Source organism: Nocardia nepalensis, assembly GCF_048910785.1.
Taxonomy (GTDB): domain Bacteria; phylum Actinomycetota; class Actinomycetes; order Mycobacteriales; family Mycobacteriaceae; genus Nocardia; species Nocardia nepalensis.
In genome coordinates, this window is sequence record NZ_JBKBET010000037.1 from 402,661 (window position 1) to 632,831 (window position 230,171).

Below are 230,171 nucleotides of genomic sequence, written 5' to 3' on the forward strand. Positions count from 1 at the left end.
GCGGCGCGCAGAGCGGGGGCAGTGCCTACCGTGGTACCCAACGTCAGGTAGACCAGCGGTCGCTTCCGCTCGGCCAGGACGATCTCCGGCAGCTCGCCGGATTCGCAGAATGCCACCGGGCGCAGCAGCGACCGCTCCGGACGAGCCAAGAACGACGTCTCCTGCAGCGAAGTGGGATAGATGTCCAGGTATCGGTCGCCCAGGAGGTAGCACCCGTCGGGCAGCTCCACACCGATCTCGGCCGCGACGGAGCGAATGAGCTCCACGCCTCGCTGCCGCCACCACTTTGCCGCGAGTGTCCACGGGAGCACGGGATCGGCTGCGATCCGAGACACGCGGTCCGCGAGACGGTCGTTTCCACGCCGGAAGGACTCGTCGTCGGTGTCTCCCGCGTCAACCGCCTCCGCTTGGGCGTTGGAGTGGCATACGGCGGGAATGTCCAGGAGGTGTGCCGAAAGCCCGGCTCCCGGGTTGAGCATTTCGTACACCACCAGGTCGGGCTGCTCGGCCCGCAGCACGGGCAGCAGGTCGGCAGCAAGCCTGCGGGGTAGTACCTCGTTGAATGCCCGGGCTGCGGGCTCGAGCCGATCCTGCCGTGGCGGTTCTCCGGCCTTCCCGTCCGTCTCCGCGAAAACAATGCCGAAGGCCTCGTGGATCGGCATTCCGACCGGAACAGTACGGAATCCAAGCCCTTGTAACAACGGGTGGAATGCCTCGCCGGTGGCATAAATAACGTCATGGCCGACCTCCCGGGCCGCGAGGGCCAGCGGCAGCAACGGGTGGATGTGACCATAGCCGGGGAGGCTGGAGAAGACGATCTTCATGGCGTCAAGCCCGGCGGACCTCGATGGGCAACTGGTTGACGCCGATCATCGCCCAGGGATTACGCAGGTTGACCGGCACGTCGTCACGCACCCGGATATCGCTGTACCGCTCCATCAGAACCTGCATCGCGATCCGCACCTCGAGCCGCGCCAGCGGCGCACCCAAGCAGAAATGGATACCTTTGCCGAACGTCAGGTGGGGATTGGACTCCCGGTGGATATCGAACCGATCCGGGTCGGTGAAGATACGCTCATCGCGGTTCGCGGTGGTCAGCCACACCAGCACGAACGAACCGGCCGGAATCTCCTGCCCGCCGATCACGGTATCCTTCAGCACCTGCCGCCCCAGACGCGGGAACGGTGGGCGGAAACGCATCGACTCCTCGACCGCGGCCGGAATCAATGCCGGATTGGCCCGCAATTGCGCCCACGCCTCGGGGTTCTCGTGCAGTGCGAGGACCGTATTGCCCAGGGTGGAGGTCGCGGTGACGTGCCCGGCAAGCAGCAGCAGGCCGAGGAAGCCGACGGTCTCCTCGTCATCCAGCCGCACACCGTCATCCTCGACCGCCAGCAGCTTGCTGGTCAGGTCGTCACCCGGGTTCTTGCGACGGTCACGGACGAATTCCAGCAGGTGCGTGTTCAACTCGCGCAGCAGCGGCGCGACATTGTCGACCGCGCTCTTCCCCAGGGAATCCAGCGATTCCTCCGGATCGACATTGTGCACCTCGAAGAAGGTGTCGGACAGCCGCCGGACGAACGCGCGATCGGTGACCGGGATGCCCAGCATCTCGGCGATGACGATGAACGGCAACGGATAACCCAGCTGCTCGATCAGATCCCACTGGTTGCCGCCGGCGTCCGCATCGTCGAGCAACTGCACGGTCACCTCGGTGATCCGCGCCTCCAGGTCGGCGATCATCTTCGGGGTGAACGCCCGGCTGACCAGACCGCGCAGCCGCTTGTGCACCGGATCGTCCGCCCGGACGAAGTTGCCCTTCTTGAACAGGTCGAAGTCTTCCTGCTTGGGGGCCAGCGGGGCGACGTCGGAGGAGAAGGTCACCGGATCGGTCAGCACCTGCAAGGTGTCGTCATAACCGAGCACGTGCCACGCCGTGATCTTTTCGTCGAAATGCACGGCTCCGCGCTCACGTAGCCCATCCATATAAGCCAGAAAATTGGACAGTGTCCGCTCGGACTGTTTCACGCTCATAAAAGCTCAATCCCTTGTTCCGCCAGATTCCGCGATATCCCTGAGCCACGGTAGGTCCGGTCCGAACCACCCGGACATCCTTCACATTGCTAGTTGTCACCGCCCCGGGATGAAAGCGGTTATCGCGCTGTCAGATTGAGGGATAGTGGCGCCGCCGCCGAACCTCGTACCGTGAGGCCGAATCGACGAGAAGGAGCCAGGTAGAAATGAGTCCGCGACCTCGGCCGGCCTTTCCGGATTGGCCACAATTCGATGACACCGAACGCCGAGCTCTCGATCGTGCGTTGACCCAGGGCCAGTGGTGGCGCATGGGCGGCAGCGAGGTGGACAGCTTCGAGCGGGAATTCGCCGAATACCACGGTGCCGGCCACGCGCTCGCTGTCACCAACGGCACGCACGCGTTGGAACTGGCCCTGCAGTCGATGGGAGTGGGACCGGACACCGAGGTGATCGTGCCGGCATTCACCTTCATCTCCTCGTCCCAGGCCGCTCAGCGGATCGGGGCCGTCGCCGTACCTGTGGACGTCGATCCGGACACCTACAACATCGACGTGTCCGCCGCCGCTGCCGCGATCACGCCGCGTACCCGGGTGATCATGCCGGTGCACATGGCGGGTCTCATGGCCGACATCGACGCCCTGGACAAGCTTGCCGCCGACGCCGGTGTCCGGATTCTGCAGGACGCGGCCCACGCGCACGGCGCCCAGTGGCAGGGCAAGCGTGTGGGCGAGCTGGACTCGATCGCGGCGTTCAGCTTTCAAAACGGCAAGCTGATGACCGCGGGCGAGGGCGGCGCCGTGCTGTTCCCGGACACCGACGACTACGAGAAGGCATTTCTGCACCACTCCTGTGGCCGGCCACGCACCGACCGTGGCTATCACCACCAGGTGGCGGGCACCAACATGCGGATGAACGAGTTCTCGGCCGCCGTCCTGCGCGCGCAGCTGGGTCGCCTCGACCGCCAGATCGAGCTGCGGGAGCAGCGGTGGCCGTTCCTATCGGCGCTGCTCAGCGAGATCCCCGGCGTCCGGCCGCAGGCCGGCGATGCGCGAGCCGACCGGAATCCGCATTACATGGCGATGTTCCGACTTCCGGGCTGGTCGGAGGAGCGGCGAAACCTGCTGGTCGACCGCCTGGTCGAGGCCGGGATCCCCGCCTTCGCGGGCTTCCGCGCCGTCTACCGCACAGCGGCGTTCTGGGAGACCGGCGCACCCGAGGAGTCCGTCGACGCGATCGCCGAGCGATGCCCAAATGCCGACGCGATCAGCCAGGACTGCGTCTGGCTGCACCACCGCGTCCTGCTCGCGTCGGAGCAGGCTCTCACCGACACCGCCGCCATCGTGGCCGACACGGTGGCCGCCGGATGAGGATCCGCACCGTTCTGGTCCCCACCGCGACGACTCGAGGGCGAGCGTACCGATGCGCAGTGTAGTGATATTCGATCTCGACGGCGTCCTGGTGGACAGTCACGAGGTGATGGGCCTGGCATTCGCCGCGGCATATGCGGAAGTGGTCGGTGCCGGACCGGCGCCGTTCGCCGAATACCAGCGTTACCAGGGCCTGTATTTTCCGGAGATCATGCGACGGATGCGTCTGCCGCTGGAGATGGAGGAACCGTTCGTCCGGGAGAGTTACCGGCTCGCGGACCAGGTGCCCGTGGTGGACGGGGTGGCCGACCTGCTCGCAACGCTCCGGACGCGCGGGTTTCGGCTCGCGGTCGCCACGGGGAAGGCGGGGCCGCGGGCTCGCGCCCTTTTGTCCACCCTCGACTTGATCCAATACTTCGACCATGTGGTCGGCTCGGACGAGGTCGTCAACGCCAAACCCGCCCCGGACATTGTGTTGCGTGCGCTCAGCCTGCTCGACGCGACACCGGAGGAGGCCGTCATGGTCGGGGATGCCCCGGCCGACATCCGTAGCGCCCGAGGTGCCGGGGTGACCGCCGTGGCGGCGACCTGGGCGACCGTGGACGAAGACGATCTGATGTCGGCCGGCCCGGATCTGGTCATTCACTCCCCCGATGAGCTTCTGCCGGTGTGCCCACCGGTATCGGTTCCGCATCGGCAGTAACGGGTCGAACGGCGAGCCGGAACCTGGCTCGGCGCGGAATCGGACCTGGGATGCGTTGGGGCTCTTCATGGTTGATGGGTGGTCGGTGTTCTGATCTTGGGGTGTTGAACGTCCTGTTCCCGCACCTCGACGGACTAGTGGTCGGTTCGGTTCGTGCTGTCGGTTCCACGGTGCGCATCAAGGCCGCCACCGGTGACAAAGCTGATCTGCCCCATCGTTCGGGTTCCAGTCGTGGTGGCTGACTGACAGCGTGTTTCTGCAATCTGCATCGAGGACCAGCAACTCTCCATCATCGCGTCGTCCGGGCCGTCACCGACGGTCCCGAAGGCGGCAGCGGCCCATTCCCGCGTTCATTCCCAAACCCTTCGACGGGGTCGGCGCTCAGAGAGACAGACTGTCCTCAGCTTCAACCGGTCGGCTGCGGCCGACCGGCGGCGATGTCCTTCCACACCGCAGGGATTGAGCGCCGCCGCGGGTCACCGTGTTCTCCTCGTCGCCCGCAGATCTGACGAACAAGGCTGTAAGCGGCCCCGCACGCGACGCCGCGACCAGCCTGCTACCGAGTAGCCCGTCCGCACCGATCACTGCGGTCGACGTCGCCGCCGCCTCCGCCAGCGATCCCGTTCCGATCGACCGGCCACGATCGCACAGGAGGCGGCGGCCCCGGCGAGGGGCACGACCGCAGGCCACGGCATGGCTCGCCCATTTCCCACCTAGTTCAGGGCATCCTGGCCTGCTGTCTCGAGCCGCTCCATGAGATATCGGGCCAGCGCCACCGGGGTCGGGTTGTTGAACACCGCGGCCGGGGTGAGCGCGGTGCCGGTGTGACTGCTCAGCCGCCGGGTCAGGTCGAGGGCCATCAGGGAGTCCAGACCGACCTCGAAGAAGCCGCGTTCCGGCTCGACCGGTTCGTCGAGACCGAGTACCCGAACCAGCTGCGCCTGCACGAGGTCCAGGATCGTCTGCTCCCGTTCGGCGCCGACCTGTGTGCTCAGCAGCTCGGCCCACCGGCTGGCCGGCTCCGCGTCGACCGGCGCTCGGTATGCGGAACGCCGCCTCGGGCGCACCAGACCGCGCAGCAACGAAGAAACCGGCCGACCGGGCTCGGGTGCCGCCCATCGCTCGGGCCTGCCGGGCATCGGGAACTGTTCGCCGGTCTCGATCGCCGAGGTCAGAGCCCCGTCCTCGCCGGGGGCCAGCATCGGTACGCGGGCACCGCAGCTCGTGGCGACAGCCCGCGCCAGCCCGTCGGCCGCGCCCGTGGCCACCTGGTCGGCCGGACCGATCAGTTCGGCCGCCGTAGTGATCACGGCGAACAGGGCGAGGTCGTGATCCGAGGTGAGCTCGGCCAGGTGCCGCAGCGACTCGCTCCGGGCTCCGAGGACCATCTCCAGTCGCTCCGAATCCAGCTCCGCGAGCGGCGTGCGGTCGGCCATCCCGGCGGCGTGCACCACCCCGGTCAGCGGGTGCTCCGCCGGGATCCCGGACATCAGGCGGCGCATCGCGTCCCGATCGGTCACATCGCAGGCCACGACGGTCGCGGACGCGCCGAACGTGGCCAGCTCGGCGACCAGGTCCGCCGCCCCGGGGTGGGCCGGACCGCGCCGGCCCGCCAGGACCAGATGACGCACGCCGTGGTCGGCGACCAGATGCCGGGCCACGCGGGATCCGGCCCGGCCGGTGCCGCCCACGATCAGGACCGTGCCGGCCGGATCGAGCGGCCGGACAGCCGGTCCGGCTTCGGCGACGGCCACCAATCGCGGGATGTGGACACGTCCGGCCCGCACCGCCGCCTGCGCTGCGCCGACGGCCAGCACCGGGCCCAGACCGACGTCCGGATCCGCATCCGGATCGACATCCACGAGAACGAACCGATCGGGGTACTCGGCCTGGACGGCGGCGATCATGCCTCGCACGGCCGCAGCGGCCGGATCGAGCATCGCGGCGGGTTCGACCGGGACCGCGTTCCGGGTCCGGACCACCAGCCGGTGGCCTGCCAGCTCGGGCTCATCCAGCCACGCCTGCGCGATGGCGAGCGCTCGTCGGCACGCCGCGACGGGCTGCTCGCCGAGCGGCACGTCGAGGACCGCGACGGCGTCGGCCATGGCGGACGGATCACCGCTGAGTTCGAGAACCTCGTCGTCGCTGTTCACTGGAAGGGTTCGCGGCGGGGCGGCGGCGGTCTCCCGGTCGAGTTCTTCCCACGCGATCCGCAGTGCACCGCCGGGCCCGCTGGGCCGGGACTCGCGCGTCGGCCGTACCGCGATCCGACCGGCGGCCAATACCATCTGGCCGGTCTCGTCGGCCGCGGTCAGCGCGACACCGTTCTCGGCCGGGCGCAGCCGGACCCGCAACAACGCGGCGCCGGTGGCGTACAACTCGACATCGCGCCACAGGGTCGCACTCCCCGGCGCGGGGTCTCCGTCCAACGCACGGCTCGCGGCGTCCAGGAGCAGGGGGTGGATACCGAAGGCAGCGGCGTCCTCGCGGAGTTCGTCGGGCAGGACCAACTCCAGGAAGGTTTCCTCGCCCCGCCGCCAGACGCCACGGACGTCCGCTCGCGGGTCGGCCGGTGTCACCGGGTCGGCGTCGGCCGGAGGCCAGACCGTAAGACCGGACTCCGTGGCTGCGGTGCCGGCGGGGCTCGAGACGAGCAGGCCCGTCGCATTCAGCTTCCAGACCGATCGGTCGCCACTTGCCGAGGTCGGCGCGGACCGCACGGTCACCGATCGCCGACCGGAAAGGTCGGCCCCACCGACGCAGACCTGCACCGCCAGCGACGCTCCTCGGTCCAGCCACGCGGGCTCGATCAGGTCGAGCTCCGCCAGCGTGCCGCAATTCAGCTCGTCGCCGGCCCGGATAGCCAGCTCGACCCAGACGGAGGCGGGTACCTCGACCGTGCCCGCCCCCGTCGCATGGGCGAGCCACGGCTGTTGGTGCGGGGACAACCGCCCGACGGCGAGCACGCCATCGGAATCCGGCAGGCCCACCACCATGGTCAGCAGCGGGTGCACCGATTCCTCCGCTGCCGCAACGGCTCCCGAGCCGCCACGCAGCCAGTAGCGGCGATGCTCGAACGGATGGGTGGGCAGGTCGCGACACAGCTCACGCCATGCCGACCCGTCCCCCGGGACGGCCGCCGACCAGTCGACCGGCAACCCGATCGCGAACGCCTCGGCCATCGCGGTGAGCACCTGGCGTACACCACCCCGGTCACGCCGCAGCGTGCCGATCACCCCGACCGGCCGACCGGTGTCGGCGACGATGTCAAGGATCGATGGCACCAGCCCCGGATGCGGGGACACCTCGACGACGGCCCGCATATCGGTGGTCACCGCGCGGACGGCCGATTCCAGCTCGACCGGTCGGCGCAGGTTCCGGAACCAGTAGCCCGCGTCGAGAACCTCGTCCGGGCCGATCCACCGGCTCTCGACCGTGGAGTAGAACCGGCACGAACCGACGAGCCCGCGCGGCCGGTGCTCGCCGACCCCGTCGAGCTGGGCCAGCATCGGGCGTTCCAACTCGTCCACCAGGAAGGAATGGGACGCATAGTCCGCCCGCAGCCTGCGGAACCAGATCTCCTGCTCGGCGGCGAAGGCCGCGAGTTGCTCGATGGCGGCAACCTCACCGGAGATGCCGACCATCGCGGGTCCGTTGACCGCGGCCAGCTCGAGCCGGCCCACGTACGCGGTCAGCAACTCCTCGGCCCGCGCGCGGCTGACGCCCAGTACCAGCATTCCGCCGGTGGGAGGCAGTGCCGCGGCCAGCCGGGAGCGCACCACGCAGATCCGCAGCGCGTCGTCCAGCGAGAGGAGGCCGGCCAGGTACGCCGCAGCGAGCTCTCCCTGTGACGACCCGATCACCACCTCGGGCGAAACCCCGGCCCGTGCCCATAGCTGCGCCAGCCCGGTCATCATCACGAAAGCGGCGGGCTGGACCACATCGGTCCGGGAGAGGTCGTTGTCACCGCCGAGCGCTTCTTCCAGCGTCCAGTCACAGTCGTACTCATCGAGCAGCTTCTGGCAGCGGCGTACCCACTCCCGGAACTCTGCCGAGTCGGCCATCAGTTCACGGCCCATGCCGACCCAGCCACCGCCCTGGCCGGGGAAGACGAACACCGCGCCGGTGCCGGGCCCGGACCGACCGCTGACCACGTCCGGGTCGGCCTCGTCGGCGGCGAGGCTGCGGAGCCGCCCGGCCAGTTCGACGTGGTCTGCCGCCAGCACGGTGGCGCGCGCTCGGTGCTTCGTCCGGCCGAACGCGAGCGCGGCGGCCAGCCGGGGCAGCGAAGGCTGCCGGCTCTCGACGGCGTCCGCCAGCTGGGTAGCGACCACAGCGAGACGGCCTGCGTCGCCCGCCGACACGACGAACGGAAGCAGGCCTCCCGCGCCGGACTCGGTCGGTTCGGTCGTGGTGACCGGCGTATGCCGAGGCGGCTCCTCGAGGATGAGGTGTGCGTTGGTTCCGCTTGCTCCGAAAGCGGACACCGCGGCGCGGCGCGGCCGGTCCGGGCGCGTCAGCCATGGCCTGGCCTCGGTCAACAGCCGGATGGTGTCAGCGGACCAGTCGACCTCGGGGGTCGACGCGTCCGCGTGCAAGGTTGCCGGCAGCATCTGGTGCCGCAGCGCCAGCACCATCTTGATCACGCCCGTCACACCTGCCGCCGCCTGAGTGTGGCCGATGTTGCTCTTCACCGACCCCAGCCACAGCGGCTCCTCCGTCTCGCGCCGGCCGTAGGTCGCCTGGAGTGCCTGCACCTCGATCGGGTCGCCCAGCCGCGTGCCGGTACCGTGCGCCTCGACGACGTCCACCTCGGACGGCGTGAGCCCGGCAACGGCGAGGGCCCGCCGGATGACCCGCTGCTGCGCGAGCCCGTTCGGAGCGGTCAGGCCGTTCGAGGCGCCGTCCTGGTTGACCGCCGAGCCCCGGATCACGGCGCCCACCGTGCTGCCCTGGGCCTCGGCGTCCGGCAGTCGCTGCAGCAGCACCACACCGACCCCCTCCGACCAGCTGGTCCCATCCGCGGACGCGGCGAAGGCCTTGCACCGGCCGTCGACCGCCAGCCCGCCAGCCTTGGCGAACTCGACGTACGCATTGGGCGTCGCCATGACCGTCACGCCGCCGACCACGGCGAGCGAGCACTCACCGTTGCGCAGGGCCTGCATAGCCAGATGCATCGTGACCAGGGACGAGGAGCACGCGGTGTCGACCGATATCGCCGGCCCCGTGAAGCCGTATACGTAGGACACGCGGCCGGACGCCACCGAGAGCGCACCGCCGGTGACCCGGAGGCCGTCGGTTTCCGGGTCACCGCCCTGCATCCCGTAGCCCTCGCCCATCACGCCGATGAAGACGCCGACATCGGAACCCCGATACGCGGCCGGGTCGAGCCCGGCGTCCTCGAAGGCCTCCCACACGACCTCGAGCAACAGCCGCTGCTGCGGGTCCATGGCCGTCGCCTCGCGCGGGGAGATGCCGAAGAATCCGGCGTCGAACTCGGCCACGTCGGTCAGAAAGCCGCCCGCCTCCACCGGGATGGTGGACAGATCCCAGCCGCGGTCGGTCGGCACCGCCGACCGACCCTCGCCGCGCGCGGCAAGGAGGTCCCAGAACCCGTTCGGGCCGCGAACACCGCCCGGCAGTCGGCAGCCGAGCCCGACCACCGCGATCGGATCGGACGAGCTCGCCGCCACGACGGTCTCGACCTGCGCCGCCGCGTCCCGGCCGGTGAGCCGCTCCCGGAGGAATCGGGCCAGCTCCACCGGTGTCGGATAGTCGAAGACCAGCGTCGCGGGCATGGCGAACCCGGCCGCGGCACTGAACCGGTTACGCAGCTCGACCGCGCCCAGTGAGTCCATACCGGCGGCCTGGAGCGGGGCGTCGGGCGCGATGTCCTCGGCCGAGGGGTACCCCAATACCAGCGCCGCCGCGGCCCGGACCAGGGACAGCAGGGTGCGCTCCTGCTCCGCCACCGACCGGCCCGCCAGCGAGCCCGCCAGGTCACCGGCGGGTGCCGTCGGGTCGGCCCGCCGGCGCACGCGCACCAGCTCTCGCAGCATTGGCTGGACCGGTCCGCCATTGGCGGCGTCGGCCCGCGCGGCGGCGAGGTCGAGCTTGATCGGCACGAGGTGGGCCGCACCGCTGTCCACGGCCGCATCGAAGAGCGCGAGCCCTTCCTCGGGGCGCAGCGGCGACACACCGGAGCGGCGCATCCGGGCCCGGTCCGCGTCACCGAGATGGAGGGTGATGCCGCCGTCCTGAGCCCACAGGCCCCAGGCCAGCGACACGCCGTGCCGCCCGTGCGCGCGCCGGATGGCCATCAGGCCGTCCAGATAGGCGTTGGCGGCGGCGTAGTTGGCCTGCCCGGCCGAGCCGAGCAGCCCGGCGGCGGAGGAGAACGTGACGAACGCGGCGAGGTCGTGGTCGCGGGTCAGCTCCTCGAGGTGACGGGCGGCGGCCGCCTTCGGGCCGAACACGGCGCCGAGCCGATCCGGAGTCATCTCGGCGAGCAGCCCATCGTCCAGCACGCCCGCGGTGTGCACGACCGCGGTGAGCGGGTGCTCCGGCGGGATCGCGGCGAGCAATGCCGCCACCGCGTCCCGGTCCGCGACGTCACAGCTGATCACGGATGTCTCGGCACCCTGTTCGGACAGCTCGGCCACCAGCGCCTCGGCGCCGTCGGCCGCGACTCCCCGTCGGCTGACCAGAAGCAGCCGCCGAACGGCTCGGGTCCGCACCAGGTGCCGCGCGACGAGCGCGCCGAGCGACCCGGTACCACCAGTGATCAGCACCGTCCCGTCCGGGTTCCACGAGGTGGGCTCCGCATCCAAGGCCCCGGCCGCCGCGAGGCGGGGGACCCGGAAACCGTCGGTCCGGGCCGCGAGCTGTGGCTCGTCGAGGGCCAGCGCGGTACCGAGGACCGGTCCGGCGTCGAGGCCCGGCTCCACGTCGAGCAGCAGTACACCGGGCATCTCGGCCTGGGCCGCACGGACCAGGCCCCACACTGCGGCGCCGGTCGCGTCGGTGAGGCCGCCGGTCCCGCCGTCGACGCCACCCTGGGTCCGCATGACGAGCCGGGTGTCCGCAGGGGCATGGCGCTGCCACGCCTGGAGCAGGGCGAGAACGTCGGCGAGGATGACCTCGGCGGGCGGGCCCATCGGTACGTCGTACACGACGACCGACGGTCGGCCGGGTGCGGCGGCGAGCGCGGCCACAGCCTCAGCGCTGTCGATACCGACGGTCTCCGGATGGCCGGGTGGAACGGCCCGGGTGGCCACGGAGTGCCACATCACCCGGTACATGGCATCCGCCATGGGGCGGGCGCCCACGTCTTCGGGGCGGACCGGCATCGAGCCGACCGACCGAACGGACAGCACCGACCGACCGGTCTCATCGGTGGCTTCGAGACTCCAGCGATCGTTGTCCAGTCGGGCGAGGCGAGCCCGCAGTCGGCGCGTCCCGGTGGCGTGCAGCACCACCGACTCCCATCGCGTCGCGAGCGAACCGGGGTCGATCACCACCCCGGTCACCGCATCGAGCAGGGCCGGGTCGAGGCCGAACGCCTCGGACGCTTCTTCATCCGCGAGCGCGACCTCCACGAAGGTGTCCTCGCCCCGACGCCACAGTCCGACAAGCTCCGAGCGTCCGGCGTCCTCCGGGTCGGTCGCGACCGGTTCGGCGCCGGACGGCGGCCACGTCTGCACCGGCTCGGCGTCGATGACGGCGCCGGCTTCGAGGGTGCCGCCGGCATGCCGGACCCAAGTTCCCTCGCTGTCCAGCGCGCCGTAGACGGTGAACGGGCGACTGCCGCCGGCATCGGCTCCGACCACGATCTCCAGCCGCACGGTCGTCGCCGGAGGGATCACGAGCGGCACCTCCACCGCCAGGTTTCCCAGTACGCCGCAGCCGAGCTCGTCACCCACCCGCACGGCGAGGTCGACGAGCGCGGCGGCGGGCAGGATCGCCACGTCGTGCAGCCGGTACCCGGCGAGCCAGGGATGGGTCGTGAGCGCCAGCCGGGCCGTGCCGATCAGGCCACCGGTGTCCGGGACGGGCACGATCGCCGACAACAGCGGATGCTCGACCTCGACCTGTCCCAGATCGGCCGCGTTCACCGCGCCGGGCGCCGAGGTCAGCCAGTAGTGCCGACGGTCGAACGCGTACGTCGGCACCGCCACGGCAGGGGCGTCCGCGGGGACGAGCTGATGCCAGTCCATCGGCACTCCCCGCACGAACAGCGCGGCCAGCGCACCGATCATGGTCTCCGACTCGGCCTGTCCGTCCCGCAGCGCGGGCACGCACACCGGTTCGTACCCGGACCGCGCCGCCGTCTCCAGGACCGGCGCGGACAGCCCGGCACCCGGCCCGAGCTCGACGAACAGCCGCCCACCCCGGTCCAGCGCGGCGCGGACGCCGTCGGCGAAGCGCACCGTGCGCCGGACATGGTCGACCCAGTAGCCGGGGTCCGTCAGGTCGGCTCCGTCGTGGGCGACCACCGGAATCCGGGCAGGATGCCAGACCACGTCCGCGATCGCGGATCGCAACTCGGCGAGCATCGGCTCCATCCGCGCCGAGTGGAACGCGTGCGACACCGACAGCCGGTGCACCTTACGGCCCTGTTCCCGCAGCGTCCGCATGGCGGCCTCCACCGCGTCCTCGTCACCGGACAGCACGACCGACGCCGGGTCGTTCACTGCGGCGAGACAGACACCCCCGCCCAGGAGCGGCCGGACCTCCTGCTCCGTCGCAGCCACCGCGGCCATCGCTCCACCCGCGGGCAGCGCCTGCATGAGGCGGCCGCGGGCGGCCACCACGGTCGCCGCGGCGTCGAGCGACAGCATGCCCGCGACGTGCGCCGCGGTGATCTCACCCACCGAATGCCCGAGCAGGAGAGCGGGTCGTACGCCCCAGGACTGGACGAGCCGGAACAGCGCGGTTTCCACCGCGAACAGCGCTACCTGCGTGTAGACGGTCTGGTTCAACGCGGCCGCCTCCGGACTACCCGGCTGCGCGAAGACCACGTCCCGGACGGGCCAGTGCACGGCACCGGCCAGCCGCTCGTCCAGCCTCGCGCACACCTCGTCGAACGCGGCGGCGTAGACCGGGAACCGGTCGTAGAGGGCGCGGCCCATTCCCGGCCGCTGCGCTCCCTGGCCCGGGAACACGAACACCACCGACGCCGCGGCACCGGCGGAGACGGCGCCCAGTGCGGTGCCCGGGCCGACCTCGCCCGCGGCGACCGTGTCCAGTCCGGCGAGCAGAGCGTCCCGGTCGCCCGCGGCGACAACCGCCCGGTGCGGGAGCAGCGCACGGTTGACGACGAGCGACCGGGCCGCACCCGGTAGCGGTAAGCCCTGCACCACGGCGGTGCGCAGCCGTCCCACCTGCCCGGCGAGTGCCGTCCCGCTCTGCGCGGACAGGACGAACGGCAGCACGACCGGCGCGACGTCCCCGCCCCCCTCCGGCGCGTCCGACTCGGGGATCTGTTCCAGGATCAGGTGGGCATTGGTGCCGCTGATACCGAACGACGAGATTCCGGCGCGCCGCACCCGGTCGACGTCGGGCCAGTCCCGGGCCTCGGTCAGCAACCGCACGGCGCCCTCGGACCAGTCGACATGGGGGGTGGGCTCGTCGACGAACAGCGTGGGCGGCAACTGCCCGTGCCGGATCGACTCCACCATCTTGATCACCGCCGCGACACCGGCCGCCGCCTGGGTGTGGCCGAGGTTGGACTTCACCGTGCCGAGCCACAGCGGTCGCTCGGCCGGACGGCCCTGGCCGTAGGTCGCGATAATGGCCTGCGCCTCGCTCGGATCACCGAGCGTGGTGCCGGTGCCGTGCGCCTCCACCGCGTCGACCTCGTCCGGGCCGATGCCGGACGCGGCGAGAGCGGCCCGGATGACCCGCTGCTGGGCCAGGCTGTTCGGGGCGGTGAGGCCGTTGGACGCGCCATCCTGGTTGATCGCGGAACCGCGGACGACGGCCAGCGGACGATGTCCCTTGCGCCGTGCGGTGGACAGCCGTTCCAGTACGACCACGCCGACACCCTCGGACAGCACGGTGCCGTCGGCCGCCGCGGCGAACGCCTTGACCCGGCCGTCCGCGGCCAGGCCCCGGGCCCGCGAGAACCCGGTCAGGCCGACCGGGGACCCCATGACGGCGACGCCACCGGCGAGCGCCATCTCGCATTCGTCCTGGCGTAGTGCTTGGGCCGCCAGGTGGATCGCCACCAGGGAGGACGAGCACGCCGTGTCGACCGTCATCGCCGGGCCCTCGAGACCGAACACGTACGCCACCCGGCCGGAGGCGACGCTGCCCGCCGTCGCCGTGGTGGTGAAGCCCTCGAACTCCGCCGGTACCCGCGTCAGGTCGCCGAGGTAGTCGTGGATGGACATACCGGTGTAGACGCCGACGGACTCGCCGCGCAGCGACGAGGGATCGACGCCCGCCGTCTCCAGGGCCTCCCATGTGGTTTCCAGCAGCAACCGTTGCTGAGGGTCCATGGCGGTCGCCTCACGCGGCGAGATGCCGAACAGCGCCGCGTCGAAGTAGCCCGCATCGTGCAGGAAGCCGCCCTGCCGGGTGTAGGTGGTACCGGCCTGATCCGGGTCGGTACCGAGGAGGCGGTCCACCTCCCAGCCGCGGTCGACCGGCAGCGGGGACATACCGTCGCGGCCTTCGGCCACAAGGTCCCAGAGCTCGGCCGCAGAGGTGACACCGCCGGGCAGGCGGCACGCCATGCCGACGATCACGATGGGATCGTCGGTGGTCGCCGGCGATCGCTCGGGGATCCGGGGCGCGGGCGCGACACCGTTGTCAGCCGACCCGCGCACCTTCTCGAGCAGATGGTGGGCCAGCTGCCGGGGAGTCGGGTAGTCGAAGATCAGCGTGGCCGGAAGCTTGACCGCGGCCGCCGCGGTCAGCCGGTTGCGCAGCTCGACCGCGGTCAGCGAGTCGAACCCGATCTCGCCGAAGCGGGTGTCATCGGCGGAGGGGTCGGCATCGGCGATGCCGAGCACGGTCGCGAGCTCGGTGCGCACCAGAGCGAGGAGCAGTTCGGTCTGCTCCTCGTCTGTCAGCCCGGCCAGCCGACGGCCCAGCGCGCTCCCGGGCTGGTCGGCGCCGGTCCGCGCCGTCCGCCGTGGCGGCCGCACCAGCGACCGGAACAGTGCCGGGACGGTGCCGTCGGCGCCCGCCTCGTCCCGGACCGCGCCGAGGTCGAGTCCGATCGGCACCAGCAACGGGGCGCCGGAGCGGATGCCCGCGTCGAAGCAGGCCAGCGCGTCCGTGGTCGGCATCGGTCGTACACCGCCCCGGCTCATCCGGGTTCGGTCGACCTCGGCGAGCCGACCGGTCATGCCGGTCGCCGGGCTCCAGAGCCCCCATGCCAGCGCCACCGCCGGCTGACCAGCCGCGGCGCGCGCGGCCACAACCGCTTCGGCGTACGCGTTCGCGGCCGCGTAGTTGCCCTGCCCGGCCGAGCCGAAGACGCTGGCGGCCGAAGAGAACACGGCGAAGACCTCGGGCGGGTCGTCGCGGGTCAGTTCATCCAGCGTCCGCAAGGCCGCTGCCTTCGGTGCGAACACCCGAGCCATGCGGTGCGGGTCGAGCCCGGTGATGACGACGTCGTCCAGCACTCCGGCCGCGTGGATGACGCCGGTCAGCCGATGCTCGGCCGGGACGGCGGCGAGCAGGGCGGCGAGCGCGTCCCGATCGGTCACGTCGCATGCGGCCACCTCGACCGACGCGCCGAGGGCGCCCAGTTCAGCTACCAGTTCGGCCATCCCGTCGGCCGCCGCGCCGCGCCGGCCCGCCAGGACCAGACGCCGTATGCCGTGCTCGGCCACCAGGTGCCGGGCCAGCAGTGCGCCGAGCACGCCGGTCCCGCCGGTGATCAGTACGGTGCCGCCGTCGGCGAACCCGGCCGCCTCCCCGGTGAGGACGGCTCGGCGCAGCCGCGGGGCCAGCACGGCGTCCTCGCGCACCGCGACCTGCGCTTCGCCGGCGGCGAGACCCGCAGCGATCGACGCCGCGCGGTCTGCGCCCGGCTCCATGTCGACCAGGAGGATCCGGCCCGGGTGCTCGGCCTGCGCAGACCGCACCAGCCCCCAGACCGCGGCACCCGCCGGATCCACGACCGGACCCGACGCCGCAACCGCACCGCTGGTCAGCACCACCAGTGGCATCGAGGCGAGCTCCGGCTCGTCCAGCCATGCCTGCACCACCTCGAGCACCCGGCCCAGCAGTGGCAGCGGCTCGGTCTCCGCGTCAGCGACCGGTCGGGCGTCCAGGAAGGCGACGTCCGGGCGGGGATCCCCGAGCTCATCGTCCAGCGCCAGCCGCACCACATCGCCCGAGTTCTCGACGACGACCTGGTGCCCCGACGCCGTAGCCGACGGCGGCAGGGGCAGCGGCGTCCAGTCGACCTGCCAGAGCGAGTCCGGCGTCCGGCCGCCCGTCTGCCCGGCGGTGTCCGCGATCGGGAGCGACACCAGTGATTCCATGGACAGCACCGGCGCACCGGTCCCATCCGCGGCGTCGAAGGACAACGCGTCCGGTCCGCACGGCGCGACCCGGACTCGCAACGCGACGGCACCGCCGGCGTGCAGCCGGACGCCGTTCCAGGCGAACGGCAGCACGTTGCTGTCGTCCGCGCGGCGGTGGAAGGCGTTCGCGTGCAGGGCGGCGTCGAAGAGCGCCGGATGAATGCCGAACCGGTCCACATCGTCCCGGTGGTCGGGGGGCAGCGCCGCCTCGGCGAAAATCTCCGCACCGCGCCGCCACACGGCGGTCAGCCCGGCGAAGGCCGACCCGTACTGGTATCCGCGGTCGGCAAGGCGGTCGTAGAAGTCGTCGACCGGTTCCGCAACGGCACCTGGGGGCGGCCAGTGACCGAAGTCGAAGCCGCCGCCCGACGTCCGGTCGTAGTCGTCGGACAGCAGGCCGACGGCATGCCGGGTCCACTCGCCGACGGTGTGCGAGCTGTGCACCTCCACCGCCCGGCGGCCGGCGGCGTCCGGCGCGCCGACGGCGACCTGCAAGCTGACGGCCGCGTCCGCCTCGAGCACCAGCGGCGCCTCGATCACCAGCTCGTCGAGCACGCCGTAGCCGAGCTCGTCGCCGACCTGGATCGCCAGGTCGACGTAGGCGGTGCCGGGCACCAGGACGTTGTCCTGGATGCGGTGGCCGGCCAGCCACGGGTGGGTGGCCAGGGACAAGCGGGAGGTGCAGACCACGCCGTTGGTCTGCGGAAGTTCCACCACCGCGCCGAGCAGCGGGTGAGCGCTGGTCGCCTGACCGAGCGACTCGGCGCCCGCGGCGGCGTTCGGCATGGTGATCCAGTACCGCTGGTGGTCGAACGGGTAGGTCGGTAGCTCGACCCGGGCCGCTCCGGCGCCCTCGGGCAGCAGGGCCGGCCATGTCACCGGCACGCCACGGACGAAGAGCTCGGCGGCCGAGGTGATCAGCCGGGCCGGGCCGTCCTCGTCCCGCCGGATCGACCCGACCGCGAGCACGTCCGCATCCAGCTCCGCCGCGATCTCGGTGATCGCCGGGAGCAGAACCGGATGGGCGCCGAGCTCGATGAAGACTCGATGGTCCTGGGCGATCAGCTCGCGGACGGCAGGCTCGAACAGAACCGATTGACGCAGGTTGCGATACCAGTAGTCGGCGTCGAACGCCTCGTCGTCGCGCCAACCGGGCTCGACCGTCGAGTAGAACGGGATGCGCGGCGCCGCGGACGTGACCGCGGCAAGATCGGCCAGCAGGGCGGACCGCACACTCTCCACATAGTGGCTGTGGGAGGCGTAGTCGACCGGTATCCGGCGGAACCGGGTGTCGCCGTCCGCGAGCTGCGCGGCAAGTTCGTCCAGCGCGGTGCCCTCTCCGGCGACCACCACGGACGAGGGTCCGTTGAGCGCCGCCACCTGCAGACGTTCCCCCCACGGCTCGATCAGGGCGCGCGCCGCGTCGTCGGCCAGCCCGATCGACGCCATCCCGCCTCCGGCCGGCAGCAGCTCGGCGATCACCTGGCTGCGCAATGCCACCACCCGGGCGGCATCGGCGAGGGTGAGTGCGCCCGAGACACAGGCGGCCGCGATCTCACCCTGCGAATGGCCGACGACCGCGTCCGGGACCACGCCGAGCGATTCCCAGACCGCCGCCATGGCGACCATTACCGCGAAGCACGCAGGCTGCACGACGTCGACGCGTTCGAGGCCCTCGGGGTCCTCACCGCGCAGGACGTCCACCAGCGACCAGTCGACCCACTGCTCGAGCGCCTTCTGGCACTCGGCTATCCGGGCGGCGAAGACCGGCGAGGTGTCCAGGAGCTGACGGCCCATGCCGATCCACTGGGTGCCCTGGCCGGGGAAGACGAAGACGATCTTGCCGGGCCCACTCGTGCCGATCGACCCGGCGATCACCCCGGCCCCGGTCCGGCCCTGGGCCACCAAGGTGAGACCCGCGCGCAGCTCCTCCCGGGTCTGCGCGACCACCACCGCCCGACGGCTCTGCACGGCGCGTTCGGTCGCCAGCGCATGGGCCAGGTCGCCGAGCGCGATGCTCTCGTCCACGGTGTCGTCGAGACGCCGGCCGAGGTTCGCCAGGGCGGTCGCGGTCTTGGCGGTGACGACGAACGGAAGCGCCCCGCCGTGAACGGCCTGCTCGCCCGGCTCGGGGGCAGCCGGAGCCTCCTCCAGGATCATGTGGACGTTGGTTCCACTGGCGCCGAACGCGGAGATGCCGGAGCGGGCCGGACGCCCGGTGTCGGGCCACGCACGGCCCTCGGTCAGCAGTTCGACGGTGCCCGGCGACCAGTCGACCTGCGGGGTCGGCGCGTCGACGTGCAGTGTGGCCGGCAGGTACCGGTTGCGCAGCGACAGCACGGTCTTGATCACCGCCGCGACGCCCGAGGCGCCCTGCGTGTGGCCGAGAACCGACTTGACCGAGCCCAGCTGCAGGGGCCGCTCGGGGTCGCGGCCCCGGCCGTAGGTGGCCAATAGCGCCTGCGCCTCGATCGGGTCGCCGAGCGTGGTGCCCGTTCCGTGTGCCTCGACGGCGTCGACCTCGTCCGCGGACAGCCCGGCGGCGTCCAGCGCGGCGCGGATGACCCGCTGCTGCGCGGGCCCGTTGGGGGCGGTGAGGCCGTTCGATGCACCGTCCTGGTTGACCGCCGAGCCTCGGATCACGGCAAGTACCGGGTGTCCGTTCCGCTGGGCGTCGGAGAGCCGCTCGAGCAGCACCACACCGACGCCCTCGGCCCAGCTGCTGCCGTCCGCCGCGGCGGCGAAGGACTTGCACCGGCCGTCGCGCGCGAGTCCACGCTGCCGGGCGAACCCGACGAAGCCGCCCGGCGTCGCCATCACGGTCGATCCGCCGGCGAGCGCCATCGTGCACTCCCCGCGGCGCAGCGCCTGACTCGCCAGGTGAATCGCGACCAGCGACGAGGAGCACATCGTGTCGACCGTGACCGCCGCCCCCTCGAGCCCGAGGCAGTACGCCACCCGGCCCGACGCGATGCCACCGGCGCTGCCCAGCGCACGCTCGAGACTAAGGAAATCCTCCGCACCCGCGACGTCGGGCGCGTAGTCCTGATGCACGATTCCGGCGTAGACGCTGGTGGTGGTGCCGCGGAGGCTGTCCGGGTTGATTCCCGCGCGTTCGATCGTCTCCCAGCAGACCTCGAGCAGCTGCCGCTGCTGCGGATCCATCGCCATAGCCTCTTGCGGCGAGATCCCGAAGAACCGGGCGTCGAACTCGGCGGCGTCGTGCAGGAACGCGCCCTGTTCGACGTAGGTCGTACCAGGCGTGTCCGGGTCCGGGTCGAACAGATTGGCCAGATCCCAGCCCCGGTCGCTGGGGAACGGGGTGTAGACGTCGACGCCTTCGGACACCACCCGCCAGAAGTCCTCCGGCCCGGCGATGCCCCCTGCGAAGCGGCACCCCATCGAGACCACCGCGATCGGCTCCGAGGCCGCGGCGAGCAACTGGCTGTTCCGAAGCTTCAGTCGCGTCGTTTCCTTGACCGACTCGCGCAATGCCCGGACGAGGTCGTGATCTGAGGTACTCACGCCGGTCAACGCTAAGGGCGCGACATGGTGGTCGGGATCCCTCAGCCTGACGGACGATGCCGTCCCAGCTGGTCGCGCAGGCCCTCCAGCAGCGCGGCCAGCGCGCCCGCGGCAGCGGTGCCGTAGACGTGGTAGTCCGGCCGGACCAGAACCGACGCCGCGCTCCGGTCCCGCAGGTAGTCCAGATACCTGCCGTCGGCCTGTTCGTCGGGTCCGAGGTGGGCGACGGTGCCACCGAGCCCGGACAGCACGGCGCGCTGGCTGTCGCCGACAGCGTCCGGCTGCTCTGTGGTGATCAGCAAGAAGCCCGCCGCGATCAGGTCGTCGAACCGGCCGCCGGGGATCACGTCACCACCGCCGGGCCGGAGCAGTCCGGCGGCCAACGGTGTCGCCTCGGGCGGTGACGTCCGGCGGCCACCGCCATTGGCCAGGATCGCCGCGTCGCGGTCGGCCGCGGCGGCCGGGTCGGTTACGCAGATGACCCGGCCGAGCTTGACCGAGGCCAGGACGGCCGCCTTGGTGTGGCCGCGCCGCTCGAGCGTGTACGTGTCGAGCAGCCGCTCGTCGGCCCGACCGCCCAGCACCAGGTCCAGCTTCCACGCCAGATTGCTGACGTCGCGGATGCCCGAGCACATGCCCTGACCGGCGAACGGTGGCATCAGATGAGCTGCGTCGCCCGCGAGGAAAATCCGGCCCTGCCGCCACTGCTGGGCCCACCGGGCATGAGATCGGTAGACCCCGCTCCTGAGCAGCTTCGCCGTCTGTGGCGTGACGCCGTGCGGCGCCAGCAGCCGCCACGCCGTCTCGACGTTGTCCAGCTCGGCGCCGGACTCCTCCGGCAGGCACATGAACTCCCAGCGCCGCCGGTCGCGCCCGCTGCCAACCAGTGTCGTGGGCCGGGCCGGGTCGCACAGCTGCAGATTTGTCGGTACGAATTCGCGGGGTTCGTGCAGTTCGACGTCGCATAGCAGCCACTCGAAGGAGAACTTCAGGTCGGTCATCGGCACGGCGGTCAGTTCGCGGACGATGCTGTTGGCCCCGTCGCAGCCGACCAGCCAGTCGGCCTGGAAGGTGTGGGCGGTGCCGGTCTCATCCTCGGCGATCGCGGTCACGCCGTCGTCGGTCTGGCGAACGTCGACGACAGACAGGCCACGCCGGACATCGACCCCGGGTTCGGCCACCAGCGCGGTGCCGAGCAGCTGCTCCAACGCCGGCTGGTGCATCGTGTTGGCGTCCGGCCACCCGTACCGGCCGACCTCACTGAACCTGATGTTCAGCAGGACCTGCTGGTCCGCCCCGCGCCACTGGTAGCCGGTCGCGGGTACCGATATCTCGGACAGCCCGGCGCCGACACCCGCTGCCGCCAGCAGCCGGGCGGTCTCCCCGTCGAAGCTGGTGGCCCGCGGCAGCCCGAAGACCTCGCGATGTCGCTCGAGTACGGTCACCCGGCGTCCTCGGCGGGCCAGCAAGCTCGCGAGCACGGCACCGCTCGGACCGCAGCCGACCACCAGGACGTCGGCCGGTGAGGACGGGGTAGCCATGTCACGCCTTTCTGCTGAACCCTGTTGCGACTGCGCGACCATACGCAGTCGACGTGGCGCGCTACCATCGCTCGCCCTGACAGTGCCGACGGCTGACCAGCGGCCCTGCGGTGGCAATCACTGTCAATGCGGGGGATCCGCGGCGGCCGACACCGCACTTAGCGTTGCTCCGCACACCTTTACGACGGGCTGGTCTGCCCTGGTGCCCGGCCGCGCGGTCGATCCGCCGGTCGCGATCGTCGAGCTGCATCGGAGATCAACATTGCGGAGGAACGACCACTACGTCCGCCGGATTCTCGGTCGGCTCGACGCCGATCCTGACGCCATCCCGGTAATACTCGGGGACGAGCCATTCTCGGCCGAGCGTGTCGCCCGGGCGATCCGCACGACAGCCGCGTGGATGCGCTCGGCCGGAGTCGGCCCTGGTACCTCGGTCGCCGTGCTGACCAGCCCGAACACACCGTCCACACTGATCTACCGGTACGGGGCGAATCTCGTCGGCGCGACGGCGGTTCACATTCGGGGGATCAACGCCGCGGATCCGCACGACGAGATGGGCCCGCACATCCAGACCGAGATCCTCGCCGATCTCCGGCCGGCGGTGCTCGCGGTGGACCAGGACAACCTCGAACGGGCACGCGGCCTGCGTGCCGCGGCCGGATCGGAATTCACCATCAGTGCCCCCGGTCCGTCCGGGCCCGGCGTGCTGGATATGACCCGGTCCCCGGCCGCGGAGTTCGACGACTCGACGGCCGAGCCGCCGCAGATCGCCGCGGTGACATTCACCAGCGGCTCGTCGGGCCGACCGAAGGGCATCAGCTGGCCCTTCGCCGTGAAGAACGGCATGGCTGCGGCCATGGCCGACGCCGAGCCGGCCGTGTGCCTGATCACGGGATCCCTCGCCCACTCCAGCGGCTTCTCCGCCGATGACGTGATCATCGCCGGGGGCAGCGTCGTACTGCACAACGGGTTCGATGCCGAGGCCGTGCTCCGGGCCGTCGAACGACACCGCGTCACCCGGCTCGTCCTCGCGTCTCCGCAGGTGTATGCCCTCACCGACCATCCCGCATACGACGACTACGACCTCACCAGCCTGCGCGAGGTGTACTACACCGGGAGTCCGGCCGCGCCGGAGCGACTGGCCGGCGCCGCCAAATCCCTCGGCCCGGTGCTGTTCCAGGTCTACGGCACGAGCGAAACCGGCATGATCAGCATGCTCACCCCGCAGGACCACCTGGACCCCGACCTGCGCCGCACCGTGGGCCGGCCCCCGGCGAACGTGCGGATCACCATCCGCGATCCGCACGATCATGACCGGGTCCTGCCGCCTGGCGTCCCCGGCGAGATCTGCTCTTCCGGTAGCTGGGCAATGAGCCACTACTGGAACGACCCGGACCTGACCGCTCGGACCATCCGCGACGGATGGGTGCACACCGGCGACATCGGACGACTCGATGAGTCGGGATACCTGACCCTCGACGGCCGCCTGGATGGCGTGCTGAAGGGCCACGGCGTCCGGATCTACCCGGAGGCGGTGGAGCGCGTGCTCCTCGAGCACGCGGACGTGGCCCAAGCGGCGGTGTTCGGGATCGAAGACGACGACCACCTGGCGCTGGTCCACGCGGTGGTGACGCCGGCTTCCGGCGGTACGCCACGACCGGCCGACCTGCGGACGTACGTGGCGGACGCACTCGGCGACAGCCACGCCCCGGTGGAGATCGAAGTCAGATCCGGGCTGCCCCTGCTGGGATCGGCCAAGCCGGATCGGAACCTGCTGCGGAAGCAGGCGCTGGGCGCGCGGTTCTGGCGCTCGTCGCTGGACGGAGTCACCGGGACTTCCCTGCTCCGGGATCTGCTCACGCCTCCGGCCGAGGGCTCGGCCGACGCCTCGATCCGCGAGCGCCGGATCGACGCGGTCACGGCCGGGTGCACCCCGCAGGAGCCCGCCGCGGAGAGCACGCTGCGCGCGGTATGGGCGACGCTGCTCCATCTGCTGGGGGCCGGGTCACCGGTCGTCTTCGGAAACCGGGACGCCGGTGCGGACCCCGGCCTGCGGCCACTCCTGGTGACCGTCGCGCCCGGGGACTCGCTCAGCGTTGTCGCGGACCGGACCGGGCACGCCGCAGCCGCGTCGGCCGAACATGCCTCGCTGGGACCGCAGGGGCGAGCGATGCTCGACTCCGCCGCCGATACCCTGTTCGACACCGCGGTCAGCTTCACCCGCCGCGGGAAGGCGCTGCCCGATCTCGCCCGGCCACTCGCCGCCGAACTCAGGGTGGGCCGTGACGAGGGCGAACTCGTTCTGACCCTGGTCACCGACCCGCGGCGCGTCGGCCCCGACGCCGCGCAACGCCTCCTCGACCTGGTCGTGCTCCTGCTCCGGACGTTTCACGGGGCACCCGGCCAACTGCTCGCGCGCCTGGACCTTCTCGACGTGAACACCCGCCACCGGCTGCTGCGGGAGTGGAATACGGCCCGGGAAGCACAGCACGCCGTGACTCTGGGCCGACTGTGGCAACGTGCCGTGGACGAGCACGCCGAGCGGCCGGCTGTGGAAGAGGCCGACGTCACGACGTCCTATGCCGAACTCGATCGCCGGGCCGAGCGCCTCGCGGCGGCGCTCGCCGCGGTGGGTGCGGCACCGGGGCGGATGGTGGCGCTCGCGCTGCCCCGTTCTCTGGATCTGATCACCGCGGTCCTCGCGACCGTCCGGACCGGTGCGGCATTCGTACCCGTCGACCCGGGATACCCACGGGATCGGATCGCGGCGATGCTGGAGGACTGCGACCCGTTGGCGGTCTGCACGACGGCGTCGGCCGACCTCCCGTTGACTCGTCCCTGGCCGCGCATCCACGTGGACGACCAGGAGCCCGGCGGTCCGGCGGACGGGTTTCCCCTGGTCGCGCCGCAACTGGCCGATCCGGCGTATGTCATCTACACCTCCGGCACCACCGGCCGGCCGAAGGGCGTCGTGGTCACCCATGCCGGGCTGGCGAACCTGGCCGCGGCCAAGCGCGAGGGCCTGGCACTGGACAGCAACGCCCGGTTGCTGCAGTTCGCCTCGCCGAGCTTCGACGCGTTCGTCGCCGAGTTGATGGGCGCGTTCACCTCGGGAGCGACGGTGGTCGTGCCGCCGCCGGGCCCGCTCGCCGGAGAAGTGCTGGCGGCGGTTCTGGTCCAACACCGGATCACTCATGCCATCCTCCCGCCGGTGGCGCTGTCCAGCATGGATCCCGCAGCTGTGCCCGGGCTCCGCGGCCTGATCAGCGCGGGTGAGGAATGTCCGGCCGAACTGGCCGCGCGGTGGTCGAATGGCCGCCGGATGGTCAACGCCTACGGCCCCACCGAGGTCACCGTCTGCGCCACCCAGAGCGGACCGCTCACCGACAGTGGCCGGCCCCCGATCGGACGGCCCGTCGCCGGTGCCCGCGTCTACGTGCTCGGTCCCGGTCTGCGGCCGGTGCCACCCGGATTCCGGGGGGAGCTCTACGTCGCGGGCCCCGGTGTCACCCGGGGTTACCTCAACCGGCCCGCATTGACGGCCGAACGCTTCGTGGCGGACCCGTTCGGCCCGCCCGGCAGCCGGATGTATCGCACCGGCGACATCGCCTCCTGGCGCAACGACGGTGACTTGGACTTCCACGGCCGGGCCGACGATCAGCTCAAACTGCGGGGATTCCGGATCGAGCCGCGCGAGGTGGCGGCGGTGCTGGAGGAACTGCCCGCGGTCACCCGAGCAGTCGTCGGCGTACGCGAGGACGGCGACGGCCGCGCCCGGCTGGTCGCCTGGGTCGTGACCGCCGACGGGTCGGCGCCCACCCGCGAGCAGTTCCGCGATCACGCCGCACACCGGCTGCCGCAGCACATGGTGCCGACCGAGTACGTAGTCGTCGAGGCCCTTCCCGTGACACCGAACGGCAAGCTCGACCTGGCCGCACTGCCCGCGTTCGCCGAGCCGGAGAGCCCCCCGCCCGCGACGGCGCAGCTGGCTCCGCGGACCCCCGCAGAACGCGCGCTGACCGCTATCTTCGAGGAGCTGCTGGACGCCACCGACGTCGGCGTCGACAGCAACTTCTTCGCGCTCGGTGGTGACAGCATGCTGGCCATCACGCTGATTCGGCGCGCTCGCGAAGCGGGTCTGGCCCTCTCCCCCAAAGACATCCTGGCAAACCCCACGATCGGCGCACTCGCTGCGGTGTCGACATCGCTGTCGTCCCCACCTGCCCAGACTCCTCACCTGGAAGGCCACCGATGACCCGACCAGTAGTCAGCCCCGAGCTCCTCGACTCGCTCGACCTCGCCGACCCCGTGCTGCACGCCGAGAACGAACTCTGCGAGGTCTGGCGCCGGCTCCGCGAGGACCGGCCCCACTACTGGCACCCACCGAAGGGGGACCGCCCCGGCTTCTGGGTCTTCACCCGCCACTCCGACGCGATGACGGTCTACCGCGACAAGGCACACTTCACCACCGAGGGCGGCAACGCGCTGGCGACCCTGCTCACCGGTGGTGACTCCGCATCCGGCTCGATGCTCGCGGTAACCGACGGCGACAAGCACACCCAGCTGCGCAACGTGTTGAACGCGGCGTTCTCCCCCGGTCGGCTCAAGAACATCCGAGAGGCGATCCGGCGCACGATCGACGACCTGATCAGGGCCGCGATCGAGAAGGGCGACCAGTGCGATTTCGTCCGCGACGTCTCCGCGAGCATCCCGCTGGGTGCCATCTGCGGTCTGATGGACGTGCCCGAGGCGGACCGCCGCTATCTGCTCGGGCTCACCTCACACGCCTGGAGCTCCGACTACGCGGACGCCCCGCCTCAGGAGAGTTGGCAGGCCAAGAGCGAGATCCTGCTCTACTTCGCCGACCTGGCGGAGACCCGGCGCGGTAGTGATTCCGACGATGTGGTCAGCCTGCTGGCCAACTGTCACCTCGGCGGTCAGCCGTTGAGCGAGGCCGACCTGATGTCCAACTGCTACGGGCTGATGATCGGCGGGGACGAGACCGGACGTCATGCCATCTCCGGCGGTCTGCAGGCGCTGATCGAGTCGCCGGACCAGTGGCGCGCCCTCAAAGAGGGCACCGTCGGCGTCGACACCGCCGCCAACGAGGTGTTGCGCTGGACTGTTCCTTCGTTGCACGGCGGGCGCCTGGCGTCCGGTGACACCATGGTCAACGGGCAGCCCGTCAAGAAGGGCGACATCGTCAGCGTCTGGATCTCTTCGGCCAACCGGGATCCCGAGATCTTCGCCGATCCGGACCGCTTCCTGCTCCATCGCACGCCGAACAAACACCTGACCTTCGCGTTCGGCTCGCACATCTGCCTGGGACACACCCTGGCACGCATCGAGGTGGAGGAAGTGCTCGACGCGCTGCGCACGCTCGTATCGGCCGCGGAGCAGACCGGGCCGGAGAAGTGGATCTACTCCAGCATCCTGCACGGCATGAGCTCCCTGCCGGTGGTGCTGACACCGGAGCCGGCGTGAACCGCGTCGCCATCGTCACCGGATCGGGCCGGGGTATCGGTGCTGCCGTGGCTGGTCGGCTGATCGAGGATGGCATCGATATCGCCGTCCTCGACATCGATCCGGTAGCCGCGGCGAATACCGCCGCCGGCTTGGAGCGGGCGGGCGGCCACGCCACGGCCATCGCGGTCGACGTCAGCGACACCGACTCGGTCCGCGCGGCGGTCGACCAAGTCGTCGACCGCCTCGGTGCGCCCGGCATCCTGGTCAACAACGCCGGCATCACCCGGGACAACCTGCTCTTCTATCTCTCGCCGACCGACTGGGACCTGGTCATCAACGTGAACCTGCGCGGCACATTCCTGATGACGAGCGCGGTTGCCGAGCACATGGCCAAGCTCGGCTGGGGCCGGGTGGTGAACTTGTCGAGCATTGCGGCGGTCGGCAACGTCGGCCAGGTCAACTATTCGGCGGCGAAGGCCGGAATCGAGGGCCTGACCAAGACGCTGGCCCTGGAACTCGGTCCGCTGAACGTCACGGTCAACGCCGTGGCGCCCGGCTACGTGGTCACCGAGATGACCGCGGCATTGGCGGCACAAACCGGCCGCACGGCCGAGGAACACCAGGCACAGGCCGCGGCGACGATTCCGCTGCGCCGAGTCGGTCAACCGAAGGACATCGCCGACACAGTGGCCTTCCTGGCGAGCGACCAGGCGTCGTTCGTATCCGGCCAGATCATCCATGTCGCCGGTGGGCCGGTCTGCTGACCCGGCGCTGTCGCCGCCCGCATCTTGCGCGGGGAGTGTCGGAGCCCCGATTTCAGCTCGGAGCGAGCAGCCGAGCCAATGCGACAGCGCCGTGCAGTGTCGACAGCCCGCCGAACCGGGATTCTCGAATTGATGGGGTACTCGGCACACCAGGGCGGGCCAGTGTGCGCACATGCGCGTCGATCCTGGCGACGAAGTGCGGCAACCCGGCCGCGAAGCCACCCCCGACGACGACCACATCCGGGTGCAGCAGCTCGTTCACCCCGGTGATCGCCACCGCGAGCCGGTGGCACGTCAGATCCACCGACTGCACAGCCCATTGCTCCTCGCCGATGACGCCGGAACGCAACTCCGCGAACGTCACCGGCGCGCCGCGTAGCCGACCGGCACGCTCGAGGGTGGCTGGTCCACTCGCGGTGGCCTGCAGGCAACCCCGTCTACCGCATCGGCAGCCGGGACCGTCCGCGTCGGTTATCAGATGGCCGATCTCGAACGACCCGGTGTCCGCTATCCCGGCGCTTACCCCACCGATGACCATTCCCCCGCCTACACCGGTGCCGACCCCGATGTAGAAGAGACGATCGCTACCGCCTGCCTCGGCTTCGGCCAGCGCTGCCAGGTCTGCGTCATCGGCGAACCGGATCGGGACACCGCCGAACAGCTCCCGGAATACGCGGTGGATATCCAGGCCAACCCACTCGGGGCGGTTCGGCCAGGCCGAAACCACACCGTTCGAGTCGAGGGTGGCCGGCAATCCCACACCCACCGAGTCGAACCCGGTCGAAAGCTGCCCGCGCAGCAGACCTACTTCCCTCGATAGTTGCGCGAGATCGGCCTCGACCCCGCGCGCGGCCCAGTGAAACACCCGGTCCTGTACCACGCCGCCGTCGGTTTGGGCTCGCAGAGCTGTCTTTGTGCCGCCTACGTCGATTCCAAGCCAGGTGCGCCCCCGACTCAGCGTGCGAACCGGATCCGGGGTCACTTCGCGACGCCCGGCGACAAGGTCATCATCCGACCTCCTCCATCGCAGCCGCGGCGGTCAGTGCGGTGGGCTCGCCCGCAGCCGCGTAGATTGCCTCGATCGTGCCGACGATCCGGCGTGCTCCCCTGATCGCCGTTCCGAGCGCGAGGGGGTCGGTGAGCCGGTCCCGAATCTCATCGAGCAGGCGGTCGTATTCGGTGCCGGGTAGCTCCCTCGGCACCGCGATCTCCCGGATGCGCCGGTCGGAAACGAGGGTGATGCCAGGGCGCTGCTCGCGATTCGGGCTGAATCCGAATGTGCAGCGCAGTGTCGCCGTTCCAGCACTGCCGGTGACCCGGATCGACGTCGAGTCGTGAGTAACCGCGGCCGAAGCCCAGCTGGCGGCCAGTCCGACCCCGATTCCGCTATCGGTCACCATGAATGCGCGAACGGTGTCTTCGACGTCGGCGACCATGCCTATCGACTCCGGGTCCGCACGCCACGTCGTGCTCTTGGACGGCGTGTTCACATGGTCGTAGGACGTCATGGCCGTGACTTGACGGAAGGTCGCCGGACCGGTGATGTCCTCGAGGACATCGAGCAGGTGCCAGCCCAAGTCGACCAGCACTCCGCCACCGGACAGCTCCCGATTGGTGAACCATCCACCGGCCCCCGGAATCCCATTTGCGCGCATCCAACTCAGGTCGACAGTGCGCAGCTCGCCGAGCTGTGGCAGCAGGGCCCGAAGCTCGGCGATATCAGCGCGGTGGCGAGCGGCGCTTCCGGCCAGCAACGGTGCGCCGCCACAGCGTTCGGCCGCCGCCAGTGCGTCCGCCTCCGCGGTGGACACGCACACCGGCTTCTCGATGAACGTCGCGATGCCGCGCTCCAGCAGTGTGCGGCCAACCGGCGCGTGCAGGTAGTTCGGTAGCGCGACAATCGCCAAATCGGCAAGGTCGGGGTCGAACTCTTCGAGGCTCAGCGTGGCAGGTCGGCCGGTCGCCACGGTGAAGCGGGCTCGACGATCAGGGTCTGGATCGACCGCTGCCACTACCTCGTAGTCCGAGGCGGCCTGTAGGCGTGGTAACCAGATGTGCTGACTGGACCAGCCGAAGCCGATCAAAGCCGTGCGTATGGTCATGCCGCGGCCTCGCGCTCGGTGTCGTCGAACTGTGGCCAATTCGGGTACACCGGGGTGAATCGGGAACTCATCGCGAATTTCTCCTCTGCCTGGTGACCGAGGTTAAGAATGTCGTTCGGTGCGGCACATCCCTCGATCTGACAGATCAGTCCGCGCAAAGCTCGAATCGCCACGAGTTGGGCCCTGCGAAGACCACCTTGTCCTGTCCGGCCGCCCGGGAATCCCTGTGTCGCTGGTCGTTTCGGCCATCAACCAGCCGCCCCATTTCCTCGGTTTCCGCACTCTCGCCGCAGCACTGACCTGCCACAAAGAGCTCGCGAAATCGACCACGTGAGACACAGTCTCAGCACCGGTCGGACCTTCGTCCCCGGCGTAGGCGATCTACGCGGGCAGCGCTGGACCTCCAAGTGGCCACCGCAGCTCGATGTTTCGAAGGTATTCGGGCCGGTCTCCCGAACTGCCGTCGAAAGCCTGATCGACTCGCACGCACACGCCACCCAATTGCCGCTTCCCGGCAGGAGAAGGCCGAGACACATTGGTGCGCAGCGGCTTTACCGACAGCATGGCCGATGTAAATTGCGATGAGGTCCCAACCAAAGCGCCCGCGATCGTGGCGCAGCCCACTCGCGTCGTATCAACGGAACGCGAATCCGGAATCTGGCACACACTCCGCGACTCCACAGGACCCCTCACCCACTCAACAGGACCCCCCTTCTCCACCACATCACCTTCCGCACAGTTGGTCGGCCGATCACGTGGAACTGGTGGCGGCATCGGCCAAGAGAGTCCCGCCGTCAGTTCCACGTGATCACTTGTCCAGTAGCGCATCTCGGGCGGACCACAGCGGCCGACGATCACGGAATGTGTGATCGACACAATCGGGATGCGGACGGGCACTTGACGATTCATCATCTCGCGGGCGCTCTGATGGCGGGCCGCTGGCGCCCCTTTTCCGCATCCGAACGGGCCTCTGACCGACAGCGCGGCCGAGGCTGGGCCTGCGGTCCGCATCGCGGCCAGGACCGTGGCGGCGCCGACGCCTCGTCCGGGCGCGCGCAGGTGTCGAACCGGGTGGGGTACACAGCCGCTATCAGCCACGAAACAGCAGTGACAAACCACGCAATTTATCTACGATTCAGCGGGTGCCGACACGAAATCAGCCCCCGACCGTCAGAGCGTTTCCGCTGGTCAGAGGCTGTTTCCCGCTCCCCCATCTGGACTCGAACCAGAAACCTGCCGACTAGCAGAACGTGGGGCTATCACAGACAGCGATGGACAACTAGAGAAGTGTCAAAGTTGTTGCCCCTCAACACTAATCAGCCGCGACCGACCATCTGGAACAACTCGGGGCGACTGCATGCAACCAGGACGACCGGCCACATAGTGGAGACTTCCTGGCGACTAGTTCGATCCTCTCAAGAACCCGCCCGCGCACCGCCAGATGGCCAGCGACTGACTGCGCGCGACACGCCGAGCTGCGTAGACGCCCCTTGACAGTCGCCGTAACGATAGATTCCACAACCAGGGTCCGTATAGGAATCCAGTTCGCAGGTCGGAAGCATCATGTATCGGCCAACAAAGTTAAAAACGACCGGTCTGAATCTGCTTGCGATCGAGCAACCTGCGATTTCAGCTACTTGAGCGACCGGTTGAAGGTTACCGTTGCAGTGATGAAGAAGAGGGGACAGCTCCCCTGGTGGGAGCTGGAATATGCTGAGCCACAACTGTTTTCAGCGGGCACATGCGTTACACATTGCGGCAAGGAACCAGATAGGTTCCCAAATCATCCTCGATGGTATCGACCCGGCGAATATGCGATATCGGTAGTAGAAGGAAAGCTAGATGTTGCAAAAGCGGTGTACGCAGCTTTTGGACGTTCGTACATTCCGGGCGACATAGTGCGATATTTCAACGTTGGCGTACTACGGGACAATGAATACTGGGTTTACAGCCAGCCGACAGATAGGAATCCCATCCATGGGAGGATCTCGGCACCGGTCAACGGAACGAGTGTCAAAGAACATAAAGCCTGGTGGGATAGGTCAGAGCGTGTCACACTCGAAGCATTGGTAGCAGGTCCGGAGGTTGAGCATGTTCCGCTTTAGGCGTCGTGCCCCCTTTGCTTGGACGAAGGAGCTCCAGCTCAAGGAGCTTCAACAGCCGACTAAGGTTGTGCCCCTGAACGGTCTATCTAGCATGGCCAAGCTACGGTCTGGCGCCCTGTTGAACTGGGTGTTTGACGAGCCAGACTACGACACGACGTATCACTTGTTCGTGTATCTGACGGATGCCGAGTCCCAGAAAGTCTACGACGCTCCTGTGGACGCGGGGATGCTTGAGCCCGTTCGGGGGAAGCTGACGAACCGTGGCGGGATCCTAGCTGTGATCAGCGACGCAGACGTCGCCACGCGGCGCTACGAGATACCGGAGCGTGGGCTTGAGCCTGAGTTCATTGCGGATCTGTTGATTGCAGCAAAAACCTTGCCCGAGTACGTCGAGGCGGTCACTGCTGGAGCAAGAGCTGAGTTGGACCGGATCCAGCTTCGGCAGGCCGAGTACCAGCTAGGAAGAGACCAGGCGGCGCATAAGATTTCGCAGTATGCCACCCAGGTGTCTCGGCTTAGGGCGTCAGTGGAGCGCGTGGATAACAACCGCGACGACGTTGCCGTCTCAAGCGCATTGCGGCAAATTTTCGCTTAGTAGAGCCATAGCAGGTTCTGGTCAGGCCGAGTCCCTGACCTGCGGCTAAGCGTGGCCCGATGTCGTGTAGCTACGTGTCCGGAACCTACGTCCCTCCCTGCTTCCTCATACTTGCGCCCCTCAGCGGAACTCGGCCGTGTCAAGGGCGCTCTTTCCCTTGACTCGGCCGAGTGGAGCGAGACAATCGGCGTATGAGGTGGCTGGGAACTGCCGCGTGATCCACTTCCGGTCCGTAGGTCGTCGATACCGCCGAATCGCTCGATACTCACAGGAAATGACTTGGCCTGAACAGGTCATTGCACCAGACTTCATCTGTGGCAGATCAGTTGCTTCCCGACGACCTTTTCGCGGCGATCGGTCGCGTAGCCGCTGCCAGTGCAAGGTTGGAAGAGGCGATACGTGATATCGCCATTGATCACGCCGACACCGGACTCGGCCACGGATCCGTAATTTTTGAGGGCCAGTCGATGGACTGGCTTATTTCTAACGGGGTCGCTGTCATTGACTCGGAGCTGAGTGTGCCGAGCCTGGTGGAGCGCGAGCCCGAAACGTACTCAGCCCTACTGGAACTGCGAGAGCTGACCAAGAGTGCCTCGGCGCTCAAGAACGACCGCAATATCGTCGTGCATGGCGTGTGGCGTGCGAAATGTTGGCTCGCGGACTACGACGAAGCGGACTTCGAGGATGGGGGACTCCCGAGATGCACGCCGAGGTCGTCCCGCTCTAGACGTAACGACGAACCACTCTTCCATGTGAACCGCAGCCGCTACCGGCAGGTCTTCGGTCAGGAGCAGGCGTGGACGGTGTCGGATGTCTTGGCAGTGGCGTCGACCACCAACAGTTACATCGAACGGCTTGTCGGGGCACAGCGAGCCTATAAAGCTGCCTTCGCATCCGATTTTGAACGTCGGCGAGGGTGACCACAGCCGGTTGACCGGGCAGAGAGCCCGCGCGGTTTCGTGTCCAGCTGCTCTCTGTAGGTCGGGTACGGCTAACGTCGTGCCCAGCACGGTCCGGTGATCGAGAAAGCGGTCAGGGTCGAACGGTCTGCGTTCTGCCACGTTGCCAAAGTGGATGCCGTTACAGGCAAACAGGACCGATGCCTTTGGATGGCGCAGTGCGGTGCCGACGCGCCGACGCGCCGTGCGACCGCCGTTCAGGGAGCGCGCTGCGTGTCGTAGCGCGGCGGTGGCGCTCTGCGCCGCCGCAGGCGCTCTTGAATCTATATAGCCAAATTCGGCAACAACTTGTGATCGCGGTGTGCGACCGGGAAGACGTGCGGAGTTCGGACGGAGAGAACACAAAGGAACGGCTGAGGTCTCTAGCCCCCATGAATGGGACAGGCGGAGACCTCAGCCGTTCCTGTGCTGGCGGTTGCTATTGGTCGTCGGTGGAGTCGAGCACCCAAGCGCGGTATCCAGGGTGCACGTCGACCACTGGGACGGCGATTACTTGAGGCGTGTCGTATGGATGCTGTTGGTTCGCTCTCTCAATGATCTTGGGTACGAGAGACTTCCGCGTGTGAAGGACTACGAGCGCTTCGGCGTCATCGGAGATGTCTCCTTGCCACCGATAGATCGAGCGAATAGCAGGGATGACGTTGCCGCAGGCGGCAAGCCGGTCGCTGACAAGCTCGCGAGTGAACGACGCAAGCCAGTCGGCACTTTCGGCAGAAATTGTCACGTCAACTAATTCGTCCACGGGATGCTCCGTTTGTCTCGATGAGTTGTTCGACTATGCGCTTAACGCTGTCGACATCGCGGGCCATTGCTCCCCAACCGGTAATCACTTCGCCGTCGTAGCTCATGCCGACCCATCGGCCGTAAGCGCTCTGACCGTGCTGGTGCAGGTGGAAGTAAATCGAGCCTTTCGACCGCACCGCCCCATCGGTTGCTCGGTACCAGCCAATGAGAGCTTCGTTGTCCCATATGCGGACTTCTCCACGCCACGCATACGTGCCGCCTTCGAGGCTGACGTTCACTGCGCGGCTTGCGTCCAGGTGGATCTGGTCGGCTTGCTGATTCGCGAACATGCTGTGCACGTCGACGCGGGGGACGCCATCCTTTGATGTCTCCCACGCCGCCCACCATTCGCCGCTGAGGTTCAGCCCGGTCGGTATTTCGCCAGCTAGCTCAGCGAGGGAGATGCCGAGGGCCTTCGCAAGTCGGACGGCCACGGAGAACGCGGGTTCTTGCTCTCCGGCTTCGTAGCGAACGACTTGACGAAGGTTCACGCCGATCGTCTCGGCGATCTGAGATTGCGTGAGCCCCAACTGATTTCGACGTGTCCGGATCACCTCCGACATAGCCATCTTCGTCGTCATGGATTCCTTTGCCTCGAACTCTTGCGGGATGTGACGTTCTAGTCCTATAGTACGACTAGACGAATTAGTCGTATCAAGAGACGGCAGTCCTTCCAAACGACGTATGAGTCTCATCTATTCCCACATCGAGACAGGGAGTTCAACCAATGGCTGTGAAGAAGTTTCAGCGGTTCCCGATCCCGCACGACATCGGATTCGAGGCGGGGGCGGCGATCATCAACGTGCCTGAGCCGGTGATGAAGTTCAACGAGCGCAAGCGGGCCTATACCAACGAGCAGGAGCGCGACGAGGAGACCGGTCTTCTGAAGTGGAAGGCCAAGATCATTGACTTCTCGGCGGATGTCCGGGGCTCGGACATGGGCATTGACCTGATCTTCTTGTCGGCGGTGCAGCCGATTCCGACGGGTCCGGAGCTCCGTCCGGGTATGCGTGAGGTGGTCTTCGAGAACCTGATGGTTCAGCCGCGGGCGACCAAGGCGGGTGACTTCGCCAAGCTGATCTACTCGTACTTCGCGACGGGCATCGTGGGCGATAACTCGGGTGCCAAGCAGCCTGCGAACAATGTCGGCGCTGCACGTCCGCGTGACGAGAAGGCTGCGTGATCGTCATGTCGTACATGAGCGTTGTGACCAGTCGATACGACAGCGTCGAACTTGAGTACAAGTCTGCCCGGCCAGGTGAGTACGGGCCTCTGCCTCCGGTGGTGTACCTGAATCTCCGGGACGGCGGGGGCAACGCCTACGTGGCTTTGACCATTGAGGATGCTCGCGCGGTCGCGGAGGCTTTGCCGCAGATCATCATGCTGCACGATGCCGCTGAGCGTCTGGCTGCTGAGAAGGCGGTGGCGTGATGGTCGATCGCGAACTCAACCGGTTGGTATCCGAAGCTCTGACGCAGATGCTCGATCGTGCGGACCGCTACGGTGTGGGCCGGTATGCCTCGATGACGGTGTTCGAGCCGTCGGAGCTGTCGGCAATCGGCTGGCCGTCGAGTACCAGGCAGGCGGATGCGTGATGTCCACGCACAAGGGGATGTTGGCAGCGCGGGTGTTCGCGGTCCTGGTGATCGTGGGCGTCGGCGCTGCCGCGTTCCGCCTCTCGTTCACCACCCTGCGGGATCTGGCGAAGCTGGCGCATATTCCGGCGTCGGATGCGTGGTTGTTCCCGCTGATCATCGACGGCACGATCGTGCAGGCAACGGCTGGTGCGTTGGTGTTGGCGAAGTCACCGGAACGCAAGTTCTTCACCAGGGTTCTGGCGGTGGGTGCGCTGGTGTCGGTGGCGGGCAACAGCATTCACGCTGTCGCTGGTGGTAATCCGCTTCCGGGCTGGTTGTGCGCGGTGGTGGCGGCTATCGCCCCGATTTCGCTGCTGGTCGATACGCACGGTTTGGCGGTGTTGTTCCGTGCCGCACAACGAAACGTGGCCTCCGCGGTTGCTCCTGAACCGGTGATCGAGGAGTCATCGGAGCCGGTGTATGAGGCGGAGGCCGTGGAACCGGTGGCCGAACCGGCAGTACCTGTGGCACCCGTCCGGGAAGCGCTGCCGGTGCGTCCGGCATCTCGCAGTCGTGCGTCGTGGCCGTTGCAAACCGAAATGCTGCCGCTGGAAGGGTTGCCCGCCTGATACGGCGGAGTCTCCAAAGGCTTTGTGGTTCAACCTATTTAACTCATTTTGATGTGCCCAATTAGGAGGGGCAATGTCTGTCTTGATCAGTCTGGAGGATCGCCGGATTTCGGCGGAAGTCCTCACCGAACGCGCGAGCCAGGATGCGCGCTGGGGTGAACAGAATCATCCCGATGGCACGGGTCCGGTGTGGGCGCGTGACGAGTTCGGTGGTTTGGGAGGCAAACTCACTGCCACCGAGTACGCCGATTTGATGCGCTGGCATTGCGCGACGGCTGCTGCCGCGGGTCGGCTCACCTTCCGCCACATCCTGATGGAAGAGATCGCCGAAGCGTTCGCCGAAGCTGATCCGATCGCGTTGCGGATGGAGCTGATCCAGGTCGCCGCGGTCGCTCAAGCCTGGGTCGCCAAGCTCGACCGCGAACTGCGGACAGGGGTTGCGTGATGGTCGAGAACCTGTTTATCCGGCCGATGCTCGCGGGAGTGCTCGTCGTCGCAACGCTGGTCGTCTTGCCTCTCGCGCTGCTGCTGACCGTGGGTCGTGAACCGGCCGCGTCGATTCCGTCGCCTGCTCCGCGTCCTGATGGATGTGTGATGTTCTGCGACACAACACCTTTCGTTGGGGGTGAACGGTGATGTCGATTGCGCCGATTCTGTTGTCGACCGGTTTCACGATGAGTGTGACCGCGGCGATTGTGCGTTCGTGTGTGACGGTGCGCCGACCGGCTGAGTTGACGCACGAGCAGATTGTGGCTTCGGCTCCTGCGGAGTTGCGGCCCGCGGTGTTCGTGCTGGCTGATCCGATGCAAACCTGCCGGATGTTGGAGGCGCTGGGTCTGGGTTCGGTGGACAAGGGGTTTCCGCCGTTGGAGGGCTACGACTACGCACCGCATGGCCTGGATGCCGATTTCCTGCTGCTGGCTGGTCAGTCCCGTAAGGACTGGGCCAACGATCAGATCTTGGATGCGTTCGCTCATGTTCTCGGTGTGCCGAAGGTGACGGCGTTGTCGCCTGCTCCGGGTTGGATTCGCTTGCAGCTGCGAGTGTTTGACACTCTCGCGGCACCGACAGCGTTGTCGGGGGTTCACAACGGCGTGGACCTGCAAGCGGTCCCGGTCGGGATCACTGAAGACGGCGATATCGGCACCCTGCCGATCCTGGGCACCCACGGCCTGTGTGCGGGGGCTACCGGCTCCGGTAAGGGCAGCGTCGCCTACTCGATCCTCGCCGGTGTCGCGCCTGCCATCCGTGACGGCCTGGTGGATGTCTGGTGCATCGACCCCAAGGGCGGTGTCGAGTTCGGTCCCGCGGCCGACATGTTCGTCCGCTTCGCCTACGAATCGGCTGAGCAAATCCTTGCCTTGCTTACCGAAGCGGTCGGCGTGATGCGGAACCGGCAAGCCAACCTGCACGCCGCTGGCCTGCGCAAGCACATCCCGACCAAGGACGAACCACTCATCTTGATCCTGCTCGATGAGGCGGCGGCACTGTCGGCCTACACCGACCGGGAAACCCGGACCAAGTTCGAAGAACTGCTCGGCCTGCTCCTCACTCAGGCTCGCGCGACTGCGATGAGTGTGTGGGCGTTCGTGCAGGACCCGTCCAAGGAGAACATGCCGCAACGGCAACTGTTCCCGATCCGGATCGCCTTGCGTCTGGATGAACCGAATCAGGTCGGCATGGTGTTCGGCTCCGGCGCCCGTGACCGCGGTGCCCGTGCCGATGAGATCTCCGATGCCACACCAGGTGTCGGCTACATCGAGCAAGACGGCTCGACCGCGCTGACTCGTATCCGCTTCTACTGGGTCTCCGACGACAACATCTCCGAACTTGTACGCCAGTACGCTCCGCATCACGAATTCGAGGCTCCGGCACCGGATTACAGCGATTTCGATCCTGATGACCTCGGCGACGAGGATGACGGAATGGCGGGGGTGGCGGCATGAAGTGCGGGTTCGTCAGCGAGGTGCACGTGGTCATCTACTGCGATGTCTGCGGAGACATCTACTCCGACAACGACAGTCAGGCCGCGTGTTTCGACTCCGTGCACCAAGCGGTGAACCACCTCAACGCGCGTTCCGCGGGCGTCGGCTGGCTCTACGACGGCGACAAGGTCATCTGCGACGGCTGCCGTGTCGCTGCCCGCTGCGAGGCCAACGGCCACACCTTCCCCGACTCCTGGCAGACCGTGACACGGCTGCTGGGCATACCTACTCGTTCCCGCACCTGCGAAGTGTGCGGTGTCCCTGAAATCGAGGATCTGCCGTGAAGAAACATATCGACCGCGACCGGGACGAGCTCGACGCCGTTGTGCATGTCCGCTCCGCGCGTCGCTGCCATCTGGAGCGCTCCGGCCTGGATTCGATCGGCATCGCGGTGCGCCTGCTCGCTGAAACCGGTGACCTTCCCGGCTGGGATGACGCACTCGACATCGACGACGACTCCGATTGGGAGTGGGCGGCATGAGCGGGTACTGGAAGCCAACCCGCGATATCGACTTCTACCGCGTCGGTGTCGTGGTCGATGAGGGACGTATCCGGGAACGCTGCGAGGTATTCGCTCAATTCAGCGACGACACCACATACGACGGCGAAGTACAGCTGACCTTCCATCGCGAAGCGGGCTTCAAAGCCGTCGCGCACCTGGTCATGACCGTCGATGACGCTCTCGCTGTTCTCGCTGTCCTGCACGGCGCGATCGGGGAGGCGCTCACGGTCAAAGGTGAACAGCTGCAACCCATCTCGGCTATCAAGGTCGTCACCTCCGGCGGTGATCGCAATGGTTGACCGGTCGAAAAGAACAGTCCCGCAAGTCAATCCGATCGTGGCTGCCGCTGCGGCCAGCATCCGCGGTAAGCGCTCCAAAACCGATCTACACGCGCCGTGCCGCGGCCAACTGAGTTTGTTCGACCTGCAAGGAGATGACCATGACCACAGCGACCGGTAAGCGCAACGACCGTGACCTGTCTGACCTGATCGGGCTGGCGATCCTGAATACCGTGTGGTGGCTGTTCATCGCTGCCGGTGTCGGCCTGTGGTGGGCGGTGTTGTTCCCGATGATCTCGATCCCGCTCGCGGTCGCGGTGGCTGTTGGGGTGTTGGTGGGTTGGCCGGTGGGTGTCGTGGTGGTCGGGGTGTCCGCCGCGGGGATCATGCTGTGGCGGCGTAGTCGTCCGGAGATGTTCGAGCGGTGGGTAACTCGACGTGCACGCACCCGGTTCCTGGCCTGGTTCCGCTACCGGCGTCGCTGGGTTCGGCTGACGAAAGCCTGCCATCTCGACATCACTCGCGAGGACTGGACACTCGTACCGCGGCTGATATCCGTCGAGATCGGCGACACGGTGGACCGGTTGCGAGTGCGGATGCTGGAAGGCCACTGCCCCGCCGACTTCGAAAACCGTGCCATTCATCTGGCGCACGCTTTCGGAGCTCTGGAATGCCGTGTCTCGATCGTCGGTCCTGCTCTGGTGGAACTGGTGTTCCGGCGCGCCGATTCGCTCGCCGAAACCATCGCGTTGCCTGGTCGGGACGCCGGATGGGGCAAGGGGGTGGCGGCATGAGGTTTTTCCTGGGAACCCATCACCCGGTCTGGCTCAAGCGCACCGACAAGGACCTGTTCGTCAGTGACCGTCAACTGCGTGATCGCCGCAGCTTCCCGCGGGCGTTGGGGGAGTGGGCGTTGGACTCTGGTGGTTTCACCGAGCTTCAGAAGTTCGGCGGCTGGGTCACTACCACTCCTGCGGAGTATGTCGCTCGTGCCCGCCGCTACAGCGAGGAGATCGGCGGCCTGGTGTGGATCGCCCCGCAGGACTACATGTGCGAGCCGTTCATCATCCACGGTGGCCAGGTCGGTGAGGTGAAATTCGCCGGTACCGGGCTGTCGAAACGCGAACACCTGCATCGAACCGTCGGCAACCTGCTCGATCTGCGGTCGCTGGCACCGGAGGCCGCCGCATGACCGAAACACAACCCGATTCCGGAGCTCCGAAGCGCGAAACTGCTGCCGATCGACGGGCCATGCCGAACCTGGTCGATATCGCCGAAGCGGCTGCGGAGAAGTGGGGTGTGTGCAAACGGCCGATCCCGATGCGCGCGTTCAACCCCGATACCGGTGAGTCGAAATACATTGCCGCAGCCTGCAAATCAACCCGAGAATCGGACTGCCCTTCCTGTGCGGCGAAGGCTCGCGCGCTGCGGTTCACTCAATGCCAGGAAGGCTGGCACATGGAAGACGAACCGGTCAACGACCGCAAGCCCCCGACCGAACACCAGCAAGCCGTGCTGACCGCTCGCGCCGATTTCCTTGCCAAATACAAGACGGCCCGCGAAGCCGATGACGAGGACGCCGCGCTGGGCTTCCGCAACGTCATCGCTGACCTGGACCGAGAACTACGCGAGTCGGGCCTACAGGGCAGGATTCCCGGTATCGACGCCACGGCGAAACCTCGCCGGTCTCGTTCGACCAAGCGGCGCCAGGACATGCCCAACCTGCCACGCAAGAAGATCGACAAGGCCACGATCGGTCGGCAGTTCGCTGGTAAACATCGCCCCTCGACGTTCGAGACACTCACACTGCCCTCCTACGGTCGCTGCCACCGTGACGGCGCGGTGAACCGCAAAGGCGAGGTCTGCGGAGACGGCTCCCCGATCAATCCCGACACCTATGACTATCGGCGTGCGGCACGCGATGCGATGTTCTTCCCGATGTTGTGGGATCGCCAGGTCCAGAACTGGCGGCGCTCGGCGGGCCGTGATGTGCAGTACTTCGCGACCGTGGAACCTCAGCGCCGCGGAGCTCCGCACATCCATATCGCCGCGCGTGGCACCGATCCGCACGCGCTGTTGAATCAGATCGTTGCCGCGACCTACCACCAGGTGTGGTGGCCACACTTCGACCACGAGGTCTACACCGACGACCGGATGCCGGTCTGGGATTACCCGGCCGGCCGTTTCGTGGATCCGGACCAGGTCGACCCGGAGACCGGGAAACCGGTGCCGCTGCCTACCTTCGACGAAGCATTGGCCCACATGCAGGAAATGGACGACCAGCAACCTGCGCACGTCATCCGCTGGGGCGTCCAAACCGACACCAAGAACATCGGCGACGACGACGGCACCAGCCTCGATGCCGACGGGGACCATGGCCCGGTACGTCCCGGCAAAGCCAAGGGTGTCATCGCCGGTCAGGATGCCCGGAAGCTGATCGGCTACCTGACCAAATACCTCACCAAATCCATCGCTGAGGTTCTCGACGCTCCGAACGAACGCACCCGTCGCCACTACGAACGCCTGCACCACGAGCTGCAGCGCACCCCGTGCTCACCCACGTGTGCGGTGTGGCTGCGCTACGGCATCGCCCCGAAAAATGCGAATGCGAAAACTCAGCCGGGTCGCTGCAAGGGCAAAGCCCACCGCCGAGACACCCTCGGCCTACGCGGTCGGCGGGTTCTGGTGTCACGCCGATGGAGCAACAAGACCCTGCCCGACCACAAAGCCGATCGCATCGAATTCGTTCGGCAAGTCCTCGCCGCGGTCGGCATCGCCAAGGCCGAACAAGCCAACAAATGGGTGGTGCGCCTGACCGAACCGAGTGATCCCGACGTTCCTTCCCGTGAACAGATGATCATGTCCTCCATCGCGCAACGCACGGTCAGGCAGAACGAATACCGCGAAGCAATGGGCCTGATAACGGACCCACCAGGGACGCAAGAACTTTCGGCAATTCAGGAAGCGGCATAGGAACGGGGTGGCGGAGATGAGAGTTCGAGCGGAGTTCGTGAGTCATCACCAGCGGTGGGCGACTACCGAAGAGGCGGCCGAGATTGTGCGTTGCCATCCGGAGGTTCTTCGTCGGTGGAATCGTGAAGGTTCTGCGCCTTTTGCGTTGCCTAAGCCGAAACGTCGTGGGCGTCAGTTCATTTGGGATGTTCAGGCGTTGAACGAGGCTATGGAGTCGATTCCGGCTGACGGTGAGTGCGAGTAGGCGTCATGGCGAGAACGGGGCGGCCTCCTCGTGAACTGGGTGTGCCGGGCGTGGTGAGGTTGACCGAGTTACGCCCCGGGCACTGGGAAGCTGATACGTGGGTTCGTGATCGTAGCGGGCGCCGTCGGCGGGTGAATCGTGTGTCTCCGGACCGTTTCGACAGTCGAGGGCGACGCGTACCCGACAAGGATGGAAGTCGTGCGGAGGCGGCGGTTCGTGCTGCCGCATCGGCTCTTGCGCCCGATAAGGGCAGTGGTGAGATATCCGCTCGCACGACGGTAGCGGAGCTGTGGACGGCGTACAGGGCCTACCTTGTGAAGAAGGGTCGTGCCGAGAACACCTTCCGCCTGTATGACCGGTGGGCGGCCATGCTGGTTACTGAGTATGGGTTTCGCCGTATCGGGCCGGAGGAGTTCACGACGGGTACCGCTGAGTCGTTCCTGGAATGGGTGGCGGCGAACCATGGCCGCGGTTCGATGTTGAATGCTCGGTCGATGCTGTCGGGGATGTTCCGCTTCGCTGTGCGTCGCGGTCCGTTGAGCGTGAACCCGGTGCGGGAAGCCGAGATTCCGGTGAACGTGCAGGCGAAGGGGCGTACGGGTGGCGCCGCGTATATCGAGGTCGAGGACCTGTGCTTCATCCTGGCGTCGGTCTACTGGTCCACGGTTCCATGCCCGCGGAAGCTGACGAAGGCTGAGCAGAAGCGCGGAATCCGTTCCTACACACCGCCGACCGTGGCGGAATACTGCGACGGCGCTGATCTAGCGGACCTGATTGCGATCATGGGCGCGGTCGGTCAGCGACCAAGTCAGGTCCTGGGCTTTGCGTGGCCGTTCTACGACCGCAAGCGGCGCACCATTCAGACGGTCGGCAAGGTGATCCGGGTTCCCGGCAAGGGGTTGGTGCGGGTGGTCAAGGACAACGACCCGAAGAATCCGCAAGGCACGATCGCGCTTCCGGAGTTCGCTGTCGAGATACTCGATCGGCGCTGGGAACAAATGCAGCTGCGCAAGGGCGAGAATCCACCGCCGGACGACTACGACGTGGATTTGATCTTTCCGTCGTTCGAATGGACGTTGCGCGATCCGGTGAATGTCAGTCATCAATGGCAACGGGTTCGTGAGGCGCTGGGGCTTCCCTACGATGTCAGCCCCTACGCGTTCCGGAAACTAGTTGCCGTTCTCCTCGACGATGAAGGGCTTTCCGCCAGGGTGACCGCTGATGTGCTGCAGCACGCTGATCCGGCAATGACTCAGCGCAAATACATGGCGCGCGGGCGAGTGCACCACAGTGCCGCGGCGGTCATCCATAATGCGGTGATGAGCGGCCTGGGTCACAGTGAGCAAGATCAGGATGGGGACGGACCGGCTCCGACTTTTGGGAGACTTTCTGGCGAGTTTCCGGGCCTAGATACGACTACGGCCTCTAACCGTCCGCGTTGATGCGCTGGTCAGAGGCCGTGTTCGGCTCCCCCATCTGGACTCGAACCAGAAACCTGCCGATTAACAGTCGGCTGCTCTGCCAATTGAGCTATAGGGGACTATCCTTTGGCTCGTCCGTACTGGGCGGGCCGAGGTGAAACTTTAGCGTATCGGCGCTCGCCTTCCCAAATCGCGTCTCTACCTGGAGACATGCGGGGGGTTCGGCGTGTCTGGGGGTGGCACGCTGTGGGGTGGATCCGAATCGACAGGCGTAGCGGGCGTCGGGCAGGATGGTAGCCGCGCGCACAGGCACTTTGGGAGGAGCTCTTCGGATGCTGCGGTTGATCATCGGCATTGCGGCCGGCTACGTGCTCGGCACGAAGGCCGGGCGGGTTCGCTATGAACAGATCAGTGCGGCGACCCGTGCTGTGACCGAGAGTCCGGTGACGCGCAAGCTGGTGCTCGTGGGCAGGCAGAAGCTGTCGGACAAGCTCAGCACGCAGGCGAAGCTGGAGCCGATGGAGCCGCTGGACGAGCGCACCACCCTGCTGGTTCCGCAGGATCAACTGCGTCGCTGAGCCCGAACGGGAACGCGAAGGGCCCTGGGCTACTCAGCCTGCGGCGAAGTCGTCGTGATTGCCCATGGCCTGGGTGAGCAGGCTCTTGCGGTACTGCTCCAGGGCCACGAGGTCGCCGAACAGGGCCATGTAGGCATCGGGTTGTTCGGTTGACGACACGCGCTGCAGCTTCGATTTCAGTTCGGCGATCTGGCGGCCGACCCAGGCTTCCTGGACGCGCGCCAGGACGCCGGTGACGAAGCGGGGGATGTCGTTGGCGGACTTCACCGGCATTTGCTCGCCGCAGAGTTCGGAGACCAGGGCCCGCATGGTCAGGTCGTCGGTGCCGTCGGAGACGGCGTTGACCCACTCCGCGCCGCTGAGCCCGGATGTGGTGCCGCCCGCTTCGGCGATCAATGCGCGCACGGCCGCGTACGCCGGATGGGTGAAGGCCTCGGTTTCGATCGAGTCGAAGACCGCACCGGCCATCGCCGGATACTGCAGTGCCGCGCCGAGCGCCTGACGTTGCGGCAGCAGCGCGGGGTCGTTCGGGTTGGGACGGGCGGCGGGATGTTCGACAACCGCACTGGGCTGCGGCGCGCTCACCCGGGCGCCCGAGCCGTTCCCGCGCCCACCGTTGCGGTTGCGTTTGGCTTCCTCACCGACGCGGCGCACCACGGTCTGGATGTCGTCCCAGCCGACCCATCCGGCCAGTTTCGTCGCGTACGCCTTGCGCAGTGCGTTGTCCTTGATCTGGGCGACCACCGGCACGGCGCGACGCAGCGCCTCCACCTGTCCCTCGGCGGTGTCCAGGTTGTGGTCGGCGAGCAGGCCGCGAATCACGAACTCGTACAACGGGGTTCGCCGGGCCACCAGATCGCGCACCGCGCCGTCGCCGGAGTGCTGGCGCAGTTCGCACGGGTCCTGACCGTCGGGGGCGATGGCGATATAGGTCTGCCCGGCCAGTTTCTGGTCGCCGGCAAAGGCTTTCAGCGCCGCCGCCTGTCCGGCCGCGTCACCGTCGAAGGTGTAGATGATTTCGCCGCGCCAGAAGTTGTCGTCCATGAGCAGACGGCGCAGCAGGGCGAGATGTTCGTCACCGAAGGCGGTACCGCAGGAGGCGACGGCGGTCTTCACCCCGGCCAGGTGCATGGCCATCACGTCGGTGTAGCCCTCGACGACCACTGCCTGGTGGCCCTTGGCGATCTCGCGCTTGGCGTGGTCCAGGCCGAAGAGCACCTGAGACTTCTTGTACAGCAAGGTTTCCGGCGTATTGATGTACTTGCCGGGCATGGTGTCGTCGTCGAAGAGTTTGCGCGCGCCGAAGCCGATGACGTCGCCGCCGAGATTGCGGATCGGCCACAGCAGCCGCCGGTGGAACCGGTCGATCGGGCCGCGCTGGCCCTGCCGCGACAGTCCGGCCGCCTCCAACTCCTTGAAGTCGAAACCCTTGCGCAGCAGATGTTTGGTGAGCGCGTCCCAGCCCGCGGGAGCGTAGCCGCAGCCGAATTGCTGGGCGGCATTGCCGTCGAAGTTGCGGTCGGTCAGATATTTGCGCGCCACCTCGGCCTCGGGCTCGCGCAGTTTGGCCATGTAGAACTCGTGCGCGGCGGCGTTGGCGGCGACCAGCCTGGCCCGGGTGCCCCGGTCGCGCTGCACCGAGGTGCCGCCGCCCTCGTAGTTGATCTGGTAGCCGATGCGATCGGCCAGCTGTTCGACCGCCTCGACGAAGCCGACGTGTTCGACCTTCTGCAGGAATGCGAAGACGTCGCCGCCCTCACCGCAGCCGAAGCAGTGATACAGACCGTGGTTGGGCCGAACGTGGAACGACGGTGACTTCTCGTCGTGGAACGGGCACAGGCCCCTCATGGAGTCCGCGCCCGCCCGCTTGAGCGCGACGTACTCCCCCACCACATCCTCGATCCGGACGCGTTCGCGTATTGCCGCGATATCGCGATCAGGGAGTCGTCCGGCCACGGCGGTCAGTCTAGGCCAGTCCGGCCCCGACACGCCCAGCGGCTGGTCACGCGTCTAGCCATCGGAACTATTCGGCCAGCGACCTCGATACGCGTTCGAGCCGACTCTCGGTATACGACGCGATTTGGTCGACGATTACGCGCACCCGGGCGGTGTCGTCGGCGGCGGCGTGCCACCACGGCAGCAGTAGCGGATCCAAGCCGTGCGGGGCCGTCGCCAGCAGCCGGTTCGCGACCATCAGGATCCGCTCGCGCTGCACTGCTTGGCGCTGTTTGTGATCGAGATCCGACATGACATAGCGCAGCGCGACGGTCTTGAGCATCGCCACCTCGGCGGCGACGATCGGCGGAATCTCGAGGTCCGCGGCATACCGGGACAACGCATGTCGCCCGGCGACCTCCCGGGTGGCGGTGATCGCGGCGGTGGCGAAGCGGCCGACCAGTTCACTGGTCAGGCGCTTCAAGGCCACCGAACTGGCGACAGTTCCGTCGTATGATGCCGCCGCGGCCACCACGGGCAGCTCGGAGAGCCGCTGTGCGGCACCGACCAACGCATCCACCGACAGCGTCGGGTGCTGACCGTGTCCCAGCTCGGCCAGCGCCACCTGTTCCGAAGCATCGGCGAGGGCCCGCAATTCGATGCGCCCCGCGATGACGCCGTCCTCCACATCGTGCACCGAGTACGCGACATCGTCGGACCAGTCCATGATCTGACATTCGAGGCTCTTGCGGCGGTCCGGCGCATCCTTGCGCACCCATTCCAGCCGGTCCAGATCGATATCGTAGGCACCGAACTTGGTGCCCGAACCTGTTCTGCCCCAAGGGTATTTGATGGCGGCGTCGAGCGCGGCCCGGGTGAGATTCAGTCCTGCGCTGGTACCGTCCGCGTCGAGTACCTTCGGTTCCAGCCGGGTGAGGATGCGCAAGTTCTGCGCGTTGCCCTCGAAGCCGCCGTAGGCGTCGGCGAACATATCGAGGGCCGTCTCACCATTGTGGCCGTAGGGCGGATGGCCGATGTCGTGGGCCAATCCGGCCAGGTCGACCAGGTCCGGATCACAGCCGAGACCGTCGGCGATACTGCGCCCGATCTGCGCCACTTCGATCGAATGGGTAAGGCGGGTGCGTGGGGTGTCACCGTCACGCGGCCCCATGACCTGGGTTTTATCGGCGAGTCTGCGCAGAGCCGCGGAGTGCAGCACGCGGGCGCGGTCGCGGGCGAATTCGGTGCGGTGGCCGGTTTCGAATTCACTGCGCGGCGGGCCGAGCCCGGCGGTCTTGGCGCCCTCGACCACCATTCGCTCGCGGTCGTGCTCGGTGTAGCGATGCTTCATCGAATCTCACTGCCCCGCTGAGTACTTGAAGTCCGAAGAGAAGTGCGTGAGTTGATACCAGAGCAAAGCGCCGGTCTCCCTCGCGATTCCGTGCGCCTGCGACTCCCTGGTGTAGACGGCGGGGCCGGTGCGAGTCGGTGCGGTCCAGGCCTCCAGCCCGGCGTCACGGGCCATGGTTCTGGTGCGCAGCGAATGCCACGGATCGCTGACCAGCACCGCCGACGACAGGTCCCGGGCGCTCATCGCGGCGGCGACGGCCTCGATACTGCGCAGTGTGTCCGAACCGGTTTCGACCGCGAGGATCCGGTCGCCGGGTATCCCCCGCTCCTGCAGATAGTTCTTGCCGGAGGCGGCCTCGGTGTACAGATCGCCTTCCTGCTTGCCGCCGACGGTGATCACCCTGGGTGCGACGCCGGCCTTGAAGAGTTTGTAGGCCTGGTCGAGTCGCGCCTCGAACACCGTCGACGGTGTGCCGGAGTATTGCGCGGCACCGAGTACCACGATCGCATCGGCCTTGCTGTAGTCGTCGATTCGCGCCACCTGCCACACCCGGAATGCGGTGCCGCCGACCAAGACCGCACCCATCAAGATCGCGCCGATGACCAGCCGTCGAGCCCAGCGCAGCCCTGCGCCTCCGGCGCCGCGTGCCGCGCCGGATCCGGGAGCCGTTGCCAGGGAGGCCGAATTCACCTCACCAAGTTTGCCAGGTCACCGGCGACAAGTACGTCACCGGCGCGTACCGACTGCTCATACTTACCATTTGGTAAGTACCAGACCTATAAGTGAGTACTTGTTCATAGTGCAGCGCGTATCCAGAATCAATTCCGGCGCTGGATCCTTCGGCACATTGAGGAGTGGACACATGACAACATCGGTGACGGTGCTCGGACTCGGCGCGATGGGACGGGCGCTGGCAGCGGCCTTCGTGCGCGCCGGACACCCGACCACGGTCTGGAATCGCAGCACCGGCCGGGACGCGGAACTCATTGCGGCAGGGGCGAAGTCGGCGCGGACCAGCACCGAAGCGGCGACCGCGAGCGATCTCGTGGTGGTGTGCCTGTTAGACCTTCGATCCGTGCGCGCGGTGCTGGACCCGGTCGCCGATGTTCTGGTCGGCCGCGCGCTGGTGAATCTGACCAGCACCGAACCGCGCGGCTCGCGCGAACTGGCCGAATGGGCCGCGAGCCACGGCATTGATTTCCTCGACGGCGGCATCATGGCCGTCCCCCCGATGATCGGGCAGCCCGGCTCGTCCGTGCTCTACAGCGGCTCCCGAGCGGTCTTCGACGAGCACCGCGCCACCCTCGAATTGCTCGGCAGCGCCGAGTATTTCGGCGCGGACGCGGGGCAGGCAGCACTGGTCGACTTCGCCCTGCTCGCCGGGATGTACACCATGTTCGCGGGCTTCTACCACGGCGCCGCGATGGTCCGCACGATCGGCATGTCGGCCGAGGACTTCGGACAACGCGCATCGGGCTGGATCGCCGCGATGACCGGATCACTTCCGAGGGCCGGAGCCACCATCGACTCCGGCGACTACTCGAAACCGTTCCAGCCCTTGGATTTCACCAAGGCCGCCGTGGACGCCATCGTGTCGGCCAGCCGCGACGCGGGCGTCGACCTCGACATCATCGGCGTGATCAGGAATCTCGTCGATCGCCAGGTCGCCGACGGCCATGGCGCGGAAAGCACTGAGCGGATGTTCGAAAGCCTCAACCCGCGGGCCGCGTAAGACCGTTGGCTACCAGCCGCGTTCGCGCCACTCGCCGAGGTGCGGGCGTTCGGCGCCGAGCGTGGTGTCGTCACCGTGGCCTGGATAGACGACGGCGTCGTCGGGATAGCGGTCGAAGATCTTCGTCGTGACGTCGGTGTAGAGCGAGGTGAAATCCTCCGGGTTGGTGGTGCGGCCGACGCCGCCGGGGAAGAGGGAGTCGCCGGTGAACAGGTGCACGCCGGGGCCGTCGACGAGGGCGAGGGCGACCGAGCCGGGAGTGTGTCCGCGTAGGTGGACGACCTCGAAGGCCAGGTCGCCGATCTCGATCAGGTCGCCGTCGGCGAGTAACCGGTCGGGGCGCACCGGGAGCGGTTCGGCATCGAGGGTATGCGCGGCGGTTGGTGCGCCGGTGGCCGCGGCGACCTTTTCCAGGGCCCACCAGTGGTCCCGATGCTGGTGGGTGGTGACGACCAGGGCGACGCGGTCGGGCGTTTCCTGGTTGATGAGTTCGATGATGCGGTCGGATTCGTTGGCGGCGTCGATGAGCAGTGCGGCGCCGGTGGCGGTGCACTGCACTAGATAGCAGTTGTTGTCCATTCCGCCGACGGACATTTTGATGATGCGGGCACCGGGGACGTCCCGCTGTTGCGGATTCGCTCCAGGGGACACGTGACCGGTGTACGGCAGGTCGATCGTGATCACGAATCGATGCTAACCGTGCCTGGAGAATCGGCTCGGCTCATTCGAGGCGGCGGCGCGGTCAGACCTCGATCGTGACCGTGTGGAAGCCGGTTGGGCCGGAGGGGAAGGGCGCGCGCGGCGTGCCGTCTTGGATCTCGCCGGAGCGGCTGATGGCGCGGGCCTGCACGGTGTGTTCGCCGGAGGGCAGCTCGATCGTGGTCCGCCAGCGACGCCAGGCGGCCGGGGCGATTTCGGTGCCGAGATCGACCGGGCGCCAATCGCCTTCGTCGATACGGAGCTCCACCGCGTCGACGCCGTGCGGTGGAGCCCAGGCGACGCCGGCGATGCTGGTGGTGCCCGCCGCGGCGCGTCCGGGGGCGGTCACGTCGATGCGGGCTTGCGGGGTCACCCACATCGGTTCGGGCGTCCAGCCGCGCTTCCACCAGTAGTCGACGTGGCTGTCGTCGGTGAGTTCCAGTTCGGCGAGCCATTTCGCGCCGGTGTACTGACCGTAGAGGCCGGGCACGAAGACGCGGGCGGGGAAACCGTGCTCCGGACTGAGCGGTTCGCCGTTCACGCCGATCACCACATATCCGGGCCATGCGCCGGACCGCAGCGGTTCGACCGGCAGCGAGATGGTGTAGCCGTCGACGGCCCTGGTCACCAGCCGGGTCGCCCCGGTTTCGGGGATCGCGTGGGCCAGCACCTTGGCCAGCGGAACCCCGTACCAGCGACCGTTACCCGCGCGACGCTCGCCGGGACGGTTGTGCACGCACACCATGACCGCGTCGAATTCCACTGCGTCCGCGGCCAATTCGGCCAGGGACAGGCGCAGCGGATGCGCGACCTTACCGGTGACCGACAGTCGCCAGCGGGTCGGATCGATGCGCGGCGGACTCAGATTGACGTCGGCTACGTAGAAACTCCGGTTCCCGGTGATCAGCGATGACAGTCCGGGCTCATCCTCCAACCCGTCCTGCGGCACCATCGAGATCCCGCCCATCGGGCCGACCCGATGGATCGCCTCGTCCTGCCTGCGGTCGTAATCGCGATTCAGCGCCCGCGCCGCCGCCAGCAGTCCGGCACCGACGCCCGCCCACACCAGCGCGCCGAACAGCCCGCGCGGCCGCCTGCGCAGCCCGATGCCGAGCACACCCGCGGCGACGGTCGCACCCGCGACCGTGGCGGGAGATCGGGTCGGTCGACGCAAACCCAGCCCGGCCGCGGCGGCACCGAAGGCGGCGACGGCGGGCGTACGCGCCCGATCGGACAGCGTCCCGAGCCCGACGGTCGCGGCGACCGCACCCGCTCCGACGCCGAGGCGCGTCACGATCTTGTCGTGCTTGCCGGACAGGGCCACGGTCGTCTCGACCACCGGCACCGGCGCGGTATCGGTCAGGACCCGGCCGATGGCGTCGATCAGCGAATCGCCGCGGGTGGCCGCGATCAGTTCGCCGACGCCCATTGCCCCGACACCGATCGCGGCGGCTCCGAGCCCACGCCCCCGGTCTGCGTTACTCCGCACCGTCCGAACACCCGCTTTCGTCGATCATCAGCCGTACCAGCATTCTCCACGAACCTACCGGCCGAGCAGCCACTTTCCCATGCGCACGCGGCGTCACTCCTGCAGCGCCTCGGTGAAGCGGGTCAACAGCTTCCGCAACTGCTCGCGCTCCTTCGCGGTGAACGCATCCGCCACTCGCTGCTCGATCGCGGCGGCCTTGGCGTCGGCCTTGGCGAAGGCTCTGCGGCCCGCCGGTGTCAGCCTGGTCTCCAGGACGCCGCGGTGCCAGGGATGCGGTGTTCGTTCCACCAGCCCGCGCTCCTGCAGATTCTTGAGCACGACCGTCATCGCTTGCGGCGTAACCAGACACGCCCGCGCGAGTGCGGCCGCGGAAATGCCCGGATTGTCCGATAATGCGTAGAGTGCGGCGTACTGCGGCACCGTAAGCGGTTTGACCGCCTCATGTTTGACGGCCATCAGCTCCTGCTCGGCGCGCTTGACATCCAGACCGAGCCGCTCGTGCGCGGGCATTCCCATGAGTGTCAATGATAGAACAGCCATCAAAGCTTTGATAATATTCAATATATGGACCATCCCGTGATACCCGAGAGCCATGCCGATCTACTATCGCGGCCGCTGTTCGCCCACCTCGCCACGCTCAACCCCGACGGCACCCCGCAGGTGACTCCGGTGTGGCAGGTCTGGGACGGCGGGCGGCTGCGCTTCACCACCACGATCGATCGGCGTAAGGCCGTGAATACCAAGCAGAATCCCGATGTCGCGGTGAGCATCAACGATCCGGACAAGCCCTACCGCTACCTCGAGGTCCGCGGTGTCATCGAGGCCATCGAGCCCGATCCGAACGGCGAATTCTTCGATGTGCTCGCCCGCCGCTACGACCTGCCCTACGAGCGCCCCGTCGCCGACCATCCGCGCCGTGTCGTGATGGTCATGCGGCCGACGCACGCCACCTTCCAGTAGCGCCGCGAAAGCCGTTGCGCCCTCAGGAGTTGACGGCCTCCTCCGCGAGGGCGGTCAACTCGTCGCGCACCACGGTCACCAACCGGTCGATATCGCCGCCGCCGAGTACGCCGACGGTGAGTCGGCCTTCGAAGGTGTAGACGAGGAAGGTCACCGCCGCCGAGGCACCCGCGGACGGGCGTGGATGCGCCGAGACATAGACGATCTCGTAATCGGTCAGCGCGATATTCGCCGGGACCCGGAAGACGGGCACGGCGCCGGTATTCGTGACCGCGATGTGCCCGGCCAGGGAATGGATCCTGGTCGGGCCGAAGTAGTTCGGGAAGTGCAGGACCGACTGCTGGACAATGCCCTCGGCGAGGTCGTGGCGCAGTCGGTACGAAATGCGCTGGGCCAGTTCGAGGATGTCCGCGGACATGTCGACCTCGGCGGCGAAGGAGGCCAGGCCCGCCATATTGGTGCCCTCGGCGCGCGGGACCGGCGGCTGCAGGCGGGTGCGCAGGTCGACCGGATACAGGCAGCCGAGCGGCACCGGATCGCCGGTGGCCCCGGCCTTTTCCGAGGCGAAGGCACGCAGCAGGGCGGCGGTGATCAGTCCGTTGACGGTCACACCCGGATCGCGCCCGAGACCGATGATGCGGTCGGTCGCCGCCTCGTCCAAGATGATGCGGCGCGGCCGGACCAGCGATGGCGGCGCGGGGATCGCGGGCGCGGGTGGCACAACGGTGGCTGCCAACGGCCGGGTCACATCCTCGAATCCGGAGACCGAACCGCGGGTGATTCCGCGCGCCGCCACATGCCACTCCAGTGACTGCGGGTAGTCGTGCGGCACAACGGTTGTCGTGCCGGATTCGACGTAATCGGTGTAGTAGTCCCATAGTCGGGACAGCAACTCGACGCAGTGGCCGGCGTCGGCAATGCTGTGGTGGGCGAACAGTGTGACACGTGACCGGCCGCGCTCGGAGCGCACAACGTCCAGGTAGGCGAGCTGTTCGGCCGGATCGATCGATTCCGGAATCCGGAGGACATCGGGATCGCCCAGACTCGCAGTCATGCCGACAACCGGCTTTTCGCCCCGCCGCAGCAGATAGCCGCGGCCCGTGCCGTCCTCTCCGATCCGGCAGGTCACCACCGGATAGGCGCGCTGCAGCGCGGTGAAGGCGGCCCCCAACGCCGTCGTATCGAGCTCGCCGACGACCGTGACGGACCGTCCCGTGTAGGTCCCCGCGCGCACGAAACGTTGTTCCGAGGCACCCAACACCCGCACCAAAACCTCCTCATCCCACGACACATCGCACAGCGTGCGGTAACAACAGACCGGGGCGCAAACCCGATGCCACTCCGACTGAGAGAGACTGCCCACATGAGTCCCGCGGCACACATCAGTCTTACGACACATCTGGAGGAGCTGGGCCTTCCACTGGTGGAGAGCCAGCTCGCGCACCCGACTGTGACGGGGATCGCCAACGGCGAGCTGCCGGAGCCGGTCTTTCGATCCTGGCTCGAACAGGACTATCTGTTCCTGCTGGACTACGTCCGTGTATTCGCCCGGCTGGCCTGGCAGGCGCCCGCGGCCCACCTCGGCGATCTGGTGGACCTCGCGCACGCCACCTACCACGAGGAGCTGTCGCTGCACCGCTCGCTGGCCGCCGAATTCGGCGCGGACCTCGACGGCGCGACGAAGGGGTCGCCGTGCGCCGCGTACACCGCGTTCCTGCTGGAGTCGGCCGCGTGCTACGCCGACGGACTGGCCGCGCTGTACCCGTGCATGTGGGGGTACTCGACGCTCGGCGCCATGCTCGCCGAGAATCCGCCGTCGGACCCCCGGTACCGGCGCTGGGTCGACACCTACGCCGACCCGGGATTCGCCGCGCTGACCCGTCGCTGCGGGCAGATGCTCGACGAGGCCGGAGGTGATCCGGCGCGTGCGGAACAGCTCTTCCTCCAGGGCATGCGTCACGAATACGACTTCTGGGACGTACCGCTCTGACGTCAGGGGTGCAGCACGATCTTGCCCCGGGTGTGGCGCTGCTCCAGCTCGCGATAGGCCTCCTGGACCTTGTCGAGCGGGTAGACGGCGGCAATGGGCACCTCGACCGTGCCCGCGGCGGCCAGCTCGGCGAGTTCGGCGAGCACATCGATGGTGCCCGCGGCGGCGTTGCCCTCGGTCTTCACCCCGTATTTCTCGGCCGCCTCCCAGTTGATGATGGTGTCGATGCGCTCGACCGGCACGCCGAGTTCGACGGCGAGCTCGACATATTCGGCTCCGAAGGTGTCGATGAACGCGTCGACGCCATCGGGGGCGGCCGCGCGGATCCGGTCGATCAGGCCCGCGCCGTAGGCGACGGGTATCACCCCGACCTTGCGCAACCAGTCGTGGTTGGCCTCGCTCGCGATGCCGAGAACCGTTGCGCCCCTGGCCCGCAGGAGCTGCACGGTGATCGAGCCGACACCGCCCGCGGCGCCCGAGACCGCGACCGTATCGCCCTGTCCCGCGTTCACCGCCCGCACTGCGGCGAAAGCCGTTGTGCCAGCGACATAGAGCGATCCGGCGACATTCCAATCCAGACCCGCTGGCTTGGCTGTCACCTGTTCGGCCGGCACCACCACATGGGTGGCGTGGCTGGCCCGCTCGTCGGTGAAGCCGAGCACCTCGTCGCCGATCCCGAGCCCGCCGACGCCGGACCCGATATCGACGATGCGACCGGCGAAATCGGTGCCCTCTCCCGACGGGAATGTCGCGGGCCAGCGCTCGTGCAGCGCGCCCGAACGGATATACCCCTCCCCCGGATTGATCCCCGCGGCGACGACCTCGACGACGACCCGTCCCGGCCCAGCCGTCGGCGTCGGCGTCTCGACCACCTTCAGTTCCTCGATTCCGCCGTAACGATCGAATTTCACCGCACGTGCCATGTTCGACTCCCGCCTACTCGGTGACATCCAGCAACTCCGACCGTCAACGGAGTAACCCGGCGAGAAATTTCCATGCCGTCCGCGACCGATGACGTGGGCGGGCAGAGGCACGTCACCGAGACTGCGCACCACGATCGCCACGACTGGTCAGCACCAGGACTTCTGCACCGCGGCAGCGCACCACGATCGCCACGACTGGTCAGCACCAGGACTTCTGCACCGCGGCAGCGCAATTCGACCGCCATCGCATGGACGATCGAACGACGAATCGCAATGGCCCGCGATCCATGGGGTCACTGACCTGCGAAAACGCCCGGCCGCAGTGCGACCGGGCGTCGATCGTCAGCTACTCAGGCGCCGATGAGATGTTGCGCCAGGTAGCCCTGCACCTTGTCCAGCGCGATCCGCTCCTGCGCCATGGAATCGCGCTCACGGACGGTGACCGCCTGGTCCTCGAGGGTGTCGAAGTCGACGGTGATGCAGAACGGCGTGCCGATCTCGTCCTGGCGCCGGTAGCGGCGGCCGATCGCGCCCGCATCGTCGAATTCGACATTCCAGTTCTTACGCAGCTGTGCGGCAAGATCTTTCGCCTTCGGCGTCAGATCCGCGTTGCGCGACAACGGCAGCACGGCCGCCTTCACCGGCGCGAGCCTGCGGTCCAGGCGCAGGCTGATCCGTTCCTCCATCACACCCTTGGCATTGGGGGCCTGGTCGACGGTGTACGCGTCGACCAGGAACGCCATCAGCGAGCGGGTCAGGCCGGCCGCGGGTTCGATGACATAGGGGGTGTAGCGCTCGTTGGTGGTCTGGTCGAAGTAGCTCAGATCGTTGCCGGAGTGCTCCGAATGCGTCTTCAGGTCGAAGTCGGTGCGGTTGGCGATGCCCTCCAGCTCACCCCACTCGTTGCCCTGGAAGCCGAAGCGGTACTCGATATCGGTGGTGCCCGCCGAGTAGTGCGACAGCTTGTCCTTCGGGTGCTCGAACAGCCGCAGGTTCTCCGGATCGATGCCCAAGTCGGTGTACCAGGACAGCCGCGTATCGATCCAGTACTTGTACCACTCCGCGTCCTCGCCCGGCTTGACGAAGTACTCCATCTCCATCTGCTCGAACTCGCGGGTGCGGAAGATGAAGTTGCCCGGGGTGATCTCGTTGCGGAAGCTCTTGCCGATCTGCGCGATGCCGAACGGCGGCTTCTTGCGCGCGGTGGTCATCACATTGGCGAAGTTGACGAAGATGCCCTGCGCGGTCTCCGGGCGCAGGTAGTGCAGACCCTCTTCGGATTCGACCGGGCCGAGGTGGGTCTTGAGCATCATGTTGAAGTCGCGCGGCTCGGTCCAGCGGCCGACGGTGCCGCAGTCGGGGCACACCACCAGCTCCATCGAGACGGAGTCCGGGTCGTCGATCTTGTGCTTGAGCGCGTAGGCCTCCTGCAGGTGGTCCTGCCGGTGCCGGTGGTGACAGTTCAGGCATTCGACCAGCGGATCGTTGAATACGCCGACGTGGCCCGAGGCGACCCACACCTGACGCGGCAGGATCACCGAGGAGTCAAGGCCGACGACATCTTCGCGGCTGGTGACCATCGCACGCCACCACTGCTTCTTGATGTTCTCCTTGAGCTCGACACCCAGCGGACCGTAGTCCCACGCCGATTTGGTACCTCCGTAGATCTCACCACACGGGTACACCAGACCCCGGCGCTTGGCGAGGTTGGCAACGGTGTCCACCTTCGACTTGGGTGCCACTCGAGAATTCTCCATCCACTACGAATCGGATTTGTTTTCGATGCAAACATATGTTTGCACTGCAGACTAAGGACTCCAGCCTATCGGCACGGGCCAATCGGTTTTGCACCGCACACGCCTAGTGGTCGGCGTGCTCGTTTGACATGCGCAACTGTGCATATCAAAATGGGATCGCTTTCCAATAAGGAGTTGGTTCGATGACCGCCGAGACCGCCACCGCCCATCCGCACAACCCGTACCGGTCCCCCGCACCAGCGCCGGTGCCCTCGCGGACCGTCCTGGAGGACGCGGGCGAGCTGCTGCGCGCTCTCGCCGCCCCGGTGCGTATCGCCATTGTGCTGCAGCTGCGGGAATCGCCGCGCTGCGTGCACGAGTTGGTCGACGTTCTCGGCGTCACCCAACCGCTGGTCAGCCAGCATCTGCGCATTCTGAAGTCCGCGGGCGTGGTGCACGGAGAACGTTCCGGCCGCGAGGTGCTGTACGAACTCGTCGACGACCACTTGGCGCATATCGTCGTCGACGCCGTCGCACATGCCGAGGAAGGATGAACGTGCCAGATAAGACGGTCTTGCCGGATAAGCCGGTCGGCATCCGCAGTACCCGCCAGCGCAGCGCCATCGCCGCGCTGCTCGGTGATATCGAGGAATTCCGCTCCGCGCAGGAGTTGCACGATGAGTTGCGTCGCCGCGGTGAGGGCATCGGATTGACCACGGTCTACCGCACCCTGCAGTCGCTGGCCGATGCCGGGCTCGTCGACGTGCTGCGCACCGACACCGGCGAGTCGGTCTATCGGCAGTGCTCCACCGGGCACCACCACCACCTGGTGTGCCGACACTGCGGCCGCACCGTGGAGGTCGAGGGGCCGACGGTGGAGGCCTGGGCCGAATCCATTGCCGGCGAACACGGATTCACCGAGGTCAGCCACACCATGGAGATCTTCGGCACCTGCTGCGAATGCGCGAAAGCGGGCAGCTCCAAGATGTGATCGCGATCACATAGTTAACAAGGCGGCCGCCGAGGAAGATTTCACTGCGAATCAGGTAGCGTCCGGGCGTTCCGGGCGTCGCGCACTGAGATGGCAAATCTTCTGGGAGGCAGCGTGCGATCTTCGGTTTCTCCGTCGGGTAAACGACGGTATCTCACCACAATTGGGGCGGCCGTACTCATCGGCAGTTCCGCCGTGCTCATGACGGCGTGCAACGACAAAGACACCAAAGCTGGCCCCACGACAGCGGTTTCGGCACAGAGCACTATCGGCCAAGGACTGCCGGGCGCGAAGAACGGTCAATCGACCGTCCGAACCGTCGGCAAGACCGGCTGGTACGAGGGCTTCGATATCACGGTGGACAAGGCGACCGTGGTGCCCGACGAATTCGGCGGAGCCAAGGTGCTGATCGACATCACCTACAAGAACACCACCCTCGATAACAAGGCGATCGGCATCAACACCTACCTGCAGGTCGACAAGGAGGTCGACGGCGGAGCGAGCTTCGACTCCCCGACCGTGCCCGGAAAGGGTTCGGCCACAGGCAAAGTCACCACTTCGGTCAAGACACTGCACGATGTCGAGCACCTGCTGGACACGATTACCGTGATCTACGGGCAGGCCTCGGATAATCAGACCAAGATTCCGCTGAAGGCCTCGGCTCAGGTCGAGGGCGTCGCGCCGAAGACATTGAGTGTCACCGGCAAACTGGTGCAGGATCAGACGACGATCGAAATCACCGGCGGCACACTGGCACCGAGTTATACCAAGAACGAGCGCGACAAAATGGATCTCTCGTTGCGCATCAAGATCATCGGCGGGCCCGGGATCTCCGCGGGCGGACTGAACGTCTTCTACGACTACTTCACCGTGAAAACCCCCGGCGGCCAAACCATTCCCGCCGATGTTCGCGGCCCGATCAACGAGTTGCTGAATGCGAACGAAACCATCGACAACGCCAAGAATTACGTCGTCTTCGTGATTCCGTCCCCGGCCACCGGCACGTATGTGGTGAGCTACGACGCGAACAAGGGTGCGGGCACCGCCCCGAACTTCTCCTTCACCATCTCCTGACACACCTTGCGGTCCGACACATGATGCAGGCCACCACTGCCGAGCAGTGGTGGCCTGCAGTCGATTTCGAAAGCCGTGCGGGATCAGGCGGCGACGGGGTCGCCGGAGCGGACCGGAGTGGGCCCCGCGGCTGGACGGCGTCCGCGGAGTGCGCCTACGGCCAGGAGTGCGAGGGCGGCGAGAGCCCAGACGATCAGGACCACAAGGGGTTTGGTGGCGGCGGCGCCGTCGAAGAAGGCGACCGAGCGCAGCAGCGAGGCGGCGGCGCCGGGAGGCAGCAGCTGACCGATGGTGCCCCACGGCCGCGGCAGCAGTTCCGGGGCCGAGGTCGCGGCCGAGAACGGGTTGCCGACCAGGAGCATGGTCAGTGCAGCGATGCCGATGCCCGCACGGCCGATCGCGGCGGACAGGCCGACGACCGCGCCGGAGACCGCGAAGGACACCAGACCGGCGACCGCGGCCAGAGTCAGGTAGGGACCGGGCACCAGCGACATCCAGATCTGGATGATCACCATGCTCAGCAGCCCGCCCGCGATACCGAAGGTGACCAGGCCGATCGCCTTACCCCCGACCGCCGGAATCAACAGGCTGAGTACGACTCCCGCGGCGATACCGGACATGACCAGCGGCAGCACCATCGCACCGAAGGCGGTGCCGCGCGGATCGTCGGGATCGGCGGCGACCACATCCTCGACCGGCGCCGCCGGGATGCCGGACAACCGCTGTGCGATCGCGGTGAGTTGTTGTGCCACAACCGGACTCGCACCGGAGGCGACCAGTACGCGCGGGGCGCCGCCGCCGGTGATGATGGCGCCGTAGACATCCCGGTTCTCGATCGCGGCGCGAGCCGCCGCTTCGTCGGCCGGGTTGGTGATATCGAAGCCGTCGGGATCGAACTGGGCCAGTTTGTCTGCGACCATCGCGGCCTGCGGGCCGCTGACGGCAATGGGCAGATCGCGCGGCGCGATACGTGCCGCGGGCCAGGCGAAGGCGATCAGCATCAATGCCTGGAGCAGGGCAGCGCCGACGCCGACGGCGAGTGCCCGCTGGGTGGTATTCATGACGTTTCTCCCGAAAATCGAATGATCGTTCTCTTTCGATGTGGATACCGTCGCACGGTCCACGCGGCTTGTCAAGAACGAGCATTCGTTTTACGTTGGATCCATGCCCAGAGTCAGTGAAGAACACCTGGAACGTCGCAGGCAGCAGATCCTCGACGCCGCGCAGCTCTGCTTCGCCCGCAAGGGTTTCTACGAGACCTCGATGCAGGACATCTTCACCGAATCGGGACTATCGGCGGGGGCGGTCTATCGGTACTTCAAGGGCAAGAACGACATCATCGCCGCTCTGGCGACCGATACCACGGTCGAGCTGCGCGCCACCCTGACCAGGGCGATCCGGTCCGATCCGCTGCCGACCCCGGCCCAGGTCGTCCGAGCGGTCGCCGAGCACGTAGTCGAACGGAGCGGTCCGGACGGAAATGTCCGGCTCGCGCCACAGGCATGGGCGCTGGCGCTGGTGGATACCGAGGCGGCCGAATACGTCAAGGCCGCCGTGGTCGCGATGCGCGACCGGTGGACCGAGTACACCGAGCGCATGGTGCAGGCCGGCTGGCTACCGCCCGATACCGATATCCACGCCGTCGCGACCGCGATCGTCGGCGTGGTACCGGGATTCATCTTGCAACACTTGATCATCGGCGACACCGATCCGGAAACCCTGGCTCACGGTGTCGCGATCCTGCTGCCCTACGGCCACCCCGCCCCCCAACCGGCCGCCTGACAACGCCAGCTCGCCGAGCGTAGTCATATGGCGGTTGGATGCAGCGTGCGCGACCACCATTCGACTACGTTCGACGGAACTCGTGCGGCGGTCAGAGCCAGCCGAGGCGTTCGGCGGCGCGGACGGCCTCGGCGCGGGTGCTGGTTCCGGTTTTGCCGATGGCCGACGAAAGGTGGTTGCGGACCGTGCCTTCCGACAGGTGCAGCTGTTTGGCGATCGCGCCCGCGGTCGCACCGTCGGCCGCGGCGGCGAGGACCTCGCGTTCGCGGGCGGTCAGCGGCGAGGTGCCGACGGTCAGTGTCTCGGTGGCCAGCGCCGGATCCACCACACGCAAGCCCAGGTGAACCCGGCGCACCGCATCCGCCAGTTCGCGGGCCGGGGTGTCCTTGACGACGAATCCGCTTGCGCCCGCGTCGATTGCGCGCCGCAGATAGCCGGGGCGGCCGAAGGTCGTGACCATCAGGATGCGCAGGCCCGGATGGGCGGCATGCAGTTGCGCCGCGACCGCGATGCCGTCCAGGCCCGGCATTTCCACATCCAGCAGCACCACATCGGGTGCCGTGCGCGCCACCGCGTCGAGGACTTCGTCACCGCGGCCGACCTCGGCGACCACCTCGAGATCGGTTTCGAGGCCGAGTAGAGCGGCGAGCGCGCCGCGGACGAGGGCTTGGTCGTCGGCTAGTAAGAGGCGGATCATGCGCTATGGCCCTTCGACGACTGGTCTGAGCACGCACTGTCGGCCGAATCGTGGCAGAAGTCGCCACGTATGCGCGAAAAGTGCACGTTCAGCCCCATTTCCGGATCACTCGCGCACCGTGGCACGCACACGAACTCCACCTCCTTCAGGCGATGACAGCGTCAATGTTCCCCCGGCCGCGCGCACTCGTTCGCGCAGGCCGGACAGTCCGGACCCGGATTCGACGGTCCCGAGCCCACGACCGTCGTCGACCACCTCGATACTCGTATCGGTCACGGTGACCGTGCAACGCCGGGCGGCGCTGTGCCGGATCACATTCGTCACGGCCTCGCGCAGCACCCAACCGAACAGTTCACTGTCGCGGACATCGGGCAGTCGCGCGGCATCGGGCAGCGCCGCATCGATATCGGCGGCCGCCAATGCCGTTCGCGCATTGGCCAATTCACCGCGCAGCGATACCTCGCGCAGGCCGCCGACGGTGTCGCGCACCCCGGCCAATGCCTCCCGCGCCAACCGCTCGACATCGGCCATCTCGGCCTTCGCCCGCGTCAGATCCACATCGATGAGGCGTTGTGCGAGTTCGGTTTTCACCGTTATCACGGTCAGCGAATGGCCGAGGATGTCATGCACGTCGCGCGCGACGCGGTTGCGTTCCTCGACGATCGCGATCTCTGCCTGCTGCCGCCGGGTGAGCTCGGCCAACCGCTCGCCGCGCAACCCCAACTGCCTGGCCACCCAGATCACGACGGGCACGAAGGATACGTAGAACGGCACGCCGGACAGGCTCGGCCGCACCACCGGCACGAGCAGCATCGCTAGCATCACCGTGAACACCACATATGCGGATTCACGCGAGGGCATGTGGAAAACGGCGATCACGCCGACAAAGATCAAGGTCGGCAGGGCAACCGGGCCGAGCAGCGCGATCAGCGCCGCCGTACATGCCGTCATGGCCGCGAGCACCGGCCACAATCGCCGGTCGAGCGGACGTTCCACCAACGGGTCGGTGCGACTCGGCCGACGGAAGGCGATGAAGGATCCGATGATCAACAGCGCATAGCCGAGCAGTGCCGCCGTCGCCAGGCTCGCCGTCGGCTGGTCCCCATTCACCCAACGCCGGATAACCGGTCCGACCATGAACGACAGCCACGCCACCGACATGAGCCCGCCGAACCACCCGCGCCGCTTCCCGTCCGCCGTGACTCCCCCGTCCTGAACCACCCGATCCAGCAGATCGGACGCCGCCCCACCCCGCAGCGCATCGAGCGCCGACTTCACACCCATCGCCGCCCCACCCCCGCGCATCCGAAACCCCGGCCCCGCGCACAGTGGCTGATCACGAGCACCGACGCTACCGAACCACCCCTGCCCGCTGTCGCCGATCCGCCCCGCGGCGAGCCGCCCGCCATGACGGGCGGGCGGCCGGTGATGCTGGCGCCGGGTGGGTCAGCGGGCGGTGTCACGGCGGAACAGGATGGCGGCGCCGCCGGTGAAGACCGTGGCCCAGGCGATGACGTTCAGGATTGCCAGGGCGATGGAGGCGGTGCTGGTGTCGCCGAAGGGCATGCGGGCCAAGGTGGCGACGCCATTGGTGGGGAAGAACTTGGAGACCGTCTCGAACCACCCGTGCAGGGGCATGAACAGGCCGCCCGCGAAGGACAGGGCCGCGAGGGCGGGGCCGATCAGCTGCATGACGTTCTCCGAGGGCAGCAGGTAGCCGACGAACAGGCCGAAGGCGGCGAAGACCAGGGAGCAGATCCAGGCGAGCAGGAAGCAGCTCACCCAGGCGCTGGCCGTCAGGTGGGCGCCGAAGATCCCGCCGATGACGAAGACCGCCGTGACCGAGACCAGGCCGAGCACCATGGCGACGGCGACCTTGGTGGCGATATAGGCGACCGGACGCAGTGGGGTGAGTCGCAATTGGCGGCTCCAGCCCTGCGCGCGTTCGATCGCGACCATGGCGCCGCCGCTGGTGGTCGCCAGCATCGCGCCGTATACCGCCATCGACACCATGACGTAGCCGGTGACATTGCCCGAGCCGAAAGACTGTGTCTTGTAATCGGATTGCAGTCCGAAGATGACGAAGAACAGCGGCGGCATGATCAGCGTGAAGGTCATGGTGCGCCGGTTGCGCAACATGCGGCGCAGTTCCAGGCGCAGGAACCCGAGGCCGAAGCCGCCGAGCGGCACGCGCGTCGAAACCGATTGTGAGGCAAGGGTTGTCATATCAGTTGTCTCCCGTGGTGAGCGCCAGGAACGCGGATTCGAGGTTGTGCGAGGTGATTTCGATATCGACCGCAGTTGTCTCGGTGAGCAGATAGCGGGCGGTGGCGTCGGAGTCCTTGGCGTGCAGGATGATTCGGTCGCCACGCACCTCGACATCGTCGACGCCGGGGATCGACAGCAGCCGGGCCGGATCGGCGCCGGGCAAGGTGGCACTGACCGCGCGGCCCGCGGCCAGATTCTTGATCTCGGCGGCGCTGCCGTCGGCGACCACCCGGCCCGCTCGCACCAGCACGATCCGGTCGGCGTAGGCGTCGGCCTCGTCGAGGTAGTGGGTGGCGAACAGTACGGTCCGGCCGCGGTCGGAGTCCTCGCGTATGGCATTCCAGAACTCACGGCGGCCTTCGACGTCCATGCCTGTCGTCGGCTCGTCGAGGACGATGAGATCCGGGTTCGGCAGCAGTGCCAGTGCGAATCGCAGGCGCTGCCGCTGCCCGCCCGAGCATTTGCCGACCAGGCGGCCGCCGATATCGCCGATACCGGCGCGGTCGAGTACCTCGGCGACCGAGCGCGGCTGCGCGTGCAGCGTGGCCACCAGTTGCACGGTCTCGGCGACGGTGAGATCGGGCAGTAGCCCGCCCGACTGCATGACCGCCGAAATGCGGCCCACCGCAAGCGCTTGCGCCGGTGTGCCACCGAAGACGTGCACGCTGCCGGAATCCGGTGCCGCCAGACCGAGCAGCATATCGATGGTGGTGGTCTTCCCCGCGCCATTGGGGCCGAGGAAGGCGACGATCTCGCCCGGCGCGACCACCAGGTCGAGTCCGTCGACGGCGCGCACCTCGCCGCCGCCCGGGAGCGGGAAGCTCTTGTGCAGGTCGCGCAGTTCGATCGCGGACGATGCCCAGTGCCTGCCCGAGCCCCCCGCCGCGGCGAAGATTGCCGTGGATGTCAGTGCCGATGTCATGACTCAACGGTCACGCAATCGGCGGCCCGGCACCTCGCACGAGTGTCACGAACCTGCCATGACATCTGTCATGACGTCGCTCAGGGCAGCAGGCCCTGCCTGGCCTTACCCGCGCCGGAGAGCACGAGCAGCAACATGGTGGCCAGCGCCTGATCGTCCAGACCGGCGGCCGGGAAGGTGTAGCGCAACATGACATCGGCCTGGTTGCCGCGGGTGATCAGCGTGATCGAACCGAATTGAATCGCGCTGTTGCGCTCGGCGACTCGCTTGTGCAACTGCGGCTTGAGCGGGCGGTCCCAGGCCAGCACGCAGGTCAGCGTCAGCACGTCCAGGCCCGGCGCCAACGTCACCGCGCGCAGTGAGCACAGCGCGCCCTCGTATTCGAAACCGATCGAACCCTCCGAGTCGACACGCACATCGACGTCGTAAAGCGAGAGGCAGGCGCCAGCCCGAGCCTGTAGCTCTTGTTCGGGGGTCACTGCTGCGTCCATGTCGGTGCCGCCGTTCATCGGGTGCCGCCGTTCACTTGGTCCCCCCGAAGCGACGGTCACGCGAAGCGTACTGGAGGCAGGCCTCCCACAAGTTGCGCCTGTCGAAATCGGGAAACAGCGTGTCCTGGTAGACGTATTCGGCGTAGGCGGACTGCCAGATGAGGAAGTTCGAACTGCGGAATTCGCCGGAGGGGCGCAGGAACAAATCGACGTCCGGCATATCCGGCTCGTCGAGGTATCTGGCGACCGTCGCCTCGGTCACCTTCTCCGGATCGATCTCGCCCGCCGCCACCCGGCGCGCGATTTCCCTTGCGGCATCGGCGATTTCGGCGCGACCGCCGTAGTTGACGCACATGGTGAGGGTCATCACCGTGTTGTCCTTGGTCAGCTCCTGCGCGGTCTCCAGTTCGTTGATCACGCTGCGCCACAGGCGCGGTCGGCGACCCGCCCAGCGCACCCGCACCCCCATCTCGTGCATCTCGTCGCGGCGGCGGCGGATGACGTCGCGGTTGAACCCCATGAGGAAGCGCACCTCCTCCGGGCTGCGCCGCCAGTTCTCGGTGGAGAAGGCATAGGCCGAGAGCCACTTCACACCGATCTCGATACAGCCCTCGACGGTGTCCATCAACACCGCCTCGCCGCGCTCGTGCCCGGCAGTGCGCGGCAGCCCGCGCTCCTGCGCCCACCGGCCATTGCCGTCCATCACCAGCGCCACGTGTTTGGGCACCAACTCCGGCGGCAGTTCCGGCGGCGTGGCCCCCGATGGGTGCGGCGACGGCGGACGGACGGTGCGTTCGGCGCCCGACCTGGTCGACCTGGTCGGCGCGGCAGAGTCTCGACGGAGGATCACGGCAACTATCCTGCCTGATGGTTGTGGAGAGATTGTGCGGACGTACCCGTCAGCCCGCTTGTCCGGCGGTCGCGGATTCCCGCACGGCGGTTCCGGATGATCGCTCGATCAGCGGCAGGGTTCGCAGCTGGCGTTCCAAATGCCACTGTAGATGGGCGGCGACCAGGCCGCTCGCCTGTCTGCGGATCTGGTCGGGGACCTGTTCGACGTAGTCCCACTCGCCTTTCAAAAGGGCGATCAGCAGGTCGAGGACGCCAGGAGCCGGGGTGGCGGAACCGGGCGGGCGGCAGTGCACGCAGACCGCGCCACCGGCGGCGACGTGGAACGCACGGTGCGGACCGGGTGTCGCGCAGCGCGCGCATTCGTCCAGTGCGGGGGCCCAGCCCGCAAAACCCATGGCGCGCAACAGATATGCGTCGAGAATCAACTCGTGCGGCCGCTGTTTGGCGGCAATCGCCCGCAGCGCGCTCGCGGTCAGCGCATGCAGCTTCGGTGCGGGTGCGCGCTCCTCACCGGCCAGCCGCTCCGCGGTCTCCAGCACCGCACAGGCCGTGGTGTAGCGCCCGTAGTCGTCGACGATGTCGGCGGCGAACGCCTCCATGGTGTGCACCTGGGTGACCGTGTCGAGATTGCGCCCCGGATGCAGCTGCACGTCCACATACGCGAACGGCTCCAACCGCGCCCCGAACCGCGACTTGGTCCGCCGCACCCCCTTGGCCACCGCCCGCACCAATCCGTGCTGCCGAGTCAGCAACGTGACAATGCGATCCGCCTCGCCCAGCTTGTGCTGGCGAACCACCACCGCCTCATCCCTGTACAACCGCACACCGTCATCCTCCCACGAATGGACGACGCCCACCTTCAGGCAAGGCCGAGCAGGGTTGACTCGCGAGGTGTAGCGCATCCCGCCCAGCATACGTAACATGTAACGCATGGCAGCAAAGGATCGCGTGCAAGCTCACCGTGACCGGATGCGAGAGCAGGGGCTGCGGCCAATACAAATTTGGGTGCCCGACACCCGCAGCCCGCAGTTCCTGGCCGAAGCACACCGGCAATCCGTGCTGCTCGCTGACAACCCGTATGAGGGCGAGGACCAGGCATTCGTGGACGCCATCAGCTACCCACTGGATGACGAGTGAAACGAGGCGAGCTCTGGACCATCGCCACCGGCAGCGGCTACACAGGTAAACCCCGACCAGTGATCATCGTCCAAAGCGACGCGTTCGACAGCACCGAATCGGTGACGGTTTGCCCAATCACCTCCAACGATGTTGACGCACCGCTGGCGCGTGTAATGATCGAACCGGCCGAAGACAATGGCTTACGCCAGCCCAGCTATGTGATGGTCGATAAGGTCACGACCGCGCCGCGCGAAAAGCTGGGTCAACGAATCGGGCAGGCATCGAAACAAGACATGTTGCGCATTGACCGATACCTTGTCGTCTTCCTCGGCATCGCAGACTGAGCCACCCGCGATGGACTGCACGGCTACCATCGCGGGATGCGCAGAATGCGGCTCGGCTCAATGGTATTGGCTGTGGTGGGCGCGGTTGGGGTAGCGGCCTGCGCGGATACGAAACCAAGTTCGCCCAAGGCCGACGAGACGGCGTTCGTCTCGGTGACGGAGATCGATCCAACCATCGTTGTCGATGCGCGGTATTTCGGTGAGCACAACTTCATCGGCACGCGGATCAATGGGTATGAGGCGCCGAAGTGTTTGTTGACAAAGGAGGCGGCTGCGGCGCTTGCGGAAGTGCAGCGGGAGTTGCGGCCGATGGGGCTCGGGCTGAAGACCTACGACTGCTATCGGCCGCAGCGCGCGGTGGACCAATTCGTCAGTTGGGCAAAGGATCTCGGCGATACCAAGATGCGGGGGGAGTTCTACCCGACGGTGGAGAAGGCGAATCTGTTCCGGGACGGGTATATCGCGGAGAAGTCCGGGCATAGTCGGGGCAGCACCTTGGATCTCACGATCGTCGCGCTACCGGCACCGGATCAGGAGCAGTATCGCGACGGTGATCCGCTGCGCGCCTGCACACTGCCCGCCGACCAGCGATTCCGGGACAACAGCCTCGACTTCGGCACCGGCTACGACTGTTTCGATCCCCTCGCGCACACGGCCAACCTCGCACCGAGCGGTACCCAGCGCGCCCTCCGCGAGCTACTGACGAACCTCATGGACGAGCACGGCTTCAAAAACCTCGCCGAGGAATGGTGGCACTTCACCCTCGAGAACGAGCCGTTCCCCAGCACGTACTTCGACTTCGCCATCCACTGATACCCGGCGCATAACTAGTGGTCTCCTCGCACAAGTCGCAACCTATGCGAGGAGACCACTAGCTATGCGACACCTCGCAACCGCACGCGTCAGGCGCGGAGGATGCCGCCGATGAGCAGCATCAGGGACTGTTGGGCCTGGGTACGGGCCGTGTCCTTGTCGGTGGCGTGGGCGACGATCAGGCCGGCCTCGGTGACCGCGCTGAAGATCAGCTGGGCCAGGACCGGAATCGGCGCGTCGGCGATCAGACCCGCATCGCGGGCCCGTTCCAGTTCGGCGATCACCAATCCCAGCCCATGGCGCGCCTCGAACTCGCGAAAGGCCTGCCAGCCGAGCACGGCGGGACCGTCGTACAGGGTGATTCGAATCATCTCGGGGCGCTGACAGATTTCCAGGAAGACACCGAGGCCGATGGCCATCGAGGAAAGAATGTCATCGGGATTCACCGCGCCGATGGCGTTTTCGATTTCCGTGGTGCTCTCGATCTCGATTTGTTCGAGCACCGCGAGAAAAAGCCCCCGCTTATCGCCGTAGTGGTGGTGCAGCGCGCCGCGGGTGACCCCCGCCTCGGTGACGAGTTCCTCGGCCGAGGTCGCCGCGAATCCGCGCTCGGCGAACAGTCGGCGACCTGCCTGCTCGAGCGCGGCCCGGGTGGCGCGGGAGCGATCCTCCTGACTACGGCGTTGCATGCAGCCGAGTGAACTCCAGGATCGTTTCGGAGAGCAACTCGGGCTGGTCCTCGGGGAGGAAGGTGTAGGAGTCGTCGATGAATTTCAGGGTGGCGTCCGGCAACTCGGCGGCCAGGCGCTCGGCGAATTTCACCGGGAAGAGCTTGTCCTCGCGAGCCCAGGCGATCAGCACCGGAACCCGCACCGAGGGAAATCGGGTGGCGGCGTCGAGCGTGTAGCGACGGTGCACGGTCTTCAGGAACCGGCGCAGATCCTTGCGGATGGCCGCCGAATTCCGGCTCGGCAGCAGGTAGGAGTCGGCGATCTCCGGCGGGACCGGGCGCTTTGCCACCCAGCCGAAGGCGATCGGCAGCCGGTGCAGCGCGCGGATGCGCATCAGTTCGGTCAGCGGCCGTAGCGAGCCGGGAAGCCGCGCCAACACGGGCAGCGCCGCGAAGGCGGGCGGGAAGAACGCCTCGTAGGCGTCGCACGAGGTCAGCACGACGCGGCCGATCCGCTCGGGTCGACGGGTCAGCAACACCTGGGTGATCGCGCCGCCGGTGTCATTGGCGACCACGGTGACGTCGGTGAGGTCCAGTCGCTCCAGGAAGTCGGCGATCAGGTCGGCGACCCCGGTAGGCGTGAGATCCGCTGCGGGGACCGGGATTTCGTGTGAGCCGAGCGGCAAGTCCGGACTGAGACAGCGATAGCCCGCCGCCGCGATGGTGGGGACGAGCTTGCGCCAGAGGTCGGAATTGACGAGCAGGCCGTGGACGAAGACGACGGGCGCGCCCTCTCCCGTGTCGTGATACCGAATCCGGCCGCCGGGCAGATCCACCTCGTGGGCGCGGCCGAGTGACGTACTGATTCCCATGGTTCCTCCATGTGTTCGCAGTGCGCATCCACTGTTACATACATACCGTATGTATGTCTATAGTCCGGCCTCCTACCTGGGGTGGAGATTTACGAGCCGATGTGGACGGTTGACCAACTCCGCGCTACCGTGCAACGAACGAACGAAGGAGACGGAGCTCACATGACGGTGTCCGACCCCGCCCTACCCCCGGCCGCGACCGCCGAACTCGGACTCGCCGACTTCGCGGCGGCACTCGCGCAGGGCACGATCAGCTCCGTGGCAGCGGTCGACGCCGCGCTCGATCGGATCGAGGCCAGCCAGCCCACCCTGAACGCCTTCCGCATCCTCCGGCGCACCGAAGCGCTCGCCGAGGCGGCCGCGGCCGATGCGCGCTTGGCCGCGGGCGAACGACTCCCGCTGCTCGGCGTGCCGATCGCGATCAAGGACGACACCGATATCGCCGGTGCGCCAACGGCATTCGGCTGCGGCGGCGACCTGCCACCGAAAACCGAAGACGCCGAAGCGGTTCGGCGGCTGCGTGCGGCCGGTGCGGTGATCGTCGGCAAGACGAATACGTGTGAACTCGGTCAGCTGCCGTTCACCAGCGGTCCGGCATTCGGGCACACCCGCAATCCTTGGGGCGCGACCTATACCCCGGGCGGTTCGTCCGGCGGTTCCGCAGCCGCCGTCGCGGCCGGATTGGTGCCCGCCGCACTGGGTTCCGATGGCGCGGGTTCGGTACGCATTCCGACCGCTTGGACCAACCTCGTCGGCATCAAACCGCAGCGCGGCCGCATCTCGACCTGGCCGGAGGCCGAGGCCTTCCAGGGGCTCACCGTGAACGGACCGCTGGCGCGCACCGTCGCCGATGCCGCACTGCTGCTGGATGCCGCCGCCGGACCCCATCCCGGCGATTTGCACACCCCCGAACCGCTCACCGTGTCCGATGCCGTCGGCCGTGATCCGGGGCGACTGCGCATCGCACTGTCACTGCGAATTCCGTTCACCGCCACCAAGACCGCGCTGCATCCGGAGGTCGAAGTCGCGGTCCAGCACATCGCCGCGACGCTGCGTCGCCTCGGACATTCGGTGACCGTCGCGGATCTGCACTACGGCATCATGATCGGCGCATCCTTCCTGCCGCGCTCGATGGCGGGCATCCGGGCCGCGTACGACAAAATGCCCGGCGCGCAAGTGGATCCGCGCACCACGGCCAACGTCTGGTTCGGCCGTGCGCTCAGCGGACCGGCACTGTTCGCGGCACGCCAGGCGGAACCGTTGCTGCACAAGCGAATCGGCGGCTTCTTCCGCGACTACGATCTGGTGCTCGCCCCGACCACCGCGACTCCCCCGCCGCGCGCCGAGCAGATCGATGGCATCGGCGTCAACGCCACCAACGACCTCATCACCGCCGCCTGTCCCTACACCTGGCCTTGGAATGTGCTGGGCTGGCCCGCCGTCAATGTTCCCGCGGGCTTCACCGACGCGGGCCTGCCGGTCGGCGCACAACTCATGGGCACCGCGAATACCGAACCGCTACTGGTTTCCGTTGCCGCACAACTGGAATCGGAACTCCGCTGGGATCGGCACCGCCCCGAACCCTGGTGGTGAGTTCAGCGCTCGGGCGGGGTCCAGACCTCGGTATCACTCTTGGTGCCTACCGGGCACCCGTCCGGACCGCGGCCCTTGACGATGCCCTGCGGATACATCAGCAAGCACTGCTGCGGCTGATCGGACCGACCGAGGCCGGTGGCGACGAGGATGCCGATTGTGGAGTCATCGGCCACTCGACCTCGGGAGAAGTACAGCGTCCCGGTGACTCCGAGGTAGTCGGTGCCGCGTAGTTGCAGTGCGATGGCGGCACGATTGACCTCGCGCGGGCGCTCCGGCCGGGCGCGATTGACCCGAACCGCCTGCAGGATCACACCGGCGACATCGTAGGCCAGCCCGGTGCGGTCGCCGGGCCAGGACGGGTGGTAAGACGCCAGGTCCGGATAGGCGGCGAGATCGGCTATGAGCCTGGACAATTCACCACACAGCTCCTGGAAGTCGAGGCTGGGTGCCTCGACGCCGATCACACCGTTGCCGCGCACGCACTCCGTGCCGCCCAGAATGACGGGCACCCCCTTGGCGACGTAGCGCACGGTCAGGCTCGCCGGTAGCGCCGCCATCGCCTTGGGGTCGGCGATCAGGCGGGTCACCGTGTCGGCGCCCAGGATCGCGGGTGGTTCCGTGGCCAGGCAACCCCGGGTGACGGCATTGCCGAAGGTCGCGAAGTCGTCGTTGCGCCCGGCGAAGAACAGCAGCGTGTGGCGATCGAAACCCGGTGTCTCACACGGCGCAGGAAAGCCGTACAGCTCCTGCTGCACGTCCCAGCTGCGGCTGTCGTGTGGCACCCCGCGTCGGTCGAGTTCGGCGTTCAGGTCGGCCACCAAGGTGTTGACGTAGACGTCGTCGGTGACCTTTGGGTAATACACCAGCACACGGTCGTAGCGTCGTTGTCCGGTTTCCGGTGGGCCGCCCGGATAATGCGCTCCCTCAACATAATCCGCGATCAATCTGGCCTGGACCCGGTTGCTCGGCACGGATTGGAAGAACATCGGCGATGCGGCCTCCAGCCCGTCGGCCGATAGCGTCGTCGCGACGACCGGCACCCCGAGATCGCCCAATTTGCCGATCGCCCGTGCCGTCTCCGCGGTGCTGCGGTCCATTCCGACCACACCGAGCACCCCGGGGTCCTTGCGCAGCATATCGGCCAGCAGATTATCGACCACCCACGAGGCCTGGCGCATATTCGACCCGCCGTTGGCGACGATGATGCGCAGCAGCGGCTCCGATTCGTCGGGTGCGCCGATGGCACGCCGCTGCCGCACGGCCAACCCGGCGAGCTCCTGCACCTGTGCATGCGGATACCGAACATTGCTGTCGGAGTAGCTGATTCCGGCGAAATAGACGAGCGAGATCAGCGGCCGTCGCGGATTGTCGCGGTGGATATCGGAGGCGATCTTGTTCTGCCGAAAGACTTCCCGCTGCATCGCCGACAGTTCCCGGTCGTCGGCGAAGACCTGCCGGTCGTTATCGCTGTAACCGACGCATTCCCCGCCGTGTTCGGCCACCGCGATGCCGGAGGTCCACGGCCAGTGTGAGCAGGGGGCGCCGCGCAGCGCCGGGACATACACCAGCGCCGTCGCCGCCAATGCCGCAACCGGGACCAGCACGCAGATCGTGACAAACCATTTGCGGGCGGCCAACGGCGGTACGGGCGGCACGGCCAGATGCGTGCGGTTCGGGTCGCCGATGCGGCCTTCCGCCGGGTCCGGCAGCGCCAGCGGCAGGTACCAGGCATCCGCCAGCCGATTGGTACGGCTGTTGTCGATATCGCGCAGCCACTGCTGCAGCGGATCCGGCTCCTGCCCGGAAGCCGGTCTGTCGACCAGGCTTTCGAGATTGTCGAGGCTGTGCAGATCGCCGATGGTGGCGAGTTCGTGCACGCGCTGCGCGGGTTCCAGATCGCGCGGGTCGTAGTCGAGGGCGGCGACTACCACCAGCGGATCGAAGGTCCCGGTCTCATTGCGGATGTCGTTGATCCGGCGCAGCAGCTCGGCGCCAGCGCTGCCCACCGCGACGGTATCGAGCAGCGCCACTGGATAGGCGGTCCGACGCCAGCTCGACGGCCGCCAGATCCGTTGTCTGTAAGCGTCGCGCAGATCTTCCAGGAATGCGTGCACCAATAGCTTGGCGACCTGGTCCTCGTTCTCGTCATTGCGCAGCGAGGCGGTCAACCGCGTCGCGAATCCGAGGAAACTGTCCGATAGTTCGGGCGCCATGTATCGCTGGTGCATGAACCAGCGGGTCTCCTTCGACAACCCGGGAACCCGGCCGCTGACCCACATCCACAGCCGCAGCACCGGCCAGAGCGCCAGCACCGCGAAGACCACCCTGGTGATCCAATCCCCGACCTCACCGCCCATCGAATCGGAGTCGCGCGAACCGAGCCGCAATAGCTTTGGCAGCCGAGCCCGCAGCTCCACCGCGGCTTCGGTCTCGTCACTGGTGACCCGCTGTCTGGTCAGCCAGTCCGCGGTCCGATAGCGCGGGAACGCGATCGGGCCCATAGCGGTGTTCTCGGTCGAGAACCCCTTGACCAACTGCTGCAGAATCGGCATGCAATGCGCATCCACCTCCTGCCCGGTCGCATTCGGGTCGGGGGTAATGGCATCGGGTGGCAGATTATGCAATTCGACGCGAGCACGCGGCACCGCGCGACGTCCCCCGGACTCACCCAGCCAGCGGTAGATCTCCATCAGCAGATCGCCATTGGCCGCCGGGCCCACCAGAGAAATCAGTGGCCGCGGCAACTTCCGGCGCCCGCGCAACAGCGTACGCAGCACCCGAGGCCGCTCCTGTGGCACATACAGCGTCCGAAGCAACTCCAGGAGCTTGCCGATATCGTTCGAACCCGGCATCGCAGCGACCTCCCCCGTGGATGAGTAGTTAGACGGTACAAGACCTTCCGACGCTAGACCGGGGCGTTTCGCCACCAGCGGTCGAGCAGATCTCGGCGCACTCATGCCACAGCGGATTCGAATCCCCCGTTTCGGGGGTTCAGGCGTCAGAAACCGAGCTTGCCCAACTGCTTCGGGTCGCGCTGCCAATCCTTGGCGACCTTGACGTGCAGGTGCAGGTAGATCCGGACGCCGAGGATGTGCTCGATCTGTTTGCGGGCGTTGGTGCCGACCTCCTTGAGCCGGGCGCCGCCCTTGCCGATGATGATGGCCTTCTGCGACGGGCGTTCGACGTAGAGCAGGGCATGCACGTCGAGCAGGTCCTCGTTCTCTTCGCGCGGCAGCACCTCTTCGATGACCACCGCGAGCGAGTGCGGGAGCTCGTCGCGGACACCCTCTAGGGCGGCCTCGCGGATGAGCTCGGCCATGAGGGTTTCCTCGGGCTCGTCGGTGAGCTCGCCGTCGGGGTAGAAGGCCGGGCCCTCGGGCATTTTCGAGGCGATGACGTCGACGAGGACCTCGACCTGTTCACCCTTGACGGCGGAGATCGGCACCACATCGTGGTCCGGACCGAGCAGCTGCGATAGGGCCATCAACTGTTCGGCGACCTGGTCGCGACTCACCTTGTCGATCTTGGTGACCACGCCGAGCAGGGTGGTCTTCGGCGCCATCTGCTTGATCTGCTGCAGGATCCACTTATCGCCGGGACCGATCTTCTCGTCGGCCGGGATACACAGGGCTATCACGTCGACTTCGGAATAGGTATCGCGGACGAGGTCGTTCAGGCGCTGGCCGAGCAGGGTGCGCGGGCGATGCAGGCCTGGGGTGTCGACCAGGATGAGCTGGGCGTGGTCGCGGTGCACGATGCCGCGGATGGTGTGCCGGGTGGTCTGCGGGCGCGAGGAGGTGATCGCGATCTTCTGGCCGACCAGCGCATTGGTCAGCGTCGACTTGCCGGTATTCGGGCGGCCGACGAAACAGACGAAGCCGGATCGGAATTCGGTGGTCTGCTCAGCCACCCTGCACCTCCGCGCCCGCGGCATCGTCGACGATCTCGAAGACCGCACCCGAGCGATCGGTGAAGATGATGCGCGCCTCGGCCGCGACCTCGCGAACCGCGAAGACCCCCGCATCCGACAACCTGCCCCCGACGACCACGGCCGCCTCGAATCCCTCTGCGCCACTGGAGATCGCGGCAGCGACGGCGGCCTGCAGCGCGGTCAGCCGCAGCGACGGCAGGGAGACCTCACCGGCCGAGTAAGTGCGGCCGTCGGTGTCACGGATGGCCGCGCCCGAGCCGCCACCGGTGCGGCCGAGCGCGCCCTTGGCCAGCACGAGGAGCTTGTTGTCCTCTGCGTCCAAATCAGTCATCGTCAACTCCGTCCTGATCACGATCGGCCGGGATATCCCGCTCCGATCCGTTACTTTTGCGCCTGCCGTTGGATTTCTCGGCACGCGATTTCTCCGTCGCCTTGCGCACGACAATGGTGTGCACCCGCACCCGCCCGCGCGCGTCCGCGCCGCCTTCACCACGCAGCACCAGGCCGTGCGCAACGGCTTTGGAGCCCGGCAGCGGCACCCGGCCCAGTGCGTGTGCGAGTAGGCCGCCGACGGTATCGACGTCCTCCTCCTCGATCTCCAGCCCGTACAGCTCGGCCAGATCGTCGACCGACAGCCGCGCCGATACCCGGTAGCGGCCCTCGCCGAGATCCTCGATGGGCGGGGTCTCGTCGGTATCGTATTCGTCGGCGATCTCACCGACGATCTCCTCGAGCACATCCTCGATCGTCACCAGCCCGGCGATGCCGCCGTATTCGTCGACCAGCAGCGCCATATGGTTTCGCCTGCGCTGCATTTCGTCGAGCAGACTGTCCAGCGGTTTGGAGTCGGGCATGAACACGGCCGGGCGCATGACATCGCGCACGAGCACCTTGCGACTCTTATCCGCATACGGCACAAGGTCTTTCAGATACACCACGCCGAGAATATCGTCGACGTTCTCGCCGATCACCGGAATGCGGGAGTGGCCACTGCGCACCGCGAGCGAGGTCGCCTGTGCCGCAGTCTTATCCGCTTCGATCCAGACCATCTCGGTGCGCGGCACCATCACCGCGCGGGCTGTGGTGTCGCCGAGTTCGAAGACCGACTGGATCATCCGGCGTTCGTCATCGGCCACCACGCCGCGTTCGCTGGCCATCTCGAACACTTCGCGCAACTCGATCTCGGATGCGAAGGGGCCGTTGCGAAATCCCTTACCCGGGGTGATCGCATTACCGATGAGGATCAGCAGCCTGCTGACCGGACCGAGGACCGTGCCGATGAACTGCAGCGGCAGCGCCGCGGCCAAGGCGATGGAGTAGGCGTGCTGACGACCGAGCGTGCGCGGGCCGACCCCGATCACCACATAATCCACCAGCACCATGACGGCGGCGGTGAACAGCAGCGCCCAATTCTCGTTCCATATCGGGATCAGCGCCGCCGCCAACAACACCGTCGCACTGATTTCGCACAGAATACGAAGCAGCACAAGAAGATTCACATACCGCGGCCGATCGGCCACGATCCTGGTCAGCCGTACCGCACCCGGCCGCTCCGCCCGGACCATATCGTCCAGGCGCGCCGGTGAGATGGTGTTCAGCGCCGCATCGACACCGGCGAACACCCCGCCGACCGGGACGAGCAGGATCGCCAGCAGGATGAGAGTCAGCGAATTCACGCGGGGCCCAGCGCCTCACCAGGTGTCGTGAAACCCGCCTTCCCCAGCAGCCTGGCGTCGCGTTCGGCCAATTCGGCACGCAACTGCGCCTCGCGCAGGCTCTGGTACCACTCCTCGAGCAGTCGCGCCTGCAGCGCGAACATCTCCTTCTCCTCCTCCGGCTCGGCGTGGTCGTAGCCGAGGAGGTGCAGCACGCCGTGCACGGTGAGCAGTGCGAGTTCGTGATCGAGCGAATGCCCGGCCTTGCGAGCCTGGCCCGCGGCGAATTCGGGGCACAGCACGATATCGCCGAGCATGGACGGGCCCGGTTCGGCGCTGTCGGGGCGACCGCCGGGCTCCAGCTCGTCCATCGGGAACGACATCACATCGGTCGGGCCGGGTAGGTCCATCCAGCGCATGTGCAGATCGGCCATGGTGTCGAGATCGACGAGCACCATCGACAGCTCGGCCGCGGGGTGCACGTCCATCCGGCCGATGACGAATCGCGCGACACTGACCAGGTCTTCTTCGGGTACGTCGATACCCGATTCGTTGGCGATCTCGATGCTCACCTGAACAGGGTATTCGGTCCGCCCGCACCCGCACCGCCCGGCTCTCGGCACGGCGGGTGCGCACACCTGGGTGGCTAGCGCCGATCTCCCCGGCTCGCGGCGCGGCGCTGGGCGCGGTTGCCCGGATAGTGCGGTCCGACCTGGGTAACCCGTTCGGCCTCGGCCCGTTCGTAGGCGTCGACAATATCGGAGACCAACCGGTGCCGAACCACATCGCTGCTGGTGAGCTGGGCGAAATGGATGTCCTCGATGCCGGTCAGGATCTCGCTGGCGGCGCGCAGACCCGAGCGCGCGCCATTGGGCAGGTCGACCTGGGTGACGTCACCGGTCACCACGATCTTCGAACCGAAGCCCAGGCGGGTGAGGAACATCTTCATCTGCTCGGCGGTGGTGTTCTGCGCCTCGTCGAGAATGATGAACGAATCGTTCAGCGTCCGACCGCGCATATACGCCAGCGGCGCGACCTCGATGACACCGGCCGCCATCAGCTTCGGAATGGCCTCCGGATCCATCATGTCGTGCAGCGCGTCGTAGAGCGGGCGCAGGTACGGGTCGATCTTCTCGTTGAGCGTGCCAGGCAGGAAGCCGAGCCGCTCGCCCGCCTCGACCGCGGGACGGGTGAGGATGATCCGGTTGACCTGCTTGGTCTGCAGCGCCTGCACGGCCTTGGCCATCGCCAGATACGTCTTGCCGGTACCCGCGGGGCCGATGCCGAACACAATGGTGTTGGCGTCGATCGCGTCGACGTAGCGCTTCTGGTTGAGCGTCTTGGGCCGGATGGTCCGGCCGCGCCGGGACAGGATGTCCAGGCTGAGCACCTCGGCCGGGGATTCCGAGGAACCCTCGGTGAGCATCGATACGGTGTGGCGCACCGCCTCCGGCGTCACCACTCGATTGCGACCGGTGAGCGCGACGAGCTGTTCGATCACCCGCTCGGCGAGGGCGACATCGGCCGCCTTACCGGTGAGGGTGACGGAATTGCCGCGGACGTGGATATCCGCATCCAGCAGCTGCTCGAGTTCACGCAGGTTCTGGTCGGCCGATCCGAGGAACGGGAACACGGATTCGGGAGCGAGTTCGATACTGGAACGCACGGTGCGCGCTGCGGGGCCCGAACCGTTGTCTGCGGCACCACGGGGGCTGGTAGCCGACGGGGTCGGCGGGGTGGATGAGCTTATGCCTGCCGTTGGTGTAGTCGGGTCGCCGATCTCGCCTTGTGTTCTCAAAAGTGGCTATAGCCTGCTTCCGGTCTCGAATTGCTACGTCGTTGATGAAAGTTTAACGCGCCCCACTGACAAGACGCAGTGAATAAATGGCTACCTGGCCGGTCAGCGGTGTCCCGCTCATCGCTGCCCGTAGCGACTGCTTGCGGGTCGCTCGAAACGACCAGTCATCTGGATTCCCCCGCGCCGTCGTGCCCAATCCTCGGTGAAGTCACGAAATCGACGCACCGCGTCCGATGGCGGGGCGGTCGCCGACCAGATCAGCCCGACATCACGCGACGCTCCCGCATCCGCGAGCGGGACGGTCACCAGGCCCGATAGCGAATCCGCGGCCGGAACCGGATCCTGCAGCGGCAGTACGGCGACACCGAGTCCGGCCGCCACCAGACCCGCGACGGTGACCAGATCGCTGGACTCGAAGGCGATGCGGGGGCGGATATTCGCGGCCGCGCAGAGTTCCTCGAAGATGCGGCGCATACCGAATCCCGAATGCATGACGATGAATTCCGCGTCGCCGAGATCGGCGAGACGGATCTGTCGGCGCGCGGCGAGCCGATGTTCGGCGGGCACGGCCAGCACCAGCGGCTGATCCAGCAGTTTGCGCCAGCCGAGTCCGGCGGCCGATGGGCGCGGCGACACGATCGCCGAATCCGCTGTGCCATCGAGGATCTGACCGACTACCGCGTCGAACGCGCCCTGCCAGAGCGTGAACGAGATGCCGGCCGAACCACGCCGGAAACCGCCGATCAGCTGCGGGATCAGCCAGCTGCCGAAGGAGTGCAGAAAGGACAGGCGGACAACGCCTTTCGCGGGATCGATGCGATCAGCGACGGCTTGGGCGGCGGCATCGAGTTCGGATTGGGCGCGGCGGGCGTGCTCGTAGTAGATGCGACCGAAGTCGTTGAGTGCGATGCGCTTTCCGTGCCGGTCGAAGAGTTCGACACCGAGGCGGCGCTCGAGGCGGGCCAGCATCCGCGAGAGGGTCGGCTGGGCGATGTGCAGCCGGTCGGCAGCAGCGCCGACGCGTTCCAGTTCGGCGAGTGTCGTGAACCACAGCAGGTCCTCACCCAACATGCGTGGGCCTTTCCTTATGCATCTGACGCATCAACTATCAGATTACTATTCATTTCCTTTTCTAGGGTTGACTGCCGATCCTGGACGGAGGAGGTGCCATGACCAGCACGGATACCCGCTCCAGGAACACAACGCACGAACGTCGGATTACCACGGCGCTATTCGCCGCGGGGCTGACCACCTTCGCGTCGATGTACAGCGCGCAGGCGTTGCTGCCCAGTCTGTCGGCGGCCTTCGGCGTCGCCCCGGCGCAGGCCGCGCTGGCGGTGTCACTGACGACCGGATTTCTGGCGTTGGCGATCATCCCGGTGAGCGCGCTGTCCTCGCGGATCGGGCGGACCAGGACGATGACGGGATCCGCGGTGATCTCGGCCGCGATCGGTCTGCTGCTGCCGCTGAGTCCGTCACTGGAGCTGCTGCTGGCGGGGCGGGCGCTGCAGGGTGTGGCGCTCGCCGGCGTGCCCGCCGTTGCGATGGCGTATCTGGCCGAAGAGATCGGCGGCGATGGGTTGGGTACCGCGATGGGCGTTTACGTCGCGGGCACCTCGATCGGCGGGTTGGCGGGACGGTTGATTCCGGCCTACGCACTGGACCTGACGTCGTGGCGCTGGGCCCAGGCGGCGATCGCGGTCGCGGCGGCCGGTTGCACCGCCTGGTTCGTACGCGGGTTGCCACCGTCGCGTGGATTCCTCGCTCGACCCGCCGGAATGCGCACCGCGCTCGGCGATCTCGGCACACCGCTGCGGCACCCAGGGCTGCTGGCCCTGTTCGGACTGGCTTTCGTGCTGATGGGCGGTTTCGTATCGATCTACAACTTCCTCGGCTACCGGCTGATCCGGCGGCCCTTCGAATTGCCTGCTGCCGTGGCGGGTTCGGTGTTCCTGCTGTATCTGGCGGGCACGCTCGCCTCGGCCGCCGCCGGGCATTGGGCCGATCGCATCGGCAAGCACCGAGTGCTCGCGGCTTCCGTCGCACTGATGGGCGTCGGTGTCCTGGTCACCATCCCGGACCAGTTGATCGCGGTCATCCTCGGGATAACACTGTGCACCGCAGGGTTTTTCGGTGCTCACGCGGTTGCGAGCACCTGGGTCGGCGCGATGGCTACCGGAAACCGCGGCGCCGCGTCATCGTTGTACCTGTTCGCCTACTACCTCGGTAGCGCCATCATCGGCAGCGGCGCCGGCATCGCATATGCCAAGGGCGGATGGATCGGCCTTGCGGCCTGCGTCGGGGCGCTAGTGGCGCTGGCCGCAGTTCTGGTGTGGTACTTGACGATTCACGCTCACCGCGGGTACGAGACCCGCGCCACCTCCGAAGTATGCGCCGCGCCCACGGCCTGATACCCGGCGGTGGCTGCCATGTCGGCGCTCATGACGGCGAATCTCAGGCCGACACGATCTCGGTGCCGCCGCTGAGGGCGAATGGCTGCATGTGCGCGGCCCGAGTGACGTCGCCAGCAATCGGAAAGCAATGTCACCAGATAGCGGCACATGGATAAATCCCAGGCGTTGGATCACATGCAGCGAATATCGAGGGTCGCCACATGTTAACTAGAACGGAAGTCTGGTCGATCTACTACAGTGACCGATATCAGATTCTCTTTCTTCGGGGGTTTCACATGCTGATTTGGGGCTGGCAGAAGCGTCTCCACACGCTCGCCATGATCACCTTGGTTTGCGGCAACTGCGGCAATCCCGCCGCCCACGCACTGCGCAAACTCGTCACCAAGTTCACGCTCTTCTTCATCCCGCTCTTCCCGCTCAGCACCAAGCACTCCCTGGAATGCACCTGGTGCGGCGCATCGTCACCGCTCGCAGCGAACCAGGTCCCGGACCTCCTCGCCCGCGCCAACGCCGACAGCGCGGGTCCCGCCCAGTACCAGCAGCCTGCCCCCGGTGTCCCCAATGCGCAGCCCGCCCTCGGTGCACCCAACGCGCAACCGACTCCTGGGGCACCCAACTGGCCCCAGCAGACCACCCCAGGCGCACCCAATGCGGGCTGGCCTCAGCAGGCTGCCCCCGGTGCGCCCAACACCAGCTGGCAACAGCCCGCTCCGGGCGCGCCCAACACCAACTGGCAACAGCCCACTCCCGGTGCGCCCAACACCAACTGGCAACAGCCCGCCCCCGGTGCGCCCAACACCAACTGGCAACAGCCCGCCCCCGGCGGACAGCAGCCCGCCCCCGGCGGACCCAACGCCTCCTGGCAGCAGCAGCCTGACCCCGGCGCGCCGAACGCGCCCTGGCAGCGCTGACCCGCGCGACGGTCGGCCGACAACGACCGACCGCAGCCGACTGGCACCGGCAGCAGCCCATCCTCAGCGCACACAACACCAACCAACAGGGGCATTGGGGGCAGGGACAGCCTGCCCCTGGCACGGGCCGACCGGAGCTACGGTCGGCCCACAACGACCGACCGCAGCCGACTGACACCGGCAGCACGACCGACCGCAGCCGACTGGCACCAGCAGCAGCCCGCCCTTGGCGCACACACACCAACCAACAGGGGCGTTGGGGACTCAGCCTGCCCCTGGCGCGGGCTGACCGAAGCTACGGTCGGCCGACAACGACCAACCGTAGCCGACTGACACCGGCAGCAGCCCGCCCTCGGCGCCCCCAACGCCAACCGACCGGGGCTTTGGGTGCGCAGCCTGCCCCTGGCGCGCCAACACCCCTGGCAGCGCCCGAACGGCATACGGCCGCAATGGGATGACGGCCCGCACCGGCCGCGACCGGCTCAGCCCCTGCGTCGCCCGTCCGGCATCGGCTGGGCGATGATCGCGGCTCCCATCCAGCGTCGTAGATATCGACGCAGCTCATCGTCGCTCCGTGGCGGATTGCCCGGAGAAACGAAGAACGACTGCATCGTTCGCAGGATGTATTCGACGAGTTCGTACAGCGACGTGTCGTCGTACCCGTACTGCTCCCAGTCGACGTCGAAGCGTTTGATCATCGTCATTCCGAAGGTCTGCGCCTCTTCGGAGGTAAGGCTTTCGGGGTGCACATTCGAATATGTGCTCGAGAGCAGAATGCCCAGGTGGGGCGTCCGGCGCACCTCGGCCAGCGTGTAGACCACACCCTCGGTCATGGCTTCGACAGGATCCTCGATACCGCTGACCTGCTGTGTCAGCCGATCCAGAAAACCGTCGACCGATGCGATCGCCGCGGCCTGCATCAGCGCGTCCGCACTGGGGAAGTACCGATACACCGTCTGACGGATGACACCCAGCGACTCCGCAACGTCGGCGATGCTGATCTCCGACCCCGTTCGCCCGATCAGCTCGACCGCGGCGGCGACTATTCGACGGGACGCTTCTTCATCGCTGTTCGGGGGACTCCCACCCCATCCGCGCCTTCCTGCCACTGCTCGCTTCCTTGGCTCGAACCATGTCCGTCGCGTGCGAAACCGACTGCGGGGCAACCCCGCCGACCGTCCGGATCAGGGGCTCGACGCTACCACAGGGCCACCGTTGTCCCAGCTCGAGCAAGCGGGGCCGATTCTGATCATACACTTCGACCGATCTGTGTATGATCAGCCGCATCGAGGCTCGGCGCGTCCGAACAAGCCCCCTTCCGAAACACGAGGTGCAGCCAAGTGACCGATCTACAGGTCCGAAAGATGCGATTCGCATTCGCGGACTACGACGTACCGTTCCTGTGGAACGAACAGAATCCGGCCTTCTCGTCCATGGCCAACGCGGTGTCCTTGCTGGCAATCGGCTTCGAGAAGATGATCGTCAATATGATTCGCGAGGCCATGCCGCGGATAACCGATCCCGCGGTCGCGGAAGAGGCGGACGCGTTCGTTCGCCAAGAGGGACAGCACTCGACCGCCCACCGCCAGCACGCCAATGCTCTGATCAGGCGATACCCCGGGCTCCAGGAAACCCTCAACGAAGTAATCGCGGAATTCGACCGCCTCACCGTGCATACCTCCCTGGAATATCGGCTCGCCTACACCGCCGACTTGGAGGCCACCTTCACCCCGGTGTTCAAACTGATGCTCGACAACGATTCGACCCTGTTCCGGCCGGGAGACGACCGCGTCGCATCGCTGTTCATCTGGCACTTCGTCGAGGAAGTCGAACATCGCAGTTCCGCGCTGATCATCTTCGATTCCATTGTCGGCAGCGACACCTACCGCATGCGCATGGCCCCGTCGATCTTCCGGCACGTCATGAAGGTCATCAGGATCGCCTGCGCAGGATTCAATAAGCATGTGCCGCTGGAGGATCGGCGCATCGATGCACTGGCGATGTTCGCGACGCACCGGGGTAAGCAGAAGCTGCGGAAATTGTTGCGGCTGCCCGTCGAGGACAACGGCCCGATGTCGCGCGCGTTCGACGATCTACGACTCGGTGCACAACTGATCGCGCTGGTCGGCATCGTCCGCAGTCAATTGCCCAAGCACAACCCGGATCACGAGAAACTGCCCGCACTCGCCGATGTGTGGTTCGAGCGCTATAACGCCGGTTACGACGTATCGCACTGGTACACCGCCGATACCGTCGCAGCGCAGGGGGACTGATGGCCGATCATTGCGCACCCACCTTCGACCAACTCGCCGAAGCGCTCGGCTTCTCCTGTGCGGAGGCCGGTGGACTCGTCGAGGTGCGAAACCCTTTCGCATTGGAGAACTGGACGCTGCCGGTGCTGGAGTTCACCATCGTCCTCGGCGCGGTGCTCGCGCTGGTCTACGCGATTGTGCGATTGCGTCGTCACGGCGATCCCACCAACCTCGTGGTCTGGTTCGGCGCGACCGCTTACCTGTTCATTATCGAACCGCCGCTGTACTTTCCCGCGGCCTTCGGCATCGACGCACACGTCGACACGATGTTCGCGCACAACGTCTTCACCGTGGATTTCCTATGGGGCCGACTCCCCCTCTATATCGTCGCGATCTACCCACTGATGGCCACACTGGCCTTCGAAATCGTCCGAATGCTCGGAGTCTTCCGGCGGTACGGCGTGCTCGTCGGCGCAGTCTGCGTGGGGTTCGTCCACCACGGCTTCTATGAGATCTTCGACCATCTCGGACCGCAGCGGCGCTGGTGGGAGTGGTCGATCGAAAACCCGCTCAATCAACCGATGTTCGATTCGGTGCCACTCCCGAGCGTGGTGGTATTCGCCGCGCTGTGGCCGATGTCGCTGGCGTTCTTCGTCCAGTTGTTCGTCGGTCGCCACGTCGACCAGGGGCGCACCTTCTCCGGAGCGCAATTGGTATGGCGCACTGTCGTAATCGGCGTACTCGGGTCTTTGGGCACAGCCGTATTGCCCATCCCGGCAACGCTGTTCGGTGTCGGAAATACCCCGTTGCGCGGATTCCTCTATGCGGCCGAATTAGTCATCGTCACCATCGTCGCGATCCCGATCCTCACCCGCCAGTGGCTAGACCATTCGGACACTCCGCGCTACACGAACGGCTTCGTGCGGATTTACAGCGTCGTGTATTTGGGCGTGATGGCGTTGCTCTGGGTGACCGCGCTGCCCGATTACTTCGCCGCCGTCGACGGTTCGACGAGCAATGGCGACCCCATCGGCAATCTCTGGTACACACTGGCGTGCTTCGCGGTCGCAATACTCTGCGTGGTCGCCATCTTCACGGTGCGAACTCGCGACTCACTGCCAGCGGGGGGTCAGCGCGCCCAAGGCGCCGAGAGCCACGGCGGCGGCAGTGGAGGTGCGCAAGACGGTGGGGCCGAGCAGGGTTACGTCGGCGCCCGCGGCAGCGAAGGCGGTGAGTTCGGAATCGTCTAGACCGCCTTCTGGGCCGACGATCAACATGATCTCGGTCGCCTTGTCGAAGGGGAGTTCGACGAAGCGGGCGGTACCGGATTCGTGCAGGGCCACCACGATTCCGCCCGCGGCGATGATGCCGGGAATTCGATCGAGTAGATCGCGGGTGCGGTGCAGGTCTGCGACCTCGGGGATATAGGCGCGGCGGGATTGGCGGGCGGCCGAGCGGGCGGCGGCGCGCCATTTCTCGACGGCCTTGTGCGCCTTGCCTTCCCAGTTCGAGACGCAGCGGTGCGCCTGCCACGGAATGACTGCGTCCGCGCCCGCTTCGGTCATCAGCTCGACCGCGAGCTCGGAGCGGTCGGATTTCGGCAGCGCCTGGACGACCGTCACGCTCGGGGTCGCAGGTGTGGCGAGCGCCCGGTTCAGGACCTTCAGCTCCAGACGATCCTTCTGTGCCGCAACGACTTCCGATTCGGCTAGCAAGCCGTTCCCATCGGACAACGTGATCGCCTCGCCGACCCGGGTGCGGCGCACCGTCGCGGCGTGCCGCCCTTCCGGGCCGTCGAGGATCGCGATGGCACCCGGCTCCGGAATATCGGAGAGGTAGAAGACCGTGGCGGCCAACGGCTATCGCCCGCTGAACGACGCCCGCAGCCGGGCGAACAGGCCGCTGTTGTGCTCGGACTGTGCCGACATCACCTCGGCGCGCTCGACAGCGCGCAGACCCTTGTACTTGCGCAGCAGGTCGGTCGCCTTGGCGTCGAGTTTGGTCGGCACCACGATGTCCAGATGCGCGAGCAGGTCACCGCGCGCACCGGAACGCAGGCGCGGCATGCCGTGGCCGCGCAGCACCGAGATCTCGCCCGGCTGGGTGCCCGGCGGGATGGTCAGCTCGGTCGGGCCGTCCAGGATGGTGTCGATGACGACGGTGGTGCCGAGTGCGGCATCGACCATCGGCACCCGAATGGTGCAGTGCAGGTCATCGCCGTCACGTATGAAGACATCGTGCGGCTGCTCGACGATCTCCACGTACAGATCGCCCGCATGGCCGCCGCCGGGACCGACCTCACCCTGCGCGGCCAGCCGCACCCGCATGCCATTGGCGACACCGGCCGGAATCGGCGCGGCGATCTCGCGACGCGCCCGCACCCGGCCGTCGCCACCGCACTTGTGACACGGATCGGGGATGGTCTCGCCCGCGCCGCGACAGGTCGGACACGGACGCGAGGTCAGCACCTGACCGAGGAACGAACGCTGCACCGACTGGACCTCACCGACGCCGCCACAGGTCTCGCAACGCACCGGCTTGGACTTGCCGTTGGTGCCAGCGCCGTGGCAGATATCGCAGAGGATGGCGGTGTCGACGGTCAGATGTTTGGTGACACCCACCGCGCACTCGGCCAGGCTGAGCCGGGTCCGCAGCAGCGAATCCGCGCCGGGCTGCACCCGGCCACGCGGCTTGCGCGTCCCGCTGGAACCGCTCATGCCGCCGAAGAATGCCTCGAAGACATCGCCGAGCCCGCCGAATCCGGCGCCCGAGAAGCCCGCGCCGCCGCCACCGGACTCCAGCGGGTCGCCGCCCATATCGACGACGCGCCGCTTCTCCGGGTCCGACAGCACCTCGTAGGCGGTCGACACTTCCTTGAACTTGGCCTGCGCCGCCTCGTCGGGGTTGACGTCGGGGTGGAGTTCCCGCGCCAGCTTGCGGTAGGCGCGCTTGATCTCCTGGTCGGTCGCGTTCTTCGCGACGCCGAGCAGTCCGTAGTAGTCCCGTGCCACTTGAGTCTCTAGTCCTTGGTTTGCAACAGCATTAGTCGGATGCACTCAACTTTATCCGCCGAAGGATCGAGGGTAACAGCGACGTCGGCTGATCGTTTCGAGCGACCTGCAAGCAATCGCTACGGGCCCGTTTCGAGCGACCTGCAAGCAATCGCTACGGGCCCGTGTCGAGCGACCCGCAAGCAATCGCGACGGCCGGACGCCGCCCCTCATCGCTCCGCGAGCACCTCACCGATATAACGGGCAACGGCCGCAACCGATGCGATGGTCCCCGGGTAGTCCATGCGAGTCGGGCCGAGCACACCCATGCCACCGAGTACCGCACCCGCGGCACCGTAGCCGGTCGACACTACCGAGGTCCCGCGCATCTGCTCGACCTGGGTTTCTTCGCCGATGCGCACTGTGACGGTACCCGGATGCTGTGCCGCCGCGAGCAACTTCAGCACGATCACCTGCTCTTCCAGCGCCTCGAGCACATCGCGCAGCGAACCGGGGAAGACGAAATCGGCGGCATTGCGGGTCAGGTTGGCGGTGCCGCCGAGGACCAGCCGCTCTTCCGGATGCTCGACCAGGGTCTCGACGAGCACGGTGGACACGCGCACCAGCACGTCCTTGAGTCGCACCGGCGCCCGCTCGGGCAGTTCGGCGACCGCCGACGAGGCGTCGGACAGGCGCTTGCCGTCCATGGCGCCGCCGAGCATGCCGCGCAGCGCGGCGAGGTCCTGGTCATCGATGAGCGCACCGAGTTCCACGAGACGCTGGTCGACGCGGCCGGTATCGGTGATCACCACCAGCAGCAGCCGCGCCGGATTCAGCGCGACCACCTCGATGTGGCGGACCGTGGAGGCCGAGACCGTCGGATACTGGACAACGGCGACCTGGCGTGTGAGCTGGGCCAGCAGGCGGACGCCGCGGCGCAGCACATCGTCGAGATCGACGCCGGACTCCAGGAATTCCATGATCGCCCTGCGCTCGGCGGGCGAGAGCGGCTTCACCTCCGAGATGCGGTCGACGAACTGCCGGTAGCCCTTATCGGTGGGAATGCGGCCGGAACTGGTGTGCGGCTGGGTGATATAACCCTCGGCCTCCAACACCGCCATATCGTTGCGGACCGTCGCGCTGGACACCCCGAGGTTGTGCCGCTCCACCAGCGTCTTCGACCCGATCGGTTCCTTGGTCGCGACATAGTCCGCGACGATCGCGCGCAGGACCTCGAAGCGCCGCTCCTCGGTGCTCGACATGGTCCCCACCTCCTGGCTCGTCCTCGGGCATGTCTGTTTATCCAGTCTAATTGCCTATCCGACAATTGCCCGTTCGCACACCTGCGCAACCGTCCAGCACGGGTGATCCAGGTCCTGTCCGCTACTCCGGTCCGCGTCGCGAACTGCGCAGTGCCAGTTCGAAAACCTGCCGCAGTGCGCCGAGACCGGTTGCCGGATCGACCGATTCGTCGAGCCGGTGCATCACATTGACGCCGATGCCACTGCCGAACAGCGCATCCGCGAGGGTCGCCGAGTCCGGCATATCCGGTGCGTCGGCGGTGATCTGGCCCACCGCGTCCACCCAGAATTGCCTGCTGTTCTCGTAGCCCGCTATGTAGGCGTCACGGATCGGCCCCGGAGCCAGCATCACCTCGGGCAGCACCGTGGCGAAGGTCCGCCCGCAGGGTCCGTTCACCACCGACAGATGCGCGTCGATCAGCACGGCGAGACTGAGGTTCCCGGCCTCGGCGATCCGCTTGCGGTACTCCTCGACCGCGGTCGCGAAGGCGTGCTTGATCACCTCGACGATCAACCCGTCCTTGGATCCGAAATGCCAGGCGATAGAACCGCGGCTGATACCGGCCCGCTCGGCCACCGCCTGGACCGAGGTCCCTCGCGGCCCGACCTCGGCCACCAACTCCATTGCCGCTTCGAGCAAGCGACGACGGCTCTCTGCTGAGGACTCCTCGCGACGACCGGCCATGCCGCGAATTCTCTCATGACGAAAATCCTATGCCGATCATCCTTGCCTATGCTGAGCGTCCAATCATATGATGCAAGTCCAATAACTCATCGGAGAGTGATATGCGCCTCATCACCTTTGCCACCGACCGCCAGCGCGTCGGAGCCCTGCTCGACGACGACAAAACCGTCCTCGACCTGGCCCTGGCCGCACCCGATCGACCCGAATACGCCTCGATGCTCGCCCTGATCGAGTCCGGTCCCGACGGCCTGGACCGGACACGCGAACTCGCGGCCACCCGACCGCCCGGCGCGCTGCTGGATGCGGCCGACGTCCGGTGGTGCGCGCCGTTGCCGCGGCCACCCCGGGTGCGCGACTGCGGCCTGTTCACCGAGCACCTCGCCGCCGCGCTGCGCGAAATGGCGCGACGCCAGGCCGCCGCGGCCGAGGATCCCGCGACTGCCTTCGAGCAGTTGATGGCGAGCGGCCGGTTCACGCTGCATCCGCTGTTCGCCGAGCAGGTGCTCTACTACACCGTCGATCCGCTCACCATCTCCGGCCCCGGCGACACCATCGCCCCGCCCGAGGGCGCCGCGGAATTGGACTACGAGCTGGAGATCGCCGCCGTGGTCGGCCGCAGCGGGCGCGATGTGCCGCGCGAAGATGCCGCCGACTATGTCTTCGGGTACACGATCTTCAACGATTGGAGCGCTCGCGATCTGCAGTTGAAGCTCATGCAGACCGGCATCGGCGCGGGTGCCGCCAAGGACTTTTCGACCACGCTCGGTCCTTGTCTGGTGACCGCGGACGAAATTCCGGATCCGTACGCGCTGACCATGCGTGCCCGGGTGAACGGCGCGGAGTTGTCGTTGGGCAGCACGGCGACGATGACCCATACCTTCGCCGACGCGATCGCCCAATTCAGCCGCGTCGGAGGGGTTTTCGCGGGTGAGGTCATCGCGTCCGGCACCGTCGCATCGGGAACCGGCTTCGATGTGGGACGGCATCTGTCCGCGGGCGATGTGGTGGAGCTGGAGATCGAGGGCATCGGGACACTGCGCAATCAGGTGGTGCTGTGAACGGCGTGCGGATCGCGGGCGTGGCGCGGACCGCGTACGGCCGGTTCCCGGAGCGTGGCTTCGCTGAACTGGCCAGGACCGTGCTCGCCGACTGTGTACGCGACGCGGGTGCCGATCATGGCGATATCGGTGCGGTGTTCTTCGCGAACGCCGGTCAGGGCGCGGTGGAGGGTCAGCACACGATCCGTGGGCAGGTCGCGTTGCGTGGGACCGAGGTCATGGGCGTTCCGATGGTGAATGTCGAAAATGCCTGTGCCAGTGGAGCTACCGCGTTTCACCTGGCGGCGCAGGCGATCGCCTCCGGACAGGTCGAAGTGGCGTTGGCGATCGGTGTGGAGCGGTTGTCGGCGGCCGATCGGGAGACCGCGGGGAAGCTGTTCGACGGCGGTATCGATGTCGCTCATCGTGATCAGGATCTGGCGCGACTCGGGGTCGGGCCGGGCGAAGGCACCGTGTTCATGAGCATTTATGCCGCACTTGCCGATCGCTATGGGCTCGACCAAAAACGGCTTGCCGCAGTGACTTCCAAAAATCGCGGGCACGCTGCCTTGAATCCGCTCGCCACTTATCGCACACCGCTGACGGTCGCCGAGGTTCGCGCCGCGAGGGTGATCGCTGCTCCGCTGACGAAGCCGATGTGCGCGCCCATCGGGGATGGTGCGGCGGCAGTTCTGTTGTGTGGTGGTCGATCTCGGCTCGCCGATGGCCGAGCGGTGCGGGTTCGTGCCAGTGCGCTGGCCTCGGCGACGGATTCCGACGGTGATCACATCAGCCGTCGCGTGGCCCGAATTGCCTACGCGCAGGCGGGGATCGGCCCCGAGGACGTCTCGGTCGCCGAGGTGCACGACGCTACGGCCGTCGGTGAGATCTTGCAGACGGAGTTCCTCGGCTTGGCCGATGCCGACGCGGCGGCCCGCGGTGACACCGCGCTCGGCGGGCGTCTGCCTGTGAATACGTCAGGCGGCCTGGAGTGCAACGGGCATCCGATCGGTGCCACCGGACTCGGCCAGTTGTATGAGCTGGTCACCCAATTGCGCGGTGCGGCAGGGCCGCGCCAGGTCGAGGGCGCGCGAATCGGTCTGGCCGAGAACGGCGGCGGCTTTCTCGGGGTCGAGGAGGCCGCGGCGGCGATCACCATCCTGGAGGCGCCGTGAATATAGCTGTCGTCCTGCATCAGTCGGCCAGGCACGATCCCGACGCGCCAGCGGTTTGTCACGGCGATGAGGTGGTCTACACCTTTGCCGAGCTGGCCGATGCCGCGTATCTGATCGGCCGGCGATTCATCGAGGTGCTCGGCATGCGGCCCGGCGAGCGAATCGCATTGGCGATGACGAACTCTCCGCAATATCTCGCGGTGCTGTTCGGTGCGTGGTGGGCCGGGCTGGTGGTGGTGCCGATGAACGCCCGGCTGCATCCGCGCGAATTCGAGGAGCTCATCGCGGACAGCGGCGCGAAATACTGTGTCACGAGCGAAGATATCGAGTCGCCGCAGACCGTGCCCGTGCTCGGCGTTGCCGAACTCACCGCATCCGGTGCGGCAGGTGCGCGATCGGCACCCGCCAGCGTACGGCCCGAGGATCCGGCGTGGCTGTTCTATACGAGCGGTACGACCGGAAAATCCAAGGGTGCCACGCTGACACACCGCAACCTGGTCACGGCAGTGCTGAGCACCCTCGCCGATATCGGTGACGCGGCGTCGGCTTCGCTGCTGCATCTCACGCCGCTATCGCATGCGGGTGGGCTTTTCGCGCTGGCATTTGTTGCCCGTGGCCGTGCGAATCTGTTGCCGCGCAATGGATCCGTCGATGTCGTGACCTTGACCGAATCGCTCACCGCATTCGGGCCGGTGTCTTTCTTCGCGGTACCCACCATCCTGCGGCGACTTCTGGAACCGCGGCTGCTGCCGGACGAATTGATCCCGCGGGTTCGGCGCATCTTCTATGGCGGTGCGCCGACCTATGTCGACGACCTGCGCAAGGTGGTCGCGCGGTTCGGGCCCGAACGGTTGTGGCAGGCCTTCGGCCAAGGCGAATCGCCGTGCACCATCACCCATCTCACGCCCCAGGAGCATGTCGATCTACCGACCGACGGCCGCCTGATGAACGTCGGCCGGGCCCGGACCGGTGTCGAGGTCGCGATCATGGATGCCGCGGGTGCGCCGCTGGCGGCCGATGCCGTCGGTGAGGTCGTGGTGCGCGGTGACACCGTGATGTCCGGCTACTGGAACAACCCGGAAGCCACCGCTGCCACATTGCGCGACGGCTGGCTGCACACCGGGGACGTCGGCCGGATGGACATTCTCGGCCGCCTCACCCTGGTCGACCGCGCCAAGGACGTCATCATTTCCGGCGGTTCGAATATCTATCCGCGCGAGGTGGAAGAGGTTCTGCTCACCCACCCCGCGGTCGCCGAAACCGCCGTCGTCGGTCGCGCCGACGCCGAATGGGGTGAGCTCCCGGTCGCCTTCGTGGTCACGGCCCCGGACACGACCGTGACCGCCATCGAACTCGACGCACTCTGCCTGGACCGGCTGGCCCGCTACAAACGCCCACGCGACTACCTCTTCGTCGCCGAACTCCCCAAGAACGGTTACGGCAAAGTCCGCAAAACCGAACTGAGAGAACATATCTCCACAAAGAAAGGTCCGCAATGACGCGCCTGATCGATCTCACTTACCCCATCGACCCTGCCTTCCGCGATACCGTGCCGGTACCCGAAATGGCCTCGATCGTCGGCCCCACCGTGCAGTGGCTCACGCACAAGGACACCGGCCGAGCGATGATGCTCGAACTCTTCGGCTGCACCCCGGATGATCTCCCGGACCAGGAGGGCATGGCCGGCGAAGTGCTCAACGACTTCGGCACCCACTGCGGCACCCACGTCGACGCACCGTGGCATTCCGGCAGCGTCAGCGAGGACCGACCCGCCCGAACCATCAGCGATATCGAACTCTGCGAACTCTTCGTCCCCGGCATGGTTCTCGATGTCCGCGAATGGGCCCGCCCCGGCGAAGCCATCCCCGTGGACGCACTGAAATCCGCCCTCGCCGCCACCGGCCGCGAAATCCAGCCGGGCGACGCAGTATTGATCCGCACCGGCCAGGAGCGCTACCCCATCTCCGACCCGGCCTACTTCAACTACCCCGGAATGTCCGGCGCCGGAACAAGATTCCTCGCCGACCAGGGCGCGAAAATCCTCGGCACCGACGCCCTCGGCTGGGACCGCCCGATCCCCGTCATGGTCCGGGCCTTCCAAGAATCCGGCGACCCCCGCGAAATCTGGGACGGCCACTACGCCATCCGAGACAAGGAAGCCTTCATAGTCCAACAACTGGACAACCTCGCCGCCCTCCCGCTGACCGGCTTCACAGTCGGCTTCTTCCCGATCAAACTGATCGGCACCAGCGCAGCACCGGCCCGAGTAGTCGCCTTCCTCGACTGACACCCGCCGTCGCCGAATCGGACGCGTAGCCTCTCGCGGATACCACACCCGCACAGCGCGTCCGATATCGACGAGCGCGATTCCGATTGTCCTGGCGATGGGGCTGATACTCGCGCGCATTTGTCAGGGCGTGCGGGGGAGGCGACGGCGACCGGTGGTGAGTTCGGTGGCCAAATCCTCATAGGCGACGGCCAATTCGGCCAGGCGCTCCCAGCACGGTCAATTCGCGAGCCGCGCGCAACAACGGATAGTCGGTAGCGTAACCCCGACATGCTTGCAGCAGTTGCAGTCTCGTCGGCAGTGAATCGCTCATCGTGGCACCCCGCGAGTGGCGGCGCGCGGCCCATGGTGGACGCTGCGGATCCGAAGCGATGGCTGAAGACGATCGATCACCGACCGGCCGCGGACTCCACTACGGCCGCTACCGCGGCGGGTTGGGAGACCAGGGAGGCGTGGGAGGCGGCGATTTCGGATGTGGTCGCGCCCATGCGATTTGCCATGAAGCGTTGGGAGGCAGGGGGAATCACGTGGTCGTCGGCCGAGACGAGGTACCGGCTCGGGATGGAGGACCATGCAGGTGGGCCGGAGGGTTCGAGGTTTGCGGAGACGGCTAGGGAGCGTTGGTGGGCGATCATGTCGGCAGCGACGTCGGGGCCCACGTCTTGGGCGAAGACGGCGTTGAAGCGGTCGGGTGCCACGTAGCTGTCGAGATTCCTGCCCGCCACGCCGTTCGCATCGTCTACGAGTCGGAACTGCAGTGCCGGAGGCAGCAGTTGGGTGCCGGGGAAGCGGATCGGGTCGATTTCGAGCAGCGCGAATTCACCCTGCACCGGGGCGAAGGCGGCAATGTAGACCAGCGCTTGGACTTTCGGGTCGTGCACGTTGCTGATGACGAAGCCGCCGTATGAATGACCAACCAGGACAACGGGTCCCGAGATGGTGTCCAGCGTCCGCTGTACGGCTGCGGCGTCGTTGGCGGGGCCGCGCAGCGGGTTGTCCGGTGTCACCACCTGATAGCCGCGGTCACGCAATACCGCGGCGACGCCGTTCCAGCTCGTGGTGTCGGCGAAGGCGCCGTGCACCAGCACGATCGTCGGCAGGGATGCGGCGGTCGCAGGTGTGGCCGCTAGGACGGGCGTGATAGCGAGAATGAGCGCCGCGATTCCGGCGCGGAGGCTACGAGTGATGTTCATCAGAGTCCTGTCTGTCGTCAGTCCTTGATGCTGTCAGCTGTAGATGCTGTCACTCTTTGCGAAGAGCCAACAGGTAAGTCCTGAAAGATCGCACGAAATCACCGCACAATCCGCGCTCGATAAGGCTGCGGAGGACCGTTCGGCAGACGACTTCACGCCCACTGCCGAATCGGCGCGATCTGATCGTCACAGTGCGCGACCTGTATCGGCACCGCGATGCCATCTTCGTCCAAGTCGGATCGGGATCGACGGTCACCGCCGACATCCGGAAGTCACGCCTTGGGAAGGTGCCAAGGGCTTCGACGCGCACGATCCAGGTCCGGTAAGGGCCTGCTCATAGTCGCGGCACGGACCTTCACAGGCAGCCCCACCGGGCTCGCACCAGCGTTCAACCGCACTGATCGCCCGCCGCCGGAGTTCGGGAGCCGTTGAACGTCGCCCGTTACCCAGCGAGCGGCGGCCATCGCGGACGCCGGCCCGCAGCTACACCTCGGACCGGCTTTTCGCCATCTTCCCCGCCAACGCATCGAGGCCGAGCATGGCGAGTAGCGATTCGCAGTCGGCTGCGTTCTCCGCGTGACTCGCGACCGTCCGGGCAGCTATCGCGCTCTGTCGCGCATTTTCGGCCTTCTCCGCGGCCCGCGCCTCGGCGAACTCGCTCTGTTCAGGAATAAGGGTGATGTGTCGTGCCGGTGGCATAGGACTCCTTGGGTTGGTCCGCAGCCTACGCGTCTTTACCGATCCGTGATAGTGCAACGGCCAGCATCCGATCAACCAGGTCGTGAAGTGTGGATATGTCACAATGCGACGCCGTTGGGCGAACCACGTCGGGATCTTGAAGCCATCCCCAGCCAACCGGCCGTACAGCTGGGCGATCACGGCCCGGTCGCCCACCGATGGGGCAGGCGATCTCAGCCGGGTAGGCGATCAACGCACCGCTCAGGCCGAAGATACCGGCAGAAGCGGTCAGGCGAGGAGATCTCGGACGACGCCGTCGGCGAGCAGGCGGCCGCGGTCGGTGAGGATCAGGTGGTCGCCCGAGCGAATTGCCAGGCTGTCGGCGATGATTCGGTCGGCGGCGGCGAGTTCGGTTGGAGCCAGTTCGTTCAGGGGTAAGCCGGTGCGCAGGCGGACGGTGAGCATGACGCGTTCGGTGTGCTGTTCGTCGGGGGTGAGCGTTTCCCAGCCGGCCGCGGGGAGTCCGCCGCGCGCGACCGTATCGGCATAGCGCGCAGGGTGTTTGACGTTCCACCAGCGGACGCCACCGACGTGACTGTGCGCGCCCGGGCCCGCACCGAGCCAGTCGCCGCCGTCCCAGTAGCCGAGGTTGTGCCGGCAGCGGGCGGAATCGCTTGCGGCCCAATTGGATACCTCGTACCAGGTGAGGCCCGCCGCGTTCAGCCGGGAGTCGATGCGCTCATAACGGGCGGCGAGCACGTCGTCATCGGGGGCGGGCAGTTCGCCGCGGCGGACGCGGCGGGCCAGGGCGGTGCCGTCCTCGACGATGAGCGAGTACGCCGAGACATGGTCGACGCCCGCGCTCAGCACCGCGTCCAGGCTCGCGTCGAGATCGCTATCGCGCTCCCCCGGGGTGCCGTAGATCAGGTCCAGGTTCACGTGTTCGAATCCGGCGGCGCGAGCCTCCGTGGCCGCGGCGACGGCTCGACCCGGCGTGTGGGTGCGATCCAGCACTTTCAGCACGTGCTGGGCGGCGGACTGCATGCCCAGCGACACCCGGGTGAATCCGGCCGTGCGGATCCGTTCGAAGAACTCCGGCGAGGTCGACTCCGGATTGGATTCGGTGGTCACCTCGGCATCGTCGGCGAGGGTGAAATTCGCGCGCACCGAGTTCAGCACGGCGCCCAAGCCGTCACCGCCGAGCAGCGACGGTGTGCCGCCGCCGACAAAGATCGTCGCCACCTCGGGCGTCGCCGTCGGTAGCGCCGCGAACCGCTCGGCGGCCGTCGCCAATTCACCGCGCAACGCGTCGAGCCACGATTGCGGTGATGCCGACGTGCCCAGTTCCCCGGCGGTGTAGGTATTGAAGTCGCAATACCCGCAGCGTGTCGCACAGAACGGCACGTGGATATAGATCCCGAACGGCCCGCCCCCGAAGTCACGTAGCACGAGGGCGGAGCTCTCGGCTTCGATCGGGGCGGCGGAACTCACCCCTCTAGTGTGACCGTCGCCGTCGCACGCCCCACCACCAGGCACCCGCCGCGGCGCTCACACCGCCGGCAATGCGATATCCGCACCCGTATTTCAGTCGGCGACCACGGTGTTCTGGTTGGCGGTCAGCAGCCAGCGCCCGCCCTCCTTCGACATGACGTACATGGGCGACCCCTGCCCGGACAACTGCCCGTCACCGTCGAAATACCGCTGGACCACCTTCACGGCGGCGACATCCGGTCGGATGAACAGCACGTGTTCGACCTCGTAGGTCGCGGTGCCATTGCGCATCGCACCCGGCAGCACCTGAGCGGTGAACTCTGCGATGGCCGCGCGGCCGAACAGGCGCTTACCGCCGCCGGTCGTCCAGATGGCGTCTTCGCGGAAGAGGCCGACGAATTCGTCGACGAGTTCGTTCTGCTGGGTGTGCTGGACGGTGGCGACGACCTCGCGGATCGCGTCGAGGTCGGCCTTCGTGGTGGTACTCATGGCACCGAGCATGCAACCTCGAGGTAGCTCGAGGTCAACGCGCCGTGAGTCGGGTCACTCGAGATGATCATGACGAATCATGCGACGCATTCAGCCCGCTAACTATGACCACCGTCACAATCCGGCCCCAAGGTCCAGGGAATTTCCCTCGATTTCGCGGGAAATATGGCCACGCGGTCGGAACGGCCACCCTGACGTGGCACAATAGGCCCATGCGCGGATCTGGAGTACGACTTGTGGCACGTCGCCACGTCGACTTCAAGCGCGTCTGCAGCGCCTGCTGTCTGCCCGGATCTCTCCGGTAGCTCAGCGGCGCGCATTCCCGGGTCCCCCCGGTGATCTCCCGATTTCGATGGACATCGGCCGCTGACACCGCAGGCGTGAGTTCAGCCCCTCACGCCTTCAGCACAGATGTACCACCCACCCAGCAGGAGCGACCCCATGACGTCGAGCACCGACGCCGGTCCCACGGATCAGCCCGGTTCCGGGCCGCACGCGCGCCCGCAGCGCCCGGCCTCCGAGCGACGGGTCCGCCCGGACCGTCCCCGCGCCGAGACGCCAACCGGCCCGCGTGCCCGCACCGGCAAGCCGGTGCGCCGCAAGGCCGAGGGCCAGTGGGCGCTCGGCTACCGCGAGCCGCTGAACCCGAACGAGCAGTCCAAGAAGGACGACAACCCGCTCAATGTCCGGGCCCGGATCGAGAACATCTATTCCAAACAGGGCTTCGACAGCATCGACAAGGGCGATCTGCGCGGTCGGTTCCGCTGGTGGGGTCTCTACACCCAGCGCGAACAGGGCTACGACGGCACCTGGACCGGCGATGAGAACATCGACATTCTCGAGGCCAAGTACTTCATGATGCGCATCCGCTGCGATGCGGGCGCGCTGAATGTCGCGCAGCTGAAGACCCTCGGCCAGATCTCCACCGAGTTCGCCCGCGACACCGCCGATCTCTCGGACCGCGAGAACGTCCAGTACCACTGGATCGAAGTGGAGAACGTCCCCGAGATCTGGAAGCGGATCGAAGGCGTCGGGCTCAAGACCACCGAGGCGTGCGGCGACTGCCCGCGCGTGGTGCTCGGTTCGCCGCTGGCCGGTGAATCGCTGAACGAGATCATCGACCCGACGCCCGCGATCGACGAGATCGTGCGCCGCTACATCGGCAAGAAGGAATACTCCAACCTGCCGCGCAAGTTCAAGACCGCGATCTCGGGCCAGCAGGATGTGGTGCACGAGATCAACGACGTCGCGTTCGTCGGGGTGAATCATCCCGAGCACGGCCCCGGTCTGGATCTGTGGGTCGGCGGCGGTCTGTCGACGAATCCGATGCTGGCCCAGCGCGTGGGCGTGTGGGTGCCGCTGGACGAGGTCCCCGATGTGTGGGAAGCCGTGGTCTCGGTGTTCCGCGATTACGGCTACCGCCGCCTGCGCACCAAGGCCCGGCTGAAGTTCCTGATCAAGGACTGGGGCATCGAGAAGTTCCGTCAGGTGCTCGAGGACGAGTACCTGAAGCGCAAGCTGATCGACGGTCCCGCGCCGGAGCAGCCGAAGAAGCCGATCGATCACGTCGGCGTGCAGAAGCTGCGCAACGGGCTCAATGCGGTCGGCTTCTCCCCCATCGCGGGCCGGGTGTCGGGCACCGTCCTGACCAAGGTCGCCGAGGCGGCGGAGAAGTACGGCTCGGACCGGATCCGGTTCACCCCGTACCAGAAGCTGATCATTCTCGACATCGCCGACGATAAGGTCGACGCGCTGATCGACGAGCTGGAACCCCTTGGCCTGCAGGCACGTCCGTCGCTGTGGCGGCGGAACCTGATGGCCTGCTCCGGCATCGAGTTCTGCAAGCTCTCCTTCGCCGAGACCCGCAAGCGGTCCCAGGCGCTGGTGCCGGAGCTGGAGGAGCGGCTCGCGGATCTCAATGCGCAGCTGGATGTTCCGGTGACCATCAATATCAATGGCTGCCCGAACTCCTGCGCGCGTTCGCAGATCGCCGATATCGGCTTCAAGGGTCAGCTGGTCGACGACGGCTCCGGGAATCATGTCGAGGGTTTCCAGGTTCACCTCGGTGGCAGCCTCGGCTTCGACAGCGCCTTCGGTCGCAAACTGCGCCAGCACAAGGTGACCAGCGACGAACTCGGTGACTACATCGAGCGGGTGGTGCGCAACTTCATCAAGCACCGCGAGGACGGCGAACGGTTCGCCCAGTGGGCCGTTCGCGCCGACGAGGCCGACCTCAGGTGAACGGGAGACCAAGCGTGACAACAGATCAAGTAACGGCGGACCTGCCCGCGAAGCTGTCCGAAGACGAGTTGCGGGCGATCGCCGAAAAAGGCGCGGCCGAACTCGGGCCGGACGCTTCGGCGCTGGAGCTGCTGCAATGGACCGAGGACAACTTCGGCACCGGCTACATCGTCGCCTCCAACATGCAGGACGGCGTGCTGGTTCACCTTGCGGCGCAAGTGCATTCGGGTGTGGATGTGCTGTTCCTCGACACCGGGTACCACTTCGCCGAGACCATCGGCACCCGGGACGCGGTGGAGGCCGTATACGGGGTGAACGTGATCAATGTGCGGCCGGAAAACACTGTGGCCGAACAGGATCAGTTGCTCGGCAAGGATTTGTTCGCGCGTGATGCCGGTGAATGCTGCCGGTTGCGCAAGGTTGTCCCGCTGAAGCGCTCGCTCGGCGGTTACAACGCCTGGGTCACCGGCATCCGCCGCGTGGAGGCCCCGACCCGGGCCAACGCCCCGCTCATCTCGTTCGACGAGGCGTTCGGACTGGTGAAGATCAACCCGATCGCCGCCTGGTCCGACGACGAGATGCAGGCCTACATCGAACAGCACGGCATCCTCGTCAATCCCCTGGTGGAGGAGGGATATCCGTCCATCGGCTGCGCTCCGTGCACCCGGAAGCCGGAGCCGGGATCCGATCCGCGAAGCGGCCGCTGGGCTGGCCTCGCCAAGACCGAATGCGGGTTACACCAGTCATGACCGAAACCATCAGCACACGTTCACTGGGCATCACCGATTTCGACACCCTCGCGGCGCTCGAATCGGAGTCGATCCACATTTTCCGTGAGGTGGCAGGCGAATTCGAGCGGCCGGTGATCCTGTTCTCCGGCGGTAAGGATTCCACGGTGCTGCTGCACCTGGCGCTCAAGGCCTTCTGGCCCGCGCCGCTGCCCTTCGCGCTGCTGCACGTCGACACCGGGCACAACCTGCCCGAGGTACTGGAGTTCCGCGACAAGGTGGTCGAAAAGTACGGCCTGCGACTGCATGTCGCGAAGGTCGAAGACTACCTGGCCGACGGTCGCCTGACCGAGCGCCCGGACGGTATCCGCAATCCGCTGCAGACCATGCCGCTGCTGGATGCCATCGCCGAGCACCGCTTCGACGCGGTCTTCGGCGGCGGCCGCCGCGACGAGGAGCGCTCGCGCGCCAAGGAGCGCATCTTCTCGCTGCGCAACGCCTTCGGGCAGTGGGATCCGAAGCGGCAGCGGCCCGAACTGTGGAATCTGTACAACGGCAAGCACGCACCCGGCGAGCATGTCCGGGTATTCCCGCTGAGCAACTGGACCGAGCTCGATATCTGGCGCTACATCGCCCGTGAGGATGTCGATCTGGCGAGCATCTACTACTCGCACGAGCGTCCGGTTTACCAGCGCGACGGCATGTGGATGACGCCCGGTGTGTGGGGCGGCCCGCGCGAGGGTGAGGTGCTCGAGACCCGCTCGGTGCGCTACCGCACCGTGGGCGACGGCTCCTCCACCGGCGCAATTCTTTCCGACGCGGCCGATAACGAGGCGATCCTCGCCGAGGTGGCCGCGTCCCGTTTGACCGAACGCGGTGCGACCCGCGGTGACGACCGAGTGTCCGAGGCCGCGATGGAAGACCGCAAACGAGAGGGTTATTTCTGACATGTCCGACCTATTGAGGCTGGCCACCGCCGGTTCTGTCGACGACGGTAAGTCCACCCTGGTCGGACGGCTGCTCTACGACACGAAATCCGTACTGGCCGACCAGATCGACGCCGTCACCCGGGCGTCGGTGGACAAGGGCCTTGCCACACCGGATCTTTCGCTGCTCGTGGACGGGCTGCGCGCGGAACGCGAACAGGGCATCACCATCGATGTCGCCTACCGCTACTTCGCAACGCCCAAGCGGTCTTTCGTGCTCGCGGACACCCCCGGGCACGTGCAGTACACCCGCAATACCGTCTCCGGCGCGTCCACGGCGCAGCTGGTGATCCTGCTCGTCGACGCGCGCAAGGGTGTCATCGAGCAGACCCGTCGACATGCCGCGGTGCTGGCGCTGCTCGGCGTGCCGAAACTGGTGCTCGCGGTCAACAAGATCGACCTGGTGGATGATCCGGCGACCGTGTTCGCGCAGATCTCGGCCGAATTCAACAGGCTCACCAGCACTCTCGGCTGGTCGAGCGAGGACGTGCTGGAGATTCCGGTCTCCGCGCTGCACGGTGACAACATCGCGTCGCGTTCGGAGAACACCCCGTACTACAACGGGCCGTCGCTGATCGAGCATCTCGAATCGGTGCCGGTCGACGCCGACAGCTCGGGCGCGCACGCCCTGGGGCTGCGCTTCCCGGTGCAGTACGTGATCCGGCCGCGCACCGCCGAATACCCGGACTACCGCGGCTACGCGGGCCAGATCGCGGCGGGCTCGGTTTCGCCCGGCGACGAAATCGTGGTGCTGCCCTCGGGAATTCGCTCCACCGTCGAGCGGGTCGATACGCCGGACGGTGAACTCGCCGTCGCGCAGGTCGGCCGCAGCGTGACGCTGATCCTGGCCGACGATGTCGACATCTCGCGCGGCGACATCATCGCCTCGCCCGCCGACGCCCCGGAGCCGATCGACTCGTTCGACGCGACCGTCTGCTGGCTGGGCGATAAGCCGCTGCGCCCCGGCGCGCGACTGCTGCTCAAGCACGGAACGCGCAGCACGCAGGCGATCGTCGGCGCGATCGTCGAGCGGTTCGACGAGCAGAATCTGACCGCGGCGCCGAACCCGGAGTCGTTGGAGCTCAACGACATCGGCCGGATCTCGGTGCGGGTCGCCGAACCCATCGCGGCCGACGACTACCGCGTCAACCGGCACACCGGCAGCTTCCTGCTCATCGATCCGGCCGGTGGCAATACGCTGGCCGCGGGTCTGGTCGGCGACGTGCTGACCGCGGTCGAGGTCGGAGCCTGAGGTGAATTCGCCCGGCAGCGGCGCTGTCTCGGCCGTGGGGCTGCCGGGCGGTAGATCCATGTGGGCGCAGCTCGAACTGCTGACGACCCCGGTCGACCACCGGCCCGCGTTGATCGCGGTCGCGCACGGTAGTCGTGATCCGCGCTCGGCGGCGACCATGTCGGCGGTCGTCGCCGATATCGCCGCCGCCCGACCGGATCTCGACGTCCGGCTCGCATTTCTCGATCTGAGCGCGCCGTCGGTCGATCAGGTCGTGGATGCCGTTGCGGCGCAAGGACATACGCATGCGGTAGTGGCACCACTGCTGCTGGGCAACGCCTTCCACGCGCGAGTGGATCTGCCCGGGCTGCTCGCGGCGGCTCGCGTTCGTCATCCGCGGCTGCAGCTCACCCAAGCCGACGTCCTCGGGCCCGACGCGCGGCTGATCGCGGCCCTGCGTGACCGGGTGCTCGCGGTCGATGGCATGGATCGCAACGTCGGCGTCGCTGTCGCGGCGGTGGGTTCGTCCTCGGCGGCCGCCAATGCCCGCACCGCGACCGTTGCGCGGCAGCTCACCGCGATCACCGGCTGGCGCACCGAGATCTGCTTCGCCACCACCGACCCCTCTCTCGCCCAGGCAGTTTCGCGATTGCACGCCAGGGGCGCCGAGCGCGTGCTGGTGGCGCCATGGTTCCTCGCACCCGGCCTGCTCACCGATCGCCTCGAAGCCGCAGCGCCCGATCTGACCCACGCGCAGGTCATCGGCCCGCACCCAACCCTAGCCAACATCATCTGGAACCACTACGACACCGCCCTCACCGCCGTCCTACCCCTATCGGCCTGACCTCAGTTGGACGTGTGATCACGTGGAAGCTGTGGCGGCATCGCCCGAGAAGCCTCCGCCACCAGTGCCACCTGATCTTGATCACCCGCCCTCCCACAGGTGGGACATCATTACGGGGTAGCGGACGGGGCGGAAGTCGGTGAAGGTGATGTCGCGGACGTGGCTGAAGTTGGACCAGAGGAGCTTGCCGCCTTTCAGCCATTGCGTGATGCGGACGCTGCGCCGGACCTGTTCGAGTTCCGATGGGGTCGCGGGTCGTAGGGCGCCGACGGTTCCGTACAAGCGCACACCGGGCGCAGCGATGAAGCGGCCGAGGAATAGCGAGCGAAACCAGAACAGGAATCCGGTATCGACGGCCATAACGCACACCCGCGGGTCGGCGTCGACATTGCGCGCCAATGCGCTCGTGTACTGATCGAAGTAGAAGCCGGTCTGGTCGTCACGGAGAAAGACCGTTCCCACCGGCGTCACATGCGGCGCACCGTCCGCGTCCACCGACGCGATCGCAAAGTGCCCGCTAGACCGTTTCCCTCGCGCGACAACCGCCCGAATCTCATCCCAACGTTCCTCGACGCTCATACCACTTCCTGAATCGGTTGGCGGGGAACGGTTTCCGGTCGCACACCGAAGTCCCCCGTGTGAACGATAGACATTACGAACGTGTCCGCAACGCAAGTGGTCGCGGTCCACGATGACGCGGGAATCGGCATGGCATGGTTGGCGATCTAGTTCACGAGCAGGCTGGTCACGAGGCGTTGGGCGAATTCGCGGGGTGCGATCGGCAGCGGGCCGTTGTCGCCGCTTACGGTGATCTTCAGCGGTCGTGGTCCGGGTGCCGAGGTGAGACGGACGGCGAAGGCTTCGCCATCGGATTGCAGTTGCCCGGGTTCCGCGTTTTCCGCAGGACTGTAGGGCTGCGAGTCGAAACTGATCGTGTAAGACCACCAATGCGGGAAAGGGTCTGTGGATTCGTGGCGGCTGGTATAGCCGATGTGGCAGAAGTCCTCTTCCGGTGAGATGGTCGTGCCTGATGGCGTGGGTCCGATGATGTCGAGCGCCACGGTGCACAGTTGATTGACGCGCACTTGTCTGGCGAGGTCGAGGATGCTGACCCCGTGGGTCGGTGGGGTGGAGACGTATACGCCCGAACCAGGAAGCCGTGGCCCAGGTCCGATCAGGCGGGGCACGATCATTTCCGCAGCTTGCTGAGCTTGCCGTTCGGTGCTTTCGACCTGATGGTTGCCGGCGGCAACCTCGACCTTCAGCATGGGTCGGAGGTCCCAGCCTGTCGGAAGGTCGTCGACGAGCCGAATCGCCAAATCGGTTTTGGCCAACTGGTATTGGCCGCCTTTGACGACCTCGTCATAGGCCGGTCTGCCCGCGATCGCAGGTCGCGGCTGTCCGGCGCCAAACGCGCTGTCGGACAAAGATACGTACGCCCGCAGTCCGGCGGTCAAGACTTCGCAGCCGCCGATGTGCTTTCGCCGCAGAGTAACCGGCTCACCCAGAATCGCCTGCCATTGCTGCGGAGTCGCGGCGGCGCACAGGACCTGCGCGCTGGTCTCGATCGGTAGGTCGGCGACCTGCTGCCCGGTCGGCATGGCGACCGGCCGCTCGGGATAGTCGTCCGCGTCAGGCGATGGGATCTGTGCGGTTGTCCTGCTCGCGATTGTTGATCGCACCTGGTCGCCCACTGTGGCGCAACCCGTGAGAGCTGCTACGGCGACACCGATGACGACGAACAGGTGAGCGAATCGCACGCGCATGCCGCCATCCTCCTCGAGACTCGAACCGAAACGGTCGGTATATGAACCTGCTAGGAGGTTGCGCCGCAACGCTTTCCAGGACCTTAATGAACGCGAAAATGCCGTGGTCAGCCGCACGGGCGTTGTCTGAGCACCTCGCAGCCCAGACCCCGCGTCTTGCGGTGGTGTTCGGTCCGGAGAAGAACCTGAGGAGGACAGCTCGCCTGTCCCGACCCGCCCTGGCCGAGGTCGTCAGCGACGGGCGCACCACCTTCGACAAGAGCCAATTGCACGCAGCGACGAGTCTTGCCGCGGGCGTGGTGCAACGCCCGCGGCAAGACTCGTCGGTCTGCCGGCGTGTTGCCTCACGGAATATATCGTGACGCCGCACTATTCGGCACTAGGGCGCGCTTACTCACCCACGACGTCGGTGACGTCGCCGCAGCGGACCACCTCGTCGCCCTTCGCACCGGCGTCGACGTAGAGCTCGATCTTGTCGTCGTTGCAGGGCGAATTGCTCGAGCGGTAGATCGTGAGCTTGCGCATTACCCCACAGCGATTGTGGTAGTAAACCGTGGTTGTGAAGGTGCCGGGCTCATAAGAGTATGAGAAGCAACCGCTTTCGCCGCGTTCGGCGGAGGCCGTGGCGGCGGTGGCGACGGTGCATCCGATCGAGGCGGCGGCGATTGCGATTCCGGCGAGGAGCCTATTCGTCTTACGCATGAGGACCCTTTCTATGACTCAGTGGCTCACTGGCAGTGCACGTCGAAGATCTCCCACTTGTCATCGCCGATGATTCCCGCCCAGTCGATGCACCGGCCCTTCGCGGAAACGTATACCGGCCCGGCGTATTCGGTGAACTGCCCCTCATCGATGGCCACATTCTTCTTGCCTTCGGACAGTTCGACTCCGGCCGCCATCCGCACCGGCGCGCCCGGCTGATCGCGCACCGTGACGACGCAATTCTTCTCCCCGTTATAGGTGAGGAAGATCGTGCCGCCCTTCAACTCGTGGGTATCGATCACGTTGTACCCGGCACCGCATTGATTGCCGTACGACGCCGCCGAAGCGGTAGCCGGAACGAAAAACGCTGCCCCGGTCGCGATTCCGGCCGCCCCCGCACAGGCCGCGACGATCTTCATTGCGTTGCTCACGCAGAACTCCTCTAGCTGTAATCGTGTGATGTCGTGTTCAGGAAGTGGGTGGACCCACACCCGGTCAGCAGGCGTCGGTGTTGCCCGAACAGATAACCGTTGCCGTATCGGCTGTTACCTCTCATCGTTCGGCCGTGTCCTGCTGAGATGACGATGGTAGGGGCGGTGCGCGGACTTCGATTTCCGGTGAGCGCAGAGAAGTTTTCGCTGAGCGAAATGGCGTCCGTGTCCTCCAACACGTTTAGCGCGTAGGACACCGAGCCACTGTTGTCAGCGCTCACCGGCGATCGAGGTGATCCATCGCCGCCGGAACCACCGACCGCGACCCGCCGACCGCCTCGATGAGTCGGTCGCGGCCAGAGCGGTGCGCAGCCCCCGCCGTGCGCCGGTGATCGGATCGCTCGCCTGCCATGTGGACCGAATCCCGAGAAACTTCCGCTCGGATCTGGTTTCCGCGGCGTCGTCGGGTGTGCGGCGCAGCAACCGGTCCGGCAGCGCGAGCTTGCACACGGTGCGGTAAGCCAGCCAGAACTGTGTGGGCAGCGAGCCGGTCGTGTAGGGCAGGTCGTACTTGTCGCACAGCGCGCGGACTCGCTCGGCGATCTCGGAGTAGCGGTTGCTGGGCAGGTCGGGAAACAGGTGGTGCTCGATCTGGTAGCAAAGGTTGCCGCTCATGAATGCCAGCACCGGGCCGGCGGTGAAGTTCGCGGTACCCAGCAGCTGCCGCAGATACCACTCACCACGGGTCTCTGTCGCCATATGCTCGGTGGTGAATTTCTCAGCGCCGTCGGGGAAGTGCCCGCACATGATCACCAGGTAGGACCACAGGTTCCGCAGCAGCAGCGCCGACGCGTTCGACGCGAGCGTGTACTCGAACCCTCGACCGCTCAGCGCCGGGAACAGCAGCAGGTCCTTGCCGAGCTGGCGGGCGATCTTTCGCGCGAACTCGATGTTCGGCTTCGACCGCAGCTGGCCGCGGGGGACGCCGGTGTGGCGGCGCTCGAGCGCCCAGTCGTGCACGGCGATGGCCCATTCGAACCCTGCCGCGATGGCCAGGCTCGTCACGGGTTGGATCAGGTGGATCGGACGCCAGGGCTCATCGCGGCTCATCCGCTGGACCACGAAGCTGAGGTCTTCATCCAAGCCGTACACATTGGTGTAGGTGTGGTGAACGAAATTGTGCGAATGCTTCCACTGGCCGGACGGGCCGACGAAATCCCACTCCCAGCTGGTGGAATGGATTTCGGGATCGTTCATCCAATCCCACTGACCGTGACTGATGTTATGGCCCAGCTCCATCATCTCGATGGACTTGGCGGCCGCCAACATCACGGTCCCGGCCAGTCGCGGCACCCGATATCGCCCGGCGAACAACAACAGACGCGCAGCCGCCTCGAGGCCGCGGTGAATCCTGATGGCGCGCCAAATGTAGTCCGCGTCGCGTTGTCCGAGTGACTGCTCGATATCTCGCCGGATCTGGTCGAGTTCGCGACCGAAAGCCTCGATGTCGGCCTCGGTGAGGTGGGCGAATGCCTTGATGTCGGTGATGGCCACAAAGTTCCTATGCATCCCGTCGGACGTGCCCAGCAGCCATCGCCCGGAAATTGCCGCGATCGTGAGATCACGATGTTATGGGCGGGCGGTGCGCTCCAATTGCCAGTGAGCGCAGGGGAATTGCCGCCGTGCGCAACCTCGGCCGTGTCCTGCACCACGTTTAGTGCGCAGCGAGTAGAGCCACTCTATGAAGGCACCAGACCAACCGGTACGCGGCGTGGTGATAGATCGATGGCGGGAGATGATGCCAATGAAAGACGGAGTCGACCTCATCGAGACCGCCACCACTAGCGCCGTCGCTCCACACGAGCGCACGGACTACTGGGGCGAACTGATCCAGTCGTGCCACCGCCGACGCGTGGGCTACGCATTTCCCAGTCGATCCGACTTCCACGGACGGGTAGCGCTGCGCCGCACGGACAATTACCAAATCGTCGGATGGCAGGCCGATGCCGTCACCTATTACCGCACTGCCGGACATGTGCGCGAAGACGCCGACGAGGACTATCGCCTGATGCTGCCGACGACCGGGTACGTCACGATTTGGCAGGACGACCAGCACGTACCCATGCCGCCCGGCGTCGGCGCCCTGGTGACCATCGATCAACCATTCGCGTTCAGTCAGATCGCCGGCACCGAGGGACTGACCATGACCATTCCCCGAGGCGAGGTCGACCATCGTCTCGGCCGCGCCACGCCACCCGAACCGCTCCTGGACCTGACCTCGGGGCTCGGACGAGTGGTCGCCGACCTCGCCACGGGCCTGGTCGCCGAGCGCGACATTCTCACGCCCCGCCAGTTCGACGCCGTATCCGAGCGCCTGGTCGAGCTGCTGTGCATGCACATCGTCGGCGACCACCCAACCGAACACAGTCATCTCACCGACGTGGAATCCCGAGTCCGCCACTACATTCGCACCAATGCCCACGACCCCGAGCTGACCCCGGCCGCCGTCGCCCGCGCCCTCGGCTGGTCGCTACGCCAAGTCCAACTCGCGCTCCAGCACGGCGGCACCACACCCCGCGAACTCATCAAGCAAGAGCGCCTGCGACTCGCCTATCGACGACTGCGAGATCCCGCATACCACCACTGGAATATCGCCACCCTCGCCGCCGGACTCGGCTTCACCTCCGCCAGTTCCTTCAGCACCGCCTTCCGCCGCCGCTACGGCGCCACCCCCCGCGAAATCCGCCGATCCTAACCGCAAAGTTCCTATCTATCAGGCGAATTCGGCAGCCGCCGCTTCGGCGTCGTCGCGACCGCCCGCCGTTCACCGACTGACAGCTCGAGTCCGGACTCGCCGATCCGTCGTCACTGTGTGGACGGCGCGGCCGCAGGTGCGGACTGCGCCGAATCATTGGACGCGGCAGCGGAATCGGAGCTCGATGCCGAATCGAAAGTGGACGACGACGGGCTGCTATCCGTCGATCCGGTCGCCGCGTGCGCCGATGACGTGTCGGTCGACTCGTACGGGCTCGAGGACGAATTCGAGGCGGAAGCGCCCGACGATGTGTCACTCGGGTTGGCAGAGCTCGAGGACGAATCGGTGACGGCTGTGTTCGAAGGCACGGTCTCGGCCGTGCCCGGATCCGTGCCGTCAGCAGCACCCGGATCCGTGCCCGTCAGCAGCACCCGATGCGTGCCGTCAGCAGTGCCCGAATGCATGCCGTCAGCCGCACCCGGGTGCGTGCCGTCAGCAGCGCCTGAATACATGCCGTCGGCCGTAACCCGAATGCGTCCCGTCAGCCGTACCCGAACGCATGCCGTCGGCAGTGCCCGAATGCGTCCCGTCAGCCGCACCCGAACGCGTGCCGTCGGCAGTGCCCGAACGCGTGCCGTCAGCCGCACCCGAACGCATGCCGTCAGCCGCACCCGGGTGCGTGCCATCAGCAGTGCCCGAACGCATGCCATCAGCCGCACNGCCACCAGCCGCACCCGAACCCGTGCCACCAGCCGCACCCGAACCCGTGCCACCAGCCGCACCCGAACCCGTGCCACCAGCCGCACCCGAACCCGTGCCACCAGCCGCACCCGAACCCGTGCCACCAGCCGCACCCGAACCCGTGCCACCAGCCGCACCCGAACGCATGCCACCAGCCGCACCCGAACGCATGCCACCAGCCGCACCCGAAGGCACGGAACCGGCGGTACCCGAAGGCACGGAACCGGCGGTACCCGAAGGCACGGAACCGGCGGTACCCGAAGGCACGGAACCGGCGGTACCCGAAGGCACGGAACCGGCGGTACCCGAAGGCACGGCATCGGCGAGCGATGCGGGCGCGGACGGGGAGTCGGTCGTCGCGGCCGTTGCGGTCGCTTCATCTTCCGATGGCGTAGCGGCGCGAGCGGGCGAGATGTCGTGGGCCGCAGGAATTGGCGGAGCCGCCCGCCACACTGCGGGGAGGGCGAGCACTGGCGGCACGATGGGGTTGTCGGCAAGGGGCGCTTTCGGCGGAGCGACGGGTTGCACGCTCGCGTCCGCACCAGCGGGCAGCGCGCTGGGGCGCGGGCCATGCCGCGGTGCGGAGGGGACGCTGGTCGGAGCAACCATTGTTACCGCCGCATGGTCGGCAAGTCGTCCGAATAGGTAAGCAGCGGGGAGAGCCAGACCGGCGGTGAGCACCGCTGCTGCCAACGCGGCGACGCGCGGCACTCGGCGCACCACGGGCGTAACCGTTGTGCCACCGTCCGATTCGGCGGCACGGGCCGCGAGCAGTGCCGCGCCGAGTGCGACCGTATGCGCCGGATCGGGCCCCATCACGACCGGTCGGCCGAGTTCGTCGGCCAGCACGCGTGCCACCAGTGCGGGCCGGGCCGCGCCACCGATCAGCAGGATGCAATCGATATCGGGCATCGTGGCTCCGGCCGCACGGACGCATTCGTGCACCAGCCGCACCGACTCGCGCAACTGCCGGGTGTGTAGCTCGGAGATATCGTCGGCGGATAATGTCACCGCGCTACGAGACTTGTCGTCCGGTGCGATGTCGTGGACGTAGCGGGCGATGGCGATGTCGAAGTGCCTGCCGCCGAAATCGTAGGAACGCACCGGTCGTCCGCGCAGCCTGCCAGCGCCAGCCTCCACCGCGACTACCGCGATATCGAGACTGCTCGCGCCGAGATCGTAGACCAACACCAGCTCGGATCCCCCTGCCACACCGGCGGTTTCCAGCCACGCGACTGCGGACACCGGCTCCGGCACCAGCGCGGCTACTGTTGCGCCCACACGGTCCAACGCCTGCCGAAGTTCGGCCACCTGGTCACCGGAATACACAGCGGGATAGGCGAATACGGTCCGCATCGCCGAAACATCAGCCGCCTCGAGCATCCGATTCGCCACTGCCGCAACCAGATCCGCGCAGGTCCAGGTTCGTCCGCCGACGATGACCACCGGATTCCGCGCGGCGGCCAGGTCAGCGAAATCAGCGATCACCGAGGTGTCCCGCGGGACCGCGCCGACGTGCGGTTCGGCACCGCCATCGAAGGTCACCGTGGTGCGTCGGGTCGTCACCACCGGATCCGCCGGATCCGCGGCCATCGCGGCGGATACCGAGTTCGCCGAGCCGATGCTCATCCCCAGCGCCAGGGCCATTCTCATCTAATCCTCACACCCGGTCCGCGCCTGCCCGCACGGATGATCCACTGTCTTTACCCGACCGAAGACATAGATTAGCCTTTCCTAAGAAATTGTTTTTGAGCGCTCTTGGAGGCCCCATGTCCGATGGTCGGATCAACGAAGCACCTGGTCCGATCTCGACCACCGCTATCGTGGTGCGGCCGAGAACGCCAGCGGCCGCCACCCTCTGGGGCGAGCACGACCCCGGCCCGACGCTGCGGCGCAGATGGCCGGAGAACGATCCGGAACGCCCACTGGCACTCCATGATTCGTGGTGGATGGTGAGTGCCGCAGGGTTGCTGGCAACCCTGACGCTCGCTGCCGCCCTATGGGTCGCGGTCCACCTCGATGTCGATCAACAGCTGCACACGGCGGGACTGTTCGCTCATCTGGCCGCCCTCGTACTCGGCTTCGGCGGCGTCCTGGTCGCGGACTATCTGATGCTGCTGTGGCTGGCCGGGCGGAGCACCCTCACCGAAGCCGTGGCCGGAATGTCACGCCTGCATGCGCCCATTTGGATCGGCCTCCTCGGCTTGATCGTCAGCGGATGCCTGCTGGAGCCGAATCTGGATTCGACGTTGACGCGCATCAAGATGACGCTAATCCTCATCCTGACCATCAACGGATTACAGGCGATGATCCTGAGCAAACGCCTGTCCAACCATGTTTCGACGCCCCTGACGACACGACTGCTGATCTGGGGCGCAGCATCCGGTGCGATATCGCAGATTTGTTGGTGGGGCGCCATCGCCATCGGCTTCGGGAACTCCCAGCACTGACCTGGCGGCGCTCAGTAGCGATCGGCGCTTCAGGCGAGCAGAGAATCGACGATGGCGCGGGCAGTGGTGACGCCGTGGTCGTCGCCCATTTGCCGGGCGGTGTTGGCGGCGCTGATCAGGGCGTCCAGTTCGAAGGCGATGGCGTCGGGATTACGACCGGTGAAGTGACCCTCGTCCTGGGCGTGGCGAATCTGCCCGGCCAAGAAGGTGAGCCAGTCGGCGTGGTCTTCGGCGATGGCGTCGCGGACGGGACCCGGTCTGCTGTCGAACTCGGCGATGGTGGCGACGCGGAAGCAGCCGCCAGGAAAGGTCGGGTCGATGATGTGGTCGAACCAGCGGTCCATCAGGGTGCGCAGGCGCGGTAGGCCGCGCGGTTCGGTCATGGCGGGGGCGATGACGCGTTCGACGAAGGCCGCACGGGCGGACTTGACCGCCGCCACCTGCAGCGCTTCCTTGGTGCCGAACAGGGTGGCGATGCCGCTCTTGCTGATGCCGAGATCGGTGGCCAGCCTGCCGATACTCAGGCCGGTCAGCCCCTCGACGGAGGCCAGGTCGGCGGCGCGTCTGGCGATCGATGCCCGCGATCGCGCGCCCTTCACCAGGCGTTGGTCGTGCTCTGGGGTGATCGTCGACTCGGTCATAACGACATTCTTCCACTCGGCGCTTGCAAATACGAACGTACGGTCGTACGTTAATTATACGAACGATCGTACGCTTTGTTGCCCGCTCCCGCTGAAGGATCTCCACCATGACCGAAGTGTCCGCGCGGACCGACAGTCCGCCGACCACGAAAGCCGCCGTGCGAACGCTCGTAATCGCCTGTGGCGCAGCGTTTATCGCCTTCCTCGACCTGTCCGTCGTCAATATCGCCTTCCCCTCCATCGCCCGCGACTTCCCCGATACCGCGACGACCACACTCACCTGGGTCGTCAGTGGCTACGCGATCGCCTTCGCGGCACTGCTCACCCCGGCGGGCCGGTTCGCCGACGCCCTCGGGCGGCGCCGGCTGTTCCTGATCGCACTGGCCGGTTTCGCGCTGACCTCCCTGCTGTGCGGGCTCGCGCCCACCGCGGCTTGGCTCATCGCCGGTCGCCTGCTGCAGGGCGCCACGGCGGCGTTGATGGTGCCGTCCGCGCTGGGACTGGTGCTCAGCGTCACCCCGCGTGAGAAGATCGGCGCGGCCATCGGAGCCTGGTCTGCCGCAGGCGGTTTCGCCGCCGTGGTGGGTCCGGCGATCGGTGGCGCGCTGGTCGAGACGTTCGGCTGGCGTGCGGTATTCGTGATCAATATTCCGGTGGCGATCGTGCTGATCGCGCCCGGACTGCGCATTCCGGTGTCCGATACCCGACAACCGGGCAGTGCCATGCCCGACCCGCTCGGGACCGTCGCCATTGCCCTCGGCCTCGGCGGACTGGTCGCCGGCGTCACCGAGGGTCAACGGTGGGGCTGGACCGCACCCGGCACCCTCACCGCACTCGGTGTGGGCGCGCTGCTGATATCGGCGGCGCTGATTCGTTCTGCGCGCCACCACAATCCGGCCATCGCGGTCGAACTGTGGCAGAGCAGGCCGTACGCGCTGGCCAATGCCGCCTCGTTCATCTTCGGCGCGACCATGTTCGCCTGGCTGCTCGCCGGTCCACTGTTCCTCGACGGGATCTGGCAGTACTCGGTACTCGGTTCGGCCGCCGCACTCACGGTGGGCGCGGTGTCCTCGATGGTGACCGCGACCCTCGCCGGTCGCATCACGGCGCCGACCACCCGACGCTGGTTCGGCGTCCTCGGCGCGCTCATGTACACCGGCAGCACACTCTGGATGAGCACCGATTCCTTCGGTGCGACACCGGCCTTGTGGTCGGCATGGGCGCCCGCCGGACTGCTCGGCGGCGGTGGCGTCGGAATCGTTGTGACCGTACTGGGCACAGCGGCCGCGAGTTCGCTTCCGCCGCAGCGCTTCGCGGCGGGTATCGGAATGAATCTGACGGCACGGCAGGTGGGCGGCGCGCTCGGTGTCGCCGTACTCGCCGCGGTTTTCGCCTCCAATGCCGACGATGCGCTGGCCGCCTTCCACACGCTGTTCGCCGTCTGTGCGGGCATCGGTGGCGTGGCCGCCGTGGTGATGGCCATTCCGGCGCGCATACCGGTCCCGGCTGTCGCTGTTCCCGCCGAGACCTAGGAGTCACCTTGATACACAACGATATTCGCACCGAAGCCAATGATCCGATGCTGCTGTCCACCGCGGCGGCACGCGACCTGCTCGCCGCCGCCCCATGGCAACGCTATGCGGTGCTGGGGGATTCGATCGCACAGGGCGTCGGCGACCCGAGTCCCGGCTACGACACCCTCGGGTGGGCCGATCGCGTCGCCGCAGTGCTGACAGCGACGAATCCCGCACTGGCGTACCTGAATACCGGCCGAATCGGCGCGACGACCGCCCAGGTGCTCGCCGACCAACTGCCGCGCGTGCTCGAATTCGAGCCCGACCTGGTGCACATCAGCTGCGGCGGAAACGATCTGTTCGTTCCGGACGGCAGCCTCGACAAGTTGCGCGCGAATCTCGACGCACTGTTCGGCGCGCTCGCTCGCAGCGGTGCTCAGATCAGCACGTTCACCCTCGCCGACGTGTGGGAGGTGGAGCGAATGGCACCAATGCGCCCGATGCGGGAACGGATGTCGGCGCTCAACGACATCGTGCGCGACCTGGCCGCGCGCTACGACGCGATCCTGGTGGAGTTCTGGGACCATCCGCTCCGGCTGCGCCCCGAGGTCATGAGCGATGACCTCATTCACTTCACCATGAGTGGGCATGCGGTGGTGGCCACCGAAATGGTCCGCGCGTTGGCCGAACGACTGCCGACGCGGGAGCCCGCACACTGACCGACGCCGGGCCGCGCCTGAGCAGATGTGCTCCGGCGCGGCCCGGTGGTGTTCTCCTCCTCCGTGGTTCTTCGCATCCGGATTGGTTGCGTGCAAAACTCATTCCACCGCGCGTTGTCCGCCGTATCGATCGACGAGTTCGGCACCGAGGACGGCCAGCTCCGCCTGTACCGATCGCGGTGCCAGCACCTCGATTTCGGCGCCCCAGCCCGCCAATTGCTCGGCGATCATGCGCGGTGTCGGGGCGGTCACCCGGACCTGGACGCGACCATCGGCGACCGGACCGTCCACCTCACAATGTCGGCCCTGCTGCTTGCGCAGGATCGGCACGAGTCGCGCTGCGATGAGTGCTTTGGCGGAGGTGGCGGCGCGACGCTGTTCGACCTCGCCGACGACCTCCTCCCATGCCGTCGACAGATCGAACTCCGCAGGGCGGTGGGTGGTTTCGTCGGTGATCTCGGCATCCAGGATGCGGTCGACGCGAAAGGTGCGGCGGCCGCGATCGGTGCCGGCGACGAGATACCAGACGGCATCCTTGTCGACCAGGCCCCACGGGTCGACGATGCGCTGACTGCGCTGCCCCGCCCGCTCGTAGTCCATGCGCACCTTGCGGCGCTCGACGACCGCGCGCTGCAGCAATCCGACGAGCTTCGGTCGCTCCTGATCGCGCTCACCCCAGCGCGCGGGATCGATGACCACCGCATCGGCCGCCGCCTCGGCGTCGGTGCGGAAAGTCTGCGGCAAGGCGCGCACCAACTTTCGCAACGCCGACTTCACCTCGGGCACCGCGCTCGCGGACGGTCCGGCCAGCAGGAACAGTGCGCGGGCCTCCGGTTCGGTCAACCCGCTGAGATCGGTGCGCGCGCCGCCGACCAGGGACCAGCCGCCACCGCGACCCGGCTGCGGATATACCGGGACACCCGCGGCCGACAATGCCTCCAGGTCGCGGCGCGCGGTCGCGACCGATACCTCGAGTTCGGCGGCGATCTCGGCGGCCGTCACCCGTCCACGGGTCTGCATCAACAACAGGGTCGCCACCAATCGGTCCGCTCGCATGGTCACAATTCTGCCCAAAAAAGTGCTCATTCGGTGAGCACTTTGATCGGAATGATTGATCCCACAAGCAAGAACACCCGATCCGAGGAGACCAAGATGTTGCGAGGAATGGCCACCGTTTCGTTCTATGCCGACGACCTCGAGGCCGCGAAGAACTGGTACACCGAGGTCCTCGGCTTCGAGCCCTACTACGCCGTGCCCGGCGGATACTACGAATTCCGCATCGGCGACTATCAGCACGAACTCGGGATCATCAATCGCAAGTTCGCTCCGGCGGGCGCGCAGAATCAGGCCGGCGGGGCCATCCTGCACTGGCACGTCGACGATCTGCAGGCGAGTTTCGACCGACTGCTGGCACTGGGAGCCAAGGAGTACGACCCGGTCACGCCGCGCGGCGGTGGGGATTTCATCACCGCGTCGGTGGTGGATCCGTTCGGAAACGTCCTAGGGATCATGCAGAACCCGCACTACCTCGAGATCTTGGCGAAGACCGGGTCCGCATAACGCCGCCCAGGCGGTGCGGGTTCGCGGGGCCGGATCAGGCCCCGAACCAGCGTTCCAGGATTTTGGCGACGCCGTCGTCGGCCACATCGTCGGCGACTTCGTCCGCCCAGTCCCGGACCTCGTGCGGTGCATTCGCCATCGCCACGGAATGCCCTGCCCAGTGCAGCATTTCGCGATCGTTGTAGCCATCGCCGATGGCTAGGGTCGCGGCGCGGGGGACGCAGAGCGCGGTGCGCAGCCGCTCCAGCGCCCAGCCCTTGGAGACACCGCGGCGCGAAACGGTAAGCCACGGGCCGAATTCGCCGTGTACCCAGCTCGCACCGGGCACGCGCAGCTGGGTGAGCAGGCGCAGCATCTCTTCCAACGAACCCTCGGGCCACCAGCCGTTCAGCCGCGGGGTCGGCTCGCTGCTCAACGCACCGTCATCGACGAGAACGTATTCACCGATGGAGAATTCGCCCGGACTGACCCCGGTGGCCCAGGTGCCGACGCCCACCTTCTCCACCGCGAAAATCATCTCCGGGAACAGCGCGCGCAAGGCGGCAACGGCGGGCCCCGGATCGAATGTCTGCACGGCCACCGGCTCCCCCTTCGCCACATCGATGTGCACCGCACCGTTGGAGCACAACGCATGTCCGTCGACCAAGCCGAGCTCCTCCAGCACCGGCCGCGTCGTCATCAAAGTCCGCCCGGTCGTGACGACCACATGCGCCCCCGCGCCCACGGCAGCCCGCACGGCATCGACCACCCGTTCACTGATCGCCGACCCCGGCTGCAGCAACGTCCCGTCGATATCCAACGCAATGAGCTGAGGTCCCCCGTTCACCACCAACCCATTGTGCATCGCTATGGCACTCTGCGTCATACGAATTCGACCGGTCCGAACGTGCGCCCAACAGCCGCGTTCAGCAACAGCCGCAAGGCGGCACACCGCCACAGACGACTCCATGCCGCGCCGCAAAGGAGTACGGATCCCCCGACATGGTTGCGGATCTACAAGGTGCGGTTCGCTGCGGACGGCTCGCGGTCCTGAGCGCAGCCAACGCCTGCCGACCTCGCGCCGGAGGGGATGGCCGCAGTCATCATTTGTGGGTGCCACCGCCGGAGTGGCCCGATCCACCAGACCGACAGAGCCGCCAGACGCGAAGCTACCGCAGGAGGAGGCGCCCCCGGAGCTGGAGCTGCCGCCGAATGTCGGACCGCTGAGGAAGTTCCGCCGAACGAAGCACCCGCGAGGTGCCACCGGAGGACGTTGCGCCAGCGGTGGTGCCGCTACGTCGACCGCTCGAGCCATGAGCTTCGGTCGGTTGCCGATGCGGCCGCAGCGATCATCTGTGGGTGCCACCGCCGGAGTGGCCCGATCCACCGGAACCGCCCGAACCGCCGGGCGCGGAACCACCCGGGTGGCTACCGCCCAACGAGCTGGTGCTGCCACCCGAATTCGAACCGCCGGAGGAGATTCCGCCGGACGAGGCGCCTCCGGTGGAACCGCCGGACCTACCACCACTGGTCGAGCCAGCCGATGCACCACCACTGGTCGAACCACCCGACGTGCCACCACCGGTCGAACCACCCGACGTGCCACCACCGGTCGAACCACCCGACGTGCCACCACCGGTCGAACCACCCGACGTGCCACCACCGGTCGAACCACCCGAGGTGCCGCCGTTGGTCGAGCCGCCCGCCGTGCTCCCACTGGTCGAGCCGCCCGATGCACCACTGTCGGCCCCGGAGGTGCCAGTCGTCGAGCCGCCGGTGGATCCCCCTGACGTCGATCCACCCGCGCCGCCCGAAGACGCGCCGCCCCGGGCACTTCCGCCCGCCGTATCACCCGTCGCAGTACCTCCGGACGAACTGCCCTCCGAGGTATGTCCGCCCGAAGTCCCGGGCCCGGAGGGGATTTCGCCCGATGGGGTGCCGGGCGTGGTTGCGCTGGGGATCGGAGTGTCGGCGCCGGTCGTGCCTGTGGTTCCGGTGCCGGGAGTCGCCGTACCCGCACCCGAGGTGGGCGGCGATGCCGGGGCGGTGGGAGCCGAATTGGGCAGTGTGGGAAGGGAACCCGGGACGCTGACGCGCGGAATGGGCACGGGAGCTGCGGACTGATTGGGCACCGCAGGGATGGGCTGCGGGATTTGGAAGAAGGGTAACGGGTTCAGGAACTGCGCCGGGTTGGCGTAGGTGGAACCGCCGGATTGCGCTGACTCTCGCGGATTCTGGTGGCTCCCCAAGTGTGCCTCGGCCACCGACGGGCCGATCGTTGTAGCGTGGTCGGCGGGAGCGATCCCGTAGGCGGGCCGACCGGAGTAGCCGAAGCCAGCGGCCGAGCTCGCCCTCGCCACCGCCCTGGACACGACGGCACCGGCATCGACCAGCGCCTCGACGTGGGGCTCCAACAGCAGATTGCCCATCGGGTGTCCGCCCCCCGGGGAGGCTTCCAGCAACGACGGCATCTCCGGAATGGTGGGTCCGCCGAATACCGTAACCGCCGATACGGCCACCGCGGATGCCACCGCGGCACTGGAGAATACGGCGACCTTCGGGGCTCGATGCCGGCCGCCCGTCGACAGCGGGGCGAAGCTGCGGGCGGCGTAACCGGCCGCGCCGACGGCGACCGTCTGTCCCGGATCGGTCGACATCACCACCGGACGCCCGAGTTCGGCGAGGGTGCGCGCGACCTCGACGGGCCGGGTGGCGCCGCCGACGAGCAGGATGCGATCGACATCGGCCAGGGTGCGTCCCGTCGATTCCACACACTCGTGGACCACGTCGAAGGAATCCCGGATGTGCTGGGTGCGCAGACTCGCGACATCCACGATCGAGGTCATCTGCAGCATCGACCCGTTATCGCCGGGCGCCGCGACGCGCGCGTATCGCGCGATCATCGAACCGAGCGGACGCCCGCCGAAGTCGTAGGAACGCACGGACTTTCCGACGATCGGATGGTCGTCCCAGTCCGGTCCGACCCGGACCATCGAGACGTCGAGGCTGGCCCCGCCGAGGTCGTAGACCAGCACGAAGCCCGGCTCCAGCGGCCCGCGCTCCTGCTCGAGCCATTCCGCGGCCGCGACGGGTTCGGGTACCAGCAGCACATCGGCGGCCCCGGCCAGATTCAATGCCTGTCGCAGCAGTGACAGCTGCTTGTCGGAATAGCTTGCGGGATAGGTCGCTACGGCTCCCGCGGTCGGCGGGCTCGATTCGACCAGGCTGTTCACCACCGCGGCGACCAGATTCGCGGGCGACCAGAGCCGACCGCCCACGATCACCGATTCCGGGTCACGCCCCAGATCGGCGAAATCCGTTACCGCCATGCTGAATTCGAGGATCCCACCGATCCGGATGCCGCCCGCGCTGTCGAAGGTCACGGCGGTGCGGCGCGTGCGCACCGACGACCACGGTCGCTCGCCGGTCACCATGGCGGATACCGAGTTCACTGAACCGATGCTGAAGCCTAGACCTGTAGTCATTCGCTATCCCGTCAACGCACCGAGACCACGTCCATCACATAGGAGATCCATGTGGCCGCGGTCGCTTCCCAAACAGCTCCCACAGGTTAGCTGCTATCGGATCGATTGGGATGTCGAATTGATATGAAACGTTCGGCTTCCGTTGATGCTGACGCAAACTCCCAGCTAGATCGCTCGAAAATTCATGATCCAGACCCCTCTACGATCGGCGTTTCGCAATCGGGGGACCCGATTCCACTGCGGCAAGCCGGATTCCGCTACCACACAGTAACTCGAACTTCGGCACCGGCCAGCCGGACAAAACGGGCCGGAACCCGAACCGCGCAGAACCGACAACGCACACCGACTGGTCGGTAACCAAAACGTTGCCAGCGCTAGGGATTTCATAGTACGGCCGTCCCATCCGCTAGAACATGACGCGTCAAACGCAATGTCTTTTTTTCGCCAGCGCTATCACTTCCCGACAGCTTGACTGGATTCAGCGATGAGCAAGCACTCGGGCGAACCGAGACCACGCACCAGCGCATCGAGCATGAAATCGCAAGGACGAGAAGGGAACACGAAGAGGATGTCTACACGTTTCGCGGAGAAGGTCGTGCTGATCACCGGAGCGAGCTCGGGTGTCGGCAAGGCGGTGGCGCTGCGCGCCGCGGCCGAGGGCGCGGCGGTGGTGCTCGGCGCTCGTGGTAAAGACGCGGGCGAACAGATCGCGGCCGATATCCGCGCGGCGCGTGGCCGGGCGGTCTTCGTGCCGACCGATGTCACCGTCGAAGACGACGTGGCCCGGCTGACGCAGTCGGCGCTGACCGAATACGGACGGCTGGACGCGGCATTCAACAACGCGGGCGCCGTCAATGCCTTCGGCCCGGTCTCGCAGATCGACGAGGCGGGTTGGCGCGCCGATCTCGAGCTCAACCTGACCAGCGTTTTCTACGGTCTGCGCCACCAGGTTCCGGCCATCGTCGCCTCCGGTGGCGGCGCGATTCTCAATAACGCCTCGAACCTCGGCGTCGTCGGCATGGGTTCGGTGGCGCCGTATGTCGCGGCCAAGCACGGTGTCGTCGGACTGACCCGCGCGGTCGCGCTGGAGGCCGCCGAACAGGGCGTACGGGTGAACGCGCTGGTCTCCGGCGCGGTCGACACTCCGGCATTCCGCAATTCGATGGGTGCGACACCCGAAGGTGAGGCGGCCATCGCCGCACTGCATCCGCTGGGCCGAATCAGCAAGCCGGAGGAGATCGCATCCTTCTGTGCCTACCTGCTGAGCGATGAAGCCAGCTTCATCACCGGCGCGGCACTCGCGATCGACGGCGGCTTCACCGCCAAGTAACCCCCAACCGGCACCTCGGCCCGGCATACGCCCTCATCGCGTTGCCGACAGCCGAGGTGCCGACCATCCCTTTCGGACCCTACCTCGCATCCGACATGTCGGCGGGGGACGGAATCCGTTACACATCACCAATGCGACATCGGCGCGAATGCGCCGCGACCGATCAGGCGCGGGCGAGCAGGCGGCGCACCCGAGGCGTCCGCACAACGGCTCCACCGGCAACCACTGCGGGCCGACGGCGGTGCACCAAGTGATCGAAGTCCGTCGCGCCGCCGACCGGTTCACGCAACCGACCGGCATTGAAATCATCGGCCAGCTGCCGAACCGTCTCCTGCGCACAGGATTTATTGGTGCCGATGAACCCGGTCGGGCCGCGCTTGATCCAGCCGGTGACGTAAGTGCCCGGCAGCACCGCGCCGCCGGACTGCTCCAAGACGCGACCGTTCAGATTCGGGATAACGGCGGCCTGTTCGTCGAATGGCAACCCTGGCAACGCAACGCCGCGATAGCCGACCGAGGTGAGCACCAGCCCGGCATCCAGCCGCTCGGTCTCCCCCGTCGCCACGGCACGGACGCGACCGTCCGGATCGGTGACGAGCTCATTGCGGCTCACCTCGATGCCGGTCACCTCATCGGTACCCAGAATCTCGGTCGGTGCGGCCAGATAACGGAAGACGATCCGCTTACGCGCACCGAACGGCCGCTCGGACACGCTGTGTAGCAGCCGCAGCTTCTGCTCGACCTGGTACGGCAGCCCGTCCGTCAACTCCGGCACCTCGCCCTCGATGGCGATATCGACATCCGCCCCGAGCAGACCGACGAATTCCGGAACGGTAAAAGCGGATTCGGCCGGACCACGGCGGCCCAGGATGACCACTTCCTCGATCTTGCTCTCCCGCAAGGCCCTCAGCGCATGGGGTGCGATATCGGTGCCCGCCAACGCTTCCGGATCACTGGCCAGGATGCGCGCGACATCGAGGGCCACATTGCCGTTGCCGACAATGACGGCCCGGCGCTGCGACAGGTCGAAGGTGCGTCCCGCGTGATCGGGATGCCCGTTGTACCAGGCGACGAAGTCGGTGGCGGATACATTGCCCGCCAACCCCTCTCCGGGAATGTCGAGCTTGCGATCCGAGGACGCGCCGACCGCGTAGATCACCGCGTGGAAGTGCGCGAGCAGCTCCGCGTGCGAAATGTGCTTGCCCAGTTCGACATTCAGGTACGAACCGAAACCGGGCTGCGCCGAGATGATGTCGAAGAGCCTATTGACCTGCCTGGTCTTGGCATGGTCCGGTGCGACGCCGAAGCGGGCCAGCCCATGGGGCACCGGAAGTCGGTCGAAGACTGTCACAGTGACGTCGGGCTGAGTCAGCAGTTCATCGGCCGCGTACATGGCCGACGGCCCCGATCCGACGATCGCCACCCGCAGCGGCTGATGCTCGGTGTGCACCTCGGCCGCTGGCACCGGCTTCGCGAGCAGCGGCCGCGGCCGCGCCTGCCGATAGAAGTCGGCGTTGATCTCGATGAACGGCTTCTGCTCAGCGGTCAGCCGCTTCGACGAGGTGATGGCGTCGACCGGGCACGCGGTGGCGCAAGCGCCGCAGTCCACGCACGCCTGCGGGTCCACGTACAGCATCTCCGCCGTCAGGAAATCCGGTTCGTCGGGCGTGGGATGGATGCAGTTGACCGGGCAGGCGTAGACGCAGGACGCGTCGCTGCAACAGGACTGCGTAACGACGTAGGGCACGTCAGCCGACCTTGGCCGAGCGCAACGGCTCGGAGCGGTAGCGGGTGGTGTGGCCATCGATCTTCAGCAGCTTCCACACCGCCTTGCCGATCGGGTTCATCAGGCCGATGTCATTGGCCAGCGTGCGCACGTCGCCGAAGAAGTCGCTGAACTCCTGCTTGGCCTGCTTCGAACCGTAGAACAGCTCCTTGCGCACCTCGTCCGGGATATCGAACTCGCGGAAGAACGACCGGGGCGGGGTGTAGATGGAGCGACCGAGGATCCACATGACGATGGGCATGGCGATCGAGAGCACCAGCTTGTTGAACGCGTTCTTATCCGGGACGTGCTGCTTCAGGAATTCGTGCGCGAACGAGATGTGGCGCGCCTCCTCGGCGACATGGATGGCCATCACGCCACGCATGATCGGATGCACTTCCTCACCCGAGCGCAGAATCGCCTTCTGAATGTGGTCGATCGGCTCCTCACCCGCGAGCACGGCCATGAAGAACAGATTCGGGAACAGCGCGGCCACCGGCGCGCCGATGTACTTGAACTTGCGCACCAGCGGGCCCATACCGGGGACATCGATCCCGATCCGGTTGACCATCTCCTGGAACATCAGGGTGTGGTTGTGCTCCTCGATCATCTCGTGGGAGCAGTAGCGGAATTCGGGCGAGCCGTTGGGCAGGCCGAAGCTGTGCGTCACCATGCCGCTGATCAGGATGGATTCGAACTGCAGACCGACCTTGGCGACATTGGCCTGGCGGTACTTGCCGATGGCGATCTTGCGGTCCTGCGGCAGCGCCTGGTACCAGGGATGACGACCGAGCGCATCGCCGGAGACCGGGAGGATCCAGCGCTCTTCACCGGCATCGGCGGCAAAGTCGGGGTTGTCCCAGTCGATGTCCTCGAAAGGGTCGAAGTGCTTGTTGACCGAACCCTCGGAGAGCAGCAGCAGCTTCGCGGCGTACTCCTGCGCCTTCTCCAGGTCGGGATCGACTGTGGGCGTCACGGCTGCGGACATCGTCGTCACTTGCCTCTCCTCGTAGGGATTTACTGTATCCCATAGTTACACCTACGAAGAGTAACGTCAACCTGGCGCGTGATCGGCATTCCTGGTGGCGGTGCGGTGTGCCCCCGGGGCCACCGTTACCCCAGCCCGAGCTGCGACAATCCCGCGACCACCGAGTCGGCGGGCAGCGCCAGCGCAAGCGCCACCCCACCGGCCGACATGCCCGTCGCGATCGCCACCCGGGTCAAGCGGCGCCTGGTGCGCCGTGAAAGTAGGCGGGCGCGCGTCGTCGCCCTGCGGTGCGCGCCTTGATGTCTGCGCCGGTGGTGCTGTCCGGCCGCCTCCTCATCCGCGGCGGCGGCGCGGCGCGCCATGATGGCCGCGCCGTCGGCGATCGTGCGCTCCGGATCCGGGGCCGTGATCACCGGGCGCGCCAGTTCACTCGCGAGCACCTGGGATACCTCGACCGGGCGGGCCGCGCCGCCGACCACCAGGACACAGTCCACATCGGCCATGGTCACATCGGCCATCCGCAGGCAGCGGTACACCAGCTTCAGCGAGGATCGAATATGGATGGTGCGCAACTCGTCGGCGGTGATACCGGTGACCGCACCGGATACGGAGGCCGGAACAGTCCCGTTCCCGCCCCGCGCCGCGACCAGCGTGCCGAAGGCACGTCCGCCGAACTCCGGCGAACGGACGGGCACGCCGACGATCGGATTGCGCGGACAGCCGGCGCCGACTCGCACCAGGGTGATGTCCAGGTTGGCACCACCCAGGTCATAGACCAGGGCTAGGCCCGGCATGAGCGGCCCGCGTTGGACCTCGAGCCAGGTCGCCGCCGCGACGGGTTCGGCGACCAGTGCGACATGTCGCAGGCCGATCGCGTCCAACGCCGCACGCAACTCCCCCACCTGCCCCTCGGAGTAGCCCGCGGGATGTGTCAGCGTGACTCCGGCATCGACCGCCCGGCGATCGCGACGCGCCTCGGTGATCAGACAGTCCGCGACGACCGCGATCAGATCGGCCGCGGTCAGCGCCCGGTGCCCGACCCTGGCCTGCTTGGTCTTATTGCGCTGGCCGAGATCGGCGAATTCGGTGATCGCACGCCCGTGCCGCGGAATCATGCCGACCCTGGCCATGCCGCTGCTGTCGAAGGTGAGGGTGGTGCGACGGGTGATGGCGGGCGAGCGTTCGGCGGCGGAGCGGCGACCCGGCGGAGCCTTGGCCGAATCCTCCTCCGCCAGGGCGGAAACCGTGTTCACCGTGCCGATGCTCAAACCAAGACCAACCGCCATCGCAATCCTCTGATCGCCGAGCCGATTTGCTTCGAACCTGATCAGGCAACCACCCCGCGACCTGCCTGCCAACCACCGGACATACAGTTGTCCGCATGCCGCCGGTGCGCCGTCCCACTTGCACGAGTTCCAATTCCCCGCACCGGAATTCGCGAGCGGATCCGGTGCGGGAAATCAGAACCCTTACCACCATTGGCGACTGATCAGCAACATCCCAGGACAGCCTGAGCACTCGCCACGGGCGCCGGACTCCGCACCGGCCCCTGCGGCCCGAGCAGCCGCAGCACCATCTGCGCTGCCTGTTCCTGCCACCGCGCGTATGCCGTCGGAAAGCCCGAACGCTGCACGGCCTGTGCCGCCTGCCACAGCGGTATCGCCTGGTAGTCCGGCGCATGGACCAGCAATGCGTCCAGGAATCGGTCGGTCGCGTAGCGCGGATCGGTGATCTGCTCCGGCGCACCCCAACCGGCGGAGGGACGCTGCTGGAACACCCCGAGCGAGTCGTGGTCGACCATCTCGGTCAGATTGCGCAACATCGATTCCTGCAGTGCGGTGGCCACCGCGACCACCGCCGCATAGGCGGGCATGTCGCGGTGCCGGACCGCCTCGACAATCGTCAACGCGTTATCCCACTGCTCCGGATTCGGCGTGAAATGCCGTTGATCGCCCTCGATTCCGTGTGGCAGTAACTGCGCGAGGGTGTGGCCGGTAGACGAGTTCGGGATCGGCTTCCCCACCGATTCCGGGCTCCGGGTGGCCACTTCGGGCGAATCCAAGGGGATCTCGGTGATTACCGGACCATCCGGTGCGCGCACTGTGGGCGTTCCCGGTGGTGGTGCGGGCGTTGCCGGCCCGGACTGGATTATCACCGCGGCGCCGGCAGCGGCCAGCGCGAGAAATAACTGTCTTCGAATGGACATGGCGATCGATCAACTCCCCGCCGCCTGCACACGACCTTCGTCGCGGGCCTGACCCACACCGAGCAGGTCGAGCAGGCTGCGATCGGGCGGCCGGATCCGTTTATCCGGGCCGCGTTCGACGACCAATGCGAATGCTCACTTCGGATTACGTTCCGATAACTCATCGGAACCCACTAGCGCATGTTTCGCATTCAGCACAATATGAGAAGTCGAAACCAGATTTCGGTTTCGACACGCCATGAATGGGTGAATAATTTCTACTTCGACGCGCCGCCCGCTTTATCCGAATTGAGGGTGATCGTGAGAACAGCGCCGCCACCAGGGTGATTGGTCGCCGTCACGGTCACCGGCTCGATGCCACCAACCTCGCCGAGTAGTCCACCCAGGACTTATCCCGCAGGCAGTTCCGGAATCCGGGTGGCGCGGGCGTAGACGGTTTCCCCGTCGTTGAGCTGCAGTGCCTCGGCGTCGCCTCGGGTCACCTGGGCGGCGAAGAGATCGCCGGTCGCGGCATTGCGCAGTTCGACGCGCACCTCGAAACCCAGGTGCACAACGCGTTCCACCGTTGCGCGGGTGACGCCGGCCGATTCCGCCGTGCCCTCGTCCTTGGCCAGCGCCATGCTCGAGTCGCGGCCGACGCGAATATCGTGCGGGCGCACCAGATGTCCGTTGAGCCGGGCAACATCGCCGAGGAAGGACATGACGAATTCGTTGGCCGGACGGTCGTAGACGTCCTCGGGGCTGCCGACCTGTTCGATGCGGCCCTTGTTCATCACCGCGATCCGGTCGGCGACGTCGAGCGCCTCCTCCTGATCGTGGGTGACCAGCACGGTGGTCACGTGGACCTCCTCGTGCAGGCGGCGCAGCCAGGTGCGCAGATCGGCACGCACCTTGGCGTCGAGGGCGCCGAAGGGTTCGTCGAGCAAGAGCACCTGCGGGTCGACGGCGAGCGCGCGGGCCAGGGCCATGCGCTGACGCTGGCCGCCCGAGAGCTGGGCCGGGTAGCGGTGCTGGAAGCCGTCGAGGCCGACGATGCCGAGCAGTTCGTCGACGCGCTTGGCGATCTCGCCCTTGGGCCGCTTGCGGATCTTGAGTCCGAAGGCCACGTTGTCACGCACGGTCATGTGCTTGAACGCGGCGTAGTGCTGGAAGACGAAGCCGATATCACGCTTCTGCGGCGGCACGTGCGTGACATCGTTGCCCGCGATGGCGACGATGCCGGAATCCAGCGACTCCAGGCCGGCGATCGAGCGCAGCAGGGTCGACTTGCCCGAACCCGACGGGCCGAGCAGCGCGGTCAGCTCCCCGGACGGGATCTCGATGCTGACATCGTTGAGAGCGGCGAAGGAACCGTAGTTCTTCTTCGCATTGGTCACGGTGATCACTTGGTGCCCCGCTTACGTTCGAGGAGGGTCATCAACAGCAGGACTACGAGGGCAAGGCCCATCAGCAGGGTCGCGGCGGAGTAGGCGCCGAAGGTGTTGTGGTCGTTGATGTATCGACCGTGCACGAGCAGGGTCAGCGTCTGCGATTTACCCGGCAGCGCGGAGGACACCATGATCACCGCGCCGAATTCGCCGAGCGCACGCGCGACGGTCAGCACGATGCCATAGGTCAGGCCCCAGCGGATGGCGGGCAGCGTGATTCGCCAGAACGTCTGCCAGCTGGAGGCGCCGAGGGTGGCCGCGGCCTGCTCCTGGTCGTCGCCGATCTCGTGCAGCACCGGCTCGACCTCGCGAACCACGAACGGCAGCGTGACGAAGATGGTGGCGATCACCATGCCGGGCAGGTTGAAGATCACCTTGAAGCCCAGATCCTCCAGCCCGCCGAACCAGCCGTCCGCACCCCACAGCAGGATCAGCGCGACACCGACCACGACCGGCGAGACGGCGAAGGGCAGATCCACGATGCCCTGCACCAGGGTGCGGCCGGGGAACTTGCCGCGCACCAGGGCGATCGCGGTGACGATGCCGAAGATGACGTTCACCGGGACCACGATCGCCACGATGAGGATCGACAGCTGGAATGCCGAGATCGCCGCCGGTGTGGAGATCGAGTCGATGAACGCGCCGATGCCCTTTTCGAAGGTGCGCCACAGAATGATGATCAGCGGCAGCACCAGCAGCACGAACAGGTAGCCCAGCGCCACCGTGCGCAGCGAAATACGAGTCGGCCAAGACAGATTCATCGCGCCTCCTGCTCCTTGCGCGCCGTGCGCTCGGCCCACAGCCGCAGCACCAGCAGGGTCGCGAATGAAATGGCCAGCAGCGCGACCGAGACCGCGGCCGCGTTCACCGGCCGGTCGATCTCGATCTGCTTCTGGATGTACTGCGAGGCCATCTCGGTCTTGCGCGGGATGGCACCGCCGATCAGCACCACCGAACCGTATTCGCCGATGGCGCGGGCGAAGGCCAGACCGCCACCGCTGATGACGGCGGGCGCGAGCGTCGGTAGGACGATGCGGCGGAATGTGGTCCAGTTGTCCGCGCCGAGGGAGAGCGCGGCCTGCTCGACCTCGCGGTCGGCCTCGATCAGCACCGGCTGCACCGAGCGGACCACGAACGGCAGCGTGACGAATGCCAGTGCGACGACCAGACCGGGCTGGGTGGCATTGAGATGGATATCGATCGGACTCTGCGGTCCGTACAGCGACAGCAGCACGATGCTGGCGACGATGGTCGGCAGCGCGAACGGCAGATCGATGAGTGCGTTGACAATGCTCTTGCCCGGGAACTCGTCACGCACGAGGACCCAGGCGATCAACGTGCCCATCACCACGTTGATGATCGCCACCACCACCGAGACGACGACCGTGATGCGCAGCGAGTCGATCGCGGCCGGCGCGGTGACGGCATCCCAGAACCCCGACCAGCCGTCGTCGAAAGAGGTGACGGTGAGCGCGGCCAGCGGTAGCAGCACGATGATGCTGAGCCACAGCACCGCGGTGGCGATGCCGAGCGGACCCACCGAACCGGTCACCCGCAGCCACGACCAAGATCGGCTCGTAGTTCTGGGGGCGGATTCACCCGCGTCTTCGAAGCCGCCGAGATCGGGCGCATGCCCGATCTCGGCGCTGCTGCTTTCTGTCACGATCGTCCAGTATCCCGTGTGTTTCGGATCACCGAGCTACTTGGTGGCCTTGTCGTAGATGACCGCGACGGATCCGGTGTTCGGGGTGAACAGCTCCTTGTCGACGGTCTTCCAGCCACCCAGATCGGCAATCGTCCACAGCTTCTGCGGAGTCGGGAAGTCCTTGGCGTAGTCGGCGGCCACCTTCGGGTCGACCGGACGGAAACCGGCCGAGGCCCAGGCCTTCTGACCTTCCGGGGTGAACAGGAAGTCACGGAAGGCGGTGGCCTTGTCCAGATGCTTGCTGTTCTTCAGGACCGCGACCGGGTTCTCGATCTTGAAGGTGGTCGGCGGCACGATGTGCTCGATCGGATCGCCGTTGCGCTCGGAGAAGATCGCCTCGTTCTCGTAGCTCAGCAGCACGTCACCGGTGCCCTGCAGGAAGGTTTCGGTGGCTTCGCGGCCCGACTTCGGCTGCACCTGCACATGCTCCTTGGAGATGAGCTGGCTCAGGTAGTCCAGACCCGCCTGCGGGTTCTTGCCGCCGTCGCTCTTGGCCGCGTACGGGGCGAGCAGGTTCCATTTCGCCGAACCCGAGCTGAACGGGTTCGGGGTGACCACCTGGACGCCCGGCTTGAGCAGGTCGTCCCAGTCCTTGATGCCCTTCGGGTTGCCCTTGCGCACAACGATCGCGACGACCGAGCCGAACGGAATTCCCTTGGTGGCGTCGGCATTCCAGCTCGGATCGACCAGACCGGCGTCGACGAGGCGGGTGATGTCGGGCTCGACGGAGAAGTTGACGATATCGGCCTCGGCGCCGTCCTTGACCTTGCGGGACTGATCGCCCGATGCGCCGTAGGAGCCGTTGATCTGGACGTTCTTGCCCTTATCGGTCTTGTTGAACTCGGGAACGACCTTGTCGAAACCGGGCTTCGGGACGGCGTAGGCGTAGAGGTTGAGGGTGCCGCCGCTGCCGTCCGCGCCACCACCGCCCACGGTGTCGCTCGCTCCGCCACCGCACGCGGTGAGCACAACGGCGGCGACAGCGGTCAGCGCTGCGACGACCGGGCGACGGTGCGATCGGGACGATCCAAGAAGCAAGGACCTGGGTGACATCGGTGGAACCTTTCGTATGTGCTCCGCCGCGACGTGGACTAGGGGTCGCGAACGGTCGAACTGCCGCGGCGCGACTACCGACCGAGGGGTCGCTGGGGTTCGGACACTGCTGCGAAAAATTTGCGCGCCAGTTTAGAGAACAGATGGGTGCACAGCAGTGCCCGGCGCCGATCAGCGACAGAGAATGTCCGCGACCGCGAGATTGCCGACAGCGATCAACGCCAATTCATGGCGGACCTGCGGGACGGCACTCGAAGACACGGGCAGACTGTAGCAGAGGAAACGCCACCAGTTCGAATCAACGCTAGCTATCCGCTTGCAGGCGGTAAAAACCGACAAAGTTCCAGGAAGAGGGGGGTTTCATCCCATGACTACCAGCCCGGACCGCGTACGTACCCGGTTCCCGGATATCAGCACTCGCGCGTGGGAGCATCCCGCCGACCGCACCGCACTGGTGACATTGCGCTCACTCGCCGGGTTCGACACCATTTTGCGTACCCTGTCCGGTTTGCTGCAGGAGCGCCAGCATCGGCTGCTCTACCTCGCCACGGCGGTACGGGTGGACGAACGCCAGTTCCGTTCGCTACACCAGTTGCGTCAGGACTGTGTGGAGATCCTGGACGCGCGCACCACACCCGAGATGTTCGTGCTGCAGAGTCCGCACGTGAACGCCTTCACCATCGGCATGGACCAGCCGTTCATCGTGCTGACGACCGGGCTGATCGATCTGATGGACACCGAGGAACTGCGCTTCATCGTCGGCCACGAACTCGGGCACGCGCTGTCCGGGCACGCGGTATACCGCACCATGCTCATGCATCTGCTGCGCATCTCGGCCAATCTGGGCTGGATGCCGGTGGGCGGCTGGGCTTTACGCGCGATCGTGGCCGCGCTGATGGAGTGGAGCCGCAAGTCCGAACTCTCCGGCGACCGCGCCGGGCTGCTGTGCGGCCAGGATGTGGACGCTTCGGTGCGGGTGCATATGAAGACCGCGGGCGGCACCTGGATCAAGGAGATGAACCACGGCGCGTTCCTGCAGCAGGCCGATGACTACGAGCGATCCGGCGATCTGCGCGACGGCGTGCTGAAGCTGCTCAATCTGGAGCTGCAGAGCCATCCGTTCTCGGTGCTGCGGGCCGCCGAACTGCGCCGCTGGATCCAGTCCGGCGACTACAACCGCATGCTCGGCGGCGACTATCCGCGTCGCGAACACGATAAGAGCACCAAGATCAGCGACGAGATCAAGGAAGCCGCGCGCACCTACCGGCAGAACTTCGACCAGTCCGAGGACCCGCTGATCCGCACCGTGCGCAATCTGGGGCGCGACGTCGGATCCGCGGTGAGCACGGTAGGCCACGAAGTCGGCGAAACTGTTTCCAAGATCGGCAAGCGCTTCGGATTCGGCGGCGACAAGGACGCCTCCACCTAGATCCGCGCGCCCTTTCTCTAGTGCCGCTTGCAGATAGCTTCTGCTGCACCGAGCCTTGGGTCCGAGGAGGGTCCGTCGAGCGTAGTCGAATGGTGGTCGCACGAACCTGCACATCACTACGCTCGGCGAGCTGCTGGACGCTCGCGCGCTCGGCGAATGGCGTCTGCGGCGGCAGCAGCCAGCACAGCATGCAGGCGGGGATATTTCGGACCGGGGTCTCGAATGTGTCTGGCGAACGGGTTCGGCCCGTTAGCCGTTCCACGGACGCCAGACGGATCGAGCGCCGCTGGCGAGTGCGAGGCCGCGGCTCGGCTATGAGACAGGCCCTAATCCTCGCCGAGTGCCTGGGTCCGGGCGCTGAACGAACGACCGAGTCTGGTCACCTCGGCGTCGATCTCCGGCAGCACGGTCGGGGTGGTTTCGGCGCTCGCGCGCTCGGCGAGCGGCGTCTGCAGCAGCGGCCTCAGCCAGCGCAGTACGCCGACCCAGGCTGGCACATTGATCCGCCTGGCACGCCGGGCGATTCCCCGCTCGAACCTGGCCGCGCACTCCTGCACCGAGGTCGTCTTACGGATCGGGGGCGGCAGCGCGGCGAGCGCTCGGGTGGCCGCGGGCAGGTCGGCGAAACTTTCCCGCACGAGCGGGGTGTCGATCCACGACATGTGCGCGGACCCGACATCGACGCCGTGGTGCGCGACCTCGAGCCGCAACGCGTTCGCGAACTGCTCGACCCCGGCCTTGGAAGCGTCGTAGGCCACCATCCCCGGCATCGCCATATAGGCCGCAAGCGAGGAGACGATCAGCACGTACCCGCGCCGCTCGATGACCGACGGCAGGGCGGCGCGGACGGTGTGGAAACAGCCGACGAGGTTGACCTCGATCACCCGCCGGAAGGCGGCGGGGTCCACCATCAGAACCGACCCGTAGCTGGCGATGCCCGCATTGGCCATGACGATGTCGATGCCGCCGAACCTCTCGATCCCCCGCGCGACCGCCGCCTCCATCGCGGCGAAGTCGCGCACGTCGGCAGAGACCGCAACGACATGCTCATCGCCGCCGAGTTCCGCCGCGAGCTCCCGCAATGGGGGCTCGTCGACATCGATGAGCACCAGGTGCGCGCCCCGCGCACGCAACCGCCGGGCAACCTCAGCGCCGATACCGCGCGCGCCGCCGGTAATGAGTACGACCTTGCCGGTGAAGGCGGTCATGGTCCTAAAGCCTAAACCGCAGGTGTTCCGGTGTCACCACTCTTGGAACACGGTTCAGTCCACATTCCGCTCATCGACTATCCGAGGTAGGGATAGTTTCCCGACAGGTAGTCCCCGATCTGCTGGCGCATGCTCGGGTGAATGTCGTAGTTATCCAGATCCCTCGGATGCACGAACGTCACGCCGTCCGCTTCCTCATTGATAGTGGGCTTTCCGCCGACCGGACTCCCGATATAGCAGTTCTCGTACTGCTGGCGAATCTCACCGTCGGTGTAGGCGACGATGTGATTCGGATTGCTGTACACGCCAAGGAAACCCGTGACCTCGGCCAGAATTCCGGTCTCCTCCCGGCACTCCCGGATAGCGCACTCGGCCGCTGTCTCGCCCATATCCATAGCCCCGCCCGGCAACGCCCACTGCCCAGTATCGCGACGGCGCTGAAGCAGAATCGCGCCGGACTCGTCGGCGACAAGCAGATTGCATGCCACCACAAGCGAATTCGGCTTGGGCGCCTTCGGGTCGTAGTAGTACTCGATCCTTCCCATGATCTGCCTTTCGTCAGGGGGCCCAGGGCTGCGCGTCAGTCCAGATCGCGTCGAAGCTTTCGGTGTAGTCGTCGAACCAGTCGGCCCTCATTCTCGAGCACCCGCAGCGCTGCCTCCTTCTGCCTGCACTGCACCGATGCGCTGTGCAGGTGGATCTGTAACAGCCGGTGTGCCTGCTCGACGGTGAGCGGCCCAGGATCGAAACCGCAATGGTCGTAGTGCGGGTAGTCGTTCGGCTCGTCCGAGCCGTTCTCGAAGCGGATCGGTACACGTACAGTCGCGTAGTCCACGTTCACGAAGCCACCCCTACAATGTTGGGTGCCTTGAAACCCGAGGGAATAGCGAACTCGGAATGCGGCTCCAGACCCAGCCGGTACATGATCCGGTCGCCTGTGAAGGCGGTCCGGCCGTGCATCCACCAATGATTGTGCAGGACGTAGCCTTGGCCCGGCTCCAAAACGAATTGCATTGCGTGACGGTCGATTGCGTCATTCAGAGCCGGTAGCCAACGCGTGATCTCGGGCGAGTACTTCACGAGACCGTCGCGTCGGTACCGAACTCGTATCCGGCCGCCCTGGGCCTGCTCGAAGATCGATGCCAGGTATCCCGCCGCACCGCCGAAAAGGGCTGTGCGAGGCTGTGATAGGGCGGTCACCGCTTCCGGCGCGTTCATCGTCAGATCGACATACACGGAGCACCCGTCGATTGCGATGCACTCGCCTCCGGTGACGCTCCTGCGCCCGCACAGCACCAGCAGTAGCGCGGGTGGTTCCGGCACCCCCGATCGGTCGGTGTGTGGCGGCAGAGCGCCCGTACCGAACCCCTCGAATCCGAGTCGACGCGCGAGCCCTGCCCGATTCTCGAGCGTCGTCACCCCGTCGTCGTCACTGTCCCGGTGCGGGACAATTCGCCCGAGCGAGGCCGCCAGCGTGACCAACTGTGCTCGTGTGCGAATCCGGTCAAACCTGGCGAACCCATCAGCAGCGAGCCCAGCCGCCACCCCTGCCGCCCAATCCTGCTGTAAGTCAACGAACATGCCTCAAACCGTGGCCCAGGCCCGATTGCTGTGTCCACTGACAGACTGTCAATGCCGAGCAGCCACCGATACAGCTCGGCCGGTGCTAGCGTCGCGGTCATGACCTCCGGATACGTACCGCACATGTACTCGATTTCGATCAAGGGTGTCGTCGTTCGTAACGGGCGAGCGCTGCTGTTGAAGAACGAGCGCGAAGAGTGGGAATTGCCCGGCGGCAGAATCGAACCCGACGAAACTCCGGTGGAGTGCGTAGCCCGTGAAATCACCGAGGAGACGCAGTGGCCGGTAACGACCGGGCCAATTCTCGACTCATGGATCTACTACATCAACGAAGTCGAACGGCACGTCTTCATCGTGACCTACGGTTGCTACCCGGACACCGACGCTGAGCCGGTGCTGTCGCACGAACACAAAGAGGTCGGCCTGTTCGCTGAAGACGAGATTGCCGGGCTGAACATGCCGGACGGATACAAGCGTTCGATCATGACTTGGTTCGCCCAGCTGAGGGCAGCAGAAAACGTCTAGGGGATGCTGTGGCCGGTAGCAGGTGCCAGGCGTGCGGGGTAACGATCAGCCGTTATGCGGTGACCCCTGTATGCCCCACCTGCGCCGCCACCACCGCCACCGGCCGGTCCGACGTCCGGGCTTCACCGATCGCGTCCGCAATCTGGCTGTGGGCCGCGCCAGAGGCAGCAACGGCCGTAGCCACCAGAGACCTACCGACAATTCTCCGCGCCTATCGACGCATCAACGCACTGAGCCAATTAGCGCTTGCCGAACTTCTCGGATACGACAACTCATACGTGTCGATGCTCGAAACCGGTAGGCGCGCAATCAGTGACATAGCTACCCGAAGGCACATTGCCGCCCGTCTTGGCATCCCTCCGCACGTTCTCGGAATAACCGGCGCCGACGACGCGGAGTATCGAGCAATGCTCCAGTTCGGAGATTCGACAGTTCGGCTCGCTGAGATCGCCCGGCAGGCCGGGCGCGCAGTCGAGGCCGTCAACGAACTCTGGCCGCTGGTGGCTCGACTCGAAGCGCGGGCATCTGAGGGACACATGGAACGAGACAGTCTGGCGTTACTGGCGCAAGCGCGTGTCGCACTTGGTGTTTCGCTCGGCACCGTGCTGCCCGAAGAACGGTTGTCATCCGCTGCTCATTGGACCAGGCAGGCAGTCAAAATTGCTGCGCACCTTGAAGATTCACAGTTCTACGCCCTCACTCTCCGAATGCACGGAAATGAACTGCGTAAGGCCGGGCACCCCGGTGCAGCCGTCGCGCGTTTGGAACAGTCGTTGGAGCTGTCCCATGATCCAGCCGACCGTGGCGGGTCGCTCGCGTTCCTCTGCCGCGCCGTGGGAGAACTGGGAGATGCCGCCGAGTTCGATGCGGCTTTGGCCGTCTACAGCGATCTACTCAACAGCAATCCCGGTAGCGGTCTTCTGTTCCAGCCGTTCACGCTGCGAGAGATTCAGCTCCGTGGGCTGCTGAGTACCGGGCGGCCGTCCGAGGCGGGGAGAATGGTGCACGATCAGGTAGGGACGCCAGCGGCACCACAGTGGCACATCATCGAGCGCATAACTACCGGAGAAGTCCTCGTAGCCATCAACGAACCGGCCACAGCCGAGGACGCATTCACGACTGCGATAGACGCCGCCGAACGCCTGCGGTTGCCACACCAGATTCAGCGCACTGTCCGCGCCACAGAGAAGGCGGGAATGGATGAGTTGGCCACCGAGGGACGGTCCGCGCTGGAGCGCATTCGATCTATGTTGACCGCTCGCTCCTGACCTTCGGCCGCCGCGAAAGAGATCCGTGCCAGCGGCGCGTACTGGCCCCGACCCGGACAGGTAGAGAATGAAATGGTGATGGCCCCAGTCTATTACGTGTCCGACTGAGGCCGTTGCCCGTAGTCAGCAGAGCAAACCGTTATGCGGTGGGCCGGGTGAACTCGCCGTCTTTCATGCCTGCCGTGAAGGCATCCCACTCACCGGGAGTGAACACCAGTGCTGGGCCATTGGGGTTCTTCGAGTCTCGGACGCCGACATGCCCGGCTTGCAGCCAGGCCACCTCGACGCATTCATTCTGGCCGCTGCCGCTGTGCGATGACTTGAACCACTGCGCGCTGGAGAGGTCGATAGTCACTGCTCGTATCTCCTGGCTAGCTTCCTGATTCGATCCCGAGACGCTTGCTGATTCAGCGCAGCGTGCTGGACGGCTTCGTGGAGTGCGCGAATGCGCTTCACATCTTCGTCGCCCTCGAAGAACATCGTACCCACCGCGGCTTCGCAGTAGACCACGGACGGCTCGTTGTCCGGGAAGTCGAGAAGGATGTGAGGCGGCATCAAGAACCCAGTCGGGAGACCAGCAGCGAACGGTAGGACTCGGACTGTCACGTTGTCGCGGGTGCTCAGGTCGGCCACGTGGCGCAGCTGCGCACTCATGATCTGGCCCGACCCGACAAGAGAATGGAGCGCGCTCTCCTGTATCAGGAATTCCGCGCGAACCGCCAGGTGTTGCCGGGTGAGTATCCTCGCCCGCTGCATTCGGAGATCCACCCGCGTATCGATCACCTCTGCCGGGTCATCCGGCGCGCTGAGCCGCTGCAGAGTTCGGGCATAGTCGGCGGTCTGCAACAGACCGGGTATGACGATCGGCTGATAGAACCATAATTCCGACGCGAACGACTCCAGCTCGAGATAGGTGTTGAACACCGGTAAGATCAGGGGTTGGAAGCTCTGATACCACATCTTGGTACTGGCTTCGCTCGCAAGCGCTTTCAGGTATTCGATCCGCGCTTCCGGTAAGCAATAGTACCGGCCGAGGTAATCGACTTCCATATCGCGGACCCTCGCGTACTGCCCCAACTCGATTCGGCTCAGGGTAGCGCGGCTGATCCTGGTCACCGCCGCTACCTGGTCGAGCGTCAAACCTCGCGCCTGGCGCGCATCTCGTAATGCTCGCCCCAACTGACGACGCGGCAGTGTCGTGCTGCTGAGGTCAGCCTTGCTCGGCATTCTTGTGCCCCCTGCTTTCTCAACCGATACCCCTAATGTTTCTCAGTCGGAGAGCCAGGCTAGATGACTCTCAAGAATCATGCTGGGAGTTTGCGCCTCTTCTCTGAACACCCCACGCAGACACTCCACGCCGCGACCGACACGCGCCACCATATGGCCACAGCCGAGCAACGCGGAAGCCCTGAACAGCCCGAACTCGGGTTCTGGCAGGCGACGCCGTGCTGTGAGGTTCTACCCACGACCAAAGGCGTCAAGACTATGACGAACAAGCAAGCGACAGAAGCAATTACAGGATCAGACGGCATTCGGCCGAAGGCGGTCGGCTTCGTGCGCGGCGAGGTGTCGGGACTGAACGCACCCCGGCACGCTGTCGCGATCCAACGCCATGCTCGCGCCCTTGGCTATCAGTGCATCTATACCGTGCGTCCCCCACAGGACGACCCCGATCCGATCGGCTACGCGCTCGGCATCGCGGCGGGACTGGATGTGGTAGCGATCGTGGTCTTCGACTTGGCGCAGGTCGACAACCAACCGGCGCGGGTCTGCGAGGACTTCGACCTCGAAACCGTATGCACCGCAACGACATGGGCGCGGACCGCGCGCCCGGTCTCCGTCGAGACAGGGGCAGCGTGATGTCCACGGAGGAGACGATCGTGACGCCGCCCGGGGTGTGCGGGTACGCCGATGTCGAGTTGGCGCATGAGCAGATGCGCGTCCATCGCGCCTGCCGCCTCGGGCGGTGTGTGTGGAAAGCGGCGGCGTATTACACGCTGGTCGATGCGGGTCGACTCGCGCCGCAGTCGCTGACTCCGCGCGAGCGGGCCGCCGCACGGGGGATCCAGTTCCCGCCCTTGGACAGTGAGCCATTCGCAGGCGGCGGGCCGACGTATCGAACCCTGCGCGAGGTGCTCGACGGGCTCTCGGACCTGGCGTCACCGGTTCCCGCTGCGGGCTCGAATGTCGACCACGGGTAGCGGCGGAGTCGGATGAGCGAGCGTCGCACGGAGGTCGACGGCTGGCAGGCGACCTGGCGGCTCGATCACCATCGCATTCGAATGATGCTGGTACGCAATACATCCGAATCGCTACCGCTGATGTCGGTCACCACTGCGGACGCGGCACCGGACCTGGCGCAGATGCGTGAGCAGTTCCCGAAACTGTCGCGGTTGTGGGACGCGGTACGACACGAGTACTGGGCGGAATGCCTTGCACCCCAGGAGCATTCACAAGGCACGATATGAACGAAGGGCGAGTGGTGCGCGATTCGGGGTGGGTCCGGTGAACGAAATCGAGCTTGCCCGACTGGCCGACGGTCTGCGGAACCTGCCGGAACGAACCCCGGAACCCGTCGAAGAACCCAGTGCTTGGCTGCAACACGACGACGGCACCTGGAGCCCCGTCTACTCGGACGGCCGGACCGGCACCCCGTTCTCGTACGCCCAAATGATCGCGTTCAGGGGCGAGGACATCGGGACCTTGCTCACGGTGCTGGTCGAGGCCGGGTTGGTAACCGACGTCCAACCGACCACCCTCGACGTATTCGAACCGAAAGCGACCGAACCAACCGAATGAACAGACACCTCACTCTGGAAGACATCAACGATTTGCGGCAGGAATGCGCGACGGGTTCGCGGATGTGAAGACAACGCTGGCCGAGCACGGCAGCCTGCTACGGGAAATTCTCGATAGGCTGCCCCGCAAATAGACCCAATACAGCGTTCTCGTTCGGACAATCCTTGTCGGGACATATCGCTGACGCACGACGTCAGCGAGTCAACAACCACGCGATGACGATGAGGACGAGCAGAGCGACCAGGGCGAGCTGAACACGGGAACGTGGCATCAACGCGCCCCGCTCTGCGCGGTCTCGCGCACCGCGACCGGCGGCCCGACGAGTTCTGGGATCAGGGCGGGTTCTGCGGGCACGACATCCTCAGGTGTCAGGGCCGTCACAGCTTCGCTGTTGCGGCCGAGCAGTTGCAGGGAGATCCGCAGTACGCGGTCGAGCACGTAGGCAATGGCGAAGCTGACCGGGACCATACCGACCAGCACCACGACGAACTGCGGGATGAACGGCAATCCCGCGACCCACAGCTCGAAGCCGTCCCACCATCCTGCGATGCTATGCACGCCCCCAGCCTAGCTCTGTTCAATTGCGACGCCTCCGCCGCTGCGTGTTCGCGGCCCACACGGTCTTGCGGGCGACCCGCCAACAGTCACCACCGACGCCGTCGAGCCTCGCGCCTACGGCGCATGCGCTTCGACGACTCGGCTGAGCCAATGACCGCGCCTTCGCGCGGACGCCAGACGGCCCGCGAACGTCGCTCGCAACACTCGCTCCGTGGTGGCTGGGTTCGTGATGGCGGGTTTCCCGATGGTCAGGCCTCATGGCCGGTCGGGATTCAGCGCGACGGTGGACGAGATGCTCGTACGGACCGAAGATGAGGTATGGCGTCTTCCGATGATCTGACCGTCGACGAACCTGCCGACCTGCCCACACTCAGTGAGCTGAAGGAGGTGCGCCAACACGCCACCTATCCGCCGATCGACGATTACGCGTTCCTGTCCGACTGTGAGACCACCTGTCTGATCGCCAGCAATGGCTCGGTCGAGTGGATGTGCGTGCCCCGGCCCGATTCGCCCAGCGTCTTCGGCGCGATGCTCGACCGCAGCGCCGGGCACTTCCGGATCGGACCGTATGGGGTCAATGTGCCCGCGGCGCGCCGGTATCTGCCCGGCGGCATGATCCTGGAAACCACCTGGCAGACCGAAACGGGCTGGCTGATCGTGCGCGACGCGCTGGTGCTCGGCCCATGGCACAACAACGATCAGCGCAGCAAGACCCATCGCCGCACGCCGATGGACTGGGATGCCGAGCACGTCCTGTTGCGCACGGTGAAGTGTGTGAACGGCACGGTCGAGCTGGAGATGAGCTGCGAACCCGCCTTCGACTACCACAGTGCTCCGACCCGCTGGGAGTACACCGGAAAGGTCTACGAAGAGGCGACCGCGTACCGCACCGCCGACCCCAGCGCGGGCCCGACCCTGGTGCTGACCACCGATCTGCGGTTGGGTCTCGAAGGCCGGGAGGCGCGCGCCAGGACCAGGATGAGGGAGGGCGACGAGGTGTTCGTCGCCCTGACCTGGTCGGAGCTGCCGCCACCGCGCACCTTCGAGGATGCGGCCCATAAGATGTGGCAGACCACCGAATGCTGGCGGCAGTGGATCACCCTCGGCGACTTCCCGGATCATCCGTGGCGCAACTACTTACAGCGCAGCGCGCTGACCCTGAAGGGGCTCACCTACGCGCCGACCGGTGCGCTGATGGCCGCCGCCACCACCTCGCTGCCGGAAACCCCTGGCGGCCAACGCAACTGGGACTACCGCTACACCTGGGTGCGCGATGCCAGCTTCGCGCTGTGGGGCCTGTACACCCTCGGCCTGGACCGCGAGGCCAACGACTTCTTCGCCTTCCTGCGAGACGCCACCACCGGCGACAACGGCGAACCCGTTCCGCTGCAAGTGCTCTACGGCATCGGCGGCGAACGCGATATCACCGAGTCCACGCTCGACAACCTGACCGGATACGACGGCGCAAAGCCGGTGCGCATCGGCAACGCCGCCTACAACCAGGACCAGCACGATATCTGGGGCACCATGCTCGACGCGGTGTACTTGCACGTGAAATCCCGCCAACAGGTGCCGGAGTCGCTGTGGCCGCTGCTGGAGCGTCAGGTCGAGGCGACCATCGCGCGCTGGCAGGAGCCCGACCGCGGCATCTGGGAAGTCCGCGGTGAGCCACAGCATTTCACCTCTTCGAAGATCATGTGCTGGGTGGCGCTGGACCGGGGCGCGAAACTGGCCGAACTGCACGGCGAATACGAACGCGCCACCGAGTGGTACACCGTCGCCGATGAGATCAAGGCCGATATCCTCACCCACGGCGTGAACGCCGACGGCGTCTTCACCCAGACCTATGGCGGCGACACCCTGGACGCCTCACTGCTTCTGGTGGTGCTGAACCGCTTCCTGCCGCCCACCGACCACCGGGTGCGCGCCACCGTGCTCTCGATCGCCGACCGGCTCACCGAGAACGGTCTGGTGCTGCGCTACCGGACCGAGACCACCGACGACGGATTGCCCGGCACCGAGGGCACCTTCACCATCTGCTCGTTCTGGCTGGTCTCCGCGCTGGTGGAGATCGGCGAATTGCAGCGGGCCCGGCATCTGTGCGAGCGCCTGCTCGGCTATGCCAGTCCGCTGCGGCTCTACGCCGAGGAGATCGATTCGCGCAGTGGACGTCACCTCGGCAACTTCCCGCAGGCGTTCACCCATCTGGCACTGATCAACGCGGTGACGCATGTGATCAGGGCCGAGCAGTCGCATACCTCCGGCGGGTTCCAACCGGCGCATACACCGGCGATTCACCCGGCCTGACAGCAGAATTACGCGGCCGCGCTGTGTCTTGCCTACGCGGCAGCGCTGTGTCTTGCCTACGCGGCCGCGCTGTGTCTTGCCTACGCGGCAGCGCTGATGCGATCGGCATCGGCGCGCAGCCCGCCCAGCTTGCCGAGCTGGACGTCGAGGTCGGCGATCCGCTCCTCGCGGTGATCGCCGTACTTCCCGTAGGCCACCTCCGCCACCCGCAACCGCTCGTCGGCGGTGCGCAGCACATCGGTGGCGATATCGGTGAAGTGGTCGCGCAGCGTGCGCTGCATGGCGCGCAGCCGATTTCGCGATTCCTTGCCGACCTGGAAGACGACATCGTCCATCAGCCTGGCCACCGAAACCTTGGCCTCGGCCTGGCGGCGCTGCTTGCGCGCCTTGCGGTCGTCCCACAGCGCGTTCGCGCCGAGCAGCAGTGCCGCGGCGGCCGAATACCAGTTCACCAGTGGCATTTTCAGCAGACTGGTGAGCACGCCCACCATCAGCAGACCGCCGTATGAGCCGCGCATGACGGTCAGGAATTGCGCCATCACACCGGCTTTCGCGCTGATCAGGGGATCCAGCGGCGCGACAGGCCCGAGCACTTCACCGGGATTGTCCAGGCGTAGGTCCGGCAGTGGCGGAGTGCGGTGATCGGCGGGGAATTTGGCGGCCACCTGTTCGGATAGTTCCACCGCCCGGTAGTGCGCCATCACGAAATTCTCTTCGACGGCCTCGCAGATGCGCGCGTCCAGATCGGCGCCGAAATCCTTCCAGCGCCGGGCCGGATCGGTCTGGGCGATCTCGGCCTCGGCATCGCGGACCAGACTGCGCAGTCGGTGCCGCAGATCGTGTTCGATATCGGCCATCAGCTCGGTGCTGCCGTCGCCGAGGGTGATCTGCCAGTTGGCCGAGCGCTGCCGTAGTTGATCGGCCTGGTCGCGCGCGGCCACCAGTTGTTCGGTGATCTCGACCCGGCGGCGCGGATCGCGCAGCGCCTCGGCCTCGGTCCGCAGGGTCACGGCCAGATGGTCGGCGACCAGCCGGATGTCATTGGCCGCGGCCTCCAGGACCAGCGTGTCGGCCCTGGCCACCACGTAATCGCGCAGGTGGTCGACGAGTTGGGGCACACCCGATTCGATATCGCGCTGGTAGTTGCCCGCCTGCTGGTGCAGCAGCGCGGAAACCGGGGCGACCGCGAAACCGAGTCCGGCCGCGTCCAGCAGCTCGCGATTGCGCTGCTGGGTGTGCTGCCAGTGCGGGTGCAGGTCGATCTTGTTCAGCGCGCAGATCACCGTTGGGCAGATCTGCTGGATGCGGTCGAGATAGGCGATCTGTTCGGCGGTGAATTCGGTTCCGGCGTCACCGACGTAGAGCACGGCATCCGCGGCGGCGATCATCGACCAGGTGGTGTGGTCCTCGCCATTGGTGCCCGGTGCGTCCATCAGCACGACACCCTCGGCGAGCAGCGGACTCGGCTCGGTGAATTCGGCGCGGATCACCCCGTCCGCGGCCAGCGCCGGACCGGGATCGAGCGGATCGACCGACTGACGTTCGATGCGGCCCGCGCCGAGCGATTTCACCAGCACCGCGGTCGGCTCCGGTCCGTACTCCGCGATCACCGGAACGCTCAGCGCGCTCTCCGTGGCGCTGACCCTCGCTCCGATCAAACCGTTGACCAGCGTGCTCATACCGTTCTTGGCCGCACCGACGACCACCAGGCGCAGCCGCGGGTCACCGACCCTGGCCCGGACCATATTCAGTCGGCCGCCCAAGTCGTCACGGCCCGCGGAGCGGGTCATCTCCTGCAGTTGATCGAGCATTCCGATGACTGGTGCCATGACCTCCGGATGTTTCACCGTGGCGGCCTCCAGCCCGGCTGCGGCAGACAACCCTCCTCCTAACTGTCGTACGGATATCGCCTTCGACGATGACATGCGTCAGCGCGACAGGTGCGCGCGACCCCCATACCGGTTCCTAGATCAGGGTTATGTCCAGACCCGATGCGTCCGGGCCTGCTGCCAGGTGGTGGCCATCGATGGTCGAATCCGGCATCAGCGCGGTGGACAGGCCACCGGCGATCAAGGTCAGCGCCGAGTGGTCGGGTTCGAATACCGGGTGCGCGAAATCGGCCGGGTCGCCGAGTTCGGCGGCGATCGGATGCGGCTTGACGTCGATCGGCGGCTGCATCGGGGTTACCGGTGCCGGCATTGTCGGTGCGGGCGCGTGGGTCTGCGGAGTCGGCACCGGCGCGGGGGAATTCGCGGTCGGGATGTCGATATCCACCGTCGGCGCGGGAGTCGGCGCGGAGTGGGTGGCCGGGGGCACCGATACCGTCGGCTCGTTGGTCGGGATGTCCACTGTCGGCTGGGTGTGCGTGGTCGGGGCCGAGTTGCCCCCGGTCCCGCCGTTGCCGGTGCTGGGGGTAGTCCCGCCATGGCCCGTGGTGGTCCCGCCGTTGCCGGTGCTGGGGAGCGTCACATCGTCGTCGTCCGGGATTGTCGGAGTGGCAGTGTGGCTCGGTGCGTTGGTGCTGGGCGCGTGCGTGGTCGGCGCTTGGGTGACCGGGGTCTTGGTCGTGCCGGTGATGTCCGTGCCGGGGAACGTGGTCGCGCCGGGCGTCTTGGTGCTGCCCGGGTCGGGCACCTTGGTCGGGTGTCCGGTGGTGCTGTCGCCGGGGACGACCGGAACCGGCACCGTCTTGGTGACGGTGGTCGGGGTGTGGGTCGGCGGCGTTGTCGTGGAATGCGAATCGTCGACCAGGACCGGCTTGGCCGGAGCGGGCTTGGGCTCGAAGAGCGCGGGCACCACCGCGGCGGGCGCGGTCAGCGGCGACGGACCTGTCGGCGCCACAAGCACATTGGCAACCGGGGTGCTCGCCACATCCGGCTGGATGGTGGTCTGCAGCGGGGTGGCCGCGACCGGGGCGGCGACCGCGGCGGGCGCGACTACCGGGGCCACCGGCGCGACGGCCGGTGCGACCGGTGCGGGCAGCGGTGCGGCGAACGGCTGGGCGGGCTGCACCGCGACGGGCTGCGCGGCGGCCGAGTACTGGGCGACGGATCCGGCGGGCTGCGTGGTCGCCGCGGTACCCGTGCCGTGGCCCGATGCGCCGGAGTGGTCGAGACCGGAACGTCCGCTCGGGCCGGGGGTGTGGCCGAGCCAGTCGGAGAACCTGTCGATATTGTCACCGACCCGTCCGGCGCCGGTCTCGATCTTCATCGCGCCGTTGACCTCGACCTTGGACTGCGTGGTCAGGTACATCCCGTTCGGGCCGACGCCGAAGTCCACCTCGAGTTCGGTATGCACACTGAAACTCGCCTCCGCGTCGAGGAATACGCCGACGGCATCCGGATTTCCGATGCCGTGGAACATATCCGCGCCGTGGAACGCGTCGGCGCCGTGGAACAGATCGCCACCGCCCCCGGTGGCACCGCTGTGGAACATGTTGCCGCCGTAGAACGGAACGCCACTGCTCGCGTCCGCGGTGCCGTCGTCGGAGTCGTCGACCTCACTCACCGACTCGGCACTCGACGTGTTGGCGGCCGTTCCCGCCACCGGAACACGGGGCAGGACAAAGGGATTCGAGCCGGGTGCGACGAAACCGTTCGGGCCGGGCAGGCCGAAGCCGTGTCCCTCTTGGCCGAGGCCGTGGCCCGGCAGGCCGAAACCGTGGCCGAAGTCGAGTCCGGGCGATCCACCGAAGCCGCCGCCCGCGTGCTCGGTGCCGAAATCGAGGCCCGACTGCGGCGTCTCACCGCGCAGATCGAGTCCGGACCGATCGGTCTCGGTACCGAGGCCGAGTCCGGGCTGGTGGCCATTCCCGTAGGCGCCCTCCTGCCACGGCTGCGGCGTGTGCTGCTGCGGCGGTGTACCGAGGTGCAGACCGGAGTTCGGCACATTCGGGATGGTGAACGGCGCACTGACTCCGACATCGCGCGGTGTCGGCACCTGCGAGTGAATGGGCGCGGGCGGAACCGAATTCGGGTCCGGATCCGGGAATGTCACCACCGGGCTCGGCGCGTCCGCATCGGGATCGCGGGTGTAGGCCGAAATCCAGCTGTCGAGCCGTTGCCCACCGGGATGCGCGGGCGCGGTACCGCCGTTGGCTGCGACCAGGGCGCCGCCGGTGACGTACGCGCCCGCCCTCGCTACCCGCGCGACGCCGGTGGCGACGCGATAGGCGGTATCTCCCGCACGGTCGTCAGCTTCGGTGTCATCGCTGTCGAAGGGCAGGTCACTCGTCATGCAAGCTCCACTCTCAGGTTTTCCAGCATCCTCACCACGCCGGGCAGACCGAGTGAAGATCAACTAACGATATTCCGGAAAACCCAACTGTCACATTCTGCAGGTCCGCAAAGAATACGACTGTGACAAGCAACACAACCTTGCCATCGGAGAAACCAGAACGGAAGCCCTGTTTCCGCGGGCGTCCCGGACCGGATGTCGACGTCGTCAATGGACCTGGTCAGCACGCGTCACGCGGCGGCTCGGAACCGTGCCGACGAGACCAACTCGTCGACGCCGACCCGTACAGCCCGTAGTTCGAGGCGGCTCACAGCGCCAACAAGCCGAACTCCATTCCGGCACGGCCGAACTCATTCCCCGACCACGCGGTGGCACCCCAGTTTTCCGATCGATGCCGAGTGGCAGGCCCTACTTCTGGCCCTTGGGCTTGTCGGAGGCGGCGTCGGAGGAGAGGGCGGCTACGAAGGCTTCCTGGGGGACGTCGACGCGGCCGATCGTCTTCATGCGCTTCTTGCCTTCCTTCTGCTTTTCGAGCAGTTTGCGCTTGCGGCTGATGTCACCGCCGTAGCACTTGGCGAGGACGTCCTTGCGGATGGCGCGGATGTTCTCGCGGGCAATGATTTTCGAGCCGATGGCGGCCTGGATGGGCACCTCGAACTGCTGGCGCGGGATGAGTTCGCGCAGTTTGGTGGTCATCTTGTGGCCGTAGGCCTGGGCGGCGTCGCGGTGCACGATCGCGGAGAACGCGTCCACCGCCTCGCCCTGCAACAGGATGTCCACCTTCACCAGCGCCGATTCCTGCACGCCGGACTCCTCGTAGTCGAGGCTGGCATAACCGCGGGTGCGCGATTTCAGCGAATCGAAGAAGTCGAAGATGATCTCGGCCATCGGCATGGTGTAGCGCAGTTCGACGCGAGTCTCGGACAGGTAGTCCATCCCGCCGAGTTCACCGCGCCGGGCCTGGCACAGCTCCATGATCGAGCCGATGAATTCGCTCGGCGAGATGATGGTGCACTTGACCACCGGCTCGTACACATGCCGGACCTTGCCCTCGGGCCAGTACGACGGATTGGTGACGACGTGTTCGGCGCCGTCCTCCATCTCCACCTTGTAGACCACATTGGGCGCGGTGGAGATCAGGTCCAGATCGAATTCGCGCTGCAGCCGCTCACGGGTGATCTCCATATGCAGCAGACCGAGGAACCCGCACCGGAAGCCGAAGCCCAGCGCCACCGAGGTCTCCGGCTCGTAGGTCAGCGCGGCGTCGTTGAGCTGGAGCTTGTCCAGCGCGTCGCGCAGATCCGGATAGTCCGAGCCGTCGACCGGGTAGAGACCGGAGTACACCATCGGGCGCGGCTCGCGGTAGCCGGTGAGCGGTTCGCTCGCGCCGCCGCGTGCGGAGGTCACGGTGTCACCGACCTTCGACTGGCGCACATCCTTCACGCCGGTGATCAGATAACCGACCTCGCCGACGCCGAGCCCCTGGGTGGGCTTGGGTTCCGGGGAGACGATGCCGACCTCGAGCAGTTCGTGCGTCGCGCCGGTGGACATCATCTTGATCTTCTCGCGCGGAATGATCTTGCCGTCCACCACACGGACATAGGTGACCACGCCGCGGTAGGTGTCGTAGACCGAGTCGAAGATCATGGCGCGCGCGGGGGCGTCCGGATCGCCGACCGGTGCCGGCACCGCCTCGATGACCTTGTTCAGCAGCTCCGGCACGCCGACGCCGGTCTTACCGGAGACCCGCAGCACATCCTCGGGTTCGCAGCCGATGATGTGCGCGATCTCGCCCGCGTAGCGGTCCGGATCCGCGGCCGGGAGATCGATCTTGTTGAGCACCGGGATGATCGTCAGATCCTTGTCCAGCGCCAGGTACAGATTCGCCAGCGTCTGCGCCTCGATGCCCTGCGCCGCGTCGACCAGCAGCACCGCGCCCTCACACGCCTCCAGCGCACGCGACACCTCGTAGGTGAAGTCGACGTGACCAGGGGTATCGATCAGGTGCAGCACATAGTCGGTGCCGTCGACCTGCCAGGGCAGCCGCACGTTCTGGGCCTTGATGGTGATGCCGCGCTCGCGCTCGATATCCATCCGGTCCAGATACTGGGCGCGCATCGCCCGCTCCTCGACCACACCGGTGAGCTGCAGCATGCGGTCGGCCAGCGTCGACTTACCGTGGTCGATGTGCGCGATGATGCAGAAGTTCCGGATCCGGGCGGGATCGGTGAACGTCGTGTCGGCGAAGCTGGCGGGCACTCCACTCCTCATGGGTATCGGCAAACTGCCATCCATCGTCCCATGCGCCAGGTAAAGACACTGTCAGCGGTTCACCGTTCTGCGTTCCGTACCACGTTTCAGCCGCGATAGCCGGTGCCAGGGATGCGGCGCTCGTAGTCGGCGCACAGATAGGTCTCGGGTACCTGCTCGGTCACCGGCACCTCGAAATAGTCGTCCTTGGTGCGGACCGCGAGGTACCGGTCGCTGGCGTCGCGATGACACCACATGCCGGTGAGGCCGTGCCCGTACGGCGAGTAATCGGAGAACAGGCACGTCATACAGGAGATCAGGCGAACGCCTTCCGGAAACTGTTGTCCGAGTCGGAACAGCGCGTCCTCGAAGTACCGGTCGGTGCCGTGATAAGTCTGCCCGTCGACCTCGAGGGCGAGTTCGAGAGACTCACCGACGCCACCGGGCGGCAGTGTCAGCTGGAAGTGGAGCGCACCGGGCCGCCGCTCGCCGTGCACCTCGACCGTGCACGGCAGCTCGCCGGAGAAGACGCAGCCCGAGATGGCATCCCATTCGTCGATGGGCAGTCCGGCCCGAAGCGCGGCGCCCTTGTCATACGGCCCCAGCGCGTCGAAGTCCGGACCCGCCACCGGGACGCCACGAATCACCGTTCGAATATCGAACCGGTTCGGACCCCAGTGCCGCGACGGCCCGATCCGCCAGACGATCTGTTCGCGCCCGTGTTCGTCCGCATAGGTCCCAGGGAACACCTGCGGCTGCACTGTTGGACACCTCTCCACGCCGAATTCCCGACTCTAACCGAGGATTCACATACCAGAGCCGCGAATGCGCGGCGCCACTTCGCCCAACCGGTCGGCGATGATCGGGCGATTCCCTCCCGCCGCCGGGGCCGCCACCGTATTTTCGGCGAGATGGAGAAACTGGTCTTCGTCCTGCGGCACGCTGATGCCGATGCCACCGAGGCTTGGTGCGAATCGCTGCGCACCACCGTGGCCGAGCGTCTCGTCGCACTCGGCGTGGCAGGTGTCACCGTCTATGTTCGTGACGCCGCGGTCCAGGACGCGCTGATGCGCTACGCGACAATGGATCCGCCGATCGCCGCGGTCGTCACGACCTGGGTCGAGCAGAGTTACGGCGCCCAGGCCACGGCTGCCGCGGACCTTCTCGGCGCGAGCGCGGCCGCGGTACACGGCTATCTGGTGACCGAATCGGTACCGCTGCGTCTGGACGACTCGGTCCCGGCTCGAACCGACGGCTTCGGCAACCTGGCATTCCTGCGCAGGCCCGCGGAACTCACACCGGAGGAATGGCTGCGACGGTGGCAGGGGCAGCACACCGCGGTGGCCATCGAGACGCAGTCGACCTTCGGCTATACCCAGAACGTGGTTGTTCGGGCGATCACGCCGGACGCACCCGACATCGACGCCATTGTCGAGGAACAGTTTCCGGCCGCGGCGCTCACCGATCCAATGGCCTGGTACGGCGCGAGCGATATGGCCGAGTTCCAGGATCGGGTCGGGCGAATGATGGCCTCGGTCGCGCGAATCGGCGCCGATCGCGATCTGGATACGGTCTCGGTGAGCAGATATCCGGTGCGGAGCCCGTTTACCACGCCGAATTCGGCTGCGGTACCGCAGAACTCCGGCGTATGAGGTTCACCTACGCGCAGTCGATGACCGATCCAGCGCATTATGTGCCACTGGCGCGAGCCGCCGAGGCCGCCGGATTCACCAGCATGTGCGTCGCCGACAGCATCGCCTATCCGGCGGGCACAGCGATGCGGCGCTGCGGCGGGCCGTGCGGCTCGGCGACGGGTGGATGCACGCGGGCGGCGACGATGCGGAGTTGGCGCGACTGCTCGACCGGATCGATGAATTGCGCGGCGAGCGTGCCGATCCGGGGGCTCCGTTCGAGATCCACGTCGTCTCGCCGCAGGCCTATTCCGTCGACGGGATCGCACGGCTGGCGGAGCGCGGAGTCACCGATGTGATCGTCGGGTTCCGCCCGTCCTACGAGCAAGGACGCGATGTCGAGCCGCTGGCCACCAAGATCGCTCGGCTGGAGCAGTACGCGGAGACCGTCATCGCCAACATGCGGTAGGTATCGGTGCGGATGAGAAGACGAGACCGCGCCGTTACCATCCAAGGATGGCCCGAACTTGGAACACGATCGGCAAGCAGCTAGGCCTCATCGCGAAGGAGCAGGGTCCCAAGATCGTCAAGGAGCAGGCACCGAAGCTGGTCGACAGGTTCCAGCGCTCGTCGTTGCTCGAACGCGCGGTCGGCTCGCTGGCTACCCGCAAGGCGCCCGCGGTGGCGATCCGTCCGGCCGCTTCGACCCCGGTGCCGACGGCCGAGCGGGCCAGGCAGATCGTCTACTGCCCGCAACTGGACGGACGCGCCGATCCCGGCGAGATCGTGTGGACCTGGGTCCCATACGAGGAGGATCCGAATAACGGCAAGGATCGTCCGGTGCTCGTCGTCGGACGCGACCGCAGGACCCTGCTGGGCCTGATGCTGTCGTCGAATCCGCAACGCGCGCACGACCGCAACTGGATCGGAATCGGCAGCGGCAGTTGGGATCACGAAGGCCGACCGAGCTGGGTCCGCCTCGACCGGGTGCTCGACGTACCGGAGGACGGCATCCGCCGCGAAGGCGCGATCGTCGAGCGCAAGACCTTCGACCTCGTCGCGCACCGTCTGTGCGCCGAATACGCTTGGCACTGAACGAGATCGGGTGCTGTCGTGAATCGAGTTCTCGGGCCGACGAAGATCGCCATGCTGGTCACCGATATCGGCTTCCTGCTCTACTGGGCGATCGCCTTCGCGCATGTGATCCCACCCGAATGGGCCTATAAGGACTACACCGATCCGATCCTGACCGATTGGAACAACTCGTTCGTGCTGCTCGATCTGGCGGCCAGCGGCACCGGGTTGGCCAGCCTGTGCCGCGCGCCCGGTTGGCGCACCCTGATGACCGTATCGCTGACCCTGACCAGCGTCGCCGGACTGCAGGCGATCGCATTCTGGACGCTGCGCGCGGATTTCAGCCCGCTCTGGTGGGTACCCAACCTGTTCCTGCTGCTGTTCCCGCTGCCTGCGCTGATCTCCCTGACCTGCGACGCCGGGACCGAAAAGCGTCCGGCGGCATAGGTTCAGCTGGCCGCCGGGCGGGTCGGTTTCAAGAGACCATCTCCCGGGAGCGGCCGTACAGGATGCCATAGATCAGTGCACCGAGTGCGCCGCCTATGAGCGGGAATACCACGAACACCCAGACCTGAGGTCCCGCGCCGTCCTGGTAGAAGGCGACGGCGAGGCTGCGGGCCGGATTCACCGAGGTGTTGTCCACCGGAATCGAGATCAGGTGGATGACCGTGAGCGTGACGCCGATCGATAGTCCGGCCTGCGGGATATCGGAGATCTGATCGGTCGAAGCCAGCACCACGAAGACCAGCAGCGCGGTCAACATGACCTCGACGATGATCGTCGCGGATAAGCCGTATCCGTTCTCGATCACCACCTGCCCGAGCGGACCGCGCACCGCGGAGGGGCTGTGCTTACCCCACCCGTTCGCGCCGAGCCCGTTGGCCGCGCGATCGTAGGACGGCAGATTCTTGGCGATCGCGAACAGCACCAGTCCGGCCAGGAATCCGCCGATCAGCTGCGCGATCACATAGCCGGCCGCGGAGATCACCGAAAGCCTGCCGAGCAGCAGCTGCCCGACGGTCACGGCCGGATTCACATGACACCCGGAGATCGGCCCGATCGCGTAGACCAGGAACAACAGCGACAGGCCGAAGGCGAGCGCCACACCGAGCCCGCCGACGCGCTCACCGGCCAGCACCGCGGTGCCGACGCCACTCATCACCAAGACGAAGGTGCCGAGCGCCTCGGCCGCCCATTTCTTGGCTTCCGGAGTGGGCTCGAGTTCGGTGACTTCCTCGACGACTTCCTGAGCAGTGGGAGACATACAGGCCACCTTCCGAGAGGATCTTCCCCGCGTGCGCGGGGTGCTGCCTGGGACGTGCTGCGAAAATCACGGCTGATGTGAAAAAGGACGTTACGCGAGACGAGTGAGCACTACAACGCCCCGCGCGGGTGCCGACCTTGCCGAGCGGCCCGCAGGCGGCTACGCGAGACGGGTGATCTCCACGACGACCTCGAGGTCGGTCGAGCCGCCCCCGGAGAAGATGCCCTTCAATGGCGGCACGTCCGCGTAGTCGCGGCCGACGCCGACCGATATGTGCTGTTCGTTGATGGCGATATTGTTGGTCGGGTCGTAGCCCCACCACCCGCCCGTCCATGCCTCGATCCAGGCGTGCGACTGCCCGGCGACCGTCGCATTGATCTCCGCGGCCGGATTGGGGTGCAGATATCCGGAGACGTAACGGCTCGGAATCCCCATGCTGCGCAACAGCACCAGGGTCAGATGCGCGTAATCCTGGCAGACGCCTTGACGTTCGGCGAAGGCCTGCACGGCGGAGGTGTGCACCGACGTGGTGCCCGCGATGTAGGTCATTTCGCCGTGCACCCATTCGGCCGCGCGCACAACGGCTTTCGCGGGCGGCACGCCACGGGTGAGCTGTTTCGCGATCGCGGCCAGCTTCTTGTCCTGCGGCACATAGGCGGTAGGTGAAAGCATCTCGTCGAAACGGTCACCGATGTGCTCGGAGTGCAACTCCTCCCAGGACAGTTCCTCGGCCGGACCGGCGAACGGTTCGGTCTCCACCACCGACGATCCGGTGACCTCCAATTCGGTATGCGGCGCATGCAGATCGAAGGAGGTGACCGCGGTGCCCCAGTAATCGGTATAGCGATAGGACCGGGTGGAGGGCACCGTCTCGACCCGATTCAGGATGACGTTCTGCCTACTGTCCGCGCGCGGGGTGAGCCGGGCCTCGTTGAACGACCGGGTAACCGGAGCGTCGTATACATATCCGGTGGTGTGCACCACCCTGATCCGCCAACTCACCGCTGCACCTCGCTGGCGCTCGGCTCCGTGGCTGTTCGAGACGCTGTGCCCATGGTTGGTTCGCTGCGCTGTCTCACAACTCTCCCTCTACCTGCGCGTGGTTGTCGTGACTGCTGCGCAGATCGGTCCAGGCCACCCACGGTGCGGCGTGGAAGTACTGCAGCGCGATCGCCTCGCTGACCTCGCGGCAGGTCCGCTGCAGCGACAGCAGCCGATTCTGCAGATCCTCCAAAAGCGCACCGGGCGGCAGGAATTCGAGTTCGCTGCGGGCCCGACCCAGCAGCCGCTGCGCCTCGTGTCGCGCGCCGACCCGGCTGCTCGGGCGCTGATCGAGGTCGGCGAGGCAGGCCTCGGCGACCCGCACCGAATGGAAGACCGAACGCGGGAAAAGCCGGTCCAGCAGGATGAATTCGGCGACCAGATTGGCATCGAGCGCGCCGCGGTGGGTGCGCAGATAGGTATCGTGCGCGCCCGCCGAGCGCAGCACGGTCACCCAGGCCGGGGACGAGGTGCGGTCGCCCGCGCGCGAAAGCAGCAGGCGCACCGTCATATCCACGCGTTCGATGGAGCGTCCGAGCAGCAGGAAGCGGTAGCCGTCGTCGCGGCTGAGGGTGGAATCGGAGAGTCCGGCGAACATCGCCGCCCGGTCCTTGATGTAGCGGAAGAACTCGTGCGGCCCGAGGCTGCGGGCGGCCTTCTCGGTGGCGGTGAGCCCGATATAGGTGGCGTTCAAGCACTCCCACATCTCGCTGGAGGTGACTTCGCGTGCGCCCCTGGCATTTTCGCGGGCATTGCCGATCGAGTCGACGATCGAATTGCCGTGGTCGCGGCTGAATGCGACGAGATCGGTGACCGACCAGACGTCGAGCTCGACGTCGGGCGGCTCGATCCCCAGCACCCGCAACAGGACTCGCGAGGTCCGGTCCGGGTCCACCGTGGCGTCCTCGAGCAGCTGGTGCACCGCGACATCCAGGATGCGGGCGGTATCGTCGGCGCGCTCGACGTATCGTCCGATCCAGTAGAGGGATTCGGCGTTGCGGGCCAGCATCAGCGCATCACCCGCCCTGCTGCTGTTGCCCCGGCCCGGACGGCCGCTGCCGCGGCCGCATAGATCCCAGCCGCTGTTCCTGTTGTTGTTGCTGCTGTTGCTGACTCGCCTGCGGCGCGGTCAGTTCCCGGCCCAGCTCGCGCTGATCGGATCGCGGCGGCTCGCTCACCAACTCCTCGCCCGCGAGCTCACGATCGGCCGGTGAGGCGCGCCCGGCCAGCACCCAGGTGTCCTTACTGCCGCCGCCCTGACTGGAATTGACGACCAGCGAACCCTCCGGCAAGGCCACCCGCGTCAAACCGCCCGGCAGCACCCAGATGTCGTCGCCGTCGTTGACCGCGAACGGCCGCAGGTCGACATGGCGCGGGACCAGCTCGTTTCCGATCTTGGTCGGCACGGTGGACAGCTGCACCACCGGCTGGGCGATCCAGCCCCGCGGATCCGCCTTGATGTTGCGCCGGGTCGCCTCCAACTCCCGCGGCGTGGCCACCGGCCCGATGACGATGCCGTAGCCGCCGGACCCCTCGACCGGTTTGATCACCAGTTCATCCAGGCGGTCGAGCACTTCTTCGCGCTCGTCGTCGAGCCAGCACCGATAGGTGTCGACATTGGGCAGCACCGGCTTCTCGCCGAGGTAGTACTCGATGATCGTCGGCACGTAGGTGTAGGTCAGCTTGTCATCGCCGACGCCATTGCCGATCGCGCTGGAGATGACCACATTGCCCGCCCGCGCGGCATTCACCAACCCGGCGACGCCGAGCACCGAATCGGGCCGGAAGTGCATCGGGTCCAGGAAGGTGTCGTCGATGCGCCGGTAGATCACGTCGACCTGGCGCTCCCCCGCCGTGGTGCGCATGTAGACGACGTTGTCGCGGCAGAACAGGTCGCGGCCCTCGACCAACTCCACCCCCATCTGCCTGGCCAGCAGTGAATGTTCGAAGTAGGCCGAGTTGTAGACGCCGGGTGTCAGCACCACCACCGTCGGATCGGCCTCGTTCGGCGCGGCCGAGGCGCGCAGCGCGGCGAGCAGGTGAGTCGGATAGTCGCCGACCGCGCGCACCCGGTGCGAGGAGAACAGGTCCGGGAAGACCCGCGCCATGGTGCGCCGGTTCTCCATCACATAGGACACCCCGGACGGCGAGCGCAGATTGTCCTCGAGCACCCGGAAGTCGCCGCGCTCGTCGCGGATCAGATCGATGCCGGCCACATGGATGCGCACGCCGTTCGGCGGCACCAGACCGGCGGCCTCGCGGTGGAAGTGTTGGCAGGAGGTCACCAGCCGCTTGGGGATCACCTGGTCGCGCAGGATGTTCTGCTCGCCGTAGACATCGGCGAGGAAAAGCTCCAGTGCGGTTACTCGCTGCTTGATCCCGCGCTCCAACTTGGCCCAATCGGCGGCCGCGATCACCCGGGGCACCAGATCGAGCGGGAAGGGCCGCTCCTGCCCGGAGAGCGAGAAGGTAATGCCCTGATCGATGAAGGCCCGGTCCAAAGCGTCCGAACGCGCCGCGAGATCAGCGACGTCGATGGGTGCCAGCGCCGAGAAGATGCCCTTGTACGGCTGGCGCACCCGGCCCTGTCCATCGAACATCTCGTCGAAGGCGTCCGCGTACCGTCCGGGCCGATAGCCCTCGAACAGACCTGTTGTGGTTGCTCTGCCGTTGCCATTCGCATGCCCGTTCGACCGGATACGGGTCGGCACAGGAGATCGAGCCGAGCGTGGCGGCGAGGCGGGAGTCATGCAAAAATCGTGCTACACGCAGCACCGATGCGCGTGTGACGCAGGTAAATTTCTTGCATCACTCCTGTTTTCACACTCGTATTACGGTCGGTAGCGCCGCCGAGCAACCCGTTGACGCGGTCGTGATTTCGCGTGTGACGTGGCGGCTGGTACCCTCGATCTTCGGCGTCGCGTTACCTGATCACTCCGGTTGCCAACGCGCGCTCGCGAACTTTTCAGCACAGTCCACTCAGCGACAGGAACACGAGGAAACAGGCGTGGCCAACATCAAGTCCCAGATGAAGCGGATCCGCACCAACGAGGCGGCGCGCAAGCGCAACCAGTCGGTCAAGTCCGAGCTGCGCACCGAGATCCGCCGCTTCCGCGAGGCCGCCGCGGCCGGTGACAAGGAAAAGGCCACCGAGCAACTGGTCTCCGCCAGCCGCAAGCTGGACAAGGCCGCCTCGAAGGGCGTCATCCACGCCAACCAGGCCGCCAACAAGAAGTCGGCCCTCGCGCTGGCGCTGAACAAGCTCTGATCCCAGCGGTACCGCTGCGGTACCACTCACATACGTTGACGCAGCCGTCGTGGCCTCGATGACCACGGCGGCTTTTGTCGTCCCTGATCGACTATTGCGAGGATCACTTTTTCGGTTCGGCGGCGTCGATTTCGACAGATCACCAGCAATAGTTCAGCAATCCCCCGCAACGGTGTCGATGCCGTCCCCTGGGCGCTGAGCAGAACCGTCCCGACAGATGCCTTGTCATCGGGACTGCCCTGGCAAATTGGCAGGAAAGTGCCGATCCGGCAGCATCCCCAGGTCATCGCCGCATCCCACTTCTCGAGTCGAATTCGGATCGGCAGCCACATGTCGGAGGTTCCCGCTACGATTCGGCGCATGGTTACCGTGTACGCCAATCAGACGCCGGTTCGTTCCGAAGATCTGCCGGATATCATCCGCGCCGCCGAGGTCCTGGGTATCGGGCTGAAGATCGAGAACGTCATGGTTCCCGACGAGGAAGGCGGCTACTCGCTGGAGTGGATCGTCACGCGGGACGAAGAGATTCCGGTCTACGAGGAGTGGGAGGGCCGCTATGAGGAGTCGGAAGACGATATCGAGCTAGTTCTCAGCACCGTCGAATAGTCGCCCCGCGCATCCGCACCCGCACCGAGCGGGTGCGGATCTCTGAGTGCTCAACCCAGGTCGCCGCATAGACGGTCCAGCGCGTCCTGGGAGTCCGCATCGGCCGCGCGATAGATGATCACGCGTTGGTCCGGATCCTGCAGCGGCATGAGCACTTCGTAGTTGACCACCAAGGGGCCGACCTCCGGGTGCCGCAGCGGCTTCTGCCCGCGACCGTGCACCTTGACGTCGTGCCTGGCCCACGCCTGCGCGAACTCCTCGCTGCGTGCGATGAACTCGGCGACCAGATCGGCCAGTTCCTGATCGTCGGGGTGGGCCGCCCATGCGGCGCGCAAGTCGGCGATGCCCTCGCGAATGACGCGATCGCGTTCGCCGTAGAAATCACGCAGTGCGGGATCCATCAGGCACAGCCACATGGAGTTGCGCTGCCGCGGCGGCAGGGCGCCGAAGTCGACGATCAGCCTGGCCATCTCCGGATTCCACGCCAGGATGTCGTAGCGGTGGTTGACCAGCATCGCGGGCAGCGGCGACAGATCGTTGACCAGCATCGCCAGGGCGGGCGCGGGGACAGTGCTCGGTTTCCCGGTATTCGGCGGGCGCTGCTGGGCCAGATCGAAGAGATAGGCACGCTCGTCGGTGTCCAGGCGCAGGGCGCGTGCGAGCGCCTCCAGGACGTCCGCGGACGGACGCAGGCCGCGGCCCTGTTCCAGCCGGACGATGTAGTCGGTGCTCACCCCTGCCAGTTCGGCGACTTCCTCGCGGCGCAGCCCCGGGGTGCGCCGAGCCTGCTTGCGTGCGGGCAGCCCGAGATCGCCGGGATTCAGTCGCTCGCGCCGAGCGCGCAAAAATTCCGCGAGTGCTCGGGCCCAATCCGCGGAACTCCCTGGCCCTGCATGGTCACGCAAGCTACCGCCTCCGGGCCTGAGCTCGCCCCGCTGTGTCGAATTCACGGTGCTCGTCATCGTCCTCGATATTACGGCTGACTAGGACTCACTTTCCCAGGAAGAACCTTCCCTTACCCATGTCCTGGTATCGCTCCAGACTTGGTCGCACCGGAAACGAAGCACTAACGACGGGAGCACGACATGTCCGGAGCCCGCACCCTCGATACCTATCGGCTGCTCGGCCGCTCGGGTCTTCGGGTTTCTCCGCTGTCGCTGGGGACCATGACATTCGGCGCCGATTGGGGTTGGGGCGCCGATAAGGACGAGGCCCGCAAGATCTTCGACACCTATGTCGAGCGCGGCGGCAATTTCATCGATACCGCAAGCCAGTACACCAACGGCACCTCCGAGCAGCTGCTCGGTGAGTTCAGCGCCGACAATCGCGAAAGTCTGGTGCTGGCAACGAAATACACGATGCTGCGGCGGCCGAACGATCCCAACTCCGGCGGTAACCACCGCAAGAGCATGGTCGGCTCGGTGGAGGCAAGCCTGCGCAGGCTGAACACCGACTACATCGACCTGCTGTACCTGCACGCCTGGGATTTCCTGACTCCGGTCGAGGAGATCCTGCGCGCCATGGACGATCTGGTTCGCGCGGGCAAGGTGCTCTACGTCGGCATCTCCGACGCACCGGCCTGGCAGATCGCGCGCATGCAGACCATTGCCGACCTGCGCGGCTGGTCGCCGCTGATCGCGCTGCAGATCGAATACAGCCTGATCGAGCGGACCGTCGAGCGCGAGCTCATTCCGATGGCGCGGGAGCTCGGTCTCGGCGTGGTGCCGTGGTCGCCGCTGGCCAGCGGCGTGCTCACCGGCAAGTACAGCCGCGCCGATCTCGATCACGACGCGGCGGGCTCGCCCGAGGGCACCCGCAAGAATGTGGCCGCCGCCAACGGTTCGCTCACCGAACGCGGGCTCGCCATCGCCGACGTGGTGAAAGATGTTGCGGCACAACTGGGTAAGACGCCTTCACAGGTGGCACTCGCCTGGACGCTGCGCAATCCCGGGGTGACCGCGCCGATCATCGGCGCGCGCACGGCCGCACAGTTGGAGGACAACCTCGGTGCGCTCGAGGTGGAATTCGATGCCGCGCAGTTGGCTCGATTGGAGCAGGCCAGTGCGGTGGAACTCGGCTTCCCGCACGACATGCTGGCCCGGCCGATGACGCGTGGAGTGACCTTCGGCGAACTGAAGATCGAAGGGCGCGACTGAGTTTCGTCTCGTGCGGTGGTGCGGCCCGACTTGCGCCACCGCATGCGGGCCTCAGTTCACGCAGGGGATGGTGTTGCCGGAGATGGGGGTCTCGACCGGCTTGCCCGCGTCAGGGGTGGGGGTGGTCGAACCGGTCGTCGTGGTTTCGAGAGGCTGGTCGTTGTCGGTTGGCGGCGACGGGCGGGTGGTCGAGGTCGCTGCGGCTGGCCCGAAGGCGGCGCGGACCTCGCGGCGGATGGCCACGGGGTCGACGATATTGACGTCTTGGCCATCGATCACGTCGTAGCGCAGGACCGGGAGGGTGCGGAATTCGATGGTCGGGTTATCGGCGGAGCCGAGTGTGCTCAGGAAGTCGGTGGCGTTCCAGCCGTCGGAGAGCACGATATTGCGGTGGGCGACATCCATCAGCGCCGAGAGTTTGTTCAGGTCGGTAAGGGCGCCGGAGCTGCGCAGATCCTTGGCGACCGAGGTGAGGAAGGCCTGCTGGCGGTGGGTGCGGTCGAGGTCGCCGTTCTCCAGGCCGTGGCGCTGGCGCACGAAGGCCAGTGACTGGGCCGGATCCAGCCGCTGGCGGCCCGCGGGGAAATCGGCGCCGGAGTATTCGAGATCCTCGACCGGATTCTTCAGACACACCTCGACGCCGTTGAGCGCGGTGGCCAGATCGTAGAAACCGGCGAGGGTCACCTCGGCGAAGCGGTCGATCGGGACGCCGGTCAGATTGCGCACCGCTTGGATGATCGATGCGCGCCCGGCTTCGCGGCCCGCGCGCTCCAATGTCTTGGGGTCGGTCACGCCCATATTTATGAGCTGGTCCTGAACGGCGGCCTTCTTCAGCCCGTACGCCTCCTTGATCTTCGCGCTGGTGTAGCCGGGAATTCCGGAAACCGGGACGTAGTCGTCGCGCGGGATGGAGACGGCGGTGATCTTTTTCATGTCGGCGGGGATATGCACCAGGATCAGCGTGTTGGCGTTGTATCCGCCCTCCTCGCCGTCACCGGCGTGCAGCTGCGACAGGATCTCCTCCGGCAGGTTGTTGCCGTTCTGATCCTTGCGGGTGTCCAGGCCGATCAACAGGATGTTCATATCGCCGCCGAGCGAGCGCGGCGCATCGGCCTCGATGGCGGCCGAGCGGCCGAAACCATTGTCGAAACTGCCCGCCGTGGCCCAGCCGACCGCGGTACCGGCGAGCACCACCACCGACAAACCGCCCGCGGCGACCTTCGCGATCGCCCGCCCGAACCGCCGTCGCGGCCGTGAGCGGTGTGCGCCCCGGCCGTGACGGCGACGAACGTGCCATTGCGGGGCACGCTCGGAATCGTCGACTGCAGATATTGTTTGCTCGTCCATAGCCACTCTCTTGGATTGCCATGGCAGACCAGTGTCCGTTATGTGCCAGAAATCGTAGTAAACGCTGTTCATGTAGCTGCGCGGACACGCACGCGGAGCATTTGGAGCAAATTATCAGCATCCCATAGGCCGACTGTGCCCACCGCGACCCCCGCGACGACCGCCGACCGCGACGACCGCCGACCGCGACGACCGCGACGACCGCGACGACCGCGACGACCGCGACGACCGCGACGACCGCGACAATATCGCCGAAATCCTGGCATACCGCATCCCCCGACCGGCCCGGTGCCGAGATCACCCCCCTCTGGCAAAGCCACGACGGCGGCGGGCCCCTCGGCTGGTCCAACATGCTCCTGCGCCCCGTAACCCTGGCCACCTACCTCGACCAGGACTGGCGGCGGTGCCTGGAGCGCCGAGAACCGTTGCCCCGCAGCGCTCCTACGCACAATCGTTATGGCTCAGCAGCGTCGCAGCAGACCAGACCTCGGCCAGAGCCCTCGAGCCACGCCGGGGCGAGGGGCGGGGCGGATCAGCTCGCCGAGAACCACTGCCCGGCAGCGCCCCGACGCACAATCGGTTCGCTCAGCAGCACCACAGCAGACCAGACCTCGGCCAGAGCCCTCGAGCCACGCCGGGGCGACGGGCGGGGCGGATCAGCTCGCCGAGAACCACTGCCCGGCAGCGCCCCGACGCACAATCGGTTCGCTCAGCAGCACCACAGCAGACCAGACCTCGGCCAGAGCCCTCGAGCCACGCCGGGGCGACGGGCGGGGCGGATCAGCTCGCCGAGAACCACTGCCCGGCAGCGCCCCGACGCACAATCGGTATCGCACAGCAGCGCGGCAGACCGGACCCCGGCCAGAGCCCTCGAGCCACGCCGAGGCGTGCGGGTGAGGCGGGTCAGCTCGCCGAGAACCACTGCCCGGCAGCGCTGCGACGCCTCGAGCCACGCCGGGGCGTGGGGTGGGGCGGGTCAAGCTTGCCGAGAACCGCTGCCCGGCAGCGCTCCGACGCACAATCGGGTTCGCTCAGCAGCGCGGCAGACCGGACCTCGGCCGTAGCGCTTGGGCTGCCCGCGGTCTTGTGATGGGGCGGGTCAGCTTGCGGAGTGTAGGTCGAGGATTTGGGTGAGGGCGTGTTCCAGGGCGTAGTTGGGGTCGGCGGCGCCGCCCTTGACGTCGGCGTTCAGTGTGGCGACGACCTGGAGGGCGGAGCCGATGCTGGCCGGGTTCCAGCCGCGCGCTTGGGCCTGGGCCTTCTTGACCTTCCATGGCGGCATGCCCAACTGCTGGGCCAGTTTGAACGGGTCGCCCCGGCCCGCGGAACCGACACGGGCGATGGTGTGGACGGAGTCGGCGAGCGCGTCGGCGAGCAGCACATGCGGCACGCCGCGGTCATTGGCCCAGCGCAGTGCCTCCATGGCGCCGGGCCGATCCCCCGCCACCGCGAGTTCCGCGACATCGAAACCGGAGATCTCGGCCTTGCCCGAGTAGTAGCGGCGCACCGCGGCGATATCGACCTTGCCGCCGGTGTCGGAGGCCAATTGCGAACAGGCGGCGGACAATTCCCGCAGATCCGAGCCGACCGCCTCCAGCATCACCTGCACGACCTCGCTGGACACCCGTACCCCGGCATTCCGGAATTCGCCGCGCACGAATTCCACCCGCTCGGAGGCCTTTGTCAACTTGGCACAATCGTGCACCTGCGCACCCATCTTCTGCAGCGCCGGCGCCAGTGCCTTGGCCCGCCCGCCCCCGGAATGCAGCACCACCAGTACCACGCCCTCCGGCGGATCCCCGGCGGCGGCGGTGATCACCGCGACGGCGTCCTTCCCCGCCTCCGCCGCCGATTCGAGCACGATCACCCGATCCTCGGCGAACAGCGAAGGACTCAATAGCTCCGCCAGTTCCGCGGTACTGGCATCTCCCGCCCGCAGGCGATCGACGGGCACCGCATCGGGATCCGGCGCACTGCCCCGCACCTGCGCCGTAATCCCCGCGATAGCGCGCTCGACCAACAGCTCTTCATCACCGAGCACCAGGTGCACTGCCGCAGTCCGTTCGCTCACGCCTGCGCCTCACTAACGCTCGGCTCCATCGTGCCCGCCGGTGCTGCGTCCTCGGTTCGCTCGCTCACGCCTGCGCCTCACTAACGCTCGGCTCCGCCGTGCCCGCTGGTGCTTTGTCCTTGGTTCGCTCGCCGCGCTCGCTCACGGGAGCATCCTACGTACCCGTACCGACAGAGCGGTTGCACCTCACAGCGTTCCCCGCTTTGCCACCCATTCGTGCTTGAACTCGGGGACTACGTCGGCGATGTGCTGGTAGTCCGCGTCATAGTGGATCACTGTCGCGTCGTACTGCAGTGCAATTGCCGCGATCAACACATCGATCGGCCCCGCGGCGCGCTTCCTACCGCAATGCCAGAGTCGCCTTTGGATCTCAATGGCGATTCGATGTGTCAGTTCTGTGGCGATCAGCAGCGGGTACTGCCGCAGATTCGCATACATCTTTTCCCACGCGAGCGGGCTCTGTGCCGTGAACAGCATTTCCAGAACCTGGACAGTGGTAGTGACAAGTATCGATCGCTGGTCGAGATAGCGTCGGTGCACCTCCCGCTCGTCCAGCCGCCCGGCCTTCATCCGAGACCAGGCACTGCAGTCCAGCAGGAACCTGCTCCGGACCTCCGAACCGGACGGATCTAACGGCGAGCCCGCGCCCGAAACTCCGGGTCCATCAACTTGTCCAGATCCGAATCGCATTCCAGGATTCGGTGCATCGCATTCCGCTGCCGCTCCTGCGTCAAGGCCAGTTTGACCAACCCCAGCAACATCTCCTGCTTGCTCGCAAAACCCAGTTCCTCCGCCGCTTGCTCCAGAAAGCCTTCGGGCGCTCGGACGGTCGTCACCTTCTTGTTCGCCATGTTCACGCCCCTCACTGATAGCAAACTCCTCTCGAAATAATAGTTTGTTCGGACTACCGGGATGAAGATCTGAGCGGACGCGCGGTCAGGGTTCGCAGCTGTGGCCCCTCGCCCAGGACAAGCACGTCGCCCTGCCAGTCGGTGCGGACCACCCGAGCGCCGATGTCGGCGAGTTCGGCCAGGACACCGGGATTCGGGTGGCCGAAGGTGTTGTCTGCGCCGACGCTGACCAGCGCGAGACGAGGCCGGACGGCGGCGAGGAATTCCTTTGTGGTGGTTCGTGATCCGTGATGCGGAACCTTCAGGATGTCCGCCTGGACGGCGGCGCCCGAGTGCAGCAGTCGTTGCTGGGCCGGGGCTTCGATATCGCCGGTGAGCAGGATCCGGCCCGCGGGTGTGGTGGCGGCGATGACGATGGAGCGGTCGTTGGCATCGTCGGCGCTGGGCGTACTGGCCGGGCGGCGCCCGAGTGGGGCTGGTGCGAGTACGTCCAATTCGACTGCGCCGAAACGTAATACGTGTCCGGAGGTCAGCTCGAGCACTGGGATATGTGCCTGTGCCGCGATGCTGGCGACCTGGTCCGGTCCGCTGACCTCCCTGTGCCGATACGGTGCGGCAGGCGGTTCACGGGTAGCACCGGTCGCCTTGCCCGAATCCGCCTCGGCTCTGGGTGTATTCGATATCGGAAGGGTTCCGGCGGCTCCGGATTCGGCGCGTCCGAATACCGTTGCTTCGGGGAGTTCACCGGGACCGACTGCCAGGGCATCGACCGTGTGGCCTTGTACGGCACCGGCGAGACCGGCGATGTGGTCGGCGTGCGGATGGGTCAGAACGAGCAGTGCTATTCGGTTGACGCGCAAGCGATCCAGACAAGTGCGAATGGTTCGCGGATCGGGGCCGACATCGATGACCACGGCCGTATGGTCGCCGACGGACAATGCGAGTCCGTCGCCCTGTCCGACATCGCATACGGCCAGCACCCACCCCGCGGGTGGCCAGCCCGGATGCCAGAACCGGACCGGAATCAGCACCACCGCGACACCGAGCAGTACGGCGGCGGCCAGGTGTCGAAGAATCGCGGACCGCAGTGCCAGCACCGCGAGGACGACTACCGCGCAAGCGATCAGCCCACCGATTGGGCCATCGGGTGCCGAAACCTGCGCGCCCGGGACACTCGCGGCATGTTCGGCGACGAACAGCAGCCACCACAGTGGCGGTTCGGCGCAGCGCAGCACCAGTTCGGCCAGCGGCGGCCAGACCACGGCGAGCGCGGTGCCGATCGCACCCAGCACCGTGACGGGCGCGACCACCGGTTCGACAAGGACATTCGAGAAAACCGCGACCAGGCTCAGCCGTCCGGTGAGCGCGACCACGAGTGGTGTCGTCACCGCGAAGGCGGCGGCCGATACCGCGACGATTTCGGCCGGTACCCGCCACCAGCCGCGGGCGCGCAACCAGTCCGCCCAACTCGGAGCCAACAGGATCAGTCCGGCGGTCGCGACCACCGAGAGCCCGAATCCGGCACGCACCGCCAGTTCCGGCGAGACCGCGAGCAGGCCGATAACGGCCGCGCAGAGCGCGGGCAACGCTTGTTTGCGGCGTCCGGTTATCAACGCGAGCAATGTGATCGCGCCCATCGCGCCCGCGCGCAGCACGCTGGGATCCGGGCGCGCGACGACAATGAACATCAGCAGTGCGGCCACCGCGACCGCGGCTCCGATGCGCGGGCCGAGGGTGAGCAGCCGTACCGCACCGAGCACCACCGCCAGCAGAATCGTGAAATTGGCGCCGCTGACCACGCAAAGGTGTTCCAACCCAGCTATTTCGAAGTCCTCGCGCACTTCGTCGGGCAGCGCGGAGGTGTCCCCGACTACCAACGCGGGCAATAGCCCGGCCTGATGTTCGGGCAGTACGCGGGCCGCCGAAGCGAGGTCGGTGCGGACGGTTCCGGCGACCCGCTGCCACCACGGCAGTGCGCCGACCGCGACCGGCGGACCCTGAGCTCGCAGGGTGGCGACGGTGAGATCTCGATGCGATGGCCGCTCCGGTCTGGCGCGGAATTCCACCGCCCGACCGGGCAACAGCTCGCCCCACTGCGCACCCGATGCGAGGATCACCACGGCACCGCCGACCCGCACCGTCCATTCGCCTTGCCGGTACTCGCGCAGCCGCGCCCGCACCGTCCACCGCTGTTCACCACCGAATGCACTGGCCCGCACCGGTTTCGGATCATCGGTCGGCACGACGACCACCCGCACCGCAGCCGTGGCGTGCCGCAACGGATGCGTCGCCACCCGGTAAGCACGCCATGCCCCGGCCGCCGCGAACCCCGCGCCGAGCAGCATCGCGGCCAACGTGGCGACGGCGACAACCCGCCACCGCTCACTGGGATGCGCCACCGCACGCAACAGCACCCCCCAAAGCCCGATCGCCAGCAACACCAGCACCGACGCCAGCACCAGCCCCGCCACCCACCCCGCCGTCAGCGCGACAATCGTTGCCCCCCAACAACACAACGCCGCCGGCAGCAACCGCGCATCGAGGGCCGATACCACCTCCTCCGACGCCGCCTCGCCCTCCTCCTCCGCCCGCCGACCAGCATCGCCCGCAGCCCGACCGCCATCGTCTCCCGCAACTCGGCGACCAATTCCCCGCAAAGCCCGCCGACCATGGCCCCGCAAGGCTTCGCGCCCCCGGTCCCCCGCAGCCCTTCTGTCGCCGTCCCTCGCAGCCCGCCGATCCCCGCGCCCGCCCCAGATCGGCCACCATCCCCCGTCACCCGCCGATCGCCGGCAACCGCCGCCACTCGACCGCCGCCCCTCGCCGCCATTCGGTCGCTGCCCGCTGCAGCAGATCGGCCATCATCCGGTGCGGCCCGACGGTCGCTGCCCTGCGCCGCGCGTCGGTGCCCGTCCTCCTCTGCCGGTCGACCAATGTCCTCCACCGCCCATCGGCCGCTGCCACTCGCCGTGAATCGGCCGCCATCCCCTTCAGCCCGCCGATCGCTACCCTCCACCGCCGATCGACCACCATCACCCACCGCGGATCGGCCACTGCCCCGAGCAACGCGTCGGCCACCATCCCCGGCAGCGCGCCGACCGCTAACCTCCACCGCCGATCGACCACCATCACCCACCTCAGATCGGCCACTGCCCTGCGCCATGCGGCGGCCGATATCCCCTGCAGCCTGCCAATCGCTAACCTCGGCCGCCGGTCGACCACCATCACCCGCCGCCGGTCGGCCACTGTTCCGCTCCGCGCGTCGGTCACTGTCCCCTGCGGCCCGCCGATTGCCGTCCCCCGCAGCCCGTCGGCCGGTGCGACTCCGTCCATTCGGCGCACCCCCGTGTGCGGTCATATCGTGACCAGGTCGCGGAGGTGGGCGAGGCGGGCTGGGCCTATGCCGTCGACTTCGGCGAGTTGGGCGATGTCGGTGAATCGTCCGTTTGTGGTGCGCCAGGCGATGATTGCGTGGGCGGTGACGGGGCCGATGCCGGGGAGGGCGTCGAGTTCGGCTTCGGTCGCTTTGTTGAGATCGACTTTGGTCGATGAGCGTGGTGTTGCGGCGGAATTCGATGACGAACCGGTCGGCGCTCGTCCGCCCGCGCTGATCGTGGCGCTTCCGAGCGGCGGGCCCGCGTTCGGGCCACTCGGGCCGACGAGCACTTGGTCACCGTCCTGGAGGCGCTGGGCCAGATTGAGGCCGTTCAGGTCCGCGCCGTCCTTCGCACCGCCCGCGGCGGTGAGGGCGTCGGCGACCCGCGACCCCGTTGGCAACCGGACGAGACCGCCGCGGTGTACGAGGCCGACCACGCTGACGACCAATTCCGCTGCGGGAGTGGCGGTTACCGATGCCACGGTCGATATGGCGCCAGGTGCCGCGACCATGCTGGGGCCGGACGGTCCTGCGGATACCGTGGCCGTGCCGGCGCTGGTTCGGACCGCGGACAGTGACGGAACTGCCTGCGCCACCGGCCGCTCGCGCAACACCACAACCGATGCGGCGACCACCGCGGCCAGCCCGACCATGGCCAGCGTCACCAATCCCCGCCACCCCGGATCCATTCGCGTCCCCCGAAAACGTTCCGGCACAAGCCGATCCCGCCACGCCGAGCGACCCTCCGGCTCATCCAGCCAACCGGGAGTGCGCATCTCGCCGACCCCGTCGGCAAAGTCGTCGCCCTCGTCCCCGGCGTCCGCGATCCGCGCATCCCCGGGGCTCTGCGCGGGCAACTGCTCGTCATCCCACCGTCCGCTACTCGTCGGGCGCCGCGAACCCACCGACGGCTTTACGCACCGCCTTTCGGCCCCCAACCGCTTTTCGGGCTTGCCGTGCTCGGCACCCGCCGAACCGACCGCACCCACGGCCCCGATGGTTCGGCTGGCACCGACTCGCTCGGTCAACGCGCTCAGTCGCCGCCGAATCCGTTCGCGCTCGTCATGTCGTGACATGGCGGCGACGCTAGTCCCGGTTCAGCGACTCGAATCGGCGCTGAACAGGCGAAACAAAAAGTCTGTTGATAACTTTCGGCCTGTGGACAACTCGACCGACCATGGCACGGATTTTCGGTCGGCGACAGTCGCGCCGCAATCACATCGCACGCCTGCTGACCAGCGTGCCGAGCGCGGAGGTGATCAGGACATGCCGGTGCGCGCGGCGATGACCACCGTCGTGGTGTACTGCACCGTGAAGGAGCCACCCGCGGCATCGATGGCGGCCCCGACGCCCGCCAGCACCTGCTCCTGCGTGGCCGCCGAGAACTGGGCGTGGCCGCCGGTTGTCGGCAGTTGGTCCAGCCACTCGTCCCGGGAATAGGTCCGCTCCCAGTCGAAGCGCCATTGCTCGGGTTCACCGAAACCGCCGGCGGCTCGAATCCCGTCGACCACCTTGTTGTGCGGCGCCGAGTACGCGTCCTGTGCGGCCGCCGTCGCCCAGCGGGCAGCGAGCGAATCGGGCGCTACCCGGCGATAGACCGCGGCGAAGGCCTGCGCCAATTCGGTCGGCGGGTTGCCCGCGTTCCAGAATGCGGCCAGCCGCCCACCGGGCCGCAGCGCCTCGGCCGCCTTCGCGGCGCCCGCGACCGGATCCACCCAGTGCCAGGTCTGCCCGGCGATGACGGCGTCGAATATCCGGCCGGCGGGGTCCCAGGCTTCGAAGGCCGCCACCTCGACCTCGAATCCTTGCCGGCGCGCGAACTCACCCATGCGCGCGTCGACCTCGACCCCGAGCACTCGGCAGCCCGCCGCCCGGAACTGCCGGGCGGCAATGCCGGTGCCGATGCCGACATCGACGACATCGGGTCCGGGGCTGGCGGCGACGATCGCGTCCACCATGGCGTCGGGATAGCGCGGTCGGGCCCGGTCATATCGGTCGGGGTCCGAGCCGAACGACTCGGCCAGTTCGCGGGCTTGATGCGATTCGCGTGCGGAGACCGGTGTCGGCTCCGGAGGTAGAGTGGGCATGCGCCCACCATAGTGGGCACATGCCCACTTGCCAATAATCGACGAACCGGAGGCACCGTGCCGACAGGCGTGGCCATACGCGATCCGCGCGAGCAGTTGTTCGACGCCGCAGAGCGAATCCTGCTGCGGGACGGACCGAATGCGCTGACCAGCCGCGCGGTCACGACCGAGGCTGGCTGCGCCAAGGGTGTGCTGCACCGGCACTTCGCCGACTTCGACGCCTTCCTCACCGAACTCGTGCTGGATCGCATCGGCCGGATCGATCAGCAGTCCGCCGCCCTCCGGGAATCCGCAGGTACCGGCGCGGTCGCCGACAATCTCACCGATGCGCTTACCGCCGTCTTCGAATCGGTCGCGGTCGCCATCGTCAGCCTCGTCACCTTCCGAGATGAGCTGCGCACCCGCCTACGCCAGGTCCGACCGCCCGGGGTCCCCGTGCTCACCGAAGCGACAGCAATGATCGCCGACTACCTGACCGCCGAACAGGACCTGGGCCGTATCGCCGCCCATGCCGATGTCGACACCCTCGCCCTCACCCTGATCGGCAGTGGTCACCTACTCTTCGCCGACCGCAAAGACGCCCCGCCCGGAACCGCAGCCACTCACAAGGTCGTAACCACAGTCATCGCAGGGGTTCTCCGAGAACCCTCGGAGCAGTAGCACCATGTGAACCCGAATATCCAATGCGCGCACGATGATCGGGTTCCTCAATCGAGATGGCGAACCTCACCCAGGCTGACGACCTGACGGTTGCGGTAGAAGTCATCCTCGCGCAGTTCCGTGATGCTCCCGGAAGCGGCATGGAACCGGGCGTAGCCGAGTGATCCGATCGGCAACCTGGTCCATGACGCCACCACGAATGTTATTGCGCCGCCGTGCGTCACGATGACCTGGCGCTCGCAGTCGCTTTGCAGGATCACCTCCATCGCCGCGTAGATGCGCTGCGCGAATGCCGCGATGGTCTCCGATCCCGGCACACCTTCGTCGTGTCGCATCCGCGCACCGACGGCGGGCGGGGGCACGAACCGCTGGTTCAGCCATTCCTGGGGCTTACCTTCGGCCTCGCCGTAGGACTTCTCGCGAAGTCTCGGATCCAGGACCGGCCGCACGCCCAATCGCTCGCCGATGACGGTCGCGGCATGCGAGGCACGCCGCAGATCCGAGGAGAACAACTCGACATCGACCTGCTCGGGGATCCTTGCCCGCAGCGCCTCGGCGATCGCCGCCGCGGCACGCAAACCAGCAGGGGTGAGCTGCGCGTCGTACCACCCACCCACCAATCCGTCCACGTGATGTGTCGACTCCGGATGGGCAATCACGTAGAGCGTTCGCATGACCTTGTTTCTACTGGACCAATGATGATGCGGTGAGTGCAGGAGAGACAGTGCGCAGCCCTCGCACTGTCCCCGGTGGGGCGCAGACGTGCGCTAACGAAAACCAGAGACCGACCACTCGGTACTATTCGGCTAATTGTCGGAGTCGACTCTCTCGCGAAAGGTCGGGCGATGGCGGCGATGCGGTCGTGACCAAGCTGCCGCTCTACGCGCCGATGCTGGCCACGGCGGGCAACCTCCCCGCCGATGATGAGCACTGGGCCTACGAGGTGAAATTCGACGGCATCCGGGCGATCGGCTATATCGACCGCGACCTGCGGCTGGTGTCCCGGAACAACAACGACATCACCGTCGCATGGCCCGAACTGGCGGCCATGGCGCCCGCCGACCCCCCGTTCGTCGTCGATGGTGAAATCGTTGTCTTTACCGCCTACGGACGCAGCTCGTTCGAGGCTTTGCAGCCCAGGATGCACCAGCGCAACCCCGCCGCGATCCGAGCCCTCGCCAAGACCGTCCCGGCGACCTACATGATCTTCGATCTGCTCCACATCGGTAATCGCCCGCTGATCGACCTGCCCTACCAGCAGCGCCGCCAACTGCTGGAACAGCTCGGTTTACGCGGCCCGAACTGGCAAATCTCGCCGCAATTACCCGATACCGGCGCAGACGCGCTCGCCGAATCCAAACGCCTCCAACTCGAAGGCATCCTCGCCAAGCGCCTCGACAGCCCCTACCTGCCCGGACGGCGCAGCCCACTATGGACAAAGGTCAAGAACGTCAACGATCAGGAGGTCGTCATCGTCGGTTGGCGCCCGGGAACCGGTCGTCGAGCCGGCCACATCGGCTCACTGCTCATGGCGGTCCACGACGACACCGGCAAGCTGGTCTACATCGGCAACGTCGGCACCGGATTCACCCAAGCGATGCTGGCGGACTTGAAGGCGAGACTTGAACCGCTGCAACGCAAGACAGCCACCGTCGACGCCGATGTCCCAGATGCCATCTGGGTCGAACCCCAACTCGTCGGCGAAATCTCGTTCACCGAGAAGACCAGCGACGGAAGAATCCGACACCCATCCTGGCGAGGCTTGCGCCCGGACAAAACGCCGCGGGAAGTGCGATGGGAGCAACGGTCATGACGGCGCAGCCGATCCGGCAGCGTTTGGATCGGCGCTGCTACGGGGCAGGGATTCCGCTCCGGATGAGGCGGTCCGGCCTGTGGTCCGGGCCGTCTCGACCGGAGCGGAATCCTGGGCACCCCGAGTTCTGGTGCGGTGTCGCGGAACTCGGGGTGCGTCGATGCGCGGGTTCGGTGAGTGTCGGCGCATGGCATCTACCTCCTTTTCTCGGATGTGTACCGGACTAGCTGAAGAGCCTGGTGACGAAGGCGTTCATGTTGTCCCGGACCCGCCCGATCTTCGTCTCCTCGGTGATCAGGTCTTCCCGGTACCGGTTGCCGAGCGCGGGCGTTCGCTTACCGCGCGCGTAGAGCGAGCAGGCGAGATCGGTGCACATGTAGGTACCGATCGAATTGCCCCGGCGCCCGGATTCGCCGGCCTTGTGCGCGGTCATCAGCGAGACGCCGTGGCCGGTGTGCGAGGTCAGGCAGATCGCACACATCTGGGTCCGGCCGGATCCGCCCGTTTCGTACCGCAGCGCGATCCCGACGAGGCGATCGTCCTGCGGGACAACCAGATAGCCGCGCCCGGGCAGCGACGGATCGCTCCAGCCGAGGAAGTCCAGGTCATCCCACGGTTGCTCGTCCAGATCCCGGGGCACGGCCAACTTCTTGGCAGTGGTCTTGGAGCAGTTGATGAACGACGACCTGATGTCGCGTTCGGTGACGGCTTTCATATGGCATCGACTCCTTCGAGCGGTCGGTTGACAAACCGAAGCGACGCTACAGCTGGTCATTAGCTCGGGCAATGGATTTTCCGAGCCGCCACCGCGCCATCACACGCGGCGCATCACCGAGACCACCTTGCCCAGGACCACGGCCTCGTCGCCATCGATGACGTCGTAGGCCGGATTGCGCGGCTCCAGGTACACGTGCCCGTTGCGACGTCGGTAGACCTTCACCGTCGCCTCGCCATCGATCATCGCGGCGACGATGTCACCCGAATGCGCCTCGTGCTGTTTGCGGACCACCACCAGATCGCCGTCGCAGATCGCCGCGTCGATCATCGAATCACCGCGTACCCGCAGGCCGAAAACCGTTCCGCGCCCGACGAGTTCGCGTGGCAGCGTGATGATGTCGTCGGTGTGCTGCTCGGCGAGGATGGGCGTGCCCGCCGCGATATCGCCGACGACCGGCACCGTCACCGAGTCCTCGGACTGCTCTCGCGGTGCGGAAGCCTGCAGGAACATCCGCACGTCGATCGGCCGCGACATGGTCTCGCTGCGACGCAGAAATCCCCTGTCCTCCAAGGACTTCAGATGTTTGGAGACCGACGACGAGGAACGCAGACCAACCGCTTCGCCGATCTCGCGGGTGTTCGGCGCGTACCCGTGCCGCACCACCCAGTCCCGAATCGTGGCGAGGATGCGCTGCTGGCGCGGCGGGAGGGTCGAAGTGTCGAGGTGCTCGAAGGCATCGTCGTATCCGGTCACCCGGGGAATCGTAGAGGCAGGCACGGACACCTCGTTCGCGCATACCGTCCGACACCTGCGTGTTCTCCGGTCTTGTCACACCATGCCCGCGTACGTCGTCATACCAACGAAGACCTACTGACGCGGCCGCACACGGCGGCCCAGGCGACCTTGGAGGAACCATGACGACCATCCTGTTGACCGGCGGCACCGGCACGTTGGGCCGCCACGTCACCCCGCTGCTGGTCGATGCCGGTTTCAAGATTCGCATGCTCAGCCGCAATGCCCACGAATCGACGGAAGGCATCGAATTCGTGACCGGTGATCTCGTGCAGGGCACCGGCGTCGAGGCGGCCGTCGACGGCGTGGAGGTCATCCTGCACCTCGCGGGCGGTCCCAAGGGCGATGATGTGGCGACGCGGCACCTGGTCGACGCCGCGGCCAAGGCCGGGGTGCGCCACATCGTCTACATCGGCGTGATCGGCGCCGATAAGCTGCCGATCGGTTACTTCGAGGCCAAGTTCGCCGCCGAACAGGCCATTATCGAATCGGGTGTGCCGTTCACCATTCTGCGTGCGGCCCAGTTCCACGACCTCGCGCTGAAGACCGCGCGGGCCATGGCGAAAAGCCCGATCGTCCCGGCGCCGGGCGGGATCGACTGGCAGCCGGTCGATTCGCGGGAGGTCGCCGCGCGGCTCGTGGAGTTGACCCGCGGCGCACCGGCCGGGCGGGTGCCGGATCTGGTCGGGCCGACCGTGTACCCGATGGCCGAGCTGATCCGCGATTACCTGAAGGCAGCGGGCAAGCGGCGGTTGTTCCTGCCGGTTCGGGTGCCGGGCAAGGTGGGACGCGCTTACCGCGCTAAGGAGAATCTGACCATCGATGGCGCGACGGTCGGCAAGCTCACCTGGGAGAACTTCCTCGCGGAGCAGGTCGGCTAGCGAATCCCGGTGCACGACTGCACCATTGCGCACAGGACAGTAATCGACGAGCTAGCGCCACGACGGATCTGCTACTGTGGCGAACATGAAGCGCGCTGCTGTGACGACGACGCCGGAGACTGTCCCGGCGCGCTGATTGATGTCTTGATCGAAGCCCCGGGGCGAGTGCCCCGGGGCTTCGTCTTGTGGTCACTCGCCCGCTGTCCGCGAGGAGACCCCATGTACGACCACCGCAAACTCGGCCGCGAACTCGCCCTGTTCGACACCGACCCACTGATCGGATCCGGGCTGCCGTACTGGCTGCCCGACGGCGCCGTCGTGCGCCATGCCCTGGAGGAATACATCCGCGCCGCGGAACGACGGGCCGGATATCGGCACGTGTACTCGCCGGTGCTCGGGAAGCGCGAGCTCTACGAAAGATCCGGGCACTGGTCGCATTACCGCGATGACATGTTCCCGCCCATGGAACTCGGCGGCGAGCAGATGGTGCTGCGGCCGAGCCTGTGCCCGCATCATGCGGTGATGTTCCGCTCGCGCTCGCACAGCTACCGCGAATTGCCCTTGCGGATGGCCGAATTGGGCGGAATGTATCGCTCCGAACTCTCCGGCGTCCTAGGCGGACTGACCAGGGTCCGCGCGATCCAGCTCAATGACGCGCATATCTTCTGCACCGTGGACCAGGTCGCCGACGAGGTCGCGGGCGCACTGGAGCTGATCCAGCGGGCCCATGCGGCGCTGGGCATCGAACCCACCCGCTACCGGCTCTCACTGCCCGGTGCCGGCGGGAAATATGTTGCGGCCCCTGAACTCTGGCGGCGGTCCAGCGCCATGCTGACCGATGTCCTCGACCGCTCCGGCCTGCCGTACGAATCGGCCGAGGGCGAGGCCGCCTTCTACGGCCCGAAGATCGATATCCAGTTCACCGACAGTGCCGGTCGCGAATTCACCCTGTCCACCGTTCAGGTCGACTTCCACCAACCGGAGCAATTCGACCTGCACTACATCGGTGCGGACGGCGCGAAACATCGCCCGGTCATGGTGCACCGCAGCATAATCGGCAGTGTCGAACGGGCCGTCGCACATCTGATCGAGGAGCACGGCGGCGCGTTCCCGGCCTGGCTTGCGCCGACCCAGCTGGCCATCCTGCCGGTTTCGGCGGCAGAGGTCGCCCACGCCGAAGCACTCGCCGAGCGCTGCCTCGAACTGGGGCTGCGCGCCGAGATCGCCGATCACGAATCCGGCAGCCTCGGCGCTCGCATCCGCCTGGCCCGGCTGGTCCCCTATCAGGTCGTCATCGGCCCGAAGGAGGCCGCGAACGACCATGTCGCGGTGCGTCTGCGGGACGGGCATCGATTCGACTCACTGCCTGTCGACGAATTCCTCTCCCACATAACCGAACTCATCGCCGCAAACGGGACCACTTTGTGGTAGATCCGAGTCTTCAGTGCTCGGTGACGAAGTGGATCGCCAGCCGATCACAGAGTTCAGCGAGTGCGCAGGCATCGATGCGTGGCGCATCCGGCCACGCATCGGCGTTCGTCCACGGCACCGATGCCGGTGTGCCGTGGGGACGGGCGAAGACGTGTTGATGGAAGTGCGCGACGCTGAGCCCGGTGATCGCGGAGAATACGAATTCGGGCGCCAACTCGGCGTGTAACGCGTGCGCTGCGCGCCGGGCCGCCCAGCCCACGGCCCGCGCCTCGGCGTCGGTCAAGGTCGATAGCGTCGGTGCGTGCCGCCTGGTCTCCACGAACAGGTAGCCCGGCACCGGGGTGCCCTCGGTGAGCGGCCGGTGCGTCACCAATACCAGGTCGTCCGCATAGATCACCGGGCCGACCAACGCTCCGATCCCCCGATGCTTATCGCAGATCGGGCATTCATTCCCCACGCCATCACCATAGTCCGCGCGCACCGCCTCGATATCGAATGTCCACCACCCCGCCCGACATCGCCGAGAGCCGTTCCGGCACTTCGTGATATCCCGCTGGCAAGGTCGGGTCGGGCGCGGCCGCCTAGCGGACCCGCACATTGTGGTTCGTGGCATCGGCGATCAGTTCAGCGCCTTCGTGAAAGCAGTTGCGGAACTCGTCATGCCGCGACGCTAGTCACGTCCGGCGCCGACCGAAGGGGTTGCGATCAGCCAGAAATTATTACGCCCAGCACGCCACTCGACCGAAGATGCGGCACACCGGCGGCTGCTGAACCGTAGCTACAACTACTCCGTATCAGGCGCAGCCGCCGGGGACGACCAGCACGCCCACCGCTCCGACACCCAAATGAATGCCGAGGGTCGGCCCGAATTCGGCGACGATCAGTTCGCGGATGCCGGGCACCATATCGCGCAGTTGGGCGGCGACGGTATTCGCGGCGTCCTCGGCCCCGAGATGCTGGACCGCGACGGCGGCACCGTCGTCACCCGCCGCATCCACCGCTGCCGCAACGAGTTTGGCGTAGGCCTTGGAGCGGGTGCGGACCTTCTCGCGCAGTTCCAGGCGGCCCTCCACGATCTGCAGCAGCGGTTTGCTCACCAGTTCGCTGCCGAAAAAGGCTGCGGCGCTGCTCAATCGGCCGCCGCGGCGCAGTTGTTCGGTGCGGTTCACCAGGATGAATGTGCGCGATCGGCTCGACGCGGCGACGGCGGTGTCGTAGACGACATCCAATGCCGCGCCGCTGTGCGCGCGGCGGGCCGCGGCGAGCACGGGCAAGCCGGTGGCCAGGCCCGCGCCGAGCGAGTCGACCAGCCGGACCCGGTCGGCGGCGTCCATATCGCGGACCGCCTGCCGACCGGCCTCCCAGGTGCCGGACAGTTGCCGCGAAAGATGCACCGCGACAACGCCTTCCCCGTTGCTCCGGTCGAGCGCCTGCTCGTAGACCTCGCGCAGCTCACCGGGTGAGGCCGCCGAGGTCGTCACGGTATCGGAACCGTAGTCGATATCGATGGGATCGACACCTTCGCGAATCGCGCGGTCGCCGACCAGAACATGCAGCGGGACAACGGCAATGTCCAACTCACCGACGAGTTCCGCAGGGAGGCTGGCGGACGAATCGGTGACGACCACAACGGCCACGGACTACCGAACCTCCTGCAGGGTCTTCACCATCGAGTTCGCGACCGCGGTATGCCCGTCCCAGCCCCAGTGGATGCCGTCCGGATTCGCCGCACCGGAGAAGATGTCCTCGCGCACCGCTTCACCGAGATCGACCAGCGGCACCGAGGTCTTGGCCGACCACGCGCGCAGCGCCTTGACCGCACGCTCCCGACCCGTGTGTACCCGCCCATAGGCGGCGCAGTTGTGCACCGACGGGAGCACCGCGACCACGGGCAGATCGGGACGCAGCTGTGCCAGCGCCTCCCGCGACTGCTCCAGGTAGTCCACGCTCACCTTCGGCGGCAACGCCACGGGACGACCGAGTTTCGACAGTTTCGGCTGCAGCCAGTTGTACGTGGCGCGGACCCCGCGACGCAGTGCGGGCGGGCGCACGTAACGGATCAGCTCACGCAGCGCCGTCGGCAGTGGCGAGGGCAGGGTATCCATCCCGCCGACCGCGAAGACGACCGCACCCGCGCGCGGCACCGCGGCCCATATCCGGGGATCGCCGATCAAGGCCCAGTACGCGTCGCGGCAGGTCCAGCCGATACGGCCGATCAGCTCGACATCCCAATCGAGTTCGGCGGCGGCAAGATTGGGCCAGATCTTCGGATGGTCCGCGGGCAGGCCGCCTTTCGGACCGAAGTACGACAGCGAATCCGCGATCACCAGCAACACCGGCCGATCCGTCTTCGTCAGCTCATCGGTCGAGGCCGGTTCCGCGCCAGCGGCCGAAACCTCTTCACCGGCAACCGATTCGTCGGAATCAGCGGGGCTGAGCACGGATCCGACTCCGGCAGTGACGGATTCGCGATCACCGATCGTGGAATCCGCTGCGGCAGCGGACCGAGGACCGCTGGCAGTGGCATCGCCGCTGCTGAGCGCGGATTCCGCGGCGGGAGCGACAGACTCGTCCGCAGGTGCGGCGGTCGCAGCATCGCTCACGGATTCGGCGGCCGATGCCGCGGCACCGACGGTGCGAGTCGCGGGCTCGTTCGCATTGGTTACTGCCGCAACGCCTTCCGGTGGTTCACCCGCTGGTTCCGCGGGCTCCGCGCCGGTGCCGGACTTCGCCGCGGGCGCGGCGGGCTCGTCGTTCCCTTCACCGGCTTCGGCGGTAAGCGAGTCATCGCTGTCGGACTCCGGCGTCTCCGACTCGGCCGGCGCCTCCGGCTCGACCTTCTTCACCGGGGGAGGTCCGAAGAGCGCATCCGGGATCGCCCGTTCGGGCTTCGCCGAAACCCGACGAAACAATTCGTCCGGTACCTGCCGAATCGGTTCTTCAGAGGACATCCGGGGCCACCTTCGCCGCTGCGTTCCACACATCCAGGCGCCAACCGGGCTGATCTATGCTCGGGCCGTGGCTGCTCAGCTGCACCCAGCTGGTGTTGGCCAGTCCCCCAAGGGCAGGCCAGTTCCGCGGCGGCAGGTCGAGCAGCGCGGCCGTGAGGGCGGCGATCAGCCCGCCGTGCGCCACCAGGATGATAGACCGGCCGGGCCAATCCTGCCGCTCGGCGAACAATTCTCGAACGACGGGCAGCGAACGCGCGCCCACCTCGAGCTTGCTCTCGCCGCCCGGCGGGGTATAGGACGCGTCCAACCGCCAGGCCACCCGCGCGCCGGGATAGTCGGCGTCGACCTCCAAGTGGGTCAACCCCTCCCAGTCGCCGAGGTTGGTCTCGCGCAGCCGCGGATCCGGGACCACGGGAACATCGGTGTGGTCGGCCAATGCGGATGCGGTGTCGAAGGCGCGCCGCAGATCGGAGGACACGATGGCGATCGCATTGCGTGAAACCAGTTCGCGCGCGGCCTCTTTCGCCTGGCGACGGCCCAATTCGGTTAGATCGGTATCGATCTGACCCTGCATCCGGTCGCTGGCATTCCATTCGGTCTGGCCGTGTCGCAGCAGGATCAACGTGCGGACCCCGGCATACTTACTCACTCGGAGTCGTCCCCGTTTCGCTGTTCACCGCCGCGGCATCGTCTGCGTCCGCGCGCTTGAATACCTCGCTCCCGGCCGCGATCCCCTCCACCGGAACCACCGGGCAATCCTTCCAGAGCCGTTCCAGCGCATAGAAATTGCGCTCGTCATTGTGCTGGATGTGCACGACGACGTCGACGTAATCCAGCAGCGCCCAGCGGCCCTCGCGGGTGCCCTCGCGCCGGACCGGCTTGTGCCCGGCCTGGCGCAGCTTCTCCTCGACATTGTCGACGATGGCATTGACCTGACGCTCGTTCGGCGCGGAGGCGATCACGAAGCAGTCGGTGATCACCAACTGCTCGGACACGTCGAGCACCACGACGTCGGAGGCCAGCTTCTCGTCCGCCGCACGCGCGGCAACCTGCGCCATCTCCACCGACTCGACAGATGCGCTCATGCCTGCACCTCGCTAGCGCTCGGTTCCGGCATGACCGCAACAGCGGCTCCGCTTTTGGTTCGCTCGCTGCGCTCGCTCACGCCTAACAACCTTCCACTCCAACGGGCACATATAAATGCCGCTTCGATATGTACTGCACGACGCCGTCGGGCACGAGGTACCACACCGGCCGGTGCTCGGCGGCGCGGCGACGGCATTCACTCGATGAGATCGCCAACGCCGGAATCTCGATCATGGTCACCGCGTCGACCGGCAGGTCACGCAGATGCTCCTCGAGATGATCGGTGTTCAGCTCGTACCCTGGTCGACTCACCCCGACGAACTTCGCCAGTTCGAACAACTCCGCCCAATCCTGCCACGTCAGGATGTTGGCGAGCGCGTCAGCTCCGGTGATGAAGTACAGCTCGGCGTCGGGATGTTTGGCGCGCATCTCGCGCAGGGTATCGACGGTGTAGGTCACCTTGCCCCGGTCGATATCGGCGCGGCTGACCGAGAATCGGGGGTTCGACGCGGTCGCGATCACGGTCATGAGGTAGCGATCCTCGGCCGGACTGACCTGCTTATCGGCCTTCTGCCACGGCTGTCCGGTCGGGACGAAGATCACTTCGTCCAGGTCGAACCGGTTCGCGACCTCGCTGGCGGCGACGAGGTGGCCGTGGTGGATGGGGTCGAAGGTGCCACCCATCACCCCCAGCTTGCGTCGGCGCCGACCGTTCTCCTGCATGAGTGCCGAGCTTAACCGGTCGGTTCGGCTCGGCCAGGGGTCGGACCGTCAACTGCTGACGACCGCCCGCAGACCCGGCTTCAGCACCTGATCGAGTTCGGACCACGGGATGGTGAAGTCGATATAGCCCAGCGCGTGCGAGGCGATCTCCCCGACGTAGACCCGCAGTCCGTCGGGGGTGGCCAGCCAGTCCTTGAAGTTCTCCACGGCCGGGGCGATGCGCTCCTTGTCGTACGGGTTCGTACCGACGCGCGTCTTCGGGATCTGCGCCGCCGCCTGCGCCGACAGCACCTCTAGCCCCTTCTGCAGGTTGCTGAACAGATCGGGCAGTGTCAGCGCCTTCCCGGTATCGATATCCGTGACGTGGGTGCGCTTGAACGTGGTCGGATGCACATAGCCGTCGTCGACTTCGATGCCGAGCACGCCGCTGAGCACATGGCCGCCGATATGGGCGACCTCACTCCTGAACCCCGTCACCTTCCGATTCTCCGCCGCGGATCGGATAAAGGGATCGACCTCCGCGCGCATGCCCTCGTTGAAATCGGTGCGCGCGTCGTCGCTACCGCCCGCCACCTGCGGCAGGTCGACCGAGTACCACGGGCCTTCGAGCCGAATCGAGGTCGCGGTGAAGCCCGATGCCACGGTCGAGCCGACGCTGGTCCGGTCATCGGACCCACAGGCCGTGAGCACGGCGAACAGGATGCCGACCAGGACTGCGGCAGCGGTCTTCCTCATTACGCCTCCCCGATAGCTCGCGTTCGTGCCCGAGAAAGTACCACCGCGAGATGGGTGTCACATGATCGTCAGCTGCTGAGGACCGCTCGCATCCCCGGCCGCAGCACGCTGTCCAGCGCGGACCACGGGATCAGGACGTCGATATTGCCCGCGGCGTGCGAGGCGATCTCACCGAGATAGATCCGCATGCCCTCGGGCGTGGCGACCCAGGTCTGGAAGTGTTCCGTGGTCGGCGTGAGCTCGCTGCTGCTGTAACCCGTCGCCCGCGGATTCTGCTGGACCAGGGCCTGTGCCTGCGTCGAGAGCGCGTTCAGGCCCTGCTGCAGATCGGTGAACAGATCGGGCAAGGTGATGGCCTTGCCGGTGTCGACATTGGTGACATGCGCGGAGTCGAAGCTGTTCGGGTGCGCGGCGCCCGCGCCGTACACGCTGGTGACCAGATGCCCGCTGAGCACATGGGTACCGATGCGGACGACCTGGCTGTCACCACCGGTGACCGAATCGCCAGGACCGGTGATGCGGTCGATCCACTCCTGCGCCGCGGCCCGCATCGCTTGGTTGAATTCGGCTCGGGCGTCGGCCTTTCCGCCGCTCACCTGGGGCACGTCGAGTTTGTACCCATTACCCTCGAGGTGCAGGGTGGTCGCGGTGAAGGCCGCGGTTTGGTCGGCGCGAGGGGATCCGGCGACCGTTGTCGCCGATTCGGCCGACGGTGCGCCCGCCGCGGAGGAGGTCGCGGTCACCGACGACGATCCGGCACCGGGCGAACCGTCCGGCCCGCAGGCCGTGAGCGCAGCGGCGGTGGCCAGCGCACCGATAACAATGACGGTCTTGTTCATCTGGGGGCTCCGAATCGGCAGCGCACCGAGGCGATCTCGGTGTCATCGCCCACGATGACGATGGCGCCTAATGGTTTTCTTATCGTTCGCAAACGGGTCCGCAGGTCGTGGATATGGCCCTGCCAGCCGCTCAGTAAGCTGTTCCCCATGACGGCAGGAACGACCACCGGGCAGGATATCCGCGAGACGGTGCACGACGCCGCGCGCAAGGCTCGGGTGGCGTCGCGCGCGCTCGCGCAGCTGACCACCGCGCAGAAGAACGAGGCGCTGCACGCGGCCGCCGACGCATTGCTCGGCGCGGCCAACACCGTGCTCGCCGCCAATGCCGAGGACATCGCGACCGCGCAGGCGGCGGGGACCGAGGAGTCGCTGCTGGATCGGCTGCGGCTGACCAAGGCCCGCATCGACGGCATCGCCTCCGGCTTGCGCCAGGTCGCCGGGCTGCCCGATCCGGTCGGGGTGGTCGTGCGCGGGTCCACGCTGCCGAACGGGCTGGAGATTCGTCAGGTGCGGGTGCCGCTCGGCGTGGTCGGCATGGTCTACGAGGCCCGGCCGAACGTCACCGTCGACGCGTTCGGGCTGGCGCTCAAATCCGGCAATGCCGCACTGCTGCGCGGTTCCTCCTCGGCGGCGCACTCGAATGCCGCCCTGGTCGCCGTGCTGCGCGAAGCCCTTGTCGCACTGGACATCCCGGCCGATGCCGTGCAGCTGCTGCCCAGCCACGACCGGTCCAGCGTGACCCATCTGATCCAGGCCCGCGGCCTGGTCGACGTGGTGATCCCGCGCGGCGGGGCGGGCCTGATCAACGCCGTGGTCCGCGACGCCCAGGTGCCGACCATCGAGACCGGCACCGGCAACTGCCACGTCTACGTGCACGAGGCCGCCGATCTGGAGATGGCCGAGCAGATCCTGATCAACGCCAAGACCCGCCGTCCCAGCGTGTGCAATGCGGCCGAGACGGTACTCATCGACGACGCGATCGCCACCACCGCCGTACCCCGGCTGATCGAGGCCCTGGAACGGCACGGCGTCACCGTGCACGGTGATCTGCCCGGTCTGGTGCCCGCCAACGACCAGGACTGGGGCGAGGAGTACCTCACCCTCGACATCGCCCTCAAGGTGGTCGAGAACCTGGACGCCGCCGTCGAGCACATCAACACCTGGGGCACCGGCCACACCGAGGCCATCGTCACCGGCGAGCTGGCCGCGGCCCGCGAGTTCACCAACCGAGTCGACGCCGCGGCCGTCATGGTGAACGCCTCCACCGCCTTCACCGACGGTGAGCAGTTCGGCTTCGGCGCAGAGATCGGCATCTCCACCCAGAAGCTGCACGCCCGCGGCCCGATGGCGCTGCCGGAACTGACCTCGACCAAGTGGATCGTCTGGGGCGACGGCCAGATCCGTCCGGTCTAGATTTCGTTCGGTGTAAGAACCGCCGAGCGCCTGCTTAGGACCCTCCCGTAGCGTGAAGGGTGGGTTTCGAGGGAAGGACGCCACGTGGCTACCGAAAGCGCAGTGCAGGAGCCGATCTTCACATCGGTCGACGATGTGATCGAACGGCTGGCCACCACCGGATACCTGGCCGATAAGGCGACGGCGACATCGGTATTCCTGGCCGACCGGCTCGGCAAGCCGCTGCTCATCGAGGGCCCGGCCGGTGTCGGCAAGACCGAACTGGCCAGGGCGGTCGCGCAGACCGCCGACGCGGAACTGGTGCGCCTGCAGTGCTACGAGGGCGTCGACGAGGCCCGCGCGCTGTACGAGTGGAACCACGCCAAGCAGATCCTGCGCATCCAGGCGTCCAGCGAGAACGACTGGGAAGAGACCAAGGCCGACGTCTTCACCGAGGAATTCCTGCTGTCGCGGCCGCTGCTGACCGCGATCCGGCGCGCCGATCCGACCGTGCTGCTCATCGACGAAACCGATAAGGCCGATGTCGAGATCGAGGGTCTGCTGCTCGAGGTGCTCAGCGATTTCGCGGTCACCGTGCCGGAACTCGGCACCATCACCGCCAGCCGCAAGCCGTTCGTGGTGCTGACCTCCAACGCGACCAGGGAACTCTCCGAGGCGCTCAAGCGCCGCTGCCTCTACCTGCACCTGGACTTCCCGGACGAGGAGCTCGAGCGTCGCATTCTGGCCAGCCGCGTTCCGGAACTGTCCGCCGCGGTCGCCGCCCAGCTGGTGCGGATCGTGCACGTGCTGCGCGGGATGCAGTTGAAGAAGCTGCCGAGTGTCGCCGAGTCGATCGACTGGGGACGCACCCTGCTCGCGCTCGGCATGCAGGATCTCGACGACACCACAGTGCGGGCCACCCTCGGTGTCGTGCTCAAACACCGAGCCGATCACCAGCGCGCGCTGGCCGAGCTGAAGCTGGCCTGAGCCATGGCGGCCGGATCGCAGCCCACACTCGACGCACCACACGGGATTTCGGGGCATCTCGTCGGTTTCGTCGAGGCGTTGCGGGCGCGCGGCATCGCGGTGGGTCCCTCGGAGACCGTGGACGCGGGCCGGGTGGTTTCGGTGCTGGACCTGCTCGACCGCGAGGTCTTGCGCGAGGGTCTGGCCTGCTCACTGCTGCGCCGCAGCACGCACCGCGGCACCTTCGACGGCCTGTTCGACCTGTGGTTTCCGGCCGCGCTCGGCGAGCGCAGCGGCGCACCGGATGACATCGAGATTCCGCGCACGCCCATCGGTGAGATCGACATTCCCGCGCTGCGCGGACTGCTCGCGAACCTGCTGACCAGGGAGGATTCGACGCAGCAGCAGGAAGTGATCGCCGCCCAGCTGGTCGAACAACTCGGGCAGTACGAATCCTCGCGCGGGCCTTCCTTCTCCGCCTACCGGACGCTGCGGGAGGTACAGCCGGAAACGCTGCTGGCCAGGATCCTGCAGGGGCTGGCCGCCGGACCGGACACCAGTGAATTCGACACCGAGATCGCCCGCCGCATCGGTCGGCAGCGCATCGCCGGATTTCGCGCCATCGTGACGGCGGAAACGAACCGCCGGGTGGCCGAGAATATCGGCCGGGAGCGCGTCGCGAGCTATGCGGTCGCGCGGCAGGTCGAGGATGTCGACTTCCTGCGCGCCTCGGAAACCGAACTCGCCGAAATGCGGCGCAGCACCCAGCGACTGGCCAGGATCCTGGCGTCCCGACTTGCCGTGCGGCGCAGGCATGCTCGCCGTGGCGAGATCGATTTGCGCAAGACGCTGCGCAAATCCATGTCGACCGGCGGCGTGCCCATCGACCTGGTGAGTCGCAAACCACGGCCGGGTCGTCCCGAGTTGGTGCTGCTGTGCGATGTATCGGGTTCGGTGGCAGGGTTCAGCAACTTCACGCTGTTGCTGGTCAACGCGCTGCGCGAACAGTTTTCCCGGGTGCGCATTTTCGCGTTCGTGGACCGCACGGACGAGGTGACCCGGTTCTTCGATCCGAACACCCAGTTGGACAAGGCCATGGCCCGCATCTTCACCGAGGGAAACGTGATCGGCCTGGACGGACATTCCGACTACGGCCATGCGCTCGCGGGCTTCGCCGCGGACTGGCCCGATGCCGTCACCGCCCGCAGCTCGCTGCTGATCCTCGGCGATGCCCGCACCAATTACCGTGACCCGCAACTGGATACGCTGCGACAGCTGGTGCACACCGCCAAACACGCGCACTGGCTCAATCCGGAGAAGGAAAGCAATTGGGGCTCCGGCGATTCCGCCGCCGATAAGTACCGCGAAGTGATCGAGATGCACGAATGCCGCTCGGCCAAACAGCTGACCGCGGTGGTGTCGCGCCTACTGCCGGTGTGAGCAATCTCCCTCGGTCGAAACGTCCGCCTCTGTTAACACCATCAGCGTTCGTTAAGAGAACCGTTGGGGCTCGGCACCAGGATTCGAGCCATGGTGAAGAGCACACCGGATGGTGCACGGGCCGGGTCGGGCCTTGGTGGGTCGGGGCAGAGTTATTCATTCCAGGTCGATCTGCGCGGGATCGTCGACCTGTTGTCGCATCATTTGTATTCGAGTCCGCGGGTGTACATCCGGGAACTGCTGCAGAACGCGGTCGATGCGGTCACCGCGCGCACGCAGCGCGATGCCTTGGCGCCCACCGCGATTCGGCTGGTCATCGACGAATCGGGGCTGACGATAACCGATCCGGGCATCGGTCTCACCGAGGCGGACGTGCACCGTTTCCTGGCCACCATCGGACATTCGTCGAAGCGTGACGATATCGAGGGCGCGCGCCGAGAGTTCCTCGGGCAGTTCGGCATCGGGCTGCTGGCCTGCTTCACCGTCGCCGAGACCGTCCGGGTGGTCACCCGCTCGGCCATCGATCCGGACGCCGCGCCCGTCGAATGGCTGGCCGCCGCCGACGGCACCTATTCGCTGCGTCGGCTCGATCCCGCGGACCGCCAAGAGCCGGGCACCGCAGTGCATCTCACGCCGCGCGCCGGTGCGGAGCCCTGGTTCGCGCCCGGGCGGGTGCTGGAACTGGTCCGCGACTACGGTTCGCTGCTGCCGTATGAGGTGACGGTCGAGGCGAACGGCGCGGGTTTGCGCGCGACCGATGCTCCGCCGGTCTGGCGGCGCACCTACGCGTCCCCGGCGCTGCGTCGGGCGGCGCTGTTCGAATACGGCGAGCGCACGCTCGGCTTCACCCCGCTGGATGTGATCGAACTCGATGCCGAGGTGGCCGGGGTCAGCGGCGTCGCCTTCGTGCTGTCGCAGCCGGGCAATCCGGCAGATCCCAGCGCACATCGGGTCTATCTCAAGGGCATGCTGCTCGGTGACGCGGTGCGCGGCTTGCTGCCGGACTGGGCCTTCTTCGTACGCTGCGTGATCGATACCGACAGCCTGCGCCCGACCGCCTCGCGCGAAGGACTCTACGAAGACGAACGCCTCGCCATCGTCCGTGACACCCTCGGCGACCGAATTCGGGACTGGCTCACCGAAATCGCCGCCGAACAGCCCGAGCGGCTGGCCGCGTTCCTGTCCGTGCACGCGCTCGGCGTCAAGGCGATGGCCAGGCACTCCCCGCACATACTGCGGATCATGGTGCCGCACTTGCTGTTCGAGACCACCGACGGCCGGATTCCGCTGACCGAATTCGCGCGCAACCATCCCGCTGTCCGGGTGACGGCCACGGTGGAGGAGTTCCGCCAGGTGGCCGCGACCGCCGCCGCACAGGGTATCGGCGTCGTCAACGGCGGCTATACCTATGATGCGGAACTCGTCGCCCTGCTGCCCGCGATCCTGCCCGGCGTCACGGTCACCGAACTGGACGCGGCCGCGGTCACCGCGGCCCTCGACCTGGTGGATCCGCCTGACGAGCTGGCGCTTGCCCAGGTGCTCGCGGCCGCCCGCACGGCACTGGATCCGCTGTCCTGCGATGTGATTCTGCGTGCGTTCCATCCGGTTTCGGTGCCCGCCCTGCATCTGGACAGTCGCGGCGCGCGCAATGAGCGAACACGGCTCGAGACCACTGTCGGCGCTGACGAACTCTGGACCGAAATTCTCGGCGCGTTGGAAGCGAGCGCACCCCGTGCGCAGTTGGTGCTGAACCACCGCAGTCCGGTGGTGCGCAGGCTGAGCCGCATCGGTGATCCCGCCTTCCTGAAGACCGCGATCGAATCCCTATACGGACAGGCGTTATTGATGACGCACCGGCCGCTGCGACCCGCCGATACCGCCCTGCTCAATCGCGCATTCGGCGAATTCCTCAGCTGGGCGACCCGGCACGCGGCGGGCGAAACCGCAGAGGAGGCCTGAGATGGAGACCTCCGAGATCCAGACCGCACTGGCGCAGAGCCGCTCGTTGCCGCACGGACGCGGTCGCACCGAACGCCTGGAAACCCTCGCCGCCGCGGCGAAGTCGGGTCCCGACCGGGCACTCGAGGGGAATGTCCTGTTGGAGCTGGCCAAGGCCTACGCCTATGCGGGCGAACGAGATCTGGCGCCGGTCGCCTACGGCAGACTGCTGCGGATCTACGACGAATTTCCGGCCGAACTCGGGTCGATGACGCATTCGGTGCACTGGTACCTGAAATGGTTCACCTGGGGCCTGATCGAGAATCCCGGTGTACCCCTGCCAACCATCTACCGCTGGCTCGATGAACTCGAAAGTCGTTACCGGCAGCGGGGATACAGCGCTCGCCCGGTGCTCGCGCTGCGCTCCAACCTCGCCCTCGAACTCGGTGAGCACGACGCGGCCACCAAACTGCTCGACGCGGCCCGCACGGCACCGCGCGACAGCATGTCCGACTGCGATGCGTGCGAACGCAACGAGTGGGGCGCCAACTACGCGCAGGCCGGTGACGATGAGGCCGCACTGGAATGCTGGCGTCCGGTCATCGACGGTGCGCGCAGCTGCGCCGAGGAACCGCACCGGGTGCTCGGGCAGGCGTTGCTGCCGATGGTGCGCACCGGTCGCGCCGCCGAGGCGCGCAGCGCGCATTTGACGGGTTATCCACTGGTGCGCCACATTCCGGATCTGCGGCGCTCGGTGGGTGAGCACATCGAGTTCTGCGCGTTGACCGGGAACGAGGCGCGCGGCCTCGAAATCCTGGCCGAGCACACGGCATGGCTGGCCGACCCCGGTGCGGACGCCGCCATCCGGCTCGCCTTCATCTCCGGCGTCGGTGTGCTGCTGCGGCGGCTCACGGAGCTGGGTCTCGGTGCGGTCGAAGTCGGTTCCGGCACAGTCGATTCGGTGCGCGCGGGGCTGACCGCCGAAATCGGCGAGCTGACCGCGCGCTATGACGCCCGCAATGGCAACACGGTGGTCAGCGACCGCGTCGCCGCCCGGCTCGCGCAACAACCACTGCTCGACCATCTGCCGCTCGGTGTGCGAAGCAGCTTGCCGCGCGAGGTCGTCGTGGCACCGGCCGTCACCGCCACCTCCGAGGAACAAGCCGAAGACGCGCGGCAGCTGGCCGAACTGGCCGCGGTCCGACTCGTCGACTATCCCGAAGATGCCGAACAGTATCTGCGGCAGGCACTCTCGATCGGTGCGAATGCACTGCCCGCCGAACATCTCGCGCGCCTGAGTTCCCAGCTCGTCATGGCGCTGTCCGGGCAGCGCGGCCGCGAATTCGAATTGGCGGATGCGGCACTGACCGCCGCCGCGCGCTGGGAGCCGATTTCGGCCGCCGATGCGGTGCACCTCACCTTCGTCGCCGCGCGGGCCTTCCACCGGGCCGGACGACACGGGGAGGCCGCCGCCCTGTTCGAACAGCCGCTCGCGGCCGGGGAGATGCCCTATCCGCCCGCCGAAATGGCTGTCGTGCGCCGCCAATACGGCGAATCCCTGCGCAAGCTCAACCGATTCCGTGATGCGGCACAGCAATTCGTCGAGGGCGCGCGGCTGGTGCACAACGATCCCGATCGAGTCGAACTGGAGGCCGAACTCGCCTGGTCGGCGGCCTCGATGCTGGATTTCTGCGGCGAGGACGCACAGGCGGTCGCCGCGTTTCAGCGAGCCGCGCGACTGTGGGGTGACCTCGGTCGCATCGGCCCGCGAGCCAAATGCCTGCGCTCGGCCGCCTGGCTGCAGCTGTACGGCAGCGGGATGGAGGCCGATCGGCCATGGCTGGCGACGATGCGCGCACTGCTCGAGGAATTGGAAGAACTGGCCGAGACGGCTCCGTCGGCGGAGGTGAACACCGAACTGCTCAACACGCGCAGCCAGCTAGCGGATATGCAGGATGACGACTAGGAGTTCCAGACGAAACACGCTGCGCGGCAAGCTGAACCGGCACATCAGACGCGGTTCGGTCTGAGTTCTCAGCCTTGACAAGGCGATACCTTGCATTATTGGACCGTCGAGCGTCTGGTCCCCTATCGATGCATGAAGGAGACCTCCGAGTGAACAAGGCAGCAAGGTGGCTCACCGATCGGCGGAGGATCTGGATCACGGTGCTGGTCGTGGCTGTAGTGGCGGGTATCGCCGCGGTCGTGTGGGTGAACCGATCACCAGAGCAGCCGCAGGAGGTATCCGCGGCGTACAGTCGGTTCCGGATTTCCCCCCGGCTCGACTCCGCTCCGGTGCCGAAGTGGACATTGCGCGTTGCCGACTTGTCCGACGAGCCCGGTGCGGTTCTGCTGGCTGCGCCGTATTCCCTTGGTCGCTATGGCGGCTACGGCTCGCCGATGGATGCCGGGACGATGATCGTCGCGGCAACCGCGGTGCCCGGCGGGCCTGCGCCGGGCGAAAGTGCTGGACTGACCGTCGGTCGGGTGCGGATGCACGGCATCGATCCGGACACCGGCCAGGTGCGCTGGACGACCGATGTCGGTGAACTCTTCGGCTGCCGTGAGCAGGTATTCGACGGAAAGATCGCCTGCTACGGCACGCAGCGGGTGTTGATCATCGACGCTGCCACGGGGGCGGTACTCGGAGACCATGCGACAGACTTCGAAGTCATGGACGTGGCGGTGCGCGACGGCGTGGTTTCGGTAGCCGGCCGAACCGCGGACCGGATGACCGCCGTCGTCACGCGAGGGACCGATTCCACTATCGAGGCCACCTGGCGGCGGACGTATCCGACGCCTGTTCCCGGCGACCCGGTCAGGCCCAGGATCGTGCAGGACTACTTCCTGGACGGGCACGACCATGACGTTCGGGTCTACGATCTGCGCACCGGCGAGTTGCTGTTCACCGGCCCCGTTGGCTATGCGTTCGACGGCGGCATTGTCGCTTCGCAGGTGATCGACCGCAGCGGGAGCGCGGGAAGGGTGACGCTTCTCGATCGCAATGGCCACCCGATCACCGAGGTCAGCAACCCCAGCTTCCTCCTCGAGTGGTATCCGACCGCGACCGCGACGCCGCCGCCGATTCTCACCGGTGAGAGTGCTTACGAGCGAACGACAGGTCGAGTCCTGTGGACCAATGCGCAGATCGGCATCGACGACTACGCCGGACGCAAGAGCGCGATACAAGGAGTAGTGGGTAACATTGTGATCGTCCGATCGCTCGATGGATCACAGTTCGCCGGTCTCGATCTCACTGACGGACACCGAATCTGGCAGCAGCCGACACCATTCTCGAACAGGTCGCGCTACGACGGCATAACCGACGCCAGGCACCTCATACTGACCGACGGCACCACCGTGCACGCGATCGACGCCGGAGACGGCTCGACTTCCTGGTCGATGCCGTTACCGCCCAGTGGTGATCCCAGATTGCGCACGGCGGCGAAGGCGATGGGTGGCCGCATGGTCACGGTGACGGCGCAGGAATTCACCGGATACGCTGCGGCATAAGATCTTCGACCTTCCCACAGCCTCATCGGTGAATTCGGGTCGAGAGCGGAAATCCGACTGGCGATCAAGATCAGGTGGCACTGGTGGCGGGGGCTTCTCGGGCGATGCCGCCATAGATTCCACGTGATCACATGTCCAGTTGTGGGGGGTGGGTGGTGGCGTTCGGGTTGGGTGGGCTGCGGTAGGTCCTGTTGTTCTGCACCGACTCCCAGAGGGTGCTCGACCCGGATCGTTTGGCGTTCCATGGTTTTGCCGGTGCAGTGCTGGGCACGTCGTGTGCCGTACCCGACTTACCTCCCGCAGTCAGGTGGGCAGGCCCGCGGCTTCCAGCTCAGTCGACTGGCTGTGGTTGCGTTCTCGAGCGTTTCGAGGGGGGTGGGATGGTTGTTGTGGGCTTCGCAAACGACCGCCATATCGCTGTGCTCGGTGGGGTGCCGGGGCGGGCGGGGGCTTATTGGTGGGATGTTGGGTGGGTGGTTCGAGCGATCTCGTTCAGGATCTGTTGTAAGAAGGGGTGGGGTGGCTGGTTGGGGGCTTCCGGGGTGGCGAGTAGGGTTTTCACGATCGGGGTGATCGCGGGGGCGCTGTCTACGGCCAGTTGGATGAGGTCGAGTTCGGCGCAGCGGGAAAGGGCGGGGGTCAGGCAGGCGATCGCTTGGTCGGTTCGTCCGGCGATGGAAAGGCAACCGCCGTATAGCAATTGAGCTTGTAGGAGTGCGCGGGGGCGGGGTTGGGTGCGGATTTCGGCGACCATCTGTTCGGCGGCGGCTACGGCGCGCTCGGCGGCGGCTGGTGACTGTTGGGCGAGTAGCAGGCGGATGGCCGACTCGTGGGTGAGTTCGGCGGTGACGGCGAGTGGGTGGTTCGGTTGCCGTTGGTATGCGGGCAGGTGCTCGAGGGTCTGGCGGTCTTCGTCGGTGATCGGCAGACCCAGCCGTACCCGCTCGTTCACAATGCGGGCGGTGAGCCGGGGCAGGGCGATATGCTCTGCGACCGTTTGTCCCTCGTCCAACCGTCGTCGTGCGGCATCGAGGTCGCCGCGCATTGCCGTCAGCCTGGCGCCGGTCCCGTAGGTGGCGATCAGGAATTCCATGGCGCCGGCCGCGACGCCGGAACCGGATGCCAGCAGTTCGGCGGCTTCGGCGTATTGCCCTTTCTGGTAGAGCAATTCGCCGAGCAGGCCGCTGGCCATCCGGGTCGCGTGGGATTGGCTGCCGGTATTCCGGGCCCGGGTGAGCGCGGAGCGGAAGAGCGCCTCGGCCCCTTCGATGTCGAGTTGTTCGGCGGCGGCTTGGCCGGCGATGCAGGTGCCGTACACCACGCCGGCCGGGCCGTTGATGCGGGTCCGGTAGGGCTCGGCCCATGCGTGCCAACGGCGGGCGCCGGCAAAGTCGAAGCGGTAGTAGGCGGCCGCTTCCGCGGTGGTGGCCGCGACGCTGGCGAAGAACGGTCGAACCGGCTGCTGCAGCCATGCCTCGGCGGCATCCGGGAAATCCTTGAACCGGTCCGTCACAAGGTATTCCGCGGCTCGCGTCACATCGGCCTGGATGCGCAAGTCCGCGGTTTCGGGATCGTCCGGTGCGGCGGTTGCTAGTGCGGCGTCCACGCGATCCAGCGCGGTCCGGGTGGCGGCGGGACGCTGGAGCGAGATGTTGGCCCAGGCCACCGACAGCTGCAGCCGTGGATCGGCAACCGTGATCTCGGCGGGTAGCTTCTTCACCAGCCCCAGGAAGGTGGCCATGCGGGAATCTTCGATCAGTGCGTCGGCGTGTTCTTGCACCAGTTGTTTCGCCTGCTCGGCGGCGCCGGCGGCGAGTGCGTGATCCACTGCCTCGGTGACCATTTCGTGCTCGGCGAACCAGGTCGACGCGGTCAGATGGAGCTGTTCGAGCATGCCGGGATGCTGGCGGATCAGTCTGCGGCGCAAGAAGTCCGCGAAGAGCGCGTGATAGCGGAACCACCGCAGCTCGTCATCGACGCCGCGCAGGAACAGGTCTCGGAGCCGCACCTCCTCGAGCTGTTCCTGCCCGGACCGCACTCCGGTCAGCGCCTCCGCGAGAGACCCGCAGATGGTGTCGGTGACCGCAGTCCGCATGACGAAGTCGAGCATTGTCGGTTCGAGCGCGCCGACAACGTTTTCCATCAAGTACTCGCCGATGGCGTAGTGCTGCCCCGTGATCTGGTCCAGGTAGCGCCCGGGATCCTCCTTGCCGCGCAGTGACAGTGAGGCGAGCTGCAACGCCGCCACCCAGCCCTCCGTCGACTCGCGCAACCGGTCCACGTCGGCGTTCGAAAGGTGCAGTCTCTTCACACCGACGAGGAAGTCCGTAGTCTCCCCGGAATCGAAACGCAGTGCGGTCTCGTCGATTTCCACCAGTTCGTCCTGAACGCTCATGCGCCCCAACGGAAGCCCGGTGCGACTGCGGCTGGTGACAATCCATCGCAGGTGGTGGGACCCGTTGTCGAGCAGGAACTCCATCGCGGCGAGGGTCGCCGGACTGGTCACCTGATGCCAATCATCGATCACGACGGCAATGGGCTCCGCATTGTCGTGGATCTCGTTGATCAGGGCCGTCATCACCTGCTGCGCCGCGCTGGCCGAATGCTCCTCGAGAATCTGCGTCAATTCGATCGCCAGCGTCGGGCGAACCTGCCGAATCGCCTCCACCAAGTGGCTCAGGAACCACACGACATTGTTGTCGTCCTCCGCGATCGCCAACCAGGCAACCCGGACGCCGTCCGTTTCCAGGGCGTGCGCCCACTGTGCGGCCAGGCTGCTCTTGCCGAAACCGGCCGGGCCATGAATGAGGACCAGCCGCCTGGATTGTCCGTCCCGCAAGGTCTCCAGCAGCCGCGGGCGATCGACGAGGCGGCGCAGCGTCGTCGGCGGACGGAACCGGGTCGTCGGCGCCGACTGTGGCCGCAGCGCGGTCGCGGCGGTCGAGGTTATCGGCGGGATCGGCCCACCGCCCGCGACCGATACGGATCCGTCGTGCTCCGGGGCGGGCATCGTGTCCACCGGCAGCCCGCAGGAGAACTGCACGGTGCGCAACCGCTCGCCGAACTCCCGGGCAGTGGCCGGCCGGTCGGCGGGGTCGGTGGCCATCGCGGCTTCCATGACGGCGCACACCATTGCCGGTACACCGGCGGATCGCAGGTCCGGGACGGGTTCGGAGGTGATGCGCACGAACTGCGCCACCATCGACTCCCCCGCCTGGCGCTCGAACGCGGCATGGCCGGTGAGCGCCGCGAACAGCGTCGCGCCGAGCCCGTAGATATCGGAGCGAACCGACGGCGGTTCGCCGCGTATTACCTCCGGAGCCGTGTAGGCCGGTGTCCCCGCGACGATGCCGGCCGCTGTCTGGAACGCGCCGCCGACCCGCGCGATACCGAAGTCCGCAAGCTGCGGCTCACCGTAGTCGCTGATCAGCACGTTGGCGGGATTGACGTCGCGATGGACGACGCCGCAGGCGTGCGCGGTCGCCAGCGCGCCCGCCAGCTTCACACCAACGGCCACTACCTCCTGCCACGACAACGGCCCGTCCGCGCGAATCCGTGCGTCGAGTGAGCCCCTGGGGTGGAAGGGCATGACGATAAATGGCCGCCCGGTCGGGGTGACGTCGGTCGTCAGCACCTGGACGATGTTCGGGTGGGTCGAGAACTTCCCCAACGCACGTTGTTCACGCAGGAAGCGGGTCCGGTCCTCCTCGTCGACCGTGGAGCCGAGCACCTTGACCGCCACGTCCCGATCGAGTGCGGAGTCGGTGCACCGGTACACGATGCCGAACGCGCCGCGGCCGATCTCTTGGGCGTCGGCCAACCCGGCCGCAGCCAGTTCCGCTGCGATGCCGATAGTCAGGTCGCGTTGCGTCCCCTCGGCATTGACTTCGGACACCGACCGCTCACCCGATCATCGGCGCAGACTTCCCGGAAATTCGCGCGTCCGCGGCGGCCTGCCGCCCCGACCACACCACGAGCGACCCATGTTTTTACCTCTCGAGGCGAAAACCAGCTGGTCCCGACACGTCGATCATAAGCCGCGACGACCTGACTGGCCGTGCTCCACCGGCAAAGCTGTGCGGTATTCGGTAAATCCCGACGACGGCAGATTATCTTGGGGCTATGCCTAATATGCCGGATCGGATACCGGCCGAGGGTGTCCACGATGCGTTGATCGGACACCTCGAGGCCCATATGGTCGTGCTGTCCTTCGTCGACAATGCCGGGATAACCAGGGTGAAGACGGTGCCGAAGGGGCGGCTGGCGCATGCCGCCAAATACGGGATCGGCGTCTCTCCCTGCTTCGAGACGTTCACCTTCGACGATCTGATGTCCGTCGGCCGCTACCTCGGCGGACCCGACGGCGATCTGCGCCTGATTCCCGACCTGTCCCGGTTGACCGAACTCGCCTGTCAGCCCGGCTGGGCCTGGGCGCCCGCCGATAAGTTCACCCAGGACGGCACCCGCTTCGTCGCCTGCCAGCGCTCGTTCGCGACCCGGCAGGCCAAGGCGGCGCAGGAGGCCGGTCTGCGGCTGTCGATGTCCTTCGAGACGGAGTGGGCTCTCGCACGCGGGGATACCGAAAACGATTTCGTCCCAGCCGTATACGGGCCCGCCTACGGCATGATCCGGTTGAGTCAGGTGGCCGAATACGCCAGCGATCTGGTCGCGGCATTGGAGCGCCAGGAGATCGCGGTCGATCAGTTCCATCCCGAATACGCGCTGTCACAGCTGGAGCTGTCGGTCGCACCCAATGATCCGGTCGCGGCGGCCGATGACGCGGTCCTGCTCCGGCACACCATCCGGCAGATCAGCGCGCAATACGGCTGGCGCGCGCTGCTCGCACCGTGCATCGAGCCGGGCGGCGCGGGGTCGGGCGCACATCTGCATTTCTCACTCCACGACGAGGAGGGGCCGCTGTTCGCCAATGGCGACGGGCCCTATGGCATGCGTCGCCTCGGCGAGGCCTTCCTGGCCGGCGTGCTGCGGGAGCTGCCCGCGCTGGTCGCGGTCGGCGCGGGCAATCCGGCGAGTTTCCTGCGGCTGCAACCCTCGCGGTGGGCCGGAGTATGGCAATGCTGGGGCCGGGAGACCAGGGAGTCGGCGCTGCGTTACATCACCGGTGTGCGGGGCACCGAGGAGTGGGCGGCCAATGCCGAGATCAAATGTTTCGACGCGACCGGTAACCCGTATCTGATCGTAGGCACAGTCATCGCCGCCGGACTCGCGGGCATGGCCGAGGAGCTGCGGCTGCCAGCGGAGATCACCGGCGACCCGATGGGCTTCGATGCGGAACAACTCATGCTCTCGGGTGTGCGTCGGCTGCCGACCAACTCCATGGAGGCCGCCGACGCACTCGCGGACTCCAAGGTGCTCGCCGAGGCGCTCGGCGTCGAATTGCACGACGCGCTGCTTACCGTGCGCCGCGCCGAGGCCGAACGCTATCGGGATATCAGCCCGGCCAAGGTGGTCGAGTTGACCCGGTGGCGGTTCTAGCGTGCTCACCGATGGTGTCGCGCTCACCGATCACCATTGTCACGGCGTAGTAGCCGCCGATCTGGACCGGCCCGGTTTCGAGCGGCTGCTCAGCGAAGGCCAGCGCGGCAGTTTCGATTCGTCGATCGGTCTGGCGGTAAGGCGTTGGTGCGCACCGGTTCTCGACCTGGAACCGCATGCCGATCCGGAGCGGTATCTGGCTCGCCGCGCCGAACTCGGATGGCGCGAAACCGCCACCCGGCTGCTGCGCGCCACCGGCACCACCCGATGGTTCCTCGACACCGGATTCGGCGGCGGACGAGCGGAATTCGCGGCGGTCGCCGAGGGCGAGGTGCGCGAGATCGTCCGACTCGAACAGGTCGCCGAACAGGTGATCGCCGAAGGCGGCGCGGAGACGACGCCTTTCGAGGATATCGAGACCGCGCTGCACAGCCGGGCGCGAAATGCCGTCGCTCTCAAGACAATCGTGGCCTACCGCTGTGGACTCGACTTCCCACTCGCCGACACCCCGCCGGAAACGGTCACCCTCGAACACCGCCTCACCGATCCGGCGACGCTGGGCTGGCTGGTCGCACTCGGCGCCCGCATCGGCGCGAAACTCGGCCTGCCCCTGCAATTCCACACCGGTTTCGGCGATACCGATCTGCGGCTGCGGCATGCGGATCCGTTGCTGCTCACCGACTTCCTGCGCGCCACCGCGGGCTCCGGACTATCGGTCATGCTGCTGCACTGCTGGCCGTTCCATCGCAATGCCGCCTACCTCGCCCACGCCTTCGACCATGTGCGCCTCGACCTCGGCCTGACGATTCCCTATGTGGGACAACGGGCCGCGGCGGTGCTCGCGGAAGCACTCGAGCTGGCCCCCTTCCGTTCGATGCTCTATTCCTCCGACGGCTACGGACTTCCGGAACTGCACTATCTCGGCGCGGTGCTGTGGCGACGCGGGCTCGGCCGCCTGCTCGACGAATGGATCGCCGAGGACGTCATCACGACCGCCGACGCAGAGCGACTCGTCACCGCGATCGCGAACGGAAACGCCGCGAGCACCTATCCCGACTGAAGACCGGAATATCCCCGCACCGACAGGAGATTCGGCTCGATGAAGCGCTCGATCCTTGCCGTCGGCCTGGCGAGTGGCATGGTGCTGACCGCCGCCTGCGCGTACCGCATCGATTACATGCCATGGACGTTGACCATCGGCATCAAATTCGATCAGCCCGGGCTGTCGGTCATGGGCGAGGACGGGGTTCCGCACGGATTCGACGTCGATACCGCGATCTATATCGCGAAGTATCTCGGCGTCGATGCCGAGCGGATCAGCTGGCAGGAGGCGCCGTCGAATCGACGTGAAGGGCTGTTGGACCGCGGCGAGGTCGACTTTGTCGTGGCGTCGTATTCGATCACCGCCGATCGGCAGAAAGCGGTCTCCTTCGCCGGACCGTATCTGCTGGCCGGTCAGGATCTGCTGGTCCGTCGCGACGAGGTGGGCATCGATCGGCCGGAGGCCCTCGACGGCCGTACCGTGTGCACCGGCCAGGGTTCCACCTCGGCGGACAAGATCGAGCGCGACTTCGCGACGGGCGTGCAGGTCACCGTCGAGGAGACCTATTCGATCTGCGTGGACGAGCTGCTCGCGGGCGAGGTCGACGCGGTCAGCACCGATGATGTGATCCTCGCCGGATTCGCCGCACAGCATCCGAACGAGCTGCGGGTGGTGGGGCACCCCTTCACCCGCGAGCGATACGGCGTCGGCGTCAAAAAGGGCGACACCATCCTGCAGAGCAAGATCACCCACGCCATTCAGGCCATGATCGCCGACGGCGCCTGGGACCGCGCGGTGGCGGCGAATATCGAACCGTCGGGCTATCGGCCGCTGCCGGCGCCGATGATCTTCAATCCGCCGGACGCGCGCATCACAACGGACAATCCGAACGCCCCGGACCCGACACTCGCCCAGGCCGTCGAACGACTGGCCGCGACGGCCAATTCCCGACAGTGGCAATCCTTCGACGCGCTCGTCTGCCCGGAGGCGGTGTCGGCCGTCAACGCGCTGGTAAGGCAATACACGCCGCAATACGACGGGCGGATCGGCCCTGAGGTCGAGGACGCGGGCTTCACCGACACCATTACCGGAATCACCCAGACCGGCCCCGATTCCGCGACCTTCCTGGCACACGAATCCTTCTCCGACGTCCCCGCGAAATATCGGCAGTACTTCAAGGACATCGATTACACCGGGACGATGGCGCGCCGCGGCGGGACATGGAAGCTGTGCAGTCTGGCCGCCGATTTCGTGGAGCCGTGACCGTCGAAAAATGATGTGCCGATAGCTGTGCGGGGAATATAGCGTTGAAGGGGAACACACCGAACGAGAAAGGACGTTCCCCATGTTTCCCGTCGAGCTGCGCGGCACCAGGGCGCAGACGCTCATGTGGGCCAACGAGCACGATATCGAGCAGGCCGCGCTGCGACAACTGCGAAATATCGCGCAATTGCCATGGGTCCACGGCGTCCGCGTCATGCCGGACGTGCACCTCGGCAAGGGGGCGACGGTCGGCTCGGTGATCGCGATGCGCGATGCGGTCGCGCCCGCGGCCGTCGGCGTGGATATCGGCTGCGGCATGGAGAGCGTCAAGACCGATCTCACCGCCGCCGATTTGCCGGACAATCTGCATTCGCTGCGCTCGCGCATCGAAGCGGCGGTGCCGGTGGGGTTCCAGGCGCATAAGAATGCGGTCGATGTCGCGAAGTTGGGGGCGCGGTTCGCGGCCTCACACGGCGAGTTGGCCCGACACAATCGCGGCTGGGATCGCTTCTGGTCCGAATTCGGCTCGTTGGACCCGGGTGTGCAGGCGCTGGAATCCAAGGCGCACAAGCAGATCGGCTCGCTGGGTGGCGGAAATCACTTTATCGAGATCTGCCTGGACGAGAACGATTCGGTATGGATTCTGCTGCACTCCGGCAGCCGCAATATCGGCAAGGAACTCGCCGAGCGGCATATGACGGTCGCACGCGCACTGCCGCACAACCAGGATCTACCCGATCGTGATCTGGCGGTATTCCTTTCCGGCACACCCGAAATGGAGGCCTACCGGCGCGATCTGACCTGGGCGCAGGAATACGCCGCACGCAACCGCGCGGTCATGCTCTCCCTGGTATGCGATGCGGTGCGAGCGGAATTCGCTGGCCGCGAGGTGCGTTTCGACGAGCCGATAAGCTGCCACCACAATTATGTGGCGGAGGAGGAGATCGACGGTGTGCCGATGCTGGTGACCCGCAAGGGCGCGGTGCGGGCAGGTGCCGGCGATCTGGCGTTGATTCCGGGCTCGATGGGCACACGCTCATATGTGGTGCGCGGCAAGGGAAATCCCGCCTCGTTCCAGTCGGCGGCGCACGGTGCGGGTCGGCGGATGAGCCGGAATGCGGCGAAGAGGCAGTTCACCGTCGCCGATCTGATCGCGCAGACCGAGGGCGTGGAGTCGCGCAAGGATGCGGGTGTGGTCGACGAGATCCCGGCCGCGTACAAGGACATCGACGAGGTCATCGCCGCGCAGAGTGATCTGGTCGATATCGTCGCGACGCTGCGTCAGGTGCTGTGCGTGAAGGGGTGAGACACGTGCCGAATTGCGGTGGGAACAACCGCAATTCGGCCCGAAAACCTCAGCGACATCAGGCAGAGCGAATCACGTTGAGCGCCATCGCAATTCGGTCTGAACGTAGTCAGTGCCGCCGCATCGTGCCCGCGACGCCCGCACCGAGCAGCAAGACGCCGAGAATGAATGCGAAACCGCTTGTCACCCAGGTGATCAGCGCGAACCGCATCTCATCGGAGAGCACCGGAAGATCGTCGTGGATGATTCGCCAGGTGTCGTCCGGAAACAGGAAGTACACGAATCCCGGCACCACACCCCAAACCAGACCGGCCAGTACCGTGCCTGCCGGTGAGTACGCGGCCAACGCCGCCACCAGGAGCAACAGCAGCGCCCCACCGACGATCTGGAAGGTCGACCCGGCCCGATTGGCCGCGGACCCGAGAATGACCCACTGCCGGGTATCCATCGCCGCATGCGCGGCCAGCCCGATCCCGACCGGGGTCACCACCAGCCCGACCAGCAGGCCCACGACAGCCCGCCCGAACCCACCGGTACTGCGGAATTGGGCACCGGGCGGAGACCAACCCGGCGGCGGCTCGTAGTTGGTCACGGTTTCCTCCTGCGCGGTCCCACGGTCCGGAGCAATCGTCTCACCATATTGTCCGTTGTCCAGGAGTATTTCGCCGTTTCGGCCGAGTTGGCGGCGCGGGACGCATCAGTGTCCGCCGGTGTCCGGGCGGAAGCACCGGATACCGCTGGCCACGGTAGCCGCGCACCGATGTCGGTGCCATCCGGCACGATGGAGCCCATGACATCGGCGGCCGGCACCGAAGCGATCGACCTGACCTCGCCCGAACTGCGGGAGCGGGCCGAAGAGCTCCTGCGCGAACTCGCGGGACCACGAGCGCGGCTGCGCGAGGATCAGTGGACCGCGATCGAGGCGCTGATCGTGCGACGACGGCGGGCGCTGGTGGTCCAGCGCACCGGCTGGGGTAAGTCGGCGGTGTACTTCATCGCGGCCAAGCTGCTGCGACGCGCCGGGCGGGGCCCGACGGTTATCGTGTCGCCGCTGCTCGCACTGATGCGCAACCAGGTCGCCGCCGCCGAACGGGCGGGCGTCGTCGCGGCGACCATCAACTCCGGCAATGTCACCGAATGGGATGAGATCCACGACCGCGTGGCCGCTGGCGAGGTGGACGTGCTGCTGGTCAGCCCGGAGCGGCTGAACAATCCGGACTTCCGGGACCAGGTGCTGCCGAAGCTGGCCGCCGATGCCGGGCTGGTCGTGATCGATGAGGCGCACTGCGTCTCCGACTGGGGTCACGACTTCCGGCCCGACTACCGCCGCATCCGCACCCTGATCGCCGATCTCGGCTCCGATGTGCCGGTGCTCGCCACCACCGCGACCGCCAACGACCGGGTGGTCACCGATGTCGCGACCCAGATCGGCACGCAAACCCTGGTCCTGCGCGGCACCCTGGACCGCGAATCGCTGCACCTGTCGGTGCTCCGCTTCGACGACGCGGTCGAGCGCACCGCCTGGCTGAGCGGACACCTCGACGAACTGGCCGGCTCCGGCATCGTCTACACCCTCACCGTCGCCGCCGCGCACGATCTCGCCGACGTACTGAATTCACACGGCCACAATGTCGCCGCCTACACCGGACAGACCGATACCGCCGAACGCGAGGCACTGGAGGCTGCGCTGCTGAACAACGAGGTGAAGGCGCTCATCGCCACCTCGGCGCTCGGCATGGGCTTCGACAAACCCGATCTGGGATTCGTGGTGCATGTCGGCGCGCCGTCCTCCCCCATCGCCTACTACCAGCAGGTGGGTCGCGCCGGCCGTGGCACCGATCGCGCCGATGTGGTGCTGCTGCCCGGACCTGAGGACGCCAGGATCTGGAGTTACTTTGCCTCCGTTGCCTTTCCGCGCGAACACATCGTGCGCTCGGTACTCGACGCACTGGATTTCGACCGGGCGATGTCGACGGCCGCGCTGGAACCGCTGGTGGAGTTGAACCGCTCGCGACTGGAGATGGTGCTCAAGGTGCTCGATGTGGACGGCGCGGTGCGGCGGGTCCGCGGCGGCTGGATCGCCACCGGAGCGCCGTGGGCCTACGACACCGAACGCTACGAACGCCTGGCCGCGGCCCGCGAGGTCGAACAGCAGGCGATGATCGACTATCAGAGCACCACCGGCTGCCGGATGCAGTTCCTGCGCCGCCAGCTCGACGATCCGGGTTTGCCCGCGCTGGACGGCAATGCGCCCGGCTGCGGCCGCTGCGACAACTGCACCGGCACGCGTCTCGATACGAATGTCGACTCCGCCGCGATCGCCGCGACCCGCGCCCGGCTCGACCGTCCAGGCCTCGATCTCGCCCCGCGCAAGCAGTGGCCGACCGGAATGGCGAAACTCGGCATCCCGTTGTCGGGCAAGATCACCAACGGCGCGGAGACCGGGCGCGCCCTCGGCAGGCTCACCGACCTCGGTTGGGGCCAGCGCCTGCGCGCCCTCCTGGACGCGCCCGACGATCCGGTGCCGGATGCGGTCTTCGACGCCTGCATCGCCGTATTGCGCGAATGGAACTGGACGACCCGCCCGACCGCGGTGATGGCCCTCGAATCGCACCGCTATCCGGTGCTCACCGCCACCCTCGCCGCCCGCCTCGCCGAGGTCGGCCGCCTGCGTGACCTCGGCACGCTGCGGTTGCGTCCGGACCGGACGCCGGTATCGGCCGCGAACTCCGCGCACCGGGTGGCCGGGCTGTTCGATTCCTGGTCGATCCCGGACCTGAGTTCGGTCGACGGGCCGATTCTGCTCGTCGACGCCCTTTCCGATACCGGTTGGACGCTCACGGTGGCTGCCAACGCGCTCCAGAACGCGGGCGCGCCGGCGGTGCTGCCATTCGCACTGGCGACACAGACGTAGTCGGACCGACCTCTGCCGACAGGGCTGCGAGCCCGTCGTTTGCCAATCAGTAGCCGACAGGCTAGCGAACTTTTGGCGAACGTCCGTTTCGGACGGGGTGTTGTAGGTCACGATATGCACATGGACTCGAACATGCCCGCAGAACGGCTGCTCAGAGAGGTCACCTTGCGGTATGGCTCAGCCGAGGCGTTCTTCGAAACCTTGCACGATCTGCTCATCGACCCGATCGCCGACACCACCGAGCTACCGCCCATGCCAGAGCTGCACGGATACAACTGACCCAGCACGGACGGATACCGGTCGCGTCTCACTCGCGCGCGTCCGGTAGCCGAAGCGTCGGCGGGTCCGGTTCGATTCGCTTGGTGTCGCTCAGCCAGTCATCGGGCGGTATGGGCTTGCGCGGCTCGCGTACCCCAGCGGCGCCGCCACCGGGCTCGCCGGGATCCTGGCCACCGGCGGGCACCCTGCCGCCTCCGAGAAGTCGACGAATCGCTCGCATCAGGTTGGTCATCATGTCGTCAGTGTGCGCCGATCGACCTCGGTTGGCATCGGTGTTCACAACCGGCGAAGCCGCGGGTCAGCGCGTCGCGGCGACTAGTTCGACGATCTCGGCGGTAGTGCCGGTTTCGCCGAGGCGCGGGAAGATCTTGGCGATGCTGTGCTGGTGCGCCTCGGCATCGGAGTCGGTCATGGCGTCGACGGCCAGGGTGACGTGGTAGCCGTGTTCGTGCGCGGCGCGGGCGGTGGATTCCACGCCGATGCTGGTGGCGATCCCGGCCAGCACGATCTGGGTGATGCCGCGGCGGCGCAGTTGCAGGTCGAGGTCGGTGCCGTAGAACGCGCCCCAGTTGCGCTTGGTGACGTGGATGTCCTCGGGGTGACCGGTGAGATCGTCCACGATCTGATCCCAGCCCTGCGGCGGATTGCCGCCGGGGAACGGAAATTCATTGCGGCCCTTCGCCTGATCGGCGCCATCGGCCGCGAACGAGACCCGCACCAGCACGACGGGCAGGCCGTGTGCGCGGAAGGCGTGCGCGAGCGCCGCGGAGTTCTCGATGACCGCCGCGGCCGAATGCGGCTGACGCGGTGCGGCGACAATGCCGTGCTGGAGATCGATGACGACCAACGCGGTGCGCTCGTCGAGTGTGGTAACCGGCATGATGAGACCTTTCCGAGGTTGAGGTGTACAAAGATCAGGCTGCTGCGCGTCCCACTCGCGCCAGTGAGCGATCCGCGAGCGTGACGACCACGAGCAGCACCGAGGCGACGAGCAGCAGCACCGCCAACTCGTGTACTCCGGCACTGTCGGCGGCATGCGGGAATACGGCCGCATTGGCCGCCGCCGCGATCAACGCACCGAGATACATTCCGGTACGCAACAATCCGGCCGACGAGGCCATGCGCGCCGGATCGGCCTGGTAGTACAGCGCATTCTGATTGGCCAACCCGTTGAGCCCCTGCGGCAGGCCGATCAGCACGCCGAGCGCCACCAACAGCCAGATGGCGGTATGCGGACCCAGGAACAGCAGGCACGCACACGCCGCGACCTGCAGCAGAGCACCCGCGATGAGCTTGCCACGCACCTGCCGACGCCGCCCGGTGATGGCGGTAATCGCTATGGCGCTCAACGACATCGGCAACAGCACCAGCCCGGCCACGGACGCGCTCAGCGATCGCCCCTCCTCCAACCATTGCGTAAAGCCATAGAGGAAGGCATAAGCGGTGACGAAGGCGAGCACCTGACGGCCATAGGTGGCCAGCAGCGGCGCATTGCCGCCGAGCACCCGCAGATCGATGAACGGCTCGGCGGCGCGCAACTCCCGCACCGCGAACGTCAGGCCGACCGCACCGGCGATCACCAGCAGATACCAATGCGCGACAGCCGGTTTCATCAGAAACAGCATCGAAGACACGAGCGCCCCCGCGAACAACACCATGCCCGCGATATCGACCCCGCCGCCCTGCCGCGCCCGCACCGCCGCGGGCAATTCGGCCACTTTGGGCAGGCTCATCCGCCCGAGCACCAGGCAGGCCAATGACAGCGGCACATTGATGGTGAAGATCAGATGCCAACCGCCGACGCCGATCAGCGCACCGCCCAGCGTCGGCCCGACCACCGCCATCACCTGATTGGCGATCGACAGCAAGGCGAGCACTCCGGCCGGACTCTGCGCCCCGGTGCGCTCGGATTCGCTGCGCAGCAAGAACATCGAGGCGGGATACGCCGCAGAGGTGCCGAATCCCAGCAGCACACGGGACAGGATCAGGATCCCGAGACCGGGCGCGAGCGCACCGAGCACACCCGCGATGCCGACCAGTGCGGTGCCGATCAGATAGAGCTTGCGCGGCCCGTATCGGTCGACGAGTCGGCCGACCACCGGCTGCCCGACCGCGGTGGCCAGGTAGAGCGCAGAGACCAGCCAGATGGTCTCCGACGGCGGTGCGCCGAAGGCCTTTCCGATGGGCACCAGCGCCACCGCGAGCATCGAGGAGTTGATCGGGTTCAGAATCGAACCGAGGATCATCGGCGCGATCAGCTGGCGATCGAATCCTGTTGCGCCAGTGGACAGGCCAGGACGTGCCGCTTCGACGGCCGTCATGATTGGGCCAGGTCGTCGAGGAGCGCGAGTGCTTCGAGAATGGTGCGTCGTTGTGCCTCCGTGCACCGTTCGTGCAGGGTCCGCGCCAACCACTCCTGGCGCACCCGCCGGTCACCCTGCAGCCGCGCGCGCCCGGCGGCGGTCAATGACAGCGACTGCTTGCGCCCGTCCGCGGGATCCGGGCGGCGCTCGACGAATCCGTAGCGATCCAGGGCCGCGACGGTCATCGCCATCGACTGCGGCCGCACCCGTTCGGCCGCGGCCAGCTCACTGGTCGACGCCGCGCCGTCCTTGTCCAAGCGGCTGAGTACCGCGGCTTGCGACGGCGAGAGGTCGTCATCGGCGGCCAGTTCGCGCATGCGCCGTCGCAGCCTGCCGAAGACAACCCGCACCTCACTGGCGGCCCGGACGGCGGATTCGGAGATCTCTTCGTCCATGCCATCGACTCTAATTTATTCAGTCTCACCTGTACAGTTCCAACTGCACAGTTTGGGCTGCATATCACTCGGATGCGCGCTTTGGCCCCACCGAGCCGTTATGGTCGGACAGGTGGCCAATAAGTCCGCCTCGCCCGCCGTCGAACTCGATGTCGGCGACCGCACCGTCCGCATCTCCAACCCGGACCGGATCTACTTCCCGGAGTCCGGCGCGACCAAGCTCGACCTGGTGCAGTACTACCTGAGTGTCGGGGACGGCATCGTCCGCGCGCTGCGGGATCGGCCCTGCATGTTGCATCGATTTCCCAAGGGGCTCGCGGGCGACAAGGTGCATCAGAAGCGACTGCCCGCTGGCGCGCCGGACTGGATTCCGACCGTGCGGGTTTCCTTCCCGCGCTATGGCAGGCATGCGGACGAACTCTGCGTGGACAAGTTGGCCGATGTCATCTGGGCGGTGCAGATGTCGACGGTCGAGTTCCACCCCTGGAACTCGCGCCGCGCCGACACCGAGCGCCCCGACGAATGGCGGATCGATCTGGATCCGATGCCGCACTGTCCGTGGTCGCGGGTGCAGCGGGTGGCCGGCGTCGCACGCGAGGTGCTCGACGAGTTGGGCGCGGTCGGCTGGCCGAAGACCTCCGGCGGCAAAGGCCTGCACATCGACGTCCGCATCGCGCCGGAGTGGGGTTTCACCGAAGTGCGGCGCGCGGCACTGGCCTTCGCGCACGAGGTCGAGCGGCGCGCGCCCGACGATGTGACCACCACCTGGTGGCGCAAGGATCGCGATCCGAAGCTGCTGTTCGTCGACTACAACCAGAACGCCCGCGACCACACCATCGCCGCCGCCTATTCGGTGCGCGGCGTACCGGAGGCGACCGTCTCCACCCCCATCCGCTGGGACGAGATACCCGATATCGATCCGCGCGATTTCACGATGAAGACCGTCCCCGCCCGCTTCACCGAATTCGGCGATCTACACGAGGGCATCGACGACGCGGTATTCCGCATCGACGAACTACTGGAGCGAGCCGACCGCGACAACCTGGAAGTCGACCTCGACGAAGACTGACCACCCCGCACAGCACACACCCGCTATACCGGGTTGCGCAGTCGGCACCGAGAGTGCGCAAGCCCCAGGCGATGACCCGACCCGTCGCACGGCCCAGTGGTGCGGACCCCACGACGCGCACCGATGCTACGGTTCGCTTCGGAGCCGGCCGCGCTCCATGGTCCTGCCCGCGATAGGAGGTCGTCCATGAGCCCTGCCGAGGTTCCGGTTCCGATCGCGATCGGCCCATCCATGCCCCCTCCGACATTGCTGCGCAAGGCGGTCGTGGAAGGCGGCGCGACCGTTTCGGATCTGTCGGAGGCCAGGGGCCTGATCTGGTCCGCTGGTCCCCGCGAATTCCCGGATGAGCTGCCGGGCACCCTCGAATGGGTGCAGCTCCCGGCGGCCGGTGTCGAGGACTGGTTCACCGCGGGCATCTTCGCCCGGCATCCCGACATCCGATTCACCTCGGCCGCAGGCGCTTTCGCCGCCAGCGTGGCCGAGCACGCATTGATGTTGCTGCTCGCCGGGGTGCGCTATCTGCCCGAACATCTCCATGCCGGGAGTTGGCGGCAGCAGGAGTTCTTTCCCCACGTCGACACCCTGCACGGGAAGACCGTCGCGATCGTGGGCGCGGGTGGTATCGGCCGCGCCCTGATCCCGATGCTCGTTCCGCTGGGCGTGCACGTCATCGCCGTCAACCGCTCGGGCCGACCGGTAACCGGCCCGGGCATTCCCGAGACCGTCGAGACGATCCCCGCCGACCAGCTCGCCCGCGTCTGGCCCCGCACCGACCATGTCGTCATCGCCGCCCCGGCCACCCCCGCCACCCGCCATCTGGTGGGCGCCGACGAACTCGCCCGCCTCAAGCCGACATCCTGGATCATCAATGTCGCCCGCGGCAGCCTGATCGACACCGACGCCCTGGTGGCCGCGCTGGCCTCGGGCGCGATCGCCGGCGCGGGCCTCGACGTCACCGACCCGGAACCCCTACCCGACGGCCACCCCCTCTGGGTGCTGCCGAATGCCATTGTCACCCCGCATGATTCGAATCCCCCACAGCTGCGACTCGCCGCCTTCGCCGACCACGTGACCGAGAACGTGCTCCGCTTCGTAACCGGCCGAGACCTCCTCGCACCGATCGACCCGCACCGCGGCTACTGAGACCACCCGCCGGGTACGGATTCGGCGCGATTCCGCTCCGCTGCCGCCGATCCGCGCCGTGATCGGCCTTTTTTAAATGTGCCATTGACAACTGGCACATTCATGGATGACGCTAGGTACATGACAAGGTCAACGAGGACCTCGGTCCCCGGCGTTCCGACGGTGCCGTCGGCACGGTCCAGGCTCGCTGCCACGGCATGCGAGATCGGACTGCGGCCGCTGAACAATGCGGTACCCATGAACGCACCGGGAGTGTGGTTCGCACGCAAACTGATCGCGACGATCATGGCCACGGCGGGTCCACCGCCGCGGGGCACGGCCGTCTCACAGGTCAGGTCCGGCGCTGTCCGCGGCGAATGGGTCCGTGCCCAGGGCGTGGATTTCGGACCACGCGCCATCTACTACATCCATGGCAGCGGTTATGTGCTCTGCTCGGCCCGCACCCATCGCGGACTTGCCGCACAGCTGTCCAGGAAGACCGGGCTGCCGGTCTTCCTCACCGACTACCGGCTCGCGCCGGAGCATCGGTTTCCGGCCGCCGCCGATGACGTCGAGGCCGGATACCGCTGGCTGCTCGACCGCGGCTTCGCCGCACAAGACCTGGTGATCGCCTGCGATTCGGCGGGTGGACATCTGGCTCTGGATCTGCTCATCGAGAACGCACGCCAGGCCCGGCCGCAGCCCGCCGCCGTTGCGATGTTCTCCCCGCTGCTCGATCTGACCCTCGCGCTGGCCGCCGAACAGGAACGGCGGCAACGGGATCCGGTCATCTCGGCCCGCGCGGCCAGCCGACTCCCGCACGCCTACACCCGAGGTCTGCCCGCCGACGCACGACGCCTGCGGCTGCAAGTGCCACCAGGCATGGCCCTGCCACCGATGCTGATCCAGGTGGGCGGCGCCGAAATGCTCAGTGCCGACGCCCGACATCTACACGAGATGGTGCGTGGCGCGGGCGGCGATTGCGAACTCGAGATCTGGCCGGGCCAGGTGCACGTCTTCCAGGCGCTGCCGCTGCTGGTGCCGGAAGCCGACAGGGCACTGCACCGGGCCGCCGAATTTCTCTGTGCCGCACTGATTTCCCGCACTATCCCGGAGAAGGTGAGTTGACATGTTCGGACTGGAAAGGCTGATCCCCATCGGCATCCGGCCGCGCCGCAGCCACGGCGCCCGCGCGGTGGTGACCGGCGCGGGCAGCGGCATCGGCCGGGCCTTCGCACTCGAAATCGCCGACCGCGGTGGGCAGGTGATCTGCGCCGATATCGATGAATCCCGCGCCGACGAGACCGTCGCGCTCATCGAACGCAACCACCCGGGCGCCGCGCACGCCTTCCGCTGCGATGTCTCCCGGCGCGAGGATGTGGAAGTCCTTGCGCGCTTTGCCGAATCGCTGTTCGAACGCCCGGTCACGCTGGTGGTCAACAATGCTGGCGTCGGCATCGGCGGAAAGCATGTGGGCGAGATCGGTTTCGACGACTGGCAGTGGGCGCTCGGCATCAACCTGTGGGGTGTGGTGCACGGCTGCGAGATCTTCGCACCGCAACTGCGCGCCGCCCGCCGCGGTGGAATCATCAATGTCGCCTCGGCGGCCGCCTTCGCCGCCGCGCCCTCGATGGCGGTCTACAACGCGTCCAAGGCCGCGGTGCTATCGCTGTCGGAGACCATGGCGGCCGAAATGAGCGGCACCGGAGTCGCGGTCACCGTGCTGTGCCCGACCTTCGTCAAGACCAATGTGGCACGTGACGGCCGCATCACCGAGCAGTCGGCCCGACTCGCCGACACCCTCATGCGCCTGACCGGGTTCTCCCCCGACCGGGTCGCGCGCACCACCCTCGACGCCCACGACCGCGGCCAGCTGTATGTGCTGCCGCAACTGGACGCGCACCTCATCTGGCGGCTCAAGCGCTACTTCCCCGCCCAGTACACCTATGCCCTCGGGCTCCTGGATCGGCTACTGCCACAGGAGAGCTCGACCACCAAGGACCGCTCCACGGTCTCCGATAAAACGGGAGTCTGATCATGGCCAACGCTGGCTCTTTCGAGCGACCCGCAAGCGGTCGCTACGGTATGGACTTCGAAGATATGCTCCGCAAGATCAAGGATCGCCAGTGGGCGCTGGCCGATATCGATTGGGATGCCCCTGGCGCGGAGACGATTTCGCCCGAGCTGCACGCCAGGCTCAAGCCGTTCATGGCCGATCTGATGTGGATCGAGAATGTCGGCGCGCGCGGCTTCGCCGCCATGGCGAAGAAGGCGCCCAATGAGACGCTGCGCGAGATCTACCGCTATTTCCACGCCGAGGAGCAGAAGCATGCCAATGCCGAACTCGCGCTCATGCGGCGCTGGGGCATGCTCGACGGCGATGAGATTCCGCAGCCGAATGTGAACGTCAAACTGGTCATCGACTTCCTGGACCAGTACTCCGACGATATGTCGCTGTCGTTCCTCGGCACGGTGATCCCGATGCTGGAGGTCGCCCTCGACGGTGCGCTGATCAAGTTCATCATGGACGAAATCGAGGATCCGATCTGCCAAGAGGCGTTCAAGAAGATCAACGCCGACGAATCCCGGCATCTGGCCGTGGATTTCGCGGTGATGGATCTGCTCGGGCACGCACAGATGCGCAAGCTGCTCATTGATCTGGTCGGCGGCTGGGCCAAGCCGTCGTTCATCATCGGCGTGCTGAGCTATGTGCCGCTGCTGAACAAGATGCGCGACAACATTGTCGAAATGGGCGTCGACGAGGAGAAGCTGTACGCGGCGCTGAAGCGCTACGCGAATGTCGGCGAGCGCAGCGAGTTCGCGCGCAGGCTGCCGATGTATCAGATCGTGAAGATGCACGGCGGCTGGGTGATCAACCGCGGCCACCCCTATCACCTGGTGGCCGACGCACTGGTCAAGATCAGCGCCCGGGTGCCGAAGCGGTTGCTGCGCCCGCAGCCGACCTGGTCCAAGGAACTCACCTACGAGCCCGCGGCATGACGAAGGAAGCCATGACTACAGCATCGCGCAGCGTTTCGATGAGGGGTGGCGGTCCGCAGACAGGTGGGCCGCTGGATGTCGCCATTATCGGCGGCGGATTCGCCGGTATCGGCGCCGCGATTCGCCTGAAACAAAAGGGAATCGGTGATTTCGCGATCTTCGAACGCGGCACCGCGATCGGCGGAACCTGGCGCGACAATACCTATCCCGGTGCGGCGTGCGATATTCCGTCGCGGTTGTACTCCTACAGTTTCGCGCCGAACCCGGATTGGTCGCACACCTACTCCGGCAGTAGTGAAATCCTCGGCTACATCGAGTCGATGGCGGCGCAGTTCGGGCTGCACAAGCATTTTCGCTTCGGCTGCAATGTCACCGGGATCGCCTTCGACGAGGACGCCGGGGTCTGGGAGATCACGATCGAAGGCCGAGCCGCCGCCGTTCGCGCCCGGACCGTGGTGCTGGCCTCTGGGCCACTGGCCAATGCGAGTCTGCCGAATATTCCGGGTATCGAGGACTACCGGGGACACAAGATCCACAGTGCCCGTTGGGATCACGACTACGACTTCACCGGTAAGAAGGTCGCGGTCGTCGGCACCGGAGCAAGTGCGGTGCAGATCATCCCGGAACTGGTCGAGCGGGCGGCCTCGGTCAAGGTATTCCAGCGGACGCCAGGATGGGTACTGCCCCGGGTCAATCGGCGCACCACACCGCTGACCAAACAGCTCTACCGCCGGGTGCCCGCGGCCGAATCCCTTTCGCGCCTGGCCTGGTTCTACGGGCATGAATCCGTGGCACTCGGCGTGGTCTGGAATACCCCGCTGACCAGGGTCGTCGAACTGGTCGGGCGGGCCCAACTGCGCCGGCAGGTCAAGGATCCGTGGCTGCGCCGCCAGCTCACCCCGGACTTCCGCGCCGGATGCAAGCGACTGCTGATGACCGACGACTACTACCCGGCGCTGCAGCGCGAGAATTGCAAACTGATCACCTGGCCGATCGCCCGCATCGCCGAGCACGGCGTCCGCACCGCGGAAGGTATTGAGCACCAAGCCGATTGCATCGTTTTCGCCACCGGATTCGATGTCTCCAAGACCGGCACGCCCATCCCGATCGTCGGCCGGGACGGGCGGGTGCTCGCCGAGGAATGGCGGCGCGGCGCCTACGCGTACAAGAGCATCGCGGTATCCGGGTATCCGAATCTATTCTTCACCTTCGGGCCGAACTCGGGGCCGGGACACAATTCGGCGCTGGTGTACATGGAGGCCCAGATCGACTATCTGGTGAACGCGATCGGCACCATCCTCGACCGGAATCTGCGCATGCTCGACGTGCGCCGCGACCGGCAGGACCGCTACAACGCCGCAATCCAGCGGCGGCTGGGCGCCACCACCTGGAACTCTGGCTGCCGCAGCTGGTATCTCACCGAGGACGGATTCAACGCGACCATGTATCCGGGCTTCGCCACCCAGTACGTCGGTCAGCTGCGGACGGTGAACCTCGACGATTACCACGTGGTACCCGCGAGCGCGCGTACCACGAAGCCGCGGAGCGCGGCGGTTTCCTAGATGACGGACAGCTGGTTGTTTCGAGCGACCTGCAAGCAATCGCTGCTGGTTGTTTCGAGCGACCTGCAAGCAATCGCTGCTGGTTGTTTCGAGCGACCTGCAAGCAATCGCTACGGTGGGCCAGGACGCTAGACTCGGTCGGTTCGAAGACCGCGTCCAGGCCGCCGGTGCAGCGTGCCGCAGTCGCTATGGGAGGTGATATCGGTGCCGGAGTACCGGATCGATGATCTCGCCCGCGCCGCGGGCACCACGAGCCGGAATGTGCGCGCCTACCAGGAACGCGGGCTGCTACCGCCGCCGGTCGGCAAGGACGGGCGCGCGAGCATCTACGACGATTCGCATCTGGAACGGCTGCGGCTCATCGACGCGCTATTGCAGCGCGGCTTCACCACCGCCCATATCGCCGATTTCATCACCAGCTGGGAGACCGGCAAGGACCTCACCGAGGTGCTCGGCCTGCAGCACGCGGTGACGGCCGCATGGGCCAAGGACGAAACCTTCGAGGTCCCACGCGAACTCATCGGCACCATTCTCGGCACCGATACCGACGAACTCGTCGACCGGCTGGCGGAGATGAAACTCGTGCGGATCGACGGCGATACCGTCGCGTTCACCGACACCGCGCTGCTCACCTCCTTCGCCGAATTGCACGAATACGGCCTGGAACTGCGCACGCTCATCGAGATCTACGCCAAGGTCGCCGACCGCATCGATGACATCACCCACATCATGATCACGGCCGCCAAACAGCACATCGTCGACGAACACGGACCCGGCTGGCTACCCGAGACCAGTAGCGAAATCGCCGACACCACAACGATGCTCAACAAGATGCGCGAACTGGCCGTCGCCTCGGTGCATGCCACCCTGGCCCGGTCGCTCGATGTCACGCTGCGGCGCGAGTTGGGCGATTACCTCGCCACCGCCGCGGAGCGCGAGCGCGGACGCACCGGCTCATTGCCCGACGTGCCTTGACCGCCAACCGGATTCGCTGGGCCGATGGGGATGGCAGCCGACCGAACGGGTACGCGCAGGCCGCGATCGCGGACGGTTGGTTTCGAGTGTTCACGCCGCCGATTGCCGGGCGTCGGTGCGGCCGAGCGTTTCGGCGCGGCAGGCACGGTGCTCCGGGCACAGGTAGGCAAATCCGGGCCGGATGAATGCCGGGTCCAGTCGCTGGGCGAACGTCAAGTTTTCGCGACGCCAGCAGTCGCCGCATACCACCTTGTTCATGTGGCACCTCATTCCGCTCACGGGACGTGTGAGCAGGAGTTCCCAATTCCAACCGAATCCATGCCATGTGCGCCCATGGCAACACAACCGTTACTTCGCACCGGCGTGCATTGCGTGTCTGCGGCTCACCGGACACCCTGCGTAACTACGGTGGTGCGCATGCATCGTGCTACCGACCTCGGGACCTGACCGCGTCATGCGGCAAACAGGTCCGAACGTCCCCACTGCCCCGGGCCGGATCCCGCTGCTCGGCCACAGCGTGGTCGCGCTGCGCCACGGACTGGATTTCGTGATGTCACTGGCCGAGATCGGACCGATCGTTCGGATCTATCTCGGGCCGCGACCGGCCTATGTGCTCACCACTCCCGATCTGATCCGCGAAGTCGGCCTCGGCGAGGCGGGTGAATTCCACCGCGAGGAGCTGCGCGAGGCCATTCAGGACGTCATAGGTGGCGCGTCGAATGTGCTCAGCGGTAAGCCGCACGAACTGCGCCGCCGGATGATCGCCCCCGCGCTGCGGCAACATCGGCTCAACGAATACGCGATCGTCGCGGCAGATCTCGCGAACTCGTGGGCCGCGTCGCTGACCGAACGACGACTGAATCTGGTCGACGAGGCGCATCGCTTGGTGCTCGACATCATCTCTTCCACCTTGTTCACCGCCGATTTCGGCGCTGCCGCGAAACGCGAAGTCCAGCAAAACATTCCATGGCTGCTGCGCCAGGTGGTGCAGCGCGCCGCCCTTCCCCGGCCGGTGCAGCGCCTGCGCTGGCTCGCCAACCGCCGCTTCGCCACCAAATCCGCTCAGCTGCGCGCCGATATCGGTGGCGTCATCGCCGAATACCGCCGCGCCGACCGCGATTTCAACGATGTGCTCTCCGCCCTGATCCGCCACACCGATCCGGAGACGGGGACGCGGCTATCCGATGCGGAGATCGTCGACGAGCTGATCCTCATGCTCGCCGCCGGTCTCGGATCCACCGCCTCGATCCTCGGCTGGGTTTGGCACGAGATCATGCGGAATGCCGATATCGCGACCGAACTCCGTCGCGAACTCGACGATTTCGTCGGGACCGGCCCGGTCCGCGCCGAACACGTCGCCGCCCTGCCGTATCTACACCTGGTAATCCTCGAAACGCTGCGCTTCTGGGGCCCGTGGGTCAGCACCCAAACCGCGGACGGCGCGGTCACCATCGGCGGCACCACCCTCCCCGACGGCTCGCTGATCGTGTTCAGCCCCTACATGATCCACCACAACAAGCACTACTACCCGGCCCCGGAGAGATTCGATCCGGACCGCTGGTTTCCGGACCGCGTCGAGGAGATCGATAAGAAGGCGATCCTCCCCTTCGGCATCGGTGCCCGTCACTGCCCCGGCAGCAATTTCGCGGTGATGACCATAACCCTCGCCACCGCGGCCCTATTTTCCCGCTGGGAGCCCACGCCCGACCCGACCTACCAGGTGAAACCCATCAACCGCGACTTCGTGGCCGCACCCTCCCGCCTCCCGGTGGACCTGCGTCCCCGCTGACGAGGCGCAGGAGCCGCGTCGGGGCTTACGTCAGCGTGATCGCCTGAGTTATCAGCGCTATGTACGTCGTCAGGATGAACAGGACGGCAGGAAGTACCGGGTAGTCCGGCCGGGTGCCGCGCAGGAACTTCAGCGCCCCCCAGATCGGAAGCAGTAAGAGCGCCAAGGGAATCCAGGCGACAACTGCCTGAGCCGATGTGTAGGTCCATGGTTGGACGAGGACGATATCGGTGAGCGCTGCGACGGCGGCGCACAGCAGTCCGAAGGCGGTGCTGCCGATGGGGCCGAGGGCATTGGAGTAGAAGAGCTCATCGCGACGGCGCGTTCGGGAAGTCTTGCGGGCGAATTCGAATTGCAGGAATGCGCCGGCGAAAATCAGAGCGACGGCGGCGGTCTGCCAAGTAGCGCGGACTTCGCCGGTATCCGCGGCGGAGAGGATGACGTAGGCGGTGACCAGGAGCTGGACCGGATAGGTGACGGCCAGGTTCACCAGGATGTCGGTTCGAATGGTGACCGACAGGCGCTCGAGACCCCACAGGGCCAGCCCGTAGGCGAGAACGGCGGCGATCATGAGCGCGGAGATCGCCGACAGGGTCAGGCTCGCGGCTATCGCCCCGATGGCGATGACGGTCATGGCGGCGCGGAGTTCGGTGGCGGTGATCGCGCCGGTGACCAGGGGACGGTCCGGGTTGTGGACGCGGTCGTAGTCGAGGTCCTTCTGTTCGTCGACCATGCGCAGATACAGCAGGACGAACGCGACGACGACGATGCGCAAGACCGTCGACCCCGTGGGGTGCCACGACGAATTCGGTTGCGACACAAGGGCTGCGGTGCCCTCCAACGCCAGCACCCAGAGCACGCCGTAGAGGACGTAGTGCGGCTTGTACATGACCGCGGTGAAGCGACCGATGCGAACGACCGAGTCGAGGAGGCCAGCGGAGGAAGCGCTGCGCTGGCTCATCCGTCGGTCCACCGGTCCCACATGGTCACCTCCGCGGCCGGTGTGCGCCGCGGGGCCGGCCCCCGAGTACCGGGCAGCAGATGCGCGACCGGCAGCATCGCGACCTGGGTGGCCTGGTCGAACGGAATACCCAGCAGATCGGAGATCTCACGCTCGTAGGCCAGATGCGCGGTCGTCATGGTGGAACCGAGCCCGCGTTCGTGCAGAGCGAGCATGAAGTTCCAGACTGCCGGGTAGATGGAACCGTAGAAGCTCGCGAGCAGCAGCGGCGACGCGTTCGCGGGCAGACGCCCCAGGGAGCAGACGACGACCAGTGCGGGCACCTCGTGCAGATGCGCGGCGAGGTGCTGACCGGAGGCCAGATCCCCGAGTTGGTCGGGACGCGGTGTGCGCGCGGAAAGGTAAGCGGCGAAACCCTTTCGGTAGTACTCGCCGATCTGCTGTTTGGTCGCCGGATCCTCGACCACGAGGAAGCGCCACGGCTGACGGTTGGTGCCGCTCGGGGCGTGTACCGCGATGTCGAGGCAGTCCAGTAGATCCTGGCGTGCGACCGGGCGGGTCAGGTCGAGGCGGCGGCGGAAGGCGCGGGTGGTGGTCAGCAGGTCGCTGCCCTTGAACTCCTCGCCCATCAGATCCCTCCGGTATCGGCCTTGGAAACCAGTGCGTCCTCGGCGAATTCGAGATCGATCCGGGCGGCCACGGCGTCGGCCTGCTGGATCTCGCAGTGGATCACGATATTGCCCGCACCCTGATCGGTGATCTCCGCGGTGCATTCGGCGGGCAGGTCCAGCTCGACGAATCGGTCGAACGTGCTTGCCACACATTCGAGTTGGGGCAGATCACGCACGACCATCGACAAGGCGGTCTGGCGGCAGGCCTCGATGAGCAGGCTGCCGGGGACATGGTCGAGCTGGTGGTCGAACAGGAACGGATGGCCCAGGTCTGGAACGAGCGTTGCCCTGGCGATCGCGCCATCGCGAACCGGCGGGCTGATCACCACATTGCGCCAGTTCTCTCGGCCCACCGCGGCCGGTTCGGCGCGTTCGGTGAGTGCGGAGGCACCGCGAAATGGGCCGAGCCCCAGGCTTTCCCGGAATCCGCTGCGTAGTGCCGACCACTGCCGTGCGGTCACCCAGGAGAAGGATCCGTCCACCGTCAGCATCGGCTCGCCGTCGGATTCGATCTCGAGCACCATATCCAGGCCGTGCAGCACGCCGCCGCGCTGGTGCCGCTGCGGAACTCGCACTTGCATGACCAGATCCGCTGGCGCGGTGCGGACCTCCCAAGCTGACGTATCGGAGCCGGTGCCATTGAAAGTGCGCACCACGAAAGCCATTTCGGGTGGCACCCCATAGAACTTGTGTGTCAATGCGATCGCGGCCTGCCGCGCCGCCTCCATCACCACCAGCGGATCGTGGCGCACCGCGAGCGATCCGGCGTGGTCGCCGTAATAGGCGTGCATTCTGGGTAGTTGGGCCCCGGCGACGAAGGTGTGCTCGCCCACGGTGTCCAGCGAGGTGACGAACACTTCGGAGACCGCGCATCGGTGCGCGAGTTCCCGGGATATCGTGCGGATATGGCTTGCCGTCTGTACGGCGGCCGCGTCTGTGGTCACGGTCGACCCTCCAACCATTCTTCGGCCGCCACCGGCCGCAACGTCTGCGGCCCGGTGCCCGTCCGCATGGGAAGTACATAGGATCCGAGTACGATGGCCGACCACGGATCGAGGTCGCGGCCGTCGGCCCAGGCCAGATAGAGCAGCTGCGCGCAGTCCGCATCAGAGGCCGGATCGAAGCCCGGTGAAACCGTCGTACCGGCCCGTTCGAGATCGTGCAGCACTCGGTCGAGCGCATCCGCCCGCTCGAAGGTGCGCTCGGGTGTGCGCGCGTAGAGGTCCCGCGCGATGGCGGTCGCCTCCGCCGAGTGGTCCTCGCCAGTGCAGGCCTGTGCGATCACCCTCGCTCGGCTCCACTCGTCCAGGTAGATGGCGAGTTCCCGCAGCACGTCGGCGGGATCGTCGGGTGAATGCACCAGATTCAGCAGATAGTTGTGGCGGCCGAGCCGATACCGCAGTTCGCCCGGGCGACGCTTGCGGGGATCGGTCGCGCCCTTCGCCTCGGTCAACCGCACCGGAACCGGCAATTCACCGTCGGATCCGTGCACGACGAGCACCAGCACATCCGAGATGCCGACCAGCAGATCGGCGAGGCGTCGGCGTTCGGGGGAGGCGATATTCCAGGCGAAGTACCACAGGGCACGGGCCAGATGCCGGTCCACCGGGATGCGGCATGCGCCGACGACGCGAAATCCGTTGTCGGTCAGCCAGTTCAGTGTCGGTTCGACGGAACGGGCGACGATCGCGTCCGGCTTGAGCAACAGCAGCGAATGTTGTCTGGCGAACTTGGCCGCATCGACACCGAGCCGGTCGAGCTGGTCGACGGATTCCTGGACGTAGGTGTCGGCGACGTAGGCGTCGACCTTCTCCGGCGACGGCGTCAGCGCGCTCAGCAGCTGCCGCAGCGGCTCAGGTGTTGTGGCCGTCATCGGACGCCTCCGAAGTCGTTGCCGGCCAGGACATCCTCGATCGAGGGCAGCGGAAGTCCCAGGTATCCCGATTCCAGGCAGTGGTCCAGTAGCAGCCGCAGATACTCCTTGCCACTCGGCGGGGACGGCTGGCCGAGTAGGACGTCGGCGCGGTCGGTGTCGAAGACCAGGCGTCGCCGGAAGTAGCTGGTGTACAGCGAACCGATGCGGCGGTAGTACTCCCGCTCGATCGGCTCGAGGTCGTCCTCGGAAAAGGTCGCCTCCGGTACGAAGGTGGCGACCTCGAAGGACGGATATTCGGCGAGCACGTCGGACACCTCGCGCAGGGACAGGGTGTCACCGCCGAGCGCGTGCAGCGTCCGGTTCTGCGCGGAATCGAAATCCAGTACGGCAGCGGCGATCACATCGGCGACGTGGTCGACCGGCGCCAGCGACAGCGTCGCGTCGTAGCGGCCTGGCAGCGATCGGAGCTTGCCCTCGACCATGAGTTTCACGACGGTGTAGAGGTTCTTGTACTCCCGGATCGCGCCGGTATCGCTGGCGCCGGTCACGATGCCAGGGCGCACTATGACCCAGGGCAGCCCCTCTTCCCCTGCGGCTCGCACCAGCTGTTCGGCGCGAAACTTGCTCTCCTCGTAGCCATTTCCGAAACTTTGGCCCGCGTCGAGCTCATCCTCGGTGATGGTGCCGCCGCGCATGCCACAGACGTAGGCGGTGCTGACGTGCACCAGCGGCACATCCCACTGGCGGGCGAGCGCGATAGCGTTCGCGGTGCCGCGCACATTGAGTTCCTCGTATTCCGCGGCCGTCGCGTCGAATGCCGTTGTCGCCGCGCAGTGCACGATGACGCCGACCCGCTCCGCCAGATCCGCGGCGACCCCCGCGGACAGTCCGAATCCGGGTACCCGGACGTCACCCGCGACCGCCGTGCCCGCCTCGATGAGCGTGCCGTCGTTGCGCACGATGGTCGAATTGCTGTGCAGCACAGCGGCAACCGGCCGACTCGCGGCCGCGAGCCGCGCCACCACCTCAGCGCCGACCAAACCCGCCGCGCCGGTCACCAGGACGGTATCGCCCCGGCTCATCCGCGCACCTCACCGACGTCGTCGGTGGCCGCCAAAGTGCCGGAGACCAGGGCGATTACCGCATCGACCCGGCGGACACCGACCAACTCCTCCGGGCGATAGCGCGGCAGCCCGAAGGCGCGCTCCAGGACGACCGTGAGTTCCATCAGACGCAGCGAATCGAATCCGAGATCTTCCACGAGGCGGTGGTCGTCCGCCAGTTCGGCCGGTGGTTCGGGGGCCATGGCCAGGACGAGTCTGCGCACCTTCTCGGCGGTCGTGATGTCGGCTACCGCCGTCATGAGGGCTCTCCTTCCCGGAGATGAGGTTGTTGGCCACCGGAGGTCAGCAGATCGCGGGCCTCGTCGAGGGGCAGGTCGGTGTTCAGATAGCCAGCGATGCGCAGCCAGTCGTAGCCGATCGCCAGGGTGCGCCGCCATTGCTCACGCGAATCGAAGGAGGCCGGGAATCCCGTCGTCGCCTCGGAGCCCGCGGCGACCCATCGGACCGAGGTGACGAAATCATCGAGTATCGCCAGGCCGGCGAGGGTATCGCCGCCGGTGCCGATGATTTCCGAGAAGCGCACCCGCCGTGCCGATTCCAGCCGCGTCAGCAGCTCGTCGCGGCGCATGGCGTGCTCCGGCAACAGACGCCGCAGCGTCTGCATGGGCGCGACATCGGCCGGCAGCGGGTGAATTCCGAATGCGGACAACAGGACACGCACCGCCATGGCGATCAGCCGATGTGCCGCGATATCGGCGACCGCGCCCTGGGAGTTCTTGACCGCCCCTGCCAGATCCTCCCTGGCGTTCTCCAGCACGATATTGGACCACACGAGATTCAGCGCGCATTCGGTGAATCGGGTTGCGGGCAGCGGCGATAGCGTCGCTATCACATCATCACGGGCCGCGCCGGTCAGGCCGAGCGCTGGCGCGGCCGAGCACGGCACCGGCGTATATGGCTTGACCGGCTTGCACATGGCCAGCGCGGGTTCGACGAGTTCGCCACCGCGCCACTGCAACCCGACCAGGCCGAGCCGGAGGAATTCGATCAGGTCCTCGGCGATATCCTGCTCGGCTCGGGCCAGGACATCGCGCAGTGAGTGCCGGAACACCACCGAGCGCCACGCGCGGGCAGCGCGATCCGAGAGCGCGAAGACATCCCGGTCATCGCGGATCACATGTACGCGACCGCCGATGGTCCAGGTCGTCACCCCTGGTCTGCGCGCGAACAGGAGCCGGTGCGGATCGTCCGCGACCTCGCGCACACCGAGCGCCGCGGCCAATTCCCAAACCTGTTCCCACAGTAGGTCTTCGGCGTGGATGCTGAGTTCGCGATAGCGATCGATCAGCTCGTCGTGACCGATGCGATCGAGCTGGTGCGGCAGCCATTTGGTCTCCAGATAGCTTTCGCCGTTGCGGGCCGCCCAGCCCTTCATGGCCTGCAGCAGACCGTCGCGCGCCCAGTCCCCGGCCTCGTCCTGCGCGTGCAATGCCCGCAGCGCGACCGCGTACCGCAGCGCCTGTGTCGCACGCTGGGTCCACCAGTCGGCCATCAGCGTGGTGAAGCGCGCATGCGGTAGCAGTGCACGAAGTTCCGCGATATCGGGCGAGCCGGACCGGACCACGGTCGCGCGCAGGAAGCGCTGACACCGGTTGAGCAGATCCTCGTCGAGCTTGTCCGGATCACCCGCCGCCAGCTCCAGCTGATCGCGCAGCTGCGCCTCGGACCGGGTGCGCACCTCCACGCGCCGACCATCGATGAACAAAACCGTCGGCAGTGTCGGCAGGTCTTCCGCACCCGGTGCGACGACCAGGAAATCGATATCGGATCCGGCATTGCCGAATCCCTCCGCCAGCGACCCTTCGAATAGAACGGTCGAATTTTGCGGGACCGCAACGCTTTCAAGTGCACGATCGAGCAGTTGCCGCACTCGCTCGACGGGCAGAGCGGGCTCGGGCACGGCATCGTCGGTGCCGATACCGTCCGCACGCGGCTGCGCGACACCGTCGGCGGTGTGCACCACCGCACCTGCCAACGCACCGTCTACGAACTGCTGCCACATGTGCCGACGGCGTGGCTTGCCACTGGACGTGCGGCGAATGATGCCACGCGGACCGGTCACGATGGTCACCGTCTGCGCGGGCCCGAGTTCACCGCGAATGATCCTGCGCGCCTCCGCGATCCAGTCACCGGGGGCGGATTCGGCGAACAACGCGATGCCCTGGGCGCCGGCCTCGGTGATCGCGACCGCGGCGAGTTTGCCCTTGGTGATCCCGGTTTCCTGAGCCACCCGGGATTCGATGTCCTCCATGAATACCGACCGGCCGCGCACCTTGAGACTCGACCCCATCCGGCCGAGGACGAAAACCTCACCGTTGTGCAGGAATCCCGCATCGCCGGTGAACAGCACGCTTTCGACGATCCGGGTGGACGAACCGGCCCTGGGTTCCCCGGAGTAGCCCAATGCGACCGAATCGCCGACCACGATCATCTCGCCGAGAGTGCCGTCCGGCAGTTCCCTGCCGCGTTCATCCACCACCCGCACGGTCGATTCGGGCGTCGAATACCCGAGACCCGTAATCCACCCGGAGCCCTCGACACGGTGGGTGTCGTCGAGCAGTTCTTCGGCGAGGACCGTAATCGGTTCGCCGAAGCGCAGATTCGGATTGTCCAGCCGCAGCGCGGTGATGGGGCGGTTGCGCGCGGATGAGGTCACCATCAGCGTCGCCTCGGCCAAGCCGTAGGCGAGGGAGTAGGCGTTTGTCGAAAAGCCCCGGCTACCAGCGAGATTCGCGAACGACTGGAGATCGGCCACCTCGACCGGTTCGGATCCGACCGCCAGCGTGCGCCATCCGGACAGGTCCAGCTCCGCGATCTCCTCCGGTGCGACTCGATGCGCCACATAGCCGAGCGCGAATGAAGGCGACGGCGTGTGCTGGGCATGCGCCATGGCGCGCAGCCAGCGCGCGGGGTCGCGAACGAACTGGTCCGGGCGCATCAGATACAGATCGCCCTGATTGGTCACGGTGGTGAGAAACGCCCCGACCAGGCCCATATCGTGATAGAGCGGCAGCCAGGAGACCATGGTTTCGCCGGGCCGCCAGTCGATCAGCGCGGAGATCATCGCGATGTTATTGGCCAGGTTGTGCCAGCTGACCCGCACCCCGCGCGGCGTCCCGGTGGACCCGGAGGTGAATTGCAGCAGCGCGCATTCGTCGGGCTCACCGAATTCGCGCTCGGTCGGCGCGGGCCCCAGCTTCGCGGCATCGATCACCAGCGGCTCATCGGTACGCCCCGCCGCCTGCGCCGCTTTGCGCACCAACTGCTCGAACTCGACCGAGGTCACCACCAAGCGCGGCCGGGCCTGCTCCAGAATGGCCGCGATATGGGCGATGATCTGGTCGAGGTCGCCGAACATCGGGGGTGCGACCGGAGTGAAGACCCCACCGCAGGCCCACACCGCGTAAAACGCGGCGGCACAGGGGAATCCGGTCGGCATGATCACGCAAGCGCCGTCGCCGCTGCCCATACCGTGTTCGCGCATGCGCGCCGCGATCGACCAGCTCAGCTCCGCGAGATCGTGATAGCTGCGGTACTCCCAGCCGTCGGCCTCGTCGGCCAAATATATTCCGGCGTCGCGAGCCGGATCGGCCAGCCAATTACGAACTGCGGCAACGTCTTTATCCGGCTTCATCCCGCAGATCTCCTCCCGACAGCACGGTAACGGTACCGTTGGTACCGTCGACGCGTATTCCCATACCAGAACGTATCTTCTTGGTCAGGTCCTTGACTTGGACCACCGTCGGCACTCCCAACTCCCGCGCCACGATCGCCACATGGGTGAGGGGGCTGCCGCGCTCGATTACCAGCGCCGATGCCGAGGGCAGCGCGGCCACCCAGCCGGGATCGGTGCGGTACGCGACCAGAATGCCGCCTGCGACGTCGCGTGGCTCGTCGACGACCACCGCATTGCCCTCCACCAGCCCGGACGCCGATGGCGTTCCGGGCAGGACGGTGCCGACGGTGGCGGCCGGAGTGTCGGCGACCGGCACCCAGCCCTGGCGCGCGAGTTCGGCGCGCCCGAAGGTCGAGCCGGTGGTGACGAACCGTGCCGGGGCGACCAGTTCGGCGTCCCTGGCGCGCTGGGCTTTCCGTGCGGCGACCAGGTCGCGCAGACCGGCCGTGTCGGCGCCCTCATAGCAGCCGCGCAATTCCTGGACGGTCAGTGCGAAGACGTCGCCGAATTCGTCGATGACGCCGCGGGCCACCAGATCTCGGCCCATCACCCGGATCATCCGCTTGACCATGCCGAAGGCCCTCGTTCGACAGAACCGCAGCCGCTCGCGATGCGCGGCGCAGCGATTCACCTTGCCGCGCAGGCGTTCATAGATCCGACGCCGGAAGCCGCGCAGATTGGCGTCGAGGTATTCATCCGCCTCGGCACCGCGACTGTGCTGTGCGGCCTCGCCGACGCGCCCGATCGCACTGCGCAACATGATGAACAGGCTCGCGGGATCCTCACGCAGATCGGGTGTTTCGAGCTTGAGCTCGTCCAGGCTGCGATAGCCGTAGCGATCGATGTAGTCCTCGACCCGGGCCAGGAGTTCGGCGCGATCACCCAACGCGTCGTAAATCTGTTCCGGCGGTGTCGAATTGATCAATGACACCAGTTCGGGATCGGTGCGGACGAACCGTGCCAGCTCGGTCATGGCGCGGGCCGGCTCGGCGGATTCGACATCCGCGCCGGGGCCGACCACGGCGTACAGGAACCATTCTGGCGCCTTCGGCAGCAGCAGCTTGGTCAGCAGATACATCAGACCGGTGCAGGTCAACAGGATTGCGTCGAGGACCATCAGCGGGCCCCAGCGTTCGACCAGGTCTCGGTCGACCTTGCGGTAGGCCACGTAGGCCTGTTCACCGGTCAGCGTGGCGTAGTCGAGTGCGTCGTATTCGTCGTAGACGCGATAGAACTCGGCCATGAAGCGCTCGACCATATCGTCGATGCCGAACAACCGCCGCACATATGTGACCGTAGTGACGGCACGCGACCGCAGTCGAGCCAGGGGTGTGCGGAAGGTGAACGGACGCAAGGTCTCAGCGATCTCATCGGGCAGCGGTTCATCGACACCGAGCGCCGCCTCCAGCACTTTCCGGTTCAACGGATATCCGGGTGCGATGCCGACCATCCGGTACCAGTGCAGCAGGTTGTAGTAGACCCGGCCGTGAAAGTAGCCGAGCAGCACCGGAGTCCAGCGATCGGTCTGGCGCAGTTGCTCGGCGGGCACCCGCAGCGATTTCGCATAGCCGTGATACACGCGGCCGTAGATGTCGGCGGCCGTCGTATAGGTCAGCGGTGAAGTGATGCCGCTGAAACTCTCGATGATGTTGGAGTTGTCCCAGATTCGCTGTTCGCCGTCGGCGACGACCTCACCCGCGCCGCGCAGCGCCGCAGCACGCACTGCACCGTCGATGACCGCGGTGGTTATCGGCCGAGACTGCAGCAGCCAGAGCCCGTCGGCATCGATGGCCCACTCGATGTCTTGTGGCGCACCGACATCGGCCTCCAACTTGCGTCCCCACTCCACCAGCTCCGCCAGTTCGGCATCCGAGAGCACGGCGCTCTCGCGGCGCTGCTGCTCGACCTCGAGCACCGCGCAGCCCTGCTCCCCTGCCGGCGCGTAGGTCCGATCCTTGTCCCCCACAGTCGTTTCCAGCACCGCGCCGGAGGACTTGTCGACCACCACCGAGTCGGCGTCCACCGCGCCCGATACCAGCCCCTCGCCGAGTCCGTACACCGCGCTGACGACCAATTCGTCGGCGGCGCCGGTGATCGGGTTCGCGGTGAACATCACCCCACTGGCGCTCGCATCGATAAGCCGTTGCAGGACAACGGCTATGGCGGCGGCCCGCGGCTGTCCGTGGGCGAAGGCGTAGCGGATGGATCTTTCCGAGAACGCCGAGGCCCAGCAGTCGCGCACACGCATCGCGACCGCGTCGACGCCGTTGACGTTGAGGAAGGAGTCGAATTGGCCCGCATATGAGTGGCCGGGTCCGTCCTCGACGACCGCCGAGGATCGGACCGCGATGGCGCTCGCGCCGATTCGGGCGTAGGCATCGCCGATCAGCTCGAGGATCGTCGGCGGCAGCGGCGCGGCGACGATCGCGGCGCGCAATTCGGCACCGGCGACCAAAGCCGCGGCCAAGTCATCCGATGATGTGACATTCACCACAAGTGCCGTCAGATCGGCGTCGGTAGCGGTCTCGTTCAGGAACCGGTTGAAGACGTCGGTGCCGAGCACCGCCCAGTCGGGGACGCGGAAGCCACCGTTGTGCAAGGTGTACAACCCACGCGCTTTACCCCCGGCCAGCGCGGCAAACGTTGCCGAGTCGGTCCACGGTCCAAGTACCTGCAAGTCATTTCTCCCATCACCCCCGTTCACCGCGCCGGAGCAGGCGCTCCGGCACAACATGGCGGCGCGAACCGAAGGGGCTGTCTGGATATATCCGAGATTTCACTTCGACGTTAGCCCGCAATCCTGTGGTACTGCTTGCCAAAGACTTGGTTCGAACGCCTCGAGCCACCAGTAAGCTGAGCCTTCCGAGCGAGCCGCAAGCAGTCGCTGGCGAGCGGTACGACGTTCGTGGGTTGTTAGGAGTGATTCGGCGTGAGTTGGACATTCACACCGGACGAGTTCGCCCATATCTGGCGCGAAACCGAATTGGATCGTCACCCGTATCCGCTGCGCATCCTGGAGACGCCGCGGACCGAGGCAGACGCCGATAAGTTGCGCGCACAGCTCAACGAGCGATTACCACCGCGCAGCGATCCGGATCTGTCGGCATGCCTGCGGATCATGGCCACCCCGCAGACCAGGATCATGGCGATCGGCGGCGGACACGGCCCCGGCACCGAGATCCGGCTGCTGGCCTGTGCGATCTACGACCGCGCCGTACTCGCCGTCCAGGAACCCGGCACCGGCCCGGATTTCGGCGGGCGCGTGCGTCTTTCGATCGGACTCAGCACCAAGCTGGGGGCTCGGATCGCGTCGCTGCTGCCCACGGTCCCGGCCGGTCACGAACCGCCGCGGGCCGCCGCCGCCGATGCGATCCGCGACGACGAGGTCGTGGTCGTCTCGCAGCGTTCGGTCCCATCGATCCGGCGGCTGCTGCTGAAGCCGCATACCGCCGAGGGGCATATCCGGATCGAGGGTCGATTGGACCATCCGACGCCGCAGCCGCCGATCCACTACACCTGGATCGATGTCAAGGGCGATGGGCGCTATCTGATCAAGGCGGGCGACACGGTGCACATCGTGCCCGCGTCGGCCGAGCAACTCGCCACGCAGCTGCAGAAACGCATTCCCGCGCAGGCCCGATAGCCGTCGCCTACCGTAACTATTTCATCCGGACGCCTAGCCAACGGTTAGTCTGAGGCGGACCGACCGATCCCCCGGGGGGTGTCATGACGATCGAGAGCAGCCGAGCCGATATTGCCCGCTTCAAGCAGGAGGCGCAGGCGGGCACCGTCAAGTTCGATCCGGATGCGGCGCGGCGTTGCGCCGAGATGTACGACCACCAGGCCGACCAGCTCATCTATCTGCGACAACGCCTCGAATCGGCGGGCGAGCTCGACGGATTCGGCGGATTCGTTTCCGCGCAGCAGTTGCAGGCCGGATTCGCGCACAAGGCCCGCGACGCCGCCACCCTGCTCGACCACTACATCGAGGCCGCTTACCGGATGAAGGAGGCGTTTCTGATCAGCGGCGGACTTTTCGAGGAGGCCGATGCCGCGAATGCCGCGGCGTTGCGCGCGATTGAATCGCGGGTGCCGCGATGAGTACGGCATGGCGCAGTGATTCTGCGGGGGGTGGGCGTGGTAACGATCCTGACTACATCAGCTCGATGGAGCACTTCGAGTCGATGAAGCACGAGGAGATCTACGCCAAGACCCAGCAGATCGATGCCGCCCAGATCCTCAACGCCTCGGTCACCTGGATGGAAGTCGCAGGGACGCTTGCCAGTTCGTTCCCGCTGACCCGGACCGGCTCGGATCGGGTGATGAATTCGATGGCCTGGGAGGGCGCCGCGGCCGACGCCGCCTATGCCAGCGCCCGCAGCTACGCCGATTCCGTCGACGAACTCGCCGCGATCATGGGCCAGGTCGGCGCCCGCCTCGGCGCCGTGGCCGCGGCCGCCGAAGCGGTGAAGATCGCCGCTGTGCCACCGGGCAATTCGGGCCCGATCGGCACCGTCGCCCGCCTGCTCGAAGCCGCCAATGTGATCAACGCGCAAATGGCGCAGGAGGCACTGCGCCAAGAAGCCGTCCTCGCCATGAACATGATCTACAAACCGGCCTACCAAATGGCAGGCACCGCCGTCCCCGCCCTCCCCACACCCCCCTCGCTCCCCGGCACACCCGGCGCGACGCCCCCGCAGTCCCACCGCCAACCCGGCGCACAAGATTCCGAACAGACACCGTCTCCCACCCAACCCCGCGTGCCGATCCCCGACCGATCGACACCGGAATCCGAAGCACCGCAACCAACCCCGACCCCACCGGGATCAACCCCCGCCCCTTCCACACCGGAATCCCAAGCACCACAACCAAACCCCGCTCCGTCAACGCCGGAATCCCGAGCACCACAACCAACTCCGGCCCCAACCACGCCGACGCCGGAAGCGCAGGCACCACAGCCC

At 66.8% G+C, this 230,171-nt stretch carries 207 protein-coding genes, 1 tRNA gene and 1 pseudogene (1 of these 209 running past the window's edge); 96 read left to right on the forward strand and 113 right to left on the reverse strand.

The window, feature by feature from the left end; all coding sequences use genetic code 11:
* Both ACHQ4I_RS33365 and ACHQ4I_RS33370 read right to left on the reverse strand, forming a co-directional pair.
* Window positions 1–824, reverse strand: the 5' portion of a protein-coding gene (locus ACHQ4I_RS33365) for a glycosyltransferase (RefSeq protein ID WP_420775866.1). It extends 463 nt beyond the left edge of the window; the window shows 824 of its 1,287 coding nt (coding positions 1–824); its start codon is at window positions 822–824; its stop codon lies beyond the left edge, outside the window.
* 4 nt (window positions 825–828) lie between these two features.
* The gene (locus ACHQ4I_RS33370) at window positions 829–2,034 is read right to left on the reverse strand and encodes a cytochrome P450 (RefSeq protein WP_420775867.1); all 1,206 of its coding nucleotides are present in this window, start codon (window positions 2,032–2,034) and stop codon (window positions 829–831) included.
* Between the two features lie 206 nt (window positions 2,035–2,240).
* Between ACHQ4I_RS33370 and ACHQ4I_RS33375 the strand changes: the two genes are divergently transcribed.
* On the forward strand, window positions 2,241–3,401 hold the full coding sequence (locus tag ACHQ4I_RS33375) for a DegT/DnrJ/EryC1/StrS family aminotransferase (RefSeq protein ID WP_420775868.1): 1,161 nt from the start codon (window positions 2,241–2,243) through the stop codon (window positions 3,399–3,401).
* Between the two features lie 52 nt (window positions 3,402–3,453).
* Window positions 3,454–4,104 carry an HAD-IA family hydrolase gene (locus tag ACHQ4I_RS33380; RefSeq protein WP_420775869.1) on the forward strand — a complete coding sequence of 217 codons (651 nt, stop codon included), beginning with the start codon at window positions 3,454–3,456 and terminating at the stop codon, window positions 4,102–4,104.
* A gap of 713 nt (window positions 4,105–4,817) precedes the next feature.
* Here ACHQ4I_RS33380 and ACHQ4I_RS33385 read toward each other — a convergent pair.
* Both ACHQ4I_RS33385 and mhpA read right to left on the reverse strand, forming a co-directional pair.
* Window positions 4,818–20,174 (reverse strand): SDR family NAD(P)-dependent oxidoreductase, encoded by a 15,357-nt coding sequence (locus ACHQ4I_RS33385; protein WP_420775870.1) that lies wholly within the window; start codon window positions 20,172–20,174, stop codon window positions 4,818–4,820.
* Window positions 20,175–20,215: 41 nt separating this feature from the next.
* Window positions 20,216–21,715 carry a bifunctional 3-(3-hydroxy-phenyl)propionate/3-hydroxycinnamic acid hydroxylase MhpA gene (gene mhpA / locus ACHQ4I_RS33390; protein ID WP_420775871.1) on the reverse strand — a complete coding sequence of 500 codons (1,500 nt, stop codon included), beginning with the start codon at window positions 21,713–21,715 and terminating at the stop codon, window positions 20,216–20,218.
* A gap of 262 nt (window positions 21,716–21,977) precedes the next feature.
* Between mhpA and ACHQ4I_RS33395 the strand changes: the two genes are divergently transcribed.
* From ACHQ4I_RS33395 to fabG, 3 genes are read left to right on the forward strand one after another with little or no spacing between them, the layout of a single operon-like run.
* A complete protein-coding gene (locus tag ACHQ4I_RS33395; protein WP_420775872.1) occupies window positions 21,978–25,970 on the forward strand; it encodes an amino acid adenylation domain-containing protein in 3,993 nt (1,330 codons plus the stop codon).
* Window positions 25,967–27,199 carry a cytochrome P450 gene (locus tag ACHQ4I_RS33400; RefSeq protein WP_420775873.1) on the forward strand — a complete coding sequence of 411 codons (1,233 nt, stop codon included), beginning with the start codon at window positions 25,967–25,969 and terminating at the stop codon, window positions 27,197–27,199. Before ACHQ4I_RS33395 ends, ACHQ4I_RS33400 begins: the two co-directional genes overlap by 4 nt.
* Complete coding sequence (gene fabG / locus ACHQ4I_RS33405) at window positions 27,196–27,945, forward strand: 3-oxoacyl-ACP reductase FabG (protein ID WP_420775874.1); 750 nt, start codon at window positions 27,196–27,198, stop codon at window positions 27,943–27,945. Before ACHQ4I_RS33400 ends, fabG begins: the two co-directional genes overlap by 4 nt.
* A 52-nt stretch (window positions 27,946–27,997) precedes the next feature.
* Here fabG and ACHQ4I_RS33410 read toward each other — a convergent pair whose 3' ends face one another.
* On the reverse strand, window positions 27,998–28,927 hold the full coding sequence (locus ACHQ4I_RS33410; protein ID WP_420775875.1) for an ROK family protein: 930 nt from the start codon (window positions 28,925–28,927) through the stop codon (window positions 27,998–28,000).
* Between the two features lie 25 nt (window positions 28,928–28,952).
* Window positions 28,953–30,047 carry a Gfo/Idh/MocA family protein gene (locus ACHQ4I_RS33415; protein ID WP_420775876.1) on the reverse strand — a complete coding sequence of 365 codons (1,095 nt, stop codon included), beginning with the start codon at window positions 30,045–30,047 and terminating at the stop codon, window positions 28,953–28,955.
* A gap of 2,085 nt (window positions 30,048–32,132) precedes the next feature.
* On the opposite strand from ACHQ4I_RS33415, the gene ACHQ4I_RS33420 reads away from it, so the two are divergent.
* Together ACHQ4I_RS33420 and ACHQ4I_RS33425 are read left to right on the forward strand one after the other, a co-directional pair.
* Window positions 32,133–32,747 (forward strand): hypothetical protein, encoded by a 615-nt coding sequence (locus ACHQ4I_RS33420; RefSeq protein ID WP_420775877.1) that lies wholly within the window; start codon window positions 32,133–32,135, stop codon window positions 32,745–32,747.
* Window positions 32,748–33,061: 314 nt separating this feature from the next.
* Window positions 33,062–33,667, forward strand: a complete 606-nt coding sequence (locus ACHQ4I_RS33425) for a hypothetical protein (RefSeq protein WP_420775878.1) — start codon at window positions 33,062–33,064, stop codon at window positions 33,665–33,667.
* Window positions 33,668–34,124: 457 nt separating this feature from the next.
* Here ACHQ4I_RS33425 and cutA read toward each other — a convergent pair whose 3' ends face one another.
* Complete coding sequence (gene cutA / locus ACHQ4I_RS33430; RefSeq protein ID WP_420775879.1) at window positions 34,125–34,448, reverse strand: divalent-cation tolerance protein CutA; 324 nt, start codon at window positions 34,446–34,448, stop codon at window positions 34,125–34,127.
* Window positions 34,432–35,070: a helix-turn-helix domain-containing protein gene (locus ACHQ4I_RS33435; protein WP_420775880.1), complete on the reverse strand. Its 639-nt coding sequence runs from the start codon at window positions 35,068–35,070 to the stop codon at window positions 34,432–34,434. The genes cutA and ACHQ4I_RS33435 overlap by 17 nt, the downstream gene beginning before the upstream one ends.
* Window positions 35,071–35,216: 146 nt before the next feature.
* Between ACHQ4I_RS33435 and ACHQ4I_RS33440 the strand changes: the two genes are divergently transcribed.
* From ACHQ4I_RS33440 to ACHQ4I_RS33505, 14 genes are all read left to right on the forward strand, one after another.
* On the forward strand, window positions 35,217–35,672 hold the full coding sequence (locus ACHQ4I_RS33440) for a hypothetical protein (protein ID WP_420775881.1): 456 nt from the start codon (window positions 35,217–35,219) through the stop codon (window positions 35,670–35,672).
* The gene (locus tag ACHQ4I_RS33445) at window positions 35,669–35,920 is read left to right on the forward strand and encodes a hypothetical protein (protein WP_420775882.1); all 252 of its coding nucleotides are present in this window, start codon (window positions 35,669–35,671) and stop codon (window positions 35,918–35,920) included. The genes ACHQ4I_RS33440 and ACHQ4I_RS33445 overlap by 4 nt, the downstream gene beginning before the upstream one ends.
* On the forward strand, window positions 35,917–36,084 hold the full coding sequence (locus tag ACHQ4I_RS33450) for a hypothetical protein (protein ID WP_420775883.1): 168 nt from the start codon (window positions 35,917–35,919) through the stop codon (window positions 36,082–36,084). The genes ACHQ4I_RS33445 and ACHQ4I_RS33450 overlap by 4 nt, the downstream gene beginning before the upstream one ends.
* The gene (locus ACHQ4I_RS33455; protein WP_420775884.1) at window positions 36,084–36,695 is read left to right on the forward strand and encodes a DUF2637 domain-containing protein; all 612 of its coding nucleotides are present in this window, start codon (window positions 36,084–36,086) and stop codon (window positions 36,693–36,695) included. The genes ACHQ4I_RS33450 and ACHQ4I_RS33455 overlap by 1 nt, the downstream gene beginning before the upstream one ends.
* Before the next feature lie 73 nt (window positions 36,696–36,768).
* On the forward strand, window positions 36,769–37,140 hold the full coding sequence (locus ACHQ4I_RS33460; RefSeq protein WP_420775885.1) for a hypothetical protein: 372 nt from the start codon (window positions 36,769–36,771) through the stop codon (window positions 37,138–37,140).
* A complete protein-coding gene (locus ACHQ4I_RS33465; protein WP_420775886.1) occupies window positions 37,140–37,331 on the forward strand; it encodes a hypothetical protein in 192 nt (63 codons plus the stop codon). Before ACHQ4I_RS33460 ends, ACHQ4I_RS33465 begins: the two co-directional genes overlap by 1 nt.
* Window positions 37,331–38,641 (forward strand): FtsK/SpoIIIE domain-containing protein, encoded by a 1,311-nt coding sequence (locus tag ACHQ4I_RS33470; RefSeq protein WP_420775887.1) that lies wholly within the window; start codon window positions 37,331–37,333, stop codon window positions 38,639–38,641. The genes ACHQ4I_RS33465 and ACHQ4I_RS33470 overlap by 1 nt, the downstream gene beginning before the upstream one ends.
* A complete protein-coding gene (locus ACHQ4I_RS33475) occupies window positions 38,638–38,964 on the forward strand; it encodes a hypothetical protein (RefSeq protein WP_420775888.1) in 327 nt (108 codons plus the stop codon). The genes ACHQ4I_RS33470 and ACHQ4I_RS33475 overlap by 4 nt, the downstream gene beginning before the upstream one ends.
* A complete protein-coding gene (locus ACHQ4I_RS33480) occupies window positions 38,961–39,161 on the forward strand; it encodes a hypothetical protein (protein WP_420775889.1) in 201 nt (66 codons plus the stop codon). The genes ACHQ4I_RS33475 and ACHQ4I_RS33480 overlap by 4 nt, the downstream gene beginning before the upstream one ends.
* Window positions 39,158–39,481: a hypothetical protein gene (locus ACHQ4I_RS33485; protein ID WP_420775890.1), complete on the forward strand. Its 324-nt coding sequence runs from the start codon at window positions 39,158–39,160 to the stop codon at window positions 39,479–39,481. The genes ACHQ4I_RS33480 and ACHQ4I_RS33485 overlap by 4 nt, the downstream gene beginning before the upstream one ends.
* Before the next feature lie 140 nt (window positions 39,482–39,621).
* Entirely contained in the window at window positions 39,622–40,254 is a 633-nt protein-coding gene (locus tag ACHQ4I_RS33490; RefSeq protein ID WP_420775891.1) for a hypothetical protein, read from the forward strand.
* The gene (locus ACHQ4I_RS33495) at window positions 40,251–40,652 is read left to right on the forward strand and encodes a deazapurine DNA modification protein DpdA family protein (RefSeq protein WP_420775892.1); all 402 of its coding nucleotides are present in this window, start codon (window positions 40,251–40,253) and stop codon (window positions 40,650–40,652) included. The genes ACHQ4I_RS33490 and ACHQ4I_RS33495 overlap by 4 nt, the downstream gene beginning before the upstream one ends.
* Entirely contained in the window at window positions 40,649–42,433 is a 1,785-nt protein-coding gene (locus tag ACHQ4I_RS33500; protein ID WP_420775893.1) for a replication initiator, read from the forward strand. The genes ACHQ4I_RS33495 and ACHQ4I_RS33500 overlap by 4 nt, the downstream gene beginning before the upstream one ends.
* 558 nt (window positions 42,434–42,991) lie before the next feature.
* Window positions 42,992–44,119, forward strand: coding sequence for a site-specific integrase (locus tag ACHQ4I_RS33505; RefSeq protein ID WP_420775894.1), 1,128 nt, complete (start codon window positions 42,992–42,994; stop codon window positions 44,117–44,119).
* Between the two features lie 25 nt (window positions 44,120–44,144).
* On the opposite strand, the gene ACHQ4I_RS33510 is transcribed toward ACHQ4I_RS33505, so the two are convergent.
* Window positions 44,145–44,217 (reverse strand) — tRNA-Asn (locus ACHQ4I_RS33510).
* 213 nt (window positions 44,218–44,430) lie between these two features.
* Here ACHQ4I_RS33510 and ACHQ4I_RS33515 point away from each other — a divergent pair.
* Complete coding sequence (locus ACHQ4I_RS33515; RefSeq protein ID WP_420775895.1) at window positions 44,431–44,676, forward strand: hypothetical protein; 246 nt, start codon at window positions 44,431–44,433, stop codon at window positions 44,674–44,676.
* Window positions 44,677–44,709: 33 nt separating this feature from the next.
* Here the strand turns inward: ACHQ4I_RS33515 and dnaG are convergent, their stop codons facing one another.
* The 3 genes from dnaG to ACHQ4I_RS33530 form a co-directional block, all read right to left on the reverse strand.
* A complete protein-coding gene (gene dnaG, locus ACHQ4I_RS33520) occupies window positions 44,710–46,632 on the reverse strand; it encodes a DNA primase (protein WP_420775896.1) in 1,923 nt (640 codons plus the stop codon).
* A gap of 67 nt (window positions 46,633–46,699) precedes the next feature.
* Window positions 46,700–47,962, reverse strand: coding sequence for a deoxyguanosinetriphosphate triphosphohydrolase (locus ACHQ4I_RS33525; protein ID WP_420775897.1), 1,263 nt, complete (start codon window positions 47,960–47,962; stop codon window positions 46,700–46,702).
* Between the two features lie 6 nt (window positions 47,963–47,968).
* Window positions 47,969–48,547, reverse strand: a complete 579-nt coding sequence (locus ACHQ4I_RS33530) for a YdcF family protein (protein WP_420776076.1) — start codon at window positions 48,545–48,547, stop codon at window positions 47,969–47,971.
* Window positions 48,548–48,824: 277 nt separating this feature from the next.
* Here ACHQ4I_RS33530 and ACHQ4I_RS33535 point away from each other — a divergent pair, with 277 nt between their 5' ends.
* Window positions 48,825–49,694, forward strand: coding sequence for an NAD(P)-dependent oxidoreductase (locus ACHQ4I_RS33535; RefSeq protein ID WP_420775898.1), 870 nt, complete (start codon window positions 48,825–48,827; stop codon window positions 49,692–49,694).
* 9 nt (window positions 49,695–49,703) lie between these two features.
* Here the strand turns inward: ACHQ4I_RS33535 and ACHQ4I_RS33540 are convergent, their stop codons facing one another.
* The 3 genes from ACHQ4I_RS33540 to ACHQ4I_RS33550 form a co-directional block, all read right to left on the reverse strand.
* Window positions 49,704–50,378, reverse strand: a complete 675-nt coding sequence (locus ACHQ4I_RS33540; protein ID WP_420775899.1) for an MBL fold metallo-hydrolase — start codon at window positions 50,376–50,378, stop codon at window positions 49,704–49,706.
* Window positions 50,379–50,436: 58 nt separating this feature from the next.
* The gene (locus ACHQ4I_RS33545; RefSeq protein WP_420775900.1) at window positions 50,437–51,882 is read right to left on the reverse strand and encodes a molybdopterin-dependent oxidoreductase; all 1,446 of its coding nucleotides are present in this window, start codon (window positions 51,880–51,882) and stop codon (window positions 50,437–50,439) included.
* A 93-nt stretch (window positions 51,883–51,975) separates the two neighbouring features.
* Window positions 51,976–52,398: a MarR family winged helix-turn-helix transcriptional regulator gene (locus tag ACHQ4I_RS33550; RefSeq protein WP_420775901.1), complete on the reverse strand. Its 423-nt coding sequence runs from the start codon at window positions 52,396–52,398 to the stop codon at window positions 51,976–51,978.
* 48 nt (window positions 52,399–52,446) lie between these two features.
* On the opposite strand from ACHQ4I_RS33550, the gene ACHQ4I_RS33555 reads away from it, so the two are divergent.
* Window positions 52,447–52,842, forward strand: coding sequence for a PPOX class F420-dependent oxidoreductase (locus tag ACHQ4I_RS33555; protein ID WP_420775902.1), 396 nt, complete (start codon window positions 52,447–52,449; stop codon window positions 52,840–52,842).
* Window positions 52,843–52,864: 22 nt separating this feature from the next.
* Here ACHQ4I_RS33555 and ACHQ4I_RS33560 read toward each other — a convergent pair whose 3' ends face one another.
* Window positions 52,865–54,133, reverse strand: coding sequence for a phthiocerol/phthiodiolone dimycocerosyl transferase family protein (locus ACHQ4I_RS33560; protein ID WP_420775903.1), 1,269 nt, complete (start codon window positions 54,131–54,133; stop codon window positions 52,865–52,867).
* Window positions 54,134–54,205: 72 nt separating this feature from the next.
* Between ACHQ4I_RS33560 and ACHQ4I_RS33565 the strand changes: the two genes are divergently transcribed.
* Entirely contained in the window at window positions 54,206–54,832 is a 627-nt protein-coding gene (locus ACHQ4I_RS33565; protein WP_420775904.1) for a TenA family protein, read from the forward strand.
* Between the two features lie 2 nt (window positions 54,833–54,834).
* Here ACHQ4I_RS33565 and ACHQ4I_RS33570 read toward each other — a convergent pair whose 3' ends face one another.
* Entirely contained in the window at window positions 54,835–55,755 is a 921-nt protein-coding gene (locus ACHQ4I_RS33570) for an NADP-dependent oxidoreductase (protein ID WP_420775905.1), read from the reverse strand.
* Window positions 55,756–56,105: 350 nt separating this feature from the next.
* Entirely contained in the window at window positions 56,106–57,497 is a 1,392-nt protein-coding gene (locus ACHQ4I_RS33575) for a glycine--tRNA ligase (RefSeq protein WP_420775906.1), read from the reverse strand.
* Between the two features lie 197 nt (window positions 57,498–57,694).
* Here ACHQ4I_RS33575 and ACHQ4I_RS33580 point away from each other — a divergent pair, with 197 nt between their 5' ends.
* The 3 genes from ACHQ4I_RS33580 (at window position 57,695) to ACHQ4I_RS33590 (ending at window position 59,556) form a co-directional block, all read left to right on the forward strand.
* Entirely contained in the window at window positions 57,695–58,045 is a 351-nt protein-coding gene (locus tag ACHQ4I_RS33580; RefSeq protein ID WP_354955947.1) for an ArsR/SmtB family transcription factor, read from the forward strand.
* Window positions 58,042–58,482 carry a Fur family transcriptional regulator gene (locus tag ACHQ4I_RS33585; RefSeq protein WP_420775907.1) on the forward strand — a complete coding sequence of 147 codons (441 nt, stop codon included), beginning with the start codon at window positions 58,042–58,044 and terminating at the stop codon, window positions 58,480–58,482. Before ACHQ4I_RS33580 ends, ACHQ4I_RS33585 begins: the two co-directional genes overlap by 4 nt.
* Before the next feature lie 114 nt (window positions 58,483–58,596).
* Window positions 58,597–59,556 carry a hypothetical protein gene (locus tag ACHQ4I_RS33590; protein WP_420775908.1) on the forward strand — a complete coding sequence of 320 codons (960 nt, stop codon included), beginning with the start codon at window positions 58,597–58,599 and terminating at the stop codon, window positions 59,554–59,556.
* An 83-nt stretch (window positions 59,557–59,639) separates the two neighbouring features.
* On the opposite strand, the gene ACHQ4I_RS33595 is transcribed toward ACHQ4I_RS33590, so the two are convergent.
* Window positions 59,640–60,617: a hypothetical protein gene (locus ACHQ4I_RS33595; protein ID WP_420775909.1), complete on the reverse strand. Its 978-nt coding sequence runs from the start codon at window positions 60,615–60,617 to the stop codon at window positions 59,640–59,642.
* A 103-nt stretch (window positions 60,618–60,720) separates the two neighbouring features.
* Here ACHQ4I_RS33595 and ACHQ4I_RS33600 point away from each other — a divergent pair, with 103 nt between their 5' ends.
* Entirely contained in the window at window positions 60,721–61,338 is a 618-nt protein-coding gene (locus ACHQ4I_RS33600) for a TetR/AcrR family transcriptional regulator (protein ID WP_420775910.1), read from the forward strand.
* 91 nt (window positions 61,339–61,429) lie between these two features.
* Here the strand turns inward: ACHQ4I_RS33600 and ACHQ4I_RS33605 are convergent, their stop codons facing one another.
* The 7 genes from ACHQ4I_RS33605 to recO all read right to left on the reverse strand — a co-directional run bounded on the left by ACHQ4I_RS33605 (window position 61,430) and on the right by recO (window position 67,392).
* Window positions 61,430–62,035, reverse strand: coding sequence for a response regulator (locus ACHQ4I_RS33605; protein WP_420775911.1), 606 nt, complete (start codon window positions 62,033–62,035; stop codon window positions 61,430–61,432).
* 105 nt (window positions 62,036–62,140) lie between these two features.
* On the reverse strand, window positions 62,141–63,319 hold the full coding sequence (locus ACHQ4I_RS33610; protein WP_420775912.1) for a sensor histidine kinase: 1,179 nt from the start codon (window positions 63,317–63,319) through the stop codon (window positions 62,141–62,143).
* Window positions 63,320–63,481: 162 nt separating this feature from the next.
* Window positions 63,482–64,261, reverse strand: coding sequence for an ABC transporter permease (locus tag ACHQ4I_RS33615; protein ID WP_420775913.1), 780 nt, complete (start codon window positions 64,259–64,261; stop codon window positions 63,482–63,484).
* Window position 64,262: 1 nt separating this feature from the next.
* Window positions 64,263–65,225 carry an ABC transporter ATP-binding protein gene (locus tag ACHQ4I_RS33620; protein WP_420775914.1) on the reverse strand — a complete coding sequence of 321 codons (963 nt, stop codon included), beginning with the start codon at window positions 65,223–65,225 and terminating at the stop codon, window positions 64,263–64,265.
* Between the two features lie 80 nt (window positions 65,226–65,305).
* A complete protein-coding gene (locus tag ACHQ4I_RS33625; protein ID WP_063040870.1) occupies window positions 65,306–65,716 on the reverse strand; it encodes a hypothetical protein in 411 nt (136 codons plus the stop codon).
* A 31-nt stretch (window positions 65,717–65,747) separates the two neighbouring features.
* Window positions 65,748–66,566, reverse strand: a complete 819-nt coding sequence (locus ACHQ4I_RS33630) for an isoprenyl transferase (protein ID WP_420775915.1) — start codon at window positions 66,564–66,566, stop codon at window positions 65,748–65,750.
* 49 nt (window positions 66,567–66,615) lie between these two features.
* The gene (gene recO / locus ACHQ4I_RS33635) at window positions 66,616–67,392 is read right to left on the reverse strand and encodes a DNA repair protein RecO (RefSeq protein WP_420775916.1); all 777 of its coding nucleotides are present in this window, start codon (window positions 67,390–67,392) and stop codon (window positions 66,616–66,618) included.
* Between the two features lie 106 nt (window positions 67,393–67,498).
* On the opposite strand from recO, the gene ACHQ4I_RS33640 reads away from it, so the two are divergent.
* The 3 genes from ACHQ4I_RS33640 to ACHQ4I_RS33650 are packed head-to-tail and all read left to right on the forward strand — an operon-like array spanning window position 67,499 to window position 68,844.
* Complete coding sequence (locus ACHQ4I_RS33640) at window positions 67,499–67,705, forward strand: antitoxin MazE family protein (protein ID WP_420775917.1); 207 nt, start codon at window positions 67,499–67,501, stop codon at window positions 67,703–67,705.
* The gene (locus ACHQ4I_RS33645; protein ID WP_420775918.1) at window positions 67,702–68,031 is read left to right on the forward strand and encodes a type II toxin-antitoxin system PemK/MazF family toxin; all 330 of its coding nucleotides are present in this window, start codon (window positions 67,702–67,704) and stop codon (window positions 68,029–68,031) included. The genes ACHQ4I_RS33640 and ACHQ4I_RS33645 overlap by 4 nt, the downstream gene beginning before the upstream one ends.
* A gap of 36 nt (window positions 68,032–68,067) precedes the next feature.
* Complete coding sequence (locus tag ACHQ4I_RS33650) at window positions 68,068–68,844, forward strand: M15 family metallopeptidase (protein WP_420775919.1); 777 nt, start codon at window positions 68,068–68,070, stop codon at window positions 68,842–68,844.
* A gap of 89 nt (window positions 68,845–68,933) precedes the next feature.
* On the opposite strand, the gene ACHQ4I_RS33655 is transcribed toward ACHQ4I_RS33650, so the two are convergent.
* Together ACHQ4I_RS33655 and ACHQ4I_RS33660 are read right to left on the reverse strand one after the other, a co-directional pair.
* Entirely contained in the window at window positions 68,934–69,533 is a 600-nt protein-coding gene (locus tag ACHQ4I_RS33655) for a TetR/AcrR family transcriptional regulator (protein ID WP_420775920.1), read from the reverse strand.
* Window positions 69,520–70,386: an alpha/beta fold hydrolase gene (locus ACHQ4I_RS33660; RefSeq protein ID WP_420775921.1), complete on the reverse strand. Its 867-nt coding sequence runs from the start codon at window positions 70,384–70,386 to the stop codon at window positions 69,520–69,522. The genes ACHQ4I_RS33655 and ACHQ4I_RS33660 overlap by 14 nt, the downstream gene beginning before the upstream one ends.
* A gap of 162 nt (window positions 70,387–70,548) precedes the next feature.
* Here ACHQ4I_RS33660 and ACHQ4I_RS33665 point away from each other — a divergent pair, with 162 nt between their 5' ends.
* Complete coding sequence (locus ACHQ4I_RS33665) at window positions 70,549–71,979, forward strand: amidase (RefSeq protein ID WP_420775922.1); 1,431 nt, start codon at window positions 70,549–70,551, stop codon at window positions 71,977–71,979.
* 2 nt (window positions 71,980–71,981) lie between these two features.
* On the opposite strand, the gene ACHQ4I_RS33670 is transcribed toward ACHQ4I_RS33665, so the two are convergent.
* The 7 genes from ACHQ4I_RS33670 to ACHQ4I_RS33700 all read right to left on the reverse strand — a co-directional run bounded on the left by ACHQ4I_RS33670 (window position 71,982) and on the right by ACHQ4I_RS33700 (window position 80,437).
* On the reverse strand, window positions 71,982–74,834 hold the full coding sequence (locus ACHQ4I_RS33670; protein ID WP_420775923.1) for an ABC transporter substrate-binding protein: 2,853 nt from the start codon (window positions 74,832–74,834) through the stop codon (window positions 71,982–71,984).
* 146 nt (window positions 74,835–74,980) lie between these two features.
* The gene (gene era / locus ACHQ4I_RS33675) at window positions 74,981–75,892 is read right to left on the reverse strand and encodes a GTPase Era (protein ID WP_420775924.1); all 912 of its coding nucleotides are present in this window, start codon (window positions 75,890–75,892) and stop codon (window positions 74,981–74,983) included.
* Window positions 75,885–76,244, reverse strand: a complete 360-nt coding sequence (locus ACHQ4I_RS33680) for a cytidine deaminase (RefSeq protein ID WP_420775925.1) — start codon at window positions 76,242–76,244, stop codon at window positions 75,885–75,887. Before ACHQ4I_RS33680 ends, era begins: the two co-directional genes overlap by 8 nt.
* The gene (locus ACHQ4I_RS33685) at window positions 76,237–77,589 is read right to left on the reverse strand and encodes a hemolysin family protein (RefSeq protein ID WP_420775926.1); all 1,353 of its coding nucleotides are present in this window, start codon (window positions 77,587–77,589) and stop codon (window positions 76,237–76,239) included. Before ACHQ4I_RS33685 ends, ACHQ4I_RS33680 begins: the two co-directional genes overlap by 8 nt.
* Window positions 77,586–78,140, reverse strand: coding sequence for an rRNA maturation RNase YbeY (gene ybeY, locus ACHQ4I_RS33690; RefSeq protein WP_420775927.1), 555 nt, complete (start codon window positions 78,138–78,140; stop codon window positions 77,586–77,588). Before ybeY ends, ACHQ4I_RS33685 begins: the two co-directional genes overlap by 4 nt.
* Window positions 78,141–78,214: 74 nt before the next feature.
* On the reverse strand, window positions 78,215–79,234 hold the full coding sequence (locus ACHQ4I_RS33695; protein WP_420775928.1) for a PhoH family protein: 1,020 nt from the start codon (window positions 79,232–79,234) through the stop codon (window positions 78,215–78,217).
* 249 nt (window positions 79,235–79,483) lie between these two features.
* Window positions 79,484–80,437 (reverse strand): LysR family transcriptional regulator, encoded by a 954-nt coding sequence (locus ACHQ4I_RS33700; RefSeq protein ID WP_420775929.1) that lies wholly within the window; start codon window positions 80,435–80,437, stop codon window positions 79,484–79,486.
* A gap of 98 nt (window positions 80,438–80,535) precedes the next feature.
* On the opposite strand from ACHQ4I_RS33700, the gene ACHQ4I_RS33705 reads away from it, so the two are divergent.
* Together ACHQ4I_RS33705 and ACHQ4I_RS33710 are read left to right on the forward strand one after the other, a co-directional pair.
* Window positions 80,536–81,777 carry an MFS transporter gene (locus tag ACHQ4I_RS33705; RefSeq protein ID WP_420775930.1) on the forward strand — a complete coding sequence of 414 codons (1,242 nt, stop codon included), beginning with the start codon at window positions 80,536–80,538 and terminating at the stop codon, window positions 81,775–81,777.
* 320 nt (window positions 81,778–82,097) lie between these two features.
* On the forward strand, window positions 82,098–82,691 hold the full coding sequence (locus ACHQ4I_RS33710) for a zinc ribbon domain-containing protein (RefSeq protein WP_420775931.1): 594 nt from the start codon (window positions 82,098–82,100) through the stop codon (window positions 82,689–82,691).
* A 482-nt stretch (window positions 82,692–83,173) separates the two neighbouring features.
* Here the strand turns inward: ACHQ4I_RS33710 and ACHQ4I_RS33715 are convergent, their stop codons facing one another.
* Window positions 83,174–83,800, reverse strand: a complete 627-nt coding sequence (locus ACHQ4I_RS33715) for a TetR/AcrR family transcriptional regulator (RefSeq protein ID WP_420775932.1) — start codon at window positions 83,798–83,800, stop codon at window positions 83,174–83,176.
* Window positions 83,801–84,031: 231 nt separating this feature from the next.
* On the opposite strand from ACHQ4I_RS33715, the gene ACHQ4I_RS33720 reads away from it, so the two are divergent.
* Window positions 84,032–84,964 carry a metal-dependent hydrolase gene (locus tag ACHQ4I_RS33720; RefSeq protein WP_420775933.1) on the forward strand — a complete coding sequence of 311 codons (933 nt, stop codon included), beginning with the start codon at window positions 84,032–84,034 and terminating at the stop codon, window positions 84,962–84,964.
* Window positions 84,964–86,112 (forward strand): annotated as a pseudogene (locus ACHQ4I_RS33725) (hypothetical protein); the annotation flags it as partial. The gene ACHQ4I_RS33720 and the pseudogene ACHQ4I_RS33725, both read left to right, overlap by 1 nt.
* On the opposite strand, the gene ACHQ4I_RS33730 reads toward ACHQ4I_RS33725, so the two are convergent.
* The 4 genes from ACHQ4I_RS33730 to ACHQ4I_RS33745 form a co-directional block, all read right to left on the reverse strand.
* Window positions 86,056–86,799 (reverse strand): 16S rRNA (uracil(1498)-N(3))-methyltransferase, encoded by a 744-nt coding sequence (locus ACHQ4I_RS33730; protein ID WP_420775934.1) that lies wholly within the window; start codon window positions 86,797–86,799, stop codon window positions 86,056–86,058. The pseudogene ACHQ4I_RS33725 and the gene ACHQ4I_RS33730 overlap by 57 nt on opposite strands.
* 3 nt (window positions 86,800–86,802) lie before the next feature.
* Window positions 86,803–87,954 (reverse strand): molecular chaperone DnaJ, encoded by a 1,152-nt coding sequence (dnaJ, locus tag ACHQ4I_RS33735; protein WP_420775935.1) that lies wholly within the window; start codon window positions 87,952–87,954, stop codon window positions 86,803–86,805.
* 209 nt (window positions 87,955–88,163) lie between these two features.
* Window positions 88,164–89,195 (reverse strand): heat-inducible transcriptional repressor HrcA, encoded by a 1,032-nt coding sequence (gene hrcA, locus ACHQ4I_RS33740; protein WP_420775936.1) that lies wholly within the window; start codon window positions 89,193–89,195, stop codon window positions 88,164–88,166.
* 121 nt (window positions 89,196–89,316) lie between these two features.
* Window positions 89,317–89,919: a TetR/AcrR family transcriptional regulator gene (locus ACHQ4I_RS33745; RefSeq protein ID WP_420775937.1), complete on the reverse strand. Its 603-nt coding sequence runs from the start codon at window positions 89,917–89,919 to the stop codon at window positions 89,317–89,319.
* Window positions 89,920–90,020: 101 nt separating this feature from the next.
* Here ACHQ4I_RS33745 and ACHQ4I_RS33750 point away from each other — a divergent pair, with 101 nt between their 5' ends.
* The 4 genes from ACHQ4I_RS33750 to ACHQ4I_RS33765 are packed head-to-tail and all read left to right on the forward strand — an operon-like array spanning window position 90,021 to window position 94,418.
* Window positions 90,021–90,977, forward strand: coding sequence for a fumarylacetoacetate hydrolase family protein (locus tag ACHQ4I_RS33750; protein ID WP_420775938.1), 957 nt, complete (start codon window positions 90,021–90,023; stop codon window positions 90,975–90,977).
* Window positions 90,974–92,131, forward strand: a complete 1,158-nt coding sequence (locus ACHQ4I_RS33755; protein WP_420775939.1) for a thiolase family protein — start codon at window positions 90,974–90,976, stop codon at window positions 92,129–92,131. The genes ACHQ4I_RS33750 and ACHQ4I_RS33755 overlap by 4 nt, the downstream gene beginning before the upstream one ends.
* Entirely contained in the window at window positions 92,128–93,630 is a 1,503-nt protein-coding gene (locus ACHQ4I_RS33760; protein ID WP_420775940.1) for an AMP-binding protein, read from the forward strand. Before ACHQ4I_RS33755 ends, ACHQ4I_RS33760 begins: the two co-directional genes overlap by 4 nt.
* Window positions 93,627–94,418, forward strand: a complete 792-nt coding sequence (locus tag ACHQ4I_RS33765) for a cyclase family protein (RefSeq protein ID WP_420775941.1) — start codon at window positions 93,627–93,629, stop codon at window positions 94,416–94,418. Before ACHQ4I_RS33760 ends, ACHQ4I_RS33765 begins: the two co-directional genes overlap by 4 nt.
* Before the next feature lie 389 nt (window positions 94,419–94,807).
* Here the strand turns inward: ACHQ4I_RS33765 and ACHQ4I_RS33770 are convergent, their stop codons facing one another.
* The 4 genes from ACHQ4I_RS33770 to ACHQ4I_RS33785 all read right to left on the reverse strand — a co-directional run bounded on the left by ACHQ4I_RS33770 (window position 94,808) and on the right by ACHQ4I_RS33785 (window position 98,269).
* Window positions 94,808–95,611 carry an alpha/beta fold hydrolase gene (locus ACHQ4I_RS33770; RefSeq protein WP_420775942.1) on the reverse strand — a complete coding sequence of 268 codons (804 nt, stop codon included), beginning with the start codon at window positions 95,609–95,611 and terminating at the stop codon, window positions 94,808–94,810.
* Window positions 95,612–96,094: 483 nt separating this feature from the next.
* Window positions 96,095–96,310: a hypothetical protein gene (locus ACHQ4I_RS33775; protein WP_420775943.1), complete on the reverse strand. Its 216-nt coding sequence runs from the start codon at window positions 96,308–96,310 to the stop codon at window positions 96,095–96,097.
* A gap of 267 nt (window positions 96,311–96,577) precedes the next feature.
* Entirely contained in the window at window positions 96,578–97,780 is a 1,203-nt protein-coding gene (gene hemW, locus ACHQ4I_RS33780) for a radical SAM family heme chaperone HemW (RefSeq protein WP_420775944.1), read from the reverse strand.
* A gap of 93 nt (window positions 97,781–97,873) precedes the next feature.
* On the reverse strand, window positions 97,874–98,269 hold the full coding sequence (locus ACHQ4I_RS33785) for an SgcJ/EcaC family oxidoreductase (protein ID WP_420775945.1): 396 nt from the start codon (window positions 98,267–98,269) through the stop codon (window positions 97,874–97,876).
* A 212-nt stretch (window positions 98,270–98,481) separates the two neighbouring features.
* On the opposite strand from ACHQ4I_RS33785, the gene ACHQ4I_RS33790 reads away from it, so the two are divergent.
* From ACHQ4I_RS33790 to ACHQ4I_RS33815, 6 genes are all read left to right on the forward strand, one after another.
* Window positions 98,482–98,574, forward strand: coding sequence for an Ms4527A family Cys-rich leader peptide (locus tag ACHQ4I_RS33790; RefSeq protein WP_364989628.1), 93 nt, complete (start codon window positions 98,482–98,484; stop codon window positions 98,572–98,574).
* Window positions 98,575–98,710: 136 nt separating this feature from the next.
* Window positions 98,711–100,510, forward strand: coding sequence for a nitrite/sulfite reductase (locus ACHQ4I_RS33795; RefSeq protein WP_420775946.1), 1,800 nt, complete (start codon window positions 98,711–98,713; stop codon window positions 100,508–100,510).
* Window positions 100,511–100,524: 14 nt separating this feature from the next.
* Entirely contained in the window at window positions 100,525–101,259 is a 735-nt protein-coding gene (locus ACHQ4I_RS33800; protein WP_420775947.1) for a phosphoadenylyl-sulfate reductase, read from the forward strand.
* Window positions 101,256–102,185, forward strand: a complete 930-nt coding sequence (cysD, locus tag ACHQ4I_RS33805) for a sulfate adenylyltransferase subunit CysD (RefSeq protein ID WP_420775948.1) — start codon at window positions 101,256–101,258, stop codon at window positions 102,183–102,185. The genes ACHQ4I_RS33800 and cysD overlap by 4 nt, the downstream gene beginning before the upstream one ends.
* 1 nt (window position 102,186) lies before the next feature.
* The gene (locus tag ACHQ4I_RS33810; RefSeq protein WP_420775949.1) at window positions 102,187–103,476 is read left to right on the forward strand and encodes a sulfate adenylyltransferase subunit 1; all 1,290 of its coding nucleotides are present in this window, start codon (window positions 102,187–102,189) and stop codon (window positions 103,474–103,476) included.
* A gap of 58 nt (window positions 103,477–103,534) precedes the next feature.
* A complete protein-coding gene (locus ACHQ4I_RS33815; RefSeq protein ID WP_420776077.1) occupies window positions 103,535–104,299 on the forward strand; it encodes a sirohydrochlorin chelatase in 765 nt (254 codons plus the stop codon).
* An 81-nt stretch (window positions 104,300–104,380) separates the two neighbouring features.
* Here ACHQ4I_RS33815 and ACHQ4I_RS33820 read toward each other — a convergent pair whose 3' ends face one another.
* From ACHQ4I_RS33820 to ACHQ4I_RS33840, 5 genes are all read right to left on the reverse strand, one after another.
* Window positions 104,381–104,878 carry a pyridoxamine 5'-phosphate oxidase family protein gene (locus ACHQ4I_RS33820; RefSeq protein ID WP_420775950.1) on the reverse strand — a complete coding sequence of 166 codons (498 nt, stop codon included), beginning with the start codon at window positions 104,876–104,878 and terminating at the stop codon, window positions 104,381–104,383.
* 146 nt (window positions 104,879–105,024) lie between these two features.
* Window positions 105,025–106,182 (reverse strand): hypothetical protein, encoded by a 1,158-nt coding sequence (locus ACHQ4I_RS33825; protein ID WP_420775951.1) that lies wholly within the window; start codon window positions 106,180–106,182, stop codon window positions 105,025–105,027.
* Window positions 106,183–106,455: 273 nt separating this feature from the next.
* Window positions 106,456–106,767, reverse strand: coding sequence for a hypothetical protein (locus ACHQ4I_RS33830; RefSeq protein ID WP_420775952.1), 312 nt, complete (start codon window positions 106,765–106,767; stop codon window positions 106,456–106,458).
* 26 nt (window positions 106,768–106,793) lie between these two features.
* Window positions 106,794–107,198: a spore-associated protein A gene (locus ACHQ4I_RS33835; RefSeq protein WP_420775953.1), complete on the reverse strand. Its 405-nt coding sequence runs from the start codon at window positions 107,196–107,198 to the stop codon at window positions 106,794–106,796.
* Window positions 107,199–107,468: 270 nt separating this feature from the next.
* Window positions 107,469–108,752 (reverse strand): fatty acid desaturase family protein, encoded by a 1,284-nt coding sequence (locus ACHQ4I_RS33840; RefSeq protein WP_420775954.1) that lies wholly within the window; start codon window positions 108,750–108,752, stop codon window positions 107,469–107,471.
* A gap of 250 nt (window positions 108,753–109,002) precedes the next feature.
* On the opposite strand from ACHQ4I_RS33840, the gene ACHQ4I_RS33845 reads away from it, so the two are divergent.
* A complete protein-coding gene (locus tag ACHQ4I_RS33845; RefSeq protein WP_420775955.1) occupies window positions 109,003–109,953 on the forward strand; it encodes an AraC-like ligand-binding domain-containing protein in 951 nt (316 codons plus the stop codon).
* A gap of 492 nt (window positions 109,954–110,445) precedes the next feature.
* Here ACHQ4I_RS33845 and ACHQ4I_RS33850 read toward each other — a convergent pair whose 3' ends face one another.
* Window positions 110,446–112,347: an Hsp70 family protein gene (locus ACHQ4I_RS33850; RefSeq protein ID WP_420775956.1), complete on the reverse strand. Its 1,902-nt coding sequence runs from the start codon at window positions 112,345–112,347 to the stop codon at window positions 110,446–110,448.
* A gap of 116 nt (window positions 112,348–112,463) precedes the next feature.
* On the opposite strand from ACHQ4I_RS33850, the gene ACHQ4I_RS33855 reads away from it, so the two are divergent.
* Window positions 112,464–113,144 (forward strand): hypothetical protein, encoded by a 681-nt coding sequence (locus tag ACHQ4I_RS33855; RefSeq protein WP_420775957.1) that lies wholly within the window; start codon window positions 112,464–112,466, stop codon window positions 113,142–113,144.
* Window positions 113,145–113,173: 29 nt separating this feature from the next.
* Here ACHQ4I_RS33855 and ACHQ4I_RS33860 read toward each other — a convergent pair whose 3' ends face one another.
* On the reverse strand, window positions 113,174–113,785 hold the full coding sequence (locus ACHQ4I_RS33860) for a TetR/AcrR family transcriptional regulator (RefSeq protein WP_420775958.1): 612 nt from the start codon (window positions 113,783–113,785) through the stop codon (window positions 113,174–113,176).
* Window positions 113,786–113,892: 107 nt separating this feature from the next.
* On the opposite strand from ACHQ4I_RS33860, the gene ACHQ4I_RS33865 reads away from it, so the two are divergent.
* Both ACHQ4I_RS33865 and ACHQ4I_RS33870 read left to right on the forward strand, forming a co-directional pair.
* Entirely contained in the window at window positions 113,893–115,317 is a 1,425-nt protein-coding gene (locus ACHQ4I_RS33865) for an MFS transporter (RefSeq protein ID WP_420775959.1), read from the forward strand.
* 8 nt (window positions 115,318–115,325) lie between these two features.
* Entirely contained in the window at window positions 115,326–116,018 is a 693-nt protein-coding gene (locus ACHQ4I_RS33870; protein WP_420775960.1) for an SGNH/GDSL hydrolase family protein, read from the forward strand.
* A gap of 99 nt (window positions 116,019–116,117) precedes the next feature.
* Here ACHQ4I_RS33870 and ACHQ4I_RS33875 read toward each other — a convergent pair whose 3' ends face one another.
* Complete coding sequence (locus ACHQ4I_RS33875) at window positions 116,118–117,074, reverse strand: helix-turn-helix transcriptional regulator (protein ID WP_420775961.1); 957 nt, start codon at window positions 117,072–117,074, stop codon at window positions 116,118–116,120.
* Window positions 117,075–117,170: 96 nt separating this feature from the next.
* Here ACHQ4I_RS33875 and ACHQ4I_RS33880 point away from each other — a divergent pair, with 96 nt between their 5' ends.
* A complete protein-coding gene (locus ACHQ4I_RS33880; protein ID WP_420776078.1) occupies window positions 117,171–117,578 on the forward strand; it encodes a VOC family protein in 408 nt (135 codons plus the stop codon).
* Window positions 117,579–117,612: 34 nt separating this feature from the next.
* Here the strand turns inward: ACHQ4I_RS33880 and ACHQ4I_RS33885 are convergent, their stop codons facing one another.
* Together ACHQ4I_RS33885 and ACHQ4I_RS33890 are read right to left on the reverse strand one after the other, a co-directional pair.
* A complete protein-coding gene (locus ACHQ4I_RS33885; RefSeq protein ID WP_420775962.1) occupies window positions 117,613–118,443 on the reverse strand; it encodes an HAD family hydrolase in 831 nt (276 codons plus the stop codon).
* 463 nt (window positions 118,444–118,906) lie between these two features.
* Window positions 118,907–121,042 (reverse strand): Hsp70 family protein, encoded by a 2,136-nt coding sequence (locus ACHQ4I_RS33890; RefSeq protein ID WP_420775963.1) that lies wholly within the window; start codon window positions 121,040–121,042, stop codon window positions 118,907–118,909.
* Between the two features lie 568 nt (window positions 121,043–121,610).
* Here ACHQ4I_RS33890 and ACHQ4I_RS33895 point away from each other — a divergent pair.
* Window positions 121,611–122,372, forward strand: a complete 762-nt coding sequence (locus ACHQ4I_RS33895) for an SDR family NAD(P)-dependent oxidoreductase (protein ID WP_420775964.1) — start codon at window positions 121,611–121,613, stop codon at window positions 122,370–122,372.
* 163 nt (window positions 122,373–122,535) lie between these two features.
* Here the strand turns inward: ACHQ4I_RS33895 and ACHQ4I_RS33900 are convergent, their stop codons facing one another.
* The 9 genes from ACHQ4I_RS33900 to ACHQ4I_RS33940 form a co-directional block, all read right to left on the reverse strand.
* Entirely contained in the window at window positions 122,536–124,119 is a 1,584-nt protein-coding gene (locus ACHQ4I_RS33900; protein WP_420775965.1) for an FAD-dependent oxidoreductase, read from the reverse strand.
* A gap of 1 nt (window position 124,120) precedes the next feature.
* Window positions 124,121–125,125, reverse strand: coding sequence for an AurF N-oxygenase family protein (locus ACHQ4I_RS33905; RefSeq protein ID WP_420776079.1), 1,005 nt, complete (start codon window positions 125,123–125,125; stop codon window positions 124,121–124,123).
* Window positions 125,126–125,250: 125 nt separating this feature from the next.
* Entirely contained in the window at window positions 125,251–126,411 is a 1,161-nt protein-coding gene (locus tag ACHQ4I_RS33910; protein ID WP_420775966.1) for an Hsp70 family protein, read from the reverse strand.
* A 203-nt stretch (window positions 126,412–126,614) separates the two neighbouring features.
* Complete coding sequence (locus tag ACHQ4I_RS33915; RefSeq protein WP_420775967.1) at window positions 126,615–127,331, reverse strand: hypothetical protein; 717 nt, start codon at window positions 127,329–127,331, stop codon at window positions 126,615–126,617.
* A gap of 389 nt (window positions 127,332–127,720) precedes the next feature.
* Entirely contained in the window at window positions 127,721–128,716 is a 996-nt protein-coding gene (locus ACHQ4I_RS33920) for a sulfate/molybdate ABC transporter ATP-binding protein (protein ID WP_420775968.1), read from the reverse strand.
* The gene (gene cysW / locus ACHQ4I_RS33925; RefSeq protein WP_420775969.1) at window positions 128,713–129,519 is read right to left on the reverse strand and encodes a sulfate ABC transporter permease subunit CysW; all 807 of its coding nucleotides are present in this window, start codon (window positions 129,517–129,519) and stop codon (window positions 128,713–128,715) included. The genes ACHQ4I_RS33920 and cysW overlap by 4 nt, the downstream gene beginning before the upstream one ends.
* Complete coding sequence (gene cysT / locus ACHQ4I_RS33930; RefSeq protein WP_420776080.1) at window positions 129,516–130,316, reverse strand: sulfate ABC transporter permease subunit CysT; 801 nt, start codon at window positions 130,314–130,316, stop codon at window positions 129,516–129,518. The genes cysW and cysT overlap by 4 nt, the downstream gene beginning before the upstream one ends.
* A gap of 141 nt (window positions 130,317–130,457) precedes the next feature.
* Window positions 130,458–131,516 carry a sulfate ABC transporter substrate-binding protein gene (locus ACHQ4I_RS33935; RefSeq protein ID WP_420775970.1) on the reverse strand — a complete coding sequence of 353 codons (1,059 nt, stop codon included), beginning with the start codon at window positions 131,514–131,516 and terminating at the stop codon, window positions 130,458–130,460.
* A gap of 171 nt (window positions 131,517–131,687) precedes the next feature.
* Complete coding sequence (locus ACHQ4I_RS33940) at window positions 131,688–131,777, reverse strand: Ms4533A family Cys-rich leader peptide (RefSeq protein ID WP_309546086.1); 90 nt, start codon at window positions 131,775–131,777, stop codon at window positions 131,688–131,690.
* 106 nt (window positions 131,778–131,883) lie between these two features.
* Between ACHQ4I_RS33940 and ACHQ4I_RS33945 the strand changes: the two genes are divergently transcribed.
* Complete coding sequence (locus ACHQ4I_RS33945) at window positions 131,884–132,945, forward strand: M48 family metallopeptidase (protein ID WP_420775971.1); 1,062 nt, start codon at window positions 131,884–131,886, stop codon at window positions 132,943–132,945.
* Between the two features lie 326 nt (window positions 132,946–133,271).
* On the opposite strand, the gene ACHQ4I_RS33950 is transcribed toward ACHQ4I_RS33945, so the two are convergent.
* From ACHQ4I_RS33950 to ACHQ4I_RS33965, 4 genes are all read right to left on the reverse strand, one after another.
* Window positions 133,272–134,153, reverse strand: coding sequence for an SDR family oxidoreductase (locus ACHQ4I_RS33950; protein ID WP_420775972.1), 882 nt, complete (start codon window positions 134,151–134,153; stop codon window positions 133,272–133,274).
* A gap of 77 nt (window positions 134,154–134,230) precedes the next feature.
* A complete protein-coding gene (locus ACHQ4I_RS33955) occupies window positions 134,231–134,698 on the reverse strand; it encodes an NUDIX hydrolase (protein WP_420775973.1) in 468 nt (155 codons plus the stop codon).
* Window positions 134,699–134,733: 35 nt separating this feature from the next.
* Entirely contained in the window at window positions 134,734–134,994 is a 261-nt protein-coding gene (locus ACHQ4I_RS33960) for an SH2 domain-containing protein (protein ID WP_420775974.1), read from the reverse strand.
* Window positions 134,991–135,734, reverse strand: a complete 744-nt coding sequence (locus tag ACHQ4I_RS33965) for a TauD/TfdA family dioxygenase (protein ID WP_420775975.1) — start codon at window positions 135,732–135,734, stop codon at window positions 134,991–134,993. The genes ACHQ4I_RS33960 and ACHQ4I_RS33965 overlap by 4 nt, the downstream gene beginning before the upstream one ends.
* A 99-nt stretch (window positions 135,735–135,833) precedes the next feature.
* Here ACHQ4I_RS33965 and ACHQ4I_RS33970 point away from each other — a divergent pair, with 99 nt between their 5' ends.
* On the forward strand, window positions 135,834–136,259 hold the full coding sequence (locus ACHQ4I_RS33970; RefSeq protein ID WP_420775976.1) for an NUDIX hydrolase: 426 nt from the start codon (window positions 135,834–135,836) through the stop codon (window positions 136,257–136,259).
* Window positions 136,260–136,318: 59 nt separating this feature from the next.
* Window positions 136,319–137,527, forward strand: a complete 1,209-nt coding sequence (locus ACHQ4I_RS33975) for a helix-turn-helix domain-containing protein (RefSeq protein ID WP_420776081.1) — start codon at window positions 136,319–136,321, stop codon at window positions 137,525–137,527.
* A gap of 139 nt (window positions 137,528–137,666) precedes the next feature.
* Here the strand turns inward: ACHQ4I_RS33975 and ACHQ4I_RS33980 are convergent, their stop codons facing one another.
* Window positions 137,667–137,882: a DUF397 domain-containing protein gene (locus ACHQ4I_RS33980; protein WP_420775977.1), complete on the reverse strand. Its 216-nt coding sequence runs from the start codon at window positions 137,880–137,882 to the stop codon at window positions 137,667–137,669.
* Window positions 137,879–138,754 (reverse strand): helix-turn-helix domain-containing protein, encoded by an 876-nt coding sequence (locus ACHQ4I_RS33985; RefSeq protein WP_420775978.1) that lies wholly within the window; start codon window positions 138,752–138,754, stop codon window positions 137,879–137,881. The genes ACHQ4I_RS33980 and ACHQ4I_RS33985 overlap by 4 nt, the downstream gene beginning before the upstream one ends.
* A 258-nt stretch (window positions 138,755–139,012) precedes the next feature.
* Between ACHQ4I_RS33985 and ACHQ4I_RS33990 the strand changes: the two genes are divergently transcribed.
* The 4 genes from ACHQ4I_RS33990 to ACHQ4I_RS34005 are packed head-to-tail and all read left to right on the forward strand — an operon-like array spanning window position 139,013 to window position 140,326.
* Window positions 139,013–139,387: a hypothetical protein gene (locus ACHQ4I_RS33990; RefSeq protein WP_420775979.1), complete on the forward strand. Its 375-nt coding sequence runs from the start codon at window positions 139,013–139,015 to the stop codon at window positions 139,385–139,387.
* Window positions 139,387–139,728 carry a hypothetical protein gene (locus ACHQ4I_RS33995; RefSeq protein WP_420775980.1) on the forward strand — a complete coding sequence of 114 codons (342 nt, stop codon included), beginning with the start codon at window positions 139,387–139,389 and terminating at the stop codon, window positions 139,726–139,728. Before ACHQ4I_RS33990 ends, ACHQ4I_RS33995 begins: the two co-directional genes overlap by 1 nt.
* 12 nt (window positions 139,729–139,740) lie before the next feature.
* Window positions 139,741–139,995: a hypothetical protein gene (locus ACHQ4I_RS34000; RefSeq protein WP_420775981.1), complete on the forward strand. Its 255-nt coding sequence runs from the start codon at window positions 139,741–139,743 to the stop codon at window positions 139,993–139,995.
* A 37-nt stretch (window positions 139,996–140,032) separates the two neighbouring features.
* A complete protein-coding gene (locus ACHQ4I_RS34005; protein ID WP_420775982.1) occupies window positions 140,033–140,326 on the forward strand; it encodes a hypothetical protein in 294 nt (97 codons plus the stop codon).
* 270 nt (window positions 140,327–140,596) lie between these two features.
* Here the strand turns inward: ACHQ4I_RS34005 and ACHQ4I_RS34010 are convergent, their stop codons facing one another.
* Entirely contained in the window at window positions 140,597–140,884 is a 288-nt protein-coding gene (locus ACHQ4I_RS34010; RefSeq protein WP_420775983.1) for a hypothetical protein, read from the reverse strand.
* Between the two features lie 318 nt (window positions 140,885–141,202).
* On the opposite strand from ACHQ4I_RS34010, the gene ACHQ4I_RS34015 reads away from it, so the two are divergent.
* The gene (locus ACHQ4I_RS34015; RefSeq protein WP_420775984.1) at window positions 141,203–143,191 is read left to right on the forward strand and encodes a glycoside hydrolase family 15 protein; all 1,989 of its coding nucleotides are present in this window, start codon (window positions 141,203–141,205) and stop codon (window positions 143,189–143,191) included.
* 80 nt (window positions 143,192–143,271) lie between these two features.
* Here ACHQ4I_RS34015 and ACHQ4I_RS34020 read toward each other — a convergent pair whose 3' ends face one another.
* From ACHQ4I_RS34020 to ACHQ4I_RS34035, 4 genes are all read right to left on the reverse strand, one after another.
* Window positions 143,272–145,071: a P-loop NTPase family protein gene (locus ACHQ4I_RS34020; protein ID WP_420775985.1), complete on the reverse strand. Its 1,800-nt coding sequence runs from the start codon at window positions 145,069–145,071 to the stop codon at window positions 143,272–143,274.
* An 85-nt stretch (window positions 145,072–145,156) separates the two neighbouring features.
* Window positions 145,157–147,427 (reverse strand): hypothetical protein, encoded by a 2,271-nt coding sequence (locus tag ACHQ4I_RS34025; protein WP_420775986.1) that lies wholly within the window; start codon window positions 147,425–147,427, stop codon window positions 145,157–145,159.
* 408 nt (window positions 147,428–147,835) lie between these two features.
* Window positions 147,836–149,722: a translation elongation factor 4 gene (gene lepA / locus ACHQ4I_RS34030; protein WP_420775987.1), complete on the reverse strand. Its 1,887-nt coding sequence runs from the start codon at window positions 149,720–149,722 to the stop codon at window positions 147,836–147,838.
* A 62-nt stretch (window positions 149,723–149,784) separates the two neighbouring features.
* Entirely contained in the window at window positions 149,785–150,438 is a 654-nt protein-coding gene (locus ACHQ4I_RS34035) for a DUF6304 family protein (RefSeq protein WP_420775988.1), read from the reverse strand.
* 150 nt (window positions 150,439–150,588) lie between these two features.
* Here ACHQ4I_RS34035 and ACHQ4I_RS34040 point away from each other — a divergent pair, with 150 nt between their 5' ends.
* The 4 genes from ACHQ4I_RS34040 to ACHQ4I_RS34055 all read left to right on the forward strand — a co-directional run bounded on the left by ACHQ4I_RS34040 (window position 150,589) and on the right by ACHQ4I_RS34055 (window position 152,829).
* Window positions 150,589–151,329: an EthD domain-containing protein gene (locus tag ACHQ4I_RS34040; protein WP_420775989.1), complete on the forward strand. Its 741-nt coding sequence runs from the start codon at window positions 150,589–150,591 to the stop codon at window positions 151,327–151,329.
* Between the two features lie 85 nt (window positions 151,330–151,414).
* The gene (locus tag ACHQ4I_RS34045; RefSeq protein WP_420775990.1) at window positions 151,415–151,777 is read left to right on the forward strand and encodes an LLM class oxidoreductase; all 363 of its coding nucleotides are present in this window, start codon (window positions 151,415–151,417) and stop codon (window positions 151,775–151,777) included.
* Between the two features lie 47 nt (window positions 151,778–151,824).
* Complete coding sequence (locus ACHQ4I_RS34050; RefSeq protein WP_420775991.1) at window positions 151,825–152,403, forward strand: type II toxin-antitoxin system PemK/MazF family toxin; 579 nt, start codon at window positions 151,825–151,827, stop codon at window positions 152,401–152,403.
* Between the two features lie 18 nt (window positions 152,404–152,421).
* On the forward strand, window positions 152,422–152,829 hold the full coding sequence (locus ACHQ4I_RS34055) for a DUF5360 family protein (protein ID WP_420775992.1): 408 nt from the start codon (window positions 152,422–152,424) through the stop codon (window positions 152,827–152,829).
* A gap of 28 nt (window positions 152,830–152,857) precedes the next feature.
* Here ACHQ4I_RS34055 and ACHQ4I_RS34060 read toward each other — a convergent pair whose 3' ends face one another.
* The 4 genes from ACHQ4I_RS34060 to ACHQ4I_RS34075 all read right to left on the reverse strand — a co-directional run bounded on the left by ACHQ4I_RS34060 (window position 152,858) and on the right by ACHQ4I_RS34075 (window position 157,437).
* On the reverse strand, window positions 152,858–153,646 hold the full coding sequence (locus tag ACHQ4I_RS34060; protein WP_420775993.1) for an aquaporin: 789 nt from the start codon (window positions 153,644–153,646) through the stop codon (window positions 152,858–152,860).
* A gap of 159 nt (window positions 153,647–153,805) precedes the next feature.
* Window positions 153,806–154,648, reverse strand: coding sequence for a transglutaminase family protein (locus ACHQ4I_RS34065; RefSeq protein ID WP_420775994.1), 843 nt, complete (start codon window positions 154,646–154,648; stop codon window positions 153,806–153,808).
* Window positions 154,649–154,721: 73 nt separating this feature from the next.
* Window positions 154,722–155,696 carry an alpha-E domain-containing protein gene (locus ACHQ4I_RS34070; RefSeq protein ID WP_420775995.1) on the reverse strand — a complete coding sequence of 325 codons (975 nt, stop codon included), beginning with the start codon at window positions 155,694–155,696 and terminating at the stop codon, window positions 154,722–154,724.
* 7 nt (window positions 155,697–155,703) lie between these two features.
* Complete coding sequence (locus tag ACHQ4I_RS34075) at window positions 155,704–157,437, reverse strand: circularly permuted type 2 ATP-grasp protein (RefSeq protein WP_420775996.1); 1,734 nt, start codon at window positions 157,435–157,437, stop codon at window positions 155,704–155,706.
* 257 nt (window positions 157,438–157,694) lie between these two features.
* Between ACHQ4I_RS34075 and rpsT the strand changes: the two genes are divergently transcribed.
* Both rpsT and ACHQ4I_RS34085 read left to right on the forward strand, forming a co-directional pair.
* Window positions 157,695–157,955, forward strand: a complete 261-nt coding sequence (rpsT, locus tag ACHQ4I_RS34080) for a 30S ribosomal protein S20 (protein ID WP_420775997.1) — start codon at window positions 157,695–157,697, stop codon at window positions 157,953–157,955.
* A 360-nt stretch (window positions 157,956–158,315) separates the two neighbouring features.
* Window positions 158,316–158,561, forward strand: coding sequence for a hypothetical protein (locus tag ACHQ4I_RS34085; protein ID WP_420775998.1), 246 nt, complete (start codon window positions 158,316–158,318; stop codon window positions 158,559–158,561).
* Between the two features lie 50 nt (window positions 158,562–158,611).
* On the opposite strand, the gene ACHQ4I_RS34090 is transcribed toward ACHQ4I_RS34085, so the two are convergent.
* Window positions 158,612–159,466: a helix-turn-helix domain-containing protein gene (locus ACHQ4I_RS34090; protein ID WP_420775999.1), complete on the reverse strand. Its 855-nt coding sequence runs from the start codon at window positions 159,464–159,466 to the stop codon at window positions 158,612–158,614.
* Window positions 159,467–159,646: 180 nt separating this feature from the next.
* Between ACHQ4I_RS34090 and ACHQ4I_RS34095 the strand changes: the two genes are divergently transcribed.
* Window positions 159,647–160,717: an aldo/keto reductase gene (locus ACHQ4I_RS34095; RefSeq protein WP_420776000.1), complete on the forward strand. Its 1,071-nt coding sequence runs from the start codon at window positions 159,647–159,649 to the stop codon at window positions 160,715–160,717.
* A gap of 51 nt (window positions 160,718–160,768) precedes the next feature.
* Here the strand turns inward: ACHQ4I_RS34095 and ACHQ4I_RS34100 are convergent, their stop codons facing one another.
* Entirely contained in the window at window positions 160,769–162,064 is a 1,296-nt protein-coding gene (locus ACHQ4I_RS34100) for an LCP family protein (RefSeq protein WP_420776001.1), read from the reverse strand.
* 296 nt (window positions 162,065–162,360) lie between these two features.
* Between ACHQ4I_RS34100 and ACHQ4I_RS34105 the strand changes: the two genes are divergently transcribed.
* A complete protein-coding gene (locus ACHQ4I_RS34105) occupies window positions 162,361–163,128 on the forward strand; it encodes an arabinosyltransferase C-terminal domain-containing protein (protein WP_420776082.1) in 768 nt (255 codons plus the stop codon).
* A 35-nt stretch (window positions 163,129–163,163) separates the two neighbouring features.
* Here ACHQ4I_RS34105 and holA read toward each other — a convergent pair whose 3' ends face one another.
* The 7 genes from holA to ACHQ4I_RS34140 all read right to left on the reverse strand — a co-directional run bounded on the left by holA (window position 163,164) and on the right by ACHQ4I_RS34140 (window position 170,449).
* Window positions 163,164–164,135, reverse strand: a complete 972-nt coding sequence (gene holA / locus ACHQ4I_RS34110; protein ID WP_420776002.1) for a DNA polymerase III subunit delta — start codon at window positions 164,133–164,135, stop codon at window positions 163,164–163,166.
* 186 nt (window positions 164,136–164,321) lie between these two features.
* On the reverse strand, window positions 164,322–164,825 hold the full coding sequence (locus ACHQ4I_RS34115; protein WP_420776003.1) for a PIN domain-containing protein: 504 nt from the start codon (window positions 164,823–164,825) through the stop codon (window positions 164,322–164,324).
* Complete coding sequence (locus ACHQ4I_RS34120; RefSeq protein ID WP_420776004.1) at window positions 164,765–164,986, reverse strand: hypothetical protein; 222 nt, start codon at window positions 164,984–164,986, stop codon at window positions 164,765–164,767. The genes ACHQ4I_RS34115 and ACHQ4I_RS34120 overlap by 61 nt, the downstream gene beginning before the upstream one ends.
* Window positions 164,987–165,039: 53 nt before the next feature.
* On the reverse strand, window positions 165,040–167,541 hold the full coding sequence (locus ACHQ4I_RS34125) for a ComEC/Rec2 family competence protein (RefSeq protein WP_420776005.1): 2,502 nt from the start codon (window positions 167,539–167,541) through the stop codon (window positions 165,040–165,042).
* Between the two features lie 220 nt (window positions 167,542–167,761).
* Window positions 167,762–168,319, reverse strand: a complete 558-nt coding sequence (locus tag ACHQ4I_RS34130; RefSeq protein WP_420776006.1) for a hypothetical protein — start codon at window positions 168,317–168,319, stop codon at window positions 167,762–167,764.
* Window positions 168,320–168,340: 21 nt separating this feature from the next.
* Window positions 168,341–169,438 (reverse strand): ComEA family DNA-binding protein, encoded by a 1,098-nt coding sequence (locus ACHQ4I_RS34135; protein ID WP_420776007.1) that lies wholly within the window; start codon window positions 169,436–169,438, stop codon window positions 168,341–168,343.
* A 183-nt stretch (window positions 169,439–169,621) separates the two neighbouring features.
* Window positions 169,622–170,449: a class I SAM-dependent methyltransferase gene (locus ACHQ4I_RS34140; RefSeq protein WP_420776008.1), complete on the reverse strand. Its 828-nt coding sequence runs from the start codon at window positions 170,447–170,449 to the stop codon at window positions 169,622–169,624.
* 57 nt (window positions 170,450–170,506) lie between these two features.
* On the opposite strand from ACHQ4I_RS34140, the gene ACHQ4I_RS34145 reads away from it, so the two are divergent.
* Window positions 170,507–171,109: a TetR/AcrR family transcriptional regulator gene (locus ACHQ4I_RS34145; RefSeq protein WP_420776009.1), complete on the forward strand. Its 603-nt coding sequence runs from the start codon at window positions 170,507–170,509 to the stop codon at window positions 171,107–171,109.
* Window positions 171,110–171,156: 47 nt separating this feature from the next.
* On the opposite strand, the gene ACHQ4I_RS34150 is transcribed toward ACHQ4I_RS34145, so the two are convergent.
* Window positions 171,157–171,783 (reverse strand): histidine phosphatase family protein, encoded by a 627-nt coding sequence (locus ACHQ4I_RS34150; protein WP_420776010.1) that lies wholly within the window; start codon window positions 171,781–171,783, stop codon window positions 171,157–171,159.
* 188 nt (window positions 171,784–171,971) lie between these two features.
* On the opposite strand from ACHQ4I_RS34150, the gene ligD (ACHQ4I_RS34155) reads away from it, so the two are divergent.
* Window positions 171,972–172,922, forward strand: coding sequence for a non-homologous end-joining DNA ligase (gene ligD, locus ACHQ4I_RS34155; protein WP_420776011.1), 951 nt, complete (start codon window positions 171,972–171,974; stop codon window positions 172,920–172,922).
* 223 nt (window positions 172,923–173,145) lie between these two features.
* Here the strand turns inward: ligD (ACHQ4I_RS34155) and ACHQ4I_RS34160 are convergent, their stop codons facing one another.
* The gene (locus ACHQ4I_RS34160) at window positions 173,146–173,637 is read right to left on the reverse strand and encodes an FBP domain-containing protein (RefSeq protein ID WP_420776012.1); all 492 of its coding nucleotides are present in this window, start codon (window positions 173,635–173,637) and stop codon (window positions 173,146–173,148) included.
* A gap of 99 nt (window positions 173,638–173,736) precedes the next feature.
* Entirely contained in the window at window positions 173,737–174,393 is a 657-nt protein-coding gene (lexA, locus tag ACHQ4I_RS34165) for a transcriptional repressor LexA (RefSeq protein WP_420776013.1), read from the reverse strand.
* Window positions 174,394–174,554: 161 nt separating this feature from the next.
* On the opposite strand from lexA, the gene ACHQ4I_RS34170 reads away from it, so the two are divergent.
* Together ACHQ4I_RS34170 and thrS are read left to right on the forward strand one after the other, a co-directional pair.
* On the forward strand, window positions 174,555–175,313 hold the full coding sequence (locus tag ACHQ4I_RS34170) for an SDR family oxidoreductase (RefSeq protein ID WP_420776014.1): 759 nt from the start codon (window positions 174,555–174,557) through the stop codon (window positions 175,311–175,313).
* 219 nt (window positions 175,314–175,532) lie between these two features.
* Window positions 175,533–176,744, forward strand: a complete 1,212-nt coding sequence (thrS, locus tag ACHQ4I_RS34175; protein ID WP_420776015.1) for a threonine--tRNA ligase — start codon at window positions 175,533–175,535, stop codon at window positions 176,742–176,744.
* Window positions 176,745–176,754: 10 nt separating this feature from the next.
* Here the strand turns inward: thrS and ACHQ4I_RS34180 are convergent, their stop codons facing one another.
* The 8 genes from ACHQ4I_RS34180 to ACHQ4I_RS34215 form a co-directional block, all read right to left on the reverse strand.
* Entirely contained in the window at window positions 176,755–177,201 is a 447-nt protein-coding gene (locus tag ACHQ4I_RS34180; RefSeq protein ID WP_420776016.1) for an HIT domain-containing protein, read from the reverse strand.
* A gap of 337 nt (window positions 177,202–177,538) precedes the next feature.
* Window positions 177,539–178,381, reverse strand: coding sequence for a DegV family protein (locus ACHQ4I_RS34185; RefSeq protein ID WP_420776017.1), 843 nt, complete (start codon window positions 178,379–178,381; stop codon window positions 177,539–177,541).
* Between the two features lie 3 nt (window positions 178,382–178,384).
* The gene (gene octT, locus ACHQ4I_RS34190) at window positions 178,385–179,101 is read right to left on the reverse strand and encodes a diglucosylglycerate octanoyltransferase (RefSeq protein WP_420776083.1); all 717 of its coding nucleotides are present in this window, start codon (window positions 179,099–179,101) and stop codon (window positions 178,385–178,387) included.
* Window positions 179,102–179,684: 583 nt separating this feature from the next.
* Window positions 179,685–180,344, reverse strand: coding sequence for a histidine phosphatase family protein (locus tag ACHQ4I_RS34195; protein WP_420776018.1), 660 nt, complete (start codon window positions 180,342–180,344; stop codon window positions 179,685–179,687).
* Window positions 180,337–180,780 (reverse strand): ribosome silencing factor, encoded by a 444-nt coding sequence (gene rsfS / locus ACHQ4I_RS34200; RefSeq protein WP_420776019.1) that lies wholly within the window; start codon window positions 180,778–180,780, stop codon window positions 180,337–180,339. Before rsfS ends, ACHQ4I_RS34195 begins: the two co-directional genes overlap by 8 nt.
* Before the next feature lie 82 nt (window positions 180,781–180,862).
* Window positions 180,863–181,504: a nicotinate-nucleotide adenylyltransferase gene (gene nadD, locus ACHQ4I_RS34205; protein ID WP_420776020.1), complete on the reverse strand. Its 642-nt coding sequence runs from the start codon at window positions 181,502–181,504 to the stop codon at window positions 180,863–180,865.
* A gap of 48 nt (window positions 181,505–181,552) precedes the next feature.
* Window positions 181,553–182,239, reverse strand: coding sequence for an RsiV family protein (locus ACHQ4I_RS34210; protein WP_420776021.1), 687 nt, complete (start codon window positions 182,237–182,239; stop codon window positions 181,553–181,555).
* A gap of 68 nt (window positions 182,240–182,307) precedes the next feature.
* Window positions 182,308–183,078: an RsiV family protein gene (locus ACHQ4I_RS34215; RefSeq protein ID WP_420776022.1), complete on the reverse strand. Its 771-nt coding sequence runs from the start codon at window positions 183,076–183,078 to the stop codon at window positions 182,308–182,310.
* A 147-nt stretch (window positions 183,079–183,225) separates the two neighbouring features.
* Here ACHQ4I_RS34215 and ACHQ4I_RS34220 point away from each other — a divergent pair, with 147 nt between their 5' ends.
* The 6 genes from ACHQ4I_RS34220 to ACHQ4I_RS34245 all read left to right on the forward strand — a co-directional run bounded on the left by ACHQ4I_RS34220 (window position 183,226) and on the right by ACHQ4I_RS34245 (window position 192,327).
* On the forward strand, window positions 183,226–184,491 hold the full coding sequence (locus ACHQ4I_RS34220; protein WP_420776023.1) for a glutamate-5-semialdehyde dehydrogenase: 1,266 nt from the start codon (window positions 183,226–183,228) through the stop codon (window positions 184,489–184,491).
* 84 nt (window positions 184,492–184,575) lie between these two features.
* A complete protein-coding gene (locus ACHQ4I_RS34225; protein ID WP_420776024.1) occupies window positions 184,576–185,457 on the forward strand; it encodes an AAA family ATPase in 882 nt (293 codons plus the stop codon).
* A 3-nt stretch (window positions 185,458–185,460) separates the two neighbouring features.
* On the forward strand, window positions 185,461–186,876 hold the full coding sequence (locus ACHQ4I_RS34230; protein ID WP_420776025.1) for a vWA domain-containing protein: 1,416 nt from the start codon (window positions 185,461–185,463) through the stop codon (window positions 186,874–186,876).
* A 90-nt stretch (window positions 186,877–186,966) separates the two neighbouring features.
* The gene (locus ACHQ4I_RS34235) at window positions 186,967–188,835 is read left to right on the forward strand and encodes an HSP90 family protein (RefSeq protein WP_420776026.1); all 1,869 of its coding nucleotides are present in this window, start codon (window positions 186,967–186,969) and stop codon (window positions 188,833–188,835) included.
* A 1-nt stretch (window position 188,836) separates the two neighbouring features.
* Window positions 188,837–190,780 carry a hypothetical protein gene (locus ACHQ4I_RS34240; RefSeq protein WP_420776027.1) on the forward strand — a complete coding sequence of 648 codons (1,944 nt, stop codon included), beginning with the start codon at window positions 188,837–188,839 and terminating at the stop codon, window positions 190,778–190,780.
* Between the two features lie 149 nt (window positions 190,781–190,929).
* Window positions 190,930–192,327 carry an outer membrane protein assembly factor BamB family protein gene (locus ACHQ4I_RS34245; protein WP_420776028.1) on the forward strand — a complete coding sequence of 466 codons (1,398 nt, stop codon included), beginning with the start codon at window positions 190,930–190,932 and terminating at the stop codon, window positions 192,325–192,327.
* Window positions 192,328–192,778: 451 nt separating this feature from the next.
* Here ACHQ4I_RS34245 and ACHQ4I_RS34250 read toward each other — a convergent pair whose 3' ends face one another.
* Window positions 192,779–196,222 (reverse strand): protein kinase domain-containing protein, encoded by a 3,444-nt coding sequence (locus ACHQ4I_RS34250; RefSeq protein WP_420776029.1) that lies wholly within the window; start codon window positions 196,220–196,222, stop codon window positions 192,779–192,781.
* A 227-nt stretch (window positions 196,223–196,449) separates the two neighbouring features.
* Here ACHQ4I_RS34250 and ACHQ4I_RS34255 point away from each other — a divergent pair, with 227 nt between their 5' ends.
* The 4 genes from ACHQ4I_RS34255 to ACHQ4I_RS34270 all read left to right on the forward strand — a co-directional run bounded on the left by ACHQ4I_RS34255 (window position 196,450) and on the right by ACHQ4I_RS34270 (window position 201,434).
* Window positions 196,450–197,823, forward strand: coding sequence for a type I glutamate--ammonia ligase (locus tag ACHQ4I_RS34255; protein WP_420776030.1), 1,374 nt, complete (start codon window positions 196,450–196,452; stop codon window positions 197,821–197,823).
* 1 nt (window position 197,824) lies between these two features.
* On the forward strand, window positions 197,825–198,883 hold the full coding sequence (locus ACHQ4I_RS34260; protein WP_420776031.1) for an amidohydrolase family protein: 1,059 nt from the start codon (window positions 197,825–197,827) through the stop codon (window positions 198,881–198,883).
* A gap of 39 nt (window positions 198,884–198,922) precedes the next feature.
* The gene (locus tag ACHQ4I_RS34265; RefSeq protein WP_420776032.1) at window positions 198,923–200,128 is read left to right on the forward strand and encodes a glutamate ABC transporter substrate-binding protein; all 1,206 of its coding nucleotides are present in this window, start codon (window positions 198,923–198,925) and stop codon (window positions 200,126–200,128) included.
* A gap of 82 nt (window positions 200,129–200,210) precedes the next feature.
* Window positions 200,211–201,434 (forward strand): RtcB family protein, encoded by a 1,224-nt coding sequence (locus ACHQ4I_RS34270; RefSeq protein WP_420776033.1) that lies wholly within the window; start codon window positions 200,211–200,213, stop codon window positions 201,432–201,434.
* A gap of 109 nt (window positions 201,435–201,543) precedes the next feature.
* Here the strand turns inward: ACHQ4I_RS34270 and ACHQ4I_RS34275 are convergent, their stop codons facing one another.
* On the reverse strand, window positions 201,544–202,026 hold the full coding sequence (locus ACHQ4I_RS34275) for a hypothetical protein (RefSeq protein ID WP_420776034.1): 483 nt from the start codon (window positions 202,024–202,026) through the stop codon (window positions 201,544–201,546).
* A 198-nt stretch (window positions 202,027–202,224) separates the two neighbouring features.
* Here ACHQ4I_RS34275 and ACHQ4I_RS34280 point away from each other — a divergent pair, with 198 nt between their 5' ends.
* Window positions 202,225–204,348 (forward strand): RecQ family ATP-dependent DNA helicase, encoded by a 2,124-nt coding sequence (locus ACHQ4I_RS34280; RefSeq protein WP_420776035.1) that lies wholly within the window; start codon window positions 202,225–202,227, stop codon window positions 204,346–204,348.
* A gap of 120 nt (window positions 204,349–204,468) precedes the next feature.
* Window positions 204,469–204,627 carry a hypothetical protein gene (locus ACHQ4I_RS34285; protein ID WP_420776036.1) on the forward strand — a complete coding sequence of 53 codons (159 nt, stop codon included), beginning with the start codon at window positions 204,469–204,471 and terminating at the stop codon, window positions 204,625–204,627.
* Window positions 204,628–204,655: 28 nt separating this feature from the next.
* Here the strand turns inward: ACHQ4I_RS34285 and ACHQ4I_RS34290 are convergent, their stop codons facing one another.
* From ACHQ4I_RS34290 to ACHQ4I_RS34305, 4 genes are all read right to left on the reverse strand, one after another.
* Window positions 204,656–204,862, reverse strand: coding sequence for a hypothetical protein (locus ACHQ4I_RS34290; protein ID WP_420776037.1), 207 nt, complete (start codon window positions 204,860–204,862; stop codon window positions 204,656–204,658).
* A gap of 63 nt (window positions 204,863–204,925) precedes the next feature.
* Window positions 204,926–205,507: a hydrolase gene (locus ACHQ4I_RS34295; protein ID WP_420776038.1), complete on the reverse strand. Its 582-nt coding sequence runs from the start codon at window positions 205,505–205,507 to the stop codon at window positions 204,926–204,928.
* A 34-nt stretch (window positions 205,508–205,541) separates the two neighbouring features.
* The gene (locus tag ACHQ4I_RS34300) at window positions 205,542–206,948 is read right to left on the reverse strand and encodes an MFS transporter (RefSeq protein ID WP_420776039.1); all 1,407 of its coding nucleotides are present in this window, start codon (window positions 206,946–206,948) and stop codon (window positions 205,542–205,544) included.
* Window positions 206,945–207,385, reverse strand: coding sequence for a MarR family winged helix-turn-helix transcriptional regulator (locus ACHQ4I_RS34305; RefSeq protein ID WP_420776040.1), 441 nt, complete (start codon window positions 207,383–207,385; stop codon window positions 206,945–206,947). The genes ACHQ4I_RS34300 and ACHQ4I_RS34305 overlap by 4 nt, the downstream gene beginning before the upstream one ends.
* Window positions 207,386–207,497: 112 nt before the next feature.
* Between ACHQ4I_RS34305 and ligD (ACHQ4I_RS34310) the strand changes: the two genes are divergently transcribed.
* From ligD (ACHQ4I_RS34310) to ACHQ4I_RS34340, 7 genes are all read left to right on the forward strand, one after another.
* Window positions 207,498–208,454, forward strand: a complete 957-nt coding sequence (gene ligD / locus ACHQ4I_RS34310; RefSeq protein WP_420776041.1) for a non-homologous end-joining DNA ligase — start codon at window positions 207,498–207,500, stop codon at window positions 208,452–208,454.
* A gap of 186 nt (window positions 208,455–208,640) precedes the next feature.
* Entirely contained in the window at window positions 208,641–209,597 is a 957-nt protein-coding gene (locus tag ACHQ4I_RS34315) for a D-isomer specific 2-hydroxyacid dehydrogenase family protein (protein WP_420776042.1), read from the forward strand.
* 120 nt (window positions 209,598–209,717) lie between these two features.
* Window positions 209,718–210,704 carry an alpha/beta hydrolase gene (locus tag ACHQ4I_RS34320; RefSeq protein WP_420776043.1) on the forward strand — a complete coding sequence of 329 codons (987 nt, stop codon included), beginning with the start codon at window positions 209,718–209,720 and terminating at the stop codon, window positions 210,702–210,704.
* 1 nt (window position 210,705) lies between these two features.
* On the forward strand, window positions 210,706–211,611 hold the full coding sequence (locus ACHQ4I_RS34325; protein ID WP_420776044.1) for an SDR family NAD(P)-dependent oxidoreductase: 906 nt from the start codon (window positions 210,706–210,708) through the stop codon (window positions 211,609–211,611).
* A 2-nt stretch (window positions 211,612–211,613) separates the two neighbouring features.
* Window positions 211,614–212,576 (forward strand): ferritin-like domain-containing protein, encoded by a 963-nt coding sequence (locus tag ACHQ4I_RS34330; protein WP_420776045.1) that lies wholly within the window; start codon window positions 211,614–211,616, stop codon window positions 212,574–212,576.
* A gap of 11 nt (window positions 212,577–212,587) precedes the next feature.
* Complete coding sequence (locus tag ACHQ4I_RS34335; RefSeq protein WP_420776046.1) at window positions 212,588–214,138, forward strand: flavin-containing monooxygenase; 1,551 nt, start codon at window positions 212,588–212,590, stop codon at window positions 214,136–214,138.
* A gap of 204 nt (window positions 214,139–214,342) precedes the next feature.
* Complete coding sequence (locus ACHQ4I_RS34340) at window positions 214,343–215,113, forward strand: MerR family transcriptional regulator (RefSeq protein WP_420776047.1); 771 nt, start codon at window positions 214,343–214,345, stop codon at window positions 215,111–215,113.
* 90 nt (window positions 215,114–215,203) lie between these two features.
* On the opposite strand, the gene ACHQ4I_RS34345 is transcribed toward ACHQ4I_RS34340, so the two are convergent.
* A complete protein-coding gene (locus ACHQ4I_RS34345; RefSeq protein WP_420776048.1) occupies window positions 215,204–215,371 on the reverse strand; it encodes a hypothetical protein in 168 nt (55 codons plus the stop codon).
* A 196-nt stretch (window positions 215,372–215,567) separates the two neighbouring features.
* Here ACHQ4I_RS34345 and ACHQ4I_RS34350 point away from each other — a divergent pair, with 196 nt between their 5' ends.
* Entirely contained in the window at window positions 215,568–216,902 is a 1,335-nt protein-coding gene (locus ACHQ4I_RS34350) for a cytochrome P450 (RefSeq protein ID WP_420776049.1), read from the forward strand.
* A 25-nt stretch (window positions 216,903–216,927) separates the two neighbouring features.
* Here ACHQ4I_RS34350 and ACHQ4I_RS34355 read toward each other — a convergent pair whose 3' ends face one another.
* The 8 genes from ACHQ4I_RS34355 to ACHQ4I_RS34390 are packed head-to-tail and all read right to left on the reverse strand — an operon-like array spanning window position 216,928 to window position 227,887.
* Window positions 216,928–217,863: a UbiA prenyltransferase family protein gene (locus ACHQ4I_RS34355; RefSeq protein WP_420776050.1), complete on the reverse strand. Its 936-nt coding sequence runs from the start codon at window positions 217,861–217,863 to the stop codon at window positions 216,928–216,930.
* On the reverse strand, window positions 217,860–218,492 hold the full coding sequence (locus ACHQ4I_RS34360) for a nitroreductase family protein (protein ID WP_420776051.1): 633 nt from the start codon (window positions 218,490–218,492) through the stop codon (window positions 217,860–217,862). The genes ACHQ4I_RS34355 and ACHQ4I_RS34360 overlap by 4 nt, the downstream gene beginning before the upstream one ends.
* A complete protein-coding gene (locus ACHQ4I_RS34365; protein WP_420776052.1) occupies window positions 218,492–219,478 on the reverse strand; it encodes a ScbA/BarX family gamma-butyrolactone biosynthesis protein in 987 nt (328 codons plus the stop codon). The genes ACHQ4I_RS34360 and ACHQ4I_RS34365 overlap by 1 nt, the downstream gene beginning before the upstream one ends.
* Window positions 219,475–220,407 (reverse strand): nucleoside-diphosphate kinase, encoded by a 933-nt coding sequence (locus tag ACHQ4I_RS34370; RefSeq protein WP_420776053.1) that lies wholly within the window; start codon window positions 220,405–220,407, stop codon window positions 219,475–219,477. Before ACHQ4I_RS34370 ends, ACHQ4I_RS34365 begins: the two co-directional genes overlap by 4 nt.
* Window positions 220,404–221,492, reverse strand: a complete 1,089-nt coding sequence (locus ACHQ4I_RS34375; RefSeq protein ID WP_420776054.1) for an SDR family oxidoreductase — start codon at window positions 221,490–221,492, stop codon at window positions 220,404–220,406. Before ACHQ4I_RS34375 ends, ACHQ4I_RS34370 begins: the two co-directional genes overlap by 4 nt.
* Window positions 221,489–221,773, reverse strand: coding sequence for an acyl carrier protein (locus tag ACHQ4I_RS34380; RefSeq protein ID WP_420776055.1), 285 nt, complete (start codon window positions 221,771–221,773; stop codon window positions 221,489–221,491). Before ACHQ4I_RS34380 ends, ACHQ4I_RS34375 begins: the two co-directional genes overlap by 4 nt.
* Window positions 221,770–225,168, reverse strand: a complete 3,399-nt coding sequence (locus ACHQ4I_RS34385; RefSeq protein WP_420776056.1) for an AMP-binding protein — start codon at window positions 225,166–225,168, stop codon at window positions 221,770–221,772. The genes ACHQ4I_RS34380 and ACHQ4I_RS34385 overlap by 4 nt, the downstream gene beginning before the upstream one ends.
* Window positions 225,155–227,887, reverse strand: coding sequence for a phosphoenolpyruvate synthase (locus ACHQ4I_RS34390; RefSeq protein WP_420776057.1), 2,733 nt, complete (start codon window positions 227,885–227,887; stop codon window positions 225,155–225,157). Before ACHQ4I_RS34390 ends, ACHQ4I_RS34385 begins: the two co-directional genes overlap by 14 nt.
* Before the next feature lie 252 nt (window positions 227,888–228,139).
* Between ACHQ4I_RS34390 and ACHQ4I_RS34395 the strand changes: the two genes are divergently transcribed.
* The 3 genes from ACHQ4I_RS34395 to ACHQ4I_RS34405 all read left to right on the forward strand — a co-directional run.
* Window positions 228,140–228,853, forward strand: coding sequence for an ESX secretion-associated protein EspG (locus tag ACHQ4I_RS34395; RefSeq protein ID WP_420776058.1), 714 nt, complete (start codon window positions 228,140–228,142; stop codon window positions 228,851–228,853).
* A gap of 83 nt (window positions 228,854–228,936) precedes the next feature.
* Window positions 228,937–229,311: a hypothetical protein gene (locus ACHQ4I_RS34400; RefSeq protein ID WP_420776059.1), complete on the forward strand. Its 375-nt coding sequence runs from the start codon at window positions 228,937–228,939 to the stop codon at window positions 229,309–229,311.
* A 65-nt stretch (window positions 229,312–229,376) separates the two neighbouring features.
* The coding region (locus ACHQ4I_RS34405) for a hypothetical protein (protein ID WP_420776060.1) at window positions 229,377–230,171 on the forward strand (795 nt) is incomplete at its 3' end.

What these genes read in the sequence shown, in the direction of transcription:
- ACHQ4I_RS33935 (WP_420775970.1), bottom strand. Translation starts at nt 131,516, where the DNA reads ATGTCACCCAGGTCCTTGCTTCTTGGATCGTCCCGATCGCACCGTCGC.
- ACHQ4I_RS33750 (WP_420775938.1), top strand. Translation starts at nt 90,021, where the DNA reads ATGCGCCTCATCACCTTTGCCACCGACCGCCAGCGCGTCGGAGCCCTG.
- ACHQ4I_RS34295 (WP_420776038.1), bottom strand. Translation starts at nt 205,507, where the DNA reads ATGCCGGTTACCACACTCGACGAGCGCACCGCGTTGGTCGTCATCGAT.
- ACHQ4I_RS34170 (WP_420776014.1), top strand. Translation starts at nt 174,555, where the DNA reads ATGACGACCATCCTGTTGACCGGCGGCACCGGCACGTTGGGCCGCCAC.
- ACHQ4I_RS33875 (WP_420775961.1), bottom strand. Translation starts at nt 117,074, where the DNA reads ATGCGAGCGGACCGATTGGTGGCGACCCTGTTGTTGATGCAGACCCGT.
- ACHQ4I_RS33985 (WP_420775978.1), bottom strand. Translation starts at nt 138,754, where the DNA reads ATGCCGAGCAAGGCTGACCTCAGCAGCACGACACTGCCGCGTCGTCAG.
- cysD (WP_420775948.1), top strand. Translation starts at nt 101,256, where the DNA reads ATGACCGAAACCATCAGCACACGTTCACTGGGCATCACCGATTTCGAC.
- ACHQ4I_RS34070 (WP_420775995.1), bottom strand. Translation starts at nt 155,696, where the DNA reads ATGCTGGCCCGCAACGCCGAATCCCTCTACTGGATCGGACGATACGTC.
- ACHQ4I_RS33470 (WP_420775887.1), top strand. Translation starts at nt 37,331, where the DNA reads ATGTCGATTGCGCCGATTCTGTTGTCGACCGGTTTCACGATGAGTGTG.
- ACHQ4I_RS33440 (WP_420775881.1), top strand. Translation starts at nt 35,217, where the DNA reads ATGGCTGTGAAGAAGTTTCAGCGGTTCCCGATCCCGCACGACATCGGA.
- ACHQ4I_RS33625 (WP_063040870.1), bottom strand. Translation starts at nt 65,716, where the DNA reads ATGGACGCAGCAGTGACCCCCGAACAAGAGCTACAGGCTCGGGCTGGC.
- ACHQ4I_RS34210 (WP_420776021.1), bottom strand. Translation starts at nt 182,239, where the DNA reads ATGAGGAAGACCGCTGCCGCAGTCCTGGTCGGCATCCTGTTCGCCGTG.
- ACHQ4I_RS33500 (WP_420775893.1), top strand. Translation starts at nt 40,649, where the DNA reads ATGACCGAAACACAACCCGATTCCGGAGCTCCGAAGCGCGAAACTGCT.
- ACHQ4I_RS33970 (WP_420775976.1), top strand. Translation starts at nt 135,834, where the DNA reads ATGACCTCCGGATACGTACCGCACATGTACTCGATTTCGATCAAGGGT.
- ACHQ4I_RS34230 (WP_420776025.1), top strand. Translation starts at nt 185,461, where the DNA reads ATGGCGGCCGGATCGCAGCCCACACTCGACGCACCACACGGGATTTCG.
- ACHQ4I_RS33890 (WP_420775963.1), bottom strand. Translation starts at nt 121,042, where the DNA reads ATGACTACAGGTCTAGGCTTCAGCATCGGTTCAGTGAACTCGGTATCC.
- ACHQ4I_RS33565 (WP_420775904.1), top strand. Translation starts at nt 54,206, where the DNA reads ATGAGTCCCGCGGCACACATCAGTCTTACGACACATCTGGAGGAGCTG.
- ACHQ4I_RS33610 (WP_420775912.1), bottom strand. Translation starts at nt 63,319, where the DNA reads ATGGGTGTGAAGTCGGCGCTCGATGCGCTGCGGGGTGGGGCGGCGTCC.
- hrcA (WP_420775936.1), bottom strand. Translation starts at nt 89,195, where the DNA reads ATGTCGAGCACCGAGGAGCGGCGCTTCGAGGTCCTGCGCGCGATCGTC.
- ACHQ4I_RS33765 (WP_420775941.1), top strand. Translation starts at nt 93,627, where the DNA reads ATGACGCGCCTGATCGATCTCACTTACCCCATCGACCCTGCCTTCCGC.
- ACHQ4I_RS33810 (WP_420775949.1), top strand. Translation starts at nt 102,187, where the DNA reads ATGTCCGACCTATTGAGGCTGGCCACCGCCGGTTCTGTCGACGACGGT.
- ACHQ4I_RS33415 (WP_420775876.1), bottom strand. Translation starts at nt 30,047, where the DNA reads ATGACCATACGCACGGCTTTGATCGGCTTCGGCTGGTCCAGTCAGCAC.
- ACHQ4I_RS34075 (WP_420775996.1), bottom strand. Translation starts at nt 157,437, where the DNA reads ATGACTCCCGCCTCGCCGCCACGCTCGGCTCGATCTCCTGTGCCGACC.
- ACHQ4I_RS34140 (WP_420776008.1), bottom strand. Translation starts at nt 170,449, where the DNA reads ATGCCCACTCTACCTCCGGAGCCGACACCGGTCTCCGCACGCGAATCG.
- ACHQ4I_RS33950 (WP_420775972.1), bottom strand. Translation starts at nt 134,153, where the DNA reads ATGACCGCCTTCACCGGCAAGGTCGTACTCATTACCGGCGGCGCGCGC.
- ACHQ4I_RS33670 (WP_420775923.1), bottom strand. Translation starts at nt 74,834, where the DNA reads ATGCCGGGTTCGAACGATATCGGCAAGCTCCTGGAGTTGCTTCGGACG.
- ACHQ4I_RS33460 (WP_420775885.1), top strand. Translation starts at nt 36,769, where the DNA reads ATGTCTGTCTTGATCAGTCTGGAGGATCGCCGGATTTCGGCGGAAGTC.
- ACHQ4I_RS34370 (WP_420776053.1), bottom strand. Translation starts at nt 220,407, where the DNA reads ATGACGGCCACAACACCTGAGCCGCTGCGGCAGCTGCTGAGCGCGCTG.
- nadD (WP_420776020.1), bottom strand. Translation starts at nt 181,504, where the DNA reads ATGCAGGAGAACGGTCGGCGCCGACGCAAGCTGGGGGTGATGGGTGGC.
- ACHQ4I_RS34115 (WP_420776003.1), bottom strand. Translation starts at nt 164,825, where the DNA reads ATGCGATTCGGATCTGGACAAGTTGATGGACCCGGAGTTTCGGGCGCG.
- ACHQ4I_RS34300 (WP_420776039.1), bottom strand. Translation starts at nt 206,948, where the DNA reads ATGACGGCCGTCGAAGCGGCACGTCCTGGCCTGTCCACTGGCGCAACA.
- ACHQ4I_RS33820 (WP_420775950.1), bottom strand. Translation starts at nt 104,878, where the DNA reads ATGAGCGTCGAGGAACGTTGGGATGAGATTCGGGCGGTTGTCGCGCGA.
- ACHQ4I_RS33990 (WP_420775979.1), top strand. Translation starts at nt 139,013, where the DNA reads ATGACGAACAAGCAAGCGACAGAAGCAATTACAGGATCAGACGGCATT.
- ACHQ4I_RS33860 (WP_420775958.1), bottom strand. Translation starts at nt 113,785, where the DNA reads ATGACCGAGTCGACGATCACCCCAGAGCACGACCAACGCCTGGTGAAG.
- ACHQ4I_RS34400 (WP_420776059.1), top strand. Translation starts at nt 228,937, where the DNA reads ATGACGATCGAGAGCAGCCGAGCCGATATTGCCCGCTTCAAGCAGGAG.
- ACHQ4I_RS34040 (WP_420775989.1), top strand. Translation starts at nt 150,589, where the DNA reads ATGGAGAAACTGGTCTTCGTCCTGCGGCACGCTGATGCCGATGCCACC.
- ACHQ4I_RS33370 (WP_420775867.1), bottom strand. Translation starts at nt 2,034, where the DNA reads ATGAGCGTGAAACAGTCCGAGCGGACACTGTCCAATTTTCTGGCTTAT.
- ACHQ4I_RS33400 (WP_420775873.1), top strand. Translation starts at nt 25,967, where the DNA reads ATGACCCGACCAGTAGTCAGCCCCGAGCTCCTCGACTCGCTCGACCTC.
- ACHQ4I_RS33600 (WP_420775910.1), top strand. Translation starts at nt 60,721, where the DNA reads ATGCCCAGAGTCAGTGAAGAACACCTGGAACGTCGCAGGCAGCAGATC.
- ACHQ4I_RS34150 (WP_420776010.1), bottom strand. Translation starts at nt 171,783, where the DNA reads ATGCGAACGCTCTACGTGATTGCCCATCCGGAGTCGACACATCACGTG.
- ACHQ4I_RS33655 (WP_420775920.1), bottom strand. Translation starts at nt 69,533, where the DNA reads ATGCAACGCCGTAGTCAGGAGGATCGCTCCCGCGCCACCCGGGCCGCG.
- ACHQ4I_RS33830 (WP_420775952.1), bottom strand. Translation starts at nt 106,767, where the DNA reads ATGCGTAAGACGAATAGGCTCCTCGCCGGAATCGCAATCGCCGCCGCC.
- ACHQ4I_RS33595 (WP_420775909.1), bottom strand. Translation starts at nt 60,617, where the DNA reads ATGAATACCACCCAGCGGGCACTCGCCGTCGGCGTCGGCGCTGCCCTG.
- ACHQ4I_RS34345 (WP_420776048.1), bottom strand. Translation starts at nt 215,371, where the DNA reads ATGAACAAGGTGGTATGCGGCGACTGCTGGCGTCGCGAAAACTTGACG.
- ACHQ4I_RS34100 (WP_420776001.1), bottom strand. Translation starts at nt 162,064, where the DNA reads ATGGACGAGCAAACAATATCTGCAGTCGACGATTCCGAGCGTGCCCCG.
- ACHQ4I_RS33910 (WP_420775966.1), bottom strand. Translation starts at nt 126,411, where the DNA reads ATGGCGGTTGGTCTTGGTTTGAGCATCGGCACGGTGAACACGGTTTCC.
- ACHQ4I_RS34315 (WP_420776042.1), top strand. Translation starts at nt 208,641, where the DNA reads ATGAGCCCTGCCGAGGTTCCGGTTCCGATCGCGATCGGCCCATCCATG.
- ACHQ4I_RS34270 (WP_420776033.1), top strand. Translation starts at nt 200,211, where the DNA reads ATGTTTCCCGTCGAGCTGCGCGGCACCAGGGCGCAGACGCTCATGTGG.
- ACHQ4I_RS34160 (WP_420776012.1), bottom strand. Translation starts at nt 173,637, where the DNA reads ATGAAAGCCGTCACCGAACGCGACATCAGGTCGTCGTTCATCAACTGC.
- ACHQ4I_RS33815 (WP_420776077.1), top strand. Translation starts at nt 103,535, where the DNA reads ATGTGGGCGCAGCTCGAACTGCTGACGACCCCGGTCGACCACCGGCCC.
- ACHQ4I_RS34025 (WP_420775986.1), bottom strand. Translation starts at nt 147,427, where the DNA reads ATGACGAGTGACCTGCCCTTCGACAGCGATGACACCGAAGCTGACGAC.
- ACHQ4I_RS33495 (WP_420775892.1), top strand. Translation starts at nt 40,251, where the DNA reads ATGAGGTTTTTCCTGGGAACCCATCACCCGGTCTGGCTCAAGCGCACC.
- ACHQ4I_RS33465 (WP_420775886.1), top strand. Translation starts at nt 37,140, where the DNA reads ATGGTCGAGAACCTGTTTATCCGGCCGATGCTCGCGGGAGTGCTCGTC.
- ACHQ4I_RS34380 (WP_420776055.1), bottom strand. Translation starts at nt 221,773, where the DNA reads ATGACGGCGGTAGCCGACATCACGACCGCCGAGAAGGTGCGCAGACTC.
- ACHQ4I_RS33965 (WP_420775975.1), bottom strand. Translation starts at nt 135,734, where the DNA reads ATGTTCGTTGACTTACAGCAGGATTGGGCGGCAGGGGTGGCGGCTGGG.
- thrS (WP_420776015.1), top strand. Translation starts at nt 175,533, where the DNA reads ATGTACGACCACCGCAAACTCGGCCGCGAACTCGCCCTGTTCGACACC.
- ACHQ4I_RS33620 (WP_420775914.1), bottom strand. Translation starts at nt 65,225, where the DNA reads ATGACATCGGCACTGACATCCACGGCAATCTTCGCCGCGGCGGGGGGC.
- ACHQ4I_RS34335 (WP_420776046.1), top strand. Translation starts at nt 212,588, where the DNA reads ATGACTACAGCATCGCGCAGCGTTTCGATGAGGGGTGGCGGTCCGCAG.
- ACHQ4I_RS34375 (WP_420776054.1), bottom strand. Translation starts at nt 221,492, where the DNA reads ATGAGCCGGGGCGATACCGTCCTGGTGACCGGCGCGGCGGGTTTGGTC.
- ACHQ4I_RS33650 (WP_420775919.1), top strand. Translation starts at nt 68,068, where the DNA reads ATGCGCAGAATGCGGCTCGGCTCAATGGTATTGGCTGTGGTGGGCGCG.
- ACHQ4I_RS33770 (WP_420775942.1), bottom strand. Translation starts at nt 95,611, where the DNA reads ATGAACATCACTCGTAGCCTCCGCGCCGGAATCGCGGCGCTCATTCTC.
- ACHQ4I_RS34330 (WP_420776045.1), top strand. Translation starts at nt 211,614, where the DNA reads ATGGCCAACGCTGGCTCTTTCGAGCGACCCGCAAGCGGTCGCTACGGT.
- ACHQ4I_RS33485 (WP_420775890.1), top strand. Translation starts at nt 39,158, where the DNA reads ATGAGCGGGTACTGGAAGCCAACCCGCGATATCGACTTCTACCGCGTC.
- ACHQ4I_RS34285 (WP_420776036.1), top strand. Translation starts at nt 204,469, where the DNA reads ATGGACTCGAACATGCCCGCAGAACGGCTGCTCAGAGAGGTCACCTTG.
- mhpA (WP_420775871.1), bottom strand. Translation starts at nt 21,715, where the DNA reads ATGGCTACCCCGTCCTCACCGGCCGACGTCCTGGTGGTCGGCTGCGGT.
- ACHQ4I_RS34350 (WP_420776049.1), top strand. Translation starts at nt 215,568, where the DNA reads ATGCGGCAAACAGGTCCGAACGTCCCCACTGCCCCGGGCCGGATCCCG.
- ACHQ4I_RS33615 (WP_420775913.1), bottom strand. Translation starts at nt 64,261, where the DNA reads ATGACAACCCTTGCCTCACAATCGGTTTCGACGCGCGTGCCGCTCGGC.
- ACHQ4I_RS33525 (WP_420775897.1), bottom strand. Translation starts at nt 47,962, where the DNA reads ATGAAGCATCGCTACACCGAGCACGACCGCGAGCGAATGGTGGTCGAG.
- ACHQ4I_RS33660 (WP_420775921.1), bottom strand. Translation starts at nt 70,386, where the DNA reads ATGGGAATCAGTACGTCACTCGGCCGCGCCCACGAGGTGGATCTGCCC.
- ACHQ4I_RS33855 (WP_420775957.1), top strand. Translation starts at nt 112,464, where the DNA reads ATGTCCGATGGTCGGATCAACGAAGCACCTGGTCCGATCTCGACCACC.
- ACHQ4I_RS33665 (WP_420775922.1), top strand. Translation starts at nt 70,549, where the DNA reads ATGACGGTGTCCGACCCCGCCCTACCCCCGGCCGCGACCGCCGAACTC.
- ACHQ4I_RS34060 (WP_420775993.1), bottom strand. Translation starts at nt 153,646, where the DNA reads ATGTCTCCCACTGCTCAGGAAGTCGTCGAGGAAGTCACCGAACTCGAG.
- ACHQ4I_RS33995 (WP_420775980.1), top strand. Translation starts at nt 139,387, where the DNA reads ATGTCCACGGAGGAGACGATCGTGACGCCGCCCGGGGTGTGCGGGTAC.
- ACHQ4I_RS34385 (WP_420776056.1), bottom strand. Translation starts at nt 225,168, where the DNA reads ATGAAGCCGGATAAAGACGTTGCCGCAGTTCGTAATTGGCTGGCCGAT.
- ACHQ4I_RS33775 (WP_420775943.1), bottom strand. Translation starts at nt 96,310, where the DNA reads ATGCCACCGGCACGACACATCACCCTTATTCCTGAACAGAGCGAGTTC.
- ACHQ4I_RS34235 (WP_420776026.1), top strand. Translation starts at nt 186,967, where the DNA reads ATGGTGAAGAGCACACCGGATGGTGCACGGGCCGGGTCGGGCCTTGGT.
- ACHQ4I_RS33640 (WP_420775917.1), top strand. Translation starts at nt 67,499, where the DNA reads ATGGCAGCAAAGGATCGCGTGCAAGCTCACCGTGACCGGATGCGAGAG.
- ACHQ4I_RS33580 (WP_354955947.1), top strand. Translation starts at nt 57,695, where the DNA reads ATGACCGCCGAGACCGCCACCGCCCATCCGCACAACCCGTACCGGTCC.
- ACHQ4I_RS33555 (WP_420775902.1), top strand. Translation starts at nt 52,447, where the DNA reads ATGGACCATCCCGTGATACCCGAGAGCCATGCCGATCTACTATCGCGG.
- ACHQ4I_RS33955 (WP_420775973.1), bottom strand. Translation starts at nt 134,698, where the DNA reads ATGGGAAGGATCGAGTACTACTACGACCCGAAGGCGCCCAAGCCGAAT.
- ACHQ4I_RS33570 (WP_420775905.1), bottom strand. Translation starts at nt 55,755, where the DNA reads ATGGCACGTGCGGTGAAATTCGATCGTTACGGCGGAATCGAGGAACTG.
- ACHQ4I_RS33915 (WP_420775967.1), bottom strand. Translation starts at nt 127,331, where the DNA reads ATGTCCATTCGAAGACAGTTATTTCTCGCGCTGGCCGCTGCCGGCGCC.
- ACHQ4I_RS34305 (WP_420776040.1), bottom strand. Translation starts at nt 207,385, where the DNA reads ATGGACGAAGAGATCTCCGAATCCGCCGTCCGGGCCGCCAGTGAGGTG.
- ACHQ4I_RS33745 (WP_420775937.1), bottom strand. Translation starts at nt 89,919, where the DNA reads ATGGCCGGTCGTCGCGAGGAGTCCTCAGCAGAGAGCCGTCGTCGCTTG.
- rsfS (WP_420776019.1), bottom strand. Translation starts at nt 180,780, where the DNA reads ATGAGCGCATCTGTCGAGTCGGTGGAGATGGCGCAGGTTGCCGCGCGT.
- ACHQ4I_RS34120 (WP_420776004.1), bottom strand. Translation starts at nt 164,986, where the DNA reads ATGGCGAACAAGAAGGTGACGACCGTCCGAGCGCCCGAAGGCTTTCTG.
- ACHQ4I_RS33895 (WP_420775964.1), top strand. Translation starts at nt 121,611, where the DNA reads ATGTCTACACGTTTCGCGGAGAAGGTCGTGCTGATCACCGGAGCGAGC.
- ACHQ4I_RS34015 (WP_420775984.1), top strand. Translation starts at nt 141,203, where the DNA reads ATGGCGTCTTCCGATGATCTGACCGTCGACGAACCTGCCGACCTGCCC.
- ACHQ4I_RS33700 (WP_420775929.1), bottom strand. Translation starts at nt 80,437, where the DNA reads ATGTTGGGTGAGGACCTGCTGTGGTTCACGACACTCGCCGAACTGGAA.
- ACHQ4I_RS34265 (WP_420776032.1), top strand. Translation starts at nt 198,923, where the DNA reads ATGAAGCGCTCGATCCTTGCCGTCGGCCTGGCGAGTGGCATGGTGCTG.
- ACHQ4I_RS34255 (WP_420776030.1), top strand. Translation starts at nt 196,450, where the DNA reads ATGCCTAATATGCCGGATCGGATACCGGCCGAGGGTGTCCACGATGCG.
- ACHQ4I_RS33515 (WP_420775895.1), top strand. Translation starts at nt 44,431, where the DNA reads ATGCTGCGGTTGATCATCGGCATTGCGGCCGGCTACGTGCTCGGCACG.
- ACHQ4I_RS33710 (WP_420775931.1), top strand. Translation starts at nt 82,098, where the DNA reads ATGATCACCTTGGTTTGCGGCAACTGCGGCAATCCCGCCGCCCACGCA.
- ACHQ4I_RS33605 (WP_420775911.1), bottom strand. Translation starts at nt 62,035, where the DNA reads ATGATCCGCCTCTTACTAGCCGACGACCAAGCCCTCGTCCGCGGCGCG.
- ACHQ4I_RS34360 (WP_420776051.1), bottom strand. Translation starts at nt 218,492, where the DNA reads ATGGGCGAGGAGTTCAAGGGCAGCGACCTGCTGACCACCACCCGCGCC.
- ACHQ4I_RS33475 (WP_420775888.1), top strand. Translation starts at nt 38,638, where the DNA reads ATGAAGTGCGGGTTCGTCAGCGAGGTGCACGTGGTCATCTACTGCGAT.
- cysW (WP_420775969.1), bottom strand. Translation starts at nt 129,519, where the DNA reads ATGAATCTGTCTTGGCCGACTCGTATTTCGCTGCGCACGGTGGCGCTG.
- ACHQ4I_RS34320 (WP_420776043.1), top strand. Translation starts at nt 209,718, where the DNA reads ATGACAAGGTCAACGAGGACCTCGGTCCCCGGCGTTCCGACGGTGCCG.
- ACHQ4I_RS33885 (WP_420775962.1), bottom strand. Translation starts at nt 118,443, where the DNA reads ATGACGCAGAGTGCCATAGCGATGCACAATGGGTTGGTGGTGAACGGG.
- ACHQ4I_RS33550 (WP_420775901.1), bottom strand. Translation starts at nt 52,398, where the DNA reads ATGGGAATGCCCGCGCACGAGCGGCTCGGTCTGGATGTCAAGCGCGCC.
- ACHQ4I_RS33375 (WP_420775868.1), top strand. Translation starts at nt 2,241, where the DNA reads ATGAGTCCGCGACCTCGGCCGGCCTTTCCGGATTGGCCACAATTCGAT.
- ACHQ4I_RS33585 (WP_420775907.1), top strand. Translation starts at nt 58,042, where the DNA reads ATGAACGTGCCAGATAAGACGGTCTTGCCGGATAAGCCGGTCGGCATC.
- ACHQ4I_RS34135 (WP_420776007.1), bottom strand. Translation starts at nt 169,438, where the DNA reads ATGTCACGACATGACGAGCGCGAACGGATTCGGCGGCGACTGAGCGCG.
- ACHQ4I_RS33490 (WP_420775891.1), top strand. Translation starts at nt 39,622, where the DNA reads ATGACCACAGCGACCGGTAAGCGCAACGACCGTGACCTGTCTGACCTG.
- ACHQ4I_RS33845 (WP_420775955.1), top strand. Translation starts at nt 109,003, where the DNA reads ATGAAAGACGGAGTCGACCTCATCGAGACCGCCACCACTAGCGCCGTC.
- ACHQ4I_RS33795 (WP_420775946.1), top strand. Translation starts at nt 98,711, where the DNA reads ATGACGTCGAGCACCGACGCCGGTCCCACGGATCAGCCCGGTTCCGGG.
- ACHQ4I_RS33945 (WP_420775971.1), top strand. Translation starts at nt 131,884, where the DNA reads ATGACTACCAGCCCGGACCGCGTACGTACCCGGTTCCCGGATATCAGC.
- ACHQ4I_RS33435 (WP_420775880.1), bottom strand. Translation starts at nt 35,070, where the DNA reads ATGACGACGAAGATGGCTATGTCGGAGGTGATCCGGACACGTCGAAAT.
- ACHQ4I_RS34085 (WP_420775998.1), top strand. Translation starts at nt 158,316, where the DNA reads ATGGTTACCGTGTACGCCAATCAGACGCCGGTTCGTTCCGAAGATCTG.
- ACHQ4I_RS34240 (WP_420776027.1), top strand. Translation starts at nt 188,837, where the DNA reads ATGGAGACCTCCGAGATCCAGACCGCACTGGCGCAGAGCCGCTCGTTG.
- ACHQ4I_RS34215 (WP_420776022.1), bottom strand. Translation starts at nt 183,078, where the DNA reads ATGAACAAGACCGTCATTGTTATCGGTGCGCTGGCCACCGCCGCTGCG.
- ACHQ4I_RS34130 (WP_420776006.1), bottom strand. Translation starts at nt 168,319, where the DNA reads ATGGACGGAGTCGCACCGGCCGACGGGCTGCGGGGGACGGCAATCGGC.
- ACHQ4I_RS33905 (WP_420776079.1), bottom strand. Translation starts at nt 125,125, where the DNA reads ATGTCCGCAGCCGTGACGCCCACAGTCGATCCCGACCTGGAGAAGGCG.
- ACHQ4I_RS33705 (WP_420775930.1), top strand. Translation starts at nt 80,536, where the DNA reads ATGACCAGCACGGATACCCGCTCCAGGAACACAACGCACGAACGTCGG.
- ACHQ4I_RS33380 (WP_420775869.1), top strand. Translation starts at nt 3,454, where the DNA reads ATGCGCAGTGTAGTGATATTCGATCTCGACGGCGTCCTGGTGGACAGT.
- ACHQ4I_RS34000 (WP_420775981.1), top strand. Translation starts at nt 139,741, where the DNA reads ATGAGCGAGCGTCGCACGGAGGTCGACGGCTGGCAGGCGACCTGGCGG.
- ACHQ4I_RS34280 (WP_420776035.1), top strand. Translation starts at nt 202,225, where the DNA reads ATGACATCGGCGGCCGGCACCGAAGCGATCGACCTGACCTCGCCCGAA.
- ACHQ4I_RS33865 (WP_420775959.1), top strand. Translation starts at nt 113,893, where the DNA reads ATGACCGAAGTGTCCGCGCGGACCGACAGTCCGCCGACCACGAAAGCC.
- ACHQ4I_RS33535 (WP_420775898.1), top strand. Translation starts at nt 48,825, where the DNA reads ATGACAACATCGGTGACGGTGCTCGGACTCGGCGCGATGGGACGGGCG.
- ACHQ4I_RS33455 (WP_420775884.1), top strand. Translation starts at nt 36,084, where the DNA reads ATGTCCACGCACAAGGGGATGTTGGCAGCGCGGGTGTTCGCGGTCCTG.
- ACHQ4I_RS34325 (WP_420776044.1), top strand. Translation starts at nt 210,706, where the DNA reads ATGTTCGGACTGGAAAGGCTGATCCCCATCGGCATCCGGCCGCGCCGC.
- ACHQ4I_RS33680 (WP_420775925.1), bottom strand. Translation starts at nt 76,244, where the DNA reads ATGACTGATTTGGACGCAGAGGACAACAAGCTCCTCGTGCTGGCCAAG.
- ACHQ4I_RS33880 (WP_420776078.1), top strand. Translation starts at nt 117,171, where the DNA reads ATGTTGCGAGGAATGGCCACCGTTTCGTTCTATGCCGACGACCTCGAG.
- ACHQ4I_RS33530 (WP_420776076.1), bottom strand. Translation starts at nt 48,547, where the DNA reads ATGGGTGCGGTCTTGGTCGGCGGCACCGCATTCCGGGTGTGGCAGGTG.
- ACHQ4I_RS33785 (WP_420775945.1), bottom strand. Translation starts at nt 98,269, where the DNA reads ATGAGTACCACCACGAAGGCCGACCTCGACGCGATCCGCGAGGTCGTC.
- ACHQ4I_RS34050 (WP_420775991.1), top strand. Translation starts at nt 151,825, where the DNA reads ATGGCCCGAACTTGGAACACGATCGGCAAGCAGCTAGGCCTCATCGCG.
- ACHQ4I_RS34095 (WP_420776000.1), top strand. Translation starts at nt 159,647, where the DNA reads ATGTCCGGAGCCCGCACCCTCGATACCTATCGGCTGCTCGGCCGCTCG.
- ACHQ4I_RS34220 (WP_420776023.1), top strand. Translation starts at nt 183,226, where the DNA reads ATGACGGCAGGAACGACCACCGGGCAGGATATCCGCGAGACGGTGCAC.
- ACHQ4I_RS34290 (WP_420776037.1), bottom strand. Translation starts at nt 204,862, where the DNA reads ATGATGACCAACCTGATGCGAGCGATTCGTCGACTTCTCGGAGGCGGC.
- ACHQ4I_RS34355 (WP_420776050.1), bottom strand. Translation starts at nt 217,863, where the DNA reads ATGAGCCAGCGCAGCGCTTCCTCCGCTGGCCTCCTCGACTCGGTCGTT.
- lepA (WP_420775987.1), bottom strand. Translation starts at nt 149,722, where the DNA reads ATGGATGGCAGTTTGCCGATACCCATGAGGAGTGGAGTGCCCGCCAGC.
- ACHQ4I_RS33790 (WP_364989628.1), top strand. Translation starts at nt 98,482, where the DNA reads ATGCGCGGATCTGGAGTACGACTTGTGGCACGTCGCCACGTCGACTTC.